The following is a 230,686-nucleotide window of genomic DNA, read 5'->3' as shown; positions in this document are numbered from 1 at the left end:
TGATAATCAAAGCTCAGAACAAACCAAATCCTATATTATCAAAAAAAGTAGCAGCGCAACCAAGCTCAATATTGATGCTCAGGAAACGCCACAGACCGTGAATGTCGTCACTCGTCAGCAAATGGATGACTTCAATATCACCGACACACGTGAAGTTCTTAGAAATACCCCGGGGATTTATGTCGCCAATCAGGAAACTGAACGTAGCACGTATATGGCGCGTGGATTTGAAATTTCCAACGTTCTGGTGGATGGCGTAGGTTTTCCTGCCGAAGGTTATAATTATCAAAATACCAATCCGGACACTTTTTTATATGACCGTGTTGAGGTTATTAAAGGTGCAGATGCAATTACCAACGCTTTTGGTGATCCTTCAGCCACTATTAATATGATTCGTAAACGACCAACCCAAGAGTTTCAGGCAAACGGCGCAATCACTTATGGATCATGGGATAAACAACGTTATGAAGCAGATGTTTCAGGCTCATTAACAAAAGATGGGCGTGTTCGTGCTCGTGTTATGGGTTTTGAACAAACAGGTGACTCGTATCTGGATCGTTATTCACAAGAAAAAAATGGCATTGCAGCTATTATTGATGCGGATTTAACAGACTCTACACTACTGACGATTGGTGCTAGTCAGGAAAAAACTTTATCAAATGGCGTAAACTGGGGCGCATTACCTTTACTCAATAGTGCAGGTCAACAACTCAGCTATGATCGTAAATATAACTATAGTCCAGACTGGGCTCACTGGGACAATACAGTTACAACAGCGTTTGCAGAGTTGACTCAGAAGCTTGGAGGAGACTGGAAAGCCAAAGTCACATTTACAAATAAAGAAACAGAATCTACCTCAAAACTTCTTTATCTTTCTGGCCTGCCTGATAGTAGTGATAATACCAGTGGTGTTTATCTTTGGCCTTCTGCTTTTGATGGTAAATACACACAAAAGCAAGCCGATGCCAATGTACAAGGCACCTTCCCTCTACTAGGTCAACGTCATGAAGCAGTTTTGGGCTATAGCTGGACATCTTATACAACCAAAGAGCAATCATATCCAGGTGCTTATGCCGATCATTTAACGACAGATCTTGCAAGCTGGACACCGAATGAACCAACTTGGGATTATTCTACACCCACTCAAGATAACTCATCTGATATTTACCAAAAAGTACAATCTGTATATGGTGCTACTCGTTTACATTTAAATGATGATTTAAAAGTATTACTGGGTGTGAATTTTATTCAAGCCATCAGCAAAGGTTATAATTATAGTTCCGAGGAACGTGCAGATTATAAAAAATCAAAAACGTCACCATACGCTGGTATCACTTATAATATCACTCCTGAATATACTGCTTATGCCAGCTATACTTCAATTTTCCGCCCACAAACTGGCCTAGATCAAAATTATCAAACACTTAAACCAATTGAAGGCGAAAGTTATGAAGTTGGGATCAAAAGCTCTTGGATGGAAGATAAATTAACAGGGACTCTTGCTGTATTTAGAACTGAAGAAAGTAATTATCCGTTACGCTCAAACGATATCATTACTCATACAACTCCTGTCAGTGACTTACGTTCACAAGGTGTAGAGCTCGGTCTTGCAGGAAAATTGACAGATGCTCTGGATCTGTCTTTTGGATATACTAATTTCAGTCTAAAAGATCTTAAAAATGGGGGCCATGCCAGAACTTACAGCCCTAGTCAGATGTTTAATATCTTAACAACGTATACTGTCCCTGCGCTTCCAAAACTTAAAGTTGGTGTAGGTGTGCAATGGCAGGATGATGTAAGTCTTTATAATGAAGATGTAAACGGTCTGATTAAACAGAAGGATTTTGCATTGGTTAATCTCATGGCAAGCTATGACATCAATAAACATATTTCCGTACAAGCCAATGGTAATAATATTGGTGACAAGAAGTATCTTTATAATTTCCAAGATTCACAAGGATTTTATGGAGCGCCCGCCAACTACAGCGTAGCTGTAAAATTTAAATACTAATTAATCGATTAAGCCAAGTCTTGAGCACAAGGCTTGGCTTAAGTATTTTAAAAGAAGCAAGCCAATATGAGTAAAACACATTCTCTTTCTATAGCTTACAGATTTGCGGTGTTCTATCGCTTCGTTATTGCCTTTATTGTCGGTTTTATTTGCACTGCATTCTTAAGTGTTGCTTTAAGTTATTTATTTCACCTGACATTTCCCAAAGCTGAATCTGTTTATCTAGCGGCATTTTGCGCTATTTTATTTTATGCTTTATTTGTCATCTTGGCATTTTGTGTTCAATCCCTGCTAAAACTTACAATCTATAGCATTGTGATTTCTGGTATTTGTGTTTTTTTGACGATAGGACTGGGTTAAATCATGCATAAGAGTATTCGTCAGTCGATGGCATGGTTACACTCTTGGACAGGTTTACTGTTAGGGTGGTTGCTGTTTGCCATTTTTATTATGGGCACGGCTTCTTATTATCGCCATGAAGTTAATTTGTGGATGCAACCCAAACTCGCCCAATACGATGTAAATCAGGAAACTGCCATTAAAACGGCTTATCAATATTTACAAGAACATGCAACTGGTGCGAAAAGCTGGTATATCGGCGTTGCCTCCAAGCAATCCCCTGTCACCAATATCTATTGGCAAAAAACAGAAGGTGGCTATGAAAGCAAAACACTGGATGCAAATACTGGTAAGGAATTAAGTCTTTCCGCGACACAAGGCGGCGATTTCTTTTATACATTCCATTACCAACTGTTTGGTTTTCCAGTCATGATTGGTCGCATAATTGTTTGTATCGCCGCATTTATTATGTTTATTGCGCTTATTTCAGGCATTATTACTCATAAAAAAATTATTACTGACTTCTTTACTCTACGTACATTTAAATCCCAGCGTTCATGGCTGGATTTTCATAATGTTTCCTCCGTGATTGCGTTGCCATTTTTCTTAATGATCACCTTTACTGGGCTTGCTATTTTCTTTTATATCTATTTGCCTTGGGGAATCCAAAAACTATATCCTGAAGATCGCTTTCAGTTTTTTAAAGAAATTCGTACTCAGGTGGTAGATAACAAAACACCCGTAAAAGAAATGCAGAATTTACCTCTTGAAGTCTTGCTGGCAAAAGCACAAACTCAATGGGGAAATAAGGAAATTGACTCGATTACAGCAGACAAACCCAATACCAATCAGGCGCAGATTACCATTAGTCAGGCCGAAGATCATACCATTACGGGTAATAAACCACAGATTACATTTGACGCAACCACAGGAAAGCAACTCGCTGCCACCCGAAATGATAGTTCCATCGCCACATTGAGTTTTGGGGTTTATGGTCTACATATGGCCACTTTCGCTCAACCCCTCTTACGCCTTGCTTTCTTCTTTTCAGGCATTTTAGGCTGCTTTATGATTGCATCAGGTCTTTTACTGTGGAGTTTAAAACGCCAGATACAAAATAAAAGCGACACCTTTCATTTTGGACATTATCTTGTTGATCGACTTAACGTTTCGACTTTTGTGGGCTTACCTATTGCAATGCTGGCTTATATGTACAGCAATCGTTTTGTCGAGCTAAAATCGGATATGCCTAACTATGAAATTTATACTTTTTTCATGATCTGGTTACTCAGTTTTATACTTGCGTTAGCGACTAAAAAACAATGGTTATGGCGTTCACAGCTCAGTGTTTTTGTGCTTGTCGCAATTGCATTGCCATTTTTCAATCTTGTTTATCTTATCCAAAATAGTTTAATTTCAGACATTAGAAGTTATTGGTTATTTTTTAGAGTCGATATTTTCTTTCTTCTTTTTGCAGGTCTTGGTTATTTTATTCTCAAGAATATTCATCCTATTCAAACCAAATCCAGAGAAAAACTTGAAAAGAAGCTGCGCGTCACTAATACCGAGGTAAATGCCTCATGAGTATTATTTTTGGCATCGTTTTGATTGTAATGGGAATGTATATTTTATATGTTCTGAGCAGCAAACAATTAGAAAAAACCAAGAAATCTAAACTTCAATTTCTTGCCCATAATGTCAAAATTATGCGTATTTTTGCATTTATTCTCTTTTTGATTGCTGGACTTTTTTTTATTGCGGCTTATGGTTCCTCAATCGGATTTATAAGTTGGTGGATTTTTGCGACACCTTTAGTTTTTGGCATCATATTGTATATCAATGATTTAAAACCTAAAGCTGACAATCGACATAAGCCCTCTAGATCCCATAGAGTATAGATTAAACGTGTCTTTTTTTATTTGCGTAACGCTAAAGACTTCTTTAGCGTTTTTTTGCATAAGCAAAGCATTATTATTCACAATCCTTTATCTCAAAAAGTCATAAGATATGCAGGTTTTTTATAATTGGCTGATTTGTTAATGTTTGGTCCTTTTGAGTTTATATTAGCAGGCGTATTAGTTGGCTTTTGTGTCGGTATTACGGGCGTTGGTGGGGGATCTTTGATGACCCCAATTTTGATCAGTTTATTTAGAATTGAACCTCATATTGCGATTGGTACAGATCTACTCTATGCCGCTATTTCCAAGTTTTGCGGTTCTCTAGTACATGCCAAAAAACTCAATATTGTGTGGCCCATCGTGCTTTGGCTAGCAATAGGCAGTATTCCAGCGTCTTTTGCTACAGCGTGGGTACTTGAACATTATTTAAGCCAATCCTCTCATTACAAAATGGTATTAACCATGGTTCTGGGTTTCATGTTAACTCTAACGGGTATTTCCATTATTTTTCGTGCCACTATTGAAAAGTTTTTTATGAGCTTGCGTAAAAAACAGGAAAAAGTAGATCACATTCCGCAGGACAATATTTCTGAGACTAAACGTGTCTACATTGTGATTATGGGAATTATTTTAGGTGTTTTTGTCACCTTGTCGTCTGTGGGTGCAGGTGCTTTTGGCATTATGGCACTGATTATCATGTTTCCTAATCTACCTATGATTCGGATCATTGGCTCGGACGTTGTACATGCAGTACTTTTGACTTTTGTGGCGGGCTTAAGTCATATGAGCGCAGGTAATGTCGATTTCCACCTATTGATGTGGTTATTAGTCGGTTCAATTCCAGCTATTGTAATTGGAACTTTAATTAGTTCACGCTTACCAGAGAAAATTATCCGTAAAGTATTGGGTATAACCCTATTTGCACTTGGTGTGAACTTTATTATTCACCCTGTCAAAGCTAAACCTGTTGAAAAGCCAGCCATCACTCAAACCATTTCTGATGAAAAAACAACCACAAAATAAGCTATCTAACGGATTAATCGTTTTTTTTAAATGATTAATTCGTTGCAAATATAGTCAGATATCTCTTATTTCATGGTATATTCATTCAACAGATACCCCTAAGCAATAATCGAATCAGTGACAGCAATGAATACTCTACAGTCTAATCCAGTCTCTCAACCAGATATCGACGACGTTAATATTAAAAGCATCCATCCTCTTGTAACACCAGCAGAATTAAAGTCTGAATTGCCATTGACTGAAGATGCTTATCAAACCGTTCTCAAAGGTCGTGAAACCATTCGTAATATTCTTGATGGTACAGACAAGCGTGTTTTTGTTGTGATTGGCCCTTGTTCTATTCATGACCCGAAAGCGGCCCATGAATATGCTGATCGTTTAAAAGCTTTAAGTGAAAAAGTAAAAGATTCTCTTTATATTGTCATGCGTGTTTATTTTGAAAAACCGCGTACCACTGTTGGTTGGAAAGGTCTGATTAATGACCCAGATATGAACGATTCTTTTAATATCGAAAAAGGTCTACGTATTGGTCGTAAACTATTACTTGAGTTAAACCAAAAGGGTCTGCCATGTGCTACTGAAGCACTTGATCCAAACTCACCACAATATTATCAGGATTTGATTTCTTGGTCTGCCATTGGCGCACGTACGACCGAAAGCCAGACACACCGTGAAATGTCCTCTGGTTTATCGTCTCCTGTAGGATTTAAAAATGGTACAGATGGCGGCCTAACTGTGGCAACCAACGCGATGCAATCGGTTAAACATGGCCATAGTTTCCTTGGTTTAAATGAAAATGGGCAAGTTTCTGTCATTCGTACCAGTGGAAACCCATACGCTCACGTGGTATTACGTGGTGGTAACGGAAAACCAAATTATGATGCTGGCTCTGTAGCTGAAGCTGAAGCTGCTTTAGCCAAAGCCAAGGTCAGCAATAAAATCATGATTGATGCCAGTCATGCTAACTCAAATAAAGATCCTTACTTACAACCCTTGGTATTACGCAATGTCGTTGAACAAATTGCTGAGGGTAATAAGTCTATTGTAGGTGTAATGGTAGAAAGCCACTTAAAAGGTGGTCGTCAGGATATTCCTGACAACTTAGCTGATTTGGAATATGGTCAATCTGTGACCGATGGCTGTATCGATTGGGAAACTACAGAACAAACATTGCTTGAAATGCATGAAAAGCTTAAAGACGTGTTAGCCCAACGCTAAGCACTACGTTCATAAAATAAAAAACCCTTATTAAATAAGGGTTTTTTATTCTCAGGAAAGGTTTTAGCTAGAAAAAATTGAGCATTCACGTTTTCTTCTCAGAATCCAGTAGATTTTATAGGGAATTTAAAGCTAAGATGGATAGGCAGATCTGTCTTCTTTGCAATTAGGCACAACAGCTTTATCATATTCTAACGATACATTAGTATTCTTATGACCACTTTAGAACAATCCCTCTCAGAAATTCTGAACTTTTCCCCTGTACATGAACATCTATTGAGTTCAGGACAACCTACAGCCACTCAATTACAACATATTAAAGAATATGGTTGCAGTACCGTGATTAACCTTGCATTGAATGATGCAGATCCGCATCTTGAGAATGAAGACCGAATCTGTCTTGAGCTTGGATTAAACTACATCCATCTACCTATTTTATGGGAGATGCCAGCATGCGATCAGAGTCTATTGGTTCTTGATTTAGTCGATCATTTGGTTAGCAATGAAATTGTCTGGATACATTGCGCAAAGAATTACCGTGTAAGCTGCTTAATGGCACTTTATCGGCAATACTTCATGGGAATGGATATTGGATCAGCTCAGGAAATATTGCATCAAATCTGGGAACCGAATGAAACATGGACAGGGTTAATGCACAGTGTTGCCTTACAACTTCAGGGTCGCATGGCAACACAAGATTTGCAACAATCGTTAATTGATCCAAATCAATTCACTTGATGTGTCACCAATACTGTTGCCGTTGAGAGAATCCCCTCCTGACGGCCTGTGAAACCTAATTTTTCTGTCGTTGTCGCTTTAATACTAATCTGGGTAATATCCAGTTCTAAGACATCTGCAATGCTCTGACGCATTTCCAAATTGTATTTTGCAAGTTTAGGCCGTTCACAAGCCACAGTAATATCGGCATTATTTAAAACATAACCACGATCCAAAATGAGCTGATAAACCTGTTTAAGCAACACACGGCTATCTGCCCCCTTAAACTCAGGATCTGTATCTGGAAAATGCTGACCAATATCACCCAAAGCCAAAGCGCCCAGTAAAGCATCTGATAAGGCATGTAATACCACATCTCCATCAGAATGAGCCTTTAAACCATGCGTATGAGGAATTTGAATGCCTGCTAAAGTCACATGATTTCCATCTTCAAAAGCATGAACATCCATACCCTGACCGATGCGAATTGGTAATATCATTTAGTTTCCTTTATAAAACAAATCACACAGCTTGTATTCTGGCTTTTGGTTTCGCTATAGTACGTCTAGCCACTGAAATGGAAGTATAAGCGATCATGACGTTTCGTACAGATAGATTTCCTTTAAAAAACGTAGTTTGTGCATTCACGATCAGTTTTTGCTTTTCCTCAGCCTATGCGACAGATCAATTTAACTGTACCAAAAGCAAGTCTTCATTTATTAACAAAAAAATTTGTTCTGAAAGTTTTCATGAAACCCGTCATGAATTAAATAATAAATTTTTAGTTGCCTATCTAGTGTCAGATGCACCGATTAAACTTTTATACGATACACATTCACTTTGGTTCAATCGTTTGCAACAATGTAAAACCCAAAATTGTATTGAGCAGCAATTTTCAATACGTGAAGATGATCTTAATTTTTATACCTCTTTAAACCAGAGCTTGACCCAACATTTCTTAAAATTTGAGCAGGGTAAAATTGCCAGCCAACCAATTCATTTGCAAGTTCATCAGCTAACTAAAGACAAAATTAAAATTGAAGGTATTGCCTATCGTAATCCAAACAATCGTACAGATAGTCAAACCATTCCCTTTTTAGCCTATACTGCCCCTGATAAAAAAGATCAGATTTTTGACAATGAACATGATTGTAAATATAGCTTTAACTTTCAAAAAAGCATTTTAGTGGTGAAGACAGAACAGAAAGGTTGTGAACGTTTTAGTGGTATTTATCGCCTTTATGATTAAAAATGAGGAGAATGTCCCCTCACTTAATCGATACAACCGTTGTAAAATTAGGCAGATAATTTCATGGCGATTTCTTGACTGATGATAGACGCTGTCGCAGTTGAAAGTGTCCAGCCTAGGTGACCATGTCCAGTATTATAAAAAACCCGTGGATGCTTTCCTTGTTTAATCACAGGCATCATATTGGGCATCATCGGTCTAAGACCAGCCCAGGGAACAGCATGTTCTGTTGATATATCAAAGTTTGCATTGACCCAGTTAATAAGTGGCTGAATACGGTCTGCACGGATATCACGATTGTAACCATTAAATTCAGCCGTTCCTGCTACACGAAAACGGTCTTCGCCTAAACGTGAGGTAACAATTTTGGCACTTTCATCCAGTAGGCTAACCCAAGGTGCATTTTTAATGCTTTTCTGATCCTTTAAATGTACTGTGATCGAGTAACCTTTCACGGGATAGACATTGACACGATCACCCAACATATCTGCAAGTTGATAACTGCCAACACCACCACATATTAAAATGGCATCTGCTTCTAAAGTAATCGGCTGATCTTTGGGACTAATCATATTTTCTGAACTTGGCTGGCAGGAAACTATCACTTTATTTTCCAATAGTTGTACATGATGCATATCAAGTCCAAAACGGTATTTAACTCCATATTTTTTGGTTTTTTCAGCTAGTCCAATCGTAAATTTATGAATATCGCCAGTCGCATCATCTGGCGTGTAATAACCCCCAAAATAATCACCTGAAAGTGTAGGTTCAATATGCTTAATTTCATCGGGGGTTACCGCATGACGTACCAACGTCCCTCTACACAACATGTCATTTACACTTTTGGCAACGCTATAATCTGCCTCGGTATGATAAATATGTAAAATTCCACGTTTTTCCAGATTAAAATCGATCTCTTCTTTTTCGGCTATTTCAAAAAGGCGTTTACGGGCCAATAAAGCCAAACGTACAGTTTCAATTGTATTGCTTTCATAATGTTTAATACTGGTCAGAAATTCAAATAACCAGCTATATTTATGAACGTCAAAAGAAGGATTGAGCAATAATGGGGCATCTTTTTTAGACATCCATTTCATGCCTTTAAGGATCGTCGATTTTTGATTCCAAACCTCTGCATTACAGGCAGACAACTGTCCACCGTTAGCAAATGAAGTTTCCATCGCTGGAAATAAATGCCGATCGATCACCGTGACGTCATAACCTAATAAAGCTAGTTCATAAGCAGAAGTGACACCGGTGATTCCCGAACCCACTACAATAACATGAGACATATAAGCTCCCTGAAATGAAAATTCATTTCAAAAAATGCCCCATCTGTCTATGTACCTGAGAGCTTCGGTTTTTCAATAATTCCTATTAATTATTTTAACCATCCCCTTCGGTGAGTATTTTTATAATACTTCTCTCCAGATTAATGCCGATTATTACAGTCCTTTTGCCTGAGAGTTTCCGGGGTCGTTGCTCCTTCGGCGTGTTCACAGGAACATCTCTCCTGCAATAATTCATATTGTTATAAAAGCAATGTACATGCCAGTTTTAAAAAATCCAATTTTATTTTGTAGTGATATGAAAAACCTCATCTATTTTCCACAGATGAGGCTTATTTAAAATTAAAATTTTACGAGAATGTTAATCATCAATTGGGTAAGTAATCTTTACCGTCCTGATTCTGTTTTCATCCATCTCTAGCACTTCAAAACGAATGCCTTCATGTTCGATGGTTGTTCCAACCTGTACGATCTCATGAGACTTATCCATGATCAGGCCAGAAACACTGATATATTCACCGTCTTCAGGCATTAATTCAATCATGCCAAGCTCAAGCTCAAGCTGATACAAATCTAAAAGCCCAGTTGCCTGCCATGTCCGCTCATCAATTTTCACCAATTCTGGTTGTTCGTCAGCATCTGGAAATTCCCCAGCAATTGCTTCAAATACATCTAGGGGCGAGATAAGACCTTGTACTGTGCCAAATTCATCACTGACCAAAACCAGTGAACCTTTAGACGAACGTAAAGTATTAATCGCATCAATGACCTTCATTCGTTCAAAAATAAAAATGGGTCGTTGACGTTTAAGCAATACTTTTACATTATCGGGATGATCGAGCGCATCGATTAAATCTTTAGCACGAGCAACTGTAATGACTTTATCCAGACTACCGCGACATACAGGGAATAAACTGTGTGGTACGGATAATATTTGCTGGCGAATTTGTTCAGGATCATCATCAAGGTTGACCCATGAAATCTGTGAACGTGGCGTCATAATCGAAGTCACATTACGTTCAGCAAGTGTGAGCACCCCACCAATCATGTATCGCTCGTCATTGACAAATAAAGCGTGAGATTCTGAGCTTTCATCAACAGCGGCAATTCTGTCTTTTTCACCCATCATCTTAAAAATAGCATTGGCTGTACGATGACGTAATGGAATCTTTGACTGATTCTTTTCCACATTACGCTGTGAAAACTGGTTAAAGGCTTCAATAAGGATCGCAATACCGATACCCGAATAGATATAACCTTTTGGAATATGAAAACCCATTCCCTCGGCAATCAGACTAACCCCAATTAAGAGCAGGAAACTCAAACACAAAATCACAACGGTTGGATGTCTATTAACAAACGCAGTCAATGGTTTAGACGCAATTAACATGACAATGACGGCAATGGTCACTGCGGTCATCATGACATAGATATTATCCACCATACCGATGGCGGTAATTACAGAGTCTAATGAGAAGACAGCATCAAGTACGATAATTTGTGCAACAACAGCCCAGAAACTAGCATAAGCCACTGAGGAAGCAGTTTTAATTTCCGGCTTACCTTCCATCTTTTCATGTAGTTCGGTCACGGCTTTATAGACTAGAAATAATCCTCCAAATAAAAGAATTAGATCTCGTCCCGAGAATGTCATTCCTGCAACTTCAACTAAAGGTTTAGTCAGTGTAACTAACCATGAAATAACAGAAAGAAGTGCCAAGCGCATAATAAGCGCAAGGGATAAACCAATAACACGCGCTTTATCGCGTTGCTCAGGAGGAAGTTTATCTGCCAAAATGGCAATAAAAACAAGATTATCAATCCCTAGAACAATTTCTAATACAATAAGGGTAAGTAACCCCACCCAAATACTTGGATCTAATAAAAATTCCATATTTAGATCCCCTCAAATACTTGGGAAACAATCAGTAAACAAGACCTATACGGCGATGGATCCATTCAGGGATACCTTTTCAATGAACATAATTTATTATGCATAACTTTTTCCACTTGTAATTATTTTTTTGTATATTTAGCCAATTTTTTAAGTTTTTATTAAGTTTTGATAATTCTATATACTTTTATATGAAAAAAAGTAAAGCAGACAATTCTTTTATCTAATAATTTAACCAAATACAACACACAATTAAATCAAAAGGTGAACTTGATAAATTTTATTAAAATATGATTACTTTACAGAAAGATAAAGACTCATATAAATTATTATATAAACCCTGTGCAGTTCACATTGTATTGGCAAAAAATTTAAAAATATAAATTTCTTGCCAACTCCGTCACAAAATACTATGATTAAATCGATAACACAATTACTTTAGAACAATACCGTATAGCAACAATAATTACGTATCAACCAACTTGGGAATTCTGAAATGAGTAAAAAATATACACGGTTTTTACCTACCGCAGAGTCTTTCGATTTTAATGAGTTTCCATATTACTGGATCTCACAAGTTCATGCTCGTTATGTCCTCAATATTGACAATGTCCTGAAAAAATATGGTTTGGATAATTCTCGCCGTAGAATTCTGTTAGCGTTGGATTCAAAACCTAAAGCCAGTGTTTCTGATTTGTCAGAAATGATCATCTCAAAAATGTCGACGACCACCAAAATCGTTTACCGATTAAAAGATGAAGGTCTCGTCAACACGTTTTCCTGTCCTGAAGATGCTCGTATTACTCGAGTAGAGCTGACAGAAAAAGGGAAAGAAATGATTTTCAAAATTAATGATATTACGAGCGTGGTGTTAGAACAATCTTTTGATGGCTTAACTCCACTGCAGCTTGAAAAAACCATTGAAAGCCTAAAAGTTCTCTATAAAAATCTATCACATTAGTCAAAAAAGTTTAACTGAGGTGATACTTTTGGAGTGAGCTGGCGCGGTACATGCTCACATTCAAATTCGTCAGTTGGAAAACCCTCCACAAAGCTGTGTATGTCGGGTGTTGTTAGATCCAGCCATTCATGCAGACGTTCATGAGGAATGACGATTACCGAGCGTTTTACATCACCTGGTTCATGAAATTCTTTCATCATCGGATGGTCAATCGCGTCCATAGTTAGCATAGACGCTGAACGAACAATGTCGCCATCTATTCGGCAGATTTCATAAATAGCGGCAATGAAAAAAGCCTGTCCATCTTTACGACGTACACACCAGCGCTGTGGCTTTCCATCAATATATTTAGCTTCATAAAACTCAGTTACAGGGATAACTCCAAAATTACATTTACTAGCAGCTTCAAAAAAACTTGAACGCTGTAACAGTGTTTCACTTCGCGCGTTGTAAGTCTTTTTAGCTACAGATAAGTCAGTGGCCCATTTAGGGACCAAACCGAACAAAACCTGTCGCCACTCCAGCCCCTTTTCTGATTTAAAAAGCAAAGGAATAGGATAACTTGGATAGGCTTCTTCAACGTATTCAAATGAGATTGGAGGCAATCCCAAAGCATGCAGTTGGTGAATAGTCAAAGGTTTAAAATTAGCACACATATCTGAGTTAGAAAGATCCACCATTTTTCATCATGCTTATAGCATAACATTGCTTCGTAGATTTAACATACAGATTTACCCGTTCCAAACTTAATCAAACTAGTTCTATATAAAAGATCTTAAAATATAGTGATTTGCAACATTTACTCCACTTTTTATGCTTATTTTGTATTTATAGTGGAGGTATACATTTAGTTGAAGGAAAAAATAATGAAATTAACAAAAACTGCTCTTGTGGGTTTAGTCACTTTCTCAATCGTGGGAACCACTTTTGCAGCGCCCCCAATTGATAATGATCACCGTCCAAATGCTCCTCATCAGGAACAACGCCCAAACACTCAAAAGCCAAATCAAAACTCACATCAAAATCAGCCTCCTCGTTACCAACAAGATCGTCAAGCTTATCGCTCAGACATGCCACGTCCTCATCAGAATTGGAACAAAGGTGATCGCGTTCCACAACAATACCGTGGTAAACCTTATTATGTAAATGATTGGCGCTCACGAGAACTTCCTGCACCGCCATCTGGCCATCGTTGGTTAAGAATCAATGGAGATTATGTGCTTGTAGCTATTGCAACAGGAGTTATTAGTCAAATTCTTTTGGGTGGTCATTAATCTCCAACCAAAATAAATTATAAAAAAACCGTTCAATATTGAACGGTTTTTTGTTTCAAGCGATCAGATTAATCACCTGTATAGCCTTTTAGTTTTAAACGAGCTGCGTGTAGCAAAGGCTCAGTATAACCAGAAGGTTGTTCCGCACCTTTAAAGATGAGATCAGAAGCAGCTTTAAATGCAATATCATTAACAAACTTTGGTGCCATTGGCGTGTATTCTGGATCATGTGCATTTTGACCATCAACCACTTTGGCCATACGCTCCAAAACTTCCTCCACTTGTTCTTTAGTCACAATACCGTGACGTAACCAGTTCGCAACATGTTGCGATGAAATACGCAGTGTAGCACGGTCTTCCATCAATCCAACGTCATTAATATCTGGAACTTTAGAACAGCCCACACCTAAGTCTACCCAACGAACCACGTAACCTAAAATACCTTGGCAATTGTTTTCAAGCTCTCTGGTAATTTCGTCTGCGGTCCAATCTGTATTTTCAGCCAAAGGCGGAGTCAGCAAATCATCAAGTGGTAAAGCTTGAGCATTTAATAACTCTTTTTGACGTTCAGACACATTGCATTGATGATAATGAATCGCGTGAATAACCGCACCTGATGGAGATGGAACCCATGCACAGCTTGCGCCTGCTTCTGGATGTTCAATTTTGGTTTTGTACATATCAAGCAACATATCTGGTTTTGGCCACATGCCTTTACCGATTTGTGCTTTACCACGTAGACCTGTTTGTAAACCAATCATTACATTACGGTTTTCGTATGCAGGGAACCATTTTTGGCCTTTAATTTCGCCTTTACGAACGAATGCGCCAGCTTCCATAAAGGTATGAATTTCATCACCTGTACGATCCATAAAGCCAGTATTAATAAAGATAGTACGATCTTTCGCCTGAGCAATACAATTTTTCAGGTTAACAGAAGTACGACGCTCTTCATCCATGATACCGACTTTAAGCGATTTAGCGGGTAAGCCAAGTGCTTGCTCTACACGTTCAAAAAGTTCAACCGTAAAGGCAACTTCTTCTGGACCATGCATTTTTGGCTTCACGATATACATGGAGCCTTTACGTGAGTTCTTTAATGTATTTTCACCACGAATATCTGGAATCGAGAGTAAAGGTGTTACTAAAGCATCCATGATGCCTTCATAAATTTCTTTACCATCCACTAAAATCGCAGGATTTGTCATCAAATGACCCACGTTACGAAGAAGCATCAGTGAACGACCATGTAAGGTAGTGGTACCGCCGATCAGGTTTTTCACAGTTCGGTCTTCGCTGAGTTTACGAGTAACCGTTTTGCCATTTTTCTCAATAGATTCAGTTAGATCCCCCTTCATGAGACCTAACCAGTTGCGGTAACCTTCAACTTTTTCTTCAGCATCTACAGCCGCAACAGAGTCTTCCAAATCCTGAATCGTCGTCACTGCAGCTTCAAGAACTAAATCTTTGACACCAGCAGCATCTGTTTTACCAATCGGACTATTTGCATCAATTTCAATAATAACGTGTAAGCCATTATTCAATAAAACGATTTCAGAAGGATGCGCTTCTTCACCGTTATACCCCACAAATGCCGACTCTTGTTTTAATTTAGTTTGAGAGCCATCTTTTAGCGTCACAACTAGCACTTTATTTTCAACCGTATATTTGGTTGCATCAGCATGTGAGCCTTGTACTAGAGGGAATGTTTGATCAAGGAAATTTTTAGCAAATGCAATTACTTTTTCGCCGCGGACAGGATTATAGCCCTTGCCTTTTTCTGCACCATCCGTTTCTGGAATCACATCGAATCCATAAAGCGCATCATACAAAGAACCCCAACGCGCATTGGCAGCATTTAGGCTATAACGTGCATTACGCACTGGCACAACCAATTGAGCGCCTGCAAGTAATGCAATTTCTTCGTCTACATTTTCCGTGGTGATCTGGAAATCCTCTACTTCTGGTAATAAGTAGCCAATTTCTTTAAGGAAAGCTTTGTAAGCTTCTAATTCAAATTTATTATTACGGTGCCACTCGTCAATTTTAGCCTGTAACTCATCACGCTTTGCTAAAAGCGTCGTGTTTTTAGGACTAAGATCAACAACGACTTGCTCAAAGTTTTTCCAGTAAGTTTCACTATCTAAACCTGAAACGGGTAAAGCTTCATTTTCGATAAAGTCGTAAAGTTCTTTAGCAATCGCTAACTTGCCTTTTTGAATACGTGCCGTCATTGTCTTTCCTGATGTTGCTACTTTTTATAACAAGAGCTTCAAGTATACTGATTTATACTTTGCTGAATAGTAATATCACGCTGCTAAATAACAAGCATTTCAAAAACAAACTATCTCGTTTTTAGTTTTCTAACAGGGTTAAACATCCGATTCAGCAATATGAGTGCTCAATTACAGTTTATAAAATTTTAAAAATGTCGAAATTAGACTAAAGTTCAGCCCAGTCTATTCGACTCCTTTTTCATAATGAACCATAGTTATAACAAAAAAATATGGCATTGAAAGCATAGGCTCAAAGAAATTTGTACATTCTTTTTATAATGATTTTAAGCTAAATAAAAAGGCGTTCATTTTGAACGCCTTTAGGTTAGTTATTCTCTAAGGTTTGATGAATTTGGCGATGCTCAGAATGTAAATATTCATCAGACTGCATCTCCAGTAACCGAGATCGTGTTCGTTCTATTTCAAAAGCTAACTTTTCACCCTGATACAAATCGATGATAGAATCCTGTGATGTTAGAAGCAGCTTCACTCCACGATCATAAAACTCATCGACTAAATAAATAAAACGACGAACTCCTTCAGATAAAGTATCCGTTAAATGCGGTACATTACTCACCAACACTGTATTGTATAAGTTTGCAATTTCAATAAAGTCAGCAGGACTACGTGGTTTAAAGCACAATTCTGAAAACTCACACCATAATACGTCTTCGGTATGCCCTAAAGTCTCTACTACACGATTGTTAATGGTAATAGATTCATCAGAATAACTTTGTGTCTGAGTAATTGCTTTGAAACGCTGTGCCATCCAGATTTTGGTATCGTCTGTCAGTGGATGCTTAAATAATTGCGCTTGTTTCAATACACGTAAACGATAATCTACGCCTGCATCCACATTCAAAACCATACAATTCTTTTTCACCAGTTCAATCGCGGGTAAGAAACGATCACGGTGGATACCGTTTTTGTATAAGCCATCGGGTGCAATATTAGAAGTTGCAATTAAGGTAATGCCACGTGCAAACAACTTTTGGAATAAGTCACTTAAAATCATCGCATCCGTGACGTTGGAAACAAAAAACTCATCAAAGCAGATAACGACAGCATCTTTATAAATTTGATCAGCAACTAAATCTAGTGGATTACGCTGCCCAGATAAGCGGTTTAGCTCACGATGCACATGCTGCATGAAATGGTGAAAGTGCATACGAGTTTTACGGCGAAAGGGAACCGAATCAAAAAATTGATCCATTAACCATGTTTTACCACGCCCTACACCTCCCCACATATAGACGCCACGTGGTGCAGTTTGGCGACGAAAACGACGAAATGCTTTTTTAGACGCTTTATAGCGGCTAATTAAATCCTGCCAAACTCGTTCTAACTCATGTACAGCCAGTGCCTGAGCTTCGTCTGGCATAAATTGTCCTGAAGATAACGCTTGTGCATAACGCTCTGCCGGAGATAAGGGAGTAAATGCTGTACCGTGAGGAGAGTTAAAGTTTGCCATATTATTTAAGTGCTTTCAGTATTGTGAGAAAAGTATATCGAACATTGGATGATTTAAAGTAAAACTTTAGGCTATAGCAATCTCAGCTATTTTCCATACTGTCTTGGACTTTGCCCAAACCAGCGTTTGAATGCGTGATTAAATGCAGCAGGCTCTGAGTAACCGAGTAATTCTGCAATGACTTCAATTGAATATTCCTTATATTCCATAAGCTTTAAGGCCTTATTTTTAATTAACTGCTCACGAATTTGTTTATAACTCGTATTCAGTTGTTGCAATTGATGTCTCAGGGTCCGTTCTGGAATATGTAATGCAATTGCAGTTTCCGCCATGGTAGGAATAACGCCCTGTTGTAGTTCAAGATAATCATGTACTCGTTGCACTAGATCAGATTCCTGCGTTTGTTCATCATTTAAACGCTTAATTTCATCCAGACATTTTACTTCATATACACGATGTGTGATTAAATCCGCAGATGGGATTTTTACATCTAAAACCGTTTCATTCAAACTAAAAACTGCATGATCTGCATTAAAATGCAAATTATTGCCATAATAATGCTGATACTGCGCTAGCATATTTAAATTTTGTGGTTGGGGAAATGGCAAATCCACTCGAATTTCAGGAGCATCCAATCCCATCATTCTATAAATATCTAAAATAAATTTATAGGTTCCTGATATTTCACACTGCGCTCTTAATAATCCCATTTCTGTATTTAAATCAATAGGAGAATAAATTAAAGAAGCGTCACCATCCTGCTGAGTCAAACTTAATTTGCCAAACAAATGCGTGAGACTTTGATATTGAATACCTTTATATATCGCATTACAAATGGTATCGGCAGTGACCAATAACATCAACAACGGACCATAACCCGCTAGTGCGTAATGCTGTCCGATATATAATCCCTGCTCAGAAGGTACATCTTGACTGATAATATGCTGAATATCCCACTCCAGACTATCATGAATGATAGAGTTAGGATTTAATGCATCCACTCGTATCCCAATATTGGCTAGGCGTGTATCCACATCAATACCAGAATTACGCATTCCTTGTATTAAATACATGAGTCCAAGTATTGATCGCTTCATTATTCCGTCTGTTTTTCCATTACTTCGTTTTTGTACTACAAAGCTGTTTAAAAATTAATTGCCGATTCTATCAATTTTTATGTCGTTGCAATCATGTTTGCTTGAATAAAAATTGATTAATCTTGTGTTCATTGTTTAAACACAGGATAAAGATCATGCATGAGTCAACAATAAATGCGATTCAAAAAACTAAAATAGCAATTATTGGTGCTGGATTTGGTGGCTTAGCGATGGCTATTCGCTTGCTCCAACATAATATCCATGATTTTGTTATTTTAGAAAAAGCCAGTGATGTGGGAGGAACCTGGCGTGAAAACCAATATCCAGGTGCGGCCTGTGACGTACAATCACATATGTATTCTCTTTCATTTGCACCTAAAACAGACTGGTCAAAACGCTATGCCGAAGCTGGTGAAATTTTTTCCTATATTCAGGATATTACTGAGCAATTTCAACTTAAAAAATATTGCCAATTTGGATATGAAGTCACACGCGCTGTGTACGATGAACACCGTTTTGCCTGGACCCTTTCTTTTAAAGAACATGCTCCCCTTGAAGCACAATTTGTAATTTTTGCTTCTGGACCCTTACATGTTCCACAGATCCCTCATATAAAAGGCATTGAAAACTTTAAGGGCAAAGTGTTTCATTCATCGCATTGGGATCATCAATATGATTTAACCGACAAAAATATCGCCTCAATTGGTACAGGTGGGAGTGCCATTCAATACATTCCTGAAATTGCCAAACAAGTAAAACAACTCTATGTGTTTCAACGCACGGCAGCTTGGGTGATTCCACGTGATGAACGTCCCTACTCAGGTTTAAGTAAATTATTATTTAAACAGTCTGATATATTTCGCAAGATTCATCGTGCACGATTGTATTGGAGCAATGAATCCCGTGTAGTACCCATTGTGCAACCCCAAATAATGAAATACGGCCAAAAATTGGCGGAGAGTTTTATTCGATTTCAAGTCAAAGACAAAAACATCGCAAAGAAACTTACACCTGATTATGTGATGGGCTGTAAACGAATATTAATTTCTAATAAGTATTTTCCAACGTTTAACCGTAAAAACGTAGAATTAATTACAAATGGCATTTCAGAGTTAACCGAAAATGGTATCAAGACCAAAGATGGTCAGGAACGCAAAATTGATTGCCTCATTTACGGCACAGGCTTTATTACTGATCCTCGTATTTACTTGAAACACTTTGACTGTATCGGAACGAACAAACAAGAGCTCAAACAAGTGTGGAAAGATGCACCTGAAAGTTACTATGGGATGAGTACCAAAGGTTTTCCAAATCTATTTCAATTACTTGGCCCAAATACAGTTTTAGGACATAACTCCGTTATTTTTATGATTGAATCACAAGTGAATTATATTCTTCAAATGATTCAATTGGTGGATAAAACCCAGACTCTGGCTGCCGAAGTTAAAACTGAAGTACAGGATCAGTACAATGCCGAAGTACAGCAAAAACTAGCAGGCACAGTTTGGCAAGCCGGTGGATGTGCTAGTTGGTATCAGGCTGCCGACGGTAAAAACTTCGCTTTATGGCCAACTTATACTTGGAAATATTGGTTAGAGACCCGCAAAGTTAATCCTTCTGACTATGTGTTTCTAGGGCAAAGCAACACAAAAGATAAAAAACGGCTTGCTGCCTAATCTTTTATCTTCATAATAAGTAGGTTGAATCCAATCTACTTATTTTATGCAATCCCTTGTTCTAATTTTCCAAATTTTTATTGCTATTAGCTTAGGTTATTTCATTGCCCCAAAGTTAAATTTATCAGTTCGCCAGTTTATATTTAAAACACTGCCCTATTTTTCCTATTTACTTTTAATTGGTGTTGCTTTTGAATTCGCACAAGCGTTAGTGCACCTTGAGCATCCAGACCGAATTTTGCCTACGGCGCTTTTAATCGCATTTTCCACCTCAATTACGTCCTTCTTTGTGTGTTTAGTTGCCTACAAATTCTTGGATAAAGACAGTGTTCAAGGCAATATTTCTCTACATTTATTTCTAAATGCACTTAAAAATATAAGTTATGCCTTTATTGCACTTGGTTTTGGCGCCATGTTAGGATTTATTGTTCATCACTTTCAAATCAATGTCACTTTCAATAGTTGGTATTTACTTTTAATTTTTATTGGATTTATCGGCACTGAACTTGCCTATACTCATTTTGATCGTTCATGGGTCAGCTGGAAAATTCTGATTGTACCTGTTGCTGCCATATTGGGTTCGCTTATTGCAGCAATTTTCTGTTTCGCGCTATTAACGGGCTATACTTTGAATGAAGTCATTGCTCTATCGCAAGGCTATGGCTGGTATTCTATGTCAGGTATCTTATTTACTAAACTTCATTCAACAGAACTTGGTGGAATTGCCTTATTAACTGATTTATTTAGAGAAATTTTTGCGATTCTTTTAATGTATTGTTTGGGCTGGCGTTTTCCACGCTCTGCAATTTCAAGCGCAGGTGCAACGTCTATGGATGTAACACTCGCAATGGTGAAACAATCGTGTGGCACACATTATGTACCACACGCGATGATGAGTGGAATTATCCTGAGTTTACTAGCCCCACTCCTCATCAGTTTCTTTTTAATGATTTAAGCCAAAGAAGCCAAAATACTTTTTAACATTTCATTTGGGTTTTCAGCTTTAGTAATGGGCCGACCAATGACCAAATGAGTTGCCCCATCCAACATCGCTTGTTTTGGTGTCACAATTCGTTTTTGATCATCTGCACTTGAACCCTCAGGACGAATACCCGGCGTCACTAAAGAAAATTCTGAACCCAATAATTGACGTAACATTTTGGCCTCTTGAGCAGAACATACCACCCCATCCAAACCACTATTTTTCGTCAATTGTGCTAAACGCTTTACCTGTTCAAAAGGTTCAATATCCAAACCAATATCACGTAAATCCTCTCTTTCCATTGAGGTTAGGACAGTGACGGCAATCAGTTGTGTTTGATAATTTCCTGCTTTTAAACGTTCTACACAAGTTTCCATCATCTTACGACCACCAGAAGCATGCACATTGACCATCCATACACCAAGATCAGCCGCAGCGCAAACTGCTTGTGCAGTCGTATTAGGGATATCATGGAATTTAAGATCTAGAAATAGTTCAAACCCACGATCTTGCAAAATTCTGACCGTTTGTGGACCATCATGAGTAAAAAGCTCTTTACCAACTTTCACACGACACAAAGCTGGATCAAGTTGATCAACAATTGCAAGGGCGTCTTTTTGGCTTTTGGCATCCAGGGCAACAATGATACTCAAGAGACTTTTCTTCCAGTAAAAATAAAGCCCATATTATAATGGGCTTTTATTTTCATTGTTAGTATTAACATCCAATACTGTTTTTTCATGTTTGGTATTGGCAGCAACTTGTGCAGCAGCGACTTGCGCCATTTGAATCTGTTCTTTACGAAGATAATCAATATCTTTCCTAAGACGCTTAATTTCCCAACCCTTTTGAATCACTTTAAATACTAATACGCCAAGCAATAGGCCAATTACAACACCTAAAACTACAGTAATCAGCAACAATAATCCCAGACGCATGGCTGGAACTTGAGTAAATAATAAATCAACCGGTAATTCTGTTGGATTTTGCAAAACCAATGCCAAAGAATAACCAAACAAAACAACAAGTAATGCGATAAGAATATAACGCATAATCACCTCAAATTTTCTTAATTGTTATTTTGCAACAACTTCATTTACAGCATCACGAAGTGCCTTACCTGGTTTAAAGTGAGGTACAGCTTTTGCAGCAACTTCTACAGATCTGCCCGTTTTAGGATTACGTCCTACACGAGGGTCACGGTGATGCAATGCAAAACTACCAAAACCACGAATTTCGATACGATTATCCGTCGATAAAGCTTCGATCATTTGATCAATCATGATCTTTACAGCTTCTTCTACCAAGGGTTCTGCCAAATGAGGATTCTTTAAAGCAATACGCTCAATTAAGTCAGATTTATTAAGTGCTTCAGTCGTCATTGATGACCTCTTTATTTCTTACTCGTTTTCAATGACTTTTATAATAACCTGTTTAAATACAAAACGGTAGCGCAGTACACCAATACTACGCTACCGTTTACAGTAAATCGTATAAAAAGTACGAATTAGTTACACTAACCGTAATTTTTATTTAAAATTACTTCATTTGTGCTTTGATCAAGTCACCAATCGTCTTAGGACCGTTGTCTTGAGAAGTTGAAGTTGTTGTAGTACGAAGATTCGCAACAGCTTCTTTCTCTTCAGCTTCGTCTTTCGCTTTGATAGACAAGTTGATAGAGCGAGACTTACGATCAACGTTGATGATTTTCGCTTCAACTTCTTGACCAACTTCTAGGAACTTAGTCGCATCTTCAACGCGATCGCGGTTGATTTCAGATGCTTTCAACGTCGCTTCAACTTCGTCAGCCAACTTAACAGTTGCGCCTTTCGCGTCAACAGCAGTTACAGTACCTTTAACCAATGCACCACGCTCATTCGCGGCCAAGAAGTCATTGAATGGATCGCTGTTTAATTGTTTGATACCAAGACTGATACGGTTGCCTTCAGCGTCTACAGATAAGATAACCGCTTCAACAGTATCACCTTTCTTGTAACGACGAATTGCATCTTCACCTTGTTCGTTCCAAGAAATATCAGACAAGTGTACTAGACCGTCGATACCGCCTGGTAAACCGATGAAAATACCGAAATCAGTGATTGACTTGATCGTACCAGAAACTTTTTCGCCTTTCTCGTGCGCTTTAGCAAACTCTTCCCATGGGTTAGCACGAGTTTGTTTGATACCAAGAGAAATACGACGACGTTCTTCATCAACTTCAAGAACCATAACATCAACTTCATCACCAATCTGAACAACTTTAGATGGGTGAATGTTTTTGTTAGTGTGATCCATTTCAGAAACGTGAACAAGACCTTCAACGCCTTCAGCGATTTCAGCGAAACAACCGTAGTCCGTTAAATTAGTTACACGTGCTTTAACGATAGAACCTTTAGGGTAACGGTTCATGATCGCTAACCATGGATCTTCACCAAGTTGTTTAAGACCTAGAGAAACACGGTTACGCTCACGGTCAAACTTAAGTACTTTAACAGTAACTTCTTGACCAACCTCAACCACTTCAGATGGATGCTTAATGCGTTTCCAAGCCATATCTGTAATGTGAAGAAGACCATCGATACCACCAAGGTCAACGAATGCACCGTAATCAGTAAGGTTCTTGATTGTACCTGTAACTGTTTGACCTTCTTCAAGCTGAGCAAGAAGCGCTTCACGGTCAGCAGAAGACTCAGCTTCCATAACAGCACGACGAGATACAACAACGTTGTTACGTTTAGCATCAAGTTTGATAACTTTGAACTCTAACTCTTTACCTTCAAGGTGAGTTGTATCACGAATCGGACGAGTATCTACAAGTGAACCTGGTAGAAACGCACGAACTGGACCGATGTCAACAGTGAAACCGCCTTTAACTTTACCAGAAATAACACCAGTAACGATTTCGCCATCTTCAAAGATTTTTTCAAGTTTAGTCCAAGTTTCAGCACGTTTTGCTTTTTCACGTGATAAAACAGTTTGACCCATACCGTTGTCAAGCGCTTCTACAACGACATCAACAGTATCACCAACTTGAACTTCAAGTTCACGTTGTTCATTTAAAAATTCAGCACGGTCAACTACGCCTTCAGATTTAAGGCCAGTGTCAACAGTTACCCAGTCACTATCGATGCTAACAACAACACCTTGGATGACTGCACCCTTTTCAACGTTGAGGTTTAATTCACTTTCTTCAAAGAGGGCTGCAAAAGATTCGGTCATGATATACCTGATAAAGTCAGCGGTCTTGGATCAGACAAGGCCGGTTTAGTTAAGTCTCTACATAGTCCGTAATAAACTGATCTAGCTATGCTTTAACTGATTAAATAAATCGGTTAGGCTTTTATACGTTGATCAATGTAATTCGTCATTAACTGAAATACTTGATCGATATCCAAATTTGAACTATCAATCTGATAAGCATCTTCAGCTGGACGTAATGGCGCAACTGTTCGCTGCATATCACGTTGATCACGCGACTGTATATTAGCCAAAATGTCGCTTATTTTAACATCTAGCCCCATCCCCTGCAACTGCTTTACTCGACGCTCTGCGCGCGACTCAGCAGAAGCAGTCAAATAGATTTTGGCCTGCGCTTCAGGAAAAATAGACGTTGCCATATCACGGCCGTCAGCAACCAACCCTGGTGTCTGAATAAACGCACGCTGCCGATCAAATAAGGCTTTGCGTAGCTCAGGCACTGCCGCAACCTGTGACGCAAACTCACCTACACGTTCAGTACGGATGGTTTGAGTAACATCCTCACCATCCAGAATAATAGCGGTTCCATCATCTTTTGTTTCAAATTTAATATTGAGATGCGTTGCTATCTCTACACATTCATTTAAGCGTGTAACTAAGGCATCCAGTAAATTTTTTTGATGTAAAGACAGCCCAAGCAATCGATATAAAGCACCTGAATCTAGCAGATGAAAACCATAATGTTGTGCCAGTTTTGCAGCGAGTGTACCTTTACCTGATCCACTTGGCCCGTCGATTGTAATAATATGAACTGCCATTAAAATCCTACTAAGCGATCGATTTTGCTAATTTTGAAAAGCCTAGTGTAATGGCTGCTTTAAGTTGTGCAAGAATTAATTTGCTCACGAATGGAATTTTTGCGGTTAATTCGATGGTATAAGTCACGAATGTTTTATTTGGCGCAACTTCTTGAAAATCAATTCGACCGATATGATGTTTGATCAAAGGATTGTCGATTAGTTTATATTCGATACGTTTATTTTCTTCAAGCAGCGTAATTTCTTCTTTTAATGGTTTAAATGGACCAAATCCCATACGGCGCACTGAACCAAGACCATCAGGACGTTGGGGGTCGGCCGAATCTTTGACTCTCACCACCTGAATTGGTGCAAAAGCTTGATTATAAGTGGCGTGTTTTGACAAAAGATCAAAAACCTGTTCAATCGGTGCATTGAATTCTTTTTTTATCGTGATGCTATTCATAATATCCCTCAAGATGGCAATGACAATTTATATTGTCAAAGCACACTATCTAAACGGATCGCAGGAATCAAGAGATAGTTAATGAATGTTTTTTGTCAATTAAGCAAATAAAATTTATTTTGGATTATGTTCTATGTGATTGAAACTGAGAATACGTGCGCTACGCTTTTGTTCTCTGCGTTGTTTAAAAAAAAGACTCAGTTGCTCCGAGCATTGTTGTTGCATACAACCATAATCCACCACAAATTTATGATTATAATAACCTGAATCCAATAGTTGACGCGCACTTATTAAAGATCCAGCCTTTGGCTCTTTTGTTGCAAAAACTACGCGATAGATGCGTGAATGTATTAATGCGCCGACACACATGGTGCATGGTTCGAGCGTAACATATAAAGTTGCATCAGCAGGTAAACGATAATTGTGAATAGATTCACACGCCATACGTATGGCTCGAATCTCAGCATGTGCAGTGGGATCATTTAAAGAAATGGGGGCATTATACCCTGTACCTATTACTTTATTTTGACTGACAATAATTGCGCCAACGGGAATTTCTCCTTCCGATGCTGCGAATGCAGCCTGCTCAAAAGCAAGCTGCATCCAGTATTCATCAGAATAAACCTGTTCAGACATAGTTTTAGCTGATTACACCATAATGTTTAAGTAATTGGTTCCAACTTTCAATATTGGTCACAGGCGGATGATCACCTAAAATACCTTTCAAAGTGAAATCCTGAGTGTCTTTCCATGCAGGTGATAAATCTTTATCTACGAGACGCGCACGAACCCCTTCCACAAAATCAGGATGGCGAATTTTCCAGTCGGAAATTTGTGCTTCAAGCTTAAAAACTTCATCCCAAGCATGAACTTGTTTACCCCACTGCCATAGCAGCCAGGTAATTGCTGCAGTACTTGGAGAACCTTTTTGCAGGTTTTCACTGGCTTGGCGCAACCAATCACTACGGGCTTCATTCAAACCAATAATCGCCTGATAGTCTTGCTCAAAACTTACTCCACGACAGACACTGTGGATCACATCTAGTGAATTTTGTAATGGACCCGCTGCAACAGGCCGATGCAGACTATTCAAGGTATCATCAATAGCTCTAAAGTCACCTGCTGGATAATGACTCCAGTCAATCTCAATCACTTTTTTAAGTACGTTATCACGTTGTGCATCACAAATATGGGTTGCCCAACCAATACTATAAGCACCAGCCGCCGTCATGATTGAACCTGTCAGCCCTGTAAATAAACCAATTGGGCCACGATCTGCTAGAAAACGACTTGCACCTACATCGGGATACAAACCAATATTAATTTCTGGCATTGCTAAACGCGAATATGGTGTCACCAAACGAAATGGGGCTGCCATAAACAAACCTAAGCCACCACCCATTACATAACCTTCACCCCAAACAATAACAGGTTTGGCATAGTTATGAAGTAATAAGTCTAATGCGTATTCCTGCTCAAAAAACTGATTGGCTGTTTCGACCTCATTATTTATGACCAATTGGCGAAGTTTACGAACATCTCCACCCGCACAAAATGCTTTAGGAGTAGTAGAATCAAGCCAAATTGCCTTAACTTGGTCGTCCTTGTGAAAATCTTCAAACACATGCAACAAGGCAGTCGCAATCGACTCATCTAAAGCATGTAAAGATTTTGGGCGATTCAGGCGAACAATTCGCCAACCGTTTTTTGCCTCTTCAACAATAAGATCTGGGTGATAACGGGTTACATCGGGAGAATTTGTCATGCGTCCAACTGCCAATCTATAGGCTCAATGCCATTTTGTTTCAAATAATTATTCGTCTTAGAAAAGACTTTACAACCAAAAAAACCGCCACGATTTGCTGCGAGTGGCGATGGATGTGCTGCGGTGAGCACTAGATGTTTTTGTCGATCAATACGTTGTCCTTTACGTTGTGCATAAGCTCCCCATAAAATGAAAACAACATGCTCCCGCTGCTCATTTAATACATCAATAACATGATCCGTAAACTCTTCCCAACCACGTTTCTGATGCGATGTGGGTTGTCCAGCTTCAACAGTAAGCACACTGTTTAAAAGCAAAACACCTTGATTTGCCCACTTGGTCAGATCACCATGATTTGACATAGGCACACCTAAATCTGTCTGCAACTCGTGAAAAATATTACGCAAAGATGGAGGTAAAGCAATGCCACGTTGAACAGAAAAACTTAATCCATTGGCCTGATTAGGTCCATGATAAGGATCCTGACCCAAAATCACGACCTTTACCTGATCTAACGGTGTAGTATTCAGCGCATTAAAAATCTGCCTACTCGGCGGATAAACAATTTTTTGATCCTGCTTTTCTTGCATTAGAAAATTACGCAGTTGTTCCATAAGCGGGCTTAACAAAAAATCCGCCAATGAATATTTCCAACTTTGTTCTAACTGAACCTTACCCAGTTTATCCTGCTGTTGCTCAGTTAATTGCATTATTCCATCCTGAAAACAATCGATTACCTTTTTAATCTTTAGCTACTTAAATTGTAACTTGTAATTCTACTTTTGGGTTTTGAAACGTAAAACCACGTTTTAATTGTTCATACATCTCTGGATCAGACCATTCTGATCGCACTTGTTCTGAAAATTCGATACTGTCCAAATCAAGCTTACCCATTTGGGCATTTTCAATATCTTCCAGAAAGCTTTGTGCATAACCTGTATCTGTTTCGTGCACAATTACAGAGTAAACCTCAACATCTCCCTCTCCATTCTGAGTTTCAGTTGATTTTAGAACTTGTTGCGCCAAATAAAAGAAAATACGTGAAAATTGTTCTGCTGATGGCGAAACAGGCAATGCCACCCAACGTGCACTAAAGGTTTTACATGCTTGTATATACTCAGGACTATCGTCCTGCCAGAAACAAATCGCATGATCAAAACTATCAAACAACTCTTTAATCATGCCTTTAAGCAGACCAAAATCATACACCATTTGCCCATGATCAAGCTTAGAAGCTTTAAGTATTAACTCAACTTTATAGCTATGACCGTGAATCGAACGTTTACAGCGATCCGATGTACAATTTCGCACAATATGAGCATTTTCAAACTTAAATAACTTTCGGATTAACATGCGCCAAATAAAAATAATGATCAATAGATTCTAATTATAAAGGAAAATTGTGAGCTTTACATTTATTTTAACGTTAATAGCAATAGTCAAAAAGTATCAGGAGCCTTATTTTTGGGCTAATTTTTCAGCATTGAATCCTTAAAGCTGGCTTTTAAAAAGGAGCTAAGCTTCGTGAGTATACAAATACCTGTTTATCTTTTCGCATTAAACTACTGCTAAACTGGCGTTTACGTTCACTGAGCATTACTTCAATACGCCCCTGAAAAAAATTGGATTTCACATCAAGTAAAGACAATACCCTTTGTTTATTTTCTGGATCGATATTTTTAAAAGCATCCAGCGACCAAAGATCATTTACAGTATTAAAATATTCCATTTTGGCAAATTTTGCTTTGAGTTGATCATCAATCGCATTTTGATCCAGTTTTTCATCAATACTTGCTAAAACCAATGCTGGCGCCGTATTGATATTAATTTTAGTGGCTTGAGCAGAGGGTAATGCACTAATATAGGGCTTGATCAAATCAAAATTTTTTCCTTCAAAACCACGTACCATTTTTAATTCGTCAATACTATTAAACTTAGTATTTGCTGCAAGATAAGGTCGCTGCAAACCTTGATAATAAGAACTTTCTGCTCCCATTGCGCCTGTGGTTTGGTCATCTGGATCTTGCCAGTCAATCACAGCCTGACTCAATTCTGCTGGCAGTCCTACTCTTACTAGTAGTTTTTCAAACCATTGACGGACATTATCGTCAGGTGTTCCATCTGCTTTAACCAAATTATTAAGATTAAATTTGCCAGACTCATCCTGTAAATAACCTGAAACATAGCCATCTTCGACAGGAAAAGCTGGCATTGGTTTTGCCCATGTTTCGCCCATATGATCAGCTTGGGCACTATCTTGCGCATCTTGTACCAGTAGTTCTGAAAAGAATGCTTCAGCACTTTTGGCATACAACAAAGATTGATCTTGTCGGATCAAATACGCTGTATTTTCAGCCGTATTACTTTGTCGTTTTGCAATGGTTGCTGCCAAAATTGTGGCCAATGCCACCATGACAAGAATAGTGATCAACGCAATGCCTTTTTGTTTCTTTATTTTATTTCCCATCATGATTATTAATTTTGACCCGCCGAGTGAGTGGAGCTGTTATTAGAATTATTGGTTGAATTATTATTATTTCCCGATACACCACCCTGTTGCTGATTTAAAGCAAGCGGTTTGCTATCCAATAAACTGTAAATCCACTCATATTCAGTCCCCGCAATGGTTAGATTGATTTTTAAACCTGCTGGTAGAAGTTTTAAACTGGCAGTTTGATTTGGATCAAAACTCGCATCTGGCCATTTATTCACCGCTTGAGGGTTTAATACATTCACTTGAAACTGCTCAACATTTTTTAGCAAGATACTCGATTGCGGCTGAGCGCTGTTAGGAAGATTCAAATCTGAATATTTTAATCGATATACCACTTTTTGTGCGGCATCATAACGATATTCGATTCGCTCATAAGGCGATATCCCTTGTCCTAGTGGATCAGTAACCCCAGCTTTGCTAAACTGCAGTACATTATTATTCAGTGATAATGCAGGTCGCAGTTGCCCGCCCATATTCGCCGTGACTGGAATAATCTGCAGACTATCTCTTAAAAGTTGCTGATAACCATCTTGTAAAATGAATAGTTGCGCTTCATGCTGAGTATTTCGCTCTTTGGTTTTTAAAAGATAATCAAAGACTTTCCATCCCAATGCAGACAATACTGCAAATATTGCTATGGCTACAAGCAATTCAATTAATGTAAACCCTGAATAATGATGCTTCGAGTGACGAGGTTTAATTCGAGCAGTGTTCAAATTGAATAAAGAAGTTTCATTAAAAGGCTGACAGATGGCGTTAGAAACTGGCTTCCCTTTCTTAGAATAAAATACATCGTGCTTATTTTTTTGATTTTTCATTGCGTTTTTACTTGTTGAGGATAATTAAAAAACACAACATTCGTAATGCCAGATTCAACTTTGCCTTGCTCATTGTTGAATAAACTGACTTGTATCTCAACCCGTTGCACATTAGGGCTAATTGTCGATTCAGATCGTTTATCAATTTGCCACGTCTCACCCTGCGAGGTGATTTGTTTAGACTCGGTTCCCGTCAACCATTGCTTATTAATTTCCATTTGAGCTGCTTCATTCATAGCAACAAACTGGGCTTTCGTTCTTAAAATAGCATTTGCTGTGGATTGAGTATATTGCATGCCTACTTTAGTCAAGGCAATTGCTGCTGCGGCAAAAATAGCCAAAGCTACCATCACTTCTAACAATGTAAATCCTGAGCGAGGATTAACAAAGTGCAGCTTTGTCCGAGCGCAAGACGAAAAATTATACTTTAAGTTGTGAGGGTTAAATCGAGTAATGCTCGGTCTTAGCACAAAGCTGAAAACATTATTTAAAGTTTGAGCATAAGCAAAGCTTCGTTTTGCAACTAGGCAAGACCAGAATCCAAAATCGGGTGGTTTAGTTTTCATTAATATTACCCAGATGATCAACCTCAATTGGATCGCCAACTGGGTTTTGTTCAAAATAAAACTGGATTTGTACTGGCTTTACCTCACCATTTCCTAGCCAAATGAGTTTTGGTGCCTGATTATTGATAAGATCTTGTTTGGTAGCATTTTGATAGTTTTGATCGACCGATTCAATACTAAAAGCAACGCGTTCTGGCAAAATCCTAACAGGGAATTCTGGATATTTTTGCCATTTTTTATCTTCCTGAATAATCGTTTGATCGCTTTGATCCTGATATTCTATTAACTCATAATTAAAAGGCGCAACATCTGTCGCATTATGAGTGGATAAGGCAAAAATACGCGATTGATCAGTTGATTCTTTATTAATTTTCTTTAAATCCAGAATAAAAACTTCTCGCGCCTGCATGGCTTTACGCTGATCTACACCACTGATATTTAATAAAATAAGTGAAGCCAAAATTCCAATGATGACGATCACCACCATCAATTCAATCAGTGTAAATCCTGAACAGCGATGATTAGGCATATTGTTCTTGGGCATATTTAGGCATGGCCAAAGCCTGATCAATATAGGCAATACGCAAAGTATCTCGCGATCCAAGATAGCGCTGATAAAAACTTGAATTTAAAATAGCTGCTGCACCATGAGTAAGCGACCAAATCCCAGCTAGGTAATCACGTGTGGTCATCAGACTATGAATAGATTCAAGATAATTGTCCGTCATACCAATAATAATACGCAGTCGTTTTTTACGAACCTGATAAAGCTCTTGGAAAAGTTGCTGAATTCCTTGTCCTGTTGTAGATAAGCGTTCCTCAATCTGGTGAAACATGACCGTACGTTCAGGATGATGTAAATGATGCAACATAAAAAAAGCCAAATGTTCCTGAAAAGTTTTTTGTGTATCCTGAACCATTTCGAGCAACATTTTTTCATTGCGAATAATTAGCAATATATACAACTCGTCTTTGCTTTGAAAATGTTTATAGAGGGTACCTTTAGCCAGATCAAGCTCTGCAGCCAAGGCATCCAGTGTCATTCCTGCTTCGCCATTTTCCAATAGGAGTTGTTCTGCAACCTGAAATATCAATACTTCTCTTGCTCGAAACTGAGCCTGACGATCCATCTTCACGCGATAACTCTCTTACTTTAGCTTTTGTTAGATTCAACTATTTCATATTGAGAAGATTTTCAAAGTTTTGGCGAGTAATATCTGCCATTTCTTCTACAGACTTATCATATACATCACTTAAAGCTTTGGCTACAAAGGGCACATATTTTGGTTCATTTGATTTACCACGATAAGGTACAGGCGCAAGATAGGGACTATCCGTTTCAATTAAGACACGATCTAAGGGAACCTGTTTGGCAACATCTCGTAAATCCTGCGCATTTTTAAAAGAGAGAATGCCCGAAAAAGAAATATAATAACCACAATCCAGCGCTGCTTTTGCTGTATCCCAATCTTCAGTAAAGCAATGCAAAATGCCATGAGTAGATTGTTCAGCACGAATAATATCAATCGTATCGTGTTTAGCCGAACGGGTATGCACCACGACTGGTTTTTTTACAATTTTGGATGCAGCAATATGTCGGGCAAAACATTGCTTTTGTTCTTCCACAAATTCAGTACTGTGATAATAATCCAGTCCAGTCTCACCTAATGCCCAAACTTTATCATTTTGCGCCAACTCAACCAGAAATTCAGTGGTCGCTCGCGCCATAGTTGCAGCATCTTCACAGGGATGAACGCCAACACTGTAACCCACATCGTCATGTCGGGCAGCAATTTGAGCAAGTTGCAAATGATCATCCAGATCAACAGAAATACTCATAAACTTGGATACTCCTGCCTGACGTGCCTGCGCCAAAGCCTGATCCAGATCTCCCTCATAGGGAGTCAAATCCAACATCGTGAGATGACAATGAGTATCTACAAACACAAAGCTTTCCTATTTTTTACATGGTGAAATTAGGGCGATCAGAAGCACTACCCGCCAGAAGCTTTTCGGCTTCATTTTTGTAGTACACTCCCTTTTCGCCGCTGAGTTGAATCGCAAAGCCATGCGGTTTAACACCCGTTTGTTTACGTGATATCCAGATCACTTTTCCAGTTAAAGGTATCTTTTGTGACTGTTCAGGCAAGGTGGCAAGTACAAACACCTCCTCACCCAACTTTACGGTCTGTTTAGAAGGAATAAATAAACCACCACCCTGTACAAAGCTCATGTAACTGGCTTGTAGAGTTGCACGATCAGGAATATTTAACTGAATAATACCGCCCATCATACGTGGTTCCATTTTATTTCCCCTATTCAACGTTCATTAGTTTTATAAAAAGTTGATCCAAGATCAGATTGGTTTGTACGTTTTGCTCAACCAATTGCTTGGCATGTTGTATTTGTGTATAAATTTCAAACAATTGCTCAAGTGTATAAGCTTGAACGATTTGATCGAAAGACAGGTCAATATTTTTGAGTGACTGATTTAGCTTGACACAAATTAGATCACCCAACAAGTATTCCACCATGGGAATAAAATCATTAAAGCTCATCTCTTTTGACCATTTTGTTGCAAACAGCATAGGTTTATTTTTTTGTGTGACTAAGTTCGTCCAATCCATCAAAAAATCCGCACGTTTATTCAGCCATTCACTTTGAGCCAAGTGCAAAGCGCTTAATGGCATTGCACCAGACAGATTCAATAATAAATTAACTTGGCTTTCTGAAAGCTCAGGTTGCTCAGTTTGAATATAGTGCTGCGACTGTTCTGGTGAAACACGATCAAGAGCAAAATGTTGTAAACGACTGCGGATCGTGGCAGGTAATTTAAGGTAATGATCTGCCAATAAAATTAAAATTATACGATCGCCAGGTTCTTCCAATGTTTTTAATAATGCATTCGACGATGCCATATTCAAGGCTTCAGCAGGCTCAATCACAATCACGCGCCAACCATCAACAGTTTGTTGCACAAATGGTAATAAATCTCGTATTTTTTCGATTTTTATCTTGGCATTTTGTTTTTTATTTTCTTCGTCTGTCGTAATATGCACATAATTTGGATGTGTATCAGATTTTAACCACTGACAACTCATGCATTCGCCACAAGCTGCTTGTGCCTGTTTATTAGAACATAATACCCATGCCAAAAAATGTTGTGCAAATTCATGTTTTCCACAACCATTTTTTCCATAGAATAAGAGTCCGTGACCGACTTCGGGGAAGCGGCTTGTCAGCGTTTCCCAAATGTTTTGTTGCCACGGGTAAACTGTTTGCATCAAATTATCCTAAATTACTGAAAACTTGAAACAGGTAAAGCGTTTAATCGCTCCAAATCGGCAAGCGTATCCACACCTGGAGGCAGATTGGCTTCCGCAATGGCAATGGCAATACGGTGACCATTTTCAAGAACACGCAACTGTTCAAGACTTTCAAGCTTTTCCAATGTTCCCTGCTCCCATGTCACATATTCCTGCAACAAACTCACTCGATAACCATATAAACCCAAATGACGATAAGCATGCGCGTGTAACTGCTGGGTATTGTGTTGCACAGCATCACGATCATACGGAATCGTAGCGCGACTAAAATATAGTGCTTCGTTTTGTTTAGACATTACTACTTTGACAATACTATTACGCTGAAATTCCTCTAAAAGATGAATAGGCTCGCATAAGGTCGACATAGAACAATTTGGTTTTGCAACCAATAGTTGACTCACCTGTTGCACTAATTTAGCTGGCAATAAAGGTTCATCCCCCTGTACATTGACAATAATATCGTCGCTTGCCCAACCTTTAACCCGTGCGACTTCACTTAGACGATCCGTACCAGAAGGATGTTCAGCACTGGTCATGACTACATCAATATTTTCCGCGCGACAGATATTAGCAATACTCTCATCATCTGTTGCAACGCACAAATCATCAAAACCCTGTACTTTTTTTGCCTGATCAACAACACGCAAAATCATCGCACGACCATGAATCTTTAAAAGTGGTTTTCCTGGTAATCGTGAACTAGCAAAACGAGCAGGAATGACAATATGTTTCATTTAAATTTCCTGAGACAAAGAAACACCCAATTGCTTTAATTGAGTTTCAAGTAACTGATAGCAGTCTTCAGAGAGAATAGCCTCTACAGGCACCACCCAAATTTCAACCGAAAAATCCGGATATTGTTTAAGTAGAGGTAAAATTTTTACTGCATCTTTTTCGGTGGTAATAATGGGATTTTGATCATCGAACTGCAAGTCTTCAATTTCATAATCATGATGGTCTGGAAATTCATGACACTGAAACTCTTTAATGCCAATGGACTCAAGCGTTTTATAAAAACGTTGTGGAAATCCGATACCCACAACTGCATAAAATTCATCTTGTTGATTAAACAATGTTGAAATATTTTCTGATGGATTTAATAGATACGGTTGACCCGCCTGCAGATGCATATTTAATGTTGAATGCGGCTGTAAACCATGTTCAATAACGGTTCCCGTTTCTAAACGAGATTTAGATTCACGCAAATATCCTTCCGGTAAAAGTTTTTCATTACCCAAACCACGATTTAAGTCCAGTACAATCCATTCAATTTGTCGAGCTAGCGCCCAGTGCTGCAAACCGTCGTCACTGATAATGAGATCAAGCTCATGTTGACTTAAAAGTAACTCTATTGCTGCCTTACGGTCTGGACCAACCGCCATCGGCACCCCCGTAGATTGCACAATCAAACAGGGTTCATCACCAACTTGTTCAGGCCTGGAATCTAAATTCGCCATTGCAGGAAATGGCCCCTGGCTACCATAACCACGACTAATCACACCGACTTTAACCTGCCGCTGAGTCAAAAATTTAATGAGCTGAATTAATAAAGGTGTTTTACCACTACCACCCACCGTAATATTTCCAATCACCATCACAGGGACAGGAGCCGTATAAACCGATTTAAATCCCATCTGGTAAAGTTGGTGATTTAAACTTGCTCCTAGCCCATATAAACAAGATAATGGTCGTAATAAAATCAGCCATTTCGCCTGTTTATTCCAAGCATCCTGAATAATTTGGGCAAAAAACATGCCGCTTATTCCTCAAAATTACGTTGATGTAATTGATAGTAAGCACCTTGTTTAACAAGTAATTCTGAATGTGTACCCTGCTCCACAATTCGACCTTTATCCATCACTACAATTCGATCTGCATTTTCAATTGTCGATAAACGATGGGCAATTACGATCGTTGTACGGTCTTGTTGCATGGCTTGATCAAAGGCTTTTTGAATGAAATGTTCAGATTCATTATCCAGCGCACTTGTCGCTTCATCCAGAATTAAAATTGGTGCATCTTTTAAAATTGCTCGAGCAATGGCGATACGTTGGCGTTGGCCACCAGACAAATTCAAGCCCTGAGCACCTAGAACAGTCTCATATCCCTGTGGCAGATTCATAATGAAATCGTGTGCATACGCTGCTTTTGCCGCAGCAATAATCGCATCTTCACTTGCACCTTCAAGTTGCCCATAAGCAATATTTTCGCGCACAGAACGATTAAATAACACCACCTGCTGATTGACCATAGCCACTTGACGGCGCAAAGTCGCCAAGTCTATATCTTCTATACGAAGATCATCTAGATAAATCTGACCGCGGCTGACTTCCTGAAAACGCACCAGCAAATTCACTAAAGAACTTTTCCCTGCTCCTGAGCGCCCAACTAAAGCGATGGTTTCGCCTGATTTAATATTTAAAGTAAAGTCCTGTATGGCATGAACATCCGATTTATACACAAGGTCAACGTGCTCAAAACGGATATTGCCCTTCAATTCAGGTTTTAATGTCCCTGTATTTTTTTCTTCAGGTAGGTCCAACAACTCAAAAACAGAATAGGCAGCAGCAATACCACGTTGCAATTTTTCATTGACATCGGTCAGGTTTTTTACAGGCTTTGCCAATAAACCTGCGGCAGTGATATAAGCAACAAACTCACCCGCAGTGGTATTTCCCAAAATTTGTGGACGTAATGCCAACCAGACGATCAAACTCAAGGCAAATGCCATCACCAGTTGAACTAGCGGAGAGTTCATATTCTGTACAACTACCATTTTCAAACCACGTTTTAAGTTTTCCTGAGAAGACTTATAAAAACGTAGTTGCTCAGAGGTCTCACCATTAAAGGTTTTAACGACAGAATTTCCATTGATACTTTCCTGCACCACATGGTTCACATCTCCCATGGTATTTTGCACTTGTATGGAAAGTTTGCGCATACGTTTCGAAGCTTTTCGTACCAGCAGACCAATTAAAGGCATAAAGATTAAAATACACAAAGTCAAACGCCAATTGGAATAAAAAAGGTAGCCCAGTAAACCAATCGTAATAAAGCCTTCTTTTACAATAGTTGTTAATGATTCCGAGGAGGCTGCTGTTAATTGCTCCACGTTATACATAATCTTGGCAGTAATATGCCCAGAGGAGTTATCCAGATAATATTGCGAGGGTAAACACAGTAACTTTGCATAGACATCCTGACGGATACTAAAGATCAAGCTCCGTGAGATGACAGCAGTAAAATAACTGCCCATAAACAGGCCAAGACCACGAAAGAAAACAAGTAATACAATCAGCGCGGGGAACCAATCAAGATTTGATCGACTACTTTCCTGAATTGCATCGATAATATATTTTAATAACTTGGCAACGGAAACCTCAGTTGCTGCATTTATACCAAAACCAAGCAATACTAATAATGCGATACCCCAATAGGGTTTTAAATAGGATAGAAGACGAAGATAAACCTTAAAATCTTGATTCACTCAGTAAAACCTCTGGAAGGAACTTTTGTACTAATGTTAATGTTAACAAAACCAAGCTGCCCTGCCACATCCATCACGCGAATCACATCCTGATGCGTTGCTTTCGCATCAGCAGCAATCACAAACATTAAATCGCGACGGTCATGTGCAACCTGTTTAATCGCACTGCTTAAATCAGAACTACTTTGACTAGAAATAGCTTGACCATTCACCATGTAATGTCCTGTAGAGTCTACCATGACCTCAACTTTTTGATCGTATTGTTTTGGTGGAACACCTTGCGCATCAGGTAATGTCAGATTAATACGACTATTTTGTGCAAATGTCGTAGAAAGCAATAAAAACACAAGAATAAATAATAGACAATCAATCATCGGGGTTAGGTTAATATGAATATCTTCAACTTGCGGTCGTTTGAATTTCATAGTGTTCACCCTAACCTACACGGCGTTGCTCAAATGTATTTTGTGGTTGTGTCTTGAAAAAAAGCGCGGCATGAAAAAGAGTAGCCTGCTGCTCAAGCTCTGCAATATATTCATGTACCAAACGTTGAAAATAACGATAAGCGATCAAGGCTGGAATCGCTATCAACATTCCTATAGCTGTGGTTATCAAGGCTTTGGAAATGCCAGGTATCATTAAGGTTGGGCTACTACTCGATCCAATATCAATTACCAGAAAAGATTCGATGATTCCAATTACAGTTCCTAGAAGCCCCAACAGTGGTGCAACTGCACTCATGGTTCCCAGAAAGTTAATATTACGTTCCAAATAACCAATTTCTTGAGACGCTGTTACTTCCATTTGCGCTTTAGCAAATTGTTCACCCAACGCCTGATTATCCATACCTGCTTTTAAAATCCGGCCCAAAGGACTTTTTTGTAAGGGTTCATTTTGTTCCAGTTGATCAATCACCTGATCAACCGAATGAGAACTTGAAGACATCAATGCATTAGGCAAAACTAAGGATCGTTTAAGCCGAACAAAACGCTCAATACTAATCGCAACCGTAAAAATAGAACACAAAATAAGGGGCAGCATCAACCAGCCCCCAGCTTTAACCAATTCCCACATGCTGATAATCCCCAATAACCACAAAAAAATTTAAAAGGTCAGCATAGACTAATCGGTTAAGCAAATATTTAAAATACCATCTAACTCATCTAGCGAATGATAGTGAATGACCAGTTTGCCTTTTCCTTGCTTATTGTGATCAATTTTTACATTTGCACCAAAACGTTCAGAAAGTTTTTGTGTCAATTGTTCAATATCGGGCGAAATTTCTGCTCTCGCTTTATCCTGTTTGGGCTCATTCCATTCACGAACCAGTTGTTCTGTTTGACGGACAGAAAGACTTTTCTCAATAACAATGTTGGCAACCGCAATTTGGTCTTTGGCTTTGAGCGCCAAAATCGCACGCGCATGCCCCATATCTAGCTGGCCTTCCTGCATCAGATCTTTGATGGCATCATCGAGACTGAGTAAACGCAATAAGTTACTGACCGTGGTACGAGCTTTACCCACCGTTTCTGCAATTTCCTGATGACTTAAACCGAATTCATCATGAAAACGCTGTAATGCCAACGCCTGATCAATTGGATTTAAATCCTGACGTTGAATATTTTCAATTAAGGCCAGTGCAATAGCAACCTGATCATTCAAATCACGGACAATTGCAGGAATTTCTTTCAGACCGGCAAGTTGTGCCGCACGCCAGCGACGTTCACCAGCAATGATTTCATACGGATATTGTTCATCATCAATTGGACGAATCACAATCGGCTGCATTACACCATGTTTTTCAATGGAAGCTGCCAGTTCTTTTAAATCCTGTTCCTGTATAAAGCGACGCGGTTGATATTCACCACGTTTCAGTACATTGACATCAACTTGTTTCAACTGACCATGATCAATTGCCTGTGCTTCAATTTGTAACTTTTCTTTTTGAATGGAGCCTAGTAGTGCATCTAGACCACGACCTTTTGCCAATCCGCGTTTTTTTGTGGTCATGCCTTAATTTCCTTTTTTCACTTTACTCTTTTTCAACATTTCGGCAGCTAGATTTAAATAAGCCACAGCACCTTTTGAACTTTTCTCAAAATAAATAATCGGTAAACCGTGTGCAGGCGCTTCAGCAAGACGAACATTTCGTGGAACGACCGTATCATAAAGCTTTTTACCAAAAAACTGCTCTAGCTCGGCAGAGACATCGCGGGTCAATGCGTTACGGGCATCGTACATCGTACGTAATACACCAATAATTTGCAGATCAGGATTTAACGCTTGTTGAATACGATCAATAGTTTGAGTTAAATCTGCTAAACCTTCTAACGCATAATATTCACATTGCATTGGAATCATTACGCCATCTACAGCTGCAAGTGCATTGACAGTAATCAGGCTCAGACTTGGTGCACAGTCAATAATAATATAATCAAAAGAATCACGAACGCTATCCAGTGCTTTTTTTAGAATAAACTCACGTCCGTCTTGATCCGCAATTGCAAGTTCCACACCTGAAAGCTCACGATTTGAACCCAACACCTTATAACCGACTTCAGATTTTGTGATCGCGGTTTCCACAGGAACCTCACCCAACAAAACATCGGTAATAGAGTACAGTAAATCGTTTTTTTGCACCCCTGAACCCATCGTAGCATTGCCTTGTGAATCCATATCCACCAAAAGCACGCGTTTTTTTAATACAGCCAAAGAGGCAGCCAGATTCACAGCTGTCGTCGTTTTACCCACGCCACCTTTCTGATTGGCTATTGCAATAATCTGAGCCATAGTTACCCCAATTTAAGCTTGTTTTTGTTCAAGTAAAAGTAAATGACGCTGTTCGTCTAGTCGTGGTACTTGCAACTCAATCACCTGACAAGAAAATTCATTTTCTAATTGTTGCATTTCTTCGGCTGGAACTAAACCTTTCATCGCTGCAATAATACTGTTTGGGTGCATATAAGGGCGCGCAGCATCTACAAAATCAGTGAGAGAAGCAAATGCACGACTGGTAATGACATCAAACTGACCCAATTCACCGATTGAATCTTCATTTTCCACACGAGTCTGTACAGCCATCACATTTTTTAATTTTAAATCTGCAATAAACTGTTTTAAGAATCGGATCTTTTTACCATTTGAATCCAACAGTACACAAACACGTTCAGGTTGACATAATGCAATGATCATCCCCGGCATGCCGCCACCTGTACCCACGTCCAGCAAACGCCCTTCTGGTAAATCCTTAAGAATACTAAGACTATCCAACAAATGCTTCACCAGCATTTCTTTAGGATCACGTATCGCCGTCAGGTTATAGGCTTTGTTCCAGAGCACCAACGCATCTTGATATTTCAACAACAGATTCAACGCTTCATCATTGAGATTTAAACCCAGTGCCTGACTACCCTGTTTTAATTCGTGGAAAAAAGGATGCATATCCGTGGAACATCTCTAAAAAGTTAGTTGCAGTATACCTATTTCTATACTCAAAAATAGTGGTCAGCGCTTAGCGTTTACACAGTTAAATGTACAAACCTGCTTTAATTTGTTGATCTAGCTCATTTAATCGTTCAGGCGTACCTACATCCACCCAAATTCCCTGCATTTTTTCAGCACTGACCTGTTGATTTAACATTGCCTGTTTTAGCAAAGGTGCGAGTGGTCGTTTACCCTGATCCAGATTTGCAAACAATTTTGGCGACAAAACAGCCACACCGCTATAAGTTAAAGCCTCACCTTTTTGCTGCTGTTCAAAAGTATAAGCTTTATGATTTGACAAAATAAAATCGCCATTTGGATGTTGCACTGGATTAGGAACAAAGACCAAATGTGCTAAATCGTTAGCCAATTTAATATTTAAAAGCGATGAAAAATCCATCGTTGTCCAGACATCGCCATTGACTAAAATAAAAGGATCATCCCCCAAAAGTGGTAAAGCATTGATGATACCACCCGCAGTTTCAAGCCCTTCACCCTCATGTGACCATAGAACCTTCACGCCCAGAGCCGAACCATCCCCCAAGGCTTCAACCAGTTTATCTGCCAACCATGCACTGTTGATGACAATCTCAGTCACACCGATTTTTTTTAATTTTTCAATATGCCAGACAATAAGTGGCTTCCCTCCCACCTGTAACAATGGTTTTGGGGTGTGTAAGGTTAATGGACGCATGCGATTGCCCAATCCAGCGGCTAAAATCATGGCTTTCATTAAGCGGCCACCTCATAATTACCATATTTTTCAATAAATTTAGGCATTACAACTTGATGAATGAGCTGCATGAACGCATCTAGTTCCGGATAAGCCTTACTTTCTTCTAATAAATACCACATCACACGCGGCAAATCTTTGAGATAACCCGATTTTCCATCGCGCTCAAATAAACGGACAAAAATACCTAAAATCTTAATATGACGTTGAATCGCCATAAAATCCGCTTCTTTTTTAAATTGCTCAAAACTTCGATTGTTTTTCGCTTCATCTGGTAATAAATCATAAAAAAGTTGGAACCAGCGATAAACCCGATCAGCATTCCACTGTACATACGCATCCCGTGTAATGGAAATTAGATCATAGGTGTCTGCGCCGATCACTGCATCCTGAAAATCAATAACGCCAAGCTGTTCTTCCCCCTGAATTTTCATCAAATTACGACTATGAAAATCTCGATGGACAATAACCTGCGGCTGCGCAAGCGCTGTATGCGCCAATAAATCGAATGTCTGCTCAATAACTGTTTGTTGTTGCTCAGTCGGATTGATATTCAATGAAGGCAATAACCAATCGGTTAGAAGCTTCATTTCCATCATTAACTTTTCATAAGAATAAGCAGGAAAATGAGCATCACCTCGAATCGATTGCAACTGAATCAACTGTTTAAAGCTTTGTAAGTAATAATGATCAACGGTAATATCATTCAATAAAGTCGATAATAATACATCACCAAAATCTTCAAGTAACAAGAACCCTTGTTCTAAATCCTTGGCAATAATATGCGGTACACGAACACCATGTTGATCAAAAAATTCGTCAATCGTCACAAAGGGACGACAATCTTCTTTTTCAGGTGGCGCATCCATCAACATATAGGTATTATTTTGGTAAGTGACGCGTGCATAGCGTCGGAAACTCGCATCTCCAGCTAAAAAGTGAACCTGAAAATCTTCAGTATTCAAAGCCGAGGCAATCCATGATTGTATCAATTGTTCACGTTGTGTATTCATTTGCAATAAAATCTAAAACTAGCTGAGATTTTGAAGTCATAAGTGTAGCCACTTATAAACTTTTTCTCTATGATGCGACAATAATTAATTGCGAATTAGCATACTTGGTTAATGAAACAATGAAGCATCAGTTTAAATTTAATCCTTTAGCGACCGCTATCTTGACACTTTTATGTGGCGGCTCCATACAATCAAGTTATGCTGAGTCGGACAGTGCGATTTCTAGCATCGATAACAAACAGCTCAAAGAAAGTATTCAAAAAGCCTACCCTGGCCAGGAATTTTTTGAACAATATTATGTGGATAAATCTGCTCCTGAAGCACAGATTAGGGATACAAAATCATTAAGTTCTGCATTTTGTAAAGGAACCTGGATTACGCCAATTAGCCCGACTGCTCAGGCTTCTGACCCTGCCCAAGCGACTTCAGTGGTAACCGCGGACTATGGACATTACAATCCTAAAGGCGACTCCGAGTTAAGCGGCAATGTGGTTATTGATCAGGAAGGTAGATCAATCCGTGCCGATAAAGTCATCATTGATCAGACACAAACGTATGCGAATGCTGAGGGTCATGTACAGCTCGCTCAAAGTGGGCTTCTGTCTCAAAGCGATAAGATCAATTACAATTTAAAAACTCAAACTGGCGACTTAAATAACAGTTTTTATATCTCTGAGCAACAACATGCGCATGGTCATGCGCAGCAGATCAATCGAACTTCGCCAACAACAATGGTGTTGCACGATGCCACTTACACCACTTGCCCTCCTGAAGAAAAGCCAACGTGGCAAATTAAGGCCAAAGAAATCAAGCTGGATCAGGACAGCGGTCGCGGTGTAACTAAAGGAACGAAACTTTATGTAAAAGACGTACCTGTTCTGGCTGTACCCTATTTTAATTTCCCGATTGATGACCGTAGAACAACCGGGATTTTAAATCCAACATTTGGCTTCTCCAATGATGGTGGTTTTGAACTAGCTGTTCCTGTTTATCTGAATCTAGCTCCTAATTACGATGCAACCGTAACCCCGCGTTACTATGCAGATCGTGGAACAATGTTAGAAGGTCAATTCAGATATATGACCGAAAATTTTGGTGAAGGTAAAATCTCAGGTGCTTATTTACCTGACGATAAAAAATATGACAACAAAGACCGTAAAGATTTAAAGTTTCTACATAACTGGGATATCAATGATTACTGGTCAACCAATCTAGAATACAGTTATGCCTCCGATAAAGATTTTACTGCAGACTTAAATTCGAGCCCTGATTCGAAAACAGACTTGAACTTACGTCGTGCTTGGGTGCTGAACTACAAAGATCAAATTCCTGGTTTAAAAGCCCAATTAAAAGTCGAAGACTTCCAAACTCTGGATAAAACGGTATCTGATGTTGATCGTCCTTATGCCCGCCTGCCACAGTTTTTATTGAATTATGTCACAGGCAACCCACTAGGTTTACAATACGAATTTAACAATGACACTGCTTATTTCAAGAAAGATATTAGTGATACAACCAACTATAGCACTCAGCCTAGTGGTACACGTATCTATAACCAATTGGCAGCACGTTATAACTTCAGAAACACCTATGCTTTTGCAATTCCAGAAGTATCCGTGCGTAGTATTAATACGTTCTATGATGAAAACACCATTAATGCGTTGTACCCTGAAGGTGGTGCGACCGCAAACGATAAAAATAAATCAGTGGTTGTCCCACAATTTAGTCTGGATACGGGTTTAACCTTTGAAAAAGACGGCAAATATCTACAAACGATTACGCCACGCGCCTTCTATGCTTATGCCCCTTACAAAAACCAGACTGATTATCCGAACTTTGATACGACGACTGCTTCGATTAACTATGATCAGTTATTTAACCCGTATCGTTTCTATGGGCATGACCGTTTAGAAGACAATAATTTCATGTCTTTGGGGGTGAGCTATAGTTTATTTGATCCTGAAGGTTTAGAGCGACTGCGCGCCAGTGTAGGACAGAGTTACTATTTTGAAGATAGACGTGTCACTTTAGTCAACAATGATCAAATCGATACAGAAAAAAATACTGGGCCTGTGGTTAGTTTATCTAGCCAGTTGTCTCAGCACTTTACCATTGGCGCAAACTCGGCCTGGATGTCTAATGGGACAAATTCGCAGCGCGATTTTCAAATGTACTACACAGGTGATAAAGGAAATCTGTATAACTTAGGCTATTTCTATCGTAAAGATATCCCAGATCGTCAAAACACCTATGATCAGGTTGTTGCATCCTTTATACAACCTATTCATAACAATTGGCGTATTATGGGCCATGTTCAATACGACCTTGATAATAGTGTCGCACGTGAATATTTACTTGGTGTAAATTACGAATCATGCTGTTGGGGCGTTTCAGTCTATGGCCGCTCTTACTACAATGACCTTGATGATCCAAACGATCCGAATGTTAATGTGAAAAAAGCAGTCATGGTCGAACTTACCCTGAAAGGCTTAGGTGGTGTAAATAATAAACTTGCATCTATTATGGAAAATCGAGTTTTAGGCTTTAAAGAAACTAATCAATCTTGGACACAACGTTAATGAAGACAAAGTATTTAAAACAGTTATTTAAAGCAACTGCCCTCGCAGCGGTTGTTTCTTCATCAATGCATAGTTTTGCTGCAACTCCTTCTGATGAAGTCATTGCAATTGTGGACAATAGTGTCATCTTAAAAAGCGATTTAGAGCAAGGTGTTACCGAAGCCGAACATCAGTTACAAGCACAAAAAAAACAGGTTCCACCAGAACAATATTTACAACTCCAAGTTTTAGACCAGCTTATCTTGCGTGAAGCGCAACTTGAACAAGTGAAACGTTATGGCATCAAACCAGATGAAAAAGCCCTGAATGAAGCCGTACTCAAAGTAGCCAATCAGTCTGGCAGTAAATCACTTGAGGCTTTTCAGCAAAAGCTTGATGCAATTGCTCCAGGTACTTATGCATCGTTACGTGATCGTATTGGCGAAGATCTTGCGATTAGCCGTCTACGTCAGCAACAAGTGATGTCACGTATTAAAATTAGTGATCAAGACGTTGCTAACTTTTTAAAATCCCCTCAGGGTCAGGCGATGTTAGGCAGTCAAGTACACGTCTTACATGCTCGTATTTCAAGTACCAGTGCTGATCCAGAACAACTTAATCAGGTTGCTCAAGAAGTCAAAACTGCGCTCAATAGTAGTGATGATATTGCGAGTATTGGTAAAACGTATTCAACCAAGGATATTAAGGTTGAAGGGGCAGATATGGGCTATCGTGACTTAGCAGATATTCCAGCCGAACTTGCAGCACGAGTGAGCGCATTACAAACAGGACAAACTACTGAATTAATTAATGTACGCGATGGAATCCATGTTTTAAAATTACTTGATCGCAAAACCAGTGATCAGAAAGCAATGGTTGAACAATATAAAACTCGTCATATTTTAATTCAGCCTTCTGAAGTCGTTAGCCCTGAAAATGCGAAGCAAATGATTACAAGCCTTTATAATCGTTTAAAAGCAGGTGAAGATTTTGCTACTTTGGCAGCCACTTTCTCTAACGATCCAGGTTCAGCACGTGATGGAGGTAGTCTGGGCTGGGTAACGCCTGGTATGATGGTTCCTGAGTTTGATGAAAAAATGAAGAATACACCTGTTGGGCAAATTAGCGAACCATTTCAAACTCAGTTTGGGTGGCATATTTTGCAGGTACAAGATGCACGCAAACAGGATATGACACATGAATATCAAGAACGTATGGCGCGTCAAATTTTAGGTGAACGTCAATTTGATACAGAAGTGGATAGCTGGTTACGTGAAGTACGGTCTAACGCTTATGTTGAAATCAAAGATCCAAATTTGGATAAAAAAGTCCTTCAAGAACAAAATAAGGCCAAATCATAAAATATACATGAGTAAAAGTAGCTCGCATTTGCGGGCTATTTTTTTGTTCAATTGATAAATTAATCCAAATTATAATCAAAAAAAACCCCGATCATATCGGGGCTTTTCTTTAAGATCATCGATTAACGATTATTTTCGTCTTCTTGATTATCTTCAAATTTTGTCTCGCCATCAAAACCTGATGATTGACCGCCAAAACCGCCTTGACCGCCAAAACCACCGCCCTGACCACCGAAACCACCGCCTTGACCACCGAAGCCACCGCCTTGACCACCAAAGCCACCGCCCTGACCACCGAAGCCGCCACCTTGACCACCGAAGCCGCCACCTTGACCGCCAAACCCGCTACCCTGAGCACCAAAGCCACCACTCTGACCACCTGTCGCAGGAGCACCAGCTGGACGTGGATTACGAGCAGGCACAACTGTAGAAATTGCGTGCTTATAAACCATTTGGCTTACTGTGTTTTTTAATAGGACAACGTATTGGTCAAAAGATTCAATATGACCTTGTAGCTTAATACCGTTCACAAGGAAAATGGAAACAGGAATACGCTCTTTACGGAGAGAATTTAAGAACGGATCTTGTAAAGTTTGACCTTTAGACATGTTATAACTCCAAAAAATTAAAAATCAGCGCAAAAAACCGTCTTTAGTTTTCAATTAAAAATTATAAAAAAGACAGTATGTAAATTTTGCTTTATCCATAAGAGTTTCGCAAGTCTTCTTGAGCTTGCTTTATCGTTAAATACGTTTTAAAACAGTGTGTTTCTTGCAAAGAACGTAACCAAGTATATTGACGTTTTGCAAGTTGTCGTGTCGAAAATAATGCTTTATCTTCCATCTCCATCTTATTTTTGTGACTTCTATCACTTTTTATCAAAAAATCGAGCGCTTGGCGATAGCCAACACAGCGCATTGAGGGCAAATCGTCACAAATATCGTATTTTTCAATCAAGTTCTCAACTTCATTTAAAAAACCGATATTCCACATACTTCGCAATCTTTGCTCGATTCGCTTATGTAATTCTACTCGATCTGGGAGCAACGCATAATTATGAAATATGTAGCGATATGGTAAGTTTTTAGGTTGTTCGGCTTGTAATTGTGTAATGGGCTTACCCGTAATTTTAAATACCTCAAGTGCTCGGATAATTCTTTGTTTATCAGATACTTTGAATTTCTGCCCTGCCAAAGGATCTACGTTTACCAACTCATCATAAATAGCCTGCCAGCCTTGCTCATTTGCTTTGTGCTCTATTTCTGCTCTGATTTGTGCATCCGCGTTAGGTAAATGATCTGAAAGCCCTTCAAGCAGCGCTTTAAAATACAGCATCGTTCCCCCTACTAAAATCGGAGTTTTATCTCGTGCATGAATTTCATCGATCAATAGACAAGCATCCTCTACAAACTGAGCAGCAGAATAAACGTCTAAAGGCGAGATAATATCAATCAGATGATGTGGATATTGCGCCTGCTCCTGTTTTGTAGGTTTAGCCGTACCAATGTCCATATCCCGATAAACCAGTGCTGAATCCACTGAAATGATTTCAAACTGTCCACGTTCATATAAATCACATGCCAACGCAGTCTTTCCGCTTGCAGTCGGTCCCATTAGGTTAATCACAGGCAAGTTTGATGACATTTAAGGTTATTCTCCGCGAGCAAAAAGTTTATCAAGTTGACTGAGGGGAAAAGCGCGCCATGTTGGTCGGCCATGATTACATTGACTGGCAAATTCAGTTTGTTCCATCTGACGTAGTAATGCATTCATTTCAGAGAGGCTGAGCATGCGGTGAGCACGTACTGCACCATGACAAGCCATGCCTGCTAAAATCTGATCTCGTTTCTGCATTAAGGCTTGAGCTTCATCATTTGGATCTAAATCATGAAGTAATTCTGGAATTAGCTTTTCAAAATCACCTTTTTGTAAGATAGCGGGCACACCACGCACAATCACTTGTTCATCGCCATACTGATCAATTTCAAGTCCCAGTCGTCCTAACTGATCTTTTAAATCATCTATGCGTATGGCCTGCATGCGGCTAATGGAAATGATCTTTGGAATCAACAGCTGCTGTGAGGTCCAAAATTCAGGCCTATCCCATGCACTTTTCATTTGTTGAAGCAAAATACGTTCATGTGCTGCATGCATATCGACGATAATCAATCCCTCTGTATTTTGCGCCAATATATAAATGCCATGTAATTGTGCAATCGCAATGCCTAAAGGAAATTCATCCACTGGCAGAGAGGATGTTTGTGTTTCAGATTCGACATCCAAATTTTCTCTCAGAGGTGACAAATAGGTTTTAAGCGCATTATTCAGCTGTGTAGAGCCGTTATAGCGAGTTTGGGGTGAATATTGGACGGTCTGTGGATGGCTGGCATTAAAATCAGTTAGTAACTCTGTTGATAATGCTGAGTTAGGGTAAGAATTTGTCTCAGAAACAATTGAGCTTGGTGCATCCATACTTTTATGTAATGCAAACTGCTCCTGATAACGCGGTTGAATAACAGAGTTTACAGACGTTTCTCTCTGTTCATTGACTTTCATGGCCTGAGCCAAATCGGTACTCGCTGTTTGAAATTGCGCCAAAGTTTCTTTAGCATAATGTCTTACAAACTCATGGACTTCGCGTTGATTCAGAAATCGAATTTCATGCTTAGTAGGATGCACATTAACATCAATTTGCTCAGGATCAACTTCTAAAAACAATAAATAGCCCGCATGTTGATGACCATGTAAAATGCCATCATAGGCCATCCGTAGCGCATGAGAAATAGTTTTATCTTTTACAATACGACCATTCACATAGACGTATTGTAAATCAGCCTGTGCTCTCGCATCAGATGGGTGTCCTAACCAACCAGACAAGCGCATATTGATGCTTTCACTGTCGAGCCAATAGGCGTTTTCAGTAAATTGTTGACCCAATAATTGCTGTACCCGCTGAAAACGTAAAGCGCCACTATCCGCTATAGGCAGGTTTAAACGAATCTGGTCGTTATGCTCAAGTACAAAACGAATATCAAAATGGGTTAAAGCCAAGCGTCGAACAATTTCTTCAATATGCCCAAATTCAGTACCCGGTTTTTTTAAAAATTTACGGCGCGCAGGGACATTAAAAAATAAATCCTGCACACGAATATGTGTACCCTTTTGTGCTGCGACAGCCTGAACTTGCTGATGTTCAAAAGCCGTACCATTAACTTCAACCTGATAACCAATGCCTTCTTCATTTTGGCTACTAATCAGGGTCAAACGTGAAACTGCGGCGATTGAAGCCAAAGCCTCCCCACGAAATCCTAAACTGACAATAGCATGTAAATCTTCAGCAGTTTGGATTTTACTGGTTGCATGACGCATCACCGCTAGCGCCAAATCATCGGGATGGATCCCATTACCATTGTCAATAATTTCAATCAGCGTTGCACCACCTTGTGCCACACGAATAATCAGCTCAGTTGCACCCGCATCAATCGAATTTTCCAAAAGTTCTTTCACTACAGATGAAGGACGTTCAATCACTTCACCTGCTGCAATCTGGTTAGCTAAAGCTGGATTTAATGCGTGAATACGGCGCAAACTGATTGAATCACTCATGATTACAATAGGTCCTTTAATACCTGATGAAGGTTTTCATCATTTAAAGATAAGGTAACAAACCGCTGAAGATCATCGTCTGATTTTTCAATATTGATCACAATATCTGGCTGAGGAATTTCACCGTCCCCTTTAGATGGCCATTCAAACAAAAATAAAGCATCTGGCACTTCCAGATAGTCGCGGATTCCCATCAGCTCCAATTCATAAGGATCATTTAAACGATAAAGGTCAAAATGAAAAACCTCTTTGTGGTTAATTTTATAGGGCTCAACCAACGTATAAGTTGGACTTTTTACCGCCCCCTGATGCCCTAATTGCTGCAATAAATAACGTGTAAACGTAGTTTTACCGGCTCCCAGATCACCAATCAAATAAATCACACCAGATTGCACATGCTTTGCTAAATGTTGCGCAAATTTCTGGGTATCATCTTCACTATTTAATTGTAACGATAAGGAATATTGCATAGCACACACGACATGAATCGAAGAACGGAATATGATAGCATTTTCAGGCTTTAAAAGCCTATTTCAGGCAAATGCTTGTTTTATTTTAAGGCAAGTAATTCTTCATTTTTATTTTCATCACATTTAATGAACAAAATTGATTTCACCCCGCCCATGCTACATGGTGTAAGTGCTAGTAAAGCATTCTTGCCTGCTGATAAAGATCAAGTCATCCAAACGGTCTTTGAATATGTTTGCAAACACTTTCCCCATATCTTAGAACAAGAATGGCAGCAGCGTTTTGCAAATGGTTTAGTCTATGACTCAACTGGACAAGTTCTTACAATTCATAGTTTATACAGACCCAACACTCATATTTTTTATTATCGTTTTTGGGCTCAGGAAACCCATATTCCGTTTGAACACCGAATTTTGTTTGAAAATGAACATTTACTTATCGTCGATAAACCTCATTTTTTAACGATGAGCCCAACTGGTCAATACGTTCAGGAAACGTTATTAGTTCGCTTAAAAAATCAGACAGGAATCGAGCAATTAAGTCCTGTTCATCGGCTAGATCGAGAAACAGCAGGAATCGTACTGTTGAGTAAAAAAACCGAGGTCAGGCATGCCTATCAGACGCTTTTTGCCAAACGTCAAATACAAAAAACTTACCATGCGATTGCACCTTATCACCCAGCATTATGCTTTCCCCAGACTTTAAATTTGTGTATGGAAAAAGGACAGCCTTTTTACACCATGCGGATTAACCCTACGGGTGAACCAAATAGTGAAACTTGGATTGACTGTCTGGAACATAATAAAACGTGGGCCAAATATCAATTAAAACCCCATACAGGCAAACAGCATCAGCTTCGAGTTCATCTGAACTATTTAGGAATTCCAATCAAAGATGATCCGTTTTATCCGACTGTTCAACATAAAAAAGAGAATGATTTTTCTGCGCCTTTACAGCTTTTAGCCAAACATATTCAATTTACAGATCCGATCGATGGTCAAAAAATTAGCATTCAATCAACGTTTGATCTAGATTTGTCATACCAAAGTAATGACAAATAAGCTATTTTTTGTGTGCAAAATATTGAAATTACAATTTCTTGGTTTACAATGAATTTTTTAAAATTAAAAAATCATTCGGTTATTATTCATGCGAAAAACAGAAGTCTATCAGGTTCGCCTTGACTCACAAGAAAAGAAACAGGCTTTTGCTGTTTTTAAACAACTGGGAATTACCCCAGCTCAAGCAGTTCGTCTATTCTTCAAACAAGTCGTATTGACGAAATCTATCCCCTTTGCTATTGAAAATCAAAATATCAATATGGAACAGTTACTCAAACTGCGCAAAATAAAATCCTCTTCAGCTCAGATCACTCATAATGGTGCTGACACAGAACTAGATGATGATGCCTTTTTTGAAGAATTAAATGCACTTTTGGGTGAAAGTGATCAGCTTTAAATATCCATTGTTATTTATAAATATAAACAAGTTTTAACGTTCTTATTTCCATTTTTTCGTTATGCTCTCCATGTTTAGGATAATTAATAAAATATATGGAGAAATCAGATGATTGTAAGACGAGCGACCTTAGAAGATTTAAATCAGCTTGCCGTGTTATTTGATGAATATCGCCAGTTTTATGGGGCTTCATCTAACCTAAAACAATCCTATGATTTTCTAAAACAACGCTTCGAAAATAAAGAAAGTGTCATTTTTATTCACGTCAAAGATGATGTATTTACGGGTTTCGTTTTACTTTATTTAGGGTTTTCTTCAGTTGCCTGCTCCAAATATTATATTTTGGATGATGTCTATGTTACTCCAGTTTATCGTCGTCAGGGTTCTGCAAGACAACTCATTGACACCGCAATTTTGTTTGCACGTCATGAAAGCGCCTTAAGAATTAGTCTGGAAACTCAAAGAACCAATGTCGAATCACAACGACTTTATGAGTCGATGGGATTTATTCAGGATGATGAATTTCTTACCTATCATTGTTTTCTTAAATAATTTCAAGGTGAACGTGACTGCTGTGCTGCGTGAATTTGATCTTCATTTAAGTAAATCCATTCGCCCAATTCAAGCTCAGGCAGCACCAACTCACCAATTTGTTGACGATGCAAAGCCTGAACTTTATTACCAACGGCAGCAAGCATTCGTTTGACCTGATGATAAACACCTTGATGAATCGTCAAACTGAGCTGATATTCATCTAGTAAATGCACATTTGTTGCAGCAAAAATTCCTTTTTCATTGTGCAATTCCACCCCTTTTTCCAAAGTAATCAATTGATTTGGAGAAACGGTATCGAGAGTAGTGACATGATAAACTTTTGGAACATGTCGTTTGGGATGAGTAAGCGCATGTAAAAATTTGCCGTCATCGGTGAGTAATAATAATCCAGTTGTATCTTGGTCTAGCCGCCCTACTGCCGCCAGTCCACGTTCTCTTAAAATGTCAGGGAACAAATCGAATACACTCTGATGATGCTGCGGATGATGTGAACATTCAAAACCCTGCGGTTTATTGAGGGCGATATAGATTTTTTCGCGATAAACATAACTTTGACCAAATACTGAAAAATTTAGATTTTTCACATCAACACGAAATTTTAAATCTGTTTGTACCTCGCCCTGAACTGTTATTGCTCCATTTTTAATCAGTTGCTGACAGTGTTTACGGGAACCAAACCCTTGTGACTGCAACATTTTTTCCAAGAGCATAACAACATCCAAATTAATCGATACGATAGTTTAACCGATTTTATGAATTTAACACCTTGAATAAAACATCTTGTAGATATTCATTTCGGATATAAATAAGCTACCTATGCGGTAGTAAAGACCATCTCTAAACCACAACTTAAGCATTAACTTTTCTAAGCTACCTATGCGGTAGTAAAGTTGGTTATGGATGGGGTAGCCGCTTGGAGGATTTTCTAAGCTACCTATGCGGTAGTAAAGGGTGGCGAGAACGATTTATGAATGCTTATTATTTTCTAAGCTACCTATGCGGTAGTAAAGTGGTTCCCTGTTTCACGGCGAATAATGGCCGGTTTCTAAGCTACCTATGCGGTAGTAAAGCAGAACTTTTTTAATTCACGTATGCCGGTAGTTTTCTAAGCTACCTATGCGGTAGTAAAGTTGTTCTCTCTATTCTTGGTTATATTTTTATATTTCTAAGCTACCTATGCGGTAGTAAAGAGCAAAGATGATCTTCGACTGGGATTTTACAGTTTCTAAGCGACCTATGCGGTAGTAAAGATTGCCCGATTCTGCATTTGAAATAACTTGTTTTTCTAAGCGACCTATGCGGTAGTAAAGTTCAGCGAGCCACTAAGCAAAGCAGAGCGTCATTTCTAAGCGACCTATGCGGTAGTAAAGAGTAAGTTAGCATAAAAAATAAATTATCCAACAACAAGTTAGCTATAAAACAGCGTTTTACCCAAAGTTTTTCAACCAAAATCTAATATATTGAATTTATTCAGTTATTAAAGAGTCTAACTATATTTAGGTATCTAAAGCTAATATAGTTCTTCATTATAAATATTTAAAAAGAAAAATGATATTTTTCAACCATTGGTAAAATAAAAAAACGTTATACAATACAGCACTCCCTACATACACGCTTTTATTACCATGATCATGTCCCAGCTTGATGTCAATCTGTTGGTTTTACTCGTTTTATTGGCTTGTGGTATCTTCAGTCAAAATGCCGCAGTCACTATTGCCGCTGGTGTTCTCATCTTTTTCAAATTGACTCCACTCAATCAATTTTTCCCTTATTTGCAACAACACGGTTTAAATATCGGCATTATTATCTTAACTATCGGTGTTCTCACTCCCATCGCCAGTGGAAAATTAAGCGGCGATACAATCCTAAAATCATTTTTGAGTTATAAATCTATCTTAGCCATTGCAATCGGCTTGTTGGTGGCATGGCTGGGGGGGCGTGGAGTAAAGCTCATGACTAATCAACCAGATGTAGTTGCAGGTTTACTCATTGGCACTGTCGCTGGTGTTGCTGTACTCCGAGGTGTTCCTGTCGGCCCTTTAATTGCAGCAGGCATTTTGTCTTTGTTGATTAGTTATCAATAATGGGCTGACGAACAGCATCCGCCATTTCAGATTATTTTTTTGATCTTTTAGATAAATACATTTGCTGATCTGCATATTCAAGCAATTCTTCAACGGTTGTTGCGTGGGTTGGATAAATCGCAATTCCTGTGCTGGCTCGAATGCTTAGATTTTTATTTTCAAATATAAAATCCTGTTCACAGGTATCATTAATTCGATCGACTACGGTTAAGCTTTGCTCAGGATCGGCTAATTGAGTAAGAATAATTGCAAATTCATCTCCCCCAATACGTGCAATATGATCCTGAGTACGAATCACCATTTTTAATCTTTGTGCAAATTCTTTTAAAGCTGCATCGCCTACCCGATGCCCATATTGATCATTAATCGGTTTTAATCCATCCATGTCAATCATTAATAAAGCAAAATAGTTTTGAGTTGATTGAGCTGAAGCAAGACATCTTCTAAAATGATCCAAGAATTGACTTCTATTAGACAGTTCAGTAAGGCCATCTTGAGTCGCCATACGATATAATTCTTGCGTACCAAATCGTGTCGCGTGGTACATGGCGGCGGCAATCAGTTCCGACATTAATTCAAGCAGTTGTAAATCACCTGTTGCAAATGCCTTTACTTTATGAGAATAGATTTTTAATACCCCTAATGGTTCGTCACAATGGATCAGCGGAACGACCGCCATTGAGCGAAGTCCCACATAACGACACGCGATTACATCTACTCGTGGATCTATTTCTGTATTCTGACTATATAAAATTTCTTTTTCTTCAATGCAACGTCCAGATAAGCTGTTCTTAATTTTTATTCGATGGCCGAGTAAACTTAAGTTACTATCAGAAACCGAATGAACAACCATTTCATCTGCTTCTAACAGCTCAATAATAGCGCCATCCGCTTCAATAATGGTCTTTGCCTGCTGAGCAACAACCGTCATCACGGAGTTCAAATCCAGTCCCAATTTTACAATTGCAGTCTGCGTTTTAATAACTGAAAGCAACTGTTCGACTGTCGGTTGATATTTACCTGACATTCTAACCCCTAAACCGTACTTAAAAATGATTAATTTTTTTACTATTAAAATAATAAGGAAATGATTGTAGGGAATTTTACGACTTCTTATGAAAAATGCATAGAAAATAAACAGACTCATAGAGCCAAAAAAGGGCGTTTTTTTAATCTGATGAGTAACAGGTTACTTTTATGAGTTAAAAAGGTAACCTGCTATATAAATTTTTAAGATGAATAATAATAAGTACGTTTCTGAGAAAACTTTTCGAGTTGTTTTAAAAAACCTTCAAAGTAACTTTTCTCTTTTTCATCAATCCGATAACCCGCATATAAAGTACGACGTAAGCCCTGCGGTGCAACACAATTTAAACGGCGACTAGTCACCCAGCCCTTTTGCTCATATTCATTGACAACCCAATCAGGTAAAGCTGAAATACCACGGCCACTCGCCACCAGTTGAATCAACATTTGAGTAAGGTCTGTGGTTCGGATTGCTTTAGGCTGAATATTCGCGGGTATAAACAGATGCGCCATAATGTCCAGACGATGCTTATCGACAGGATAAGTAATCAGTGTTTCTTCAGCCAGATCCTGTACAGTAATTTTTTCACTACGAACCAATGGATGCGTATTGGATAATACCAATCGCGATTCATATTCAAAAATTGGAAAATATTCGATACCTTTTAACGCAATTGGATCTGCAGTAATAAGTAAATCAAATTCTCCAGTTTGCAAAAGTTCATGAGGATTAGCTTCAAAACCAGAAGCAAAATCTAAATCAACATCAGGGTATTGTTGACGATATTGATTCAACAACGGCATCAACCAGTCAAAACAGCTATGACATTCTGATGAAAAAATAATGCGGCCAGTTTGCCCATGAACAATGCGTGTGATATCACTTTGCGCAATTTGAATCTGTGGTAAAACATCATCGGCTAGTTTTAATAAACGTTGACCAACATTTGAAAATGTCACAGGTCGACTCCGACGATTTACCACTTCCACCCCATACCAGTGATCAAGTTCTTTCAACTGATGCGAAATCGCTGAAGGAGTTAAACATAAGTCATTTGCTGCAGCGACCAACGAACCGTGCTCGCGTAAAGCTAATAAAGTTTTAAGATGACGAATTTCCAGCACGTATAAATCCAATCAAGTTCATCATGAATACTATTCACTATATCATAATGATCATTAATTTGTCTCAACATTAATTTTATTTCATCACTATTTGGCGCTTAGTTTAAGGTGTAGTCATGGAGAATTTTAATCCGCTTTTCAAGCTTTTTAAATTAGTTAATGTGCCATTCAACTAGAGTATATATAAATTTTTTTGATTATTATTGTAGATGATACGAAGCCTTAGGTTCTTGAATTCCGAGTAAATCACTTAACTATTTCGATCATTTTCAACTATAATTCTCCTTTATTTATTCTCCCTCCAAAAAAAATTTATGTCTTCTACATCGAATACATCTGTTGGTTTACCTCAACAATATTCTCTATTCTGGGTCATTTTAGCTCTGGCTATTGGTGGCTTTTGTATTGGAACCACTGAATTTGTCGCAATGGGGTTGATTCAAGAAATTGCCACAGATCTCCATATTAGTGTTCCCGATGCAGGACATTTTATTAGTGCTTATGCGTTAGGTGTGGTCATTGGTGCGCCTGTTATTGCCATTTTAGGTGCACGGATTCCTCGTAAGTCTTTATTACTTGGGTTAATGTTGTTTTATGGAATTGCCAATGCATTAACAGCACTGGCAAATACTCCTGAAACGGTTTTAATCTCACGTTTTATTGCAGGGTTTCCTCATGGTGCTTATTTCGGTGTAGGTGCTTTGGTTGCAGCAGAACTGGCTGGTCCTAAAAAACGCGCTTCAGCCGTCGCACAAGTCATGATGGGATTAACCGTTGCTACTGTATTTGGTGTTCCATTGGCAACATGGTTGGGTCAACAGTTTGGTTGGCGGTCTGGTTTTGAATTTTCTTCGATCATTGCTTTTTTTACATTATTGGCAATCGCTTTTTTTGTGCCTCAAATTCCTGTACGCGCAACAGCAAGTATAAAAACCGAATTAGCAGGGCTAAAAAATATTCATATGTGGCTGACTCTTGCTGTAGGTGCTATTGGTTTTGGTGGGATGTTTTCGGTATATAGTTATGTATCACCTATTCTGACCGAATATACCAAAGTCAGTATTGATATTGTTCCGATTGCTTTGGCAGTCTGGGGTGTGGGTATGGTGATTGGGGGGTTGCTCGCTGGTTGGTTAGCAGATCGAAATTTAAATAAAACGATCGTTGGGGTTTTGATTAGTTCTGCTCTTGCTTTCGTTTTTGCCAGTTTCATGATGAGTCAGCTTTATACCGCCATTCTGGCTTTATTCTTGATTGGACTGACTGTAATGGGTTTGGGCGGAACCTTGCAAATGCGTTTGATGGATGTTGCAGGTGAAGCTCAAGGACTGGCTGCATCGCTGAACCATTCCGCATTTAATCTAGCCAATGCACTAGGGGCTTTTTTGGGCGGATGGGTTTTAAGTCATCAAATGGGATGGATCGCTCCAATCTGGGTTGGGTTTGTGCTAAGTTTAGGTGGATTAGTAATTTTACTGATTGCTTTTGCTGTAGAAAAATATAAAAAATAATTGATCGGCATGAGACGCACTTAATACTCCGTCTCATGCCTCAGGAAGCTTTTCACCACAATGTGGACAATATTTAAATGCCTTTTTTTGTTGTTCCTGTTCTTCCAAATCTTTTTCACGAATCAGTTGCATAATCACTTCATGGGTTTGCTCTTTGCCTAGACCTATTTTTTTGCGTATCCGCTCAATTTCTTTAGTTTCATTCAAATAATCTATCTGATTTGAAAGAAGCAGGTTTCTAAACTCTTGAGCAAGTTTTTGATTCCGCAAATTCAATTCATTGGCTAGCCCTGTCGCTAAAATACCTGCGGGTAACGCAGCTAAACCCACCCCCAAAATTGTAATTACAGCGCCCAATAATTTACCAATATTTGTGACTGGCGTAACATCTCCATATCCAACTGTAGTTAATGTAACCACGGCCCACCACATAGCTTCTGGAATTGAACTAAATATACCCGGCTGCGCTTTATTCTCAACGACATAAATCCCCCCCGCAGCCATCACTATCATGATTAATAAAATAAATACAACAGCCTGAAATGAACCTTTTTCACGTTCAATAACTGCCAGCAATATCTGGAGCGAAACAAAATAGCGAGTTAACTTTAGCAGTCGCAACAATCTTAAGATTCTGAGAAAACGTAGATCGATAGGTACAATAAAATTGAGATAGGCAGGTAAAATTGCCAATAAGTCAATAATCGCACCTCCACTGGTGAACCATTTTAATCGTGTTTTCCATGCAGGCTGATCAGGATGTTCCTCTGCCACACACCATAAACGTAACAAATACTCAATAGTAAACAGACCTATCGACACCGTTTCAAATAAATCAAAAAAATTTTTGTGGGCAAAATAAATTGAATCGATTGATTCCAGCATCACAGCCAAGACATTAGCGACAATCAAAAAAATTAAAAAGAAGTTAAGTATGCGGCTTAAGTTACTTTCATACTCGTGATTATGGAGATTATTAAAAACAAAACGACGTAAATGACGTAACGAAAATTTAGCCATCATAAACAAAACTTATAATTATGCTGAGTCCTGGGTTCAATTTATCATGCTCTAACTATTTGTGTAAGAGTTTATAGCCTTGTTCAGAAAATGTATTAACAGACTGTCAACAATTCTTTATTTGGTAATAAGTTAAGATTCTTTCATAATAAAATCACAAACTATAAAGCATTAAATTTCAACTTAATAATGCTAAATATATAAATTATAACGTTAATCTATCCATAATAAGGCGGTTTTTATGGGCTTTAAACCAATTCCAGCTGCAATAGCCTGTGCATTAACGCTCATCATCTGGTTTGTTATTCCTGTCCCGCAAGGCGTTACACCCGAAGCATGGCATTTGCTGGCAATGTTTGTCGGCGTGATCGCCGCAATTATCGGGAAAGCACTTCCTATTGGCGCGATTGCCCTGATTGCGATTACACTGGTTGCTCTCACTGGAGTAACCAATCCTACACCAAGTGAAGCTATTAAAGATGCCTTGAGTAGTTTTGCAAATCCTTTAATCTGGTTGATTGGTGTGTCAATTATGATTTCCAAAGGATTACAAAAAACAGGGTTGGGAGCGCGTTTAGGTTATCTATTTATTGCAGTCTGGGGCAAACGTACTATTGGCATCGGTTATAGCATGGTACTGTCCGAACTTATTTTGGCCCCTGTTACACCAAGTAATACCGCACGTGGCGGTGGTATTATTCACCCCATTGTCCGTGCAATTGCTACAAGTTATGATTCTGATCCGGCCAAAGGCACCGAAGGTCGTATGGGGAAATATCTGGCTTTGGTGAATTATCATGCCAATCCAATCACTTCTGCGATGTTTGTCACCGCCACGGCTCCAAATCCTCTCGTGGTTGATCTTGTTGCCAAAGCGACAGGATCACAGGTGACATTGAGCTGGAGTACGTGGGCAATTGCTATGTTAGTTCCGGGCATAATTGCATTAATCATCATGCCGATGGTGATCTACTGGATGTATCCGCCTGAAGTTAAGCGCACGCCAAATGCGGCTCAGTTTGCAAAAGAGCGCCTTAAAGAAATGGGGGCTGTTAGCGTACATGAAATTATTATGCTATTCATTTTTGGCATTATGCTGTTCTTATGGGCAGGTATTCCTGCTATGGTTTTTGGTCCCGCTTGGTCTGTTGATGCTACCACCACTGCATTCATTGGTTTGAGTTTGTTGCTTTTGACTGGAGTATTAACCTGGGATGATATTCTGACCCAAAAAAGCGCTTGGGATACCGTTACGTGGTTTGCAGCTTTGGTCATGATGGCAACTTATCTCAACAAACTGGGACTAATCACATGGTTTTCAGGCGTCCTTGAAACCAATATTGCTCACCTCGGGCTAAACTGGATATTTGCCAGTTTACTTTTGATGCTGACTTATATGTACGCTCATTATATGTTTGCAAGTACTACCGCTCATATTACGGCCATGTTTGCCGCCTTTTATACAGCTGGTATTGCGCTAGGTGCTCCTCCCATGTTGTTTGCTCTCATGATGGCGGCTGCTTCAAGCATCATGATGACACTTACCCATTATGCAACAGGAACTTCTCCCATTATCTATGGTTCAGGCTATACCACTTTAGGGGAATGGTGGAAAGCCGGTTTCGTCATGAGCATTATCAATATTGTCATTTTTATTGTAGTTGGGGGAATCTGGTGGAAGTTCCTAAATTACTGGTAACTATAATTTATCCATAAAAAAGCCTGTCATGATTTTTTATGACAGGCTTCTTTTTCATATTACGCAGGAATTACCACAAGTTTCTTTTGTACAAATTCATTAAAACCGAGTTCAGACAATTCATGTCCATAGCCTGAACGCTTGATTCCACCAAAAGGTAATTCTGGTGCAGTTTGGGTCAGGCTATTGATCCAGATCATGCCCGTTTCGACACGCGATGCTAATTTCTTGGCTCTTTCGATATCTTGAGAGTGAATAGCACCACCCAAACCATAGTGCGACTGGTTCGCAATTTTCACAATTTCATCATCATCTTTGGCCACATATAATTGCGCAACTGGACCAAAAAATTCCTCATACCATGCAGGATTACTTTCTTGAATATTCTCAAGAATGGTTGCTTCAAAAAAATTGCCAGCGCCTTGAATGGGCTTACCACCTAAAACCAGTGTTGCACCGGAGCTTACTGCTTGATCAACCTGCTTATGCAGTTTTTCTACAGCGGAAGCTGATGATAAAGGTCCCAAACTAGTAGATTCATCTAGAGGATCGCCTGTTTTCAGATTTTTAAATAATTCAACCATGCCATGCTTAAATTGTTCCGCAATTTTTTCATGCAAAATAAAGCGTTTAGCAGCAGTACATACTTGCCCTGCATTGTTGATACGTGCCTGACAGCCAATTTTAATTGCACGTTCCAAATCAGCATCATCAAGTACGATAAAAACGTCATTTCCTCCTAGCTCAAGAGTAGATTTTTTAACGTATTTACCTGCTTGCTCAGCCACGCTACTTCCCGCACCTTCTGAACCTGTTAGTGCAACACCTTGGACTCGCGGATCTTTAATAATCTCAGCAACTTGATCTGTTGAAATAAATAAATTTGTCCAAACGCCTGCGGGTGCACCAGATTCATGAATAATTTTTTCAAATGCCTCTGCGCATTGGGGCACAATACTGGCATGTTTAGCCAAAACTGGATTGCCAATGGCACAGTTTGGTGCAAATACTCTCATGAGCTGATAAAAAGGAAAATTCCAAGGTTCAACCGCCATAATGACGCCCAATGGATGATGTTCAACCCATGCTTCACCTATTGAGCTTGGATAGTTCTGGGGGCGTAAAAATTCGGCCGCATGTTTAGCATAATACTCTGCAATATTTGCACAAAGCTCAACCTCCCCAAGACTTTGCTTAATCAATTTCCCCATTTCTTTGGACATAAGCTGTGCCAGTTGTTCTTTTTGATCTCTCAAATTAGCTGCGACTTTATTTAATAATGCAAGGCGTTTTTCCAAATCCTTACGAGACCAATCTGATTTTAATAACTTTTCAGCATGATCCAAACTTTCATCAATTTTGGTTTGATCATGAAATGCATAGGTTTTAAGTATTTGACCGTTATAAGGATTAAGCGACTGGTAACTCATGGAAATCTCCAATAATTATGTTTATCAAAACTAAATTTCATTTTTCACAATACTCAGTCAAGACTAGAGAACTTGTATTTTGTTGAGAGACTCAGTTTTCAAATCACGATTCAAAATAAAGCATCATTTGACTACCCATCCACATTAAAGGTAGTTGAAAGCATTGAATAGACTTTGCAGCAAAACGCCTTCAAAGCCTCACTTATTGATACAAAAGCGCATTTAAGATAGTTTTTAAGTAAGTAAATTCTTTATTTTTGTATGTAGAAAATCAGCGAAAAGAAATAGCTTAAACCCTATTTAGCTTCTAAATAAGGTTTTCAGAACTTTCGATAAATTTAAATTATATTCCACGCCAATCAACGCGCGCATTGCGTTCAGTTTCGTAGATACGCTGTACATATTGCCCCAAAGGTAAGCTCAATAAATAATCTTTATACTGGCGTAACTCAGGTGAACTAACTTCATTATTTTCACGTTCCCAAGGCGTCCCAGAAAGTTCTAGAATAGGTGCAAGCATTGAACAAACCGCAATGTCGGCCAGACCCAAACGGTCTCCTACTAAATAGCGTCCAAAATTATCAATCAGGCGTTCATTCAATACCAGAACCAATTCATCCATACGCAGTTTGGATTGAGCAATTTTCTCATCCTTGAGTTCATAACTTTTCGTCACCAAGGTTTTAAGGATCGGTTTGGAGAATTTTTCGAATTGACGTAAATATCCTTGCTCACCCATCATAATTTCAAGCGGCTCATCGCCATGAGTTAATGCATGACCCAAACTCCAGCGACGAACATGCACACCAAGTTCATCTGCAATTTTATCGATTTCAATGGACAGCGCTCGTAAATGCGGGTCACGACGTAATAATGAATGTTCAGGATAATGATCATCCAAATACAGCGCAATTTGTGTAGATTCTGCGATCCATCTTTTATCATCTTTTAAAATGGGTAATTTATTTTGACCTGTTTTTAACTGGGCAAAAGCACGATGGAACCCAGGGATCAAGTTATGTGCAACATAATCCAATTCCTTATGATCAAGCAACCAGCGAGCTTTTTCACAATAATGAGATAAAGGAAACTGGTATAAAACCCGCATAAAAACTCCAATTTATTTTTTTAGTCGACCAAATGTAAAAAACAACCTCTTGTTTTGCTTACTTTAAAAGTAACTAATAATGAAAACAATGTACTTTTTGTGCCAAACATTCGTCTAAATCGTCTAAATCGTCTAATGTCTAATGTCTAATGTCTAATGTCTAATGTCTAATGTCTAATGTCTAATGATATTCTTCAATTCCAAGTCAAATGGGTTATATGTTTTTTTGCGGTATATATCTCTGGAACAAATAAATCCCGCATCTCTATGTTCATTTTTATCTAGCAAAAAATATATAATGCATTGATTATTATAATTTTCATTTTATCAATAAAATCAATTAATTTAGACTAAAAATGATTAAGCATTTTTTTTCATAAACTACGCGAAATACTTCGTTTAACCATTAGGTATAATTTTTCTAAGGTACTGCTATCTATAGTGGGTATCATTATGTCAGAGTTAAATTTTTATCCTTCCCGATCAGTTCAAGTTATTCAAAATGATCAACAAGCGATTAATGCTGCTTATCAAGTCGCCGATTTTGCTTTAGAAGGTCGAAATCAACGTGATCAAAAACGTATTTTACCATTTGAAGAAATTGAGCAATTTAGCCTAAAAGGTTTAGGAGGCATTCGCATTCCTAAACGTTACGGCGGTGCTTTTGTCTCGAATACAACACTGGCTCAGGTATTTCGTATTATTAATAAAGCTGATTCAAGTGTTGGGCAAATTCCACAAAATCAAATTAGCTTGCTTAATTTGATTGAGATCATGGGAACAGAATCACAAAAAGAATTTATTTTTAATGAAATTTTAGCGGGTAAACGCCTTGCCAATGGTGGGCCTGAGCGTACGACCAAAGATTCAAAAACATTAAATACCCGCTTAACTTTTCAGAATGCTCAATACTATTTAGACGGTGAAAAATTTTACTCTACAGGAAGTATTTTTGCGCATTGGCTCGCGATCAAAGCTATCCATCCAGAAGGCCACGTGGTGCTTGTTATTGTGAATCGACACAGTGATGGAGTTGAGGTCATTAATAACTGGAATGGTTTCGGGCAACGAACCACCGCAAGTGGCACAGTGAAATTGAATCAAGTTAAAGTTGATCCCAATTTAATTTTTGACGAGCGCATGTTAACTCAGGCACCAACTTATCGAGGTGCTTATTCACAGCTATTACAAGTAGCAATTGATGTAGGCATTGCCGAAGCTGCTTTTGCTGATCTCATTTCGGCTGTAAAAAAAGCACGTCCTATTATCGATGCACAAGTCGACAAAGCTAGTTTAGAACTTTATACGCTACAAGAAACAGGCAAGCTGGATATTCTTCTAAATGCTGCAATTTTACTGTTAGATGAAGCAGCGGAATATCTGGATGAACTGGACAAGCTCAATCAAGTCACAGAACAACAAGCAGCCAAAGCCTCGATTTTAGTAGCTGAAGCTAAGGTCTATGCCAATGATGCTGCTTTGCAAATCTCAGAGAAATTATTGGAACTTGGCGGCAGTCGAGCCAGTTTAAGTCAATTTAATCTCGATCAACACTGGCGTAATGCGCGAGTACATACCTTGCACGATCCCGTGCGCTGGAAAATACATGCCATTGGTAACTATTACCTTAATGGTATTTTTCCTGCTCGCCATGCATGGATCTAAGGAGATAATAAAATGACCTCTTATCAAGCCATTCATCAGGCAGAAAATGATCTTATCAATCATCCTAGCATGCAACATTATTCAACAATACGCGTGATTCAGGATGACGCTGAAGCTCTTGAAGTAGCACAAGCCCTTGCCCAACAATTTAAAGCTCAAAGTATCGAACGTGATGCTCAGCGCATCTTACCTTTTGATGAAATCGAAGCTTTTAGTCAATCTGGATTGTGGGCCATTACTGTACCTAAGCGCTATGGGGGTGCGGAAGTCTCAAGCCTTACTGTCGCCAAAATTATTGCACTTTTTAGCGGAGTAGATGGATCAATTGGGCAGATTCCACAAAACCATTTTTATGCACTGGAAGTGCTAAGAAATACGGGAACTGAACAACAACAAAAACGGTTATATCAGGAAGTGCTTAATGGAGCACGTTTTGGTAATGCTTTGGCAGAATTTAAACCGAAAAACGCAAGTTTAAAACAAACTGCTCTTATCCCCTTTGAAGAAAATGGCTACCTGATCAATGGCGAAAAATTTTACTGTACGGGTAGCTTATTCGCCCATCGTATTCCAACCTTAGTGGTGAATGCCGAAGGTCGGGAATATCTGGCTTTTGTTCAACGCAAAAGCGAAGGGCTAAGTTTAATCGATAACTGGACAGGTTTTGGTCAACGCGTTACGGGAAGTGGCAGTGTCAGATTTCATCAAGTTTATGTCGCTTCTGAGGACGTGATTCCATTTGATACTGCTTTTGCACAACCAACACTGGTTGGACCTTTTGCACAAATTATGCATGCTGCTATTGAGGTGGGGATTGCCCGCGCTGCTTTTGAAGAAACACTTAATCGAGTACATCAGGCTCGACCTTGGATTGATTCAAATGTTGAGACCGCGGCACAAGATCCTCTAACTATTTTTGAAATTGGTAGAATTGCCGCGGATGTTCGCGCTAGTGAAGTTTTACTTAAACAAGCTGCAAAATCCATTGATGCTGCAAAATTACACGCCACTGCTGAAACAATAGCCAAAGCTTCAATCGATGTGGCAAAAGTTCGTGCGCATAGTAGTGAGACCGCACTCAAAGCCTCATCCAAACTGATTGAACTTGCAGGAAGCCGTGGCAGTCAGGCTGAAGATGGCTTAGATCGTTATTGGCGCAATGCGCGAGTTCATACCTTACATGACGCTGCACGATGGAAATATTATTTTATTGGTCATTATGTATTAAATGGCATTCTTCCTCCACGCAGAGGGACATTGTAATGACAAAAACATCACAAAAAAAGATCTTAATCAATGCTTTTGACATGAATAGCGTAGGCCATATCAATCATGGACTCTGGACTCATCCACGCGATCAGTCTCACCGTTTTAATGAGTTAAGCTACTGGACTGATCTAGCTAAAACTTTAGAAACTGGCCTGTTTGATGGTTTATTTATTGCCGATATTACCGGTGTCTATGATGTCTATCAAAATAACATTGACCTAACATTACGCGAATCGATCCAGCTGCCAAGCCATGATCCGAGTACTTTGGTTTCTGCCATGGCTGCGGTTACTCAACATTTAGGTTTTGGCATTACTGTCAATTTAAGTTATGAAACACCCTATCAATTTGCAAGGCGTTTTGCTTCGTTGGATCATCTAACCCATGGTCGTATTGGCTGGAATATTGTCACTGGCTATTTGGATAGCGCAGAACGACTTATCGGTCATTCGGGGCTCAAAGATCATGATTTACGCTACGAACAAGCCGAAGAATTTTTACAGCTTTGCTATCAATATTGGGAAGGCTCATGGGAAGACGATGCATTAAAAAAAGATAAAATTCATCGTATTTTCACCGATCCTACCAAAGTCCATGAAATCCAGCATCAAGGACGTTTCTACCAAAGTCAGGGTGTATTTCAGGTTGCGCCGTCAATACAACGTACGCCTGTTTTATTTCAGGCAGGCGCATCGTCACGCGGCTTACAATTTGCAACTGCACATGCCGAATGTATTTTCATTGGAGGGGATCAACCCGAAAAAATTCGCCAACAAGTCATTAAAATTCGTGAGCAAGCGGTGCTACATGGTCGTCAGGCAAATGACATCAAAATTTTCCTTGGCATTACTGTGGTGACTGGAGAAACTGAACAAATTGCTCAGGAAAAACTCGCAGAGTATCGTCAGTATGCCAGCCCAGAAGCTGGACTCGCTCACTATGCCAGTTCAGTCGGTATTGATTTATCCAGATTTACGGATGATGAAGTGATTCCTTACCAAAAAAGTAACAGCATCGCGTCTGTAAATGAAAAATTCAAAACTCAGCAAATTACTAAAAATGATTTGAAAAATCAGCATGTATTGGGTGGTCGTTATCCTCTGATTGTAGGTAGTGGCAGTCATGTCGCTGAACAACTGATTCAGTTGCTTGATAAAACAGGCATTGATGGATTTAATTTAACCCGTACTGTAGCGCCAGAGTCGCATCAAGATTTTATCCGTTTAGTGATTCCTGAATTACAACAGCGCGAACGTTATAAAACTGAATATGCAGCAGGTTCCTTACGACGTAAATTACATCAACAAGGTGATCGTTTAGCGACCTCCCACCCCGCCAATGCCTTCCGATGTCATCCTTTAAAACAAGAAAAAATATCCGCCATTTCACAACAAATTACAGCTTAAATTTTGGAGTCTCAGATGAGTCAATCATCCTCAACATCTCGTTCATCGAACAAAAAACTGATTATATTCGGTGCAATTTTTGTCATTCTGATTATTGGTTTATTCATCTGGAATAAACAACGCCAAACTCAGAACGAAGAGTTAGTCATCGGCATCAGCCCCCCTTTTGCCCATCCATTACAGGCTGCGGCTAAAGAAGCAGAGAAACAAGGCATTCATGTCAAATTAGTCGAGTTTTCCGACTGGAACACACCCAATATCACTTTAAATAATGGTGATATTGATGCCAACTTTTTTCAGCATCAACCTTTTTTAAACAATGCGATTAAGGAAACTGGTTATAAACTCAAAGCCTTCGGCGTCGGGGCTGCTTCGCATGTCGGACTATACTCCAAAAAATATAAAAGTCTGGATGATTTACCACAAAATGCACGGGTGGTCATTCCAAACGATCCGGTCAATCAAGGACGCGCATTATTACTATTACAGCAAGCCAAATTGATTCAGCTCAAAGATACAAATAATTATTTATCTAAACTTAGTGATATTTCATCAAACCCAAAAAACTTACAGTTTATTGAAGTCGAAGGCCCACAAACAGCTCGTGCCATTGATGATGTTGATTTAGCTTTTGGCTATCCACATTATTTACGATTGGCAAAAACTGCTGATCCAGAAAGTGCTCTTGTTTTGGATGATACTTCAAATAAACGCTATGCCATTTTATTTGTAGTTCGTGATGATTATCAGGATAAAGGCGATAAATTGAAAAAGTTTGTAGAGATTTATCAAACTTCGCCTGCTGTTAAAGCTGCACTTAATGAAGATTTAGGATCAAAACTCTGGTTTCCAGGCTGGGTATAAGGATTTCAATATGGTCAGTTTCGGTTCCCCTGTTAATTTTGCATTACCTCATATTCAAATTCGATCATTGAATAAAATTTATCACAGTCAGGGCCAACAAGTTCATGCCTTAAAAGATATTCATCTGGATATCCCTGAAGGTAAAATTCTTGGAATCATTGGTAAAAGTGGCGCGGGTAAATCTTCTTTATTGCGTACACTGAATGGACTTGAACACCCTAGTTCAGGTTCAATCAAGATTCACCAAGAGGAATTAACCACACTGGATCATCCTCGTTTAATCAAACTGCGTCAGCGGATTGGCATGATTTTCCAACATTTTAATTTAATGTCAGCCAAAACTGTATGGGAAAATGTAGCACTCCCGCTAAAAATCTCAGGCTATGCTAAATCAGAGATCAAAAGTCGTGTTGATGAAGTTTTATCATTGGTGGGATTAAGTCATAAAGCTGGGCAATATCCATCACAACTTTCAGGGGGACAAAAACAGCGTGTAGGAATTGCTCGTGCGCTGGTACACCATCCAGAAATTTTACTCTGTGATGAAGCCACTTCAGCTTTAGACCCTGAAAGCACGTCAGTGATTCTTTCCTTACTTAAAAAAATTAATCGGGAATTAGGGATTACCATTGTTTTGATTACTCATGAAATGCAAGTGATTCGTGACATTTGTGATCAGGTGGTGGTAATTGAACACGGCGAAATTGTGGAGTCGGGACAAGTCTGGTCAGTTTTTTCCAATCCTGTGCAGCCGATTACACAAGAGTTATTAAATCTGGAGCAACTGGATTTGCCCTTTCAATATTTTTCACAACCCCAAATTGATTCGACCCAAATTATTATCAAATTGCAATATCAGAGTGAAGTCAAAAATGCCCCTGACCTGAATCAAATTTTAACCAGTTTTAATGCGCCGCTTTATTTATATCAGAGTCATATCGATACAATTCAGCAGCATTTAATCGGATCTTTGATCGTTGGAGTTTCACAACTCAATCTTAATCTGGAAAATTTAAAAATCCGGCTGTCTCCTTTTATTCAGCGTGTGGAGGTGATCGGTTATGCACGACCAACTCATTGATCTCTTACTCGCAGGAACATTAGACACCTTAATTATGGTTGGCGTTTCCGCCTTATTTGCATTTCTGATTGGCTTACCGCTCGCCGTAATTTTAGTAAGTACCTCAGAGAATGGCATTTATCCTTCACAAAAAATTAATCAGCCTATTGGCTGGATTATTAATATCACTCGCTCCATTCCTTTTTTAATTTTAATGGTCGCACTGATTCCGATTACCCGCTGGATCGTCGGTACCAGTTATGGGGTTTGGGCGGCTGTTGTGCCTTTAACTCTGGCAGCCATTCCCTTTTTTGCTCGTATCGCAGAAGTCAGTTTAAGGGAAGTGGATCAGGGGCTCATAGAAGCAGCACAAGCCATGGGCTGTAATCGTCAACAGATTATCTGGCATGTACTTTTACCAGAAGCCCTACCAGGGATCGTGGCAGGTTTTACCGTTACCATTGTAACCATGATTAACTCCTCTGCAATTGCTGGCGCTATTGGTGCAGGGGGATTGGGAGATATTGCATATCGATATGGTTATCAGCGTTTTGATTTAACCATTATGTTTGCAGTGATTTTAGTGCTTATTGTATTGGTCATGCTGATTCAAGCCACAGGAGATGCGCTTTCTCAACAATTAGATAAACGTAAAATTTAAGCTTGTAATAATTCACACTTCGCCATGACCTGACTTTGTCATGGCTTTCATGTAAAATCAGCCTCAATTTTTAGTTTACATATTTTGTGAGTCCTCTCATGGGTTTTAATTGCGGTATTGTGGGCCTGCCAAACGTTGGTAAATCAACACTTTTTAATGCATTAACCAAGGCTGCGATTGCCGCAGAAAACTTTCCGTTTTGTACCATTGAACCAAATACAGGTATTGTGCCTGTTCCAGATGCGCGTCTCGATAAACTCGCAGCAATTGTAAAACCACAACGTATCCTACCGACGACAATGGAGTTTGTGGATATTGCCGGTCTAGTTGCAGGCGCATCAAAAGGTGAAGGTCTGGGCAACCAATTTTTAGCAAATATTCGTGAAACTGATGCGATTGCTCATGTAGTACGTTGTTTTGAAGACGAAAACGTCATTCACGTAAATGGTAAAATTGATCCACTCGATGATATTGCTACGATTAATACAGAACTCGCATTGGCAGATCTTGAAACTGTAGCAAAAGCATTATTACGTCTTACTAAATCTGCAAAAGGGGGCGATAAAGAAGCCATCGCGACTAAAGCAGTTTTAGAGAAAATTCAACCTTTGCTAGATGAAGGTAAACCCGCTCGTGCAGCTGATTTGAATGATGATGAGCGTAAACTTATTCGTGGTTTTGGTTTAATGACTTTAAAACCGACCATGTATATTGCCAACGTTGCCGAAGATGGCTTTGAAAATAATCCACACCTCGATGCTGTTAAAAAACTAGCGGCAGAAGAAAATGCGATTGTGGTTCCTTTATGCAACCAAATTGAAGCAGAAATTTCACTGCTTGAAGATGAAGATCGTGCCGAATTTTTAGAAGCAATGGGCATGCAGGAACCGGGATTAAATGTCGTCATTCGTGCAGGTTATGCTCTATTAGGTTTACAGACTTACTTTACTGCGGGTGTGCAGGAAGTTCGCGCATGGACAGTCAAAGTTGGCGCGACAGCACCACAGGCAGCTGGCGTGATCCACACTGACTTTGAAAAAGGCTTTATCCGTGCTGAATGTATCGCTTATGATGACTTCGTACAATATAACGGTGAGGCGGGTGCCAAAGAAGCTGGTAAATGGCGTCTGGAAGGTAAAACCTATATCGTACAAGATGGCGATGTATTGCACTTCCGTTTTAACGTGTAATCAACTTATTTAATCAAAACTATAAAACCAGCACTTGCTGGTTTTTTTATTGCCGGCATAAATTTATAAACAATAAATACAACGATAATAATTATCATTATATTTACATAAAACTCAACATCCCCTAAACTAAACCTGATTGAAACACTTTGATTTTAAAAAAGGATAATTCTCATGGCGTACACCCTACCTGCTTTGCCTTACGCATACGATGCACTTGAACCCAATATTGATGCAAAAACAATGGAAATTCACCACACCAAGCATCATCAAACTTATATTAATAATATCAATGCCGCCATTGAAGGTACTGAGTGGGAAAAATTGCCTGTGGAGGAGCTTGTAGCTAAAGTTAATGAGGTGCCTGCCGATATTAAAAATGTCGTCATTAATAACGGTGGCGGGCATGCCAACCATTCTCTTTTCTGGACAGTGATGAGTCCTCAAGGTGGCGGAAATCCAACAGGAGCTGTTGGAGATGCCATTGATAAAGAATTGGGCGGCTTTGATGCATTTAAAGAAGCCTTTACCAAAGCAGCCATTAGTCGCTTCGGTAGTGGTTGGGCATGGTTAAGTGTCACTCCAGAGAAAAAACTAGTTGTTGAAAGTAGCGGAAATCAGGATTCGCCTCTTATGAATGGTAATACTCCAATTTTAGGTTTGGATGTCTGGGAACATGCCTATTATTTGAAATATCAAAACCGTCGTCCTGAATATATTGCTGCATTTTATAATGTAGTGGACTGGAATGAAGTCAATCGCCGTTATCAAACAGCGATCCAATAAGAGGTTCAGCTATTTTGTACACAGGTTCTTATGACATGTCCTTTCCTGCATTATTGCGTTATATGATTGGTATTTTAATTTTGTGTGGAGGTTTAATGGTGTTTTTTCGCCATTTTTTTCAAATCTAAACCTTACATTATTGTATATTTGTCAAAGTAGCGGCCCGGGCTCTATTGTTTTATTTACAATAGGGCTTGTTTTTGCTGACTTATTCCTTTGTCGATTAAACGTACAAAACTTAAATCTGAATTAAAAATAAAATTATCACTATAAATTCTAATATTTTTAAGCAAATACAACACAAAACTGTTCTTTTTGATCAGGATGCGATCTTCTATTTTTCAATAAGGTACTAATGCCTTATATTCATCAGAACACTATGAAAAAGATTTCTGTAATTCTTCTTAGTAGCACCTTAGCATTACTTAGTGCAACCGCCTTTGCCTGCCCAAAAGGAACATCATTACAAGGTGGAACAGGCCCCAATCATAAAGGTGGAAAATGTGTGGCGATATCCGGTACAAAAGTAAAACCAGCAAAAGCTGAAGCTTCAAAAACCACGAAAACTGTAAAAACGACAGAAGTAAAAACCACCAAACCTGAAAAAGCGAAAACACCAGCAACCACCACGACAACTTCAACCACGATGAGTCACCAACAGCATTAATTCTATTTGCATTAAAAAAGCGAGAATCGTTTGAATCTCGCTTTTTTAATTTAGCGTTTTGGATCAGTATTACCCAAAACTGGATTATCAATCGCATCCTTACATTGCGATTTATCACGCTCATAGTCAGCCTGTTTTTGAGTTACCGTTTTACTATTATCTTTGGTTTCTCTGGCCCATGTATCCAGAGAAGTTAATGCTTTACGGCATAAGGCATATTTACCTTCGGTGACTGAATCTGTCATTTTGACATTAATACGCCAGTCTGTACTTAATTGACGCAATGGCTTTCTTACTTGCTCATCAATTTGATCAATCTGTTTGGTATATACAACAGGATCAATTTCATTGATTAACCCCCACGCTTTATGCGCATAAGTCGTTGCATCATTGGTTAAAGTAGGCGCCGCTTTAATTTCAACCTTATCTGCCTTGTTAGGGTCATTTTGATTACAGCCAGAAATCAGAGCTACAACTAAAAGTATGGGAGTAAAAAACAAAAATTTTGGTGTTGAAGTGATCATCAACGATTACCTGTCTCAACATTTCGGCACTATGCTAGTGAATTCCGGAGCAATACTCAATATTTACAGATTTGTTTTTTGAAAACCACAAAATAACGTTGCTGAATTTACGGTGAAATGTAGATAAATTACTACACAGATCTAAAACAAGCATTTCATTTTATTTAAAATTCTTAAGTTTTTAGATTTGATATTTTTTGTCGAACAAAACTATATATTTTTATGTGAAACAAGGCTTAATTCATGTTCTAGTTCTGCTATGCTTAATACCCAACTTTTGCACGGATGATTCGCATGAGCGTGACTATTGGTACTCCCCTTCAATCTTCTGCCTTTAAGGTGTTGCTGTTAGGTTCAGGAGAACTCGGTAAAGAAGTCGTCATTTCTTTACAGCGTTTAGGAGTTGAGGTCCATGCCGCTGATCGTTATGATCATGCTCCAGCGATGCAAGTTGCGCATTTTTCTTATACCCTCAATATGGCTGATGCTGATGAATTACATCAGCTTATTGAAAAAATAAAACCGAATTTAATCGTGCCAGAAATTGAAGCAATTGCGACTGAGGTTCTGGTTGAAATTGAAAATAGTGCGGATGCTACTGTTATTCCTTCAGCCAAGGCAGTCAACCTGACGATGAATCGTGAAGGGATTCGCCGTTTAGCCGCCGAAGAATTAGGATTACCAACTTCAGCTTATCGCTTTGCAGATTCATTGGAAAGCTTCCGTGCCGCTTGTGACGATATTGGCTATCCGAACTTTGTTAAACCTGTTATGTCTTCATCGGGCAAAGGTCAATCTCGTGTTAAAAGTTTTGAAGAAGTGGATGCTGCATGGGAATATGCGCAAACTGGCGGCCGAGTAAATCAAGGCAAAGTCATTGTTGAATCGCAAATTGATTTTGACTTTGAAATTACGCTCTTGACTGTTCGGGCAAAACATCCAGAAACAGGTGAAATCGAAACTCAATATTGTGATCCAATTGGGCACCGTCAAGATTCGGGAGACTATGTCGAAAGCTGGCAACCTCAGCCAATGACCGAAGCCGCACTAATCGAATCCAAAAGAATTGCTCATAAAGTCACAACCGCGCTTGGCGGTTGCGGTATTTTCGGGGTAGAACTCTTTGTTAAAGGCGACAAAGTCTGGTTTAGCGAAGTATCTCCTCGTCCACACGATACAGGTCTAGTAACTTTGGCTTCCCAGTTTCAAAGCGAATTTGAGTTACATGCACGAGCTATTCTAGGACTACCAGTGAATACGCTGCGTCATAGCGTAGCAGCCAGTGCGGTAATTTATGCAGGTGTGGATGCCAATAATTTAAGCTACAGCAATCTAAACCTAGCTTTAGCACACCCAGATACCGATTTGCGTCTATTTGGAAAACCAGAAGGCTTCAAACGTCGTCGTATGGGAGTTGCTACTGCACGGGCGGAAGATACAGATCAAGCACGTGAGCTTGCTGCTCAAGCTGCCTCACTCGTTCAAGTTCAAACCCATTCATAAGTTTAAGGTAGGTCTATTTTTATGATCAATACTTCTCCGCTGCTGAGTTATGTCACCAGTCACCATGACATTCAGGCAATTAATCAATGGCGTAATGACGTTGAACAGCAGCTACAGGAGTTTTATGAAAATGGCCAACCCATACGAAATATTGTTTTAGCACGATCCAACTTTATTGATGAAGCTCTGATATTTCTCTGGAATCATGCAGGATTGAATCAAACAGATTTAGGACTATTTGCTGTCGGTGGTTATGGCCGCCGAGAGATGCTGCCCTATTCAGATGTAGATATCATGATTTTATCCGAACATCACATCACGCCTGAACAGGAAAAACAGATTTCGACTTTCGTTTCTTCGCTTTGGGATGTTGGAAACTTTAAACCGGGTATCAGTGTACGCACTATTCGTAACTGTTTTGAAGAAGCCACCAATGATTTAACGGTTGCAACGACGTTAATTGAAGCGCGCCTTATCACAGGAAATCCACATCTGGCCAAATGGCCGCGCCGCATCGTATCTCAAACATGGACTGATAAAACTTTTTTTGATGCAAAAATGGAAGAGCAGGAAAAACGCCATGCTCAACATAACAATACAGAAAGCAATCTTGAACCTGATATAAAAAATGCACCTGGTGGCATTCGGGATATGAATCAAATCGGTTGGATTGCGAAGCGACATTTCCGTGTCAATCGTATTTACGATCTGGTTCACCTTGGTTTTATTTCGGAGTTTGAATTAAGCGTACTTGAGGAAGCCGAAAGCTTTTTGTGGGAAATTCGCCATCACTTACATCGTTTGACCAAGCGTGATGAGAATCGACTTCTATTTGACTATCAACGTGATATTGCATCCAAATTTGGTTATGTACAAGAAGAAGGTAAATCAGCTAATTACGCGATAGAACAGTTTATGAAACGTTACTATCGTACTGCGCAGCAGGTCTCTACCTTAAATGAAATGCTACTTGCGTATTTTAATGAATCGGTTATTACACCACGCTTGCCGAACTATGAGCGTAAAATTGAAGAAATTAATGAAAATTTCAAATTAGTTGATGGCAAACTTGCTGTTCAACACCATAAAATATTTGCTGAACATCCAAGTGCCATTTTAGAGCTTTTCTATTTATTGGCTAATCGACCTGAAATCGAGGGGATTCGTGCTAGAACCCTGCGTTTGTTGATTATGGCTGCAAAGCGAATTGATCAAGAATTTCGCAATAATCCCGTGCATCAAGCTTTATTTATGGCGATTATTCGCTCCCCGCATCGTCTATATGACACGCTGGTAGATATGAAGCGCTATGGAATTCTGGGTAATTATATTCCTGCATTTGGTCAAATTATGGGACTGATGCAATATGATCTATTCCATATTTATACGGTGGATGCGCATACTTTATTGCTTATTCGTAATCTAAACCGCTTTAAAGAACCCGAATTTGCCCAGCACTTTCCAGTTGTCAGTTCAGTCTTCCAACGTTTGGCACGTCGCGATATTGTTTATCTTGCTGCGATCTTTCATGATATTGCCAAAGGTCGTGGGGGTGACCATAGTGAGTTGGGTGCAGAAGATGCCATTGAATTTTGCCGTAAACATGGTTTTACCGAACGTGAGTGCAAACTGGTCGCGTGGCTCATTCAAAACCATCTACTCATGTCCCTCACAGCACAGAAAAAAGATATTTCTGACCCCGATGTCATTAAAGAATTTGCTGAAAAACTTGGGGATATGGAACATCTAGATTATCTGTACAGTTTGACAGTTGCAGATATCAATGCAACCAATCCAAAACTCTGGAATACATGGCGTGCTTCATTAATGCGTCAGCTTTATACCTATTCCAGAGATGTCATTCGTTCAGGTTTGGGACGTCCTGTCGATTATCAGATGTTGATTGAAGATACTAAATTTACTGCCAGTGAAAAATTAGTCAATGAATTTTCACTAGATGCTGTCGAGAAAGTCTGGCAAGAACTTGGCGATGAATACTTCCTTAAAGAATCAGCAGATGAGATTGCTTGGCATACCCGTGCAATTTTACAGCATGGTGACAATCCCGCGCCCTTGGTTTTATTTCGTGCGCATCGTCAGTCAACACAGGCACAAGATGCCATTCAAATCTTTATCTATACGCAGGATAAACCCAATTTATTTGCAACTACTGTGGCAATCTTGGACCGCATGAATCTCGATGTACAAGATGCACGAATTATTACAGCGACGAAAGCATTTAGTCTGGATACTTATGTAGTACTAGACCGATTTGGAACATTACTGACTGATCCTGAACGCCAAGCCACAGTGAAAGAAGCTTTAGTAAAAGCACTTAGTCAATCGGATAAATACCCAGGACTCATGCAACGCCGCATTCCACGCCAACTCCGTCATTTTGATGTAGAAAATACGGTTGATATCACGCTTAACCCCGCTCTTCAGCAAAATATGGTTGAAATATCAACACTGGATCAGCCGGGTTTACTGGCTCGAGTCGGTGGATTATTTATGATGCAAGGTCTGGATATTCATTCAGCTAAAATTGCAACATTGGGTGAACGTGCAGAAGATATTTTCTTTGTGACAAAAAAAGACGGTCATCCCATGAATATTGAAGAAGCCAAACTCTTTGCTGTACAGTTAAAATCAGCACTAGACGAAGCATCCAATCAAGTGGTTAGTCAACACTAACTCAGTTTTTTACGAATCGGTAACTGTTTAATGAACTCCAGTTTGTCTTTATTACATCCTTATCCATTTGAAAAGTTAAATGCACTTTTTAAAGAAATTACTCCAGCAGATTTACCGCTGATTCCACTTTCTATAGGGGAACCAAAGCACCCTGCTCCTGAGTTTGTAAAACAGGCAATTATTGATAACTTTCAGCATTTATCTACTTATCCAAATAGTAAAGGCCTAGCAGAATTACGCCAAAGCATTGCCAATTGGCTAACTCAGCGTTTTAAATTAAATAGCATTAATGCTGAGGATCAGATTCTACCTGTAACAGGTACGCGTGAAGGGATTTTCTCTTTTGTTCAAGCTCTAATTAATCGCGACGATACGCCATATGTGGTGATGCCTAATCCTTTTTATCAGATCTATGAAGGGGCTGCATTACTTGCAGGCGCAAAACCTTATTTTATCAACTGTACCCCCGAAAACGATTATCTCGGTGACTTTGATGCGGTTCCAGCCGAAGTCTGGGAAAAAACAGCATTATTATTTGTGTGTACACCAGGTAATCCTACGGGTGCGGTACTGTCCAAAGAACAATTTAAAAAACTGATTCAACTGTCTGATCAATATAATTTCGTGATTGCATCTGACGAATGCTATTCCGAACTGTGGTTCGATGAAGCTCCTGTAGGGTTATTAGAAGTGTGTGCCGAAATGGGACGCAATGACTACAAAAATTGCATCGTTTTTCATTCTCTGTCTAAACGTTCAAACTTGCCAGGTATGCGTTCAGGTTTTGTAGCAGGTGATGCTGAATTATTAAAACCTTATTTAAAGTTTCGTACTTATCATGGCGCTGCCATGCCTGTTCAACATCAATTGGCTTCCATTGCGGCATGGAATGACGAATCCCATGTTGAAGAAAATCGACAGCAATATCGTGCCAAATTTAACTTATTTCAGTCTGAACTTGGTTCTTTATTACCTCTTAAAAAGCCTGATGCTGGATTTTATTATTGGTTACAAGTCGATAATGATGAAAATTTTGCAAAAATGTTAATGGAAAAAGCACATATTAAGGTGCTACCAGGACGATACCTATCTCGTGAAACTGAACAAGGTAATCCTGGACAAAACCATGTGCGAATGGCGTTGGTTGCAGATTTGGCCCAATGTGAACAAGTTGTACAACGTTTAAAGCAAATTCTTTAATTTTTTAAGTTTAAGAAATAAACAAAGCCTCCAGATGGAGGCTTTGTTTATTTCTTACTAAGTCAATAATGAATTAAAAATCAAAACTGGCACTTAACATAAAGGTACGTGGTTGACCTGCAACCAAATAACCATTATTGGTATTACCTGTACTATTGATATTGTCATAAAGACCGACTGCACCCCAATAGTCCTTATCAAATACATTATTCACCGAAAAGTTGAATGTTGTTGGAGTTTGTCCGATTTGGGTTTTATAGGTTGCACCCAAATCAAGAGTGGTCCAATCATTAACTTTTAAGTTGTTATCCAGACTTGCATAAGTTGAACCCGTATAAATCAATTGCGCATTTAGGGAAATATCCTGTGCAATAGGTAATTTCCAGTCAGCACCTAAATTAGCCTGAAATTTTGGAACACCTACCTCATAATTACCATCATATACAGCAGATCCAGTATCATTTTGTTTAGCATGCATCCATGTTGCGCCACCCAATACAGTGATGTCATCCGTTAATTTACCGTATGTGTTTAGCTCGATACCACGATGTACGTATTCACCACCATCCCCAAACACAGAATTTTGGATAATCGCACGTTGTTTATTGATATCAAATAAACTTAATGTTGCTCCAATAGTTCCATTTTCGTACTTAGCGCCTATTTCTTTTTGCTTAGCAACAAAAGGCTTTAAAGTCGTAGTGACATTATTCGTTGTATTACTTAAACCTTTAGCCAAAGATTCAATATAGTTACCATAAACTGAAATTTCTGGCGTAATTTTATAAGTTAAGCCTAACGCGGGAGTAAATTTACTTTCATCATATGATGGATCTTTACCTTTATTATCGTATTGATAGGTATCCTGAATAATGGTCTGATAACGACCACCCAGCATAACTATTAATTTATCATCAAAGGCTTTTAAGTTATCTCCAATCGCAATACTTCTAAGTCTGGTTCGAGTAGTAAGCTTTGGTGAATCCATGTTATTACCATGGAACAACGGAGTTAATGCTTCTGGCTGATTATATTGAACGGGATCATAAATATTTGTAGTCAACTGATTACCCCAATCCATAAAATATGCATTACGGGTATTTTGTTGAAAAGCAGAGGCGGAAAGCACTAGATTATGTTGAACGGAACCCGTATCAAATTTACCACGAATACCCACTTCACCCGTATTAACCATATCTACACGAGCATTATCGAAACGATAGAAGGTACTAGCACCCGTTGTAGCATTGGTTAAAGTCACATTGCCCAAACTATTTTGCTCTTCTCCATGACGGAAACCGTAAGCAGCATAAGCGGTAATGGCATCATTTAAATCATATTCAGCACGATAGCTACCAAAATAATCTTCTTCGTTTGAATACGACCATTTTTGTGCATAATTACTAGAACCGTCTACAGGGGTTGGAATTGAAGTTATCGCCGCCCCTAAAGTCACACTCGGACGTGTTGCTGTCAACCGGTTGTTGCTATATCCCATATCACCTGACAAACGCAACCGATCCCCTCGATAATCCAAGGCAATTGAAGCCAGACCTAGAGATTTTTCTTCATCATCAACAGCAGTATCACCACCGTGATAAGCGGTATTAACTCGTACCCCAAATTGTTGATCCTCTCCAAAACGGCGCGAAATATCATTTGAAATATAGCCGCCATTAAAATCCGTACCAACGGTCACACGGTTGAGAGGTTCATTACCTGCACGTTTCGGCAGAAGGTTAATTGCACCTCCAATACCCCCGCTACTTGGCATCGCACCATTTAAAAATGAAGAAGCACCTTTAAGCACTTCTACACGTTCAAAGAGCTCCGTTGGAATATATTGACGCGGTAAAATAGAATACAATCCATTATAAGCCGTATCATCTGAACCTAAATTGAATCCACGGATATAATAATTTTCCTGAAAATTACCATAGCCTCGCCCAACTCGTACACTTGGATCAGCCTTTAAAACATCCCCAACACTTTTCGCCTGACGCTCTTGAATATATTGATTGGTATAACTGGTCAAATTAAATGGCGTATCCAGATTTTTCTGATTACCAAAAATACCAACACGACCACCACTTGCTACCTGTCCGCCTGCGTAAGCCTCCATAAGTCCTGTTGCAGAAGCATCCGCACTAGCAACAACGCGAATGGTTTGCAAAGCAGTGACAGGCCCACCTGTAGTATTATTTATATCGTTTGGAGAGGTTTGATCGTCTGCATGTGAGATTACATAGCCTGATGCGCAAGCCATCATAAGTACAAGCGGTTTTATCTTGACCATCACAATTCCATGATTACAGTTTATAAAATTGTCATGATACTAAATGAGAATAGAAACTATTTAAATAGTTTTTAAGAATATAACGTATTTTTATGAATATAACTTCACAATCAGCTTATGAAGCTATATCCATTTAAGGGCATAAAAGAGATTACCACTTATAAGTTACACGCATATCCACTGAACGCTCTGCGCCATAGTAACAATAGAAATCACAAGCACTGACATATTTTTTATTTTCGAGATTTGTTGCATTGACCTGTACGTCTAATTGTTCGTTTAATGGATAGCTTGCCATTAAATCAACCAATGTATAGGAATCAACTTTATAACCTGGATAAGTCTTTTCATCGTTACTACTGCCAACGTAACGAACACCTGCTCCTAGGCGCAATCCATTAAAGAAGTAATCATTAATAAATCTATAATTTAATTTTCCTGAAATTTGATCGTTAGGAATCGCAGGTGTACGAATCGTTTGTACTGCTGAAACCTCTTGATCAGAATTATTATGTGTATATGCAAACTGCGCCGCCAGATTATCCGTAAGATTTAAGTTTGCCTGCAACTCAATTCCTTTATTCGTTCTTTTTCCAGCCTGTACCTGAATATTTGAACGATCAGCAATCAAAGCATTCTTTTCAGTCAGATCAAAATATGCGAGTGTAATATCGCCTCTCAACCCCTCAGGGACATACTTAATGCCCACCTCATATTGTTTGCCTTCATAGGGTTTATAGGCATTATTGTAGCCATCAATCCCTGTCACAGGTCTAAAAGAAGTCGAGTAACTTAAATAAGGTGAAAGACCATAAGGGGCGTGATACATCAAACCTGCCGTATATGTTGTTTTATCTACATCATAATCGGGTGCTGTAGAACCACTTTGAGTCGCACTTCCTTTTGCCTTATCCTGACGAATCCCTAAGTTAAGATCAACAAGTTCTGCATAGCTGAATTGATTCGATAGATAAAAACCTAATTGTTCAGTTTCAATATGATAAGGTAATGCCGTAACTGCAATATTTGGGTTATGTACAGGATTAAAAAGATCCATTGGTGGTGCATAGCCAAAGCCATTATTTACGCCATCCGTTTCATTCTTATAATAATCCACACCTAGCATGACTTTGTTTTGAACATCACCAAAAGTAAAGTTTTTAATTAAGCGGTTATCAATACTATTTGTTTTAGATACACCATCGGTGAAACTATAACCACGATAAGCTGAACGATCATTATCAGAACTCCATGCAAATGTGCTTAAGAGATCATTATCCATTCTGGCCCAACGATAGTTCTGCATAAATATCAGGCCATTTTCAAATTCATGTGAAAACTCGTAGCCAGCAGAATATTCATCTACTTTCAAATGATCGAGTGAAGGTTCGCCAAAATTCGTATGCTTACCTATTTTGCCATAAGGCGTATCAATCAACGAACCGTACCCTGGCATAAAACCTTAGTATCCTGTTCGGAGGTCTCTGTTTTTTCGACACTATCCTCTGCATATAAAACACTAGCCCCAAAACATGACATTGATGCCATCATCAAAACTAACGGTTTTAATTTAATCATTTCTATTCCTTTTTTTTGATTAATATTTACGAATAGTTCCTGAGAACAAAAATGATTTAAACAATTTTATATAGACAAACTCTTAAAATAAAAAATATATAAATTCAAATAATTACCATCATAAACACTGCAAATATCACAAAACATATGCCTGAAACATAATAGATCCATTTTGAATGACTACTTAAAAAAGTTTGCCATTGATCAAACGAAAGTAATCTTACCAAAAATAAATTCCAAAACAGAACCACCATAACCATCCAGACAGAAACAATAATTTTTTGATAAACATTAAATTTTTCTGCAACAAGCAAAGTCAGACTGCTATAAAAAAGAATATTTTTTGGATTGAGTAAACTAGATTGCAGTCCAAGTAAAATCTGCTTTAAACCTAGAAAGTGTGATAGCGAGGGTTGAACTTGAATTATTTCAATTTTAGAATTTGCATAACGAAAACATAAAAAAGAAAGATAGAGCAAATAACCCACCCCACTCCATTTTAAATATGTCAAAGTCAAAACATCCATTTTTCCAATCAAATACCAACTTGAAAAAACTACTAATAAAATAATGGCATTGCCCAGCGCAATCCCCAAACACACCTGTTTTGCTGCTATTTTATTTCGCGCAAGTAAAGTCGTTAAAATCAAAAAGAAATCTGGTCCAGGTGAAAGTAAAGCAATAAAATGAGTGATAGCAATTGCAAAAAAAAGTTCCATAAACCGCTATTTGATAAAATAAAAACAGCAGATTAAGGAAACATGGCATTTTGTTCTTGTATAAAATTGCGTTTAGAACCCGTTTTGGTACTGCCTAGGAGTAACGCCTGTTAAACTCTTAAAGACTCGATGAAAATGACTTTGATCAGTAAAACCCAAATCATAAGCAATATCTACGACAGCTTTCCCTTTTTTCAGTAATTCACGTGCCTGATTAATTCTTAGGTTGAGTTGGAATGCATGAGGGGTCAGACCAAAATTGCGTTTAAATAAACGAATAATCGCGTAACGACTAATCCCACTCTGATTCGATAATTGCTCAAGTGAAAGAAAACTTTCATGCTGAAAAAGAATATCTACCAGATCCCGTAAATGCTGTTGCAGATATGATTTTTCATCTAAAGGCTCTAATTGCAATGATGGAAAAATAACCAGATTTAATATTTCAACCAGATATTGCTCTTTTTCTAATATCGTTCGCTGTGTATCAAACAACATGTTATTCAACTGACAAAAATATTGGTAAATCTCAGGATCTTTAATAATTTCTGGTCTTAATTCAGGTATTGGGCTAGAAATACGATCTGCAATCGATTCTTCAAATAATTGAGTTAACCAATCCAGACTTAAATGCATCATTTGATAACTCCACGCTTGATCGGGCAATGGATTACACGAATGCTCAATATAAGCAGGAATACTGACAATTGAACCTGACTCAATATTTACAGCAGTATGTAAATAACTACTAAAACGGCTCTGTCCCTGATCCACCGCCCCAATTGAAAAAGTCGCATGGCTATGTGCTTTATAGCAAATGCGACTTTGACATGCCTTACGTGTTTCTACATAAGGCATCCGCGGATCACTCCAAAATGCTACATCTGGACTATCCATAAGTATTTTCAATGTGAATATTATTTACCCAACGCTTTCTCAATATCATCCTCTATACTTTCTGGCTTTGTGGTCGGTGCATAACGATTCAATACTTTACCGTCTTTGCTGACAAGGAATTTCGTAAAATTCCATTTAATGCTTTCGCTGCCTAAAATTCCTTTGGCTTCACGCGTCAAATAACGAAAAATCGCGTGTGCTTCAGGCCCTTTGACATCAACTTTAGCAAACATAGGAAAATTAACTCCATAGTTCCGCTGGCAAAAAGCCCCGATTTCATCATTTGATCCAGGATCCTGTCCCCCAAATTGATTACAAGGAAAGCCTAATACTTCGAACCCTTGATCCTTATATTTTTCGTATATTTTTTCTAATCCAGCAAACTGTGGAGTGAAACCACATTTACTGGCAGTATTGACAATCAAAAGCACTTTTCCCTCATAGTCGGCAAGTTGCTTGATATCACCCTCTAATAATTCAGCTTCAAACTGATAAAGGCTCGTCATGGATAAGTTTCCTCATCATTTTTTTCGTTAGTTTTTAATTGTAATGAAGCCGAATTTACGCAATAGCGTAGTCCTGTCGGCTGCGGTCCATCTTCAAAGACATGCCCCAAATGAGCATCGCAATTATGACAGATAATTTCCGTACGTGTCATACCATGTGTTGAGTCTTCCAGTTCATCAATCACTCCCGAAGTCACTGGTCTATAAAAGCTAGGCCAGCCACTACCGCTGTCATATTTAGTGTCTGATGTAAAAAGCTCAGTACCACAACAACGACAAACATAAGTTCCTTGCTGCTTGGTGTTCCAGTATTGTCCAGTAAAAGCAGGTTCAGTGCCTTTTTGTCGTGTAATTCGGTACTCTTCTGGTGATAACTCTCTTTGCCATTCTCGTTCTGTTTTATTGAGTTTTCCCATGATTCTTTCCCTGTCTATTTTGCTGTTTAAAATAGGATAATCCTATATTTACGTTATTCATTTAAAAATTTCTAGTGTTTACTGAACAATTTACAAAACACTTATAATTCAATCAAAAGCAAAAAGTAAGCAAAAATAAATATCAAGGTAAGCATTTTTATTTTAAAGATGCTTTTGTGTGAGCAAAAATAATGTTAGGCTTATGTCTATTCTTGCTCAGGATTAAAAAATGTCGCAGAAAAAAAGCGTTATTTTTAAAAACCTACTACCTGTGATTAAACAATATCAACAGGCAGGATTTACGCATGAAAAAATTGTTGTCTTACTTAAGGATCAACACGACCTTGATCTGGTAACAACTGAAACTTTTAAAAGCTATTTATATCGTTATGCAAAAGTGACCCCCACTCCTTTCGAGAGCCCTAAAATGAACACAACACATCAAACGCCACGAGAAATTAAAAAATCTTCTAAGCTCGAGCATGTTTGCTATGACATTCGTGGACCTGTGTTACGAGCGGCCAATGAAATGGAAGAACAGGGCCACAAAATTATTAAACTGAATATTGGAAACCCCGCCCCGTTCGGTTTTGAAGCCCCACAAGAAATTATTAATGACGTCGCGCTAAATTTACCCAATGCCATTGGTTATACTGACTCAAAAGGTATCTTTCCTGCCCGTAAAGCAATTTGCCAGTATTATCAGCAAAAAGGGATTCGTGATATGCATGTCAATGATGTGTATGTCGGAAATGGCGTATCTGAACTGATTGTCATGGCAATGCAAGGGTTGCTGGACGATGGCGACGAAATGCTAGTACCAATGCCTGACTACCCTTTATGGACAGCAGCGGTAAACTTGTCTGGTGGCACAGCAATTCACTATAAATGTGATGAAGAAAATAGCTGGTATCCTGATATTGCCGATATGGAAAGTAAGATTACGCCCAATACACGCGGTATTGTGGTAATTAATCCAAACAATCCAACAGGTTCTGTGTATCCACGTCATGTTTTAGAACAAATTGTAACTTTAGCAAAAAAGTATGACCTAATTTTATTTGCAGATGAAATCTACGACAAAATCATTTATGACGGTATTGAACATGTTGCGTTAGCTGCTTTAGCCGGTGATCAACTTTGTATTTCTTTTAATGGGCTGTCTAAATCATATCGTATTGCGGGTTATCGTTCAGGTTGGATGGCTATTACAGGCGATAAATCCCGTGCCAAAGATTATATTGAAGGTCTGGATATGTTGGCTTCTATGCGTTTATGTGCCAATCATCAAGCACAATATGCGATTCAAACAGCATTAGGGGGCTATCAATCAATTAATGATTTAATTCGCCCCAATGGCCGTTTATATGAACAACGTAATATTGCATGGGAAATGTTGAATGAAATTCCGGGAGTAAGCTGTGTCAAGCCTGAAGGTGCGATGTACTGTTTTCCTAAACTTGATCCCACTATTTATCAGGTTGAAGATGATGAACAACTTATGCTGGACTTTTTACGTGCAGAGAAAGTACTTTTGGTGCAAGGAACTGGTTTTAACTGGCCCACTCCGGATCATTTCCGATTGGTTTTCTTACCTGCGGAGAATGAATTACGTGAAGCCATTACCCGTTTAGGTCGTTTCTTAGCCACAAAACGTTAATTATGACTACATAATAATTTGCCAATGACTTAGTTGTAAAAAAAACCTTAAATTAAAGCAATGTCTGGCACAGACATTGCTTTTTTAATGGAATTTTAACAACTAGGAAAACGGTTAATGATAAGTAAAACTTTTAAATCATGTGCGCTTGCGGTTACCTTACTTGCTGCTTCTGTATCTTTATATGCAAAGAATAACGTGGTGGTGGTTGCAACAGGTGGAACAATCGCTGGTGCAGGAGCAAGCTCAACCAACAGCGCAACCTATACAGCTGCCAAAGTTCCAGTTGATGCGTTAATCAATGCCGTTCCACAAGTCAAAGACTTAGCCAATGTCAGTGGCGTTCAAGCCCTGCAAATTGCTTCAGAAAGTATTACGGATAAAGAGTTGCTTTCTCTTGCTCGTCAGGTCAATGAGTTAGTCAAAAAGCCATCGGTGAATGGTATCGTTATTACGCATGGCACAGACACCTTAGAAGAAACAGCATTCTTTTTAAATCTGGTGATTCATACGGACAAACCTATTGTAGTGGTCGGTTCAATGCGTCCATCAACTGCACTTTCAGCCGATGGCCCATTGAATTTATATAGTGCAGTCGCCCTTGCTGCTTCAGATGAAGCTAAAAATAAAGGCGTGATGGTGCTAATGAATGACTCAATCTTTGCTGCACGAGATGTCACCAAAACTATTAACATTCATACCAATGCATTTGCTAGCCAATGGGGCGCTTTAGGAACGCTAGTGGAAGGTAAACCGTATTGGTTTAGAAATTCGGTTAAACGTTTTAATAACACCTCTGAATTTAATATCGAAAATATCAAAGGTGATCAATTGCCATTGGTGCAGATCGTTTACGGTTCAGATTCTATGCTACCTGATGCATATTTAGCTTATGCCAAGGCGGGCGCTAAAGCGATTATTCATGCAGGGACAGGCAATGGTTCGATGGCAAATTATATTGTACCTGTTGTAAGACAATTGCATGATGAACAAGGTATTCAAATTATTCGCTCATCACGAGTCCCTCAAGGCTTTGTACTCCGCAATGCAGAACAACCTGATGATCAATATGGCTGGATTGTTGCACACGATCTAAATCCACAAAAAGCACGTCTTCTGGCAGCACTTGCTTTAACAAAAACCAATGATGCTAAAGAGATCCAACGGATGTTCTGGCAATATTAATCTGCTCTTCATGCTTCAAATCTTTATGTAGCAACCCAATGTTCATCATTGGGTTCTATTGGGCATTGTCTTTTTTATAAAAAAAAATTATGGTTTTATTGGAAAAATAATAGACAACGGCTCAAGGCAGAGCATGTTAAACTACTGATACCTTATAATCATCGACGGACTTGGTCAGGATCGTTTTATGCAGTTTGTTCATCTTGGTATTCATACAGAGTTCTCGATTACCGAATCGATTGTGCGGATACCTGATCTCATCAAAGCTGCGGTAAGCGAAAGTATGCCTGCTTTAGCGTTGACGGATCTTTCCAATTTACATGCTGCCGTCAAATTTTATGAGAGTTGCCTGTCTAAAGGAATTAAACCTATTTTAGGCAGTCAAATACGCCTAAATGATGCTGAACATCGGGTAACCTTACTTGCCATGACCAATAATGGCTGGCGAAGTCTGACTGAAATTGTCTCGCGTGGTTTTATTGAAGGGCAACAACTTAGTATTCCTTGCGTACAAAAAGAATGGGTTTTAGAACAACATCAAGACATTATTGTATTATTGGGACAGCAGAGTGATGTAGGTAGAATGCTGTGTTCTTCCAATCCTCAAAAAGCTGAACCACTCCTACAAGCGTGGCAGGAAAAATTTGGCAATCGCGTGTATCTTGCATTAACCCGTACTGATCGTGCTGGCGAAGAAGATTATGTTCAGGAAGCGGTCAAACTCGCAGCCAAATATAATGTTGGGGTCGTAGCGCATAATGATGTGCACTTTGTCGAACGTGATGACTTTGAAGCCCATGAAGCACGCGTATGTATCGCAGATGGTTACGTTCTGGCAGATGATCGTCGACCGCGCCACTATAGCCCAGAACAATATTTTAAAACTGCTGAAGAAATGTCTGAATTATTCTCAGATATTCCGAGTGCATTAAAAAATACCTATTACATTGCTCAACGTTGTAATGTGAGTTTACAACTTGGCACTTACTTCTTGCCTGACTACCCCATTCCAGAAGGCTTTACCATTGATACCTATTTTGAACATTTGTCCAAAGAAGGTTTGGAAGAGCGTCTGGAGTTGCTTTATCCCGTTGAGGAACGTGATGAAGATTGGCCAGAGATTCGTAAGCCCTACGATGATCGTATCAAATATGAAGTTGATATTATTTTGAAAATGGGTTTCCCAGGCTACTTCCTCATCGTCATGGACTTTATTCAATGGGCCAAGAATAACGGCGTACCTGTCGGCCCTGGACGAGGGTCTGGTGCAGGTTCACTTGTTGCTTATAGCTTAAAAATTACCGATCTTGATCCATTACGCTACGATTTGCTGTTTGAACGTTTTTTAAACCCCGAACGGGTTTCAATGCCTGACTTTGACGTCGACTTTTGTATTGCTGGGCGTGACCGCGTCATCGATTATGTATCACGAACTTATGGTCGTGAAGCTGTATCTCAGATTGCAACGTTTGGTACGATGGCAGCTAAAGGTGCAATCCGAGATGTGGCACGAGTATTAGGAAAATCATATGGTTTGGCCGATCGTATCTCTAAAATGGTACCGACTAAACCGCTTGGGGTTGATCTCGCGACTGCCATCGAGATGGAACCTCAACTTAAAGATATTGTCACGAATCCATCTAACCCTGATAATGATGATGCCAGTGAAATCTGGGAAATGGCACTCAAATTAGAAGGGATTACCCGCAACACTGGTAAACATGCGGGTGGTGTGGTGATTGCCCCGGGTAAAATTACTGATTATTCCGCGGTTCTGTGTGATGCAGATGGAACCAACCGTGTGGCGCAATACGATAAAGATGACGTTGAAGCTGCAGGTCTGGTCAAGTTTGACTTTTTGGGTCTACGAAATCTAACCGTGATTGAAGATGCGATCCAGAACATTAATAAACGCGCTGATGTCAAAGAGCCTTTAGTAATTACCCATGTTCCACTCGATGATGTAGATGCCTATAAAGTCTTCGCAGATGCAAATACTACAGCGGTATTCCAGTTTGAATCCGTGGGTATGAAACGCATGCTGAAAGAAGCGCGTCCAAGCAAGTTTGAAGAAATTATCGCATTTGTATCCTTGTATCGTCCCGGCCCAATGGATCTTATTCCTGACTTTATCCATCGTATGCATGGCGGCGAGTTTGAATATCTTCATCCATTACTTGAAAGTGTACTGGAACCTACCTATGGCATTATGGTGTATCAGGAACAGGTCATGCAGGCTGCACAGTTCTGTGCAGGTTATACGCTTGGGGGTGCAGACTTACTACGTCGTGCCATGGGGAAAAAGAAACCCGAGGAAATGGTAAAACAGCGTCAGATCTTTATCACGGGTGCTGCTGAAAAAGAGATTGATGAAGCTACAGCTAACCATATCTTTGACTATATGGAAAAGTTTGCAGGTTACGGTTTTAACAAATCACACGCCGCGGCCTATGCTCTGGTCGCCTACCATACAGCATGGCTTAAAGCACATTACCCTGCTGAATTTATGGCAGCGGTGATGTCATCGGAAATGCAAAATACAGACAATGTGGTCTTTTTGATTGATGATTGTCGTAGTAATGGCTTAGAAGTTTTACCGCCCTCGGTGAATATGTCCATTTATCGTTTCCATGCGAGTGATGAAAAAACCGTGGTTTATGGGTTAGGGGCGATTAAAGGCGTAGGTGAACAGGCTATGCAATCCGTGATTGACTCACGTGAAAAAGATGGATCTTATACCGACCTATTCGATTTTTGTCATCGTATTGACCTCAAAAAAATCAATAAACGTACACTTGAAGCCTTAATCCGTGCGGGTGCGCTAGATTGTCTGGGTATTGAACGCTCTAGCTTAATGGCACAACTGCCAGAAGCAGTACAGGCGGCAGAACAGGCACGTAGTAACCGTGAAACTGGGATTATGGATTTATTTGGTGAGGTTGAAGAGGTTCAACGCAAGCCAGCCAAACCCGTAAAACCATGGTCAGATGAAGTTCGTCTAAAAGGCGAAAAAGATACACTGGGATTATATTTAACGGGTCATCCTATCGATGTATATCGTTCGGAATTAAAGGCTTTTATTCCTGCTAAAATTAGTGAGTTAAGTCCGACACGCCGTGGACAAACTACTGTATTTGCCGGATTAGTGGTTGATGTTGCGAATTTCCCGAATCGAATGATGATTACACTGGATGATGGAACGGCACGGATCGAAGTCAGTTGTAATCATGAGCGATTTCAACGCTTTAAAGAGATTGTTCAAGTTGAAAAAGTAGTGGTCATTGAAGGCGATATTTATGAACGTGAAGGCTTTGACCGTCCAATGGCACGTTTAAGTAAAGCCTTCAGTTTAAACGAAATTCGACAAAAACGAGCCAATCATATTCGGATTCAACCTTCTAAAGATTTAACCACGACTGCTTTAGCTCATGATTTACAACGCATAATCTTACCATTTTGTAATATCGATATGTGCCAGCACATTCCTGTTCAGATTGTCATTGAACAAGACTATGCGACAGCAGAATTATATCTGGGACAAAACTGGAAAGTCGCACCACAGGATGAGCTACTATCCAAGCTACGTGACTATTTTGGTAAAGAATCCATTCATATTGAGTATCAGGTGAAATCCAAAGCAGCAAAAGCAGCCGAACCAGCACGCATTGCTCCATTAGCTTCACCGCCTGCGGATATGTCTATGGATGAAGCCATGGATTTATATCAAGCCGAAGCCTCTCAATATTCTTAAAATTTTAGATCTGGATTATTTATGAATATATCTGACAATGCGTCAGTTTCACAATCTCTGTCGCATGTAAGAATTGTCATGGTCAATACCACTTTGCCTGCCAACATTGGAAGTGCATTGAGGGCAATGAAAACAATGGGATTAAGTAAACTGGTTCTAGTTAAACCCAAAACTTATCCTCACCCAGATATTGATGCACTGGCCGCAGGTGCACAGGATTTGGTTGAACAAATTGAAATCGTAGAAACACTGGAACAGGCCATTCAGGACTGTCACATTGTATTTGGAACCAGTGCACGTAGTCGCACCATTCCGTGGCCATTACTTGATGTACGTCCAGCCGCCGAACTTTCCATGCAAGCAGTATTAAAAGAGCAACAAGAAGTTGCGATTGTATTTGGTCGTGAAGACCGTGGTTTAACCAATGAAGAACTGGCATTGGCAAATTATCATCTGACCATTCCTGTCAATACAGATTATGGCGTACTGAATGTTGCGCAAGCTATTCAAGTCGTGTGTTATGAAATGCGTATGGCAACCCTGCAACAACTGGCCCAAAAAACTAATCAGGCATCGGAAAATCATGCTGAACAAATGCCTGTCACACAAAATACAACAATGGATTGGGATGAACCATTAGTTACTCACAAACAAATGGAAGAGTTCTATCCACATTTAGAAAAAATGTTGGTCGATATTGAATTTTTAGATCCTAATAATCCACGTTTATTGCCTTTGCGCTTGCGTCGCTTATTTGGACGTATACAATTAGATCGTATGGAATATCATTTACTTCGTGGCATATTTAGTCGTGTCCAAGCCTTAAGTCAGGGCACATGGAAAAAAACATCAATGGATAAAGAGGATCAATCCAATGCTTAAGCAGCTCAAAGAAGATATTCAGGCTGTATTTGCGCGTGATCCAGCAGCTCGCAATACTTTAGAAGTCATTACCAACTATCCCGGTATTCATGCTCTGATCATGCATCGGGTCGCTCATAAACTTTGGGAAAAAGACTGTAAAAGTACCGCACGGTTGTTATCCACCTTTAGTCGTTTTGCAACAGGTATTGAGATTCATCCAGGTGCTAAAATCGGTAAACGTTTCTTTATCGATCATGGTATGGGCGTGGTTATCGGTGAAACTGCTGAAATTGGTGATGATGTAACCCTTTATCATGGCGTGACTTTAGGGGGCACGACATGGAACAAGGGCAAACGCCATCCTACACTTGAAGATGGTGTCATTGTAGGTGCTGGAGCCAAAATTTTAGGGCCATTTACTGTAGGTAAAGGTGCCAAAGTTGGTTCCAATGCGGTCGTCACCAAAGAAGTTCCCGCGGGTGTAACAGCCGTTGGCAACCCTGCCCGTTTTATCTACAAGGATAAAGATAAAGTAGAAAATGAGCAGGAACAACGTCGCCGTAATTATGCCGAAAGCATTGGTTTTCAGCCTTATGCCACCACAAATGATCAAACTGATCCTATGCTTGAAGGGATGCGTGTACTACTTGATCGTATTCAAAACAATGAAGCGCGCATGAATACTTTGTGCCAACGGCTATCCCTTCTGGATCCGACTTTTAAAAAACAGAATCAGGATGAACAGCCATTTAGTGAAGAAGAACTCAAAATTATTGAAGAAGTTCGACGCGAATGCGAAGCACAAAGTAATTCGTCTAAAGCGTGAACAATTGGTTTAATACTGTAACACGTCTCTCATTGCATGTTTGTCTGGCTTTTTTTAGACTGGCTCGACAAACATCTTTTTAACTTTAAACAACAAAGAATGGACGTTTCTATGATGCTTAAGCCTTTGGCATATACACTACTCGCAGCTTCAGTTTTAACCGCGTGTAGTCCAGTTGCTGTCAAGAAAAATAATGCGCCTGAACCTTTTGTTTTTACAGAACCTGACGTTTCCCCTCCATTTTACGCACTTAATCCATTTAATTATGACGCTCCGCCGCCATTTGAGCTTGAGCTAAAAGCGGCAGCTGCGCAGCCTGTGACTAAAATGGCGGTGACTGATCCAAGTGATCCATCAAAAACGATTACACTCGATGTCAATAAACTCATTATCCCCACCATCAATAGCAATACACGAGCAATGAAATACGCAGTGCTTGCAGGTGAAAATGAACTTGATGTCACTGATATCGATGATTTTTTACAACTGGTTGAAGGTAAGGCCCGTCATTATCCACCACGCTTTACAGATCGTCAGGAACGCAAAGGCTACGAAAGTAAGTTAAAAGAAGTTTCACAGCATTTAGATACATTAGCAACTAATCCTAATGCCTCATTTGATGTCTTGATTCGTGCATTTAAGGCAAGTGTAATGGGACGCAATCTGGACTTAGGTTCTGCCTATACCACAAAATCATTAACTTATGCTCAACGTTTGCTTAAAATTAACTCGGATGATCCTGAAGCAAACTTCTGGTTTGGTTTCGGTCTATCTGAAGGTGGCGGTCAAAGTGAAGCAATCCCCTATTTAAATAAAGCCATGCAAGGTGGTGTACAGGAAGCCTATTTAGCTTCAGTAAATAACTACATTGCGATGGAACAAAAGAAAAATGCGATTCAAACCCTAAAAAACTACAAACTCAAATATCCAGATGAGGCGGAAGTTGCTGATCGCCTGCTCACTGAAATTGAAAAACAAGGGCGTTGGAATGTTTGGCAAGTTTTAAATAATCCAGCGATTGCAGCTAAACCTGCTTCGTAAGCTTATCGTATGAAAAAGGCTGTTGTTACAGCCTTTTTTTATAATTTTTTTTAAGCGAATTGAAAATTACTTCAGATCACGTATGATCGGGCTAATTTCAAATCAATTTTTACCTCCTGCCCATGATCAATTGCAGAAAAAAAAATACCTTTTTAATTCTGGTCGCAACCTTTTCTGTTACTTTACTGAGTGGTTGCCAAGTCGTAAGTGTTAAACAACAAGCACTTAACGTGACTATTTCCAATGAGCGTAATAGCATCCTGATGCAGGATAAATTGAGTGAAGCCAGCCTCAATGTTCTCTCAATGTCAGGGCGTGAAGCTAAAGTCTGTATGGACAACCCTACGTCTTGCGTGAATGAATTAAAGATGATTCCAGAAATTGTAGATGAACAATTTCTCTCAACCGCAAGTGAGCTTTATTTGGCAAAAGCCATGCAACTGGATAAATCCTCTGCATGTACAGTCAGTACCTTAACCAAACATCGCTCAGAAGAACATCAACAACAAGTCCAAAAATCTTATGATGAATGTCAGATTCAACAACTCGAAATGCTGGATAAAAGTATCCGTTATAGTTACGCGTACTTGTTTAAAACCAAACGTAAACCTGTAGATCGTATTTTTGATAACCGCCAAGTTCAGATTCGTGACTTTTATAATCAGGCGATTGCAAAACTAGTCACTCTCAGTTCGCAGCGTTCAACGACAAAAAAAGCCACTGACAGTATAAAGATTGGAACGAGTACTTATAGTATTAATCTGGATAACTATCCATTATTAAAAAATAAAGAACTAGAACGTTTTATCTCTAGCTATAACCTCAATTTTTCAGGTTTACGCACCATTAACCGTCGCGATGGTTTTGGTTCAGAATTTGTCGCTGTCTTCCCTGAATCCACATCTAATCAAAAAATAAATAACAAATACATTCTAGACCCTCTCAATTTCTCTTATCAAAGCGGTGTGAACCCCAATATTCATAAAGCACGCTATTTATCTGCCACCATTGTTGCGCGGCCATCAAAAGCAGATACTGTAGATGAAATTATTAACTCACCCAATTTTATGGTGCAGGTTTATGATCCCTATCGTATCGAAAACGTAGATGTGGCAGGCAAAAGCTACCCGTTAGCTGCCAATTTCTCCGCACCGTATGGTTTATGGCTGGCAGAAAATAATCTAGGTGTTGCTGCTTATTTAACATTGATTGATCGTGAAGAACGATTGACCATGCCACATCTATATATGCTCGAACCCTACAATCCAAATAAAAAAGTAATTGTATTGGTGCATGGACTGGCCAGTAGTCCTGAAGCATGGATCGCACTGACCAATGATATTATGGGAGATAGCGTATTACGCGAACATTATCAGGTTTGGCAAGTATTTTACTCAACCAACATGCCCATTCTTGAGAGCCGTTTTCAGATTTACGCTTTGCTGAAACAAGCATTTGGAACCCTTAACCCTCATGATTCTGCTGATAAAGATGCCGTTCTAATCGGGCATAGTATGGGTGGAATTATTAGTCGATTATTGGTCAGCAATGATGATATTTCAACACAAGCATTATCCATGATGAGTTCATATCAGCAGGCCAGATTGAGAAAACATCCTATTGTGTCAGAGCGTTTGAAAATTCAACCGATCACCAATTTTGATCGAGCTATTTTCATGTCTTCGCCTCATCGTGGGACCGATTTTGCAGATCTATGGTTTACCCGTGCTGCACGCAAAATTATTAAGCTACCCGGTGCATTTTTAGGGGCTGTCACAGACACTATTACCAATCAGGATATTGATGCTAAAGATTTATTAACTCAGATCGACAAAGGACTTATTCAAAACGGACCAAGTGATCTAAGTCATAAATCTAAATTTATGACCTTAACAGAAAATATCAATCCACCAAAAGGGTTTGTCTTCCATTCAATTATTGGAAATAAAACCAATAGTGATGATCCGAATGTCATCACAGATGGAATTGTTCCTTATAAAAGCGCACATCTTGATGGAGCAACATCTGAAAAAATTATTAAAGGTGGACATTCTATTCAGGAAACCCCAGAAGCGGTTCTTGAACTAAGGCGCATTCTTCGTCAACATTTAATTGATCACAATATCAAATAACTAAAAAAGCTCCGTTATAAACAAACGGAGCTTTTTTTAAATAATACATTTAAGCGTATTGTTTATAACAATAATCTAAAGCCAGTTCATAATACTCAAGTCCTGCTAAGGCAGCCTTAAAGGCACTTTTTTGTAGCTCTGGCTGATGATCACACAATCTTTTGATAAGCTCCATGGCTTCATAAGGATGCATATCATCATAATGTGCATGCGCACGTAACCAAGCCAACGATCTTTTATTTATGTTCACCTCAGCATGATCAATATAAGCATTAATCCCTTTATAAACCTGAATTGACCAATCTCCTGTGGCCCATTCAATCGCCAGATTCGTTGCGGCCAGACATTCTGCCAATGAGCCTCGGTAATTCGTATTCCATAAAAAATGATTCACCGCATTCATCGCTACAGGCGGCTGTACACGATCCAATTCATCAATAGTTAACCCAAAACCAACGGCCCAATCCCGATACCAATTCAAATGCCGCTCTTCTATTTTAATGTTTTGAATCAGCCAGTCCCTGCTTTCAGTGACACCGGGTTGGGTAAAATCAGTTGCCTTTGATAAAGCTAGAGCCATATAGGAAGGAAAATGTGCAACTAAAGGATAAAAATTAAGTAGTGATTGACGAAAACACTCCAAGCTAAGCTGACCATTTGCCATCTCAATAAATAAAGGATGCTTGCTTACACGTTCTTTCACGGGAATAAGATGATCCCAGAACTGTTGAGCCCAAGTCGAATGCGGCGTGATCTCAAGTGTTAATCCCTGCGTAAGAGCTCCCATCGTTGTCTTCCCTTTATCTGATCAACCGTAAGTAATCCACTGAATACAATTTCTCGTCTTCAGATGCGAAATCTAAACCTTTTCTTTATTTTCTAGGAGTCACTTTTAATTTCAATATCTGTAACTCATTTCAAAAAATATATTACCTATTATTTTCACAATAGAAAATATATTTCTAAGGTTATTGATCAGCTTTTGCTACAAAAAAGCAATGTGAAACAAATCTCATTATCAACAATAAAAATAGATCAATTCAAAATATTTTTAATTAGTTTGCTTATTTGAACCTTTTATTTAAATTTGGGCATAATGTGACAATTTAAGTAAGTATTAACCTTAAAGTTTTAGAACTCTTTTCAATATATTTATTTATTTCTTAAAAGACTTATAAACTTATCTCAATTAGCCATAACTTTTTATTTTTATAAGGATTTATAAAGTTTTGTAATAATTTATTTTTAAAAATTTTATTTGTATTTTTAAATCACTATATTATTATAATATTTAAATTATTTATTTTAAAAAATCATTTTCATCAAAAAATATATTATTAACTATTCATATCACGCTTTTATTTTTTGATTAAAAAGAGTAAAAGAAATATAGGATCAGATGAAAGATAAAAATTTTAGCAATCGCAAGGACAGTGAGATAAGCGATGAGATTACATGGTTCAAACATATTAACCCGTGAACAAATCGATCAGTTGATTGCACGTGGGTTAAATGTTGTCTGGTTCCCAAAACAACTTGAAACCTCTTATCGTGAGCAATATCAAACTGAAGCAGCGCATGAGTTTCGCTTTCGAGCTCCTATTATTCTAGGTTTATACGCTTTTTTGTGCTTTGGTATTTATCAGACTCTTCCTGAAGGACAAGTATATCAGTGGTTTTCGTATTATGGCTGGGTCGGTGTTATTGTTTTTGTTGCATGGCTCCTGTCTTTTGTCAAAAAACTGAATCGTTATTTTGAATATTATGTGTGTGTAGGTTCGTGCGCTGCTGTTGCCATTACATTTAGCATGATCAGTGTATTAGAACATGGTCAGAGCAGTATTTTGTACCATGCAGCCATGATGTATGCCGTTGTCATTATCTATGGCTTTGTAGGCATGCGTTTTTACACTGCTATTATTGCAGGATGGTTAGGCGGTTTTATTGGCATCGTTATCAGTAATTCTCTCAATGGTTCTATTGACTGGACTTTATTAAATCGAACCTACACATTTAGCAGCTTTTTGGGAATGGCGCTGGCTTATGCCACAGACCGACAACACCGTGAAAATTATCTACAAGATTGTATTATTGAACATAATCGGTTGGAGTTAGTGCAACAAGCACAAAAATTATCTGAACTGTCACAACAAGATGCCTTAACAGGACTCGCTAATCGACGTTATCTGGATGAAGTTTTATCGACCGAGTGGGATCGTGCAATACATTACCAAACCCCTATTACTGTCATGATGGTGGATATCGATTTTTTTAAAAGCTACAACGATTCTCTAGGACATATTCAAGGCGACCAGTGTTTAAGGAAAATTGCCACTTCTATTGCTTCACTCGTGTCTCGTAGCGGTGAAATTGCTGCACGTTATGGCGGTGAAGAGTTCCTATTGCTATTTCCAATGACAGATGAATCTGAAGCAATCTTACACGTCAAACGTTTGATGGATACAATCAAAAATATTGAAATATTGCATCCTTGTAGTCAAGTATCTCCTCATGTCACCATTAGTGCAGGCGTAGCGACCATCATCCCAGAAAAAGATAGTGATATCTCCCAATTCATAGCTAAAGCGGATCACGCCTTGTATCTGGCAAAAAGTAGTGGTCGTAATCAATTTCAGGTTGCGAAGATGAGTTTCACCGTTGAAATGATTTGATTTGGTTTCTTCATCGTATTTAATTGAAATTTTTTAAGCTTATTTTAATGATTTAAGGGATTTAAATCGCAAAAAGCATTTAACGATAATGATTATTAGTTATAATGACGTGTTTTAAAATTTCTTTTTGCTCTGACAGGGTTATCCCAATGAACCAATTAAAACTTCTAGCATGTTTAATGCTGACTAGTTCTGCTTTTGCGCATGAACCCTATTTAGCCCCTCTTAGTTATCATACTGAAAATACACAAATTCCTTTAATTGCCGGTTATGCAGAAGAAGCATTAAATAGTGAACATGCTCTTAAGGATGCCAAAATCACTGTTACTAACCCAAAACAAGAAAGTTCTCAAATTGAAGTCACAAGCACGTTGAAATCAGTCAGTGTGGCAGATTTAGCTTTACCCGTTGCTGGAACGTATTTAGTGGAAACTAAAACTCAGTTTCCTTTAACTTTTGCCAAAGATCAAAAACAATGGAAAATGTTATTTGAAGTTCCAGCAGATAAAGCCGGCGAAAAAGCAAAACGTGAATACTTGATTCCAGATGATTTCAAAAATAAAAAATATCAATCTGAGAAAATTACACGTGAATGGACATTGCAAAGTTATATCACTAAAGATGAGGCCAGCCCTGTGACTACAGCAGGTACAGCGCCTATTCAAGTAATATTTAGTCATCATCCAACACAACTCAAAGCCAATCAACCTGAAAGCTTGAAAATCAGCAAATCACAACAGCCCCTTAAACATGCTGAAGTTAATGTTCGTGCAAAAGGCGCATCGGATAAACAAGCAACTCAATTTAAAGCCAATGAACAAGGCACTGTTGCAATTACTTTTCCTCATGCAGGCGAATATCTACTCGAAGTGACTGAAAGTGTCGATCCGACTCAAAAACCACAAAATCAGTACTACACGATTATTAGTGTGGCGGTACAAGCAGCTCAGTAATTAATTAATCATTATTTAAATTACATAAAAAACCCTCAAATAAATTCGAGGGTTTTTTATTATATTTTCGCTTATCTTTTCTCGGTTAGGCGATTGCCAACACCAATATTCCAATAAAACTCAACACGCTTACCCCGCCCATAACCCTAAAAAAACGCAATGCCTGATAGGATAATGTCCAACCGACCGTGAGGGCGGCCAGAGTCAAAATACCGAACCAATAACTCATTCCAATTGATGGTTTTAATAGCTTGATTGCTAACATCAAGGCGCTAATAATGAGCGTATAACCCATATATAACGCCAGTTTTGTTTTCTGAGGAGACAAGGTCTTTTGATAGATCTGATTTTGATGCTTATCAAGATACGATGCGAGTGCAACAAAACCCCACAGACACAAAAGATAAAGTATGAAGAAAATCATCAAGCTTCCCCCACAGTTTCTTTTAAAGCTTGTGCGGGTTTGTGAATTTTCTTAGCTTTACTGGTTCCTTTATGAGCTTTTAGTTTTAAAAAGCTAAACATAAATAATAAGGCTAAAAACAGACACACTAGATCAAAACTTGCCACCATCCATTGCTGTTGATAAATACTACTCCATAAGGCACGACCGTCTGTTAAGCCATTTAAAAGTGGAATACATAAATACATTAACGTAGCCAATGTCAGAAGCTCTAACCAAGCTTGACGTGCAGGACGCAATGCAGCATAGATCAATGTTAACAACCACATACAGAAAAATACTTTAATTTCTAAGTCAGAACGACTCTCCATTTGAGCTGGAATCAGGCGATTGGCATAGAAATAACTGGCAATTGCAATAGGTAAACCAATAATCGCAGCAATGTTTAAATTTTCTACCAGACGAAAACCAAAACTTTTAAACCCTTGTTTTTCCTGCTGTGGGGCTCGTTTAACGCACCACAATATCAAACCTGTCGCAACCATAAGTGTACCCACGACACCAGATATAAAAAGTAACCATCTTAAGCCCAGATCCATTCCTCGACCTTCATGCAATACGGTCACCGCATTGTAGATTCCTGTAGGTATTGAGATGTAAACAGGTTTTACTGCTGAAACCAGCTCTCCAGTTACGCCATTAAAAACTAATGTAGGCACGACATTACGATGCAAAACACTCTCAGCGTATAACGCCTTTATCTCAATTTCACTGGCTGTTGTATTGGGACGAATAATACTTACTGTTCCAATCGGATTATCGGGCCATTGCTTCTGCGCATCTAATATCAGCGGCGTAAGGTCAGTCAGTGCAGCAGCTTGCACGGTTGAATTTCGGCGCTCTCGACCTCCCACGTGTGTACCACCGCCACGTTGCTGGTCAGATTGTGGCGCTGATCTTTCACCACGCTGCATAGTCTGAGGGCGAGTTTCTGAACTCACCATCATATTACGGTTGCCCTGAACCTGATTTTGTTCGCCACGCCCTTCTCTATTGCCACCTTCCCGGTTTTGTGGTGTTGCTGATTCACCCAGCATTTCAGCACGTTGTGCCTGTAAAAATTCACCACGACCATCGGTATAAACTGAAGAAATACCCCAAGGCATCAATACATACATGAGCAATAATAACCCACTAAAGGTGATCATAATATGAAATGGCAATGCTAAAACCGCAGTAGCATTATGGGCATCCAACCATGAACGTTGTCCTTTACCCGCACGAAAAGTAAAAAAATCCTTAAAAATTTTCTTATGGGTAATCACACCACTAATAATCGCGACAAACATCATTAAGGTAGCAATACCCACAATCCAGCGCGCCCATATTCGAGGCATTCCATATAGTTCAAAATGAAAACGATAGAGAAAACCTCCACCACGAGTTTCACGCGCCTTGATTTCTTCTCCTGTACTCGAGTCTATAGTGATACGCTCGCCACCACGACGTGCTCTTGGATCTTCATTCTCACCTCGAACATTAAGCTCGGTCGTCGTTTGACGTGTCGAAGGCAAATTGATATTCCAAGCGCTGGCATTGGGTGCTTTAGCTTGTAAAACATGCAATGCAGTTTGTACTTGCTGGACTTGCGACTGAGGAGGCAAAGATTGATGCAACTCTGGTTTCATCCAGACCGTCATTTCACTCTGAAAAAAACTCAAGGTTCCAGTTAAAAAGATCGCATATAGTAACCAACCCAAAATCAAGCTTGACCAAGTATGCAACCATGACATTGACTGTCGTGGGCCTTCGGCCTTTCCATCCACACGCATTAGAAGCTGCCTCCCAAGCCCAGATAGAGCACAGTCAAAATCAGCAAAGGTATAATTACCCCCACAATAGATTTAATAAAAGAATGTTGCAAAAACACCCAGATAAAAACGCAAACATGACAAATAAAAGCTAGCATGGTTGCGGTCATAACTGCGCTGGTGGGTGTATCTTTAAAAGCTAAACTCACCACTACTGCTAATAAGGCAGATAGTGCATAACCACCCAATAATGCAATAGCAAAGCGTATAAAAATTTGAATACGATACGAAATAGGCGTCGTTTTAGATGCACGTTTAGATCGCCGAACCTGTTGAACTTGAACAGACGGCTGCTGTGTTAACTCAGAACTAGACATATGCAATATCCCCTGATATGTCTGAAATAAAAAATATAAATAATAACAAGAATCATTATTAGTTGTTATAGTATATTAGAATTATGGAGACTTTGTGGATATTTTCTGCGAGTAGTAGATGTTCAAAGCAAAAAAAAACACGACACAGCCTTTTTAATCCAAATCAATAGAGTTTGTATTTCTCTAACCTGACTTGAGTATCAAGTCAGGTTATCTCATGAATACCTCAATTTTAGCCTTAAATTTTTATGTACAAACGTTCTATTTTAAAATAACAATTTAATATCAACAACTTACGAAAAAAATGAATATCACTCAACTTTGCATGAATAAGTTTCAGGTTTATTCATATTATTTGAGATAAATTAAAGACCTATTTTATTTGTTTACGTTGTTTTTAATGAGCAAACCCCGTATTAAACTCGCACTTCCAGAACAGGTAGATAAATTATTACTTCATTCATGCTGTGCACCTTGCTCAGGTGAAGTCATGGAAACTTTGTTATATTCTGAAATCGATTATTCCATCTTTTTTTATAATCCAAATATTCATCCTGTTAAGGAATATTTGATTCGTAAGGAAGAAAATATTCGTTTTGCCGAGAAACATAATATTCCTTTTATTGATTGTGACTATGATACAGATCATTGGTTTGAACGTGCTAAAGGCATGGAGAATGAACCAGAGAAAGGTATTCGTTGTACCATGTGTTTTGATATGCGTTTTGAACGTGCAGCACTTTATGCTCATGAACATGGTTTTAAAGTATTTAGCAGTTCTTTAGGTATTTCACGCTGGAAAAATATGCAACAAATTAATGACTGTGGAACACGTGCGGCATCGCATTATCCAGATGTAGAGTACTGGGATTATAACTGGCGCAAAAATGGCGGTGCGACTCGCATGCTCGAGATCAGTAAACGTGAAGAGTTTTATCAACAGGAATATTGCGGCTGTGTCTATTCTTTGCGTGACAGTAATCGTTGGCGTACGAGTCAAGGTCGAGATCGGATTAAACTTGGAGTGAAATTTTATTCAGCGACAGATCCAGAATAAAACAGTTAATTTTTTAAATAAATAACGACTTTTTGAGTCGTTTTTTTGCATTAATCTTATAAAAATTTATGGAACACTGTTCCAATATTTAATTATCTTTGTTAGTATCGAGCATACAGGGACATGATGAACAACATTTCATCAATAAAATATAAAACGGACATCAGCTCACATCGATATGAAAATTGCCATAGATAGTTATTGCTTTCATCGTTATTTTGGGGAGGTTTATCCCACTCTCGAACAATCACCCTCACAAAACATAAACTTCTTAGACTGTGTGCAAACATGTATAGATTTTGGAATTGAAGGAATTTCCATCGAAAGCTTTATGTTCGATCAACCCTCTCCACAGGACATTCAACAGTTGAAACAGCTGTTAGATCAATATCAACTTGAATTAGTCTGGGCTTGGGGGCATCCGTCAGGTTTATATTCGGGCCAGAAACCTGAAATGCTGCAAGACATGTATAAACACATCGAAATTGCACATTTGCTTGGCGCCAAAGTTATGCGCATCTGTGCTGGGGGACGAACTACGCGTCCAAAGACGGATTGGCAAAACCATAAAAATGCCTTAGTGCCTTTGCTCAAAGAAGCCGTTGCCTATGCTGAACAATATCATCTGGTTTTAGCACTAGAAAATCATGTCGACTTTTATGCCGATGAAATTGTTGATTTGATTCAAACTATTGACTCCCCTTATCTCGGCATTTGTTTGGATACTGCCAATAATCTGCGCATGTTGGAAGACCCGTGGCAGGCCATTGAAAAGATGCTTCCTTTTGCCAGAGCCACGCATATTAAGGATATTACGGCCTATGAGGGTGATCCAAAAACCTTTGCATTTTGGCCAAGTGTACCTGCTGGAAAGGGGCTGATTCCTCTGGAAAAAACATTAAAATGGTTAGCTGAACATCATTATCAGGGTTTGTTGGCACTGGAAATTGATTATTTGCATCCTGACTACATGCAAAAAGGCGCCGAACATCAGGCAATTCAAGACAGTATTCACTATTTAAAACAATTACGGACATCTCTACAGCAACAGCAAGGAGCTGCATAAATGAAAAAAATTGCGATTATTGGCGCGGGGGTTATGGGTAAGAAACATGCTCAAACCATTCAAAAACATCCTAAAACAGAGTTAGTTGCGATATGTGATCCATTTTCAGATGCGCTAGCTCAAGCCTATCAAATACCAAATTTTAAAGATCTCGATGCGCTTTTAACTCAAGTACAACCCGATGGAGTAGTCATTGCCAATCCAAATCGTTTTCATGTCAGTACCGCTATTCAATGTATGCAGGCAGGAGTTAGCAGCCTGCTAGAAAAGCCACTGGCTTTAAACACTGAAGAGGCCTTGTATTTGATTGAGCAACAGCAACATTATCAGGTTCCGATTTTGGTTGGACATCATCGTCGCCATAATAAAATTATTCAGCAGGCATACGAACTTATTCAAAAAGGCACACTGGGTCAAATTAATACATTTAATGCTTTATGGTCGGTATATAAACCAGATACATATTTTGATATTGAATGGCATCGTAAAGCAGGTGCTGGTGTATTAGCCATAAATTTGGTGCATGATCTAGATCTGATGCGTTATTTGAATGGTGAAATTGAATCTGTTCAAGCCATGACATCGTATCAAAATCGTCAGCTCGACGTAGAAGATACTATTTCGATTTTAGTGCGTTTTAAAAATGGCGCTTTAGGTTCACTCATGGCTTCTGACGCTGCGGTCTCGCCGTGGGGTTGGGATCAGAATTCTGAAGAAAATAAAACCAGCTTTGCCACGTCGCCCGATCAGAACTGCTATTTTATCAGTGGTACGCAAGGAGCACTCAGTGTACCCAATCTGGAATACTGGAACTATCCACAAGAAACGCCAAAAAGTTGGACGACAACGTTAATCAAAAACAAAATTGAACCAAATAAAGAAGAGGATGTCTATATCTCACAACTTTCACATTTTCTTGAAGTGATTGATGGTACCGCTCAGCCTATTTCTTCACCGCAAGATGCCATTAAAAATATTCAGCTTTTAGAATGTATTGAACACGCCGCCAAGGAACAGCGCACTATTCATCTAAAGCCTTTAAACTTATTGGCCAAATCTGCCTAATTTATAAAAAGGTCAAACATGTGGTTTGACCTTTTTATTTATTTTTTACTTTTCCCTTTCTATAGCATTGAAAGAGCCTTTTTAATATTGACTTACCTGCGTCAGCCATTCGATATCCGCGGAATCCAGTTGCAACTTCATTGCGTTTACAAAAGAATCAAGTTGTGCCGTTGAAGTCGCAGATGCAATGGGCGCAGTAATGGTCGGCTGTGCTATGGTCCAAGCTAAAGCAATCTCAGACAATTCAGCCTGATATTTTTCTTTTAATTGATCCATAGTAGTTAAAATATTCAGACCACGGTTATTAAAATAGCGTTCTAACTGACGCTTACGAGCTGAATGTTCAAGCTGTTCCAGATGGCGATATTTTCCAGATAAAAAACCTGCCGCCAAACTAAAATAGGTGATTACGTTTAACTGATTCGCTTCGCAAATCGCTAAATACTCTGTTTCGTATTGTTCACGTTCAACCAGACTATAACCCGGCTGAAAGATTTCATATTTGGGTAAACCTTGCGCTGTACTTACCGACAATGCCTGTTGTAATTGTTCACCCGAATAATTAGACGCACCAATTTTTAACACTTTACCTTCAGCAATGAGATCAGCATAGGCTGATAGGGTTTCCTCTATAGGTGTATTTTCATCAGGATAATGGCTTAGATACACATCTAGATAGTCAGTATTTAAACGTTTGAGGGACGCTTCAACTGCTTGTTTAATATATTTTTTAGACAGTCCTTTTTTTTCTTCAGTAAGCGGTGCACCGACTTTGGTAATCAGGGTGATTTTATCGCGATTAGAAGGTGTTTGTTGTAACCATTGTCCTATTACAGTTTCTGATTCACCGCCCTGATGCCCTTCAACCCAAGTCGAATACATATCTGCTGTATCGATGGTATTAATACCATGTTCCAGCGCATAATCCAGTAACTTAAAGGATTGCTGCTGGTCTACTGTCCAGCCAAATACATTACCGCCAAAAATGATTTTAGAAAATTGTAGAGATTGATTCATCATGTCCTCTATGCTGTTTATGCTTGGTATAAAGACAGAAAAAGCCAGTCCTACAGACTAGCTCTTTACTGATCAAAACATTGTTGGATTTATTTCAAAGGTGAAATTGCTGTTGACAACGCAATCATCGATTGCATTTCATGCGTTAACCATTGTGGACCACCTTTTGGAGGCCAGATCCCATCAGCTACTGCTTTAGCCCGTACTTCTGAACGTTCATTTAATGAGGCATAGGGCCAAATGCTAACAATGCGAGGTGTACCGTCTAACGCATACATAGCAATGGTTAATTTTGAATATTGGGTACGAGTTGGAACTGCATTTTTCCATGCTTCAAGGACATGGGGAACACCGCCATGCTTGAGTTCATAAGTACGAATTTCGTACACAGGGCCAAACTCACCCAACTCTACTTCTGGCAAAAAATCAAAACCTGCAAAGTTCTCCACTGAGTATTTGATAATATTTTCGGCCGCATCAAATAGATTTTCCTGAGTCGCCAAACGTGCATTTTCTGTATCTAACTCTTGCTGAGATGCATAACTGCGTAACACCACAACTTGATTAAGCTGACCTATATCCGAGAAAAAAACACCAAGTAATTTTCCTTGTGCAGCCTGCTCCTGATAAAAATGTTGAATCCCTTGAGCAACGGCTCCAGTTGTTCCCATTTTAATGGTGATGTTAATTAATTGATAAAGTTTCATGCAGATCTCCGTTGTTGCGTTGCTTGAATCGTTTGTTGATTGAATTGTTCAGTGAGTTTGCCGGCAGCGAATTGAGCAATACGCCATGCAAAGACCATCCCTGGCCCAAGCGTGGTGCCTGGCCCTGGATAAGTGCCTTTGAAAATAGAAGCTAGATCATTGCCACAAGCAAAAAGCCCTGAAATCACCTGATTGTTTTGATCTAAAACACGGCCATAAATATCTCCAGCCAAACCGCCACTACTGGCACAATCCATTGGGATAACAGGCAACGCGTAATAAGGTCCAGTTTCAATTTTCCCCAGACATGGATTTGGCTTGACCTCAGGATCACCATTAAAGCGATTCATGGCGCCTGTACCTTTGCCAAAGTCAGTGTCTACACCCTGCTCAACCATTTGATTAAAATGCTGAACCGTGTTCACCAAACTTTGTGCATCAATACCTGTTTTTTGGGCAAGTTGCTCAAGTGTATTTGCAGCAAATAAATAATTGGCTTTTAGGTAATAATCTAGCTTTTTTGCTCCAGGTAAAACGAAACCTAAGCCATACTTTTCAATCGCAGTATGATCACAAATTAGATAAGACTGAATTTTTGCTTTGCCCGCATTACTTTTAATCTGGGCCATACAAAAGTCATGATAGGAGTCAGATTCGTTCACAAAGCGTTTGCCATTGTCATTGACCGCAATGACACCCGGTTTAGAACGATCTAAAATAATATGCGGCCAGATTGCTTTATAGCCATTCGCATGTGTATGAATGGAACAAGGAAAATACAACACGCTACTATCTACCGATGGGTCAAGCTTTGCGCCTTTTTGTATCGCCTGGATTAAACCATCGCCCGTATTGGAAAGTGGCGATAAAGAATCAGCAATAAGACCTTTTGGAAATAATTGTTGTCTGAGTGGTTCATTCCAGCCCACGCCTCCCGTTGCCAGAACAACACCTTTACGTGCATAAATGACTTGAGTACCTGTTTCAGTCTGAATTTTTGCACCAATCACTTTACCGTTTTCGATGAGTAATTCTTGCAATGGAGAATTTAACCAGACTGGAACGTGTTGTTGCCTCAAATTATGAAAAAGACTTCCCACTAGCGCATTGCCCATGACTAAACGTGTACCACGATTAAAGCGTAAGCGTGAAAACAAATACGGCAATACCACTTTTAAGGTGGTCATAAAGTTCTGAAAACTTTGTACAGGATTCAGCAAAGCATTTAATTCATTACGATTTACCATCATTCCGCCCAGCCCCATAAACTCAGGACGCGGAGGACGTACATATTTAAAATCTGCACCCAAGACACTACCATCAAACTCGGCGGGTGCAAGCGCACGACCACCAAAAGCTTCGCCAGGTTGATTCTTGATATAGTCAGGATGTGCCAGACAGACATTTAACTTTACTGTGGTTTTTTCATCCAATTCGCGAATCATGTCAGCGCTTGAAGCCAAAAAGGCTTCACGTAATTCCTCTCCACCACGTTCACCTACTACTGACTTAAGGAAAATACGTGCCTGTTCAATATCATCTGGTACACCCGCTTTAAAACTTAAATGTGATCCCGGAGCCCAGATAGTACCGCCAGAGGTGGCGGAAGTGCCCCCGACATGTGCTGCTTTTTCGCAAAGTAGAACATCTAGTCCATTAAGTTTGGCAAAAAGAGCTGCTGACATACCTGCCGCTCCCGCACCAATTACCAGTAAATCAACTTGTTGATCCATGTTAATTTCTCCTTACACCAGCTTAGACAATGCAGCAGAATGGCTACTCACACTTGCCTGTTGTGCGATATGATTTGCTGCGATATAGCCAAAGGTCATGGCTGGCCCGAGGGTAATCCCACCACTTGGATATTGCCCACCCATAATGCTGTTCAAATCATTGCCCGCCGCGTATAAGCCACGAATGGGTTGACCTGTTTGCTTATTTAAGACGTTGGCATGTTCATCTGTAATTAAGCCTGCAAAAGTTCCCAGACTTCCTGGCATAACTTCCACTGCATAAAATGGCCCCTGCTCAAGGGGAGCAATACAGGGGTTCGGTTGATGTTCAGCATCACCCTGTGCTTTTTGATAAGGGGTCGTGCCTCGATGGAACTCTGGGTCTTGACCTTTTGCAGCAAATTGATTGTAGGATTGAACAGTTTTTTGAAACTGTAATGCATCAATTCCACAAGTAACCGCCAGATATTGCAAAGTTTTGGCTGATTTCAAATAGCCATTATCAAGCCAGGATTGCATTGAAATGGGAAAAGGTTTGACGGCACCTAAACCATAACGCCGAATAAATTTATGATCACAAATCAGCCAACAATGAGCTTGCTGACCTTTTAGAGTATGTTTAAATAAATCTTTAACAAAAGCAGGATATGAGTCGCCTTCATTGGTAAAACGGCGACCATTTTCCAGTACAGCAATGAGTCCTGGTTTTCCACGCTCTACCAGATGCGGAAAACGCCCCAAAGTGCCATCTAGACGTGGCATCAATGAAACTGGCGCCCATGCACCTGCCCAAGGTAAATTTTGGTCAACAACAGCCCCTAAAGCTTCGGCTGCCTTTAAGCCATCCCCTGTATTGGTTTCTGGTGCAGCAGAATGATGTGGTGTGCCTTCTGCAACATGTTGAAATAAAACCTGTTTACGGTTTTCATCATGAGGAAACCCTCCAGTTGCCAATATCACGCCATGTTTGGCTTTGATCTTGACCAGTCCTGCTGGTGTTTTGAATAATGCACCAGTGACCTCGCCATTTTTGTGTAATAATTCGATCATGGCATGATGAGTTAAGATTTTAACTTGCTGATTCAGTAAAGATTTTAATAATCGAGCCACCAATGCATTACCATTCACAATCTGGGTAGAACGTTTTCTTGACAGTAAATCTGCAAAATGACGCAATACTCGCTTGGTTGCGTAGATAAAAGATGAAACGGCACAAAACGTATTGATAAAATGCTTCATGTCTGCGCCCGACGCAATTCCCATGCCCCATAACGTTGTTTCAGGAATCGCGGGACGCAATAAATGCAATTGATTGCCTAATTGACGCCCATCATACGGTGCTGCAACGATCGAACGCCATCCAACCCGTGAACCACTGACATGAAAAAAATCAGGGACTGACCCACCAATATTGAATTTGACTTCAGTGTGAGTTTCAAAAAAATCCACCATTTCAGGCGCTTTGGTTAAATAAGTATGAATTTTTTGTTCATCGTATTGTTCGCCCAGAATATTTTTTAAATACTGCTTTGGAACATCAATCGATTCTCCCTGTCCTTCACGCTGTGCATGTGGCGTATTAGGAATCCATAACCAGCCTCCTGATACAGCCGTGGTGCCACCCAAAACAGAGGCTTTTTCCGCAACGATGACATTAAGCCCTTGGTGCGCTGCCGTAACTGCACTCGAAAGCCCGCCTGCCCCCGAACCAATTACCAATACATCGCAATCATACGATTTTCGGATTGGCATCGCTGCGGGCGAAAATGGATATTGGATAGTTGCATTCATAAATGTTTACCCCGTGACAGCATTCTGCTGAGCCTCGGCAACAAGCTGTTTCATTGCATTTAAATTAATTTGCGCCCGTTCCAGTGCAGGTCGTTCTGCCAAAATTAAATTGGGTACTTCCGCCGCTAAGGTAATATTCTCAGGCAAGGCACGAATCAGACTGATTAGATCAATTTCACCTTGACCTGGCACTAATCGGTTTGAACGTGCAATTTTGATCAAACCTGTATCACTCGGATCGTATTTCGCAAAACCATCACACAATTGCACATAGTTCAGATATTGAGGATTAAGTGCCTTGATTTGTTCCAGCGTTGAATCTGAACGATCGAAATGTAGTGAATCGATTAAAATCGCTGCGTTGTCTTGTCCTGAAGCTTTCACAATTTGTTCTGCCTGAAGCAAATTTTTTACGTCTGTCCATGGCATAAATTCCAGATCACAGCTCAACCCATATTGTTTACTTAACTCACAAAACTGCGCAAAATTTTGAATTAAGCGGCCATGTTCAGGATCATTGCCCGCAATCAAAATATGTTTAGCCCCTAATTGCTGCGCCACATCCAAAAATTGCAAATATTTTTTTGGTTCAAACTCTGGCTCGATACGAATAATCTCGACATCTGCAACTTGAACATCAGTATCTTGAAGTGCTGCTTTGGTTTCTTTGAGCAAAGCTGGATCTATGAGAATAGGGTAATCCGCTTCATTGGGTGCTGCTGGCAGCAAGCGTAAGCCCACTGCCGCATAACCACATTCAGCTGCAATTTTTACTGCTTCTACAGGGCTAACATCAGCAACCGTCAAAAATGAAAGAGAATACTTACGCTGCATCTTGCTGCTCCTTATCCTCTTTTAATAAATACGTCACCATCAGGTCTCGTACCTGTACAAACATGTCCGTACCTTTGACCACATTACAGCCTAATGCTGTTGCATGCTGCACAAACGGTGTGTTTTCTGGACTGGTAACCACATCCGCAATCGACATGCCTGGAGTTAATTGCTCAAGTTGAAATGCAGCGGATGGATCACCATTCATGCCCATCGGCGTTGCATTTACCGCCACATCGAAGCCTTTTGGGTTATTGTCATGCGCAATGACTTTACCCAAATGTAACTGCTGAAGCTGTTCGACCAATTGTTGCTGACGATTTTGATCAACCTCAAAAATGGCTAATTCACGGACTTCAGCCAGAAGTAACTCATAGGCAATCGCCTTGCCCGCGCCACCTGCACCTGCCAAAATTACGCGTTTATTTTTCAATTCAATATTTTTATTACGAATTGCCTGAACCATGCCTTTACCATCCAGCATATCGCCCTGCCAGCCCTCATCACAGCGCCGAATGGTATTCACTGCGCCTATAAACTGAGCGCGAGCGGTCAATTTTTGGCAACAAGACAAAGCCGAAATTTTATGCGGTACCGTCACAATCAAACCATCGGTATTGTTCAAATACAGGTTTTGCTGAATAAAGTTTGGAAAATGTTCAGGAGCAACATCAGCAGGGGCGACAATTGCATTCAATCCCTTTTTTATTAGCTCCAAAGTTACGCCCTCAGGCGATTTAACTTGAACAATCGGGTGTCCTACCACAAAGTAGAGACGAGTCGAACCATTCAATTGAATATCCATTATTCAATCTCCTTAAAAATCTTAAGCTTAGAAAATTTAGTACGTGTATTAAATCTGAATGCTAGACTTGAACATTATTCAGTTCTTGCTGACGTAACTTTTTTGATGAATATAAGAACTTCATGATTAAAAGTGCCAGAATAATGCCAAAGGCAGGCAAACATAGGATCAAGAAAATTTTACTGGCTGGCCAACCTAAACTGAGAAAGTATGCACCCGCGAAAGCACTTGCCACTGCACCTAAACGTCCAATTCCATGCATCCAACTATTACCTGTGGCACGCGCAAATACTGGATAAAAAGCACTTGAGACACTATTAAGACCCGCATTTGCACCATTCATCCACATTCCGATGAAGAAGCACATCACGCTATACATCACAAAGTTATGCCCCACTTCACCCACAAATATCATGAACACAATCGCGATCACATAGGCAATCACCAAACCAATATGTGGATTAATTTTATCCATCAAATAACCACAGGCAATGCATCCAATCGGGCCACCCAACTGATAAATCGCAGTAATCAAAGAAGCTTCACTAATGCTAAATCCAAATTCATGACTCATCATCGGCAACCAGCTACCAAGCAAATACACCACAAATAGACCAGATGCGTAGCTCCACCACAACAGAAAGCTTCCCACTACATAGAAAGGACTCAGCACAGTTTTGACTGGATTAGTCGTGCTGGTTTTAGCTTTCGGCAATACAAACTCTTTATTGCGTGTATCAAAATCAGGCGCCATTTTATGGATAATGGCATCAATTTCTTGTTTAGGATGGTGTTTTAACACCTTATAACCAATTGATTCTGGTAAGGCGAAAACTGCAATTATCGCAAGAATAATAGGCAATACCCCGCCAATAATCATCATGGCGTGCCAGTTATAATGTGGAATCACCCAAGCTGCCAAAAAACCGCCTATCGCCGCACCGATAGTAAAACCACTTAAAATAATGGTCACCATCCGCCCATTTAGACGCATTGGTGAGTAATCAGTGACCAGAGTGACTGCCTGTGGCATGACACCACCCATGAACAACCCTGCAATAAAGCGAAACATCATCAGCTCGGTTACATCACCTGAAAGTGCAGCCAATAAAGTAAATAAGCCAAAACCCAAAAGATTGATGATTAATAATTTTTTACGACCAAATTTATCTGCTAAAGGTCCCGAAACCACTGCGCCCAAAGCTAGACCAACCAGTGCCGCACTCATTACAGGTGCAAGATCAGTCGTGCTAATACCCCATTCCTGTTTAATTACGGGAGCAACAAACCCCATAATTGAAATATCGATACCATCAACAACTACAATCATCAAACATAAAAAGATGACTATTTTTTGCAGAAAGGAAACCCGATTTTCATCGATAAACTCCCTTAAATTCACTTGTTGAGTCATACACTTACTCCATTAGTGTTTACCAGCAAATATGCACTGTTCCATCGCATGGCTAGTTTTATTGTCTCTTCATCGAATAAATATTTAGAAATTGAGGAAACCGTCATCCCAATTTAAAACGATTCATCTCATCGACATTTAAGATAGAATCTAAAAGTACTATAATCTGTTTTTTAAATTTTTGGAACACTGTTCCAAAAAAATATCAGGATTTTTATGCTTAGTAATACCGATCGCTCTTTACTCATCCTCGAAGCACTATTAAAAGAAGTGAATGGATGTGCGCTTAGTCAACTTTCTGTTGAACTCGATATTCCCAAATCTGCTATGCATCGTATTTTGACCGCGATGAAAGATATGGGTTATATCTATCAGGATGACATCACTCAACACTACAAACTCACCCTCAAAATTGCCTCAATGGGCTTAAATTATCTATCTTCACGCTCTATTACAGAAACTTTCCAACCGTATCTGGATGAACTAGCCAAAACTTCGTCTGAACTGGTCCGTCTTGGATTGATTGAAGATGAAAAAATCATCTGGATTGGTAAAGCTCAAGGTGCCAAATCAGGTCTTAAATACGATCCGGATTCAGGCAATGTTGCCTATCTCCCTGCATCTGCCTGTGGTTTGGCTTATTTGTCGACCCTTAATCAAAATGACTTTACGCGTCTTGTAGAACGTGAAGGTTTTGAAAAATCTCAAAACTTTGGCCCCAACTCACCTAAAAATCTGAGCGAACTAGAACAAATGATCTCGGCCTCGAAACAGCGTGGTTACGGTGTCATAAGTGACACCTATGAACTGGGCATGTCGGCGATGGCTAAAATCATTATCAATCCGCAAACAGGTCAACCTTTTGGCACAGTCAGTATCGCAGGGCCATCGGTGCGCTTAAGCCCACAACGGATTGAAGAACTGGCTCCTGCACTTATTGCAACCTCAGACAAAATTGCGTCCATTATCAATTTGATCCATATTTAATCGTTCTTGCTCTTTTGGCAGTTGAGAGATCATTATTCAATTGCCTCTATTTTCTTTCTTCCTATGTTGTGATGCTCCTTAAAAGTCGTTTAAGCATCGTCATGTATGGCAGACCAAGCTTGGTTCAAGTCTGAATTTAAGCTGATAAATTAACCAAATAATGGTTAGCATTAATAACACAGCAATCAGTGCCAACGTGATCACAACGCCAACATACTCAATTAGATAACTTGAAAAAATAACAGGCCAAATGGTACCCTGATAAGCAATCAACAAATAACTTGAGAAAATCAGTGGATTTTTTTCCTGCTCCATCATATTGCCAATAAAGTAATACACCGCACTTAAAGAAAAACCATGCCCGATACCTGTCAATAAAATACTGACCAATAACAACCAGATATTGTGTATAACCTCTGCCATCACCAAACTAAGAGTCCCAAACAACAAAGCTGCCAAACCTGCATACAATACATGTAACTCTTTTAAAGATTTGCACATTAGTTGACTCAACACTGAGACAAATAAAATGATTGAAATCGATACACCAGTCAGTGTCGCAGAAGACTTGATGGGTAATTCCTGAATAAATGTACCCGCTAAAGCCGCATATAAACTAAAAGCACCAAAGCTACAAAGCGCAGACACGCTACATACCCAAAAAAGTTTTCGTAAAGTGACTTGAGGTAATGCCAATCCTTGCAACTTTAATAACGCCGTCCAGTGATATTTTTTCTCAACGTTTAATCGGGGTTTGACCCAGAAAACGCTTATAAAAATCAAAGTTGAGAAGATGACAATGATCCAGTAAGGATCAGCCAATGGTCGTGGCGTGTGATCTGCAAAAAACCCACCCAGCAAAGGCCCTAGTCCAAAACCTAGCACAGTAATCATAGAAGTCAGTTTTTCAGCCAGTGCTTGATTACGAAATGGATATTGATCTTTTAAACCGACCATTGCAGCGGTAGTGATCAAGCCCGAAGCTATTCCAATCAAAAATCGGGAAAAACCCAATAACCACACTGACTCTGAAAGTGCAGACAATATCAAACCTAAAATCGTAATGGCTAAACTTACTAGAATCACATGTTTATAGTGATAAATCGCATTTAATTTATTTAAAAAAAGTAATGAAAAAACGACGCCAAACATATATGCAATAAAAATATATCCAACTTGCGAGGTTGAAATACCCCATTGCTGTTCATAAAGTGCATAGAGCGGGCTAGCCAATGCCGTGCTTAAAGCAGCAAGGCATAATGCAAAGCTAATAATACTGTATTGTATACTTGATTTTGGTGGCTGCATGGCTTAACCAAAAATGACTTTTAAGTCAATTTTAATCAAATATGACCCAAAGGTCAATTTATGTTAAGCTAAGATCAGGAACAGGAAACTTCATTTGATATGAAAAAGCCCAAAACACGCGGTCCTAGTCTTGAAAAGACACAAGAAACACGGAAAAGAATTGTTGATTCAGCCTTACAGGATTTTATCGAAGTCGGTTTTGCTCGCGCTAAAATCTCAGAAATTGCTAAAAGAGCTGAATTGGGCAAAGGTACGATTTATTCTTACTTTGAAACCAAAGAACAGCTATTTGAGGGTGTTATTGATGCATTGATCAATGATTCTTTTCGCCCTATTCGAGCATCGGAAATTACGCAGAACGAAACCGTTTATGATTTTATTTGCACAAAAATTGTGCCTAGTGTTTTAACACTTGAATCAACAGGTCGTGCCGATATTGCACGTTTAATTTTGCGTGAGGGTAATAATTTTCCACATATTCGTCAAACCTATGTAAATAAGATTTTTTTACCTATTCAGCGTGAACTTGAACAATTAATCCATCTCGCTCTACAACGTGGTGAGCTAACCATTAGGATTACCCCTCAACAATTTGCATTGCTCATTGTTAGTCCAATGTGGATGAGTATAATTCATAACGGTATTTTAAATCCCGATGAAATATTGCCCATGATGGAGATTTTTAAGGAAAATCTCAAAATATTATTTGCTCAATAATAAAAACAGGAAAAAGTAATTTATATTTTTCCTGTTTAGATCAATATTTAAAAATTAAGTTTCATGGTCAGACCCGCCACCCAAGCATTATTAACCTCTTTAACACCACCAGGTTGATATACATATTGAATATTTGGACGCAGTGAGATGGCTGGCGACCATTGAAAATTGTAGTTGAGCTCGATATTGAGTTCATTGTGTTGAAGTGGACTATATTGGGGATTCCTATAATCTTCTGGAATTAACCCCAATAACTGATTGGTCGCATTTTGGCGCTCTCGAACTCGCTCATTAACATCAAAATGAGCAAAACCCAACCCAATGCTATCATTTGGACGTTGATCAAAAGCGCCTTTGTACCAAAACGCAAGTTGTTGGCTAGTTTCAATTACAGTCGTGGCTTTGTCGTTAAAGGTAAAATTTGCAGACACAAATAAACCGCGCTTGGGATCATTGCTATGTGCAATTAATTGTTGTTGTGCATTCAACCAAATGCTGTGTTTGCTATCATGCCATTTACGATTTGCAACTTTAGCCTGTATTTCACCGTTTTCATCTTTTTTGACATCTCGGGCTTCTGCCGTCGAAATGAATGCGCCTATTTTATATTCACCCGCTAGGCCATGGAACACATCCAATTTAGGCTTCCAGATCAGTTCCATTGGAATCAAAGCTCCTTTGCTTTGTTCCATATCTAGATTAAAGCCATGTTTCTCTAATGCATTTTCAGGATTCACCTCATAAATGCCTGCACCAATCCACCATGTCGGTAAAAATTGATATTTAGCATTGATTCCCCATTGACTCACTGGACTATTAAACCAAATGTCACCCACCGTTTTACCTAATTGTCCGCCACATAGCATCAAGTTCTGGAACTCACAATGCGAGGCATTAAAATCATCGGACAGTCCCATACGACCAAACTTAATTTGTAGGCGATTTTCTGAAAAACCTTTTTTGATCCATGCGTTGCTTAAACGCCATGACTGTCCCCGACCATAAATCTCTTGTGTACTACTGAACTGAACGGCTCTTGGATCACTTATTCGATCATTAGATAAAGACTGACCATCACGTTTGGTTATGGTTATATTGGCTTGAGTATTGTTCCAATTTGCGATTTTCTCTAAATCTAATAAGGTTGCAAATGCCCATTGGTTTGCATTGAATAATCTTTGTGAATCGTTATAACCACCCTGCAAGTTGATTGCGCTTTCATTTTGAAATGCCACAGTAAATTGATAGCCTTGTTGGGCTAACTCATTTCGTTTTCCCTTCCAGTCACCCAAAATCCATTTTTGATCTTGGTCAAATGGTTGAAAAGCCAAAACTGTATTACTGGTAAATGTTGCGGCCAAAATCATGACCAATGGTTTTACTGAAAATTTCATGAATGCTGGTCCTTAGCATACGATTGTTGTAAATTTCATTGACTTGAATATCTGTAACCGTAAGATCTTGACCAAATCAGAGCCATGCACTGCTCCTTACCTGATCAAAATACTGATCAAGCCAATTGATAATTTTTTAAAAAAGAGAGATCTGAGGATCAAACCCTTATGATCCTCAATCTGGAGTGTTATTGTTGATCCAAACTTAAACAGGAATTACCAACAGGTTTCGCTCGTCGGACTTTTAAGCCCTGAACTAAAACTGCAATGCCAGAAAGTACCGCAGGAATCATGAGTAATGTAAACATGGTTGAAAATGGCATACCCGAACCAATCATGGCTGCACCAGCAAATGCACTTAGAATCGCACCAAATCGCCCAATCCCGTTCATCCAGCTTGCCCCTGTTGCCCGTGCCGACGTTGGATAATAGCCTGTTGCCAATGCACTGAGTCCGACCGAACCACCATTAAAAGTGAAACCAAGAATCCATGCAAAGATACACATTAAAAACATATCCTGATTGAAATGACCAAGTCCAAAAGTTGCTAGTGCGCCGATCATCATCGCAATAAACAACACCAGACGTGGACGAAAGCGATCCATGCACCAACCAAGTGTAATACTGCCAATTGGCCCACCAATCTGGAAGAATGAAGTAACAATAGCAGCTTGAGAAATAGTGAAATGATTTGCCTTAATTAAAGTTGGCAACCAGCTACTGCACAAATAAATAAGGAATAGCGCCATAAAATAGCTCATCCAGAGCATAATTGTGCCATAGCGATACTTGCTAGAGAGGATTAGGCTTAAACCAGATTTTTCAGTTTGAACTTCATTTAAATAAATCAGTTGTCCAGCATAAGACTGCTGTGGAAAAAGCTGTTTTAAGATGGCCTGTATTCTATGCTGAGACTTTGAATGTTTAACCAAATAGGTAATAGATTCAGGCATTTTCCCATATAGAAATGGCACTAAAATGAGCGGCAATATTCCACCCAGAATAAGCATACTGCGCCAACCGAACTCTGGAATCATCCATGCAGCTAGAAAGCCACCAGCCGCAGCGCCTAATGAAAAACCACAATACGCCACGGTTACTGAAAAAGAACGGCGATGATCTGGAGCATATTCAGAGGCTAACGTAGCTGCGTTGGGTGCAGCAGCACCTGCGCCTAATCCAGTTAGAAAACGATAAATAATTAAATGATTAATGTCGGTTGAGAAAGCAGTTAATAAGGTAAAAATGCCAAAGGCCAATACACTGAAAATTAAAACAGGTTTACGTCCAAATTTATCTGACAAAGGGCCAGAAACTAATGCTCCCACTGCAAGCCCAACTAAAGCTGCACTTAAAACAGGCGCGAGTTCCTGTGCACTGACGCCCCACTCCTGAATAATCTGCGGAGCGATCAATCCCATGACCACCACATCCAGACCATCTAGTGCAATAATCGCAAAACAGAAAAATAAAATTAGCTTTTGAACTTTACCCATTTTATTTTCGTTGAGTATTGTTTTTACATCCTTCCTTTGCATCTGACTTGTGCTCATTAGATTCTCCTGAGAAAAGCACGAAGTGACCCTTCGGTATTTTTCTCAAAATACCGTTCCTGAAGGGCGTTTTTTAAATAAACGGTTATGTTATGACTTGTTCAAAGCGGTTAACTGTACAGGCCTAACAATTTGATTGACTTGTGACATCACCAATCCTTCTGATGCTTTTAGATAAATCTGAAATTCAGGGTCAGTATCTCGAGCATAACTCCGTTTTTCATAATCATCTAAACTGTCATAGCCCCATAAATGCACTACCTGATTCAGTGTTCCAATACTGCTAACATAAAACCCAAGTGGTTCACCTAAATGCCTTTTTAAAACAGGCATGGCTAGTTGATTAAATACTTCCAGAAATTTGGGCATACAACGAGGTGTAATGTTATAGATTCGATGATCTACAATCGGTTTATGAAACATGACGTATTTCCTGATCTGACTGTTCATTTAAGGTGTGACTCTTCTGAAAACAGCGTAAGCCCTGACCACCCTTTGCCAAATCTGCAATATGTGAACCCGTGATATAACCAAAAGTCATAATTGGCCCAAGAGTAATGCCTGCCCCAGGATAATTCCCTCCCATAATACTGGCGCGATCATTTCCGACAGCATATAAGCCAGCGATTTTTTGATTGAATTGATCGAGCACTTCGCCTGTTACGGCCGTACGTATTCCATCAAAAGTTCCCAAATCGCCCATAAACACTTTGACAGCATAAAATGGGCCTTGTGTAATGGGCGCTACACATGGATTAGGCTTATGTTCTGCGTCTGCAAGATAACGGTTAAATGAAGTAGATCCACGATGAAATTCAGGATCTTCACCCTTGACAGCATCTACATTGTAGCGCTCTACAGTTTTGACGAGTGTCTTGGCGTCAATGCCTGCTTGTTGAGCTAAGTCCTCCAAACGATTGCCTTTAATCAAATACCCTTTTTTGATTAATGGGGCTAATGGCATAGGCGCAGGTTTGGCATATCCCAAACCATATTTACTTATGGTTTTTTGGTCACAAATCAACCACATGGCAGTTTCATTGAACTCTTCGCAAGCACGCACTAAATCTGCGCCGACATCATGGTATGAATTTGATTCATTGGTAAAACGCTTGCCGTTTTTTAACACGCCGATGATACCGGGTTTATAACGATCCAATAGATGTGGAAAAACGCCGAAGCCATCAGAATAAGGAACTTTAGAAACAGGCATCCATGCAGAGGTGTCCTTATATTGAATATCGACGATTCCTCCAACAGATTCAGCCAAACGACAGCCATCACCAGTATTGGTTTTGGGGACAGGTGAAATATGTTCACCACCACGTCTCAAATGTGGATATGCTTGTTTTAAGCGAGCAATATCATGTGAAAAACCGCCACAAGCCAACACCACTCCATATCGGGATTTGATTTTAGAAGATTGTTGTTGGGATTTAACTTTTAGACCTGTCACTTTGCCATTTTCAGAAATTAACGCCTGAACAGCAGCATCGGTATAAATAGGAATGTCCAGCTCTAATGCAGATTTTGCCAAACGCGCAGCTAAAGCATTTCCACTAGTGACATTGGTGCCACGACCATAACGTGCCAATTCTTTTAAATGAATCGCCAACCGCTTTGCCACGTACATAAATGAAGTAAAAGACTTGGTTGCATTAAAGAAATGCTTCAAATCTGCATTGGATGAATTAAACATCATTCCAATAAATGTAATAGTTTTGAGTGGCGGACGCAGGCGTTGCATATGTTCACCCAAACCACGAATATCATAAGGTGCAGCCAACACTGAACGGCCAATATCCACCCCGCCTGGAGCATCAGGATGATAATCGGGATATAAAGTTGGAATAAATTTAACCGTAGTTTCTTGTTCAAAAAACTTTAACATTTCAGGGGCATAATCCAGAAATGCATTTACCGCGTCGGCATTAAAAAACTGTTTAGTTTCATGCTTTAAATACTCTAGTGCAGCCTCGCGACTGTCCTGTATACCATTTTGTTTGGCATGATGATTTCCAGGAATCCAGAGTACGCCACCAGAAAAAGCCGTTGTACCACCAAAAACCTGATCTTTTTCCAGTACAATTACATTTAAGCCTTTTTTTCTGGCAGTAATGGCAGTCGATAAACCTCCTGCGCCTGCACCGACAACGATTAAATCACATTCAAGCTGTTCGGGTAATGGTGTATTCATAGTGTCACTCCTTGCGACAGTTGCATACGTTCATTCGCCTGAGCGATGAAGGCTTCACAATCCAACTGTGATATCCAGAACGTCTTTTCTTTTTATTAAACTACTGAGCAAACACTATTCCGACCAGATCACTTTGTTCTAATTCAGGCGATCATCGCGCAAATCGACCTTATATCGTGCATTGTTTATAAAAAAACAGCAGCTCACTCTTCTTTTTTATTAAATATTTTTTTAGAAACAAGAAATTATAATTTATAGATAAAAAAAGCGTTCTTTAAGAACGCCTTCATAGCTTTGGCCAGAGTTAAATCATATCTCTGATTTCTTTGGCAGCCTCACGTAACATAGGCAAAACCGTATTGACCAGATAGTGATCGTTCACCTTACTCATTGGTGCTACTGCATTTAGACTCGCTACAATATCGCCTGTTTGATTGACAATGGGAATTGCTATAGCAGTGACGCCTAATTCATATTCTTCAGCAGAAATACAGTAGCCCTTCATTTTAATGTCATCTAAAGCACCTAAAAAGGCCTCTTCCTCGGTGTAGGTATACGCGGTAAATCGCTTTAGGCCATATAATCTGATCCAGTTTTTCTGCTCTTCAAGTAATTTATGTGCCAGTAGAACTTTACCTGTGGATGAGGCATGTGCTGGAATACGATTGCCTAAATGAATCCCAAAAGGACTCACCCGAAAATTTGCATTTTGCGGGACACTTCGCGCGATCGGAACAACCTCATAACTATCCTGAACCACGACTGAAAATACCAGCGCAGTTTTTTCAGATAAATGATTCAAAACTGATTGCGCGACTTTGGGAAGATGTGCGGTACTTAGAAAAGCTCCTGAGAACTTTAAGACTTTATGCGTAAGCCAATAAAAGTAATCATCACTGTCTAGATAACCCAGAAACTTGAGAGTCTTTAAATAACGGCGCGCTGCAGTTCGAGTAATAGCTGTACGCTCTGCAACTTGTGTCACATTTAGACGCTGACGATCCGTTCCAAAAGCTTCCAATATACTCAGGCCTTTTGCCAAACCTGCGATGTAATCATCATATTTAATAGTCTCTTGTGAGAGCTCGTGTTGAATAATTTGATCTCTCATCCATTTTCCCCTGTCATTCCCTGTCCGATGTTCGCTCAGTATGTATGAATATCGTCTAAAATCCCAGCCACGATCTTTAGCCAGAATAAGTAAACACGTAAGTTAAATAAAGGAAAACATCAGACTTCAAGCGCTATGCCGTCAACATCGCTGAATTCAGAATTTCGGATCAAGGAATCGTATTATGTCTAGACTAGAAAATAAAGTCTGTATTATCACTGGCGCAGCTTCGGGAATGGGAGAATCAGAAGCACTAGCTTTTGCACAACAAGGTGCCAGATTAATTATTGCAGATTTAAATCTCGAACAAGCCAATCAGGTTGCACAACAGATTGTTAATGCTGGTGGCGAAGCATTTGCCTATCAAGTAAATGTAACTGAGCTTGAACAATTACATCATCTGATCGAATTTACCGTTGAAAAGTTTGGACGTATTGATGTCTTACTCAATAATGCAGGTATTTTTGATAAATATACCAATAGTCTAGACACCAGCGAAGAACTCTGGGATGCAATGTTTGAAATTAATGTAAAAGCTGTATTTCGTTTAAGCAATCTTGTTTTACCAAAAATGATTGAACAAGGTTCAGGCGCCATTATTAATATTGCATCTGTTGCAGGTCTAGTTGCTCAAATGGGTGGCGCATCCTATACCGCCTCCAAGCATGCAGTTATTGGTTACACCAAGCATTTGGCTGCTGTGTATGCCAAACATGGTATCAAAATTAATGCCATCTGTCCTGGCACTATTCGTACGCCTATGACCGCAAAAATGCTTGAAACCCGCCCAACCGACAAGATTCCATTAGATCGTTTTGGTGAGGCATCAGAAGTTGCCGAGTTAGCTATTTTCTTGGCATCGGATGAAGCACGTTTTATAAATGGTTCATGCATTACCATTGATGGGGGTTATACCATCGTTTAAATAAAAACCCCAGTTCAATTTAAAGTTGAACTGGGGCCTAAGTATCATGTGTTAAAGCTTAATTAATAAGCACGTGATTCACCTTGATCATGTAAAAAATCTTGAATGATTCTGATCACTTCTTCAGGTTTTTCTGCATGTAACCAGTGCCCTGCACCCTGAACTGTTTTAATTTCTGCTAAAGGAAATTGTTGACGAATATCTGTTTCATATTCAGCTTGAATATATTCAGATTTTGCCCCCTGTATAAATAAACATGGCTTATTCCACGGCTCAATGTCATTCCACCCAGTAATATGAGCATATTGTTTTTCAATGGCATCTACATTAAACAACCAATGCCCTTGATTAAAAGACTTGAGTAAAAACATAATAACGCCATCTTGCGCAATATATTGCTTCATAATTTCAGTGGCTTGCTTACGACTCAGTTCATGTGGCTCTGCGCGTACTGCATTGATTGCATCCAAAATATCGCGATGACGATGTCCTTGATAAGCTACTGGACTGACATCCAGTACCATCAGTTTATCAACACGATTCGGATATAATCCTGCGATTTTCATGGAAGTTTTTCCACCCATTGAATGACCAATCAGGCTGAATTGTTGAATACCAAGCTCATCTAAAGTATCGATAACATCCTGTGCCATAATTTCATAATTCATTTCATCACTATGAGGTGATAAACCATGATTACGCAAATCAATTTGAATTATTTTATGATTGGTACTTAACGCACGAGCAATAACACCCAGATTCGACAAACTACCAAATAAACCATGTAATAAAACCACTGGTTTGTTACTGGTCGCATGATCTGATTCGACGATATGAGTATTAAGTATCATAAGGATTTCCCTGTATTTATTTGCTCTATTACTAGACTAGCTCGGCTTGATAGCTTGATTCAAGCGACAAATACATTTTAGTAGCAAATAAAAAGCTCTCGATTGAGAGCTGTCTAATTTTAGTGCAAATCTAGGAAGCTAACGCTATCTTTTCAGCCCGTTGCTGAAGTTTTTTTACTGCATCCCGTGCCTGTACGGCTAACTCTTGCATATCCAAATGTGGAATGTGATTATTTTCAATAACCGTCTTTCCACCTATCAGCATATGTTTGATTTTTGCCTGTCCTCCGCTGGCTACAGGTCCAATTGCCATATCATGTAATCCCATATAACGTGGATCATCCAGTTGATAAACTACCAAATCGGCCTGCTGACCGACCTCAAGTGTACCAATATCAGATAAGCCAAGAATCTGAGCGCCGCCTTGAGTCCCCCAACGAATCACGTCTTCCACTGTAGCTGCATCAGCCCCTCCTTCAAAACGTCCGCCATCATATTTTGGCTGGGCAAACATGCCCTTGCGAGCGCGTTGTAACATCCATGTTGCATGAGCTTCAGACAGCATATCTGCCGCTTCATTTGAAGCTGCTCCATCTACACCAATTGAAATATTCATTCCTGCTTGCTCCAACGTAACCAGATCAGCAATACCACTACCCAAACGTGCGTTACTTTGTGGACAATGTGCAATCCCCGTCTTGGTCTGCCCTAAAAGCTGAATTTCTTCAGGTAAGAGTTTGACCAGATGCGCAAACCAGACATCATCCCCAACCCAGTCATGTTCAGCGCAAAACTGAACAGGAGTTATTCCAAATTTGGCGCGAGCTGCATCCAGATAATCAACAGTTTCAGACAAATGACTATGTAGCCGAATTCCTAAATGACGCGCCAACTGCGCCATTTCACGTAATTGCTGAGGAGTCGTAGAATGCAAGGCTGTGGTAGGAGCCATAACAATCCGCTTGAATGCATTGGCGTTATTGTCATGATAAAGACCGACCAACCGTTCAATATCCATCATTACATCTTCAAATTTTTCTGGACGTAAAGCTTGTGGAAGCTCTGCTTCTAATCCACGCGTTAAAGTGCCTCCACCCCGACACAAGATAAAACGCAAACCCAATTTTTCAGCTTCATCAAATAGAACTTCTGCGCCATCAAAAGGCATATTAGGCCAATATAAATAATGATGGTCTGCCACGGTGCCACAGCCTGAACGCAATAATTCGATCAAACCGATACGTGCTGCCAATCGAAAAGTTTCTTCATCAAAAGCCCCCCGAAAACGATAAGGTGTAGCAGCCAGCCACGGCGTTAAACTCTGATTCAGCCCTTGCGGTTCACCTTTCAAAAGAGATTGAAATAAATGATGGTGAGTATTCACCCAAGCAGGATAAATTACACAATCTCGTGCATCAATAACTGTTTCATTGGCCTTTACGCTAAGTGACGCGCCTATATCGGTAATGATTCCATTTTCAATTCGGAGACTATCTGCATTTGTACGCGCAGCATCCCCTGCCAGACCCGTTAAAATCGCATGTACATTCTTGATCAAATAATCCATTAGGCTTGCTCACTTTCATGCCATTTGTTTAAAAACATTTGACTTAACATTGACATCACAACGAATAAAACCAGACCAGTACAAGTAATTAAAAATAGTGCGGCAAACATGAGTGGTAAATCAAGTTGAAAACCCGCCTGCAAAATCTGATACGCCAATCCAGCACTACTTCCCCCAGTCCCTGCAACAAACTCAGACACAACCGCACCAATTAAGGCCAATCCACTAGAAATGCGCAGTCCACCAAAGAAATAAGGCAATGCGTTCGGGACACGCAAGTGCATTAATTCCTGCCAACGACTGGCTTTGTTAATGCGGAATAAATTCAATAATCCAGCATTTACACTACGTAAACCCAGCGTGGTATTGGTTAAAATGGGGAAAATAGCAACCAACATGGCACATACCACTAAAGCCAGAGTTGTGTTTTGAATCCAGATAATTACTAAGGGTGCAATTGCGACGATCGGTGTAACCTGAAACAAAATTGCATACGGCATAAAGCATGCTTCGATCACGCGACTTTGTACAAATAAAAAAGCGATCAGGGTTCCAATCACAACCGCGCAAATGAAAGCCAGCAATGTCACTTTTAAAGTCACCCATAGACTTCCAAAAAGCAACCCTGATTGAGATGTCAATGCATGAGCAATATCTGTCGGTTTTGGAATCAAATAAATCGGTACATTGAGTTGTTGCAAACTAATTTGCCAAATCAACAACAAAATTACACTTAGCCCCAAAGGTGCTGCAATACGACGAAATTTAGGATGACTCATTAACGGCTTAACCATGATGTTCGCCTCCACTGGCATGTTCCAAAACTTCAGATAAATGCGCACATTGCTTCATGAAAACATCCGAATTTCTAAAATGTTCATCACGATGTTCAGGGCCTTCAATTTGAATATCAGCCACTACGCGCCCCGGACGCGCGCCCATGACAATAACCCGCGACGATAAAAAGACTGCTTCATAAATACTGTGTGTAACAAAGACCACGGTTAAATCACGCTCAGACCATAACGTTCGAATATCACTATCCAAGCGATGTCGAGTAAACTCATCCAGCGCACCAAATGGTTCATCCATCAGCAATAAATCTGGTTCAGTTACTAAAGCGCGGGCGAGTGATGCGCGCATCTGCATTCCACCAGAAAGTTCTTTAGGATAAGAATTTCCAAATTTCCCTAAACCAACTGACGTCAAAGCGGATGCAACTTTTTCATTGCTCACACTTTTAGATACATGGCGTAAATCCAGCGGCAACCGCACATTATCCTGAATATTTGCCCAAGGCATTAAGGTTGCCTCCTGAAATACCATTGCCATTTTGCATTGTGATTGCATATCTGTTTTACCATTCCAACGCACTTGTCCGGCAGATGGTTGTTCCAGATCAGCAAACATTTTTAGCAAAGTACTTTTACCGCAACCTGATGGCCCAAGCAGTGAAATAATTTCACCGCGTTGAATATCCAGATCAAAACGTTGCAACGCGTGTGTGCCATTTGGATAAATTTTTTCTACGCCACGAACCATCAACATAGGACTGACTGGATTTTGATTGATTTCAGTTTGAGCCGAAATTGATACTGCTGAATTCATAATTAGGTTCCCCTCTTGCATTAGCGTGTTTACGACCTAATCCCCCAGCTTAATTTTTCTTGGCTACAGGTTTTACAAACTGAGTGGTATATGCAGATTTCCAGTCAACTTTGTTATCGAGTAATTTGGCCTGAACCATAAAATCACGCGTTTTCTTCCAACGAGCATCTGTCATTACACCAATCCCCATCATCTTGGCATCCCCTCCATCAATTAGACCCAACTGCTTCATTTGTGAAACGGCAAATTCTAAAAGTGGATCATCCATATTTGGATTTTCTTTTTTAATAATAGCATTACCCGCAGCAGGATTTTTAAGATAGCTTTTCCAGCCCTCCATAGAGGCTTGTACAAAACGACGCATCACATCTGGCTTACTTTGTAGAAGATCATTTCGGGTGACCAAAATACCGCCATAAGCGGGATAGCCGTCGTTGGCAAATAAGAAAAATTTACTGGAAGGTTCTGCTTTTTTGGCCTGAAAGACTTCTGACGTTGCATAAGCCTGTTGCACGACATTTTTACCTGCTAAAAACGGCTGCATATTAAAGGTATAAGGACGCGCCTGAGAATTGTCTAATTTATATTTAGCACGTAACCACGGCCACCAGCTTGCCTGCCCACTGGTTGAAACCAGAACAGTTTTACCTTTTAGATCAGCCAATGATTTCACATCACTATGAGTAATGACCCCCTGCGGATCAAACTGAAAAGGTGCTGCGATTGCTTTGATCGGAAAACCGCTTTCTATCCCTTTTAGTACTTGTAAATCATAATTAATAATGACGTCTGCGCGTTTCGCCAATAGCAATGTCATATTATTAATTTGAGGGCCACCAATTTTGATGGTGACATCCAAGCCATGTTTTTTATAAATGCCTTCAGCCAGTGCTTGATAATATCCCCCCTGTTCAGCCTGTGCATACCATGTGGTTTGAAGAACAAGTTTGTCATTGGCTTGGGCCAAACTAGTGAAAAGTAATGATGCGGCAACCACAGCCAAACGCGTTTTGCCTAAACGGTGATAAATTTTCATAATAAAAAACCCCTGATGAATAGGTGAAAGCTTTTGCTATTCATTCAAAGGAGGAACTGAGTCTAGTAGTCAATTTATTTTTGACGAACTCTCAAAACTTTTATGTAAAACATAAAAAGCCTTGTCCCCCTAAGAGGAACAGCTTGCGCTGTAGAGCAATGTCCCATGCGACTGAACGCACTAACCGCTTATACTCAATTATAAAGTAGCAAGGGATGTGCCAAAATGATCCTAGCATCGAGATATAAATAAACCGATATAAGGCTATTATGAAATTTAAATATTTTAATCCAACAAAATTAATCTTAATTTATTTATTAACGTATTAATTAAAAACGTGATCTCATGATGAACTTGATTCGCGGGGTAAGCCTTCGACCAGATTTAATGTTTCATCAAAATTTATTGATGCCTATCTACCTATTTTTAGGCCAATCGTACAACCACGATCATTCTAATAAAGATAAAACAATGAAGTTGCATCTTTTATGTGCAAAATTTATTTTCCGCAATATAACAAGTCAGAAAAGAACCAAGACTTGCAAATCAGTTCAAGCCTGCGCCAATAGCTTACGAGCTTCTATAGCGTGATTTTCACCAGCCCCATGTTCAAGCTGTTGAGTCGGTAAATGTAAGCTATAAAAAATTTGTCGTTGCTCACAAAGTTCAATCAGAGCCATCATCCAACTCAGTTTTTGTTCATGCCCCTGACACGGAATCTGATGATAATCAATTTCAAACTGATGCTGATCCGATTCATTTTCAAACATTTTGACAAATAAGCCTTGTCCTCGAGCGACTTGTTTCCATGAAATTGCCTGAAATGAGTCTCCTTCCCTAAAATTACGAAGTTCACGAAATTCTTCTAAATCATGCTGATTTAACTGATATTGCTGTTTATATTCAAGTTCCAGATCCAAACTTTGTGGGGCAACCCAGATTTCACGTTGTAAATATAAATAGGTCCAAGCCCGTACTAAACCAAACGGATAAGTTGAAAAAATTTGTATCGCAGGAAACTCAAATTTACCTCGATGTATAGGCGAAAATAAAAGCTCAATTTCCTGACTTATTTGATCGATAAGAACAACATGCTCTTGTGCTTCTATTTTTATTTTAATAAATCGGGCTGTTGGTTTTTTCTGTTTACAATGTAACTTAAGAATCAATGGATGACCAACTTGACCCACTTCAGAATAGATAACCTCAATATTTAACTGATGAAGCTGTTTGAAAGTGAGATAAAAACTCATGCATAGCACAGCACTAATCAGAAAACAAAAACCGAGAATCAGATTATTTGCATAATTAATGCCTGCGATAAAGGTAATCACAATCAAAGCCAAATATAAAAAACCTTGCTGATAAATGAAAACCAATATTTCACTTTGTTTTAGTGTCTTGAATTGATCGACCCGAAAACGCTTGGCAAACCAATCCTGAAAACCAGATAACATGGTTGATCCTCCCATTTATAGGGCATCTACAAGTTCCAGACACTGAAGAGCTTCATATTCAGTCATATTCATTCGATGGGCAGTCACTGCAACAAAAACTGCCTGTATATCATCTGCAATGACATAAGCGCGTTTTTCAATTAAGGCATGGGCCTGAGCTGCTAACTTCAAGGCTAAAACTCCACGCGTTGATAATCCATGTCGAGATTTACGGGTTTGTTCTGCCAAATCTAGTAAATATTCCAGCACGGCCTCACTTAAATAAACTTGCTTGACCATATTTTGCAATTCAAGGATCTCATTTGCACTGAAAACTGGCTGGATTTGGGCCACCAGATCTTGTCTGGAAGCTTGTTGTAATAATAATTTTTCCGCATTCCGAGAGGGATAACCCAGTGACAGTCGCATTAAAAAACGATCAAGTTGTGATTCAGGTAATGCATAAGTTCCGCTCTGAAACAAAGGGTTTTGTGTGGCCACCACCCAGAATGGTTGTGGTAAATCATAGCGCAAGCTGTCCACAGTAACTGCACCCTCCTCCATCGCTTCAAGTAAAGCACTTTGGGTCTTTGGACTACAGCGATTAATTTCATCTGCCAAAAGAATCTGAGTGAAAATTGGACCGTGTTTAAACTCAAAAACATGTTCTTTTTGATTAAACATATTAATCCCAATAACATCACTGGCTAGCATATCATTGGTAAACTGAATGCGTCCAAAATCCAGTCCAGCCAATCGAGCTAAAGCACTAGCCAATGTCGTTTTTCCTAAACCAGGCAAATCTTCAAATAAAATATGGCCACCTGCCAACAAACAGGCTAAAGCCAGTTGAGTTTGTTTTGATTTATCCAAAATAAGTTGATTAACTTCATCTAAAAATTGGTCAATCTTGGGGCTATAGAGCACAATTTTCTGGTTAATCTCTAAATTTTCCCGATTCAGTTCAGGTTTTTTTAGTTTTTCCATGCCCCACATCACAAACTTCCTTAATAAAAAAGGTGTATGAATTAACATACACCTTTTTTGTTTTTTTCTAAAGAAATGAAACAGATATCAACATGGGCACTTTTTTAAGTTCCCGTTGGACGGATAACGTGAATCCACACAATGCCGATAAAATGTCTTGGCATCCATTGGTTCCAGATCAGCATGATGTTTTCGCATATGTTCAAGGTAAGTGTCATAATCAGGGACACCTACCATTAAACGAAAACTTTGCTGTAACCGTTTAAACAATGTGGCAATACGTGACCAGTTCTTTGGAGAAAGCAATACGTCTTTCTGCGACAGAATAGTCATTTTAATGATTTTAACAATCACTGCACGACCATTATGAGCTATTTTCAGATTCATGAGCCTTCACCTCGTGTTGAAGCAGGTACGCCTGTTTCAGGATCTGCATACACCGCTGGAGCTTCATGAGTCGTTGGTTCACGGCTAGCCAAAGCACGACGAATCACTCCAATAGATGCAATTACCATCACCACTGCCACGATCATAAAGAAAGCACAAAGTACGGCATTAATTTGATTGGAAAGCACCACAGTTTGCATTTCAGCCACAGTTTTAGCTGGAGCCAACATTTCACCGCGACCCATCGCATCTGAAAAACGATTTGCTTGTGCAAGGAAACCAATTTTCGGATTTTCATGAAAAATCTTTTGCCAACCCGCAGTCATACAGGTGATTAACAAGAAAATCGTTGGGACAATCGTGACCCAAACGTATTTTTCTTTCTTCATTTTAAATAAAATCACTGTACCAAGAATAAGGGCCATTGCTGCCAGCATTTGGTTGCCAATACCAAATAAAGGCCATAATGAGTTAATTCCACCTAAAGGGTCGACTACGCCCTGATAAACGAAGAAACCCCAACCGCCGACTGCGACAGCAGTACCAATCACATTGCCAACAAATGATCCTGACTTTTTAATCGCAGGAATAACAATACCCACTGTATCTTGCACCATAAAACGGCAAGCACGCGTACCAGCATCGACCGCAGTTAAAATAAATAATGCTTCAAACAAAATAGCAAAGTGATACCAGAAAGCCATCATTGAGCGATTATTAAAAATTTCAGAAATGATATGCGCCATACCAATGGCGAAAGTTGGTGCACCGCCTGTACGCGATAAGATGGTAGACTCGCCTACTTCCTGAGCAAGTAAAGTCAACATTTCAGGTGTTACTACAAAGCCAATATTACGCACAGCTTCTGATGCACTTTCAACAGTAGTACCTAATACTGCGGCTGGCGCATTAATGGCAAAATAAACACCAGGATCAAGCACCGTGGCACAGATCATCGCCATAATGGCAACAAATGATTCCATCAGCATGCCACCATAACCAATCACACGGATATCTTTTTCGTTTTCGATCAGTTTTGGTGTAGTACCACTTGATACTAATGCATGGAAACCTGAAATTGCACCACAGGCAATCGTAATAAATAAGAATGGAAATAAACTACCAGCAAAAACTGGGCCCGTGCCATCAATAAAGTGAGTGACTGCTGGCATTTTTAGCTCAGGTAATGCAACAACAATACCGATTGCTAAACCGACAATTACCCCAATCTTAAGGAAAGTCGATAAATAGTCACGCGGCGCAAGTAATAACCAGACAGGTAAAACGGAGGCAATAAAACCATAAATGATCAGACACCATGTTAATTGCGTTCCAGTTAAAGTAAAAAATGGCCCCCAGTATGGATCAGCCGCGATATGACCACCGTAAACGATCGCCAGCATCATCAGTACAAAACCAATAATTGAAACTTCTGCAATTTTTCCGGGACGTATATAACGCATATATACCCCCATCAACAATGCGATTGGAATCGTTGCTGCAATACTGAATACGCCCCATGGACTGTGCGCAAGTGCTTTTACTACCACCAGTGCCAATACAGCCAGAATGATGATCATCACACCGAGCGCACCGAGCATCACCACGACACCCGCAAATGAGCCAAGTTCCTGTTTTGCCATTTCACCCAGCGACTTTCCATCACGTCGTGTAGAAATAAACAAAACCAGAAAGTCTTGAACTGCACCAGCCAAGACCACACCGACTAACAGCCAGATTGTTCCTGGTAAATAACCCATTTGCGCTGCGAGAATTGGACCGACTAAAGGCCCTGCTCCTGCAATAGCGGCGAAGTGATGCCCAAATAAAACGTATTTATTTGTAGGTACATAATCCAGACCATCCGCCAAACGATGTGCGGGTGTTAAACGTCTCGAATTAAGTTCAAATACACGAGTGGCAATAAATAGACTATAAAACCGATAAGCAATGCTATAAACACAAACTGCAGCTAAAACCATCCAGACTGCATTGACATGTTCACCACGACTAATTGCCAAAATCCCAAAAGAAACGGCACCAATAATCGCGACTAGACTCCAGAGTAATTTTGAGGGGAGTGTAGATTTCCTTTGAATTGTATCCATTCATGACCTCATTATTTATGATTAACTGCCCTAAAATTCAGTTCCATCTTTTATAGAGAATTTCCTTGTGACTTTACTCCTCATCTTGTTATTTTCATCTAATACTTTGGCATAAAAAAAGGGATGATTGTGATCATCCCTTTCATAATAGTCTATTTTTAAACCATTATGCACGCTCTAAATATTCACCAGTACGGGTATCTACACGAACGCTTTCTTCCTGCTGAACAAATAACGGTACGCGAACTACAGCACCAGTTTCAAGTTTCGCAGGTTTACCACCACCACCCGATGTATCACCACGAACACCTGGATCAGTTTCAACAATTTTTAAAACCACGAAGTTTGGTGCGCTGACATTTAATGGTACGCCATTAAATAACATAATACTGCATTTTTCATTCGAGTCATCTTTTAACCATTTAGCAGCATCACCCATGGCAACTTTATCTGCAGCGATTTGCTCGAAGGTTACAGGATCCATAAAGTTCCAAAGCTCACCATCATTATATAAGTAGTCCATTTCTACTTCTACAATATCAGCAGCTTCCAATGAATCACCAGACTTAAACGTTTTTTCTAAAACTTTACCTGTTTTAAGGTTACGAAGTTTTACACGGTTGAATGCCTGACCTTTACCAGGTTTAACATATTCGTTTTCCATGATTGAACATGGGTTACCGTCAAGCATGACTTTAAGGCCTTGCTTGAATTCATTTGTAGAATAACTGGCCATGACTGGCACACTCCAAACTTACTAACTTAAATGTATTAATGCTAGACTAGCATTATTTTTTCCGTGTCGCATGATAAACTATTTGTATCAAGAGCAAAACTGGCAAAAACAACTCAATGATCTAATCATTGATCCGTTAGAGCTGTTAAATGTATTACAACTGTCTAAAGAACAATTGTTATCTGGTGCTATTCTTGCTTCAAAGGATTTTAAATTACGTGTACCTCGTGCTTTTGTAGAAAAAATGCAACTGGGAAATCCTCTTGATCCCCTGCTTTTACAAATTTTACCGCACCATCTTGAACTTATGGAACATCCTGAATTCGTCTCAGATCCGCTGGGAGAAGAAGCGGCCAATCAACTTCCAGGGGTGTTACATAAATATAGCTCCAGATTTTTACTTACCTTGACTGGTGCTTGTGCAGTTCATTGTCGTTATTGTTTTCGCAGACATTTTCCTTATCAGGAAAATTTGCCAAAAAATGAAGACTGGCTAAATATTAAAAACTATATAGAAAGTCATCCGGCTATTCATGAAGTCATTTTGAGTGGCGGCGACCCTCTTACGCTGTCCAATCGTAAATTACAACTCTGGCTAGAAAGAATTGAATCACTCCCACAGATAAAAATTTTGAGAATTCATTCACGAGTTCCGATTGTTATTCCCAACCGTGTCGATGAAGAGCTCATTTCTCTATTAAAAAACAGTAGGCTACGCATTATAGTGGTGGTACACTCAAATCATGCTTCAGAGCTTGATGAATATACCTGTAACAAGCTTGCTGCGTTATCATTTGAGCAAATAACTGTGTTAAATCAGGCAGTTTTACTTAAGGGTGTGAATGATAATGCACAAACACTGATTGACCTCAGTCATCGATTGTTTGAAGCTCGTGTTATGCCCTATTACTTACATGTTTTAGATAAAGTGAAAGGTGCACAGCACTTTGATGTTGTATCATCAAAAATTGACCATATATATCAGGAAGTCTTAGCGAATTTACCGGGTTATCTGGTTCCTAAGCTGGTTAGGGAAATCGCGGGCGAAAAAAATAAAACACCGCTATTTGGGGTTTCAACATTTTGAGTTGAATAATAAACTATGATGAATCAAACTTTTACGGATATTTTTGAAACATCTACAGCGTTAAGTCGAGATGAATTAAGCTTTAGTGAGTCAAATGTTAAAGCAGTTTCGGACTGGGTTTCATCATTATCCATTATGCAATTAGGGGATACTTCTCGAGCTTTATTTTCGGCATTAATTGAATTATCTGAACTAAATTGCTCTGAAACATTGCGTTTTGATCTACTACAAACCATGCATCCCGTGCTTGAAAATGTGTTAGCAAGTTTTGAAAAACATTTTTTCAATCAAGGACTTATAAATACAGATCGAAACGAGCATATTATTGAGCTGGCAATCTTGTTACGCAAACATTTTGCAGGCATTTATATTGATATCGTCAGACGTAGCACCGAGCAACTCGATCAAAATAAATTTTCTGTGTTTGCATTACATAAGAAAAAAAATCTGCAAACGGCACGAACTCTAGCGATATTTTATGGCCTGCAACAACTTACTGAGTTATTGTACCAGGAACATATGCTTTATAGTGAACCAATGGCTGGACAATGGTTAATCGCACATTATCTGTATGAAATTGCAATGAAGTCTCATGTACATTTGATCAATATCAATCAATTACAAGGTACTCAAAACCAACTTAATAATATTACACAAGCCTACGCACAACTAATCTTACTGGATATTTTAAACACCAATCAGATTCGTCAGGCTGAGATACAAGCTTTATATCAATGTAGTTATGATTGGGCAAAAAAAATACAGATTTATCCCAAAGAAACCACGCTATCAAAATATGTTATTGATACAAAAAAAGATCATCCTCCTGTCTATAACAAACATCAAAATTCAGGATTTACACCTTCTGTGTATGTGGTGATACAGGATTTACTTGAACATATTACTGCGACTTTACACCGTAATGCCGATTATCTTTCCCAAACTGAGAAAATCTATTTAAGTCCAGCACTTAAGTTTCATGTACAAAATATTCTAGGCACAATTGCTGAACGGCAACATGAACGTTACGAATATTCAGCGCAGTTACAAATTTGTTTTGGTTTACTGACAGCACATTTTTATTTATCCAAAGCCAAAAATTTTAATGAAACCTTACAGCTTGATAGTCATTATGGGTTTCAAAATAGTTCAAAAACTGCATCTGGCTTAACCCAACAAGAATCATCAGCTCATGTACCTAATAATCAGCGATTAAACCGTGAAGCTAAACTGATTTATCAAACTGAAGTTCTTGATATCAGTGTAAATGGTTATCGGATTAAATGGACTGAAGAAGCTCCCAAAAATTTAAGAACGGGTGAATTTATACTGGTTAAAGAAAATACGCATAGCCAATGGCGTGGTGGGGTAATTCGCTGGATTAAACAGTCTGCTGAAAAAAGTCTGGAAATTGGTCTGGAAATCCTTGCTCAAGATATTTTTCCATGTGCGGTTCGCGTACAGGCAGACCGTCATAGCAATAATTATTACCCTGCCTTACTCATGCAAAGTCAAAATCTTGATCAGGTCAAAACCACACTCATCTTACCAGGTTCACAAATTTTTAGAGAACAACAAGGCATTCATTTAAGGTTAGAAAAAGAAGAGTTCAAAGTTTATTTGCTCAAAGCTCAGCTTATTACGCAAAGCTTTGTACAATTTGACTATGAACTTTTAGATGAGCAGCAACAGAATAGCCTGAAAGACTTTATGTTTAAGCAGGTCAAAGATTCAGATAATCAAGATTTATGGGAAGCTTTAAAGTGAGAAACTCGTTACTTTCTAAAAAGTTAAAATTAAGCAAAACACGTTTACTCATTATTGATGATAACCAGCTTCGTTATAATCAAATTATTGAACTGTTTGAATCCAAAAATCATCAGGTTCAAGCTACTTTGCTTGATGATCTAAATACATTTGAAAAGCAATTGAATATTGGCTGGGACATCGTCATTTTTGGACGTGCTTATGACTTGAAGATTGAACAGGTGCTTTCCCTGATTCAAGCTTCATCTCAACCTAATTTGCCCGTTCTTTTGTTGACTCCAGATCAATATGCTTCAAATGAATATCTCAGTTATATTCAAAAAGGCGTCTATGAAATTATTGACCTTAACTTGCCTGAACAAGTATATATTGCAATTGTCAGAGCCTTATCTTATAGCCGCCTGCAACAAAATGAACAGCGTTTACTGGAAGAACTAGATACTGCGCATTCGCATGTTCAGTCCAAAATAAAAGAAAGTAATAAAGCCGTTGCTACTCTTCAAGAAGGGATTCATACCAAGGCTAACTCAGAATATTTAGCAATTTTTGGTTTAAAAAGTGAGAATGAGTTAATTGGATTACCGATTCTGGATATTTTACAGCCAACAGATCTGAATCATTTTAAACAAAAATTCAAACGCGTTTCTCAAGGCATATTTGATCAATCAAGTCTTGATATCGTATCTAGAAATCCAGCTATAACCGTTTCAAACCCATTAAAAATCGAGTTCTTACCTTGCGATGATGAAGAAGACGCAGTGCAACTCACTATTGAATGTGAAGAAAATAACATTTCCACTGCTCCTCAAACGTCTATCCCTTCTCAATCTATTGAATCAGACAAACTTTCTCCGACGATTAATGCGTTTAATGCCATTAATCGCCAGCTAAACAAACAACCTGCGGATGCCAATGCATTAGTCGTTATCACTCTTTCAAGCTGTCCAGACGATGCGTTTAAGTACACGCTAGAAACGATCAAAACCTATTTTTCCAGCATTTATGGATTTATAAAAGAGCAGGTAAATGTTTCTGTTTTTAAGATTAATCCAGTTTTATACGTAGCCCTATTTCAGGCAGAATCTGATCAAGTCTTAAAATCTCAATTAATTAGTCTAAAATCTTTGGAAAAGCCTCAATTATTGAGTGTTGGAAGTTCCACACTCGCTCTCCATTTACATTTAGGCTATCTGGTTTTAAATCAACCAAACATTAAAGATGAAAAAAGTTTTGATCATTTGTTAGAACAGGCATTTGCTCAACGTTTGCCAAATATGGAACAAAGTTTGTCTCAACGTGACTTAGGTCAGGTAACAGGTCTAAAAGAACTCAGTATCAGCACAGAGAATATTCCTAAAGTACAACAATCAATTCTTCAAGCACTTCAGCAAAAACTGGATGCGAGTGATATTCATTTAAAATATCAGCAACTTTATGATAAACAGGATAGTGATCTCTATACTTATGAAGTAACCAGTGGTTTTATTTATGATAATAGCTGGCAAGACATTAATCAGTTACCCGATTTGCGGGATGACCCCGAACTTTCCATCAAGGTTGATCGCTGGATTCTTGTTGAAGCATGCAAGCAGTTACATAATTTTTTAACGCAATACCCAACTGCTAGACTCATTATTAACTTAAATCGTCATATTCTTTTAAATGATAAGCAATTGCCTGAGTTAATGAGCAAACTTTTGACCATTGTCGGTAGTCGAGCAAAAGCTCCTCTAACTTTGCAATTTTCTGAAGAATCAATCAGTCAAAATTTACCCTTAGCTCAACAACAATTTGCTAAATTAAAGCAAAATGAAGTTGAAATCTCTGTGCGTGATTTTGGTATGTCAATGTATAGCGAATCTATTCTAAGTCAGATTGATCTTGATTCCCTAAGCTTGCATCACAACTTATGTAAAATGCTAAGTTCAGATAAAGATCTCCCTCAACTTCAACAAAAGCTGGAAAACTTTCATCATATCAAGCCTGTTGAAATTTTAGCACGGGATTTAAATGATATGACGATGTTTGCAAATGCATGGAACATTGAAGCCCGTTACTTACAAGGTAATTATTTCCAAAAGAAATTAGATCGATTGACGGATGTGCAAGATCAATAGCCAATAGGACATAATAAAGAACCCATAAAGGATTTATTGTTGTTTTACATTTTTATGCTTATCTCAAATAAAAAGAACCGCAATTGCGGTTCCTTTTTATTGTATTTGATTAAGTCAGAATAATCTTACCAATAGAAGTTTACACCAACTTTACCAACTGGTAACCATTGGTACTTATCATCGTTACGGATTTTGTTTTCTTCGTTATCCACAGCTTCTTGAGCACCTGTAGTGTTGCCTGTTACTGGAGCAAGATTGTATTGAGCTAATTCAACTTTCGGATTTCCTGTATAATACGCCCCGACTTCTGCAAACACCCCCCAATTTTTATTAAATTTTGGTGCAAAACCAAAACCTAAATATGGAGAAATATTGTTTTCGTAGCTCATTTTCCCACGAACACCGCCTTCTTGTCCTGCAACTGCCTGTTGATAATTCTTACCATCAATAGACAACGTATCGCCATTACCAATACGCTTCGCAAGATCATAATCATTATCTAAATACGCTGCACCTGCTGCAACATATAACCCTTGAGCCCACGGATTAGCACTTGCGCCCCAAGGACGAATTTCAGCATTTAAATAGATATTGTTGTTATCCATATCAAGGTCATACTTCGTGCCATTTACCGAGACATCATCTGTCCAAGAAATATCACCACCGTTATAACCCAAAGCCAAACCTACATATGGATTCGCTTGCCACAGCAAAGCACCACCATAACCTGTTGTCCCAACTTCAGCACGAACACCAACTGGTAAAAGTTGTTTTTGATCAAATGCATAATGATCCTGTACAACAGTATCGTCCGCCATTGTGGTGCCTGCTACAGCAGCTAAAGCACTAGCAACTGCAATTAGTTTTAATGTTTTCATTGCTATCTCCTCAAAAGATTTTTCTCAAACTTTCATCTAAAATGAATTTTTTTGTGTAGAGGTATCTTATGAGAAAGATTGGATGGGTTTTATACAAGAATTGATCATTTTCTGTTAAGTTTTGATACAAATGAGTTTGGTTATTGTTTTTAAAGCAATTATTCGTAATCTTTTTTATCAAAATTTAAAAATAGTATTTTTTTAATGAATCTTTTCTTTCGCAAGATTATTCAGGCTATTTAGTGTAAAATTGTTCAAATTTTTTCGGAAGGAAGAACATGTCTCAGCTTTCTACAATCATTGAGCAAGCATTTGAAGATCGTGCAAATTACTCTGCAACGGATTGTCCAGCAGAAATTCGTGATGCAGTTGAGCAAGCGATTTCAGGCTTAGATAACGGTACATTGCGTGTTGCTGAAAAAATCGATGGTGAGTGGGTTGTTCATCAATGGCTTAAAAAAGCAGTATTGTTATCTTTTAAATTGAATGATAACAAGCCAATTGAATCTTGTGATTTACGTTTTTATGACAAAGTAGATACGAAGCATGCAGGCTGGACCGAAGAACAGTTCAAAGCCGCGGGTGTACGTGTTGTACCTCCTGCTGTAGCGCGTCGTGGTAGCTTTCAGGCAAAAAATGTGGTGTTAATGCCCTCTTATGTCAATATCGGCGCATATGTCGATGAAGGCACAATGGTGGACACTTGGGCAACTGTAGGTTCTTGTGCGCAAATTGGTAAAAATGTTCATTTATCTGGCGGTGTAGGAATTGGTGGCGTTTTAGAACCATTACAGGCAAATCCAACTATTATTGAAGATAACTGCTTCATCGGTGCGCGTTCTGAAATCGTAGAAGGTGTGATAGTTGAAGAAGGCTCTGTGATTTCAATGGGCGTTTATATTGGTCAGTCTACACGTATTTATGATCGTGAAACTGGTGAAATCCATTATGGTCGTGTACCCGCTGGTTCTGTAGTCGTACCAGGTAACCTTCCTTCAAAAGATGGAACTTATAGCCTGTATGCAGCAATTATTGTCAAAAAAGTGGATGCACAAACTCGTGCTAAAACTAGTTTGAATGATTTATTACGTGCTGACTAAGCTATAATCTATTGTTGCGGAACTTTTGCGGTTCCCTATCTCTACGCTCAAGTCTGATCGTAGAGATTTTTGTTTTCTACGATGTGGTATTTCTGCAATGACTTCTCTACGCTCAACGACTATTCCGGTATCAGATCCTGCAGCGGGTCTTCGTATTACGGAAATTTTTTATTCCTTGCAGGGAGAAGCCAATACCGCAGGTTTGCCCACTGTTTTTATTCGTTTAACAGGATGTCCCTTACGCTGCACTTATTGTGATACTACTTACTCTTTCGAGGGTGGCGAGCGGCAGTCTCTGGATCAGATTATTGAAACGGCTTTATCGTTTAAAACACCTTATATTTGTGTGACGGGCGGTGAACCACTTGCACAACCCAATTGTTTGCATTTATTAACGCGTCTTTCAGATTTGGGCTGTCAGGTATCTTTAGAAACAAGTGGAGCACTGGATGTATCCAAAGTTGATCCTCGCGTATCTAAAGTACTAGACTTAAAAACGCCAACTTCTGGTGAAGAAAAACGTAATCTTTTAAGTAATCTAGATTATTTGACCCCTTATGACCAAATCAAATTTGTGATTTGTAATCGTGAAGATTATGAGTGGTCAAAACAGCAATTTCACCTATATAAACTGGATCAAAAAGTAAGTACAGTCTGGTTTTCTCCAGCATTTGCAGTTGAAAAAGGTTCAGTTAAACTACCTCAGTTAGCGCGTGATATGGCGCAATGGATTTTAGAAGACCATCTCCCAGTGCGTTTTCAATTGCAATTACATAAATTGCTTTGGAACGATGAAACAGGTCGTTAATCCACTTTATCTTGTTATTTATTTTTGGAGAATATCATATGCGCCCTCGTGCCATTGTTTTATTATCAGGCGGCTTAGACTCGACAACTTGCCTAGCTTGGGCACAAGCGCGCTATGAATGTATGGCGCTCAGTTTCATGTACGGACAACGTTCCACCACTGAACTGGATGCAGCCAAAGCACTTGCTCAACGGGCAGGAGTTGAACATCGTATTATTAATATTGATTTGGGTAATTTAGGTGGATCAGCCCTCACCGATCATAATATCGATGTCCCAGATCATGAACAAGAAGGTATTCCTATTACCTATGTACCAGCGCGCAATACTATCTTTTTATCTTATGCGCTTGCCGCTGCGGAAGTATTTGGGGCTGAGGCTATTGTAATTGGTATTAACGCGGTCGATTATTCGGGTTACCCAGATTGTCGTCCAGAATATATTGATGCATTTACAAATATGGCACGATTAGCAACAAAAGCAGGGGTAGAAGGAAAACCTCTTACATTTGAAACACCTTTGTTACATTTAACCAAAGCGAATATTATACGCTTAGGTATTGAACATGGCGTAGACTATAGTCAAACTGTCTCATGCTATCAAGCGGATGCTGAAGGTCGCGCATGTGGAAAATGTGATAGCTGTCGTTTACGTAAACAAGGGTTTATTGAAGCTGGCATCGCAGATCCCACACGCTATATACCATAATAATCAGGTACTATTTATGAAATTATTCAACACTAAACTTATCCTTTCTTCACTTATGGCTGCTGCTGCATTTACAGCAACGGTTACTCATGCTGCGGATGAAAATAAGCTACAACAGGCTTACAAAAGCACAAATGTTAAAGGTGCTTTAATTAACCTTTGTAAAGATGAAACGGGGAAAGGCAATAAATTGACTGCTGCTGAAGTCAATAAATATTGTACTTGTGCTGTAGAAGCTGATGGTAAAATGACAAATGCACAGAAGTGGGAAGTGCAAAGTGCCATTAATGCTAAGAAAAGCCCAAGTTCTTTAGCGTTTGTACAACAGCAAAATAAAGACCTTCAAGCATGTTTTGGTCCACAACTGACTGGCAAGCTAAAAGGCTTAACTGAAGAAGCAATGAAGTCTGCTCAAAGCAAAAAATAAGCAGCAATGATTTAATTGACTGGCCACTTTATGTGGCTAGTTTTTTATGGAGAATATGGAGAACAATGATGAGCAGCGAAAATATTTCATTACCCAATCAAACATTCCCTACAACGCAAGGTGAAATTAATTTAGCAGACATTCCTGCTGAATGGTTGATCATTTACTTTTACCCTAAAGATTCAACACCTGGTTGTACCACTCAAGCAGTCGGATTTTCATGCTTAAAAGATCAATTTGATGCATTGGGTGCAACTGTAATTGGCATATCTCGTGATTCAGTTAAAGCACATCAAAACTTTACTGAAAAGCAAGCGTTGACTATTGATTTAATCAGCGATAAAGAAGAAATTCTGTGCCAACATTTTGATGTGATCAAAGAAAAAAATATGTATGGGAAAAAAGTAATGGGCATTGAGCGCTCAACTTTTATTTTCCATAACAAACAATTGGTTAAAAGTTATCGGAAAGTTAAAGCGGCTGGACATGCTGAGCAAGTGCTTGAGGATGTAAAAGCTTTGCAACAAGTGTAAAAAAGGCCTGAAAAGGTCTTTTTTCTATTTATAAGGATGCGATTTTAAGCGTGCCATTCATATGGATATGAACAATTTCACCCATTCCACCAAGAGCAGGTTTCATCCCAAAATCACTTCGTCTAATTTCAGTTGAAGCCGAAATATTCATTACCTCAGGGTTTTGTGTGGGTTGGATAATAGCTACAAAAACTACAGGCCTAGTCATACCTCTCAAAGTTAAATTACCTTCAATAGCATATTTTGAATGACCATTTGCCTGAAAATGTGTACTTTTGAAGGTAGCTTCTGGATATTTTTCTATATTAAAAAAATCAGGTCCAAGTACCCTGTTTTTTAATGCAGGTTGAGTCAGAGATAAACTTTTAGCATCCATCACAAATGTCGCTTTAGACTGCTGTAGTTCATCTGGGTTGAACTGAAAATTGAAATTTACCTGATTAAAGGTAGCATCTATGGTTTTTAAGCCTAAATGCTGAATATAAAATCCAATATTCGGTTTACTATTTAAACTCCAGTTCGCTGCCTGCGCATGGGCAGTAAATATGGATAAAACCACTAAGGCAGATAACTTTCCAAAATGCATTATCTTCTTTTTCATAACTTTTGGTCGATTAAATATCGCACTTCCCTATTATTACTCAATTGACAGTCAGTTTATTCAAGATTGGAAGAATCCTCATTACGGTATTTGTTCTGCAATTGTTGATAAATAGGGGTCTTCTGAAACTCTTGTAAAAAATGTAAAGTTCCCTGTGGAAATGCCTGTTTCTGAATTTCGCCCCGGTAATAAGCTTCTCGTACTGGTGTTGCAGACATCGATTCCTTCAAGCTATCTAACTCAACCATAGTCCACTCTGGGAAAAGTTTTAAATAGTACGAAGACTCATCTTTAAAGTGTCCAATCAAACCAATTTTGGCATGAGAAGGCGTAATCTGCTTAACCAGCATTTTGACTTGATTAACCCATTTTTGGTCATTATAAACATCAACTACATGTACAAAATGAATCCGTTTTTGCTCATTTTCTGAAAAATTAGATAAAATCATTTCTTCACGTTCTACCGCCAAAAAAGGATTTTTAATATTGCGTTCAAGCTGTGCAGAACCCAAAGCCAATATAATGTTTTGGCTTTGTTGTAATGCAATTTCAACTGTTTGCATATGAGCCAGATGAAATGGCTGAAACCGACCAATAAAAACGAGATAATCAAATGTGTACATAAGCCAACTTAATTTTTTTATGAACTCACCAGTAGTCATTTACAATCAAATTTACGACATAATGGCAAACATAAACCCAAGATTGAAAGCAAGGATAGTACGATGACACTTCGCTGTATTCAACAACCTCATCAACATTTAAATGCAAAACTTGAAAATGGCATCCTGACATTAGCCATTAATCGTCCTGAAGCAAAAAATGCTTTATATGGTGAATTGTATTTATGGATTGCACAGGCACTTGATGACGCAGATCAATCTAATCAAGTTCGCGTCGTCGTTTTACGTGGCGCCGATGCAGATTTTTCGGCGGGTAATGACATGAAAGATTTCATGGGTTTTATTCAAAAACCACATGCAGGTAAAGCTGGGGATCAACCACCTTTTGTTTTGCTTAAATCCGCAGCCCAACTTTCTAAACCACTTATCGTTGCAATTAAAGGTGTTGCGATTGGTATTGGGGTAACTATTTTATTGCATGCTGATATTGTTTATGCAGATCAAACTGCTTTGTTCCAGATTCCGTTTGTAAGTTTGGGCTTATCTCCTGAAGGTGCTGCAAGTCGCTTACTCGTAAAGCAGGCAGGTTATCATCGTGCTGCAGAGCTTTTATTTACTGCAAAAAAATTCAACGCTGAAGTAGCTGAAAAAGCAGGTCTAGTTAATCAAATCAATGACGATGTTTACGGATTAGCTGAACAAACTGCTCAACAATTGGCTGCCCTGCCACTTGCGTCCATTAAACAGTCCAAAGCCTTGATGAAACAAGATTTGGCTGAAATTATACAGTGCGTCGATGATGAGGCTGAGATTTTTATGCAGCGGGTACGCTCACCGGAAATGAAAGAGGCTGTTCAAGCTTTTATGGAAAAACGCAAACCAGATTTTTCTCAGTTTGACTAAGAGTAAAAGGAATTAAAAGAGCTTCCTGAGAGTGAACTTCTGCGTCGCATCATTTAGTTGTGAGTCACAGCAAAAATCTCGGGAACTACACTTTTTTACTTGGATAGAATAATTGAGTGATATGCTCACTCATGATCATTAATCACTAAATATTTGAACAGCTATGGCAAATTCAGAAAAACTCCCTAAAAATACTCAACAAGGTTCTGATAAAAAACGTTATTTTGAACCTGCGCCGCAAGATATTGATGTTGAAAATTTTCGAAAAGTCATCGAAAGTCGTCGTTCAGTACGAAAATTTACTGAAAAACCAATTCCAGTTGAAACTCTTGATGCCTGTTTAGATTTAGCTTTGCTTGCGCCAAACTCATCTAATTTGCAGCCATGGACATTTTACGTTGTACAGCAACCCACAAAAAAGAAACAATTAGTTAAAGCCTGTTTGGGGCAATTAGCCGCAAAAACTGCGGCAGAACTCATTGTTTGTATCGCTCGTACAGATCGAGTTGATGAAATGGCAAAAAAGAATATTTCTGAGTTTCCATTTCCTGAAGCTCCTGAAACAGTTAAAAAGTATTACCGCTTTATCCCGTATAACTACAAAACTGGTTATTTAAATGCATTAGGCAACTTTAAAAAAGTTGCCTTTAAAGTGGCAAGAAGTTTAGACAAACAGCTGCCTGTGACTGCATTTAACCCTGCTGACGCCAAACTTTGGGCAACCAAAAGTACAGCCCTAGCGTGCGAAAATCTAGTGCTTGCATTGCGTGCTTATGGTTTTGACAGTTGCATGATGGAAGGTTTTGATGAACCCATGGTACGTAAAATTTTAAAGCTCAATGATCAACAATTTCCTGTTATGGTGATTGGTGCCGGTGAACGTGCTGAAGATGGCGTCTTCTTCCCACAATATCGTTTTGACCGCGATTTATTTATTCAAAAAGTTTAAATTTCCTGAATATCGACTATCTGAATAAATTCAAAGGCAGGCTCCTCATAAGGGTGGCTTGCCTTTAATGCTTTTGCGACAGCGCTGGCATGTTGCTCTGAAACAATCGTCTCGACGCGCCATTCCTCAAGCCGTTCCAGTTCATTCAGGTTTCCTAAAAATGGATTGGCTCCTTGAACAGGTTTGAACTGGCCGATGCCCTTCACTTGCCATGCACAATGTTGATAATTGCCAATGCCACCTGCCTCAGCTGCAAAAATAGCTTGTTTGGTTGATTCCAGATGAGATTCTGGCACATAGTAAATGAGCTTAAGCATACTTAATTTGTTGTTAAAAACATGTCATGATTTTAACCAATTCGTTGCAGGATTTAAGCGTTATGATTGTAAAACAATATAATTTCCTAAAATCCATAGCAATTCAGCGGTAATCACTGCACCAAACCACATCCAGCCTTTACGTTTTCGAGATATCATTTGTTTATTTTTTTCCATTGATATACTCCGACTTAATCTTAATTTTGTTATATGAAATAAAAGCAAAACTTATACCAACTCGAATTAATGTAAGTTTTAAAAATATTTCATTTAGGCTCACTTAATTAATAAATTCTGATTTTCAAATACCTTATGAATTAAGAGAAATGCGAAAGCCAATATTTCTAAAGTCTGCACTTTTGCCTTATGAGAATAGAGACAACTTTTTAATCATTATAAACTCAATAAAAAAACCATCTTCGATTGAATCAATCAAAGATGGTTAAATTTAGTGAACTGATCTTATTAACCAATAAACCTACGTGCATTACGGAACATGCGTAACCATGCACCATCCTCTGTCCAGTCTTCGGGTTTCCATGAATGCTGTAAAGCGCGGAAGTTACGCTCTGGATGCGGCATCATAATGGTGGCACGACCATCTGTAGATGTCACACCAGTAATTGCTTCTGGTGAACCATTTGGGTTCAATGGATAGTGCTGAGTCGGCTGCCCCAAACTGTCTACATAACGCAAGGTCACCTGATTATTGACATTTAAACTTGCCAAGTTTTCATTGTTCGCTACAACTCGCCCTTCACCATGTGCCACTGCAATCGGGAGAATAGAGCCCTGCATATCTTGCAGCAGTACAGACACGGACTTTTCTACGCGTACATTGACTGCACGTGCTTCAAAAACTTCAGAGACGTTACGATGGAAACGCGGCCAGTTTGCTGCACCTGGAATCAAGGGTGCAAGTTGTGACAACATCTGACAGCCATTACAAATCCCGAGACTAAACGTATTTTCACGGTTGAAGAAGCTTTCAAACTGATCGCGTAATTTTGGATTGAATAATACTGATTTTGCCCAGCCACCACCTGCACCAAGCACGTCGCCATAAGAGAACCCGCCACAAGCGACTAGACCTTCAAAATCCTGTAAATCAACGCGACCTGCCAGTAAGTCACTCATATGTACATCGACAGTATTGAAGCCAACCTTGTCAAATGCTGCTGCCATTTCTACATGACCATTAACACCCTGCTCACGCAAAATCACCATGTTGGGACGGCGTGTTGCAATGAATGGCGCTTCAACAGGTTCGTTTAGGTCGAAAGTTGCGTGTGCGATTAGACCTTTATGATTTTGATCCGCAATCAGAGCAAATTCCTGATCCGCAGTTTCTACGTTGTCACGTAAACGCTGAATCTGATGGGAAACTTCTGCCCATGCTTGTTGCAGTTTAGTACGTTCTAAACTTAGACCATTTACAGTGAGTTGATCAGTGTTATTCACACGTCCAACCCGTGTAATAGCATCTTTTAAGTTCGAGCTTTCAACTTCTGCTTGTAATGCATCCCAATCAGCAGTCTTAATCTGTAAAACTGCACCAATTTCTTCTGCAAACAGACTTTCAATACTTTGTGGCTCTAAAGCTACACCTAAACGTGATGCAAACATCATTTCAGCCACAGTAGCCAATAAACCACCATCACCAATGTCATGATAAGCCTGAACTAGACCACGATTGTTCCAGTCCTGTACTAGATTAAAGAAATCTTTTAAATCTTCAAAGCTATCTACGTCTGGAGTCACAGTCCCAATGGCTTTATAAACTTGTGTCAAAATTGATGCGCCAATACGGAATTGGCCTTTCGATAAATCAATCCGTACCAAGCATGAATCATCTAACTTTTTCAACTCAGGCGTTAAGGTTTTACGCACATCACTCACGGGAGCAAATGCAGTAATCACCCCAGACATAGGTGAAGTTACCGCTTTTTCGATACCCTCATCATTCCATGTGGTACGCATAGAAAGTGAGTCCTTACCCACTGGAATCGCAATTCCTAGTGCTGGACACATTTCCATACCAATGGCTTTAACACCCTCAAATAAGGCTTGATCTTCACCTTTTTGACCCGCGGCTGCCATCCAGTTTGCAGAAAGTTTGATATCTCCTAACTGCTCAATATTTGCAGAGGCAATATTGGTCAATGCTTCAGCAACAGCCAATCGTGCAGAAGCAGCAGGGTTTAACAGTGCAACTGGCGGACGTTCACCCATCGCCATTGCTTCACCTGTATAACCCTGTAAGCTAGTCGTGGTTACTGCGGCATCAGCTACAGGGACCTGCCAAGGTCCAACCATTTGATCACGAGCAACCATACCCGTAATTGAACGGTCGCCAATGGTAATCAGGAATGATTTAGATGCTACCGTTGGATTCTTCAAAACACGGGAAATCGCATCGTTTAGATCAATTTTTGAGGTATCAAACTCAGTGCCCTGACGTTCAATTGTTTCATATGAACGTTGCATACGTGGTGTTCCACCAAGCATGACCTGCATTGGAATATCAACTGCTTTATTGTCAAATAATGGATCTTCTACCGTTAAATGACGTGCTTCGGTAGCTTCACCCAATACAGCGAATGGGCAACGTTCACGTGCACAGATTTCTTCAAATAATTCTAATGATTCTGGGCGAATCGCTAAGACATAACGCTCTTGCGCTTCATTTGACCAAATTTCCATTGGGCTCATGCCACGTTCAAGCGATGGAATCTTACGCAGATTTAAAATTGCACCTAACTCGTGATCATTCACCAGTTCAGGCATGGCATTGGATAAACCGCCTGCGCCCACATCATGAATCGATACGACAGGATTAAAATCTTCCATACGCCAGCAAGTATCAATCACTTCCTGACAACGGCGTTCCATTTCAGGGTTTTCACGCTGTACTGAAGCAAAGTCAAGGTTTTCACCTATCGTACCGCTATCTACAGAAGATGCCGCACCACCGCCTAAACCGATTAGCATGGCTGGGCCACCCAGTACAATCAGTAAATCACCCGGTTGTATAGCATCCTTTTCAACGTGGTCAGGACGAATGTTTCCATAACCACCTGCTATCATAATTGGCTTATGGAAACCTTTGACTTCACCATTAACATTTTGTTCAAAGGTACGGAAATAACCGTTTAAATTAGGACGACCAAATTCGTTATTAAACGCTGCGCCACCCAATGGCCCTTCAATCATAATTTGCAATGGTGATGCCATACGTGAAGGTTTGCCGTAATTATCCTCCCAAGGCTGCTCAAAGCCAGGAATATTCAGGTTAGAAACGGTAAAGCCTGTTAAACCTGCTTTTGGTTTACCACCGCGACCGGTTGCCCCTTCATCACGGATTTCACCGCCCGAACCAGTTGCGGCACCCGCAAAAGGAGAAATTGCTGTCGGGTGGTTATGGGTTTCTACCTTCATTAAGATATGAGCAGCTTGGCTTTTATATTTATAAACAAAGTGACCCGTTTCATTATCTTTCTTAGGATAAAAACGCTGAGTGTCATAACCCACGATCACTGAAGCATTGTCTTTATATGCCGACAAAACTTCATTTGGTGATTCTTTATAAGTATTTTTAATCATCTGGAACAAAGATAATGGTTGTTTTTCACCATCAATTGTCCACTCTGATCCAAAGATTTTATGACGACAATGCTCAGAGTTAGCTTGAGCAAACATCATCAATTCGATATCGTTTGGATTACGTCCCAAGTCAGTAAACGCTTGGGTCAAATAATCAATTTCTTGTTCAGACAGCGCAAAACCAAATTCATTATTGGCTTTTACAAGTGCTGGTTTTCCCTCACCTAAAATATCAATCGAGTTTAAAGGTTTTGGTGCCGTTTCTAAAAATAAACGATGCGCATCTTCAATCTGGCTGAAAACTGTTTCAGTCATGCGGTCATGCAGAGCCTGTTTTACCTCATTGCTGAGTTCAGAAACACCTTTTAAAGTAAATAAAATACCGCGTTCCAGACGATGGATTGGAGTATTACAGTTTTTAAAGATATCCGTTGCTTTAGATGACCACGGTGAGATCGTTCCAATACGTGGGGTCACTAAGACTTGTATTTCATCATTGGCCACTTGGCGCAACTCAAATGACGACCCATCATTTAAAAGTTGCAATGCAGATTGATGCTGCTGCTCGTCGAGCGCTTGATCAAACAGGTAAACCCATTGGCTGTCAAAGGTTTGGACAGAACTGATTGAAGATAAACGTGTTAATAGTTGAGCTTTCTTGAATGAAGAATGTGCTGGTGCACCGGCCACGATAAACATGTTGATTTTGGCTCCACGGGCAAGTCTTTTGGACTTTACCGCAATGTGACTTTAGAGAGAGCGCATATTCTACTGTGAAAAGGCAAAATCAGCTAGATGGAGAACATGGATTTCTCTCATGTTATTCTATAATTAGCCCCACTTATATAGTGTTAACTAGCTTTATCACACCCAGTTCTTCTCTAAGGTGAGCAAAAATAGACCATTTTAGATGTGCGAAATTTCTTTTTTTAGATGTATCCAAATGTGACTTATTTCAGAAAATTAAAAATCTCAGCTTTTTACTGTGTTTTAAAGAAATACCACAAAACCCAAATCCCCAGAACCATTTTAAAATGACTTGTTCTGGGGATTTGTTTGTAATCATTAGGGATGTTTGAATGCCTTTTTTATAGCTGGATATTTAATAAATGCTGCCGTTTTTTCACCTGCTGTCCTACTTGCCCAATCAGTTGTTCAACCACACCATCGACATCTGACTTGATCTGTTGCTGAATCTTCATGGCTTCCAAAATTAATAGGGTCTGTCCTTTTACCACTTGATCACCAACATCGACTAGTAAATTGACAATTGCACCATCCATTGGCGCACGAATTTTTCCATCACCCAGTACTTCTGCTGCTTCTGGGGCTGCATAGGTCATATTTTCAATCAGTAAATTGCCATTGGCTGTATCTAAATAAAGCTGATTTTGATCAAGCACATAATTCAGCTTACGGCGCACTCCTTCCGCGCTATAAATGATCTGAGTAGGACTCATGTCTAAAACATGAATCGTAGATTGCTGATCACATAATTGAATTGTAATTTGCTGATGATTTCTTTCTACTTGTAGTGAAAATTGTTGATCTGCACATTTCAACTTTAATGGCAAAGGTATGGCAATACCTGTTTGCCATGCGCCTTTTGACGTTTTATGTTGTGCAAACAATGTTGCTGCAATCACCAAACTTTCAATTGCTGGAACTTGTGAATGTAAACTGACATCTTCCTGAAAGTGTTGCTGAATAAAAGCAGTATTGGTATCTCCAGCGACAATAATCGGATGACGCAATAAATTCACCAAAAACTGTTTATTACTATTTACACCAAGCAATACGCAATCATCCACCGCTCGCGCAAGTAGACGAATCGCATCCTGACGGGTTTTACCATAAGCAATTACTTTAGCAACCATTGGATCATAGAATGGACTAATTTCACCCTGTTCCAACATACCATGATCAATACGAACATTCGGTAACTCGGCAGGCTGCCAACGTAATACTTTGCCCGTTTGCGGCAAAAAATTCTGACGTGGATCTTCTGCATATAAACGCACTTCAATCGCATGTCCATTGAAAGTCAGCTGGTGCTGCTCTAAGGGTAAAATCTCACCATTTGCTACTCGTAATTGCCACTCAACTAGATCAAGTCCTGTAATCATTTCAGTGACAGGATGCTCAACTTGCAAACGGGTATTCATTTCAAGGAAATAAAATGCTCCAGATTGATCCAGCAAAAATTCAACCGTTCCCGCACCAACATAATCACAAGCTTGAGCTGCTGCAACGGCCGCCTCACCCATTTTTTTCCGTAATTCTGGTGTCATTACAGGGCATGGCGCTTCTTCCACCACTTTTTGGTGACGACGTTGAATCGAACAATCTCGTTCAAATAAATAAACATAATGACCGTGAGTATCACCAAATATTTGGATTTCTACGTGACGAGGCGCGATTACCGCTTTTTCAATAATGAGCTCACCCGAACCAAACGCATTTTCTGCTTCTGAACGTGCAGTTTCTAGGGCTTCTAGCAATTCAGATGGCTGATGCACCAAGCGCATGCCACGTCCACCACCTCCAGCAGATGCCTTAACCATCAAAGGAAAACCAATGTTCTTTGCTTGCTGAGCCAAATATTCAATATTTTGTTGATCACCTTCGTAGCCAGGTACACATGGTACGCCTGCTTTAATCATGGCAATTTTAGATAAGCGCTTACTGCCCATTAATTCAATTGCAGATGCAGTCGGCCCAATAAAAGTAATATTATGGTCCATACACGCTTGGGCAAATTCAGTATTTTCAGACAGAAAACCATATCCAGGATGAACTGCATCTGCACTGGTCTTTTTACATGCGTCAATAATATGAGGAATAGCTAAGTAAGATTCTGAAACTTTGGATGGCCCGATATATACTGCTTCATCGGCAACTTGAACATGACGCGCATTGGCATCAGCATCAGAATATACAGCAACAGTTTGGTAGCCCAGTGCTTTAGCCGTTTGCATCACTCGAACTGCTATTTCGCCACGATTTGCGACTAAAATTTTTGAAAATTTCATTATTCTTCAGCCCAATTTGGTAAACGTTTTTGGATAAATGCTAGTGTGCCTTCCTGACCTTCTATACCAGCAACCGCTTGAGCAAACTCTTGCGCAGCAGCATCAAGTAAAGAATCTAAAGGCTCATTTAAAGTCCGATGTAGCAATGCTTTGGTATTTCGAGATGCCAATGGTGCAGCACGTTTAATCTGTTGAATGGTTTCACTAAGTAATTGCTCAAGCTCAGTGTCATTACATACAACATCATGTATCACACCTAACTTCTGCGCAGTCTCAGCATTAAAACGTGAACCTAACAGCGCCAAACGACGAGCTTGAGTCAGTCCAATCCTTTTCACCACAAATGGTGCAATTTGAGCGGGCAATACCCCTAAACCTGTTTCTGGTAAGCCGAACTGAGCGTTATCACAGCTGATCGCAACGTCAGAAACACAGGCCAAACCAAAACCTCCTCCCAACACCGCGCCCTCTAAAATCACGACAACGGTTTGCGGAGCTTGATCAACCTGTTCAATCATGGCACCAAATCGGCGGTTAAAATCAACATAAGGTTGTAGGCTGCCTGTATGGGTAGCGGCTACCCGCAATGCTGCCATATCCTTAATATCTCCCCCCGCACAGAAATGCCCCCCTTTTCCACGTAGGATTACAGCACGGATTGAAGTATCCTCAGCAATATGAGTAAAGACCTGTTGAATGGCATTGACCATGTTGAGACTCATGGCATTACGACTTTCAGGTCGATTTAGCCAGATAGTCAAAATACTGCCCTGTTGTTCTAGTTGAATGCTGTCATCTATTTTTAAATCATCTAACACAATTCTTATCCTTATCGTCAAACCAAGAAAAATGTATAACAGGCAGCTCTTGCAAGGTACAAATTGGTAAAAAGTGCCAAATATTCAATATATCCAAGCATTTTTCAGCAGTTTTCCACGAAGCAGGAGCCACTAAGCTAGTTTTTCTTTTTAGGCAGGATATCCATAAGCTTACAGATGATGCCTAACATGATTTCATCTGCACCACCACCAATCGAACCTAAACGACCATCGCGATAGAGCTGAGAAGCTGGGTTATCCCACATAAAGCCATTGCCACCCCAATATTGTAGACAGCTATCTGCTACTTCACGGGTTAAACGTCCTGCTTTGAGTTTTGCCATAGAGGCCATCATAGTGACATTTTCACCCGCTATATGCTGCTCACAGGCTTGATAAGTCAATGCTTTTAGAGCCTCAACTTCGGTCATCAATTCAGCGAAACGGAAATGTATATATTGGTTATTAATGAGTGGCTGTCCAAAGGTGGTACGCTCTTTAGTGTAGTCAATGGTTTGTTTAATCACATTTTCCAAACCACCAATTGCATTGGCACAGGCCCACATTCGTTCTTCCTGAAACTGCATCATTTGCATCATAAAGCCCATCCCCTCCACTCCGACTAGATTACGCTGTGGTACACGAACATGGTCAAAGTAGACTTGAGCGGTTGTAGTTGAACGCATTCCCAATTTATTAAGTGGTGCTGAAAAGCTAATCCCTGCGATTTTTGCTGGGACAATAATCATGGATTTATTAACATGCGGTTTATCATCGGACGTATTGGCAAGTAGGCAGAAAAAATCTGCTTGTAGTGAGTTGGTAATCCACATCTTGCTGCCATTAATGACATAATCATCGCCCTCTTTTTTGGCTGTAGTTTTGATTGCTGCCACATCTGAACCTGCATGAACTTCTGACACTGCAATTGACGCGACATATTCACCACGAATCGCAGGATTCAAAAATTCATCCCGAAGTTCTTTACTGCCAAAACGAGCAAGTGCTGGTGTGGCCATATCCGTCTGTACCCCAATTGCCAAGGGTACACCGCCACAAGCTGCACGCCCCAGTTCTTCTGCTACTACAAGGTTATACGAGTAATCTAAGCCCAGCCCCCCGTTTTCTTCTGGTTTACAAATTCCAAGTAAGCCCAAATCTGCCATTTTTTTAAAGACATCATGAATTGGGAAACGCCCTGTTTCTTCCCATTCAGGAATAAATGGATTAAGTTCATTTTCTACAAACTGACGTGCGGTACGACGTAAAGCTTCATGCTCTGCGGTAAATTTCATAGTGTTGTCCTAAGTATTTTTATTGCCTAAATTTTGTTTAAATTAGAAACGTGAAACACCAAAGCGTGTAGGATTTAACTTTCGATGCTGTGCTTCATCAATAGTCTGCAATAAGAAAATCAATAGTTTACGAGTATCTCTTGGGTCGATAATGCCATCATCATGCAACATGGCTGTGTTAAATAGGGCTGTAGATTGTTGTTCTAGTTTCACTGAAGTACTTTGTTCAAGAAAATCTAGCATTTGCGGATTTGGCTCCATACCAGAGGCTTTTTGTTTACCCTCAGCCACAATCCGTAAAACCTTACCTGCCTGTGCTGCGCCCATTACTGCGACATGAGAATTTGGCCATGCAAAGATAAACTGTGGAGACAAACTACGTCCGCACATGGCATAGTTACCCGCCCCGTAAGAACCTGCCACCACGATTGAGATTTTTGGCACCGTTGTATTCGCCACTGCCTGAATCAGTTTGGAACCATGTTTGATAATGCCATTCTGCTCTGCATCCGTTCCCACCATAAAGCCTGTGGTGTTGTGCAGAAATAAGAGTGGACGCTGAGTTTGCTCACACAAATGAATAAACTGTGCAGCTTTAACCGCACCTTGCGGCGTAATGGGACCATTATTGGTAATGATGCCCACATGCAGACCACCCATTTTGGCCCAGCCGCAGACCGTCAAAGCATCATATTCCTGTTTAAATTCCAGAAAATCTGAATCATCAATTATCCGTGCAACGATCTCTTTCATATCAAAAGGTTGCTTGGGATCCTGAGGAATAATCCCTAATAACTCCTCTGCAGCATAACGCGGTTCTTTATAATTCTGATTGGATTGCTCAGTTTGTTCTTTCCAGTTGAGGTGCTCAAAAATCTCACGTGCCAGACGAATACCATCTGCGTCATTTTCAGCTAGATATTCCGCGACACCTGAGGTTTGAGTATGCATTTCCGCACCGCCCAATTCCTCCGCAGTCGCCACTTCACCTGTCGCAGCCAATAATAATGGTGGGCCTGCCAATAGCATTTCAGTCTGTTTACGTACTGCAATCACATAATCAGATAAACCAGGTTGATAAGCTCCACCAGCGGTGGCATTACCATGCACCACTGCAACTTGTGGAATCCCTGCCGCTGACATTTGCGCTTGATTGGCAAAAGTCATGCCACCATACGTAAATACTTCAGCCGCATAGTTCAGGTTAGCACCGCCACTTTCAGTCAATGTAACCATCGGCAATTTTTGTTCTAATGCGATTTTTTGCAGACGTAAAGTTTTATGAACACCCATCGGTGACATGGTGCCACCTTTGATCGCGCTGTTACTGGCAGAAACCAGCGCACGGACTCCACTGACAAAACCAATCCCCGCAATAATACCCCCGCCAGCTTCAGACCCATCCTTATCATCATGCATGTTATAGCCAACTAGCCCGCATAATTCTATAAAAGGCGAATCCGCATCTAACAATAGACGAATGCGTTCATGTGGCAAGATTTTGCCTTTCTTATCAAACTTGGGTTTTGCCGCATAGGACTTATCAATACTTTTTTGCTGAACAGCACGAACTTCAGCGAGTTGTGCCAACAATGCCTCTTTGTTTTGCAGGTATTGTTCATTCCCTACTACAATTTCAGATTGAAGAATAGTCATGGCTTAATCCTTGCTTTCGTCTGGTGCGGCTTTTTCAATCTGATCTTTTAATACATCAGGAATAAAAGCACGGTGAAAACCATTAAAAGACTGGCTATTGGTCGCATCAGCCAATGGATACATTCGCGTTCCTTGTGAAGCTGCACCATCAATTCTTAAAGTCACACCTGAAACAAAAGCGGCAGCATCTGAAAGCAAATAGCAAATAGCGGAGGAGATTTCGGACTCGGTGCCCATACGTTTTAAGGGGACATTACCCGCCAAACTTGGAATAATGACTTTGGCAAAATCACCACTATAGTTGTCCATGCCCGAAGAAATAATCCACCCCGGTGCAACTGCATTGACACGCACACCTGAATGCCCCCATTCCACCGATGCGGTTTTAGTCAAATTATCAACACCTGAACGTGCTGCACCTGAATGCCCCATACCCGGCATGCCACCCCACATATCTGCGGTCATGTTGACAATGCTGCCACCATGTTTTGCCATCCATTGATTATAAGCTTCACGCATCAGATAAAAGGTTGAATGCAAATTATTGCGTACCACTGCATCAAAACCATTGGTAGAAATATTTTCAAGCGCAGATGGGAATTGTCCACCCGCGTTATTCACTAATCCATCAAGTTTGCCAAATTTTTCAATAACTTCGGCAATCATGTTTTTAACTTGTTCTTCATCACGGTTGTCACAGACGATAAAATGAACTTTGCCACCATCTTCCAGAATTTCCTGACTGACTTTCTCTAATTTTTCAACTTTACGTCCCGTAATCACGACTTGCACACCCAAGGATGCCAATTCATGTGCAGTACAACGGCCGATACCAGAGCCACCGCCTGTCACGATAATCACTTTGTCAGCAAATGCATCTGCCCTGAAAATTGATTGATAACCCATGTTTATATCCCTTACTTATTTTTCTAACAGTTGTGCTGGTAACTTCACTGGCATATCCAATACTTGCTGTGCAAAGGCTTTACCTTGTGGATCGATCCGCAAGCTGGCAATACCGCCTCCGCCTAATGCATTTTCCAACATGAAATTCAGCGCATGCATTTCAGGCAATTCATAACGGATCACCTTGGATTTATCTGGGTCTAAAACATGCTGCATATAGCTAGCAACATTGGCTTCCGTCAGCGCTGCACGAATCCACGGTAAGTATTCGGTCTTACGCGCAATCACCCCAATATTGCTGTGATTGCCCTTATCTCCACTACGCGCGTGCGCTACCTCAATTAAAGGCACTTCAATCTCATCGCCTTGATAGGTGGCGATTTCACCGACGGGATGTAGCTCAACATCTAGTGCCTTTTGCCCAGTAGGAATCTGAACAGGATGACGCTGCCCCTCAAAATCGACTTCTACGTTTAATTGATCTTTATCAATCAAGAATGAAAATAATTTCACCACTGCTGAGGCTTTAGGGCGACCTCCGACAATCCCTGCCAATGCGGGCGCCATCCCTGTTGAAGCTTGAGCAATTTCAGAAGCAAAGAACATACAAGCTTCTTTAAACAGATGTTTGACCGCGATTTTGACCACCACTTCACGGCTATCTTTAATTCTTGAATGTGGACCATAGGTACTTTCAATTCCCAAGATTTCCACCGATTTTTCACTAAATGGTGGAACTGAACGCAACGCCAATACCCGTTCGCATTTACTCAGAATAGCATAGGCAATCGCTTGGGCTTTTTCTGGTGCTTCACGACCAGCAATTAAGAAACTGACTAAAACTCGGTAGCCATCGGCATAGGTAGCACTGACTTTATATTGCTGAGTCGGTGCACGACCTTTTGCACCTATCACTTTGACGCGATTTTCACCCACCTGTTCTAAATGGACTTGGCTAAAGTCTGCGATCACATCAGGTAAAAGGTAGGCTTGTGGATTGCCGATTTCATAAACGATTTGTTCGGCTACCGTCGCCGTTGAAACTAAACCACCTGTTCCTTGAGGCTTGGTTACGATGAAAGATGCATCCGCACTCACTTCCACAACGGGAAAGCCCATATTGTCAAAGCCCTGAACCAGACGCCAATCAGTAAAATTTCCACCGGTACATTGTGCGCCGCATTCAATCACATGCCCTGCCAATGAACCCTGTGCCAGCTTGTCATAGTCTTCAAGTGACCATTTATATTCGTGCAATAAAGGTGCGAGCACTACAGCCGAATCGACCACACGACCAGTAATCACAATATCCGCACCCAAATCCAAGGCATCACGGATCGCAACAGCACCGAGATAGGCATTACTACTGGCAACATGTGCAGGCAAGGCATCGCCGTTAAACATTTCCTGAATATTTTGCGTTAATAATTCCGTATGCTTTGGTAGTACATCATCCCCCAATACCACCGCGACTTTTAAATTCAGTCCCTTTTCATCAATGATTTTTTGTAACGCATCGCGACAAGCCAGTGGATTTACCCCGCCTGCATTACTAATCATTTTAATTTTTTTCTCAGCAATTTTATTGATCAATGGCGACATAACTCGACTGACAAAATCAAGTGCATAACCATGACTTGGTTCCATCATCATCGCTTTTGCCATGATCGACATGGTGATTTCTGAGAGATAATCAAAGACTAAATAATCAATATCACTCAGATGTACCAACTGAAAAGCAGCTGTATTAGTATCGCCCCAGAATCCTGATGCACAGCCGATTTTTACTATTTTTTGGTCATCCTGTTTGACACTCGTCATGCGCTTTCTCATTGTTCTTGCAAAAAACGCTTTAACATTACCAAGCAAGTGCTTGGTTTGTAAAGTGCATAATGCTATGCTGTATTGGCAAAAACAGTCAAATTCAAGCAAATGCTTGTTATAAAAAGATAAGACAATTCATAAAATGAATTTTGTTACAATACCTCTCAGATCAATAGGATAGACGGATAAGCATGATCGCAACTTCAATTGAGCAAATACCCAAAATTGTTTGTTTTGATGACAGTCCACGTGGGCGTTTATTGCAAGGTGCCGCCTATCTATTTTATAAGCAGGGTTATGACAAAACTACGGTTCGTCAACTTGGTGAATTCATTGGGATTCAATCTGGAAGTTTGTTTCATCATTTTAAAAGCAAAGATGACATTCTAGCCACGGTAATGGAACAAACCATTATTTATAACTTTGCACGTTTAAAAGAAGCGGCTGAACGCTCAGCTGATCCTGAACAGCAGTTACGCCATCTCATTAAAGCTGAATTAGTTTCAATTACAGGTGATACAGGTGCAGCAATGGCTGTTCTAGTACATGAATGGGCGGCACTTTCTAAAGAAAAACAAGCATACATACTTAAAATGCGTAATGAATATGAGCAAGTTTGGCTAGATGTCATTGAAAAATTATGCGTTCAAGGCAAAGTTAAACATGATGCTTTTATCTGGCGTCGTTTAATGGGCGGGGCTATTTCGTGGACAGTAACGTGGTATAAACCTGAAGGAAAAATTAGTCTTGATGAACTCACCGAAATGGTTTTGGAAATGGCGGTGAAATGAGGCCAGTCTATTTGCGTAAGCCTCAACTCAGTGATTTAACGCAAATCAAACATGCTTACTCGAATATTATTCGTAGCTACTTCCATTCTGCCTATTTAGGTTATGAAACCTTTGATCCTTATACCAGTCATGGCCATTGCGGCAAGGACTGCAATTAGTTTTACACAAGTATTTCAAACTCTGAACTTGCATCGACTAGAAGCCAATATCCAACCAGACGATCTGCCCCTTTAAGCACGACACAGCTTATCGCTCACGTCTATTTATCTATATTCGTTGTATTAGAAAGCTGTTATTGTTATTAAACATCAAGCGATTATAAGAATTAGTAAAAATGAATCCAGTACAACATGCCAATATTTCGGTGAAACGTCGTGGGGGCGAGCTTGAAGATTATATTGATATTCATGCGCTAATCGACAGCACCAAAATGTTGTGTACCGACAATCGCCATCGTATCTTGCATACCTTTTGGGGTGTTCAAGAAGTGATTATTCCGATCTTTGGCCATCACTTCAAAAATAGTGCTGGGAATAGCATTGAAGTAAAAGACCTATGTGAAAAAGACCACCTATTGGTTGATTTTCATCACCGCTTTATTCCAACCATTGGCGATTTTGTTGCCGCGATGCAGGATATCCCTACAGATGGACTGGCGAAACGCCTAGAGAAATTCCACGCTGATGTGATTGATGACCCAAAGCTATCAGCAACTTTGCTCTCGCCGTTATCGGTGACAGGACAATTAAAGTCATTACTGATCACCCACAATAGTTGGTTTATCAATACCATTCTTCCGCTGATGGGAAAAGGTGAAGCCAAATTTATGGATTTTGATATTCGTCCTGATTTCTTTTTCAATCCTATGCGTTTTGAACTCTGGATGGACAATGGCATGGCTGTGCCACCTAGTGCAGCAAAATTGCAAGAATTAAAAACTAAAATTGCTTAACTTAAGGGGAAATAAAAATGAGTAATATCCAATACGTGATTCGTCAAAATGACTTTGCTTACAATGACGAATGGCATCTGACCAACTGCGTTTCAACTGGGGCAATCAAACAGATTTATACAGATAAAGCTGAGGCGGAAAAGGCATATAAAACCCTAGTCGTTGAAGGCTTATATTATGATGAGCTTTGTAACTATGATATCGGCAATGGCGAAGTAGATGATGAAATCTACGAGAAACTTGAAGCTTTAGTATTAGAAAAAACAGGCAAAAAATTTGATATCGAAGATGGTGAAATTCCAAAGCTCAATGAAGATGATGCTTTCGAATTTGCCAAAATTTCGGGTATTGTCTGGTATCAACTCATAGAAGTCGATGCGACACAACCTTGCTATGTCCTCTGGATTAATTCAGAAGAAGACTATTTTTCTGGCTATGAAACTGGCAGCATTATTTCGAGCCAAGATGAAAACTTTAGTGATGTTACGTGGGAATCCAATATTTATGCGATGGACTATGAGTTTGAAGCCTTGATGGACAAGCCACTTGCTGACTTAAGTGATAGTCCATTGCTATTCAAACAATTTATCGAGCAGACTTCAGATATTCGCTATGATTCTGAAAAAGATAGCATCGAAGGTATTGCACTAGACAGCATAAAATTTATTGATATCAAAGCACTGAATTCATTTCTAAAACAACCCATCTTTGAAATCCGTCAAATTTCTTTAGAAGAATTAGCTGAACTAGAATAAATTTCAAAATGAAAAAGTGCGGTGTTTTAACCGCACTTTTAATGAGCTAGCAAATAAGTTTAATACCCCAATTGCTTACTAATTAGGTCCTTCATAATCTCTTCTGCACCGCCACCAATCATATTCACCTTCACTTCACGATAAATACGTTCGGATTTAGTACCACGCATAAAGCCCATACCCCCAAGCGTCTGCACTGCAGCATCTGCACAGAATTGCATGGTTTGAGTAGCAACATTCTTAAGCATACAAATCTGGGCAATCAGTTCACTGCCCTGCAATTCTGGCTTACCCAAGCGATAAGCAATATCCTCCAATAAAGCACGCGTTGCAGTCAATCGAGTTGCCATATCCACCAACTTATGACGCATGACTTGATGATCAACCAAACGCTTGCCAAAGGTTTGACGCTGCCGAGCCCAATCCAGCGCCTCTTCATAGCAAGTCAAAGCAAAGCCATAACTACTTGCTGCAAGGAAAAAACGCTCCATATTAAAGTTATTCATAATCACCAAAAAGCCCATATTTTCAGGGCCTAATAAATGGCTGGCTGGCACTTTGACGTTGTCAAAATGCAAATGTGCCGTATCTGAAGCCCACCAACCCATTTTATCCAGTTTAGTTTTACTAATCCCGTCACTGTGTGCGTCAATTAAAAGCATTGAAATACCATTTGCGCCTTTCGCATTCGGATCGGTACGAACCGCAACTGAATAATAATCAGCCCGCATTCCTGAAGTGATAAACGTCTTTTCACCACTTACCAGAAAATACTCTCCCTCGCGCACAGCTTTTGTTTTAAGAGCGGCCACATCCGAGCCACCACCGGGTTCAGTAATGGCTAATGCAGAGATCTTTTCACCTGATAAAATTTGCGGGAGGACTTGAGCTTTGACTTCTTCGTTTGCAAAATGCTGGATCGGTGGCGCGCCAATCGTATGTGAAAGTAAGGACGCAGCTAAACCACCCGAGGCACATTTTGCCAGCTCAATCGAAGCTAACAACGTATAAAATGCATCTGTTCCTGCAACTCCACCATATTGTTCTTCAAAACCGAGCCCCAATAAACCAATATCAGCTGCTTTTTTATAAAGTTCTCGCGGAAAGGTTTCGCTCTCATCCCATTCATTAATAAAGGGTGAAATCTCTTTTTCCACAAAGCGTCTAATACTCTTGGCAAATTCAAGATGCTGCTCATTATAGTACACAGGATTAAGATGCATATTCTGCTTCCTAGCAATTAGTGGTCATTGTTTTTCAAATGTTGAATGAACACTAAAGTAGCAAACCCATAAAAACCAAGCAAGCGCTTGGCAAAATTAAAATTTAAATAAATGCTTAAAATGATCTTAGAACAAACGACTGTATGTTTAAGCGACCATAAAATTCAGGCCTAACCGAATATGATTGAATACCAGTCTTCTCGTGCATGTTTTATGGTATTTTCATTCAGTGATATGTTTTTAAATCAAAATATTCAATGGACTGTAGTTATTGAGATTGCTCTTTAGTCAGTAGTTTGCCAGCTCTGACTCCATCATTGATCAGTCGATAAAGCATTCTCGTGAATAAGAATATTGAATTGATTAAATTAATTAATAAAAGCCAATTAAAGATTATTTATTCTTTTAAATTAAATGGTTATATAAGAATGCTGCAATTAGTTCATCTTAAACATACATGATATTTTTCTGCATTGACAAGTTCTCTGATATTGCATTTTTTACTTTATCTTCGTTATTTAGTTTGATCTGATGGCGATAATAAGTCTTGAGGGAAAACTTTTCAGAAAATTAAGCCATCAGATATTAAATATTCCGTTATCTTAATGTGAATTAAAATTAGGAACACGTGACTCCATTCACATTCACCATTTTGTTCGCATTTAACATGACAACAGAGCTAGCAATATTGTCAATGATTCGGTTTAGTGATTGTGTAGATGCGATCACAATATTGTGGATATTCCTACTTTCACCCTGAATAGGCACGGTAAAACTGGTTCTACAACTCAGTGAACGATTTGCTAGATTTCTTTGAGCTAAAGCGGCTGAGTTCTGCACAGCGGAAATATCAGGTTTTACAATCCATGTCACCATGACATTTATATAATGATCATTAGAATCTGTAAAAGCCGAACGGTTTAAACCGTCAATGACATCAAAATTTGAAAAATCCGTCGCAATACGATATGACACCTGACCTGCCGTCATTCCACTATTATAACGATCAACAGCACCCAATTTTTGTTGCAATCCAGCCGATAAACCATCGCGTAATTGTGTACTTAAAGTCGATGTCCAGCGATCATTGTCCAGCACTTTTGACTTACCCTGATTATCCTGTAGAACAATGGATGCTCGATCTAAACGATCTGGCAATCCTACAGGCAATACTTCGATAACATTTACCCCCGAGTTCTGTATGGGGGTCACTTTGGCTTGCAAAGTATAATAGTTAGGCGTTGGTGAACTAGAGCAAGCACTGACAAATATCACTGTTGCTACCAGTCCTAGTCTAAAATAATTTTTATTTTTCATTTCGATCAACCTCAGGGGTTTTACCTCGAATCAAGGATTCTGGATGCTGTTCAATATAGTCTGACATTAATTGTAATGATGCTGCTGCACGAGTCATTTGCTGTAAGGCACGGCGCACATCACGTTGCAACGGCGCATCACTGGATAAAATGGATTCGGTAGACCGTAAAGTACCACGTACATCATTTAAGGTAGACTGTAATTCTGGCGCAACTTTACCATCGAGCTGTTGAACCAACTGATTAGTTGAATCAATGGCAGTATTCATATTATCCAATGTTTTACGCATATCTTGCCCAATTTCAACCAACGGGAATTTTGTCAATTTATCCGCGATCTGGGAAACCTGAGCCTGCAATCCTTTTAACTCAGATGGCATTGTTGGCACTTCAAAAGTACCATTTGGTAATACTTTTATAAACGCGGGCTTGGCTTTAGGGAAAAGATCAAAAGCAATATAATTTTGGCCTGTCAGTAAATTACCTGTTCGCATTTGTGCTCGCCAACCATTTTGGACAAAGCGTTTAAAAATTTCGCCATTCGGATCCATATCCTGACCATGTGCTAAACGCGATGGATAAATAGTACCTTCTGCTCGCATACGAACACGACTGTAATTACGATCAAACTCAGCATTGATTGATTTGATATTTCCTACTTCAATACCCATAAAATCAATCGGAGCACCTGCGGTCAATCCTCGTAATGATTGGTCAAAATACATCACTACGCTAATTGGTTTGCCGTCAGGATCTTTTAAAGCCTCGGCTTTTGAATCCCATAAATTAAAATGACTTAAATTCTGGGCAATTTGTGCATTTGAATTTTCAGGATATCCAAAGGCAATACCACCCGCCACAATACTGGCTAATGATTGAGTATCTAGATTAAATCCAGAAGCATTTAAGGTTACATCTACGCCACTGGCTTGCCAAAAACGAGCATCCTGAGTTACAAACTTGTCATAAGGTGAACGGATGAACGTCTGAAGTTCCACATATTTACCATCATTAGCCAAGTTATAAGCGGTAATCTGACCCACATTAATTCGCCGATAATAAATTGGAGAACCAATATCCAATGAACCTAAATCTTTAGCCTTTAAGAAAAATCTTTTTCCTGGCACATCTGAGGTCACTACTGGAGGAACTTCCAGTCCATTAAAATCTTCTTTTTTCTCATCTGATTTTCCGCCATCAACCTCGATATAAGACCCTGAAAACAGCGTATCAATTCCAGAAACTCCACTGGTGCCCACTCGTGGACGAACCACCCAGAAACGCGAATCTTTTGCAGCAAAATTACTTGCATCCTTACGTAACTCAATTTTAGCAATCACATGGGAGCGATCATCTGAAAGTACTATTTCACGGACCAAACCAATATCCACCTGTCGATATTTTACAGTCGTTTTTCCAGCAACTAATCCTTCAGCCGTTCGGAATGACACATGAATAGTAGGTCCGATCGCCAAAATAGATTTTATGGCTAAAGAAAGTGCAATTAATAATGCAATAAAAGGAATCAACCAAATCAGTGCAGGTCTCCACTTACCCTTTTTTTTCTGGGGGGGTGGCAAAGTTTCAACTGTCTGATTCAGATCATGATCTGGATTGCTATTGGTTGTATTATTTTCCGTCATCATTCATGTTCTTTTTAACGAGGCTGAAAAAAATCATTCTTCGATGGTAAATGATTTATCTGATTAATCATGGTCTTTTTCGTAGAATTAGGTTGCTTTTGTAATCTATTTTGAGACGCATAATAATTATCCCAAATGATACGTGGGTCAAAACTTAATGAGGCAAACATGGTCAGCACGACAACTGCCCCAAAGGCAACAGCACCCGGCCCTGCCAAAATAGTTGCTAATGATTGAATCTGTATAAGTGCCGTCAATAACGCTACGACAAAAACATCAATCATGGACCAGCGTCCAACAAACTCAACAATACGATATAACACGCTGCAATGTGAAGGTAACATATTCCATTGTGCTGAGGATTGCATTCGCACCACAAACACTAAAAAGTATAAAATCAGCAATTTTACCATCGGGATAAATATACTTGCAGTAAAAATCACCGCTGCAACAAAGTAATCACCACTTTGCCAAAAATAGATTACACCGCTCATAATCGTATCTTGTTGATGCCCTAATAATGAATCTGTAATCGTCATCGGCAGTAGATTTGCGGGTATATACAAAATAGTCGCAGCAATGACCAATGCCAGGGTTCGACTTTGGCTATGGTCTTTGCGTACATGCAAAGCTGTTCGACATCTACTACAATATTGATGCTGATCCATTTGATTTGTTTGTGTATTAAGCAAACCGCAACAATGGCAAGTAACGAATGCAAGATCGATGGCTCGTGGAATAACGGGATTAGTACGAGCATCGTCATCGGCAATATACTCTTGGTTATATAATTGCTTTCCAATTTGTTTGATCTTTTTCATGACAAGCACCGATCAACTTCATCCCAAATATCTTTAACTTTGACTGAAGCGATATACACCAGTAACAGGCTTAATATCGCAAATGCCCATAAAGCGATACCCGGAATTACTACCACCATTCCCATCAATTTAACCAATGTCACCAGAACACCAATTAAAAAAACTTCAACCATCCCCCATGTTCTGAATACATAGATCGTTCTTAAAGCAGGCGTTAAATACTTTGGCCGTGTTTTAAAAATACTGACCGATCCAAAAATATAAGTTAATAGTAATAAATCTGTAAGTGGAACAATAAATGTAGTGATTAAGATAAGAACCCCAACAAACCCTCGATCAATATGAAACATAGTCAAGGCTGCACCTAGCAGTGTTGTCTGGGATATATTGCCATTGAGCTCTACACTAACGATTGGAAAACTATTGGCCACAATAAAAATAATTAATGCAGTAATGACCAGCGCCAGCAATGTATTGAAAGGTTTAACCTGCCGATAAAGCTCAGCACCACAACAATGACAGTACGCACGCTCACCCCGTTCAAGCTTTACTTTTCGATAAAGCGCATCGCATTCTTCACAGCAGCATAATGTTGTCCGTGACAAATAACTGACTGTACTTCGCAGATTTTGATCAGAATCTGCTAAAGGTGAATGCGTTGCATTAGGTTCGCTCATAAAATAGTCATGCTCTTTTATTGTTTCTTTATTCATTAATTCCAAAAAACTTATCTGATCCCGTAAAATGATCGAGATTTTTCAGTATCTTGAATGCCAGTTAGCCTTTGTCAAATAGGAATGAAGGTATTGTCTTCTCATTTTTAAATGGTCGGGATGACTATAATTTTATATCTCAACAAAAATAGGCAAGCAACCATTGAACTGTTTCAGTGAAATCTAAATTTTGTTATTTTACGAAAGCCAAAAAACCCTGATAACTTAAAATTTGAGTAAAACGCCTGACTGGACTAAAACCCGCCTTTTCAAGCAAATCAAAAGTTTGATTATCGGATAAAGCATAAAAATCATCTGAAAGTCTTTTCAACATTGCACTTGTTTGCACTTCTGTTAATCCATTACTTTCACAAATATTTTTTAATGCTTCTTGTTCTTGTTCAGTTTGCATGGCAGTTAAGTCAAAAGTTAAGAATAGACCACCGGCTTTAATTCGCTTTCTTATGGCATCTAAAAATACCAACTTCGTGCTAAACGGGACAAAGTGCGTAACCAATATAGAAAGCGCAGCATCAAAATGATTCATATCATCTAATGTAGGTACATCACCTAATATAAAACGTACCCGATATTGTGTATCAACATCTTTAACACTTGCCTTTGCTTTATCCAACATAGTGGCAGATAAGTCTGTTGCAGTAAAACTCCATTCTGGAAAAGCTTGCAGCAAATAACGAAGCTCATAGCCTGTTCCACAACCCACGACTAAGATATTGGCACGTTTAGGTAAATATGTTGTCAGCAATGCCCGTATTTGCTGATGAACTACTTCATAACCTGGAATCAATTTACGAATATGTTGATCATAACCATCAACCACCTGCTGTGACGTAAAATCTTTTGCCATATTATTTTAACCCTCTTCTTTGTTTAGGATTCAAGATGATGTCGATGAATAATCGCCTGACTCAGAATTTGATAAATTTCTTTGAGATCTGATCGATCAGCTTTTTGCAACAAATTTTGATGCATTTTTAGAATATTATAATCTTGTCGAGCAGCTGGCCCCGTTTGTACCTGCATCGGATTATATTGAGTTGCTTTTTTTGCCGTTTCCAGCATCAAAGGATAAAGCAATGAAAAATCAACATGTTGCTGATCTACAATTTGTTTTGCCATATCATAACAATAATTACTAAAATTACAGGCAAAAACAGCAGCCAAATGCAAACTTAAACGTTGAGCAGATGAATAAGAATACACACGTTTACTTAGGCTATTGGCCAGATCATTTAAAATTCGACCACTTTTTTCTTGAATCGCCTCAATAAATAAAGGGGTTTCGGTCCAATTAATTTCACTTTCAAAACTAAAAGTCTGAAGTGGATAAAACACACCGGCATTCGGATAGAAATCAGATAAAACCTTAAGATCGGTGCTCCCCGACGTATGGACAATCAAAACATGCTCTAAAAGTGTATGAATAGATTGAACTACTTGCGAAATAGCCTGATCGCTTACGGCAAGAACCAATAAATCTGTATTGGGATTGATTCGGTTATACTCATTTATCGCTTGGGCACCCACCTGACTAGCAAGTTTTTCTGCATGTTCCAAATGACGACTCAAAATCTGTACAATTTGATGCTGTTGAGCAAATGCGTGGGCTAAATGTGTTGCAACTTTTCCAGAACCTATAAAACTGATCCGCATACCCCAATCCATCTACACAAATAGGCTTAAGCATGCCAATAAAGAAAGGACGAATCAATCGCCCTCTGCAAATATCAGATTTTTATCAAACAATTTTAATTAAATAGATTATTTAAATATATCACTCGTTCAATTGTCCGCTGATTAAAGCATTTTGTATATTGCACTTCGATATTTTGATCATTTAATACCTCATCCCAATAGTCAGATTGTTTTTGATAAGTTTCTCTTTCATTTTCAGGAATTTCATAGACAGGCTTTTGTGCAATGACTTTACAGTCTATATCTCTTTTTTCAAACCAATCCGCTTGATCCTGTTTAAATCGTTCACGCTGTTCTTCTGTAAAGTTATCCCATGTCTGATTCAGCCGTTCAACCTGTTTCTGTTTTTCGGCTTCCAGTTCTTTTTTACGAATATCCATTGCCTGTTTTGCCAGATTATATTGTGCAGCGTATTTCTGGTCATTATCCTGCATTATGGAATGATATTCTTTATTTTTTTTGACATAACTTTCAAAAAGAACCGCGTGCTTTGTAATAAAAGCAACGTCTTCTAATATTTCTTTTTGGTTCTGTACACTTAGACTCAAACCCTCTTTATCTGTCTTGGTGATGCTATATAAAAAGTTACCCCGTAACTCATCATCTGTTACCGTCAAACCTGATTCATTATCATCTAGATAATCTTTTACCGTTGGATATCCTTCTACTTCAACATTTTCAATATAAGCCTGATAAGCATTTTCTGCACGTTGTATTAAACCTTTTGGAAAAGATACCACCATTTGACTTTCACAATTAAGCTCTTTTGCAGTCTTGATATCTTCAGTCAATGTACGAATAGTTTTAATTTCAAATCGCAAACCTTTATTAATTTTTTCCAACAGATTTTGGTCAGCTTCATCATATCTAGAAGATTGACGCAGATTTTTTTCAATGACTTTTATATATTCAGCTTTTAAATTAATCTGAATTTTATTGAGATTATCAGGATCAGTACAACTGAAATTTGAAATATTATGAGCTTTGTTTTCAGTTTTTTTATTTTTAAAGTAGTCACAACCAACAAATAAAGTTGTAGTTAACAATACGGTACAAATAGGGGGAAATTTCATGCTTTTAGACAATCGCTTTTGATTATTTATATCAGCTACATCTTAATAATCCCATATTTATTAATCAAGAATTTTAATTATTTTGTTTTAAATACAAACTTACTTGTCATTTAATGACAAGAATTAAAATCATTATATTTTTATGTACAAAACACCTTCTACACAAATAAAATTTTAAATAATTTTTTATATTATATTTCGTACAATAGTCTTAATGAGTGTTAGGTGCATGACCAATAAGACTGATAATATGAGACGTATCATTAGCCAATCTACATTTGCAAGAGGAGAAGTTTACAAAAGTGGAATAAAGGAATATGTAAAAAAGATGAGTGAACTTGGAAAAATGGGTAAACATATAAAAGGTGGAGGATATTTATTCCTTGCTTTGGATGTTTACAATGCAGAAGAGGCTATTGCTCATGCAAAAAAAGAAGAAAAAGCAAGAACAACTGTTGTTGAAAGTTCAAAGATTGTTGGTGGTTTAATTGGCGGTAGTGTAAGAGCATTTATTGTATTTACAGTAGCCACTGGGGGGACATCACTAATTTTACTCGGTCTTGCTGCTGGGGCTTCGGCTTTATTAGGATGGGGATTTAGTAAAGGAGCAAGAATAATAGCAGATAAAGGTTATCTTTTTTTGAGAGTTAATAAAATGTCATGAATAAATTTTTATTATTTATAAAAACTATGCCATTTGTATTTTTGACTATAGTTTTCTCTTTTTTATATTTATTTTCTTTCGCAGTTCAATACATTGATATAAACAAAAATCTAAAAGAAATTTGCAAAATTATGTTTAAATATGACGACCTTTACAAACCGCCTTTAAATTATTTTGATTTTTATTTTCTAAGTACCCTTTCCTTAGTTTTTTTGCGTGAAACACTCAATATAAAAAAATAACAAAATTTAAAAACTTTACGGAAAGGAGTTTTATTATAAAATTGAAAAACATCAGTTAAATAAGCTACTTCACCAAAATCCATACTTTTTTTACATTCAATATTTTGTATTCTTCTTTGGCATCCTTAGTATAATTTTTATGGATACTGCATGTTTTTTAATTAAATTTTCATAAAATATTTTATTTATATGTCTTTCTGTCTTATTGAAAAGACATCATACTACTCTAAAAAATAAGACTCCAGACTAACACATCAAATTACATCTTTAGTTCTTGAGCTATCTCATTAAAATATATATTACAATTCATAATGAATTTTTTTATGTATTTAAAATAAATCCCCCCAACTCAGTGGGGGAGATTTTTTAACTTAGAAAAGTTTGAATGACTTTTCCAGTCAAATTCTGGTTTAAAAGTGGCGTATTTTTACCACTGGAAAGAATACTTTTCTTTTCCACTGTCCATGCTAGATCAGGATCCACTAGCACCCAACCTTTCTCTGCCTGCCAGCGTTCCAGCATGTTTGCCACTTGTGCAGGAGCTAAAGTGACTTTTTCAACCCATTCAAGTGGTTCAAATAAACCTTCTTTAACCAGTTGTACTCCTAATGCAACATAAGTATCAAAAGCACTGATCCCCGGCAGGGTTTCTGCAAATGGCATCATTTTCGCTGAACTACTCAACGGCTCATGGTGAGTGCAAATTGCATCAATCACGCCTGACTTAAGAGCCTGACGTAATTGCTCTTTATCTTGCTCGGAACGCAAGGGCGGACGGACATGGGCAAGTGAATTAAAGCCATCAATCAACGATTCTGTTAAATGTAACTGATGCATCGCAACGTCAGCCGTGACTGGCAAACCTTTGGCTTTAGCCGCTTCAATCAATTCAATTGATTTTCCAGAAGACAACAATCCAAAATGTGCCCGCACTCCCGTAGCTTCAATCATAATTAAATATTTGGCAATCGCAATGGTTTCTGCAATCGCAGGAATCATAGGCAAACCCTGACGTGAAGCGATAAACCCTTCATGTACACAGCCATCTTTAGCAATTTGCGGCTCTTCTGGATAAAATACCACGGTTAAACCCAAACCTGCTGCATATTCTAGTGTGCGAATGACCACATCATCGTCTTCAAAGGCTGCATTGGCATTAGAAACCGCAGTACATCCCCCCTTTTTCAACGCTGCCATATTGGCAGGTTGCTTACCCCATAACCCTTGAGTCTGTGCGCCAATAATATGCAAATGAAACTTTCCATCGGTCCATGCTTTTTCAATTAAGCCATGAATCAAAGCTCCGTTATCCTGCACAATTGGTTTGGAATCAGGTGGAGTGATCACATGTAAAATGCCATTTTCACGTGCAGCCAGACCTTCGGACTTTAATGTACCATGCTGTTGTTGTCCCGGCTCTCTTACACGCGCGCACAAATCTACCATGGTTGGCATCAACCATTTACCTTGTGCATCGATACTCTGATCAATTTGATCAAGTGATTTGACCATTTTTCCATTTTGTAAAAAAACAGTGGTTACGCGGTCAATTTTCTCAACAGGATCAAGTAAACGGACATTTTCAAGTTTTACATTGCTCATGATTTCGATCTCTTATCCCGCAATTGCTTCGATTAAACCTTGTTCCTGTAACTGGCCTTGCATCGTCAATGCCAAGACTGCCATACGCACAGCAATGCCATTGGTCACCTGATGTAAAATCACAGAACGAGGACCATCGGCAATGCTGGAATCAATCTCAACACCTCGATTCATCGGGCCTGGATGCATCACAATACAGTCGGGCTTGGCTAAAGCTAAACGTTCCTGATTTAATCCGTACATACGATAAAATTCAGATTGAGACGATAAAGCAGGTGAATCAATCCGTTCATTTTGAATCCGAAGTGCAATAATCACATCACAATCCTGAACTCCTTCATCCATTTTATTAAACAAACGGACATGATCGCCAAATTCACTAAAACCGACAGGTAATAATGTATTGGGTGCAATGACACGAATATCTTTGCAGCCCAGCGTTTGCAAAGCTGCAATATCAGAACGTGCAACACGTGAATGTTTAATATCCCCAATAATGGCCACACTGAGTTCTTCAAATGGTTTGTGAGTATCGCGACGAATAGTGAGCATATCCAGCATAGCCTGAGTGGGGTGCGCATGGCGACCATCTCCTGCATTGATAATCGCTAGATTTGGGCAAACATCTTTAGCAATGAAATGTGCTGCACCTGAAGAAGAATGGCGTACCACAAAAATATCCGCTGCCATTGCCTCAAGGTTCCAGAGAGTATCCCGTAAGGTTTCCCCTTTAGAGGTACTCGAACGTGCAATATCGATATTTAATACATTGGCCGACAGACGTTTCGCTGCAGCTTCAAAGGTAGTGCGAGTACGAGTAGAATTTTCAAAAAATAAATTCATCACGGTACGCCCTTCAAGTAATGGCGTTGTGATCAACTGATTTTGATCATTGATAAAAGATTGTGCGGTATCGAGAATTTTTATGAGCGTTTCTTTAGAAAGACCTTCGATGGTCAGGAAGTGTTTTAAATTGCCCTGCTGATTGAGCTGAATCTGACTCGGTGTATGCAATGCCGCCAAGTGCATGAGAGATTCCTTAGACGTTAAGTTAACGCATTATACAGATATTTTTCTCAATCGGGCAGTTGAAGTTTTAGGCAAATGAACAAGTTTTCCCCTTCAAAATACGTTAAAATAGTCGATTGCTTTAGCTGCTCTTGGAAAATTGAATGAATTCACCGCAACGTCTTTCTACATATTGGGTTACCTGTGCAGATGGACTAGAAACCTTACTGCAACAAGAATTACAAGGTTTAGGTATTGAGCAGACAGAACGTTTTGCGGGTCGTCTTATTTTTCAAGGTACTTTAGAGCAAGCTTATCGGATTTGTATGTGGTCGCGTTTGGCATCCCGGGTGTTAAAACCAATTCATACCTATGAACTAGAGCGTAGTCATGATGCTCGGGATGTGGCTGAAGAACTATACGAGGGCGCTTTAAGCTTTGACTGGTCACTTATTTTTGCTCCACAAAGCACTTTTGCCATTCGTTTACATGTTGAACGTGATATCAAGGTTAATACTCAATTTGCTACCCTTAGAGCCAAAGATGGCGTAGTAGATTCTTTTATGGAAGCTGTTGGTCGTCGCCCGAGTATTGATACTAAACAACCCGAAATTACTTTATTTGTATTGGCAGGCAAAACTGAACATACATTTTGTCTAGATTTATCAGGCGATTCGCTACATAAACGTGGTTATCGTCGTTATATGACTGAAGCACCGATTAAGGAAAATCTGGCAGCTGCAATTTTACAAAAAGCGAAATTGTCAGTATTGCAACCTGATTTAATTCTTGATCCGATGTGTGGTTCAGGTACTTTTATTATAGAAGCTTTAATGATTTTGACGGATCGCGCTCCAGGTCTTGTTCGTCGATTTGGATTTAATGGTTGGCATGGCCATGACCATGAATTATGGCTTGAGCTTAAAGCAGAAGCAGCGCAACGTCATGAAGCAGCTTTGGAAAAGCCACTCCCAAAATTTTATGCATTCGATGCTGACTGGGAAGCTGTGAAAGCCACTCGTCAAAATATTATCGCAGCAGGTTTTGAAAAATTACTCGACCAGATTCAGATCGAGGAACGCCCACTTGCAGATTGGCCATCTTTTGAAAATACTTATAAAAATGCACTTGTAGTGACTAATCCACCTTATGGTGAACGTCTAGGGGATAAAGCTTCAAATCGTGCTTTATATTTAGGTTTGTCTGCCCTGTTGCAACAACATTTTCCAAATCAACACGCTGCTGTGATTGCCGCACAAATTGAACAGGCAGATGTGTTGGCATTCAGTGAACCTGAAACCCTACGTTTGATGAATGGTAAATTGCCGATTTACATCCGTTTTGGTCAAGTAAAACCCATTACGAATCATCAACCTTTCTTGACCCATTGGCATGCTGATCCTGTCGAAATTGAAGGCGCACAAGATTTTGCCAATCGCCTACAAAAGAATATGCTGGCGTTAAAGAAATGGGCAATTAAAGATCAAGTTTTCTGTCTACGCCTTTATGACGCAGACTTACCGGATTTTAATGTCGCAGTGGATTTGTATGGTGATAAATTGCATGTGCAAGAATATGCACCACCGAAAAAAATTGATCCAGAAAAAGCCAAAAAACGTTTTAATCTGGCTTTAGCTGCCATTCGTGCAGTGACGGGGTTACCTCGTGAAGCGGTTTTTATTAAAACTCGTGCAAGACAAGAAGGTAAAAGTCAGTACACTAAACAAAGTACGGTATCAAAACGTTTTATCGTTCAGGAAGGTCAAGCTAAAATTTTAGTGAATTTGACTGACTATCTGGATACAGGTCTGTTTTTAGATCATCGTCAAATGCGTTTGCGTATTGCTAATGAAGCACGTGGCAAGCATTTCCTTAATCTATTCAGCTATACCTCCACGGCAAGCGTACATGCCGCACTTGGCGGTGCCGCCAGCACGACTAGCGTAGATTTATCCAATACTTATTTGAACTGGTCAAAAGAGAACTTTGTTTTAAATGGTCTTACTGTTGACCATGCAGATGAACAACATATGTTTTTTGCCAGTGACTGCTTTGAATGGCTGAAAGAAGGTCATGAACAATATGATCTGATTTTTATTGATCCCCCAACCTTCTCCAACTCAAAAAAGTTCTATGGTACTTTTGACATTCAACGCGACCATGTTTCTTTATTAAAACGAGCTATGAATCGTTTAAGCGCGGGTGGAACGTTATACTTTTCCAATAACTATCGCGGTTTCGAGCTAGACGAAGAAATCGACGCTTTATTTGATGCACAAGAAATCACCCAAGACACTATTGGACTCGATTTTAAGCGGAATCAAAAAATTCATCGCGCATGGAAAATTCAACATCTACAGAACTAAAATTATGCCTTGAAAAAGAGTAATCGATTAAATAAATAAAGCCTGTTGAAATTTCAATAGGCTTTATTTATTAATGGTAATCGTGACATCACCCTTCGCATTTCCCAATTGAGGACCACTAAAATTCAGTTTATCCAGACGAATTTTTTCCTCGTAAGGTGGTAGCTCTTGAATTTGTTGTTGCAAATACACACTGACTTTTGTAGGTTCGGTGATTTTCTTTTGCTCTTCATGTTCTGATAAAACACTCGCATCCAAATTATCTTGCGTGAGCTGTTTGATATGTTTCTTCGCAATCGTTTGATTGAGATCTTTCTGCTCTGGAACTGGTTTTTTTACATCCTGTTCAACGGCTTTCACCACAGGTGGAGTCACCCGCTCCAGTAAATCACTTTCATTTCTCAATCCCCCTTCATTTAATGGAGTGGCAGAAATGGTGTAACCTGAACACCCCAAACTTCCTAACAAAATAAACATTGTAGAAAGTGTAGATCCTTTACATTCCATCACGTGATTCTTCCTTTATTCAATCAGTTCTTCTTATTTGATTTGACGCTAACAAGATTTAGCTTAATCTGCAATGATTAGAAATAACTTCCCGATAATCTGTCGATTAGATTCAGCATATTTAGCGATAAAAAAGAGGACGTTGTTAAAACGTCCTCTTTATGGGATCAATATTCAAGCGAATATTAACTGAGTTTTAATTTATCAAACACCAAATGACCATGATCGCCCTTGATAATAATGTTGTCTCCCGATTGAAAGTCACCCGCCAGAATTTTTTGAGCAAGTGTATTTTCCACCTGTTGCTGAATCGCACGTTTTAGCGGACGCGCACCATAAACAGGATCAAATCCAGCATCAATCAAGATATCAAAGGCACTATCATCAATGGTCAAGCCAATTTCACGATCTGCCAAACGTGAACGTAAACGATCAAGTTGAATATCGGCAATGCCACGAATCTGTGATTTCTGCAATGAATGGAATACCACCAGTTCATCAATACGGTTAATAAACTCAGGACGGAAGTGTTGACTTACAGCAGCCATTACTATGGCACGAACTTCATCATCTGTCGCACCTTCACCCAATTCACGCACATCTTGCGAACCAAGATTAGATGTCATCACAATCACGGTGTTTTTAAAATCAACTACGCGACCTTGTGAATCCGTTAAACGTCCATCATCCAAGACCTGTAGCAAGATATTAAACACATCTGGATGTGCTTTTTCCACTTCATCAAATAGCACTACACTATACGGCTTACGACGCACAGCTTCTGTAAGCACACCCCCTTCTTCGTAACCAACATAACCTGGAGGTGCACCAACCAAACGGCTGACTGAATGTTTCTCCATAAATTCACTCATATCGATACGAATCATGGCATCGTCACTATCAAACAGGAAATTCGCCAAAGCTTTGGTTAACTCTGTTTTACCTACCCCCGTTGGCCCAAGAAATAGAAATGATCCACTTGGACGGTTTGGATCGGACAAACCAGCACGCGAACGGCGAACGGCATTAGACACTGCAACCACAGCTTCGTTTTGACCAACCACACGGTTATGTAGAAATTCTTCCATATTTAGAAGTTTTTCACGTTCGCCTTGCAGCATTTTCGCCACAGGAATACCAGTTGCCGCACTTACCACTTCTGCAATTTCATTTTCAGTAACTTTGGTACGAATCAGTTTCGGCTCTTCATTTTCTTCGGCAACCTCAGCTTGCTCAAGACGTTTTTGCAATTCTGGGATTACACCGTATTGTAATCGCGCAGCTTCTGCCAAATCGCCTTCACGCTGTGCCTTATCAAAAGCTATACGAGCTTGGTCAAGTTCGATTTGAGCTTTTTTATCACCTTCAACCAATGTTTTTTCGGCTTTCCAGATCTCTTCCATATCATTGTATTCTTTCTCAATGATTGAAATCTGCTCTTCAAGGTGATTAATTTCAGCTTTACTTCCAGCATCTTCGTCACGTTTTACTGCTTCAAGCTGCATTTTAAGCTGAATGATCCGACGTTCCAGACGATCCAAAGCTTCTGGTTTAGAATCAATCTCCATTTTGATACGTGATGCTGCTTCATCAATCAAGTCAATGGCTTTATCAGGCAATTGGCGATCTGTGATATAACGATGTGACATTTTTGCCGCCGCAATAATAGCGGAGTCGAGGATTTGTACGCCATGATGCGCGGCATATTTCTCTTTTAATCCACGTAAAATCGCAATGGTATCTTCAACACTAGGTTCGTCCACCTGAACTTTCTGGAAACGACGCTCAAGTGCAGCATCTTTTTCAATATACTGGCGATATTCATCGAGTGTGGTTGCCCCTACACAACGTAACTCACCACGTGCCAACGCAGGCTTCAACATGTTTCCGGCATCCATTGCACCATCTGTTTTACCCGCGCCAACTAAGGTATGTAATTCATCAATAAATAAAATGACGTTACCATCTTGTTTGGCCAAATCATTCAATACCGCTTTTAGGCGTTCTTCAAATTCACCACGATATTTCGCGCCAGCCAGTAATGAACCTAAATCTAGCGACAATACACGTTTATTTTTTAGACTTTCTGGTACTTCACCATTGACGATACGTTGCGCCAGACCCTCTACAATTGCGGTTTTACCTACACCAGGTTCACCAATCAAAACAGGATTGTTTTTAGTACGACGTGAAAGCACCTGAATCGTCCGGCGAATTTCATCATCGCGTCCAATGACAGGATCAAGTTTTCCTGCCAACGCGCGTTCGGTTAAATCGATGGTATATTTATTTAATGAGTCACGTTGATCTTCGTGATTATTACTCATGACTTTATCGTCCCCTCGAATAGATTCAATAACTTTACGCAGTGCCTCTGTCGTTACGCCTACGCTATTTAATAAACTTTTGGTACTTCCAGTTTCAGTTAATGCCAGAAGCACCCAATCTGTTGATAGAAACTCATCACCCGCTTTTTGAGCATGACGATCCGCCAGATTCAAAACTTTAACCGCCTCGGGGTTCAGATTGACATCACCTGTGGGATTGGAAATGGTAGGTGCATCTTTAATCGCCTGCTCTAGCTTTTGTTTAAGTTCGGGTAATCTTGCACCTGATTGCTGCAACAGACTTAAATTTGATGGTTCTTCCAGTAAAACTGAAAGGATATGAATACCATCAATAGCAGTATGGTCTTTGCCAGTCGCCAATGATTGAGCATCTGACAAAGCTTGTTGCAATCGATTCGTAAATTTTTCGAAACGCATTATTGTTATTCCTCATCATCAATTTGTTACTTGCTTAATACATGGGAACGCTTTTATAAATTTCAAATATTTTTATAAGTTTTTACCATATTTTTCATAGCGTTATAATAAGATTTATGCAAATAAAACTTAGTTCTAATATGGGTGCATTTCAAATCATTTTCAAGTGAGTCTGTATGCAGTTTTGTTAATAAGCGTGCATTAAGTAATAGGCACTCTATTCAAATTAAAATACATAAATCAAAACAACAGATTTTCGATGTCACATCTGATAAAAATGGTTCTAAATCTTCTTGATTACTGATTTCCATGTTTAAAAAGTATACTTTTTCTATTTTGTCCTTATTTTTATTAGCATCTCCTGTTTTGTATGCGCAATTACCTCAAGACTCACGACGTCCAGGTGGTATCGCTGTTATTGCCCTCAGTCCAGATATTGAATATGTTCGTTTTAATCAGGAAAAAGTTCTCATTACTCAGGAAAACTCTCAACGTTATGCGATTTTAGGTATTCCTTTAAATACACCAATAGGTTTGCTAAAACTAGACACCAATAAGCAACCCATTCAAATAGAAATTCAACCTTATGCATATGCAGAGCAGCGTATTACTGTCAAAAATCAGGATTATGTAAATCCTTCAGAAGCTCAACTCACACGTTATGCGAGTGAAGCCAAAGCACAAAATGATATCTATAATTCATTTACAGCGAGTACATGGCAGTCTCTGCCTCACTTCATACGTCCTACTTCAGGCCAATTTAGTAATTCTTTTGGCCGTAAACGTTTTTTTAATGGTGAAGAACGTGCGCCGCATTCGGGTCTAGATATTCCCGCACCTATTGGGCAAAAAGTTATCGCACCTGCTGATGGCATAGTGGTGCAAATGGGTGATTATTTTTTTAATGGGAAAACGGTACTGATTGATCATGGGCAAGGTTTAATCAGCATGTTTTGTCATTTAAGTAAGATTGAAGTAAAACAAGGCCAGAAAATTCACCAAGGAGAGGTTCTAGGATTAGTTGGAAAAACTGGACGAGTGACGGGCCCCCATTTACATTGGGGAATGAGCTTGAATAATGCCCGCGTAGATCCACAGTTATTTCTTCACTGAGGTATCAAGAAATTTACGAAAATATTTTGGCGCATCTTCATATCCCTGAGCAAGGTAAAACTGATGCGCCAGCTTTCGATGATCACTTGAATGTAATTCCATCCGATCACAGCCACGCTGTCGTGCAATCTCTTCCGCATAGGCTAACAATGCCTGACCAACTTTTTGTCCTCTAAACTTTTTCTCCACACACAAATAGGCGACTCGAGCGAAATCACCCGCTACCGCAATTTGCGGAATCATGCTTAAAGACAAAAAACCTGCAACTTCAGCACCTATCTGAGCTACAAAAATATATTGATGAGGATCTTCTGCAAATGTTTTGATTTTGCTCATAATGAATTCAACAGATTCAACATAACCCAATTGATCCAATAACACCTGTAATATCTGAGCATCTTTGAGCTCTGCTTCACGTATTTTTAACATCCTTACCCTCCTATTTAAATTTTCAAACCTGTAAAAGAAAAAGGCTGACGTTTCGTCAGCCTTCAACTTTTACATGTCATCAAAATTATTCAGCTTCGATAATTTCAAAATCATGCGTAATGTTGACACCACCATCCGACAGCATTTTACTGGCAGAACAATATTTTTCTGCTGAAAGCTCAACCGCCTTTGCCACCTGTTTTTCTTTTACTGCTTTTCCAGTCACTACAAAATGCAAATGGATGTGGGTAAAGACTGCAGGAATCGTATCTGCACGATCTGCTTTTAGCTCACATACGACATTGGTCACATCTTGACGAGCTTTCTTTAAAATAGTCACAATATCGAACGAAGCACACCCACCAAGTCCCATTAAAATCAGTTCCATCGGACGTGGACCACGGTTTTCACCCCCATACTCGGCAGAACCATCCATCACCACTTGATGACCACTTTCAGATTTCGCTTCAAAAGCAACATTCTCTAGCCAATGAACACTTGTTTGCATTGCAACTACCCAAAAAAAATTATAAATTTACATAGTTCTTGTACACTAGCATAAAATGAGTTGATAAGGAATTTCATCTCTTGTGTGTGAATACGCTCATTTAGGTCTTGTGCGATCTTTTTTATATATCCTAATCGGAAAACTTAAGCATGACGTCAAACTTTTCACAACTCAGCACCGATGCTTTGTCTCCAGGTCAACTACCAGAGTCAGTCAAGGCGCTTTTAAAACGTGCTCATATTAATCGCTATCCAAAACGCACGACGATTGTTGACGCAGGTACTGAATCAAAATCACTGTATTTGATTTTGAAAGGCTCCGTTTCAATTATTTTACGTGAAGATGATGAACGTGAAATCGTGGTTGCTTACTTAAATCCTGGGGACTTTTTTGGGGAAATGGGTCTCTTTGAAGCAAATCCACAACGTACAGCAGAAGTACGTACGCGTGATGTCTGTGAAATTGCTGAAATTTCATATGACAATTTCCATGAACTTAGCAAGCAATATCCGGATTTAAGCTATGCGGTATTTGCCCAACTGGTACGACGCCTAAAAAATACTACCCGTAAAGTGACAGATCTTGCTTTTATAGATGTGTCAGGTCGTATTGCACGGTGTCTGATTGATTTATCTGCTCAACCAGAAGCCATGATTTTGCCGAATGGTCGTCAGATCCGCATTACCCGTCAGGAAATTGGACGTATCGTAGGCTGTTCACGTGAAATGGTGGGCCGTGTTCTTAAAACCCTAGAAGAGCAAGGCATGATCGAAACTGATGGTAAAGCCATTCTTATTTTTGACGCATCGTTGGAAGAGAAATCTCTCAATGATACTGATTTCGATGATGAAGAATAAGATTTCGTTTTATTCTATAAGGAAAGCAAACTTTAAAGTTTGCTTTTTTTTATGAAAAATATTTAAGATACAAAAACATACACACCATTTATGCTAAATAATTTAAGTTCAGAAATGACACTTTTCAATCAAAATTAAGGATCAGGTTATGCAATATCATGCATTGGGTGATTCAGGCATTCAAGTTCCTGAAATTTGTTTAGGTACCATGACATTTGGAGAACAAAACTCCCAGGCAGAAGCATTTGAACAACTCAACTATGCTCTTGAAAATGGCTTACATTTTTGGGATACAGCGGAAATGTATTCTGTTCCGCCAAAACCTGAAACCTACGGCGCAACCGAAACTATTTTGGGCAACTGGTTTGCACAACATGGGCAGCGTGACCAAGTGTTTCTCGCTTCCAAAATCGCTGGACCAGGTTTTGGTGGTAGCCATATTCGCGAGGGTCAGACCCAATTTGGCAAACACATCGAACAAGCATTGGATAGCTCTTTAAAGCGATTACAGACCGATTATATTGATCTCTATCAATTGCACTGGCCAGAACGCCATACTAACTTCTTTGGGGGTTTAGGATTCAGCAATGCTGAAGCTGCCACTCACTATGAAGTTGAAGCCATGCAAAACACGTTATTAGCGTTGCAAAAAGAAATTGATCGTGGACGTATTCGCCATATTGGTTTATCGAATGAAACGCCATGGGGAACCATGAAGTTTTTGCAACTCGCTCAGAAACTAGGTGTTGCTAAATTTGTAAGTGTGCAAAACCCTTATAGTCTACTCAATCGTACCTATGAAATTGGCATGTCCGAAATTGCCAAATACGAAGGCATTGGTTTGTTGGCTTATTCACCGCTCGCTTTTGGTTATTTGACAGGTAAATTCCGTCATGGCGCACGACCTGCCAATGCACGAGTGACATTATTTTCACGATTTACCCGCTATAGCAATCCGCAAAGTGAATGGGCAACCGAGCAATATGCACAACTTGCTGAACAACATGGTTTAACGCTCACTCAAATGGCTTTGGCCTTTATCAAGCAACAATTTTTTGTAACCAGTACGATTATTGGTGCTACCAGTTTGGATCAGTTAAAAGAAGACATTCAGGCCTTTGATATCACTCTTAATGATGCTGTACTTCAAGGCATTGAAAAAATTCATAACCAGCAGCCCAACCCTGCTCCTTAAAGAAATAAAAAACAGGATGCCAATGGGCATCCTGTTTGATCTCATTCAATTTCAACCAGATTAGCGACGATTATTATAAACTGCCATCGCTGCCGGTAGGTTTTTACGCATTTCATTAATACGTTGCGTATTTGAAGGATGTGTCGACAGGAAAGCTGGCCCAGCACCCGCACCGTCCAGTTTATTCATTTTTTCCCATAGAGTGATAGCGGCCTGTGGGTTATAACCCGCTTTTGCCATTAACATTAAACCGCCATAATCCGCACGACTTTCCAGACTACGTGAATAGGGCAAGCCTACACCCACCTGACTGCCTAGATCCAGAGCAGCAGAACCCAACTGACCAATACTGTCACCTGCATACGCCTTACCAATATTAAGCGCCAGACCCGTAAGGGCTTCTGCACCAATCTTGCTTTTTGAATGTTCTTCCAAAGCATGGGTCATTTCATGCCCCATGACTGCAGCGATTTCTGCATCACTTAAATTAAGTTTATTGACAATCCCTGTGTAAAACACAACCTTACCACCGGGGGCAACATAGGCATTGACAGTATCAGATTTGATTACAGCAAGTTGCCACTGAAACTGCTGACCTGTTTGGTTCATCTGGTTTGCATAAGGCACTAAGCGCTGCATAACGGTATTAATACGCCGATAAGTCACAGAAGATGTATCCAACTGCCCTTTTTGCTGTGCTTCGGTTGTCATTTTACTAAAGCCCTGAGCAGCTGTTGCATTTAAAGTTGCAGAGTCCGCACCCGCTATATCAGCAAATGTTGCACAGCCGCCAAGTGTAATCATACTGGCGGTCAAAAAACTTATTAATATATTTTTATTCATCAAAACCTCTCCTCTCAAAGCAACTTAACGTGCTGTTTTGACGTGCATTATAAATAAATGTAAAAAACAAATTAAATCAATATCATTAGATTTATGTAATTCTATCTAAAAATAAATAAAATCCATGAAATTAAACAAATTACATTCACAATAAAATAGAACCGCAACAAGGGTTTGATTGTATTTTCAAGATTTAAATCATTTCGTTTAAATAATAAATAAGCATTTTGCAACAAAATTATGGGCACGATAACACAGGCTATAATTACAGTTAAGCCCATAAATGCCGCCATAAATACATTTGGATCTTGCGTTTGTAAAACAATAATCCACATTGCGATGGTTGGGGCACCCCCCATGGCGAACAAAAGAGAATAAAAAATCGTTTGTGCGATTTGTGGTTGAAGCTTCATGCCAAATTGATTTCACTATTTTTATACGGGATTTTATAAATGATAAAAGAAAAGCACCTATTTAGGTGCTCTCTTTAGTCGTAAAGTTAAATGTTTATGCTGAAAATGGATGACGAAGCACGATTGTTTCAGCACGATCTGGACCTGTTGAAATAATATCAATTGGACATTCGATCAATTGTTCGATACGTTTTACGTATGCCAAAGCATTTGCAGGAAGCTGATCAACACTGGTCAGACCCACTGTAGAATCACTCCAGCCAGGCATGCTTTCATAAATTGGTTTCAGACTTTCAAATGAAATCGCGTCTGAAGAACCAATGCAACCAGAGTCAGTATTTTCATAACCTACACAAATTTTGACTTCTTCCAAACCGTCTAAAACATCCAGTTTGGTCAAGCAAATGCCTGAAAGTGAGTTTACATCAACTGAACGACGTAAAATTTCAGCATCAAACCAGCCACAACGACGTTGACGGCCCGTAGATGCGCCAAATTCATGACCCACTGTACCTAAATGGCGACCAATCGCATCACCTGTATCAGTAGAAGCATCATAGTGCAACTCGGTTGGGAATGGACCTGCACCCACACGTGTAGTGTAGGCTTTGGTAATTCCTAACACATAATCTAAATGCAACGGCCCCATACCAGAACCAGAACTTACTCCACCCGCAGTGGTATTTGAACTGGTAACATATGGATAAGTACCATGATCGATGTCGAGCAAAGAACCTTGCGCGCCTTCAAACATGATCGCTTTACCATCTTTACGATAGTCATGTAGAACCTGTGTCACATCAATGATTAATGGAGCCAGAACTTCACGCCATTGATTACAAAGTGCCAAAACATCCTCAAATTTTACAGCCTCTACACCATAAAATTGAGTTAATTGGAAGTTATGTAACTCAAGCATTTCCTGAAGTTTTTCTTCAAGCGCAACGCCACCACGGACTAAATCTGCAACACGGACTGCACGACGTGCAACTTTGTCTTCGTAAGCAGGGCCAATACCACGACCAGTTGTACCAATTTTGGCATTGCCACGTTTTTTCTCACGCGCCTGATCCAGTGCAATATGGTTTGGCAAAATCAATGGACAATTTGGGGAAATGCGTAAACGTTCTTTTACAGGAACACCTTCTTTTTCCAAAATATCCATTTCATCAATTAGAGCCGCTGGAGATAGCACCACACCATTACCAATTAAGCACAATACGTTATCACGTAAAATACCTGATGGAATGAGGTGCAAAACAGTTTTCTTTCCACCTACGACAAGAGTATGCCCCGCATTGTGTCCGCCTTGATAGCGAACTACAGCTGCCGCCTGATCTGTGAGCAGGTCGACGATTTTGCCTTTACCTTCGTCGCCCCATTGGGTACCAAGTACCACAACATTCTTGCCCATAATAGCCTCATTACATCATGCTGTTAAAATTGAATGTTTATTTGCTATGCATGTATGACAAATAAACCCTTAAATTTTTTCAATCTGCCATCTGCCGTCTGCATTCACCATTTGGTGCGTTGCGTAAGGAACAGAACTTAAATCATCATTGCCTAATAACTGAATCACAGGTAAACCTTGTTGACGCGCATGATCAATCGCCTTAAGTAGACTTTCATCCTGACTATTTGGCGCAACAACCGTTTCAATCTGTTTAAATTGTCCTGCGCAAAGGGCATATAAATCACAACTAAATCCCGTTGCAGGACGTGCACGACCAAAATGCTCACCAATACCATCGTAACGGCCACCTTGTGCCAGTGGTGCTGCACGATTTGGGGCATAAACGGCATACATTAGACCAGTATGGTAGTGATAACTGCGCAGTTCTACGACATCAATACCAATATGTAGCTCTGGCCAACGTGACTGTATTTGAATCAACGTAGTTTTTAATGCATTTAATGCATTTTGGAATGCAATATCATTTAGCACATCATCACTTAAATGACTTTGTAGTGCGTCAAGATCACTTGCATAACGACCCAGTGCATAAAAATCTGATCCAAAAGACAAGTCTTGAGTGAATTCTTCAAGCTCAGGCAAGGCCTTACGCTGATACAAATCAGATAAGTCTTGCTCAGTCTGTTTGCTTAAACCCGCACGTTCTACCAGACTACGAAACAAGCCAACATGCCCCAAATCAAGATGGACGCCATCCAGTGCGTTTGCTTGTTTGATTAAGCCCAACATTACATCGACCATTTCAACATCTGCTTCGATACTGTCATGACCATATAACTCTGCACCCAATTGTAGCGGTGCACGGGAAGAGTTAAAATTTTGGGGTTTCGTATGCAAAACAGTCCCTGCATAGCAATAACGTGCCACACCTTCGATAGAACGAACGTGTGCGTCAATACGAGCAACCTGCGGAGTCATATCTGCACGGACACCGAGTAAGCGTCCAGAGAGTTGATCAATAACTTTAAACGTGACTAGATCCAAATCATGATTTGATTCAGATAATAAAGACAACGATTCGATGTATTCGATAAAAGGTGTGTACACCAACTGATAACCCCGAGATGCGAGGAAATCCAGTGCATGTCGACGAAGCGTCTCTACTACTTGCGCTTGTTCTGGTAATACATCTGCTACCCCATCAGGTAACAACCATGTCTCTGAAATCGGCATGTTTCAAACCTAAAATTTGCTCAAGGCGGAATCAATCCGCATAAAAAAATCGGGAACACACCCGATTTCTCCAAGTCTAACACGATAGTTGCTGCCATGCACCTGACAATTTTATGAAAATTAATTTTATGACTTTACTGTTCATTTCATTGTTATTTTAGATCATCTTTTTCAAATTCATTAATACGCTTAAAATCTTCGGCATGCCCCACATACTGACTAATGAGAGCAATCAGCTCTGCATTTTGCAACTCCAGAAGCTTTGATTTTTGTACTGTTTGATTGAGCAATTCCCGATCAACCTGAACACCCTTAGCTAAATCCTGCATAATTTCCAGGGTTTTTTTGAGATTGCTTTCAAGTGTCATGACTTTTTCTTCAAGTTTCTGATGCTGGCTATCCTCTTGCAGCGAGTTTTGTTCTTTACGAAATTGCAGGACAATTAAAATTAAAACTGCAATCATTAAAATAATGATAAATAGCCACATGAGCATCTTGTTCCCCTTATTTCTTACGTTATTTATGTTTATAAAGGCATATTAAAATATAAGTCTCTATTTTATTAACACATTATCCACTTCAATGTTTAAAATATGAATGTAACACGGTTAAAAATTTATTGATTAAATGATTGGCATAAATCTAATAATCGATTTGCATATCCCCATTCATTATCATACCAAGCAAAAACTTTCGCTTGACGCCCAACCACCATTGTTTGGGTCAAATCTACAATCAATGAATAAGGTGAATGATTAAAATCGCTAGAAACCAAAGCCTCATCGGTAACAGACATAATTTCTGAATAATCGTATTTCGCAGCATTGATCAGCACTTCATTTAAATGATGTGGATGAATAGGACTTTGTGAAACAAAACTTAAATCAATGGCTGCGACATTAATAGTAGGAACACGAATCGAATAACCATCGATTCGATTTTCCATTTTTGGCATGACTCTTTTTAGTGCATTTAATGCGCTGGATGTAGTCGGAATAATATTTTGACCAGAAGCACGAGCACGTCGCAAATCACGATGCGCATGATCCAGTACCGATTGGTCGGCAGTTACCGCATGAATTTCAGTCATTAATGCTGTTTCGATACCAAAAGCATCATCAATAATTTTAACTAAAGGAACGAGTGCCTGAGTGGTACACGATACACTTGAAATAATACGGTCTGTAGCTTTAACTTCAGTCTGATTTACACCATAAACAATAGCAGCATCCACCTGATCAAATGGTGCTGCGCCAATAATGACACGTCTAGCGCCTGCCCCTAAGTGTCGAATTGCATCGGCATGCGAACGGAATAATCCTGTACATTCTAAAACCACATCAATATTCAATGCTTTCCACGGCAAGTTTTCAGGCGCTTCTTCACGAAAAACCTGTACGGCAAGCTCACGGCCAAAAGCTTGAATAGTTAAGATAATTTGTTCATTTTCGATATTGATCGTCACGTCACCATGAAAACGACCATGTGTCGTATCATATTTAAACAAATGCACTAACGTCTCAACATCAGCAATGTCATTGATCGCCACAATATCAAAGTTAAACTGTTTTGGATTTTCAAACCATGCACGTAAAACATTTCGGCCAATCCGACCAAATCCATTAATGGCGATACGTTGCATGCTTTACCCTTTTATCGAAGCGATCTGACTATATGTTAAAACATTGATTATCACGATGATACAATTGAATCGAGAGTTTAGACGAGTTTGTTATTTTTTGATCAATTAGATCCTTTATAAATGCCCTTCTACTTTCATCGGTTTACCCCAGAGTACCTCTACAAATATAGACTTCCTGTAAAATTACTACTTTTTTGATGAAGCCTCTCCATTCATTGACAACACTATTGCATAGAATTGTCATGATTTCTCGGTAAAATCGTTGGTTGAACGGGGTTTTTCCGTTATAATTTGGCACTTTTGAAATCTACGCCACGCATTCATCCTAAATCGTTTTTTTGTTTTAACGATCGCTGTCTGCATATAGCCTAATTGAATTTATGGAGTGACTTGGTTGTGAGTACTCGTTTTATGACATCTGCTGAAATTCGTGAAGCTTTTTTGCGCTATTTTGAATCGCAAGGCCACACACGTGTCGCGTCGAGTTCACTTGTACCCGCCAACGATCCTACTTTGCTGTTTACCAATGCAGGTATGAACCAGTTCAAAGACTGTTTTCTTGGTTTAGAAAAACGTGATTATGTACGCGCAGTTTCATCACAAAAGTGCGTCCGTGCAGGCGGTAAACATAACGATCTTGATAATGTTGGCTATACAGCACGTCACCATACTTTCTTTGAAATGCTGGGTAATTTTTCTTTTGGCGACTATTTCAAACAAAATGCACTTAAATTTGCATGGGATTTTTTAACCAGTGAACAATGGTTAGGTTTACCAAAAGATAAACTTTATGTCACGGTTTACCATACAGATGACGAGGCATACGACATCTGGAACAAAGAAATCGGTTTAGCGCCTGAGCGTATTATTCGTATTGGTGACAACAAAGGCGAGAAATACGCATCGGATAACTTCTGGGCAATGGGTGACACTGGTCCTTGTGGCCCTTGTTCTGAAATTTTCTTTGATCATGGTGACCATATCTGGGGTGGCTTACCGGGTACGCCTGAAGAAGATGGCGACCGTTTCATTGAAATCTGGAACAACGTTTTCATGCAATTTAACCGTACCGCAGACGGTGTATTGCATCCTCTTCCAGCCCCTTCAGTGGATACTGGCATGGGCTTAGAACGTATCAGCGCAGTATTACAACATGTCAATTCAAACTATGACATTGACATGTTTCAGCATCTTATCAAATCTGCATGTGAAATTATTGGTGTTCAAGATGAAGGCCAACCTTCGCTACGTGTTTTGGCGGATCATGCCCGTTCTTGTTGCTTCTTGATCGCAGACGGTGTAAATCCTTCCAATGAAGGTCGTGGCTATGTATTACGTCGTATTATTCGTCGTGCAGTACGTCATGGCAATAAACTTGGAGCAACAGGTACTTTCTTCTATAAAATGCTCCAACCTTTGATCGATGTCATGGGCGAAGCCTATCCTGAACTTAAAAATGATCAGGCACGTATTGAAGCTACTTTAATCAAAGAAGAAGAACAGTTCGCTAAAACTCTGGAGCAAGGTCTAAAATTGCTTGAAGGCGAACTTGCTCAACTTTCAGGCAAAGTCATTCCTGGCGAAACCGTATTTAAACTCTATGACACTTATGGTTTCCCTACTGATTTGACCGCTGATATTGCTCGTGAGCGTAATCTAGAAATCGATGAAGTCGGTTTTGAACGCGAAATGGAAGCTCAACGTCGCCGCGCTCGTGATGCAGGAAAGTTTGCAGTCGATTACAACAGCATTGTAAAAGTTGAAGGTGAAACACAATTTGATGGCTACGATGCAACTGCAGGTCAAGGTCAAATTGTTGCGATCTATAAAGATGGTGAACAAGTTGAAGAAGTCGTTGAAGGTGATGAAGCCTTAATCGTACTTAACCAAACTCCTTTCTATGCAGAAAGTGGTGGTCAGATTGGTGACACGGGTCTGTTTAAAAACGATACAGGTATTTTTGAAGTTCAAGATACCAAAAAATCGGGTGGTGCATTTGTCCATCAAGGCATAGTCACCATGGGCAGCTTAAAAGCGACACAAAATGTTGAAGCTATCGTGAAAGCCGACATTCGTGCTGCGACTGCCCGTAATCACTCTGCAACTCACCTTTTACATGCAGCACTGCGTCAGATTCTAGGCACACATGTTCAACAAAAAGGTTCACTGGTTGCCAGTGACATTTTGCGTTTTGACTTCGCCAATGACCAGCCAGTAAGCTTTGAACAATTGCAACAAGTCGAGCAATTGGTGAATCGTGAAATCATTGCTAATACGTCAGTTGGTGTTGAAGTACTGGATATTGAATCTGCCAAAGCCAAAGGCGCAATGATGTTATTTGGTGAAAAATATGGCGATGAAGTTCGCGTACTTTCTATGGGTTCAATAATTGAAGAGCGTAATTTCTCCATTGAACTTTGTGGTGGTATTCACGTACAGCGCACGGGTGATATTGGTCTATTCAAGATTACTTCCGAAGGTGGCGTTGCGGCGGGTATTCGCCGTATTGAAGCAGTAACTGGAACAAAAGCACTTGAAGTGATCCAAAAAGCTGATACTGATATTCAACATATTAATAGCGTGTTAAAAGCACAAAAAGATCAAACCGTAGAACGTGTTCAGGCTGCAGTAGAACATACTTCAGCATTGCAAAAGCAGATTGAGCAGCTTAACCAAAAGTTAGCGAACTTTCAGGCGGCTGAACTTCTAAGCCAAGTTCAAACCGTTGCAGGTCGTTCTACCCTGATCACTACTGTTCAAAATATGGATGCAAAATCACTTCGCAACCTACATGACAGTGTGAAATCAAAATTAGAAGATGCGGTTATTGTTTTAGCAGGGATAGAGGGCGACAAAGTCAGCCTGATTGCTTCCGTTGCAAAACAATATACAGCTCATCTAAAAGCAGGTGACATCATCAAACACCTTTCAACCGAACTTGGTGGTAAAGGTGGTGGTAAACCTGACTTAGCACAAGGTGGCGCGCCACTAAACGAGAAGTTTGAACAAGTGATGGCAGCCCTTCCTGCTTGGCTTGAACAGCACTAAGACTTCACTTTTGTGTAACTGACCTTGAATAAGCCTCTCAGGGTCATGGCTTATATGGAACAACTATGGCATTAATCGTTCAAAAATATGGCGGAACCTCAATGGGGACTCCCGAGCGCATTTTAAATGTTGCTCGTCGTGTGAAGCGTTGGCATGATCATGGCCACAAGGTTGTGGTAGTGGTTTCAGCAATGAGTGGTGAAACTAACCGCTTACTTGCACTAGCTAAAGCCATTACCGAGACTCCTGATCCACGTGAACTAGACCAAATGGTGTCTACAGGTGAACAGGTAACGATTTCAATGTTAGCAATGGCACTAAATTCAATTGGTGTAGAAGCTAAATCTTATACAGGTCGTCAGGTTGGAATTAGAACTGACAATGCCTACAATAAGGCACGTATTGAAGCGATTGATACCGATGTTATGAGTGCAGACCTTGATTTGGGTCGCGTACTTGTTGTTGCCGGTTTTCAGGGTGTAGATGAACACGGCAATACCACAACACTAGGTCGTGGTGGTTCTGACACCACAGGCGTGGCACTTGCAGCAGCCTTAAAAGCGGATGAATGCCAGATCTATACTGATGTAGATGGTGTATATACCACTGACCCACGTGTTGCACCAAAAGCCAAAAAAGTGGATCGTATTTCATTTGAAGAAATGCTGGAAATGGCATCTCTGGGTTCTAAAGTCCTCCAGATTCGTTCTGTCGAATTTGCTGGAAAATATCAAGTTCCACTTCGCGTATTATCAAGCTTTGATAATGACAATGATGGCGTATTTGATGAAGACTTTAAACAAAACGTTGGGACTTTAATTACCACTGAGGCGGAAGACGACATGGAACAACCGATTATTTCTGGTATCGCATTTAACCGTGACGAAGCTAAACTCACTATTTTAGGTGTGCCTGATGAACCAGGTATTGCTGCCAAAATCTTAGCTCCAATTAGCGCCGCAAATATTGAAGTCGACATGATCATCCAGAATGTCGAAGAAGATGGTACAACTGACTTCACCTTTACTGTAAATCGTGGAGATTTAGTAAAAGCCAAGAAAATTCTTGAAGAAACTGCTTCAAACATTGGAGCACGTGAAGTAGCAACACGTGATGATATTGTAAAAGTATCCATTGTGGGTGTAGGCATGCGTTCACACGCAGGTGTTGCTAGCAAAATGTTCATTGCACTTGCAGATGAAGGCATCAATATCCTGATGATTTCAACATCTGAAATCAAGATCTCAGTATTGATTGAAGAGAACTATTTAGAACTTGCAGTGCGTACTTTGCATACTGCATTTGGTTTGGATCGTGAGCATGGTGAAAGTAGTGCGCGCGCATAAACTTTGACCAAACAAACTGTGAAATAGATCACTTTTCAACAATTTGTGTCAAAAAAGCAGAGCCACTGTAGTTTTTTCTATAGTGGCTCTGTTATATTAACACCCATGTATTTAGAAAATTTCAGCAGTTTTAATAAATATAGCACTTTTTTTATTGATTCTGTTAAACATTTCTCTAATTCTGAGGTTGTAATTTCGGTTTCTTAAACCACTATCGCAGGTTTAGCGTTTTAGCAAGGAGATAAACATGCTGATTCTGACCCGTCGTGTCGGAGAAACATTAATGATTGGGGATCAAGTCAGTGTAACTGTGCTTGGCGTTAAAGGTAATCAGGTTCGTATTGGTGTGAATGCACCGAAAGAAGTATCTGTGCACCGTGAAGAAATCTACCAGCGTATTCAACACGAACGTGCCATGCATGAACACCTTCAGCATCTTGATCAAGACTATCAGCCTTCATTTGAAGATGATAATTTCTCTCAAAACAATTTTAATCGTTAAGAATATATAATTGTATTGATGATTAAAGCGGCTATCAAAGCCGCTTTAAATATTTCTGTCTTCGTTATTTTATAGCAGACCTAATGCTTTTTTTACGGGTGCATAACTGCGTCGATGTTCATCAATCACCCCATGATGAGCAATCGCTTCAAAATGCGCCTTAGTTGGATAACCTTTATGCTTGGCAAAGCCAAATGCAGGATATTTTTCATCCAGTAATTTCATTTGCCTATCTCGCGCGACTTTTGCCAAGATACTGGCAGCACTGATTTGTGCATGAGTCGCATCGCCTCCCACTATTGCCTCACAGCTAATGCATATGCCTTTAGGAATCTGATTGCCATCGACAAGAACCTTAGTCGGTTGAATTTTCAGGTTTTCTACCGCACGATTCATTGCGAGAAAAGTAGCCTGCAAAATATTCAATTCATCGATTTCAACATGCGTCGCTTCTGCAATTGACCAAGCCAACGCTTTTTCCTGAATTTCAACAAACAATTTCTCACGTTTCTTTTCCGTCAGCTTTTTTGAATCATTCAATCCTTCGATTGGATTATCAGGATCCAAAATCACAGCTGCCGCAACCACTGAGCCTACCAAGGGCCCGCGTCCAGCTTCATCTACACCAGCAATTATCATGTTAATATCTTTTATTTACTTGAGCTGAATGCTTCATTTACACAAGCTGTCACTGTTTTAGAAACGACCTGCCCCACCATGGTTGCACGTGCATTCGGATCGAATGTTGCATTCGCTAAATCTGCCGCCGTCACGCTATAAGGCGCTTTTTCACTTACGCAGCCACACACTTCTGTCTGTATATTTTGCTTTTGTTCAGTCGTCATCAATTTTGATGCTGTTTGCCATGCAGGAATAGTATTAATTTCATTGACACATTTTGCATTTACTGCCACTTTTAAAGCAGCCATCCCCAACTGTTCTGTGGTACTACTTGCTGTATTGGTGTTCATTGAACCATCTGTAGCACAACCTGCCAAACCAAGTGTTAAAAAAGCAGCGCTTAAAAAATACTTATTCATGAATCTATCCTGTTAAAAATTTTCCGCTATTTTGCCTAAACCCAGACTGCTATGAAATATGTAAATTGTAGAAATAGGTGAATTTTGCCGAATTACTGGTCATACATCGTTTCATTTAAAAAACGCTTCGTTACAACAGCCCCATTTTTTAAGTTCTTCTTCTAGTCTATTCTCGCGTGATAATTAGCAATTGAAAGGACATTTTTCATGTCTAGTTCTAGCCAGTACTACACAAGAACGGCACAATATTTACACTGGATTATGGCTCTTATATTTATTACTGCATGGATCATCGGTTTCTACAGTGGTAATTTTTTAAGTTATGAGACTGATGGTAGTTTTAAAGGTGATGTCATCACCCTGCATAAAAATATTGCGACAACAATCATTTTCCTTGTGATGATTCGTATCTTTTGGCGTTACACTCATCCCGCACCTCAGCTACCAGATACCATGTCACCTTCCATGAAAAAACTGGCACATGCAGGTCATTTAGCGCTGTATTTTATTTTATTGGCTTTGCCAATTACAGGCTGTTTATTTAGCTGGAGCGCAGGACATCCCGCCCCTGTACTTTATCTATTTAATATTCCGCAATTGATAGGTGAAAACCCTGAAGTGATGGCTGTAGTTAAACCCTTGCATATTTATCTGTCATGGTTTGCAGGCTTATTGGTATTAGGTCATATTCTAGCTGCATTGAAACATCATTTTATTGATAAAGATCATGTATTGATTAGTATGAGTCGACAACCCAAATAGCTCTATGACATAAAATAGTATTTTCCTATAAAAAAACGCATCAAATTTAGATGCGTTTTTTCTTGAAGATTTATAATTGCTGAATAGCAGCAATCCATTTTTGTTTTTCAGCTTGCTCTATAAATGAGGCTTCAAATGAGTTGATCGCCAACTGTTTAAGCTCATCATTCGATAAATTTAATGCATGGTGTACTGCAAGAAAATTATCATTCATATAACCACCAAAATATGAGGGATCATCTGAATTAATAGTGACATGGACACCCTGTTTAAGCAAACGATGAATATTATGTTCAGCCATATCATCCACTACACAAAGCTTTAAATTACTCAATGGACATACAGTTAAAGGCATTTTTTCATCAATTAAACGCTGCAATAAATCTGGATCTTCATCTGAACGAACCCCATGATCAACCCGGTTAACCTTAAGTAAATCAAGTGCTTCCCATACATATTCTGGTGGGCCTTCTTCACCAGCATGCGCTACAATAAGAAAACCTGCCTCACGTGCCTTTGCAAAAACACGTTCAAACTTGGACGGCGGATGTCCAACTTCACTCGAGTCCAATCCAACTGCAATAATATCGTCTTTAAAAGCTAAAGCTTGCTCAAGTGTCTTAAATGCATCTTCTTCACTTAAATGGCGCAAAAAGCACATGATGAGTTGTGAGCTAATACCCAATTGGTCTTTTGCATCTAAACAAGCGCGTTTTAAGCCATTTAATACGGTCGCAAATTCAACGCCACGCTCAGTATGTGTTTGTGGATCGAAGAACATTTCTGTATGAACCACTTTATCTTCTGCACATTTTTCAAAGTACGCCCAAGCCAAATCATAGAAATCCTGCTCATGCACCAACACATTGGCACCCGCATAATAAATGTCTAGAAAAGACTGCAAGTTATGAAAATTATAAGCTTGCTTAATTTCTTCAATTGACTGGTAGGGAATCTGAATATGATTGCGCTGTGCAATTTTAAACATCAATTCAGGCTCAAACGTCCCTTCGATATGCACATGTAACTCTGCTTTGGGTAAAGCACGAATTAACTCAACTTGGTTCATAACAACTCCAAAATAATAAAGGGTGCAGAAACACTATCTGCACCCTTTTTCTTTAATAAAAATTAACCGCCAAATACAGCAAACTTAAATGCCCAAAGCGCAGCTACAATCCAGACCATATACGGTACAGTCTTCGCCTTACCTGTAAACAACTTGATCAAGGCATAGCTAATAAAGCCCATCGCGATACCGTCCGCAATGGAATAAGCAAATGGCATAAATACAATTGTAAGAAATGCAGGAACAGCTTCAGTAATATCTTCCCAATCAATATTGGTAATACCCTGAATCATTAACACCCCAACAAATAAAAGCGCTGGAGCCGTTGCAAAACCAGGTACAGACTGAGCAAGCGGAGCCAAAAATAAACAGGCAAGGAATAAGCAAGCCACCACTACAGCAGTCAAGCCAGTACGACCACCTGCGGCCACACCAGAAGCTGACTCAATATAAGGAGTAGTTGATGAAGTACCTAAAGCTGCGCCCGCTACAATAGCAGTGGAATCCGCAAATAATGCTTTTTTCAAACGTGGCAATTTACCATCGACCAATAGTCCAGCACGGTGGGAAACTCCCACCAACGTCCCTGTACTATCAAATAAATCGACCAAAAAGAAAACGAAAATTACGCCAATCAAACTTGCGGTAAATAATCCTTCAAAATCCATTTGCAAAAAAGTAGGTGCTAAAGATGGAATCTCGCCGACCACACCTTTAAATTGATTGAGCCCCATCAAAGTCGCGATTGCTGTGATTACCAGAATACTGATGATAATCGCACCACGAATTCTAAAATGATGCATCACCACAATCATTAAAAAACCCAGTAAAGATAACAATACTGTAGGCTGCTTGATATCGCCCAGTCCAACTAAGGTAGCAGGATTCCCCACAATAATGCCTGAATTTTTGAGCGCCACCAATGCAAGGAATAAACCAATCCCCCCGCCAATCGCAAACTTCAGTGACATCGGAATAGCATTTACGATAGCTTCACGAATTTTTAAAAAGCTAATCGCTAGGAAAATAATTCCTGAAATAAAAACCGCGGCTAGTGCGGTTTGCCATGGCACTCCCATGCCTAGACAAACTGAATAGGTAAAATAGGCGTTTAATCCCATACCTGGCGCAAGTGCAATCGGATAATTGGCAATCAGCCCCATGACCAAACACCCTATCGCAGCAGCCAAACAGGTTGCTACAAATACAGCGCCATGATCCATGCCTGTTTCAGACAAAATAAGTGGATTGACAATGATGATATAACACATCGTCAAAAAGGTCGTTACACCTGCAAGCACTTCAGTTCTAAAGCTTGTCTTATTTTCGCTTAATTTAAATAAGCGCTCTAACAAGTCTGCTGAAGGGTTAGGAGTTGACATAACATAGTCCCTACAAAAAGTTTGAGCATACGATATTGCGATTTGTACACAATCTTGAAGTGAATTTTTATTTGAATACACTTTTAAGACTGCATATGGTTTTGTAATAGAAAAAGCAATCACTATGCCAATGAGCACAATTAAAAGACATTTCTCCATATCAAAATAAATACTATACGTAATATGCGATAAGGTTTAATCATCCGATAAAACACAAAAAAGCCGCATAGGTCTATGCAGCTTTACATATACTTAAAGGAATATGATGTTAAAAATATTAATTGATATTTTTAATGCCATCTCCTGTGAGGATTATAACATAATATTTTTTACTTTTACTTTTTAGAAGCAAATAGTGGTTCTAAGAAAAATGAATAAAAATCATAATTTTACTATAAATAATTCCTGATTATTGAATAATATCTTGATGATGAACCCGATACAGCGACGAACGCTGATTGTAATTCGGGTTAGCTTCAAGGGCTTTAAGACTATGCTCAGCGTCATTGATCACTTTACTCACTTGCTCTCTTTTCTTTACCTTTGAATCCAGATAAATACTATAACCAAGCAGGATCACTAAGCTCGCAAAAACTAAAACGAGTATATTTCTCATAAACGATTTTCTTGTTATTCATCCACAAGTGATATATTTTACCAAAAATAATAGAAATGTGACATATTTAACACTTAATAGCACTATGTATTTACAACATTTACCTATTAATGATTATGCCTTCTTTGAAATTTTTGGCCCCTTTTTTACATCACGCCATGATATGGAAAATAATAAATTTCACCCTATCATATTATTGTTAAGTTATTGATTTAAAAATTATTATTTAAAAACATCAGAATCAATCTATCGTTCTATTCAAATGACTCTTGAATGACTTTAGACCATTTCTAAACTTCACTACATTGTTTCATGACCCATTATATTCGTATCAGTTAGGTTACTTAAGGATCAAAAATATCATTTTTGATATTTTTGGAGAGCAAAAAAACCTCTCATAATATTAATTTTATTCAGATTTATAGTCAAAAACTACGAACCTATTCACTGTCTATTTTTTTGTTATTTTGCAAATAAACTATTGTATTTTGATGACAAAATGATGAACTCTATCATTGTTATCACAATTAAATGATAAATAATCAACATCTTTATCAATGTAATTATATGCCTCTCAAGATTGGCAAAAATTATCCTTCATCTTAAGATAAACTTGCTTTTCAAATGGCCTATGGCATGAAATTAAGCAGCCTAAACATGGTTTTTCAAGCGTAAAAATGTTAAGCTCGCGCCTCATTTCAAGATTTATTTAGTTTATGCAGATCACGCCACCTTAATTAATTGAATTATTTTCAAATATCAATTCATCACTGTCTGGTGATGTGGTGTCGTTGTGTGTGTAAATATCACATCACTAGCCTTTTATAACAGATAAATTTTATAGGCTATTTATGTTTCAGCAAATTCGCAAAGAATGGTTTTCCAATATTCGTGGAGATGTTCTTGCCGGTTTAGTCGTTGGACTGGCCCTTATTCCAGAAGCAATTGCATTTTCCATTATTGCAGGTGTTGATCCCCAAGTTGGATTATATGCTTCATTTTCTATGGCCGTTATTATTGCCTTTATGGGTGGTCGCCCTGCCATGATTTCTGCTGCAACAGGTGCCATGGCTTTACTTATGGTCACCCTTGTAAAAGAACATGGTCTTCATTATCTTTTTGCAGCTACGATTCTAACTGGCTTTATTCAAATTATTGTGGGTCAACTGAAACTCGCCAAGCTTATGCGTTTTGTTTCCAAATCAGTTGTGATTGGTTTTGTAAATGCACTTGCGATTTTAATTTTTATGGCACAACTCCCTGAATTAACACATGTCTCTATTCAAGTGTATCTATTTGTAATTATAGGTTTAGCGATTATCTATCTCTTTCCCTATATTCCTAAAGTCGGAAAATTGATTCCCTCACCTATGGTCTGCATTATTGTCATTACATTTTTAGCTTTATTTTTAGGTTCTAATGTAAGGACTGTAGGCGATATGGGGCATTTACCTAATAGCTTACCCCACTTTTTTATTCCAAATATCCCATGGAATCTTGAAACCTTATGGATTATTTTGCCCTATTCTTGTGCATTGGCAGCGGTAGGATTATTAGAATCTATGATGACTGCAACGATTGTAGATGAACTTACAGATAGCTCTAGTGATAAACATCGTGAATGTAAGGGTCAAGGTCTTGCCAATATCGTGACTGGTTTTATGGGCGGTATGGCGGGCTGTGCCATGATTGGACAATCCATGATTAATGTGAAATCGGGTGCTCGTCAGCGCCTGTCTACATTAGTGGCAGGCGTTTTTTTGCTTATATTAGTGGTGTTTATAAGCGACTGGTTAAGTGTGATACCAATGGCTGCACTTGTAGCAGTGATGATTATGGTTTCAATTAGCACCTTCGACTGGGGATCTATTAAAAATTTTAAACGCAATCCCCAAAGTAGCAATATTGTCATGATTAGCACAGTAATCGTGGTGGTTGCTACACACAATCTGGCCATAGGTGTTTTAGTCGGTGTTTTGCTCTCTGCATTGTTTCTAGCTCAAAAACTTGAAAATGATGTACACATAGAAACTTCACGTCATGGCAATACCCGTGTATATGATGTACGTGGCCAGTTGTTTTTTAGCTCTTCGGAGCGTTTTTCTCGCGCTTTTGATTTTCAGGAAAATGTTGAGCAGATCATCATTGACTTAACTCACTCTCATATTTGGGATGTTACGACAGTGGCTTCACTAGACCATATAGTCGAAAAGTTTCAGAAAAATGGAATACACGTCACGGTGAAAGGGTTAAATGAAGCTAGCTCTATCATGATTGATAAATATGGTAAACATGCCAAAATTTAAATTACATATAAAAACCCGTGTAGATTTGCACGGGTTTTTATAAATCCATTCAAGTTAAAATACAGTAAAATCAGAGTGAACTATTTACGATTGCTATAATACTTCCACGTCATTCTGCTTATTTCTAACAAGATATGCTTAAACAAAATGTAATAACAATAAAAAAGGGATGAACGATGTTCATCCCTTTTTTTCACACTTTGATTAATTACGCAACGGACCGTTCATTCTCTTCCAGCATTTTGCGGTCGACGTCTTCAGGGTTATTGAGCGCATTTTGAAGTTTTTGCATATCCAATGCTCCTACCCATTTAGCAACCACTATAGTTGCCACACTGTTGCCCGTAAGGTTCGTCAAAGCACGTGCTTCAGACATGAAACGATCGATACCCAGAATCAGTGCCAAACCTGCGACTGGAATATGCCCAACTGCTGATAAAGTTGCAGCCATTACAATAAATCCAGAACCCGTTACACCTGCCGCACCTTTCGATGAAATCAATAATACGACCAGTAAAGTAATCTGATGCTGAATATCAAGCTGTGTGTTGGTGGCCTGAGCAATAAAGATCGCCGCCATTGTAAGGTAAATTGATGTACCATCCAGATTAAATGAATAACCTGTAGGGATGACCAAACCAACAACAGACTTCTCACAACCTGCAATTTCAAGTTTCTTCAACATACGAGGCAACACCGATTCAGATGACGATGTCCCTAAGACAATAAGTAACTCTTCACGAATCAGGCGCAACATTTTAAAAATGCTAAAACCACAGAAGCGACTAATAGAACCTAATACGATGAAAATAAAGAGCAAACAGGTCACATAGAAGCACAGAATAAGTTGTCCTAACTGTACCAAAGAACCCACACCATATTTACCAATGGTAAATGCCATGGCGCCAAAAGCACCAATCGGAGCCAGCTTCATAATCATATTCACAATGTTGAAGAAAACATGTGAAATCTGATCAACCAGTTTCAAAACGGGTTTCCCTGCATCTCCAAGTTTATGAAGTGCGAAGCCAAACAAGATAGCAAATAGTAAAACCTGTAAGATTTCACCATTAGCAAATGCACCTACAACCGTTTCAGGAATGATATGCATGAAAAATTCGATAGTAGACTGGGACTGACCAGATGCAACGTATTTCGCAATCCCTGCTGTATCGAGTGTCGCTGGATCAACATTCATACCCACACCAGGTTTGGCAATATTAATGACCAAAAGACCCACGATGAGTGCGATAGTTGAAACGATTTCAAAGTAAAGTAATGCAATCCCACCTGTCTTACCAACAGATTTCATACTTTCCATGCCTGCGATACCACTGACCACAGTACAGAAAATAACAGGCGCAATAATCATTTTAATCAGGCGAATGAATGCATCACCTAATGGTTTGAGTTGCTCACCTAAACCTGGGATATTTTCTTTGACACCATCTACGATTTGCGTAGTGCTCGGATAAAAATGTCCGACCAAGACACCCGCAATAATGGCAATGATCACTTGAAAATAAAGTGATTTATAAATCGGTTTTTTAGCCATAACTTTACGTCAACAAATATTTCTAAGCCCTTAGAAATATATCCATAAAAATATCTATAAATAGTTTATAGACAGCCCTTTAGCCCACTTGTCTAAATGACGCATGGTGGAAGTTTTCTTAAAAGAAAACATTCCTTAAGATGAAAAACAAAAAGTTTTTCAAAAATAGTCTCACGACTTATCTCGTTCCGATTAGGGGGAACTTCATCTGTTTAAAGAAAAATGGGAGTCAACGAATAAATCGTTAATAAAAATTAAACAGTTTAAAAACTGTCGAGAGTGTACTGCAATTCCACTTTCTATCGGTTACAAAATCCATTTTTCGGTTATTTTTTAATCAAAAATAGTGTAGACATTAGTCTAATATGTTTAAGGTTGATTCATTCATTTTATTTTTATGTCATAGTGATGATATTCATTTTTCCACGAAATATTAAATGCACATGAACACTAAAAAGAATCTCTATAAAGACAGTGAACATCCGTTTGCCCAATATGTGCGTATATTAGGTAAAGGGAAAACAGGTTCACGTTCCCTAAGTTATGAAGAAGCTTATGCAGCATTTACCATGATTTTAAAGGGAGAGGTACTTGACGTTCAATTAGGTGCTTTTTTAATGTTGCTTCGTGTTAAGGAAGAGTCTGTTGAAGAACTTACAGGTTTTGTACAGGCAACTAAAGATCAACTTGACTTTCAACCTTTGCAGGTTGATTTGGATTGGTCATCCTATGCAGGTAAACGTAAACATTATCCATGGTTTTTATTGGCCGCATTAACACTCGCTAGACATGGTTATAATATCGTCATGCATGGTGCTGCTGGTCATACAATTAATCGTGTTTATACCGAGCAAGTCTTAGAATATTTGGGGTACCACATTTGCGAGTCTGAACAAGACGTTAAACAACAATTACAACAACAACATTTTGCTTATTTGCCACTAGAAGCTATTTCTCCTGTACTAAGCGACATGATTTCTTTACGTAATGTCATGGGTCTACGTTCACCCGTTCATACTTTAGCCCGTTTAATTAATCCCTTTAATGCTAGAGCCACTTTACAGGCAATTTTTCACCCTGCTTATCGAAGCTCACATCAACAAGCGGCTTATCAATTGGGCTATGAAAACAGTGCTGTGATTAAAGGTGAAGGAGGTGAGTTTGAACGTAATCCAGATGCCAAAACTTTAATTTGTGGAATTAAAAATGGCGAAATGTATGAATATGAACTCCCTAAACTGACACCAGAACGTAGTCTAATTGAAGAAGAACTTGATTTAGACACGTTTAAAAAAGTCTGGTTGGGCCAGACTGATCATCAATATGGTGAAATGGCGATTATTGAGACTATGGGAATTGCTCTATATACTATGAAGGCCGCCGATGACTTCACTCAGGCAATCCAAAAAGCCAAAGAACTTTGGAATACTCGATTCGACAAAGCTCTTTAACCAGAAAAATCCGTTGCGTTTTTAGATAAAACGAATCGGTTTAAACTCTGTATCATGTTGGGGTTCATGCGTGTCGCATTCATCCCCTTCTTTATGCCCTTTATCAATATAACCTGTACGCTGTTTTTCAGGGACATTTTGGTGTTCCCATGCAATGACTGCCTGCATACAAATCTGACGTTGTTCGGGAGTTAATACTACACCGTTTGGCCATTTACCAATTTCGACTGCCGTCTTTAAACGCTCTACGATATCTGGATCTAAAACGGCAAGCATTTGTTCAATATTCATGCGTCATCCTGCTGTTGAAATGAGTCAAAATCCTGATTCCAGCCAAGCTTTGTACGGCAAGCCATATAAAAGTCATAACCGGGTGGATGTAATAAGTTTAACTTAAATGGATGTTTTCGGATATGCACCGTATCACCTACATTGAGGGAAATACTATTTTGTCCATCCGCACTGACCATTGGTAAAACACGATTTTCACGAATTGTGAGTTTAATTTCACTGTGCCCACTCACGACGATTGGGCGGGAAGACAATGTATGAGGGTGCATAGGCACCAGTGCAATTGCGTCCATTCCTGGATGTAAAATTGGACCGCCGCCAGATAACGCATAAGCGGTTGAACCCGTTGGTGTTGACACAATCAGGCCATCGCTATGCTGACGATAGACATATTGCCCATCAATATTGAGTTCAAAATCGATCATATGAACTGACCGACCTGAATGCAAAACCACATCATTCAACGCAATTGCATCATAAATGGTTTCACCCTTTGAACGTACTTCCATTTCCAGTAAAAAACGGCGATCAAGCTGAAAATGTCCCTGCAAAACCTGATCAAGCTTAAAGATAACTTCAGATGGCGTAATATCCGTCAAAAATCCTAGACGTCCACGGTTTACCCCAATCACAGGCGTATTATGTCGAACCAATGCACGGGCAGCATGTAGCAGGGAACCATCTCCCCCAACGACAATAACCAGATCGACGACTTCGCCAAGTAAACTACGGCTTACACTTTGTGTATTGTTGTTAGGTACAAGCGCAGCTGTTTCCTGATCGAAAATAGGATGTAAGCCTAAATGTAAAAGGTGATCATGAATCAAACTTAAAGTTTCAACCACTGATGATTTATCAGGACGGCCGATGAGACCAATATTACGAAAAGATTTGGCTGAAATATTTGCAGACTGCATTGGATGCCTATAAGTAAAAGCCAGTATAGGGTTGGTCTGTGAGTTATCTCACATCTTTTATCAATGTATTTTCACAGGATGTAAGCGACCCGCTTTCAACGCATTTATCGCTTTTATCGCTTTTTAAAGATCGACTTTAGATCAATCTCATGAAAAGCAAAATAACGATGAACTCTAAGATCAACATATAACATGCGATTTGTGCAACTAATATAACACAGTAAATTTAAAATCGTGCGTTCTGATGCACGACGGTTTCAATCTATTTTGGACGAAATAGTGAACATTCAATCAGCACTCACCCTGCTAACTTATTACACCGTCATCTTTTCAAATTTTATTCAGGTTCTTTAAAGCGATGTTGAGAAGCTAAATAGCCCAGATAAATAATAGGCAATATAAAAAAAGCCACACTCCAAAAGTTGAGGTAAACGTATAAAAATGCGCCAAGAAAAGCACCTATTACAAAACCTAAAACGATCGAAAAACTTTTAATTAATGAAAATTTATGTGTTTCACCTTTATTACGTATGTAATCGGACAGATCTATTCCAAGTTGTGTCGTGTTACCTGTCATCATTGTACTTGGGCTGATATGCTTAATCAGGGTTTTACTAGAGGTATTACGAATCGCCAGTGCAATTAGCCCTAAACCACCGGTAATGGCAACTGTAATACTTGCTGGGTTTTTGAAGGGTTCAAAATATAAACCTGCCACCATAAAAGCAGTTAAAAAGAATGCTTCGCCATAAAATAGAAAAGCTAAAGTTTTGCTTTTATTCTGACTATGATCAATCAAGACTTTGGTTATCGCAACTGTCAGAATAAAAAGTGGAATCGCTGCCAGCTTGATCCAGATTCCTGATCCACCTTTCACCCATGCCGCACCAGCAAGCACTAAGTTACCTGTGACATGTGCAGTAAAAAAACCAAATAATGCAATAAAGCCAATCGTATCAATCGCACCACCGACAATCGTTAAAATAACTGGATCACGACAGCTTTTCCAAATCCCTTCTGCTTCATTTTTTGTCGTCGTTAAATTCATAATTTACCTATTGTTTTAATTAAATCTATTTTAAAAAGTAAAACGGGTTGTTAAACCGAGTACCCATGCATCATCCACTTGTTTAACACCGCCGGGTTGATGAACAAATTGTACATTTGGGCGAATCATAATGCTCGGGGACCAATTCAAGGTATAGTTTAGCTCCACATTGGTTTCGTTATACTGTAAAGGGGTAAATTGAGGATCATCATAGTTAAAAATCTGTTTTTGTTCATTCAATGCGTTTTGACGCTCTCGAAAACGTTTATTCATTTGACTACGTGCAATGCCCAAACCAATTGAATCTTTTGGACGACTATCAAATGCACCTTTATAGATAAATGCAATCTGCTGTGAACCACGTAGTTGAGTCGTCGCCTGATCATTCATATTTAAACTCAGGTACGCGGTTAAGCCACGTTGATCATCACCAGCATGATGAGTTAATTGTTGTTGAGCAACTAACCACAGATTATATTTTCCATCATGTATTTCTCGATTGGCGGCAATGGTTTGTAGTTGTCCATTTTTATCCGTCAGTACATCTTTCGCATCTGCTGTACTATAAAAACCACCAAAACGATAGGTGCCAGCAAGCTCATTAAATTTGGTTTTCCAGATCAATTCAACAGGAATAACGACACCTTTTGACCCATCTGTGCTTAAATTAAACCCTTTACTTTCTTTGGTATTTTCTGCATTGGACTCATATATCCCAATACCTAATGTCCATGCAGGACTAAAACTATATTTTATATTGGTCGCCCAGACTGTAATGGGCCAATTATACCAAACATTGCCGACTGTTTTGCCCACTTGCGCACCGCATAAGGTTAAATTCTGAAATTCGCATTGAGCCGAATTAAAATCTTCCCCCATGTTCATACGACCTATTTTAAAAACCAGATGCTTATCCAGTGAAGATGTTTGTAAATACATTTGACTCAGGCGCCAAACCTGCCCACGACCATTAATTTCTTGTACATTGCTAAATTGCTTTGCCCGTGGATCTGCAATTCGATCTTCTGAAAGACCTTGTCCATCACGTTTTGATATTGCCAGTTTTGCGACAGTATTTTCCCAGCCCCATAATTTTTCCAAGTTAAAACTTGAACCAAAAGTCCATTGATTAGCACTTCTTAAAGCTGAATCATCGTTATACCCCCCATGCAAATTGGTGGCAGCTTCATTAATAAAAGCAACATTAAACTCTATTCCTTTATCCGAAAGTTCTGTGCGTTTACCATTCCAGTCACCGAGTAAATATTGACGGTCTGATGATAAAACATCATTGGCAAAAGTATGTGTTGACAGGCAGAGGATACCTATGATGATCCATTGTCGAGCGAGGTAAGATTCTAATGTTGAAATACCAGATATCATGGTTCTACCTAAAATAAAAAATACATGCAGGCTGTATCAATCTAAAAATTATTTTTATCGTCATTTTGCAAATTTGCGATATGACCTAAAATGTTTTGAAAGCTCACCTACAAAATCATCGTAGGTGAACGCCAAACAATATAAATTTGCTTCATTACAGCTTAAAATTTGGAGTTAAATATCAGTTGATTAACTGAGAAAAGCTTTCAACATCGGAATAAGTTTTTCACCAATAACCATTCCAAGCAACCCAACAAGAGCAACTATTGGAGGTGCTGGCGAGCGTACATTTAAAAGATAATAAAGTACGCCCACGAGTAAACCGACGCCCAAAGATAAAACATACACTTTCATAATTCATCTCAAGGCCCTATCCCGAAGAAGATAGAGCCCGCGTCATCAGTTTAGAATGCAAAACATGAACAACCTAATGCACCCCAAAATGACTTTTTATCTTTGTCATTGACTGGTACATCTAGCATCCATGCATGACTGTGTCCGTGCATACCACAACTGCTAGAGCAGGCACACATGGTCGAATTTGACTGAAGTGGCTGTAAAGATGGTGCATTACGATTTTCAGACAGTCGCCACTGTCCCCCGAAACGTTTTACAGGTGACCAATCTGGTGAAGCAGGCGGTAATGGTGGATCTTCCTGCTTAAACTCTGCACCTGCATAAACGATATTACCGTTCATTACTGTCAGAACAGATTCTATCCACTGAATATCGTCACCTTCGACTTTGAAATAATCATCTGAAAGTACGGCTAAATCTGCATGTTCGCCTGCGACCAAAGCACCTTTATCACTTTGTTCACCCGAAAACCATGCCGATCCTTTAGTCCATAGTCTGAGTGCTGTCTGGCGATCAAGTAAATCTTTTTCATCATACAAAGAAAGACCACCTACGGTTTTCCCTGTACTTAACCAACCCAGACATACCCAAGGGTTATAAGAAGCGACCCGTGTAGCATCCGTACCAGCACCCACAGGAACCCCCAATTCCAGCATTTTTTTCACTGGTGGAGTCGATTTTGCTGCTTCTGCACCATAGCGATTTACAAAAATTTCACCTTGATAAGCCATACGATGCTGAATTGCAATACCACCGCCTAATGCCCCAATACGCTCAATATTTTTCTCAGAAATTGTCTCGGCATGGTCAATAATAAAACGGGTTTGAAATGGTTGCTTGGCATTTACACGCTCAAATACATTCAGGAAGCGTTCAATACTTTCATCATAAGTTGCATGCAAACGAAAAGGCCATTTTTTCTCAGCTAAAAGTTCAACAATTGCTTCTAGCTCTGCTTCCATTTTTTCTGGTAAATCTGGTCGAGGTTCATAGAAATCTTCAAAATCCCCTGCTGACCATGTCAGGTTTTCGCCGGCTCCGTTAACCATAAACAATGAATCACCGTCACCTGGAAAGGTCATTTCTGTCCATTTTTTATAATCTTCTAGCTCAGAACCCGCATTTTGTGCAAACAAGTTATAGGCAATTCTGACCGTCATTTGTTCATTTTCATGCAACTCTTTAATGACTTCATAATCATCAGGATAGTTTTGACCACCACCACCAGCGTCAATCGCAGAGGTTAAACCTAAACGGTTTAGTTCCCGCATAAAGTGACGAGTCGAATTGATCTGATCTTGTTTTGGTAACTTTGGTGCTTTACCTAAAGTAGAATATAAAATAGCCGCCGAAGGCGTTGCCAATAATAATCCTGTTGGCTCACCTTTATCATCTCGAACAATTTTGCCACCAGGTGGATCTTGGGTGTCTTTATTAAAACCCAATACATTCAGTGCAGCCCGATTGAGCATAGCACTGGCATATAAATGTAATACGAAAACTGGCGTATCTGGGGCAGCTTTATTAATTTCTTCTAAAGTGGGCAATCGTCTTTCGGCGAACTGAAATTCTGTCCAACCACCCACTACGCGCACCCATTGCGGTGCAGGTGTATGATCAGCTTGTTCTTTAAGTAATCTCAAAGCATCTGCAACAGAAGGTACGCCTTCCCAACGCAGTTCCATATTATAATTTAGACCACCGCGAATAATATGCAAATGGCTGTCATTTAAACCTGGAACCACTCGTCTTCCATTGAGATCAATGACTTTCGTCTTGGCTGTTGCCAATTTCATTACCTGATCGGTGCTATCGGTAATGATGACTTTACCGTCAGCGATGCCAATGGCTTGAACTTCTGGTTGTTGGGTATTAAGAGTGGTAATTTTCCCATTTTTCAGGATTAAATCGAGTTGAGTCATCGCTGTACTCCGTTCATTTTTATTTTAATGGGTAGATCGACTCTACCCTTAATTTGATATGGAACGTATTATTTTGCAGGAACTGGAGCAAGTACTTCATGCTTGGATTGAGTGCGCTCAGGCGTCTTATGTACCATTGTATAAGCATAATCAACACCCATACCATATGCACCAGAATGCTCACGTACAATATTCATAACGGCATCATAAGTATCACGATGTGCCCAGTCACGTTGCCATTCAAGCAATACTTGTTGCCAAGTCACAGGGACAACACCTGCCTGAATCATACGTTGCATTGAATAATCATGCGCTTCTTTAGATGTGCCACCTGAAGCATCTGCAACCATATAAATTTCATAGCCCCCTTCAAGCATGGCACCAAAAGCAAATGTGTTATTACACACCTCTGTCCATAAACCAGAAACCACAATTTTTTTACGATTATTTTTGGCAAGTGAGTCACGAACTTTCTGATCGTCCCACGAGTTCATTGATGTACGTTCTAATAGGGGTGCATCTGGAAATACATCCAGTAATTCAGGATAAGTGTGCCCAGAAAAACTTTCAGTTTCTACAGTCGTAATTGTAACTGGGATATTAAATACTTTCACAGCCTTAGCTAAACCCACGGTATTATTTTTCAAAACTTGACGGTCAATAGATTGTACGCCAAAAGCCATTTGTGGCTGGTGATCAATAAAAATAACTTGACAATTATTTGGTGAAAGTTGTTCTAGTAAAGATGTATTCATCAGTTTATACCGCCGTTATTGTTTCTGTACGTGTATTAATTCAGAAAAACCTGTAAAAACATACGTCCAAATTTAAGAAAGTGTTTATTTGTTTCTCATACAATCAAAATATATTTATGGTGTAATCTAGCGTCATTGTTAAGTTTATGTTTACGTTCAAATGCAGGTTAGTTTTGTTCAATTATTTTAGCCACGCTCAAATCTCGGCCAATTTAATTCATCAGATATCTGATTAGACTGACCAGCAGACTTAAATTCGCCGTATCTAAGTAAAATAATTTATATTTGCCTACTTATGAATGATGTTTAATTTTTGTACGTTCAATGTTTTTATTTTAGCCTTTTATAGATTTTTAAAATGGACCGACTCGATTGTATTTTAAGCTTTGTTAGTGTGGTAGAACAGGGCAATTTTAGTAAAGCAGCCCAATACCAGAACCTATCCAGAGATATGGTCGCCAAGCGCATCGCCTATCTTGAAAATAATTTAAAGGCAACATTATTTCATCGTACCACCCGGACGATGCGCCTTACCCCATCGGGCGAAACTTTATATAAACATAGTAAAGTGATCATAAGCGAACTGGATTGGGTCAAATACGAATTATCCTATAATCAACAATATCCCGCTGGAGAATTAAAAGTTAATGCTCCGCTTTCGTTTAGTCATCTCATTTTAAAAGATTTATTTGTCAAATTTCAAAATCAATATCCTGAAATACGCATTAATTTAACTCTGACCGATCATCATCTCGATATGGCCAGTGGCGATTTTGATTTAACCTTGAGAATCAGTGAAAAGATTGATAGTTCATATAAAAGCAGAAACTTTCTATCCATTGATCGATACTTTTATGCCACACCCGAATATCTAAAAACCTATGGTTATCCCTCACATATTGAAGATCTTAAGCACCATAAAGTTCTAAGTTATAGTATTAATGAACAATTACCCAAATTTAAATTTAAAAAAGATTCTCAGGACATCAATGTTGAATACTTGCCTACATTTATTTGTAATAATGGCGATTTCTTACTGGATCTCTGTCTTGCGCATAAAGGAATTTCTTTTTTACCCGAATTTATCGTGCAATCTTATGTGGAAAATGGTCAATTAGTTCGCTGTTTCCTTGATTATAGCTGTGAACCCATTTGTTTTCATGCTTTATGGCCTGCTAGTCAACAATTGCTTCCCAAAAAAGTTCGACTTTTTATAGATTTTCTAGCCAGCCAATTCGAAGACTATCCAAAATAACTTTATGAATAAAATGTGGTTATTCTGCTAAAATAGATCTTTCAAATCTTCACACCAGTTGGAGTAAAGTCTTTGAAAAAGTGAAGTAGATCATCGCCTTTTGCATAAATAATGAGTTTTTTAGCTCATTCACAGATTTATCATTGCAAAATATATGAAAGCTATCGCATGATTAGCACACTTTGTTGGCTTTTATGACAGATTTATGAAGTTTGAACGTGGCATTGGCTTTTTTGCGCTTATTTTTTCAGTCATCATTATTGGTGTTTTTTTAGCTTTTAGTATCTATTTAATCCGCCTTGATAATGTGATCCGCGATAAATTTGAAGGACAACGCTGGGATATCCCTGCCAAAGTTTTTGCACGGCCTTTAGAACTTTATACCAATGCCCCTGTCAGCCAGAATGATTTTAGTCAGGAACTTGGATTACTCGGCTATAAAAATGCCCAAAATTATACCAAGTCTGGTAGTTACGTGGTTCAGGGCAATACCATGTATGTTCACACGCGCGGTTTTGACTTTGGAGATAGTACTGAACCTGAGCAAGTTTTGCAGGTGTCATTCACCAATGATCAAATTGCGGATATTCGTGCAACTAAACCGTCTTCCACAGGTATCGCTCGACTTGAGCCGTTATTAATTGGGGGAATCTATCCTCAACATAATGAAGATCGGGTACTGATTAAACTAGACAAAGTACCAAAGACATTAATTGAAGCACTGGTTGCAACTGAAGATCGTAATTTTTATAGTCACCACGGTATTTCTGTACGAGGTACTGCACGTGCTTTGGTCAGTAACGTAACAGGCGGAAGACGTCAGGGCGGATCTACCCTCACCCAGCAATTGGTTAAAAATTTCTATCTTAGTCCTGAGCGCACACTAAAACGTAAAGCCAATGAAGCGTTTATGGCGATGTTGCTTGAGTTACATTATAGCAAAGATGAAATTTTGGAGGCTTATTTAAACGAAGTAAATCTCGGGCAAAATGGCAGTTACTCAATTAATGGGTATGGTCTGGCCTCACAGTTTTATTTTGGTTTGCCATTACGTGAACTAAATATTGCCCAACAGGCCTATCTGGTAGGTCTGGTACAAGGTCCATCTCTATATAATCCTTGGCGTAATCCTGAGGCAGCACTCAAACGCCGTAATATTGTATTAAATAATATGTTGGTCATGGGCTATTTGACTCAAGATCAATATGAAAAAGAGAGTGCTCGTCCTTTAGGCGTGGTTTCAAAACCAAGTCTTGGCCCAGCGAAATTTCCAGATTTTCTGGATATCGTACGTCGTCAGCTACGTTCAGAATATCAGGAAAACGACCTTACCAATCAGGGCTTACGCATTTTCACCACACTTGATCCAATTGCACAGACGCGCATTCAGGATGCGTTCAAATCCAGTGTTGAACAAATTGCAAAACGTAATCCAGCACGTCTTAAAGACCTACAGGGCGCTGTTTTGGTGGAACATCCTGAAAATGGAGAACTGATTGCGGCTGTAGGTTCGACCCAAGACTTTACGGGTTTTAACCGTGCTGTTGATGCAAAACGACAAGTAGGTTCTTTGCTTAAACCTGTAATTTATCTAAATGCGATTGAGTCTGGACGTTATAATTGGGCCAGTCAGATTCAGGATGCTGCCGTCAATATCCCTGTCGGCGGTGATAAAAGCTGGACACCGAAAAATTATAGCGGTGGCGAACATGGCGTAGTCACTTTACAACAGGCATTGGCGAACTCGTATAACCTTTCGGCGGTACGTTTAGGTCAGGAATTTGGTTTATCTGCTTTCACTAATAATCTGAAAAAGTTCGGCGTAACCTCAGATATTCCTAATTATCCTTCTGCGTTTTTGGGTGCTATAAATATGTCGCCTATGGAAATGTTGAGTATTTACGGTAACTTTGCGACAGGTGGTTTTAAATATCCAACCCGCGCCATTCGCTCAGTAGTCGATGCAAACGGTCATGTCCTTGAACGTTTTGGTTTAAATGTTCAACAAACCATTGATCCTTCAGCTGCGTATATTTTAAATTACGGCTTACAACAAGTTATGCGCTCTGGGACAGGTAAAGCAGCTTATAGTAGCTTATCATCTGATCTAAATTTGGCAGGTAAATCAGGCACAACCAATGATACACGTGATTCATGGTTTGCAGGCTATTCAGGCAATCATCTTGCTGTGGTCTGGTTAGGTTTAGATGATAATAAAGTCACAGGTTTAACCGGTTCCTCAGGTGCCCTACCTGTCTGGACCAATGTCATGAAACAATTGCGCCAGCAACCCGTCAATTTACGTCAGACGGATGATGTGCAATGGCAATGGATTGACTCAGCCACGGGTAACTTATCTGCTCAGGGGTGTGAAGGTGCCATGTACATTCCTATGCTGCGCCATACTGTACCTCGTCAGGCAACAATGTGTGGATTACCGCATTATCAGGTTGAACCGGCTTACAATTCTGATACGGAAAATGGTGATACAAATCCATCATCAAACGATAGCATCGACAACTATATTCGTGACAGTGAAGATCAAATGCAAAATGATCTCTCAAATAATCGCGTAATTTCAAGTGGTAGTTATTCAAATCAATGATGTGGACAGGTCAAAGAGATTTTAAAGATATGTGGAAGCAAGGTTTTTTAGCATTAACAGTCGTTTCTTTTGTGGGATGCTCGACATTCCCTTTACATGAAGAACCAAAGAAAGTGCCGCCAAAGCCTGCTGAACCCACAAAAAAAACCATAGAAACTCCGGATGGCGTTAAAATCACCCCCTATGAACAGGAAGAAATCAAACGCAAGCAAATGCGAGTCGTAGTTCCTGAACAAAAGGCCAAACAACAATTTAATGATGGACGATCACTACCTGCATTTAAAAATCTGATCCAGCAAACCCAGACAGCCTATAGCCAAAAAAAATGGGATGATGCTGAGCGCTTTGCTTTACAAGCTCAGCGTTTAGCACCTCAAGCGGCTGAAACTTTTATGTATCTGGCTTTAGTTGCCAATCAAAAAAGACAATATAACTCTGCTGAATCACTGGCACGTCGTGGTTTAAGTTATGCCCAATCTGCTCCAATGAAAAAGCAACTTTGGCAGGCAATTTTAGTCGCGGGTCAAAAACAAAATAATGCACAAACTGTGCAACAGGCTCAACAGGCCTTAAAATCACTTTAAGGCCCTGATGTTCTTTAACTTACTTATTACAATGATTAGAAATTTCGAATGCCTGCTATGCCATAAGCTCCATGTAACTGTGCTTGAGCTAAATCATTGGGATGTAAACCGCCCAGTGCAAAAACCAATACTTGGCTCTGTTTGCTCCATTCTTCCAACTGGGTCCATCCAAGTGCTTTAGTATGTGGATGGGTTTGTGTTGGCTGAATCGGACTCACAAACACGGCTTCACAGCCGATTTGTTCAGCATGCTGTAAGGCAACTAAATCATGACAAGCTGCAATATAACGTTTGCCTAACTCTAGATCGCCTTTTTTAAACTGCATAAGTTGATGCTGCTTCAAATGTAGCGTTTTAATCAATGGCTTTAAATCGTCACTTAATTGCTGATAGTGCTCATCATTTAAAATCAGTTTTGTTAAATCATCTGCTGAATAGGTGTGTAAAACATCCCGCTGAAACTGCTCTGCATCCACTCTCCAATAAAAAAGTGAATCAGCATGGGGTTGAAATTCAGATAATTTATCGCCAATTTTGATAAAATGTGACCAGAACAAACGCTGAAGAATAGTATCATTGGCTTTAGGAAAATTGAGCTGCATGAGTTGATCACGATGATACCATGTCCACGGTTGCTGGATCAGAGTAAGTAAATCATCAGGAACGTAAGCATAAAACAAATGGAGATAAACTATAATATCTTCATATTCATGCTGAATTCGATCAAAGGCATACCATTGCTTTATCCCAATTCCAACTTCTTCATAAATCTCACGACGACACGCATCCTCAGGACTTTCCCCTGATTCCACCTTTCCACCCGGAAATTCATATTTATTTCCCTGATGTTGTTTGGCTTCACGCCAGCCCACCAGTACTTTTCCATGATGCAGTAGTAATCCAATGGCGATGTCGATCACAGGTTTTGACATAGATTTAGAGCTTCCTTAATTTTACTCAAGTGTAAGCAAATTTTATTTTTTATAAAATATTCAAATTTTGATTGACAGGCCTATTCGATAATGATTATCATTTAAATCGTTAAATAAAACACCACGGAGCACAACAAATGAACGCACCTTTTAACCTATTTACCCGTAGCAACGAAACAGCCCAATCTTTGCCAATGTTGCATTCAAACAATCTATTTGCCCTAGGTCGTGAAATTCGCATTATGCATGCAGGTGAAGAATATCGTTTACGTTTGACCCGCAATAACCGTTTGATTTTGACAAAATAATAAGAATAATCGTCTAAAATAATAATACTCGTGGGCAAATACAATATATAAACAGTATGGTTTTACCATACTGTTTTTCTTTAATCTCATATCTGAATTTCGAGATATAAAATTTTCCAAATCATTTATGCTGTTTAGAAATTAGCTTTAACATTCTGCTATATCAAAAATTAACTCAACCTCGAGTCCCCCATTTGGATTGGGATAGAAGTTTAGCTTTGCCTGATGCAGTAGCACAATTTTTTGAGTAATGGAAAGTCCAAGTCCTGTCCCCTGTTGTCCTGTTCCCAATCCTCTAAAAAAACGTTGGCCTAAACGCTCCATAACCTGTGGAGTAATTTTTTCACCGTCATTATGAATATTTAAACGTAGCTTTCCTGAATACTGCTGCATATTTTCCAGATGAATGTAGACTTTTGAGTGATAAGGCGAATATCGAATCGCATTATCAAGTAAATTGCGTAGACAGGTAAATATAAGCTCATGATTTGCCTTTATCTGTGTTTGCTGCGCATTACAATCCAAAATAATTTCAATATTTTTATCGTGTGCAAATAAAGACAATGCTTCTATCACTTCAAGCAGGATCTCATCCAGCATTAACAGATGCTTTATGAGTCCTTGTTCTTGAGCGGGATCAAGACGCGCTAAAAGCAATAAATTTTCCAGAACTTGTGTACTTCGATTTACATCATTTTGAATCTGGATCAAATCCTGTTTCAGCGCAGGTTTATCATTATATTTGCGTTGTATCAACTGTAAACGCATTTGTATTGCAGATAAAGGCGAACGTAATTCATGGGATGCATCAGCAGTAAATGATTGCTGTGCCAAAAGTGCCCGCTCCAGCCGTTGCAATAATTGATTTAAAGAATCGATTACAGGTTCAATTTCTAAGGGAGTTTGCATCATACTAATTGGCTGTAAATCATGTGCAGACTTTGTCGCAATGGAATGAGATAAATGGTGTAAAGGTGCTAAATCACGTCGAATCCCCCAACGAATGAGTCCCCATTGCAATAGCCACAAAACGATAAGAACCAGAAAATACCCCATTAGGCTTTGCCAAATTTCATCAAATCGTGTGGATAACGGCTGTATCACAACAGATTTAAGTTCTGCTTGGGTTTTGTCCTGACGATAAATACGCCAAATCTGTCCGTCCTGCCAAACCAGAGAAAAATCTGTTTTAAAATTCCACTGAAGTGGTAGTGAATCATGTTCTTTGGATTGTGTGAGCAGCTTATTATTCCAGTACAACGCATATTGAAGATCAAATTCATCACTTAATTCATCCAGTTGTTGACCTGAAGGTAAATGTCGGTCTGAAAGAAGCAACATATCTGACACTTCATCCATGATCTCATCTTGTACTTTCATGTTGTGATAACACGTTAGAAATATCAGCAAAGCAAAAGCAGTTATGCCTGCGATGACACTACTCCATACGGTTGTTTTGATGATTTTTGACTGTAACGAAACAGAAACTGGTCGATTCATAAATTATTCGCCCATTCGATAACCAAGACCACGTATGGTCTTAATTAAAGTCGCACCAATTTTTTTTCGTAACTGATAAATATAAACTTCAATTGCATTACTCTCGATTTCCTCACCCCATGCATAAAGTGACTCTTCCAGTTGCTCACGCGTTACAATTCGCTCAGGATATTGCATCAATTTATATAAAATCTGAAACTCCCTCGCCGTTAAATCCATGACATCTTGATCACGGCGTACAGTTTTGGCCTTTGTATCTAGCGTTAATTGCTTCCACTCCAAAATATGGCTATTAACCTGTTGTTGGGTACGCAACTTGGCGCGTATTCGGGCAGATAACTCTTCCAGACTAAACGGTTTAATCAAATAATCATTTGCTCCCAAATCAAGTCCTTTAACCCGATCCTGAATACTATCTTTTGCGGTAATAAAAATGACAGGGGTCGCAGCTTGGTGTTTACGCAAAGCAATTAGCACTTCATCGCCTGTAGAGTTAGGTAAGCCCCGATCTAGCAAAATACAGTCATATTGGTGCTGTTCAATTGCTGCAATGGCGTAATCTCCTCGCTCAACCCAATCCACATGATAACCATCCATTTCTAACCACGATTGGATGCTCTCTGCCTGAGAACGGTCATCTTCTGCCACTAATATACGCATGCTGCTTCTCAAATAAGAAATAGGTAAATGGGTCTTTTTTCACTATAAAATAAAAAACTGCATATCCAAATAGACATGCAGTTTATGAAAAAGAAGATTTGCCTAAAATATAAAGTTAAAATTCAACCGCATCTACATCAATTTCAACCCGTTTCAATGGTTTATGATCAATATCCACTTCTCCGATTAAAGTTACCGTTGTAGTCGGAGAAATAGCACGTCCCTGCCATAACTCATCATCGACATCGATAGTAATCGTACCTGTCGAATCGCGGAATTGATATTTTTCATCTCCCAAAGATTTTACGACCTGCCCTTTGAGCTTAACTGGGGTATCATCTTTAAAACTCAAAGCCTGTTTTACACTACTTATTTTTGTAGGTGCTAAAGCAGATTGATTTACGGGCACTTGAGCAGATACATAACCCGTTGTGATTAAAGCTGCTGCCATTAGGATATTACGCATCATGTTGATTCCCTCATTCAGGTTGTTTATTTGCTATAAATAATTTAACCAAACAAGATGAGGTGAATCTTAGGAAAGACATAATTAGGCGATTTAACTTAAAGGTACTACACGCAGAACTTCTTCCAAAGTTGTAACACCCTCTATCACTTTACGCGCACCTGCAATCCGTAGTGGCTCTACACCTTCTTTCTTGGTCTGTGCACGTAATTCATTTAAGGTGGCATGAGCACTAATCAAATGCTTCACTTCCGTACTCACAGGCATAAACTCATAAATGCCAACTCGCCCTTTATACCCTGTATTACGACAGGCTTCACAACCAACTGCCTGATATACTGTATCTGGCATATCCATAATATAGTCAAAAGTCAAATGTTCCCATTCTTGTTCATTAATCTGGGTTTGTTGTTTGCAGTGTGGACATAACTTACGTACTAGCCGCTGTGCCAATACCCCTAAGATGGTGGCAGCCGTTAAAAATGGTTGAACGCCTAGATCATGTAAACGGGTCAAACTTGATGGTGCATCATTGGTGTGCAAAGTAGAAAGCACCAGATGACCTGTTAATGCGGCTTGTATGGCCATATTGGCCGTATCTTGATCACGTACCTCACCCACCATAATAATGTCTGGATCCTGACGCATCAAAGCCCGAACACCATCGGCAAAACCCAACTCAATGGCTGGGTTGACTTGCATCTGGTTAAAACTAGGCTCTAGCATTTCAATCGGGTCTTCAATAGTACACACATTGACCTGTTCGGTAGCAAGTTGCTTTAAAGAGGAATAGAGCGTGGTGGTTTTACCTGAACCTGTTGGGCCTGTGACCAAAATAATCCCATGACTATGCTGCGTCAGCGTATTCCAGTCATCGAGTAAACGTCCTTCAAAACCCAATTGCTGAAAACTACGTACCAAGACTTCTGGATCAAAAATACGCATCACCATTTTTTCACCAAATGCAGTAGGTAAAGTCGATAGACGCAGTTCTGTTTCTTGTCCTTTAGGCGTTCGAGTTTTTAAGCGCCCGTCTTGTGGTTTACGTTTTTCCGCAACATTGAGCCGACCCAAGATTTTAATACGCGCGATCACTGCGGTTAAAGTATTAGCCGGCATGTTATAAATGGTATGCAACACGCCATCAATACGAAAACGAACCTTACCTGTATCCTTACGTGGTTCAAGATGAATATCACTTGCACCCTGTTCAAAGGCAAACTGCAACACCCAATCGACCAGCTTGACGATATGTTGGTCATTGGCATCAGGCGTTTGCGTATCACCGAGTTGCAAAAGTGCTTCCACACCTTTATTTTCCCGCTCATAACTTCCTGAGTTTTGCGATGAATTAACCGCGCGACTCACCTGATAATATTCCACCAGATAACGATGCAATTGCTCGGGATTCAAAATCACTCGTTCAATTTTCTTTGGATTCAGACTACGCTCAAGATTGACTTGCCAATCTGTCATAAACGGCTGATCGGTTCCAATCAAAATCGAATCTGCCCTAACTTCGACAGCCAAGATTTTATTACGTAAAGCGAATTCCTGTGACATCACCGATGTCAGTTTACCTACATCTGCTTTTAATGGATCAATCACATAAAATGCCAAACCTGCTTTTTCAGCAAGCCACTGACTCAAACGAGTGGTATTTAAAATTTTCTCAGGCGCTTGCTGATCTTTCAGATTGAATTGCGCAATCCATTGAATAGGATGCCATTTCAATTGATCTTTTTGTCGATGTGTCGTTTGAATCAATAATTTTTCACGCTCTGTAATGCGTCCGTCTTTTAATAATTGTTCTAAACACCAAACCGTATCGATTTCAAAATTAAACTTCATTGTTCTACCCCAAACACTCTATCCAATATAGCAGAGTTCATTTGCAATGTATTTTTTTAGTCCGTGAAATTAGGGATATGCATCATCTAAAATTTGTTTTAAAGTGCCATCAGTATCAGGAAAATACCCAAATCATAGGCGGCTAAATGAGTTCTATTGCATTTAAAAACTTTCATGACGCAGGACATGCGGTACTGCATTTTTTACATCAAAAATTTGGTTTTGATTTATGGATGATCACACGTGTCGAGGGGAATGACTGGATTGTATTGCAATCTGAAGATCATGGTTATGATGTAAAATCAGGGCGGGTTTTTAACTGGGCAGATTCATTCTGTTCACATATGGTATTGGGTCATGCTCCTCGTATTGCACCACGTTCAGAAGATATTCCTTTATATGCTTCTGCACCCATTGCTCAACAAGTCAATATTAAATCCTATATTGGGCAACCTTTGGTTAAAGAAGATGGAACTCTCTTTGGAACCTTATGCGCGATTGATCCGGAACCAAAATCTGAAGCGATTATTGAAGATGGTGGATTAGTCGAATTATTTGGTAATTTACTTAGCCATATTTTACAACGCGAGATTCGTGAAAATGAACAAATCCGTTTGCATGAACGCCTACAAAATGAAGCCATAATTGATGCCATGACAGGTATCTATAATCGGCGCGGCTGGAATCAGTTTATTTGCATTGAAGAAGAACGTTGTAAAATCTATGGACATCCTGCTGCCGTTGTGATCGTTGATCTCAATGGATTAAAAGCAATTAATGATCAACAAGGGCACGCTGAGGGCGATCGTTTTATTGAACAGGCCGCGTCTATTTTAAGAAAATCATTACGTCAGGAAGATTTACTTGCCCGCTTAGGAGGCGATGAATTTGGAATCTTGATACTCGGTCATGATCAAGAGCATCTGGAACAATTAAAACAACGCTTACTTGAGCATTTGGCAAATGCTCAAATCAGTGCTGCGATTGGTTATGCCCTGCGTCACCCAAGTCACGGACTGGAACACGCGTGTAAAGATGCCGACCAGCAAATGTATATTCATAAGCGTCATGCAAAATCCAATCAAGTTAAGGGTCTAACTGATTAAAATCGATAATTTCGATATATTCCTGATTTACGCTAAAACTGATATCAAACTGAGCAAATTTCATCTTATAAACTCGGTAAATATCATCTTGATAAGCAGGACGGGGATCCAAAGATAAAACCTGCTCTAATTCCTCAATTAATTGCGGAGTAAGTTGCTGCGTTTGCATAAAAATTTGTTGCTGTCGTAACGCCTCTGCCTTCCAACATACTTGTTTTCTTTCAGGCTCAAGATGGGCATAGCCACTTTGCGCATTTTCGATGGCATCCGAATAATGAATATAAGGTTTAATATCCAAAATAGGAGTTCCATCAAGTAAATCACTACCTGTGACATAGATTCTAAGTCCTTTGCCCACTTTTTCAATAGATTTAAATTGCACCACAGATAAACCAATAGGTGCAGGTCGATACATACTACGCGTTGCAAACACACCTATTTTTTTATTTCCACCCAACCGCGGTGGGCGCACTTGCGGACGAAACTTTTCGGTCTCATGTTGGTTTTTATTTTCATGAAACTGCCAGATCAACCATAAATGGCTAAACTCCTCTATTCCATCAAAAGCCAATCTAACATTGTACGGTTCATACATTTCAATATAAGACTGTACCTGTACCAGATTAGGCTGGCGTGGAATACCAAACTTTTCACGATAAGGTGAATGCATGCTGCCGATGATTGGCAAATTTACAGAGGTCATCATCACTTTTTCTTATAAACACAATTAAATATATTCAGTTTATCGAGAATGATTTTAGATTAGAATAGCAACCTGTTTTCTTTTGATCGTGATTGAGATCTTTAATGGCTGCTTTTAATGTTGAACGCATCACCCATGTTCACCACTGGAATGACACTCTTTTTAGTTTTAAAACAACACGCGATACCGCACTACGTTTTAAAAATGGTCAGTTCGTCATGATCGGGCTTGAGGTCAATGGCAAACCATTAATGCGCGCCTATTCGATTGCCAGTGCCAACTACGAAGAAGAACTAGAGTTTTTCTCAATTAAAGTTCAGGACGGTCCATTAACGTCTATTTTACAAAAAGTTCAAGTTGGTGATGAAATTCTGATTTCTAAAAAACCTACTGGCACCTTGGTTCATGACGATATTAATCCGGGTAAAAACCTATATTTCCTTTCTTCAGGAACAGGATTAGCACCATTTTTATCTTTGATTCGTGATCCTGAAACTTACGAAAAATTTGAAAAAGTGATTTTAGTGCATGGTACGCGCTGGATTAGCGAATTAGCTTATCAAGATTTAATTCTGAATGAACTACCAAATAATGAATGGTTTGAAGAATTAGATATCAAAAATAAATTGATATATTACCCAACTGTAACCCGTGAACCATTTGAAAATGAAGGCCGTGTAACAACTGCAATTGAAACGGGGGCTTTATTTGAAAAAATTGGTTTACCACCATTTAATCCAGAAACTGACCGTGCGATGTTATGCGGTAGCCCACATTTCTTAACTGACGTGGCTGCACTTTTAGATAAAGCGGGTTTGAAAGAATCTCCACGTATGGGTGTTTTAGGTGACTATGTCATCGAACGTGCTTTTGTTGAGAAATAATCAAAATTGCTCTAGCGAATGTTAGCCCAATAAATCAAAAAGGTGCCTTTAGTGCACCTTTTTCGTTTTAAACCTCTAATTTATTTCACCCAATGCGAAACTGGAAACAGATAATCCACCCATAAAGTGATCTTCATGGTAATTACGAATCCCCTGTTCATTTTCCGCCGCACCAACAGCAACCATCAAGGGTAATAAGTGTTCTTCACGTGGGTGTGCGACACGTGCAGCAGGAGCAAGTTCCCACCTATTTAGGCGCTCATTACGCTCATTGCCTTGATGTTCAACCACAGTTTCATACAACCATTGGTCGAATGCACGTGATGGTTCAGCAGCATGGGCATTAAACATGCGTAGATTGTGATAGCTTAATCCACTACCAATGATCAAAATATTTTCATCACGCAATGCTACCAAGGCACGTCCTAAAGCAATATGTTGCTCTGGATTAAGTCCTTTTTTCAGAGAAAGTTGTACTACAGGAATATCCGCATCAGGATTGATGACCTGCATAGGAGAAAACATACCATGATCGTAGCCACGCTGTGCATCAGTTGCGACTTGAATGTTCGCTTGTTCCAATAGCTCCACAACACGTTTGGCCAATTCAAATGAACCAGAGGACTCATAATGCACCTGATACGTATGCGCTGGGAACCCTCCATAGTCATAAATCATATCAGGTTGCAAGGCTGTTTGAACTGTAAATTCTGGAGCTTCCCAATGCGCCGAAATCATTAAAATGGCCTTTGGACGTTGAGGCAATGTATTCAATAATCCACGCAATGACTGGGCCAGATTCGCATAAACGCTATTGAGATAATCAGGCATCCACGGCCACGGTCCCCCACCATGTGAAATAAAAAAAACAGGTTGTCGTTGATGAACAGTTGTCATGAAAATCCCCTCAAATGCTGTGTTCTAGCAATATTTTTCTATTTAATAGATTTACTGATGCAACAACAAGGGCAAAAATAGAACAAATCTGCGTATTTTTAGAACGACAATTCTGACTAAAATACTAGGTTGAGCCAAAGCAGGACAGAAACTAAAATAATCACTTATATTTTTTATGCCTTTATAATATTTTATGAAAACTGAGTTACTCTCTCCTGCTGGATCCTTGAAAAATATGCGTTATGCCTTTGCCTATGGCGCAGATGCGGTTTATGCAGGCCAGCCACGTTATAGTTTACGCGTGCGTAATAACGAATTCGATCCTGACAACTTAGAAATAGGTATCAATGAAGCGCATACTCTAGGGAAAAAATTTTATGTGGTCGTCAATATTCAACCACATAACAGCAAACTAAAAAATTTTATTGCAGACTTACACCCGATTATTAAAATGCGACCCGATGCCTTAATCATGTCTGACCCTGGTCTAATTATGTTGGTACGCGAACATTTTCCTGAGATGCCTATTCATCTTTCAGTACAAGCCAATGCGATTAACTGGGCGACAATCAAATTTTGGAAAGATTATGGCTTAACACGTGTCATTCTTTCACGAGAACTTTCTATTGAAGAAATTTCGGAAATACAAACACAAGTACCAGATATTGAACTTGAAGTGTTTGTACATGGTGCATTATGTATGGCCTATTCAGGCCGTTGCCTGCTTTCTGGTTATATGAATAAACGCGATGCCAATCAAGGGGCGTGTACAAATGCCTGTCGTTGGGATTACAAAATTCATGAAGCGATTGAGAATGAGACTGGTGAAGTTATTCCGCTTAAGCAATTTAGTGAAAAGGAAAACTGTTGTAATTCACAAAATGTTCAAATCCCGCGAATGCAACCCGTTTTAGTACAACGTAACGACGAAGATATGTTTGCTGCCGAAGAAGATCAACACGGCACTTATTTTATGAACTCCAAAGATTTAAGAGCAGTTCAACATGTGGAACGCTTAACCCAGATGGGAATCAGTTCCTTAAAAATTGAAGGTCGAACTAAATCTTATTTTTACTGTGCTAGAACTGCTCAAATTTATCGTAAAGCCATTGATGATGCTATCGCGGGGAAACCATTTGATAATAGTTTAATGAGGTTACTCGAAGGGCTGGCTAATCGTGGTTATACCGAAGGTTTTCTGCGTCGTCACGTGCATAGTGACTATCAAAACTATGATGATGGCTCTTCACATTTTGATTATCAGCAGTTTTGCGGTGAAGTGTTAGAACGCAATGGTGACTATATCAAAATTAATGTAAAAAATCGTTTTGATGTAGGAGATTCACTCGAACTTATGACTCCGCAAGGCAATTTTACGTTTATCCTGAATGAAATTCTGGATCGTAACGGCCATCAAATTGATAGTGCCAAGGGCTCAGGTCATATCGTTGACATTCCACTTGACCCTGCCATAAATGTTGAATATGCCCTACTCATTCGTAATTTACCCCATGCTACTGAACAACTTTCTGCGTCAGCATTGGCATTTACTGCGGAGTAATTATGGCCTTACTCATTACAAAAGATTGTATCAACTGTGATATGTGTCTGCCTGAATGCCCTAATAGCGCCATTTTTGAAGGGAAAAAGGTCTATGAAATTGACCCAAATCGTTGTACTGAATGCGTAGGATTTTATCCTGAACCGACCTGTATCGCTGTCTGTCCGATCAACTGTATTGTACTTGATTTAGCTCATATTGAAGATCAGATAACGTTAATGCATAAATTTGAACAGCTCAATATCATTTGTCGTTAAACCAATAAATCATCGCATAAAAAAAAGGAACCTGACTGTTAGAAGATCAAGTTCCTATAAACTCATTTCAAAACTTGCAGGCAAAGGAACCGAAATTCCTTTGCTTTTTTATGAATCAACTATTTCGGATAAGATAATCAAACGCAGAGAGAGAAGCCTTTGCACCTTCACCAGTAGCAATAATAATCTGCTTATAAGGTACAGTGGTACAGTCACCTGCCGCAAATACACCTGCGACATTAGTTTCATTTCGCTCGTTAATGATGATCTCACCACGTCCACTTAACTCAACCGAACCTTTTAAGAAATCTGTATTAGGCAATAAACCAATCTGGACAAAGATTCCTGCCAGCTCAAGGGTCTGTTCTGTATCCGTAGCACGGTCTTTGTATTTCAGACCCGTCACCTGATGACCATCACCGACCACTTCCGTTGAAAGGGCATGGGTAATAATGGTAGCATTTGGCAAACTATTGAGTTTATCCTGCAATACTTGATCGGCACGTAATTTGGTATCAAACTCAACCAAAGTCACATGTTCTACAATTCCTGCCAGATCAATCGCGGCTTCTACACCTGAGTTACCACCGCCAATCACCGCAACTTTTTTGCCTTTAAATAAGGGACCATCACAGTGTGGGCAATAGGCGACTCCACGCGTCGCATATTCTTGTTCACCAGGAACCCCCATTTTTCTCCAGCGTGCACCCGTCGATAAAATCACGGTTTTCGATTCAACCTTTGCTCCATTTTCCAGTTCAACTTCAACCCGACCTGTCGCCGTTTGATCCGCTCCTGTGATTTTACGAACACGTTGCAGATTCATTATATCTACATCGTATTCACGTATATGCGCTTCCATATCGGCAGCAAACTTCGGACCAATGGTTTTTTGTACCGATGTGAAGTTTTCGATATCCATGGTATCCATCACCTGACCACCAAAACGCTCTGCAATCATCCCCGTACGAATACCTTTACGTGCCGCATAGATCGCTGCCGTACCGCCCGCAGGACCAGCACCCACGACCAATACATCAAACGCGTCTTTAGCACTGATTGCTGCTGCATCTTTTTCAGCCGAGTTGCTGTCCAGTTTGGCCACG

Annotated in this window: 211 protein-coding genes, 1 pseudogene, 1 CRISPR repeat array and 1 riboswitch (1 of these 214 cut by a window edge); of the genes and pseudogenes, 80 read left to right on the top strand and 132 right to left on the bottom strand. The window is 39.4% G+C overall.

Translation table 11 applies throughout. The features are described 5' to 3' along the window. The 7 genes from IAE19_RS06135 to IAE19_RS06105 all read left to right on the top strand — a co-directional run. On the top strand, positions 1 to 2,011 hold the 3' portion of the coding sequence (locus IAE19_RS06135; protein WP_200460056.1) for a TonB-dependent siderophore receptor. 122 nt of this gene lie to the left of the window's left edge; only the last 2,011 of its 2,133 coding nucleotides appear in the window; its start codon lies off the left edge, out of view; the stop codon is at positions 2,009 to 2,011. Between the two features lie 66 nt (positions 2,012 to 2,077). Continuing rightward, complete coding sequence (locus IAE19_RS06130) at positions 2,078 to 2,371, top strand: hypothetical protein (protein WP_200460055.1); 294 nt, start codon at positions 2,078 to 2,080, stop codon at positions 2,369 to 2,371. 3 nt (positions 2,372 to 2,374) lie between these two features. After that, positions 2,375 to 3,934: a PepSY-associated TM helix domain-containing protein gene (locus IAE19_RS06125; protein ID WP_200460054.1), complete on the top strand. Its 1,560-nt coding sequence runs from the start codon at positions 2,375 to 2,377 to the stop codon at positions 3,932 to 3,934. Continuing rightward, positions 3,931 to 4,248 (top strand): DUF1634 domain-containing protein, encoded by a 318-nt coding sequence (locus IAE19_RS06120; protein ID WP_200460053.1) that lies wholly within the window; start codon positions 3,931 to 3,933, stop codon positions 4,246 to 4,248. The genes IAE19_RS06125 and IAE19_RS06120 overlap by 4 nt, the downstream gene beginning before the upstream one ends. A 141-nt stretch (positions 4,249 to 4,389) precedes the next feature. Beyond that, positions 4,390 to 5,271, top strand: a complete 882-nt coding sequence (locus IAE19_RS06115) for a sulfite exporter TauE/SafE family protein (RefSeq protein ID WP_200460281.1) — start codon at positions 4,390 to 4,392, stop codon at positions 5,269 to 5,271. Between the two features lie 126 nt (positions 5,272 to 5,397). Continuing rightward, a complete protein-coding gene (locus IAE19_RS06110; protein WP_200460052.1) occupies positions 5,398 to 6,489 on the top strand; it encodes a 3-deoxy-7-phosphoheptulonate synthase in 1,092 nt (363 codons plus the stop codon). A gap of 213 nt (positions 6,490 to 6,702) precedes the next feature. Next, the gene (locus IAE19_RS06105) at positions 6,703 to 7,227 is read left to right on the top strand and encodes a protein tyrosine phosphatase family protein (RefSeq protein ID WP_200460051.1); all 525 of its coding nucleotides are present in this window, start codon (positions 6,703 to 6,705) and stop codon (positions 7,225 to 7,227) included. Here IAE19_RS06105 and ispF read toward each other — a convergent pair. After that, positions 7,215 to 7,706: a 2-C-methyl-D-erythritol 2,4-cyclodiphosphate synthase gene (gene ispF, locus IAE19_RS06100; RefSeq protein WP_200460050.1), complete on the bottom strand. Its 492-nt coding sequence runs from the start codon at positions 7,704 to 7,706 to the stop codon at positions 7,215 to 7,217. The two genes, IAE19_RS06105 and ispF, sit on opposite strands and share 13 nt — an antisense overlap. A 95-nt stretch (positions 7,707 to 7,801) precedes the next feature. On the opposite strand from ispF, the gene IAE19_RS06095 reads away from it, so the two are divergent. After that, positions 7,802 to 8,455 (top strand): hypothetical protein, encoded by a 654-nt coding sequence (locus IAE19_RS06095; RefSeq protein ID WP_200460049.1) that lies wholly within the window; start codon positions 7,802 to 7,804, stop codon positions 8,453 to 8,455. A gap of 47 nt (positions 8,456 to 8,502) precedes the next feature. Here IAE19_RS06095 and IAE19_RS06090 read toward each other — a convergent pair whose 3' ends face one another. After that, positions 8,503 to 9,747, bottom strand: a complete 1,245-nt coding sequence (locus IAE19_RS06090; RefSeq protein WP_200460048.1) for a D-amino acid dehydrogenase — start codon at positions 9,745 to 9,747, stop codon at positions 8,503 to 8,505. Positions 9,748 to 9,893: 146 nt separating this feature from the next. Then, a riboswitch (glycine riboswitch) is annotated at positions 9,894 to 9,981 on the bottom strand. Between the two features lie 124 nt (positions 9,982 to 10,105). Then, entirely contained in the window at positions 10,106 to 11,638 is a 1,533-nt protein-coding gene (locus tag IAE19_RS06085; protein ID WP_200460047.1) for a TerC family protein, read from the bottom strand. A 496-nt stretch (positions 11,639 to 12,134) separates the two neighbouring features. Between IAE19_RS06085 and IAE19_RS06080 the strand changes: the two genes are divergently transcribed. Beyond that, positions 12,135 to 12,599 carry a MarR family winged helix-turn-helix transcriptional regulator gene (locus tag IAE19_RS06080; protein ID WP_200460046.1) on the top strand — a complete coding sequence of 155 codons (465 nt, stop codon included), beginning with the start codon at positions 12,135 to 12,137 and terminating at the stop codon, positions 12,597 to 12,599. Here the strand turns inward: IAE19_RS06080 and IAE19_RS06075 are convergent. Further along, positions 12,596 to 13,255: an SOS response-associated peptidase gene (locus IAE19_RS06075; protein WP_200460280.1), complete on the bottom strand. Its 660-nt coding sequence runs from the start codon at positions 13,253 to 13,255 to the stop codon at positions 12,596 to 12,598. The genes IAE19_RS06080 and IAE19_RS06075 overlap by 4 nt on opposite strands. Positions 13,256 to 13,465: 210 nt before the next feature. On the opposite strand from IAE19_RS06075, the gene IAE19_RS06070 reads away from it, so the two are divergent. Further along, on the top strand, positions 13,466 to 13,873 hold the full coding sequence (locus tag IAE19_RS06070; protein ID WP_200460045.1) for an RcnB family protein: 408 nt from the start codon (positions 13,466 to 13,468) through the stop codon (positions 13,871 to 13,873). Positions 13,874 to 13,941: 68 nt separating this feature from the next. Here IAE19_RS06070 and IAE19_RS06065 read toward each other — a convergent pair whose 3' ends face one another. The 3 genes from IAE19_RS06065 to IAE19_RS06055 form a co-directional block, all read right to left on the bottom strand. Beyond that, entirely contained in the window at positions 13,942 to 16,107 is a 2,166-nt protein-coding gene (locus IAE19_RS06065; protein WP_200460044.1) for a malate synthase G, read from the bottom strand. A gap of 367 nt (positions 16,108 to 16,474) precedes the next feature. Further along, positions 16,475 to 17,620, bottom strand: a complete 1,146-nt coding sequence (gene zapE / locus IAE19_RS06060) for a cell division protein ZapE (RefSeq protein WP_200460043.1) — start codon at positions 17,618 to 17,620, stop codon at positions 16,475 to 16,477. An 86-nt stretch (positions 17,621 to 17,706) separates the two neighbouring features. Further along, the gene (locus tag IAE19_RS06055; RefSeq protein WP_200460042.1) at positions 17,707 to 18,717 is read right to left on the bottom strand and encodes an AraC family transcriptional regulator; all 1,011 of its coding nucleotides are present in this window, start codon (positions 18,715 to 18,717) and stop codon (positions 17,707 to 17,709) included. Between the two features lie 155 nt (positions 18,718 to 18,872). Between IAE19_RS06055 and IAE19_RS06050 the strand changes: the two genes are divergently transcribed. Together IAE19_RS06050 and IAE19_RS06045 are read left to right on the top strand one after the other, a co-directional pair. Next, entirely contained in the window at positions 18,873 to 20,393 is a 1,521-nt protein-coding gene (locus IAE19_RS06050) for a flavin-containing monooxygenase (protein ID WP_200460041.1), read from the top strand. A gap of 46 nt (positions 20,394 to 20,439) precedes the next feature. After that, positions 20,440 to 21,348, top strand: coding sequence for a lysine exporter LysO family protein (locus IAE19_RS06045; RefSeq protein WP_200460040.1), 909 nt, complete (start codon positions 20,440 to 20,442; stop codon positions 21,346 to 21,348). Here IAE19_RS06045 and pyrF read toward each other — a convergent pair. The 28 genes from pyrF to IAE19_RS05905 form a co-directional block, all read right to left on the bottom strand. Further along, a complete protein-coding gene (gene pyrF, locus IAE19_RS06040; protein WP_200460039.1) occupies positions 21,345 to 22,028 on the bottom strand; it encodes an orotidine-5'-phosphate decarboxylase in 684 nt (227 codons plus the stop codon). The two genes, IAE19_RS06045 and pyrF, sit on opposite strands and share 4 nt — an antisense overlap. 33 nt (positions 22,029 to 22,061) lie before the next feature. After that, positions 22,062 to 22,427 carry a lipopolysaccharide assembly protein LapA domain-containing protein gene (locus IAE19_RS06035; RefSeq protein WP_200460038.1) on the bottom strand — a complete coding sequence of 122 codons (366 nt, stop codon included), beginning with the start codon at positions 22,425 to 22,427 and terminating at the stop codon, positions 22,062 to 22,064. Between the two features lie 24 nt (positions 22,428 to 22,451). Next, the gene (locus IAE19_RS06030) at positions 22,452 to 22,757 is read right to left on the bottom strand and encodes an integration host factor subunit beta (RefSeq protein WP_200460037.1); all 306 of its coding nucleotides are present in this window, start codon (positions 22,755 to 22,757) and stop codon (positions 22,452 to 22,454) included. A gap of 157 nt (positions 22,758 to 22,914) precedes the next feature. Continuing rightward, positions 22,915 to 24,594 carry a 30S ribosomal protein S1 gene (rpsA, locus tag IAE19_RS06025; protein ID WP_200460036.1) on the bottom strand — a complete coding sequence of 560 codons (1,680 nt, stop codon included), beginning with the start codon at positions 24,592 to 24,594 and terminating at the stop codon, positions 22,915 to 22,917. Between the two features lie 113 nt (positions 24,595 to 24,707). Continuing rightward, positions 24,708 to 25,391: a (d)CMP kinase gene (cmk, locus tag IAE19_RS06020; protein ID WP_200460035.1), complete on the bottom strand. Its 684-nt coding sequence runs from the start codon at positions 25,389 to 25,391 to the stop codon at positions 24,708 to 24,710. A gap of 10 nt (positions 25,392 to 25,401) precedes the next feature. Then, positions 25,402 to 25,839: an SRPBCC family protein gene (locus tag IAE19_RS06015; protein ID WP_200460279.1), complete on the bottom strand. Its 438-nt coding sequence runs from the start codon at positions 25,837 to 25,839 to the stop codon at positions 25,402 to 25,404. A 111-nt stretch (positions 25,840 to 25,950) separates the two neighbouring features. Continuing rightward, entirely contained in the window at positions 25,951 to 26,472 is a 522-nt protein-coding gene (tadA, locus tag IAE19_RS06010; protein WP_200460034.1) for a tRNA adenosine(34) deaminase TadA, read from the bottom strand. A gap of 4 nt (positions 26,473 to 26,476) precedes the next feature. Then, positions 26,477 to 27,601, bottom strand: coding sequence for an enoyl-CoA hydratase/isomerase family protein (locus IAE19_RS06005; RefSeq protein ID WP_200460033.1), 1,125 nt, complete (start codon positions 27,599 to 27,601; stop codon positions 26,477 to 26,479). After that, a complete protein-coding gene (gene ung, locus IAE19_RS06000) occupies positions 27,598 to 28,311 on the bottom strand; it encodes a uracil-DNA glycosylase (protein ID WP_200460032.1) in 714 nt (237 codons plus the stop codon). Before ung ends, IAE19_RS06005 begins: the two co-directional genes overlap by 4 nt. Before the next feature lie 46 nt (positions 28,312 to 28,357). Further along, positions 28,358 to 28,954, bottom strand: coding sequence for a 6-pyruvoyl trahydropterin synthase family protein (locus IAE19_RS05995; protein ID WP_200460031.1), 597 nt, complete (start codon positions 28,952 to 28,954; stop codon positions 28,358 to 28,360). A 151-nt stretch (positions 28,955 to 29,105) separates the two neighbouring features. Beyond that, positions 29,106 to 30,071 (bottom strand): type II secretion system minor pseudopilin GspK, encoded by a 966-nt coding sequence (gene gspK, locus IAE19_RS05990; protein ID WP_200460030.1) that lies wholly within the window; start codon positions 30,069 to 30,071, stop codon positions 29,106 to 29,108. A gap of 5 nt (positions 30,072 to 30,076) precedes the next feature. Beyond that, on the bottom strand, positions 30,077 to 30,913 hold the full coding sequence (locus IAE19_RS05985; RefSeq protein WP_200460029.1) for a type II secretion system protein GspJ: 837 nt from the start codon (positions 30,911 to 30,913) through the stop codon (positions 30,077 to 30,079). Further along, a complete protein-coding gene (gspI, locus tag IAE19_RS05980) occupies positions 30,910 to 31,308 on the bottom strand; it encodes a type II secretion system minor pseudopilin GspI (protein WP_227610883.1) in 399 nt (132 codons plus the stop codon). The genes IAE19_RS05985 and gspI overlap by 4 nt, the downstream gene beginning before the upstream one ends. A gap of 160 nt (positions 31,309 to 31,468) precedes the next feature. Next, the gene (locus IAE19_RS05975; protein WP_200460027.1) at positions 31,469 to 32,008 is read right to left on the bottom strand and encodes a type II secretion system protein; all 540 of its coding nucleotides are present in this window, start codon (positions 32,006 to 32,008) and stop codon (positions 31,469 to 31,471) included. After that, positions 32,001 to 32,609 carry a TetR/AcrR family transcriptional regulator gene (locus IAE19_RS05970; protein WP_200460278.1) on the bottom strand — a complete coding sequence of 203 codons (609 nt, stop codon included), beginning with the start codon at positions 32,607 to 32,609 and terminating at the stop codon, positions 32,001 to 32,003. Before IAE19_RS05970 ends, IAE19_RS05975 begins: the two co-directional genes overlap by 8 nt. A 43-nt stretch (positions 32,610 to 32,652) precedes the next feature. Beyond that, positions 32,653 to 33,426: a TatD family hydrolase gene (locus tag IAE19_RS05965; protein WP_200460026.1), complete on the bottom strand. Its 774-nt coding sequence runs from the start codon at positions 33,424 to 33,426 to the stop codon at positions 32,653 to 32,655. 16 nt (positions 33,427 to 33,442) lie between these two features. After that, positions 33,443 to 33,784, bottom strand: a complete 342-nt coding sequence (locus IAE19_RS05960; protein WP_200460025.1) for a PilZ domain-containing protein — start codon at positions 33,782 to 33,784, stop codon at positions 33,443 to 33,445. A gap of 10 nt (positions 33,785 to 33,794) precedes the next feature. Further along, on the bottom strand, positions 33,795 to 34,763 hold the full coding sequence (locus tag IAE19_RS05955) for a DNA polymerase III subunit delta' (protein ID WP_200460024.1): 969 nt from the start codon (positions 34,761 to 34,763) through the stop codon (positions 33,795 to 33,797). 14 nt (positions 34,764 to 34,777) lie between these two features. Then, complete coding sequence (gene kdsB, locus IAE19_RS05950) at positions 34,778 to 35,539, bottom strand: 3-deoxy-manno-octulosonate cytidylyltransferase (protein ID WP_200460023.1); 762 nt, start codon at positions 35,537 to 35,539, stop codon at positions 34,778 to 34,780. After that, positions 35,540 to 36,559 (bottom strand): tetraacyldisaccharide 4'-kinase, encoded by a 1,020-nt coding sequence (gene lpxK, locus IAE19_RS05945; protein WP_200460022.1) that lies wholly within the window; start codon positions 36,557 to 36,559, stop codon positions 35,540 to 35,542. It lies immediately after the preceding gene. Between the two features lie 5 nt (positions 36,560 to 36,564). Beyond that, complete coding sequence (msbA, locus tag IAE19_RS05940) at positions 36,565 to 38,292, bottom strand: lipid A export permease/ATP-binding protein MsbA (protein ID WP_200460021.1); 1,728 nt, start codon at positions 38,290 to 38,292, stop codon at positions 36,565 to 36,567. After that, positions 38,289 to 38,717: an ExbD/TolR family protein gene (locus IAE19_RS05935; RefSeq protein WP_200460020.1), complete on the bottom strand. Its 429-nt coding sequence runs from the start codon at positions 38,715 to 38,717 to the stop codon at positions 38,289 to 38,291. Before IAE19_RS05935 ends, msbA begins: the two co-directional genes overlap by 4 nt. Before the next feature lie 10 nt (positions 38,718 to 38,727). Further along, on the bottom strand, positions 38,728 to 39,366 hold the full coding sequence (locus IAE19_RS05930; RefSeq protein WP_200460019.1) for a MotA/TolQ/ExbB proton channel family protein: 639 nt from the start codon (positions 39,364 to 39,366) through the stop codon (positions 38,728 to 38,730). 48 nt (positions 39,367 to 39,414) lie between these two features. Further along, positions 39,415 to 40,302 carry a ParB/RepB/Spo0J family partition protein gene (locus IAE19_RS05925; RefSeq protein ID WP_200460018.1) on the bottom strand — a complete coding sequence of 296 codons (888 nt, stop codon included), beginning with the start codon at positions 40,300 to 40,302 and terminating at the stop codon, positions 39,415 to 39,417. A gap of 3 nt (positions 40,303 to 40,305) precedes the next feature. Beyond that, entirely contained in the window at positions 40,306 to 41,082 is a 777-nt protein-coding gene (locus tag IAE19_RS05920; protein ID WP_200460017.1) for a ParA family protein, read from the bottom strand. Positions 41,083 to 41,094: 12 nt separating this feature from the next. Next, positions 41,095 to 41,733, bottom strand: coding sequence for a 16S rRNA (guanine(527)-N(7))-methyltransferase RsmG (gene rsmG / locus IAE19_RS05915; protein WP_200460016.1), 639 nt, complete (start codon positions 41,731 to 41,733; stop codon positions 41,095 to 41,097). 85 nt (positions 41,734 to 41,818) lie between these two features. Then, positions 41,819 to 42,508 carry an N-acetylmuramate alpha-1-phosphate uridylyltransferase MurU gene (gene murU, locus IAE19_RS05910; RefSeq protein WP_200460015.1) on the bottom strand — a complete coding sequence of 230 codons (690 nt, stop codon included), beginning with the start codon at positions 42,506 to 42,508 and terminating at the stop codon, positions 41,819 to 41,821. Next, positions 42,508 to 43,521, bottom strand: coding sequence for an aminoglycoside phosphotransferase family protein (locus tag IAE19_RS05905; RefSeq protein ID WP_200460014.1), 1,014 nt, complete (start codon positions 43,519 to 43,521; stop codon positions 42,508 to 42,510). Before IAE19_RS05905 ends, murU begins: the two co-directional genes overlap by 1 nt. A gap of 119 nt (positions 43,522 to 43,640) precedes the next feature. On the opposite strand from IAE19_RS05905, the gene IAE19_RS05900 reads away from it, so the two are divergent. Continuing rightward, positions 43,641 to 46,100: an LPS-assembly protein LptD gene (locus IAE19_RS05900; RefSeq protein ID WP_200460013.1), complete on the top strand. Its 2,460-nt coding sequence runs from the start codon at positions 43,641 to 43,643 to the stop codon at positions 46,098 to 46,100. Continuing rightward, on the top strand, positions 46,100 to 47,440 hold the full coding sequence (locus IAE19_RS05895; protein WP_200460012.1) for a peptidylprolyl isomerase: 1,341 nt from the start codon (positions 46,100 to 46,102) through the stop codon (positions 47,438 to 47,440). Before IAE19_RS05900 ends, IAE19_RS05895 begins: the two co-directional genes overlap by 1 nt. A gap of 122 nt (positions 47,441 to 47,562) precedes the next feature. Here IAE19_RS05895 and hfq read toward each other — a convergent pair whose 3' ends face one another. From hfq to tsaE, 4 genes are all read right to left on the bottom strand, one after another. After that, entirely contained in the window at positions 47,563 to 48,048 is a 486-nt protein-coding gene (gene hfq / locus IAE19_RS05890; protein WP_200460011.1) for an RNA chaperone Hfq, read from the bottom strand. A gap of 91 nt (positions 48,049 to 48,139) precedes the next feature. Next, entirely contained in the window at positions 48,140 to 49,084 is a 945-nt protein-coding gene (miaA, locus tag IAE19_RS05885; RefSeq protein ID WP_200460010.1) for a tRNA (adenosine(37)-N6)-dimethylallyltransferase MiaA, read from the bottom strand. 6 nt (positions 49,085 to 49,090) lie between these two features. Beyond that, positions 49,091 to 51,046 carry a DNA mismatch repair endonuclease MutL gene (gene mutL, locus IAE19_RS05880; RefSeq protein ID WP_200460009.1) on the bottom strand — a complete coding sequence of 652 codons (1,956 nt, stop codon included), beginning with the start codon at positions 51,044 to 51,046 and terminating at the stop codon, positions 49,091 to 49,093. 2 nt (positions 51,047 to 51,048) lie between these two features. Next, positions 51,049 to 51,516, bottom strand: a complete 468-nt coding sequence (gene tsaE, locus IAE19_RS05875; RefSeq protein ID WP_200460008.1) for a tRNA (adenosine(37)-N6)-threonylcarbamoyltransferase complex ATPase subunit type 1 TsaE — start codon at positions 51,514 to 51,516, stop codon at positions 51,049 to 51,051. Between the two features lie 126 nt (positions 51,517 to 51,642). On the opposite strand from tsaE, the gene IAE19_RS05870 reads away from it, so the two are divergent. The 3 genes from IAE19_RS05870 (at position 51,643) to IAE19_RS05860 (ending at position 53,524) form a co-directional block, all read left to right on the top strand. Continuing rightward, the gene (locus IAE19_RS05870; RefSeq protein WP_200460007.1) at positions 51,643 to 52,575 is read left to right on the top strand and encodes a pseudouridine synthase; all 933 of its coding nucleotides are present in this window, start codon (positions 51,643 to 51,645) and stop codon (positions 52,573 to 52,575) included. Between the two features lie 88 nt (positions 52,576 to 52,663). Further along, entirely contained in the window at positions 52,664 to 52,972 is a 309-nt protein-coding gene (locus tag IAE19_RS05865; protein ID WP_200460006.1) for a type II toxin-antitoxin system RelB/DinJ family antitoxin, read from the top strand. Positions 52,973 to 53,080: 108 nt separating this feature from the next. Then, positions 53,081 to 53,524, top strand: a complete 444-nt coding sequence (locus IAE19_RS05860; RefSeq protein WP_200460005.1) for a GNAT family N-acetyltransferase — start codon at positions 53,081 to 53,083, stop codon at positions 53,522 to 53,524. A gap of 2 nt (positions 53,525 to 53,526) precedes the next feature. Here the strand turns inward: IAE19_RS05860 and IAE19_RS05855 are convergent, their stop codons facing one another. Beyond that, complete coding sequence (locus tag IAE19_RS05855; protein WP_200460004.1) at positions 53,527 to 54,237, bottom strand: pseudouridine synthase; 711 nt, start codon at positions 54,235 to 54,237, stop codon at positions 53,527 to 53,529. Between the two features lie 92 nt (positions 54,238 to 54,329). Next, a CRISPR array of direct repeats spans positions 54,330 to 54,897; the repeat unit is 28 nt; unit sequence TTTCTAAGCTACCTATGCGGTAGTAAAG. A gap of 258 nt (positions 54,898 to 55,155) precedes the next feature. Between IAE19_RS05855 and IAE19_RS05850 the strand changes: the two genes are divergently transcribed. Continuing rightward, positions 55,156 to 55,611 carry a DUF441 domain-containing protein gene (locus IAE19_RS05850; RefSeq protein WP_200460277.1) on the top strand — a complete coding sequence of 152 codons (456 nt, stop codon included), beginning with the start codon at positions 55,156 to 55,158 and terminating at the stop codon, positions 55,609 to 55,611. Between the two features lie 31 nt (positions 55,612 to 55,642). Here the strand turns inward: IAE19_RS05850 and IAE19_RS05845 are convergent, their stop codons facing one another. Beyond that, positions 55,643 to 56,638, bottom strand: a complete 996-nt coding sequence (locus IAE19_RS05845) for a sensor domain-containing diguanylate cyclase (RefSeq protein ID WP_200460003.1) — start codon at positions 56,636 to 56,638, stop codon at positions 55,643 to 55,645. A 203-nt stretch (positions 56,639 to 56,841) separates the two neighbouring features. Then, positions 56,842 to 57,762 (bottom strand): LysR family transcriptional regulator, encoded by a 921-nt coding sequence (locus tag IAE19_RS05840; RefSeq protein WP_200460002.1) that lies wholly within the window; start codon positions 57,760 to 57,762, stop codon positions 56,842 to 56,844. A gap of 314 nt (positions 57,763 to 58,076) precedes the next feature. Between IAE19_RS05840 and IAE19_RS05835 the strand changes: the two genes are divergently transcribed. Beyond that, positions 58,077 to 59,273 carry an MFS transporter gene (locus IAE19_RS05835; protein ID WP_200460001.1) on the top strand — a complete coding sequence of 399 codons (1,197 nt, stop codon included), beginning with the start codon at positions 58,077 to 58,079 and terminating at the stop codon, positions 59,271 to 59,273. Positions 59,274 to 59,306: 33 nt separating this feature from the next. On the opposite strand, the gene IAE19_RS05830 is transcribed toward IAE19_RS05835, so the two are convergent. Next, positions 59,307 to 60,293, bottom strand: coding sequence for an ion transporter (locus IAE19_RS05830; protein ID WP_200460276.1), 987 nt, complete (start codon positions 60,291 to 60,293; stop codon positions 59,307 to 59,309). Between the two features lie 241 nt (positions 60,294 to 60,534). On the opposite strand from IAE19_RS05830, the gene IAE19_RS05825 reads away from it, so the two are divergent. Beyond that, positions 60,535 to 61,992 (top strand): DASS family sodium-coupled anion symporter, encoded by a 1,458-nt coding sequence (locus IAE19_RS05825; protein ID WP_200460000.1) that lies wholly within the window; start codon positions 60,535 to 60,537, stop codon positions 61,990 to 61,992. A gap of 59 nt (positions 61,993 to 62,051) precedes the next feature. Here the strand turns inward: IAE19_RS05825 and IAE19_RS05820 are convergent, their stop codons facing one another. Both IAE19_RS05820 and IAE19_RS05815 read right to left on the bottom strand, forming a co-directional pair. Next, a complete protein-coding gene (locus IAE19_RS05820; protein WP_200459999.1) occupies positions 62,052 to 63,422 on the bottom strand; it encodes an NAD-dependent succinate-semialdehyde dehydrogenase in 1,371 nt (456 codons plus the stop codon). A gap of 343 nt (positions 63,423 to 63,765) precedes the next feature. After that, positions 63,766 to 64,530, bottom strand: a complete 765-nt coding sequence (locus IAE19_RS05815; RefSeq protein WP_200459998.1) for a glutathione S-transferase family protein — start codon at positions 64,528 to 64,530, stop codon at positions 63,766 to 63,768. 453 nt (positions 64,531 to 64,983) lie between these two features. On the opposite strand from IAE19_RS05815, the gene IAE19_RS05810 reads away from it, so the two are divergent. From IAE19_RS05810 to IAE19_RS05770, 9 genes are all read left to right on the top strand, one after another. Then, a complete protein-coding gene (locus tag IAE19_RS05810; RefSeq protein ID WP_200459997.1) occupies positions 64,984 to 66,195 on the top strand; it encodes an SfnB family sulfur acquisition oxidoreductase in 1,212 nt (403 codons plus the stop codon). A 12-nt stretch (positions 66,196 to 66,207) separates the two neighbouring features. Continuing rightward, on the top strand, positions 66,208 to 67,458 hold the full coding sequence (locus IAE19_RS05805; RefSeq protein ID WP_413784512.1) for an SfnB family sulfur acquisition oxidoreductase: 1,251 nt from the start codon (positions 66,208 to 66,210) through the stop codon (positions 67,456 to 67,458). Beyond that, complete coding sequence (locus IAE19_RS05800; RefSeq protein WP_200459996.1) at positions 67,458 to 68,870, top strand: LLM class flavin-dependent oxidoreductase; 1,413 nt, start codon at positions 67,458 to 67,460, stop codon at positions 68,868 to 68,870. Before IAE19_RS05805 ends, IAE19_RS05800 begins: the two co-directional genes overlap by 1 nt. A gap of 15 nt (positions 68,871 to 68,885) precedes the next feature. Beyond that, entirely contained in the window at positions 68,886 to 69,734 is an 849-nt protein-coding gene (locus IAE19_RS05795; protein ID WP_200459995.1) for a MetQ/NlpA family ABC transporter substrate-binding protein, read from the top strand. 10 nt (positions 69,735 to 69,744) lie between these two features. Beyond that, positions 69,745 to 70,815, top strand: coding sequence for a methionine ABC transporter ATP-binding protein (locus IAE19_RS05790; protein ID WP_200459994.1), 1,071 nt, complete (start codon positions 69,745 to 69,747; stop codon positions 70,813 to 70,815). Beyond that, complete coding sequence (locus IAE19_RS05785; protein WP_200459993.1) at positions 70,796 to 71,455, top strand: methionine ABC transporter permease; 660 nt, start codon at positions 70,796 to 70,798, stop codon at positions 71,453 to 71,455. Before IAE19_RS05790 ends, IAE19_RS05785 begins: the two co-directional genes overlap by 20 nt. A gap of 98 nt (positions 71,456 to 71,553) precedes the next feature. Next, positions 71,554 to 72,645 (top strand): redox-regulated ATPase YchF, encoded by a 1,092-nt coding sequence (gene ychF, locus IAE19_RS05780; RefSeq protein WP_200459992.1) that lies wholly within the window; start codon positions 71,554 to 71,556, stop codon positions 72,643 to 72,645. A 174-nt stretch (positions 72,646 to 72,819) separates the two neighbouring features. Next, positions 72,820 to 73,431 (top strand): superoxide dismutase, encoded by a 612-nt coding sequence (locus IAE19_RS05775; RefSeq protein ID WP_200459991.1) that lies wholly within the window; start codon positions 72,820 to 72,822, stop codon positions 73,429 to 73,431. Between the two features lie 379 nt (positions 73,432 to 73,810). Further along, positions 73,811 to 74,098 carry a hypothetical protein gene (locus tag IAE19_RS05770; protein WP_200459990.1) on the top strand — a complete coding sequence of 96 codons (288 nt, stop codon included), beginning with the start codon at positions 73,811 to 73,813 and terminating at the stop codon, positions 74,096 to 74,098. Between the two features lie 50 nt (positions 74,099 to 74,148). Here the strand turns inward: IAE19_RS05770 and IAE19_RS05765 are convergent, their stop codons facing one another. Beyond that, positions 74,149 to 74,622, bottom strand: a complete 474-nt coding sequence (locus tag IAE19_RS05765; protein ID WP_200459989.1) for a hypothetical protein — start codon at positions 74,620 to 74,622, stop codon at positions 74,149 to 74,151. A 285-nt stretch (positions 74,623 to 74,907) separates the two neighbouring features. On the opposite strand from IAE19_RS05765, the gene purT reads away from it, so the two are divergent. Genes purT through dapC form a run of 3 tightly spaced genes read left to right on the top strand, consistent with a single transcriptional unit; the run spans position 74,908 to position 80,019 of the window. Then, complete coding sequence (gene purT, locus IAE19_RS05760; RefSeq protein ID WP_200459988.1) at positions 74,908 to 76,125, top strand: formate-dependent phosphoribosylglycinamide formyltransferase; 1,218 nt, start codon at positions 74,908 to 74,910, stop codon at positions 76,123 to 76,125. Positions 76,126 to 76,146: 21 nt separating this feature from the next. Then, positions 76,147 to 78,819 carry a [protein-PII] uridylyltransferase gene (gene glnD, locus IAE19_RS05755; RefSeq protein WP_200459987.1) on the top strand — a complete coding sequence of 891 codons (2,673 nt, stop codon included), beginning with the start codon at positions 76,147 to 76,149 and terminating at the stop codon, positions 78,817 to 78,819. A gap of 30 nt (positions 78,820 to 78,849) precedes the next feature. Continuing rightward, positions 78,850 to 80,019 carry a succinyldiaminopimelate transaminase gene (gene dapC, locus IAE19_RS05750; RefSeq protein WP_200459986.1) on the top strand — a complete coding sequence of 390 codons (1,170 nt, stop codon included), beginning with the start codon at positions 78,850 to 78,852 and terminating at the stop codon, positions 80,017 to 80,019. A 73-nt stretch (positions 80,020 to 80,092) separates the two neighbouring features. Here dapC and IAE19_RS05745 read toward each other — a convergent pair whose 3' ends face one another. The 6 genes from IAE19_RS05745 to msrB all read right to left on the bottom strand — a co-directional run bounded on the left by IAE19_RS05745 (position 80,093) and on the right by msrB (position 86,431). Then, a complete protein-coding gene (locus tag IAE19_RS05745; RefSeq protein ID WP_200459985.1) occupies positions 80,093 to 82,315 on the bottom strand; it encodes a TonB-dependent receptor in 2,223 nt (740 codons plus the stop codon). Positions 82,316 to 82,466: 151 nt separating this feature from the next. Beyond that, positions 82,467 to 83,771: a TonB-dependent siderophore receptor gene (locus IAE19_RS05740; RefSeq protein WP_200459984.1), complete on the bottom strand. Its 1,305-nt coding sequence runs from the start codon at positions 83,769 to 83,771 to the stop codon at positions 82,467 to 82,469. A gap of 226 nt (positions 83,772 to 83,997) precedes the next feature. Next, entirely contained in the window at positions 83,998 to 84,612 is a 615-nt protein-coding gene (locus IAE19_RS05735) for a LysE family translocator (RefSeq protein ID WP_200459983.1), read from the bottom strand. Positions 84,613 to 84,684: 72 nt separating this feature from the next. After that, on the bottom strand, positions 84,685 to 85,509 hold the full coding sequence (locus tag IAE19_RS05730) for an AraC family transcriptional regulator (RefSeq protein ID WP_200459982.1): 825 nt from the start codon (positions 85,507 to 85,509) through the stop codon (positions 84,685 to 84,687). 20 nt (positions 85,510 to 85,529) lie between these two features. After that, positions 85,530 to 86,015 (bottom strand): glutathione peroxidase, encoded by a 486-nt coding sequence (locus IAE19_RS05725; RefSeq protein WP_200459981.1) that lies wholly within the window; start codon positions 86,013 to 86,015, stop codon positions 85,530 to 85,532. Continuing rightward, positions 86,012 to 86,431, bottom strand: coding sequence for a peptide-methionine (R)-S-oxide reductase MsrB (msrB, locus tag IAE19_RS05720; protein ID WP_200459980.1), 420 nt, complete (start codon positions 86,429 to 86,431; stop codon positions 86,012 to 86,014). The genes IAE19_RS05725 and msrB overlap by 4 nt, the downstream gene beginning before the upstream one ends. A 229-nt stretch (positions 86,432 to 86,660) precedes the next feature. Here msrB and IAE19_RS05715 point away from each other — a divergent pair, with 229 nt between their 5' ends. The 7 genes from IAE19_RS05715 to IAE19_RS05685 all read left to right on the top strand — a co-directional run bounded on the left by IAE19_RS05715 (position 86,661) and on the right by IAE19_RS05685 (position 97,890). Beyond that, entirely contained in the window at positions 86,661 to 88,091 is a 1,431-nt protein-coding gene (locus IAE19_RS05715) for a pyridoxal phosphate-dependent aminotransferase (protein ID WP_200459979.1), read from the top strand. Positions 88,092 to 88,208: 117 nt separating this feature from the next. Then, positions 88,209 to 89,276: a type II asparaginase gene (locus IAE19_RS05710; protein ID WP_200459978.1), complete on the top strand. Its 1,068-nt coding sequence runs from the start codon at positions 88,209 to 88,211 to the stop codon at positions 89,274 to 89,276. A gap of 187 nt (positions 89,277 to 89,463) precedes the next feature. After that, entirely contained in the window at positions 89,464 to 93,027 is a 3,564-nt protein-coding gene (dnaE, locus tag IAE19_RS05705) for a DNA polymerase III subunit alpha (protein ID WP_200459977.1), read from the top strand. Positions 93,028 to 93,048: 21 nt separating this feature from the next. Then, positions 93,049 to 93,909, top strand: coding sequence for an RNA methyltransferase (locus IAE19_RS05700; protein ID WP_200459976.1), 861 nt, complete (start codon positions 93,049 to 93,051; stop codon positions 93,907 to 93,909). Next, positions 93,902 to 94,717 (top strand): serine O-acetyltransferase, encoded by an 816-nt coding sequence (cysE, locus tag IAE19_RS05695; protein WP_200459975.1) that lies wholly within the window; start codon positions 93,902 to 93,904, stop codon positions 94,715 to 94,717. The genes IAE19_RS05700 and cysE overlap by 8 nt, the downstream gene beginning before the upstream one ends. Positions 94,718 to 94,828: 111 nt before the next feature. Then, positions 94,829 to 95,758: an ABUW_2363 family tetratricopeptide repeat lipoprotein gene (locus tag IAE19_RS05690; protein WP_200459974.1), complete on the top strand. Its 930-nt coding sequence runs from the start codon at positions 94,829 to 94,831 to the stop codon at positions 95,756 to 95,758. A 122-nt stretch (positions 95,759 to 95,880) separates the two neighbouring features. Continuing rightward, positions 95,881 to 97,890, top strand: coding sequence for an esterase/lipase family protein (locus IAE19_RS05685; protein WP_200459973.1), 2,010 nt, complete (start codon positions 95,881 to 95,883; stop codon positions 97,888 to 97,890). A gap of 49 nt (positions 97,891 to 97,939) precedes the next feature. Here the strand turns inward: IAE19_RS05685 and IAE19_RS05680 are convergent, their stop codons facing one another. After that, complete coding sequence (locus IAE19_RS05680) at positions 97,940 to 98,677, bottom strand: TenA family transcriptional regulator (RefSeq protein WP_200459972.1); 738 nt, start codon at positions 98,675 to 98,677, stop codon at positions 97,940 to 97,942. Between the two features lie 658 nt (positions 98,678 to 99,335). Here IAE19_RS05680 and IAE19_RS05675 point away from each other — a divergent pair. Both IAE19_RS05675 and IAE19_RS05670 read left to right on the top strand, forming a co-directional pair. Next, complete coding sequence (locus tag IAE19_RS05675) at positions 99,336 to 100,562, top strand: GGDEF domain-containing protein (protein ID WP_200459971.1); 1,227 nt, start codon at positions 99,336 to 99,338, stop codon at positions 100,560 to 100,562. A gap of 149 nt (positions 100,563 to 100,711) precedes the next feature. Next, positions 100,712 to 101,515: a DUF4198 domain-containing protein gene (locus tag IAE19_RS05670; RefSeq protein ID WP_200459970.1), complete on the top strand. Its 804-nt coding sequence runs from the start codon at positions 100,712 to 100,714 to the stop codon at positions 101,513 to 101,515. 85 nt (positions 101,516 to 101,600) lie between these two features. Here IAE19_RS05670 and IAE19_RS05665 read toward each other — a convergent pair whose 3' ends face one another. From IAE19_RS05665 to IAE19_RS05655, 3 genes are read right to left on the bottom strand one after another with little or no spacing between them, the layout of a single operon-like run. Beyond that, positions 101,601 to 101,939 (bottom strand): DUF3325 domain-containing protein, encoded by a 339-nt coding sequence (locus IAE19_RS05665; RefSeq protein WP_200459969.1) that lies wholly within the window; start codon positions 101,937 to 101,939, stop codon positions 101,601 to 101,603. Then, positions 101,939 to 103,750, bottom strand: coding sequence for a PepSY-associated TM helix domain-containing protein (locus IAE19_RS05660; RefSeq protein WP_200459968.1), 1,812 nt, complete (start codon positions 103,748 to 103,750; stop codon positions 101,939 to 101,941). The genes IAE19_RS05665 and IAE19_RS05660 overlap by 1 nt, the downstream gene beginning before the upstream one ends. Then, positions 103,750 to 104,106 (bottom strand): hypothetical protein, encoded by a 357-nt coding sequence (locus IAE19_RS05655; RefSeq protein ID WP_200459967.1) that lies wholly within the window; start codon positions 104,104 to 104,106, stop codon positions 103,750 to 103,752. Before IAE19_RS05655 ends, IAE19_RS05660 begins: the two co-directional genes overlap by 1 nt. Positions 104,107 to 104,506: 400 nt before the next feature. Between IAE19_RS05655 and IAE19_RS05650 the strand changes: the two genes are divergently transcribed. From IAE19_RS05650 to IAE19_RS05640, 3 genes are all read left to right on the top strand, one after another. Next, a complete protein-coding gene (locus tag IAE19_RS05650) occupies positions 104,507 to 105,163 on the top strand; it encodes an epoxyqueuosine reductase QueH (protein ID WP_200459966.1) in 657 nt (218 codons plus the stop codon). Positions 105,164 to 105,341: 178 nt separating this feature from the next. Next, a complete protein-coding gene (locus IAE19_RS05645; RefSeq protein WP_200459965.1) occupies positions 105,342 to 106,229 on the top strand; it encodes a sugar phosphate isomerase/epimerase family protein in 888 nt (295 codons plus the stop codon). Continuing rightward, positions 106,230 to 107,294, top strand: coding sequence for a Gfo/Idh/MocA family protein (locus IAE19_RS05640; RefSeq protein WP_200459964.1), 1,065 nt, complete (start codon positions 106,230 to 106,232; stop codon positions 107,292 to 107,294). It begins immediately after the preceding gene. Between the two features lie 81 nt (positions 107,295 to 107,375). On the opposite strand, the gene IAE19_RS05635 is transcribed toward IAE19_RS05640, so the two are convergent. From IAE19_RS05635 to IAE19_RS05605, 7 genes are all read right to left on the bottom strand, one after another. Next, positions 107,376 to 108,314: an aldo/keto reductase gene (locus IAE19_RS05635; protein WP_265092537.1), complete on the bottom strand. Its 939-nt coding sequence runs from the start codon at positions 108,312 to 108,314 to the stop codon at positions 107,376 to 107,378. Positions 108,315 to 108,400: 86 nt separating this feature from the next. Further along, positions 108,401 to 109,018: an NIPSNAP family protein gene (locus IAE19_RS05630; protein ID WP_200459963.1), complete on the bottom strand. Its 618-nt coding sequence runs from the start codon at positions 109,016 to 109,018 to the stop codon at positions 108,401 to 108,403. Continuing rightward, positions 109,015 to 110,751 (bottom strand): FAD-dependent oxidoreductase, encoded by a 1,737-nt coding sequence (locus IAE19_RS05625; protein ID WP_200459962.1) that lies wholly within the window; start codon positions 110,749 to 110,751, stop codon positions 109,015 to 109,017. The genes IAE19_RS05630 and IAE19_RS05625 overlap by 4 nt, the downstream gene beginning before the upstream one ends. 12 nt (positions 110,752 to 110,763) lie before the next feature. Beyond that, entirely contained in the window at positions 110,764 to 112,542 is a 1,779-nt protein-coding gene (locus IAE19_RS05620; protein WP_200459961.1) for an FAD-dependent oxidoreductase, read from the bottom strand. A gap of 6 nt (positions 112,543 to 112,548) precedes the next feature. Further along, positions 112,549 to 113,376 carry a sugar phosphate isomerase/epimerase family protein gene (locus tag IAE19_RS05615; RefSeq protein ID WP_200459960.1) on the bottom strand — a complete coding sequence of 276 codons (828 nt, stop codon included), beginning with the start codon at positions 113,374 to 113,376 and terminating at the stop codon, positions 112,549 to 112,551. Further along, positions 113,366 to 114,181 carry a shikimate dehydrogenase family protein gene (locus IAE19_RS05610; protein WP_200459959.1) on the bottom strand — a complete coding sequence of 272 codons (816 nt, stop codon included), beginning with the start codon at positions 114,179 to 114,181 and terminating at the stop codon, positions 113,366 to 113,368. The genes IAE19_RS05615 and IAE19_RS05610 overlap by 11 nt, the downstream gene beginning before the upstream one ends. A 61-nt stretch (positions 114,182 to 114,242) precedes the next feature. Then, positions 114,243 to 115,595 (bottom strand): MFS transporter, encoded by a 1,353-nt coding sequence (locus tag IAE19_RS05605; RefSeq protein WP_200459958.1) that lies wholly within the window; start codon positions 115,593 to 115,595, stop codon positions 114,243 to 114,245. A 216-nt stretch (positions 115,596 to 115,811) separates the two neighbouring features. Here IAE19_RS05605 and IAE19_RS05600 point away from each other — a divergent pair, with 216 nt between their 5' ends. Then, positions 115,812 to 116,582, top strand: coding sequence for an IclR family transcriptional regulator (locus IAE19_RS05600; RefSeq protein ID WP_200459957.1), 771 nt, complete (start codon positions 115,812 to 115,814; stop codon positions 116,580 to 116,582). Between the two features lie 99 nt (positions 116,583 to 116,681). On the opposite strand, the gene IAE19_RS05595 is transcribed toward IAE19_RS05600, so the two are convergent. Beyond that, a complete protein-coding gene (locus tag IAE19_RS05595; RefSeq protein ID WP_200459956.1) occupies positions 116,682 to 117,890 on the bottom strand; it encodes an MFS transporter in 1,209 nt (402 codons plus the stop codon). A gap of 99 nt (positions 117,891 to 117,989) precedes the next feature. Between IAE19_RS05595 and IAE19_RS05590 the strand changes: the two genes are divergently transcribed. Next, complete coding sequence (locus tag IAE19_RS05590) at positions 117,990 to 118,607, top strand: TetR/AcrR family transcriptional regulator (protein WP_200459955.1); 618 nt, start codon at positions 117,990 to 117,992, stop codon at positions 118,605 to 118,607. Positions 118,608 to 118,654: 47 nt separating this feature from the next. Here IAE19_RS05590 and IAE19_RS05585 read toward each other — a convergent pair whose 3' ends face one another. The 5 genes from IAE19_RS05585 to IAE19_RS05565 all read right to left on the bottom strand — a co-directional run bounded on the left by IAE19_RS05585 (position 118,655) and on the right by IAE19_RS05565 (position 124,862). Continuing rightward, entirely contained in the window at positions 118,655 to 120,001 is a 1,347-nt protein-coding gene (locus IAE19_RS05585; RefSeq protein ID WP_200459954.1) for a carbohydrate porin, read from the bottom strand. Between the two features lie 188 nt (positions 120,002 to 120,189). Beyond that, positions 120,190 to 121,554, bottom strand: a complete 1,365-nt coding sequence (locus tag IAE19_RS05580) for an MFS transporter (protein ID WP_200459953.1) — start codon at positions 121,552 to 121,554, stop codon at positions 120,190 to 120,192. 90 nt (positions 121,555 to 121,644) lie between these two features. Continuing rightward, the gene (locus IAE19_RS05575) at positions 121,645 to 121,977 is read right to left on the bottom strand and encodes an NIPSNAP family protein (RefSeq protein WP_200459952.1); all 333 of its coding nucleotides are present in this window, start codon (positions 121,975 to 121,977) and stop codon (positions 121,645 to 121,647) included. Further along, the gene (locus IAE19_RS05570) at positions 121,967 to 123,751 is read right to left on the bottom strand and encodes an FAD-dependent oxidoreductase (RefSeq protein ID WP_200459951.1); all 1,785 of its coding nucleotides are present in this window, start codon (positions 123,749 to 123,751) and stop codon (positions 121,967 to 121,969) included. The genes IAE19_RS05575 and IAE19_RS05570 overlap by 11 nt, the downstream gene beginning before the upstream one ends. 304 nt (positions 123,752 to 124,055) lie before the next feature. Beyond that, a complete protein-coding gene (locus tag IAE19_RS05565) occupies positions 124,056 to 124,862 on the bottom strand; it encodes an IclR family transcriptional regulator C-terminal domain-containing protein (protein ID WP_200459950.1) in 807 nt (268 codons plus the stop codon). Between the two features lie 184 nt (positions 124,863 to 125,046). Here IAE19_RS05565 and IAE19_RS05560 point away from each other — a divergent pair, with 184 nt between their 5' ends. Next, positions 125,047 to 125,787, top strand: a complete 741-nt coding sequence (locus tag IAE19_RS05560; RefSeq protein ID WP_200459949.1) for an SDR family NAD(P)-dependent oxidoreductase — start codon at positions 125,047 to 125,049, stop codon at positions 125,785 to 125,787. Positions 125,788 to 125,849: 62 nt separating this feature from the next. On the opposite strand, the gene IAE19_RS05555 is transcribed toward IAE19_RS05560, so the two are convergent. The 10 genes from IAE19_RS05555 to efp all read right to left on the bottom strand — a co-directional run bounded on the left by IAE19_RS05555 (position 125,850) and on the right by efp (position 136,503). Continuing rightward, the gene (locus tag IAE19_RS05555; protein WP_200459948.1) at positions 125,850 to 126,638 is read right to left on the bottom strand and encodes an alpha/beta fold hydrolase; all 789 of its coding nucleotides are present in this window, start codon (positions 126,636 to 126,638) and stop codon (positions 125,850 to 125,852) included. A gap of 130 nt (positions 126,639 to 126,768) precedes the next feature. Next, positions 126,769 to 128,205: an amidohydrolase family protein gene (locus IAE19_RS05550; protein ID WP_200459947.1), complete on the bottom strand. Its 1,437-nt coding sequence runs from the start codon at positions 128,203 to 128,205 to the stop codon at positions 126,769 to 126,771. Continuing rightward, on the bottom strand, positions 128,205 to 128,999 hold the full coding sequence (locus tag IAE19_RS05545; RefSeq protein WP_200459946.1) for an ABC transporter permease: 795 nt from the start codon (positions 128,997 to 128,999) through the stop codon (positions 128,205 to 128,207). The genes IAE19_RS05550 and IAE19_RS05545 overlap by 1 nt, the downstream gene beginning before the upstream one ends. Further along, on the bottom strand, positions 128,992 to 129,813 hold the full coding sequence (locus IAE19_RS05540) for an ABC transporter ATP-binding protein (protein WP_200459945.1): 822 nt from the start codon (positions 129,811 to 129,813) through the stop codon (positions 128,992 to 128,994). The genes IAE19_RS05545 and IAE19_RS05540 overlap by 8 nt, the downstream gene beginning before the upstream one ends. Positions 129,814 to 129,862: 49 nt before the next feature. Further along, the gene (locus IAE19_RS05535; RefSeq protein WP_200459944.1) at positions 129,863 to 130,849 is read right to left on the bottom strand and encodes an ABC transporter substrate-binding protein; all 987 of its coding nucleotides are present in this window, start codon (positions 130,847 to 130,849) and stop codon (positions 129,863 to 129,865) included. Positions 130,850 to 131,400: 551 nt separating this feature from the next. Then, complete coding sequence (locus tag IAE19_RS05530) at positions 131,401 to 132,306, bottom strand: DUF58 domain-containing protein (RefSeq protein ID WP_200459943.1); 906 nt, start codon at positions 132,304 to 132,306, stop codon at positions 131,401 to 131,403. A 15-nt stretch (positions 132,307 to 132,321) separates the two neighbouring features. Continuing rightward, the gene (locus IAE19_RS05525) at positions 132,322 to 133,281 is read right to left on the bottom strand and encodes an AAA family ATPase (RefSeq protein ID WP_200459942.1); all 960 of its coding nucleotides are present in this window, start codon (positions 133,279 to 133,281) and stop codon (positions 132,322 to 132,324) included. A 78-nt stretch (positions 133,282 to 133,359) separates the two neighbouring features. Continuing rightward, the gene (locus IAE19_RS05520) at positions 133,360 to 133,659 is read right to left on the bottom strand and encodes a YbdD/YjiX family protein (protein ID WP_200459941.1); all 300 of its coding nucleotides are present in this window, start codon (positions 133,657 to 133,659) and stop codon (positions 133,360 to 133,362) included. Next, positions 133,656 to 135,767: a carbon starvation CstA family protein gene (locus IAE19_RS05515; protein WP_200459940.1), complete on the bottom strand. Its 2,112-nt coding sequence runs from the start codon at positions 135,765 to 135,767 to the stop codon at positions 133,656 to 133,658. The genes IAE19_RS05520 and IAE19_RS05515 overlap by 4 nt, the downstream gene beginning before the upstream one ends. 166 nt (positions 135,768 to 135,933) lie before the next feature. Further along, complete coding sequence (gene efp, locus IAE19_RS05510) at positions 135,934 to 136,503, bottom strand: elongation factor P (RefSeq protein ID WP_200459939.1); 570 nt, start codon at positions 136,501 to 136,503, stop codon at positions 135,934 to 135,936. Positions 136,504 to 136,573: 70 nt separating this feature from the next. Between efp and epmB the strand changes: the two genes are divergently transcribed. The 3 genes from epmB to IAE19_RS05495 are packed head-to-tail and all read left to right on the top strand — an operon-like array spanning position 136,574 to position 141,474. After that, on the top strand, positions 136,574 to 137,590 hold the full coding sequence (gene epmB / locus IAE19_RS05505) for an EF-P beta-lysylation protein EpmB (RefSeq protein WP_200459938.1): 1,017 nt from the start codon (positions 136,574 to 136,576) through the stop codon (positions 137,588 to 137,590). Positions 137,591 to 137,605: 15 nt separating this feature from the next. Further along, entirely contained in the window at positions 137,606 to 139,357 is a 1,752-nt protein-coding gene (locus IAE19_RS05500) for a GTPase (protein ID WP_200459937.1), read from the top strand. After that, positions 139,339 to 141,474, top strand: a complete 2,136-nt coding sequence (locus tag IAE19_RS05495) for an EAL domain-containing protein (RefSeq protein WP_200459936.1) — start codon at positions 139,339 to 139,341, stop codon at positions 141,472 to 141,474. Before IAE19_RS05500 ends, IAE19_RS05495 begins: the two co-directional genes overlap by 19 nt. A gap of 125 nt (positions 141,475 to 141,599) precedes the next feature. Here the strand turns inward: IAE19_RS05495 and carO are convergent, their stop codons facing one another. Beyond that, entirely contained in the window at positions 141,600 to 142,352 is a 753-nt protein-coding gene (gene carO / locus IAE19_RS05490) for an ornithine uptake porin CarO type 1 (RefSeq protein ID WP_200459935.1), read from the bottom strand. Positions 142,353 to 142,630: 278 nt separating this feature from the next. Between carO and dapD the strand changes: the two genes are divergently transcribed. The 5 genes from dapD to IAE19_RS05465 all read left to right on the top strand — a co-directional run bounded on the left by dapD (position 142,631) and on the right by IAE19_RS05465 (position 145,927). Continuing rightward, positions 142,631 to 143,452 carry a 2,3,4,5-tetrahydropyridine-2,6-dicarboxylate N-succinyltransferase gene (gene dapD, locus IAE19_RS05485; protein ID WP_200459934.1) on the top strand — a complete coding sequence of 274 codons (822 nt, stop codon included), beginning with the start codon at positions 142,631 to 142,633 and terminating at the stop codon, positions 143,450 to 143,452. Between the two features lie 97 nt (positions 143,453 to 143,549). Then, positions 143,550 to 144,260: a 7-carboxy-7-deazaguanine synthase QueE gene (gene queE, locus IAE19_RS05480; RefSeq protein WP_200459933.1), complete on the top strand. Its 711-nt coding sequence runs from the start codon at positions 143,550 to 143,552 to the stop codon at positions 144,258 to 144,260. Between the two features lie 38 nt (positions 144,261 to 144,298). Continuing rightward, complete coding sequence (gene queC, locus IAE19_RS05475) at positions 144,299 to 144,967, top strand: 7-cyano-7-deazaguanine synthase QueC (protein ID WP_200459932.1); 669 nt, start codon at positions 144,299 to 144,301, stop codon at positions 144,965 to 144,967. A 16-nt stretch (positions 144,968 to 144,983) separates the two neighbouring features. Then, positions 144,984 to 145,394, top strand: a complete 411-nt coding sequence (locus IAE19_RS05470; protein ID WP_200459931.1) for a hypothetical protein — start codon at positions 144,984 to 144,986, stop codon at positions 145,392 to 145,394. Between the two features lie 68 nt (positions 145,395 to 145,462). Continuing rightward, positions 145,463 to 145,927 carry a peroxiredoxin gene (locus IAE19_RS05465; protein ID WP_200460273.1) on the top strand — a complete coding sequence of 155 codons (465 nt, stop codon included), beginning with the start codon at positions 145,463 to 145,465 and terminating at the stop codon, positions 145,925 to 145,927. A 28-nt stretch (positions 145,928 to 145,955) separates the two neighbouring features. Here IAE19_RS05465 and IAE19_RS05460 read toward each other — a convergent pair whose 3' ends face one another. Together IAE19_RS05460 and IAE19_RS05455 are read right to left on the bottom strand one after the other, a co-directional pair. After that, positions 145,956 to 146,528 (bottom strand): YceI family protein, encoded by a 573-nt coding sequence (locus IAE19_RS05460; protein ID WP_200459930.1) that lies wholly within the window; start codon positions 146,526 to 146,528, stop codon positions 145,956 to 145,958. A gap of 56 nt (positions 146,529 to 146,584) precedes the next feature. Beyond that, positions 146,585 to 147,151, bottom strand: coding sequence for a nicotinate-nicotinamide nucleotide adenylyltransferase (locus IAE19_RS05455; protein ID WP_200459929.1), 567 nt, complete (start codon positions 147,149 to 147,151; stop codon positions 146,585 to 146,587). Between the two features lie 102 nt (positions 147,152 to 147,253). Between IAE19_RS05455 and IAE19_RS05450 the strand changes: the two genes are divergently transcribed. Further along, positions 147,254 to 148,054 carry an enoyl-CoA hydratase-related protein gene (locus tag IAE19_RS05450; protein ID WP_200459928.1) on the top strand — a complete coding sequence of 267 codons (801 nt, stop codon included), beginning with the start codon at positions 147,254 to 147,256 and terminating at the stop codon, positions 148,052 to 148,054. A 163-nt stretch (positions 148,055 to 148,217) separates the two neighbouring features. Continuing rightward, positions 148,218 to 149,003 (top strand): nitroreductase family protein, encoded by a 786-nt coding sequence (locus IAE19_RS05445; protein ID WP_200459927.1) that lies wholly within the window; start codon positions 148,218 to 148,220, stop codon positions 149,001 to 149,003. Here the strand turns inward: IAE19_RS05445 and IAE19_RS05440 are convergent. From IAE19_RS05440 to IAE19_RS05405, 9 genes are all read right to left on the bottom strand, one after another. Further along, complete coding sequence (locus tag IAE19_RS05440; RefSeq protein ID WP_200459926.1) at positions 149,000 to 149,320, bottom strand: NGG1p interacting factor NIF3; 321 nt, start codon at positions 149,318 to 149,320, stop codon at positions 149,000 to 149,002. The two genes, IAE19_RS05445 and IAE19_RS05440, sit on opposite strands and share 4 nt — an antisense overlap. A 60-nt stretch (positions 149,321 to 149,380) precedes the next feature. After that, the gene (locus IAE19_RS16710; protein ID WP_265092536.1) at positions 149,381 to 149,497 is read right to left on the bottom strand and encodes a KGW motif small protein; all 117 of its coding nucleotides are present in this window, start codon (positions 149,495 to 149,497) and stop codon (positions 149,381 to 149,383) included. A gap of 288 nt (positions 149,498 to 149,785) precedes the next feature. Continuing rightward, the gene (gene purL / locus IAE19_RS05435) at positions 149,786 to 153,622 is read right to left on the bottom strand and encodes a phosphoribosylformylglycinamidine synthase (protein WP_200459925.1); all 3,837 of its coding nucleotides are present in this window, start codon (positions 153,620 to 153,622) and stop codon (positions 149,786 to 149,788) included. Positions 153,623 to 154,011: 389 nt separating this feature from the next. Then, a complete protein-coding gene (locus IAE19_RS05430; RefSeq protein ID WP_200459924.1) occupies positions 154,012 to 155,955 on the bottom strand; it encodes an acetyl/propionyl/methylcrotonyl-CoA carboxylase subunit alpha in 1,944 nt (647 codons plus the stop codon). Further along, a complete protein-coding gene (locus IAE19_RS05425) occupies positions 155,955 to 156,773 on the bottom strand; it encodes an enoyl-CoA hydratase-related protein (RefSeq protein ID WP_200459923.1) in 819 nt (272 codons plus the stop codon). Before IAE19_RS05425 ends, IAE19_RS05430 begins: the two co-directional genes overlap by 1 nt. A gap of 137 nt (positions 156,774 to 156,910) precedes the next feature. Next, positions 156,911 to 158,068, bottom strand: a complete 1,158-nt coding sequence (locus tag IAE19_RS05420; protein WP_200459922.1) for an acyl-CoA dehydrogenase family protein — start codon at positions 158,066 to 158,068, stop codon at positions 156,911 to 156,913. Between the two features lie 42 nt (positions 158,069 to 158,110). After that, entirely contained in the window at positions 158,111 to 159,724 is a 1,614-nt protein-coding gene (locus tag IAE19_RS05415) for an acyl-CoA carboxylase subunit beta (protein WP_200459921.1), read from the bottom strand. Between the two features lie 3 nt (positions 159,725 to 159,727). Further along, the gene (locus IAE19_RS05410; RefSeq protein ID WP_200459920.1) at positions 159,728 to 160,630 is read right to left on the bottom strand and encodes an SDR family oxidoreductase; all 903 of its coding nucleotides are present in this window, start codon (positions 160,628 to 160,630) and stop codon (positions 159,728 to 159,730) included. 15 nt (positions 160,631 to 160,645) lie between these two features. Then, a complete protein-coding gene (locus IAE19_RS05405) occupies positions 160,646 to 162,451 on the bottom strand; it encodes an acyclic terpene utilization AtuA family protein (RefSeq protein ID WP_200459919.1) in 1,806 nt (601 codons plus the stop codon). A 194-nt stretch (positions 162,452 to 162,645) separates the two neighbouring features. Between IAE19_RS05405 and IAE19_RS05400 the strand changes: the two genes are divergently transcribed. The 4 genes and pseudogenes from IAE19_RS05400 to IAE19_RS05385 all read left to right on the top strand — a co-directional run bounded on the left by IAE19_RS05400 (position 162,646) and on the right by IAE19_RS05385 (position 164,952). After that, the gene (locus tag IAE19_RS05400) at positions 162,646 to 163,245 is read left to right on the top strand and encodes a TetR/AcrR family transcriptional regulator (protein WP_200459918.1); all 600 of its coding nucleotides are present in this window, start codon (positions 162,646 to 162,648) and stop codon (positions 163,243 to 163,245) included. After that, positions 163,242 to 163,473, top strand: a pseudogene (locus IAE19_RS05395) (RimJ/RimL family protein N-acetyltransferase); the annotation flags it as partial. The gene IAE19_RS05400 and the pseudogene IAE19_RS05395, both read left to right, overlap by 4 nt. A 106-nt stretch (positions 163,474 to 163,579) precedes the next feature. Further along, positions 163,580 to 164,197 carry a DUF6915 family protein gene (locus IAE19_RS05390; protein WP_200459917.1) on the top strand — a complete coding sequence of 206 codons (618 nt, stop codon included), beginning with the start codon at positions 163,580 to 163,582 and terminating at the stop codon, positions 164,195 to 164,197. A 17-nt stretch (positions 164,198 to 164,214) separates the two neighbouring features. Next, positions 164,215 to 164,952 (top strand): hypothetical protein, encoded by a 738-nt coding sequence (locus IAE19_RS05385; RefSeq protein WP_200459916.1) that lies wholly within the window; start codon positions 164,215 to 164,217, stop codon positions 164,950 to 164,952. 59 nt (positions 164,953 to 165,011) lie between these two features. Here IAE19_RS05385 and IAE19_RS05380 read toward each other — a convergent pair whose 3' ends face one another. The 8 genes from IAE19_RS05380 to IAE19_RS05345 all read right to left on the bottom strand — a co-directional run bounded on the left by IAE19_RS05380 (position 165,012) and on the right by IAE19_RS05345 (position 173,457). Then, positions 165,012 to 166,175 carry an acyl-CoA dehydrogenase family protein gene (locus IAE19_RS05380; RefSeq protein WP_200459915.1) on the bottom strand — a complete coding sequence of 388 codons (1,164 nt, stop codon included), beginning with the start codon at positions 166,173 to 166,175 and terminating at the stop codon, positions 165,012 to 165,014. A gap of 618 nt (positions 166,176 to 166,793) precedes the next feature. Next, positions 166,794 to 167,492 carry a membrane integrity-associated transporter subunit PqiC gene (locus tag IAE19_RS05375; RefSeq protein ID WP_200459914.1) on the bottom strand — a complete coding sequence of 233 codons (699 nt, stop codon included), beginning with the start codon at positions 167,490 to 167,492 and terminating at the stop codon, positions 166,794 to 166,796. Beyond that, positions 167,482 to 169,134: an intermembrane transport protein PqiB gene (locus IAE19_RS05370; RefSeq protein ID WP_200460272.1), complete on the bottom strand. Its 1,653-nt coding sequence runs from the start codon at positions 169,132 to 169,134 to the stop codon at positions 167,482 to 167,484. Before IAE19_RS05370 ends, IAE19_RS05375 begins: the two co-directional genes overlap by 11 nt. A gap of 14 nt (positions 169,135 to 169,148) precedes the next feature. After that, positions 169,149 to 169,955, bottom strand: a complete 807-nt coding sequence (locus tag IAE19_RS05365) for a paraquat-inducible protein A (protein WP_200459913.1) — start codon at positions 169,953 to 169,955, stop codon at positions 169,149 to 169,151. Next, positions 169,952 to 170,632 carry a paraquat-inducible protein A gene (locus IAE19_RS05360; RefSeq protein ID WP_200459912.1) on the bottom strand — a complete coding sequence of 227 codons (681 nt, stop codon included), beginning with the start codon at positions 170,630 to 170,632 and terminating at the stop codon, positions 169,952 to 169,954. The genes IAE19_RS05365 and IAE19_RS05360 overlap by 4 nt, the downstream gene beginning before the upstream one ends. A gap of 229 nt (positions 170,633 to 170,861) precedes the next feature. Beyond that, positions 170,862 to 171,536 (bottom strand): class I SAM-dependent methyltransferase, encoded by a 675-nt coding sequence (locus IAE19_RS05355; protein ID WP_200459911.1) that lies wholly within the window; start codon positions 171,534 to 171,536, stop codon positions 170,862 to 170,864. A 23-nt stretch (positions 171,537 to 171,559) separates the two neighbouring features. After that, complete coding sequence (locus IAE19_RS05350) at positions 171,560 to 172,342, bottom strand: Rossmann-like and DUF2520 domain-containing protein (RefSeq protein WP_200459910.1); 783 nt, start codon at positions 172,340 to 172,342, stop codon at positions 171,560 to 171,562. A 95-nt stretch (positions 172,343 to 172,437) separates the two neighbouring features. Further along, entirely contained in the window at positions 172,438 to 173,457 is a 1,020-nt protein-coding gene (locus tag IAE19_RS05345) for a DUF1311 domain-containing protein (RefSeq protein WP_200459909.1), read from the bottom strand. Positions 173,458 to 173,686: 229 nt separating this feature from the next. Between IAE19_RS05345 and IAE19_RS05340 the strand changes: the two genes are divergently transcribed. Beyond that, positions 173,687 to 174,121, top strand: a complete 435-nt coding sequence (locus tag IAE19_RS05340; protein ID WP_227610871.1) for a hypothetical protein — start codon at positions 173,687 to 173,689, stop codon at positions 174,119 to 174,121. A 608-nt stretch (positions 174,122 to 174,729) separates the two neighbouring features. Here IAE19_RS05340 and IAE19_RS05335 read toward each other — a convergent pair. Further along, positions 174,730 to 175,965 (bottom strand): dihydroorotase, encoded by a 1,236-nt coding sequence (locus IAE19_RS05335; RefSeq protein WP_200459908.1) that lies wholly within the window; start codon positions 175,963 to 175,965, stop codon positions 174,730 to 174,732. Positions 175,966 to 175,977: 12 nt separating this feature from the next. Next, the gene (locus tag IAE19_RS05330; protein WP_200459907.1) at positions 175,978 to 176,994 is read right to left on the bottom strand and encodes an aspartate carbamoyltransferase catalytic subunit; all 1,017 of its coding nucleotides are present in this window, start codon (positions 176,992 to 176,994) and stop codon (positions 175,978 to 175,980) included. Between the two features lie 143 nt (positions 176,995 to 177,137). On the opposite strand from IAE19_RS05330, the gene rlmKL reads away from it, so the two are divergent. Continuing rightward, on the top strand, positions 177,138 to 179,339 hold the full coding sequence (gene rlmKL / locus IAE19_RS05325) for a bifunctional 23S rRNA (guanine(2069)-N(7))-methyltransferase RlmK/23S rRNA (guanine(2445)-N(2))-methyltransferase RlmL (protein WP_200459906.1): 2,202 nt from the start codon (positions 177,138 to 177,140) through the stop codon (positions 179,337 to 179,339). Positions 179,340 to 179,402: 63 nt separating this feature from the next. On the opposite strand, the gene IAE19_RS05320 is transcribed toward rlmKL, so the two are convergent. Both IAE19_RS05320 and clpB read right to left on the bottom strand, forming a co-directional pair. Continuing rightward, positions 179,403 to 179,846, bottom strand: coding sequence for a hypothetical protein (locus IAE19_RS05320; RefSeq protein ID WP_200460270.1), 444 nt, complete (start codon positions 179,844 to 179,846; stop codon positions 179,403 to 179,405). 185 nt (positions 179,847 to 180,031) lie between these two features. Then, entirely contained in the window at positions 180,032 to 182,611 is a 2,580-nt protein-coding gene (gene clpB / locus IAE19_RS05315; protein WP_200459905.1) for an ATP-dependent chaperone ClpB, read from the bottom strand. Between the two features lie 309 nt (positions 182,612 to 182,920). On the opposite strand from clpB, the gene IAE19_RS05310 reads away from it, so the two are divergent. Next, entirely contained in the window at positions 182,921 to 183,724 is an 804-nt protein-coding gene (locus tag IAE19_RS05310) for a peptidoglycan DD-metalloendopeptidase family protein (RefSeq protein ID WP_200459904.1), read from the top strand. Here IAE19_RS05310 and IAE19_RS05305 read toward each other — a convergent pair. Both IAE19_RS05305 and IAE19_RS05300 read right to left on the bottom strand, forming a co-directional pair. Beyond that, positions 183,710 to 184,153 carry a GNAT family N-acetyltransferase gene (locus IAE19_RS05305; protein WP_200459903.1) on the bottom strand — a complete coding sequence of 148 codons (444 nt, stop codon included), beginning with the start codon at positions 184,151 to 184,153 and terminating at the stop codon, positions 183,710 to 183,712. The two genes, IAE19_RS05310 and IAE19_RS05305, sit on opposite strands and share 15 nt — an antisense overlap. 85 nt (positions 184,154 to 184,238) lie before the next feature. Next, positions 184,239 to 184,661, bottom strand: coding sequence for an OsmC family protein (locus tag IAE19_RS05300; RefSeq protein ID WP_200459902.1), 423 nt, complete (start codon positions 184,659 to 184,661; stop codon positions 184,239 to 184,241). A gap of 149 nt (positions 184,662 to 184,810) precedes the next feature. Here IAE19_RS05300 and crp point away from each other — a divergent pair, with 149 nt between their 5' ends. Together crp and IAE19_RS05290 are read left to right on the top strand one after the other, a co-directional pair. Then, complete coding sequence (gene crp / locus IAE19_RS05295; protein WP_200459901.1) at positions 184,811 to 185,518, top strand: cAMP-activated global transcriptional regulator CRP; 708 nt, start codon at positions 184,811 to 184,813, stop codon at positions 185,516 to 185,518. 148 nt (positions 185,519 to 185,666) lie between these two features. Beyond that, positions 185,667 to 186,713, top strand: a complete 1,047-nt coding sequence (locus IAE19_RS05290; protein ID WP_200459900.1) for an NADP(H)-dependent aldo-keto reductase — start codon at positions 185,667 to 185,669, stop codon at positions 186,711 to 186,713. Positions 186,714 to 186,773: 60 nt separating this feature from the next. Here IAE19_RS05290 and IAE19_RS05285 read toward each other — a convergent pair whose 3' ends face one another. The 6 genes from IAE19_RS05285 to IAE19_RS05260 form a co-directional block, all read right to left on the bottom strand. After that, a complete protein-coding gene (locus IAE19_RS05285; RefSeq protein ID WP_200459899.1) occupies positions 186,774 to 187,556 on the bottom strand; it encodes a M48 family metallopeptidase in 783 nt (260 codons plus the stop codon). A gap of 101 nt (positions 187,557 to 187,657) precedes the next feature. Further along, positions 187,658 to 187,969 (bottom strand): hypothetical protein, encoded by a 312-nt coding sequence (locus tag IAE19_RS05280; protein WP_200459898.1) that lies wholly within the window; start codon positions 187,967 to 187,969, stop codon positions 187,658 to 187,660. A gap of 94 nt (positions 187,970 to 188,063) precedes the next feature. Continuing rightward, positions 188,064 to 189,383: an adenylosuccinate synthase gene (locus IAE19_RS05275; RefSeq protein ID WP_200459897.1), complete on the bottom strand. Its 1,320-nt coding sequence runs from the start codon at positions 189,381 to 189,383 to the stop codon at positions 188,064 to 188,066. Positions 189,384 to 189,452: 69 nt separating this feature from the next. Further along, positions 189,453 to 190,619, bottom strand: coding sequence for an ATP phosphoribosyltransferase regulatory subunit (locus tag IAE19_RS05270; protein ID WP_200459896.1), 1,167 nt, complete (start codon positions 190,617 to 190,619; stop codon positions 189,453 to 189,455). 152 nt (positions 190,620 to 190,771) lie between these two features. Further along, a complete protein-coding gene (locus IAE19_RS05265) occupies positions 190,772 to 191,113 on the bottom strand; it encodes a hypothetical protein (protein ID WP_200459895.1) in 342 nt (113 codons plus the stop codon). 122 nt (positions 191,114 to 191,235) lie between these two features. Then, positions 191,236 to 192,261 (bottom strand): type I glyceraldehyde-3-phosphate dehydrogenase, encoded by a 1,026-nt coding sequence (locus IAE19_RS05260; protein ID WP_200459894.1) that lies wholly within the window; start codon positions 192,259 to 192,261, stop codon positions 191,236 to 191,238. Positions 192,262 to 192,672: 411 nt separating this feature from the next. Here IAE19_RS05260 and alaS point away from each other — a divergent pair, with 411 nt between their 5' ends. The 3 genes from alaS to csrA all read left to right on the top strand — a co-directional run bounded on the left by alaS (position 192,673) and on the right by csrA (position 197,157). Further along, positions 192,673 to 195,309 carry an alanine--tRNA ligase gene (alaS, locus tag IAE19_RS05255; protein ID WP_200460269.1) on the top strand — a complete coding sequence of 879 codons (2,637 nt, stop codon included), beginning with the start codon at positions 192,673 to 192,675 and terminating at the stop codon, positions 195,307 to 195,309. Between the two features lie 65 nt (positions 195,310 to 195,374). Beyond that, positions 195,375 to 196,655 (top strand): aspartate kinase, encoded by a 1,281-nt coding sequence (locus IAE19_RS05250; RefSeq protein ID WP_200459893.1) that lies wholly within the window; start codon positions 195,375 to 195,377, stop codon positions 196,653 to 196,655. 247 nt (positions 196,656 to 196,902) lie between these two features. Further along, the gene (gene csrA, locus IAE19_RS05245; RefSeq protein WP_004989721.1) at positions 196,903 to 197,157 is read left to right on the top strand and encodes a carbon storage regulator CsrA; all 255 of its coding nucleotides are present in this window, start codon (positions 196,903 to 196,905) and stop codon (positions 197,155 to 197,157) included. Positions 197,158 to 197,226: 69 nt separating this feature from the next. Here csrA and rnhB read toward each other — a convergent pair whose 3' ends face one another. Both rnhB and IAE19_RS05235 read right to left on the bottom strand, forming a co-directional pair. Further along, positions 197,227 to 197,796 carry a ribonuclease HII gene (gene rnhB / locus IAE19_RS05240; protein WP_200459892.1) on the bottom strand — a complete coding sequence of 190 codons (570 nt, stop codon included), beginning with the start codon at positions 197,794 to 197,796 and terminating at the stop codon, positions 197,227 to 197,229. An 11-nt stretch (positions 197,797 to 197,807) separates the two neighbouring features. After that, the gene (locus tag IAE19_RS05235; protein WP_200459891.1) at positions 197,808 to 198,197 is read right to left on the bottom strand and encodes a hypothetical protein; all 390 of its coding nucleotides are present in this window, start codon (positions 198,195 to 198,197) and stop codon (positions 197,808 to 197,810) included. A gap of 207 nt (positions 198,198 to 198,404) precedes the next feature. On the opposite strand from IAE19_RS05235, the gene IAE19_RS05230 reads away from it, so the two are divergent. Beyond that, complete coding sequence (locus IAE19_RS05230) at positions 198,405 to 198,959, top strand: cytochrome b (RefSeq protein WP_200459890.1); 555 nt, start codon at positions 198,405 to 198,407, stop codon at positions 198,957 to 198,959. Between the two features lie 70 nt (positions 198,960 to 199,029). Here IAE19_RS05230 and IAE19_RS05225 read toward each other — a convergent pair whose 3' ends face one another. From IAE19_RS05225 to IAE19_RS05215, 3 genes are all read right to left on the bottom strand, one after another. Continuing rightward, positions 199,030 to 200,028 (bottom strand): adenosine deaminase, encoded by a 999-nt coding sequence (locus tag IAE19_RS05225; RefSeq protein ID WP_200459889.1) that lies wholly within the window; start codon positions 200,026 to 200,028, stop codon positions 199,030 to 199,032. Positions 200,029 to 200,090: 62 nt separating this feature from the next. Next, positions 200,091 to 201,410 (bottom strand): NCS2 family permease, encoded by a 1,320-nt coding sequence (locus tag IAE19_RS05220; RefSeq protein ID WP_200459888.1) that lies wholly within the window; start codon positions 201,408 to 201,410, stop codon positions 200,091 to 200,093. A gap of 409 nt (positions 201,411 to 201,819) precedes the next feature. Further along, complete coding sequence (locus IAE19_RS05215) at positions 201,820 to 202,026, bottom strand: hypothetical protein (protein WP_200459887.1); 207 nt, start codon at positions 202,024 to 202,026, stop codon at positions 201,820 to 201,822. 851 nt (positions 202,027 to 202,877) lie between these two features. Here IAE19_RS05215 and IAE19_RS05210 point away from each other — a divergent pair. Then, positions 202,878 to 204,332 (top strand): SulP family inorganic anion transporter, encoded by a 1,455-nt coding sequence (locus tag IAE19_RS05210; protein ID WP_200459886.1) that lies wholly within the window; start codon positions 202,878 to 202,880, stop codon positions 204,330 to 204,332. 208 nt (positions 204,333 to 204,540) lie between these two features. Here the strand turns inward: IAE19_RS05210 and IAE19_RS05205 are convergent, their stop codons facing one another. Beyond that, a complete protein-coding gene (locus IAE19_RS05205) occupies positions 204,541 to 205,887 on the bottom strand; it encodes a dicarboxylate/amino acid:cation symporter (RefSeq protein ID WP_200459885.1) in 1,347 nt (448 codons plus the stop codon). A gap of 443 nt (positions 205,888 to 206,330) precedes the next feature. Between IAE19_RS05205 and IAE19_RS05200 the strand changes: the two genes are divergently transcribed. Then, positions 206,331 to 207,338, top strand: coding sequence for a glycosyl transferase family protein (locus tag IAE19_RS05200; RefSeq protein ID WP_200460268.1), 1,008 nt, complete (start codon positions 206,331 to 206,333; stop codon positions 207,336 to 207,338). Between the two features lie 21 nt (positions 207,339 to 207,359). Here the strand turns inward: IAE19_RS05200 and IAE19_RS05195 are convergent, their stop codons facing one another. The 7 genes from IAE19_RS05195 to IAE19_RS05165 form a co-directional block, all read right to left on the bottom strand. Next, positions 207,360 to 207,629 (bottom strand): YeaC family protein, encoded by a 270-nt coding sequence (locus IAE19_RS05195; protein ID WP_200459884.1) that lies wholly within the window; start codon positions 207,627 to 207,629, stop codon positions 207,360 to 207,362. Next, positions 207,626 to 208,546, bottom strand: a complete 921-nt coding sequence (locus IAE19_RS05190) for an NAD(+) kinase (protein WP_200459883.1) — start codon at positions 208,544 to 208,546, stop codon at positions 207,626 to 207,628. Before IAE19_RS05190 ends, IAE19_RS05195 begins: the two co-directional genes overlap by 4 nt. Before the next feature lie 337 nt (positions 208,547 to 208,883). Continuing rightward, entirely contained in the window at positions 208,884 to 209,594 is a 711-nt protein-coding gene (locus IAE19_RS05185) for a YoaK family protein (RefSeq protein WP_200459882.1), read from the bottom strand. A gap of 30 nt (positions 209,595 to 209,624) precedes the next feature. Continuing rightward, complete coding sequence (locus tag IAE19_RS05180; RefSeq protein ID WP_200459881.1) at positions 209,625 to 210,977, bottom strand: carbohydrate porin; 1,353 nt, start codon at positions 210,975 to 210,977, stop codon at positions 209,625 to 209,627. Positions 210,978 to 211,166: 189 nt separating this feature from the next. Then, positions 211,167 to 211,331 (bottom strand): DUF1427 family protein, encoded by a 165-nt coding sequence (locus tag IAE19_RS05175; protein ID WP_200459880.1) that lies wholly within the window; start codon positions 211,329 to 211,331, stop codon positions 211,167 to 211,169. 50 nt (positions 211,332 to 211,381) lie between these two features. After that, on the bottom strand, positions 211,382 to 213,256 hold the full coding sequence (locus IAE19_RS05170) for an amidohydrolase (RefSeq protein ID WP_200459879.1): 1,875 nt from the start codon (positions 213,254 to 213,256) through the stop codon (positions 211,382 to 211,384). Positions 213,257 to 213,324: 68 nt separating this feature from the next. Then, a complete protein-coding gene (locus tag IAE19_RS05165) occupies positions 213,325 to 214,011 on the bottom strand; it encodes a hydrolase (RefSeq protein ID WP_200459878.1) in 687 nt (228 codons plus the stop codon). Positions 214,012 to 214,369: 358 nt separating this feature from the next. On the opposite strand from IAE19_RS05165, the gene IAE19_RS05160 reads away from it, so the two are divergent. The 3 genes from IAE19_RS05160 (at position 214,370) to IAE19_RS05150 (ending at position 218,455) form a co-directional block, all read left to right on the top strand. Next, positions 214,370 to 215,266: a LysR family transcriptional regulator gene (locus IAE19_RS05160; protein ID WP_200459877.1), complete on the top strand. Its 897-nt coding sequence runs from the start codon at positions 214,370 to 214,372 to the stop codon at positions 215,264 to 215,266. A gap of 205 nt (positions 215,267 to 215,471) precedes the next feature. Next, a complete protein-coding gene (gene mrcB, locus IAE19_RS05155) occupies positions 215,472 to 217,871 on the top strand; it encodes a penicillin-binding protein 1B (RefSeq protein ID WP_200459876.1) in 2,400 nt (799 codons plus the stop codon). Positions 217,872 to 217,900: 29 nt separating this feature from the next. Then, on the top strand, positions 217,901 to 218,455 hold the full coding sequence (locus IAE19_RS05150; RefSeq protein WP_200459875.1) for a tetratricopeptide repeat protein: 555 nt from the start codon (positions 217,901 to 217,903) through the stop codon (positions 218,453 to 218,455). 35 nt (positions 218,456 to 218,490) lie between these two features. Here the strand turns inward: IAE19_RS05150 and IAE19_RS05145 are convergent, their stop codons facing one another. Next, the gene (locus IAE19_RS05145) at positions 218,491 to 219,387 is read right to left on the bottom strand and encodes an NUDIX domain-containing protein (protein ID WP_200459874.1); all 897 of its coding nucleotides are present in this window, start codon (positions 219,385 to 219,387) and stop codon (positions 218,491 to 218,493) included. Between the two features lie 137 nt (positions 219,388 to 219,524). Here IAE19_RS05145 and hemP point away from each other — a divergent pair, with 137 nt between their 5' ends. Beyond that, positions 219,525 to 219,695: a hemin uptake protein HemP gene (gene hemP, locus IAE19_RS05140; protein ID WP_004989761.1), complete on the top strand. Its 171-nt coding sequence runs from the start codon at positions 219,525 to 219,527 to the stop codon at positions 219,693 to 219,695. Between the two features lie 147 nt (positions 219,696 to 219,842). On the opposite strand, the gene IAE19_RS05135 is transcribed toward hemP, so the two are convergent. The 4 genes from IAE19_RS05135 to IAE19_RS05120 form a co-directional block, all read right to left on the bottom strand. After that, complete coding sequence (locus IAE19_RS05135; RefSeq protein ID WP_200459873.1) at positions 219,843 to 221,195, bottom strand: ATP-binding protein; 1,353 nt, start codon at positions 221,193 to 221,195, stop codon at positions 219,843 to 219,845. A 3-nt stretch (positions 221,196 to 221,198) separates the two neighbouring features. After that, positions 221,199 to 221,855 (bottom strand): response regulator transcription factor, encoded by a 657-nt coding sequence (locus IAE19_RS05130; RefSeq protein WP_200459872.1) that lies wholly within the window; start codon positions 221,853 to 221,855, stop codon positions 221,199 to 221,201. 115 nt (positions 221,856 to 221,970) lie between these two features. After that, entirely contained in the window at positions 221,971 to 222,324 is a 354-nt protein-coding gene (locus IAE19_RS05125) for a NirD/YgiW/YdeI family stress tolerance protein (protein WP_200459871.1), read from the bottom strand. A 90-nt stretch (positions 222,325 to 222,414) separates the two neighbouring features. Next, positions 222,415 to 224,172 carry a GspE/PulE family protein gene (locus IAE19_RS05120; RefSeq protein ID WP_200459870.1) on the bottom strand — a complete coding sequence of 586 codons (1,758 nt, stop codon included), beginning with the start codon at positions 224,170 to 224,172 and terminating at the stop codon, positions 222,415 to 222,417. Between the two features lie 146 nt (positions 224,173 to 224,318). On the opposite strand from IAE19_RS05120, the gene IAE19_RS05115 reads away from it, so the two are divergent. Then, entirely contained in the window at positions 224,319 to 225,278 is a 960-nt protein-coding gene (locus IAE19_RS05115) for a sensor domain-containing diguanylate cyclase (protein WP_200459869.1), read from the top strand. Here IAE19_RS05115 and tsaA read toward each other — a convergent pair. Next, a complete protein-coding gene (gene tsaA / locus IAE19_RS05110) occupies positions 225,259 to 225,981 on the bottom strand; it encodes a tRNA (N6-threonylcarbamoyladenosine(37)-N6)-methyltransferase TrmO (protein ID WP_200460267.1) in 723 nt (240 codons plus the stop codon). The genes IAE19_RS05115 and tsaA overlap by 20 nt on opposite strands. A gap of 104 nt (positions 225,982 to 226,085) precedes the next feature. Between tsaA and IAE19_RS05105 the strand changes: the two genes are divergently transcribed. Then, on the top strand, positions 226,086 to 226,865 hold the full coding sequence (locus IAE19_RS05105; protein WP_004989772.1) for a ferredoxin--NADP reductase: 780 nt from the start codon (positions 226,086 to 226,088) through the stop codon (positions 226,863 to 226,865). Between the two features lie 75 nt (positions 226,866 to 226,940). Here IAE19_RS05105 and IAE19_RS05100 read toward each other — a convergent pair whose 3' ends face one another. Then, positions 226,941 to 227,762 (bottom strand): DODA-type extradiol aromatic ring-opening family dioxygenase, encoded by an 822-nt coding sequence (locus tag IAE19_RS05100; RefSeq protein WP_200459868.1) that lies wholly within the window; start codon positions 227,760 to 227,762, stop codon positions 226,941 to 226,943. Positions 227,763 to 227,955: 193 nt separating this feature from the next. Here IAE19_RS05100 and yegQ point away from each other — a divergent pair, with 193 nt between their 5' ends. Both yegQ and IAE19_RS05090 read left to right on the top strand, forming a co-directional pair. Next, positions 227,956 to 229,323: a tRNA 5-hydroxyuridine modification protein YegQ gene (gene yegQ / locus IAE19_RS05095; RefSeq protein WP_200459867.1), complete on the top strand. Its 1,368-nt coding sequence runs from the start codon at positions 227,956 to 227,958 to the stop codon at positions 229,321 to 229,323. A gap of 2 nt (positions 229,324 to 229,325) precedes the next feature. After that, positions 229,326 to 229,580 carry a YfhL family 4Fe-4S dicluster ferredoxin gene (locus IAE19_RS05090; RefSeq protein ID WP_200459866.1) on the top strand — a complete coding sequence of 85 codons (255 nt, stop codon included), beginning with the start codon at positions 229,326 to 229,328 and terminating at the stop codon, positions 229,578 to 229,580. A gap of 115 nt (positions 229,581 to 229,695) precedes the next feature. On the opposite strand, the gene ahpF is transcribed toward IAE19_RS05090, so the two are convergent. Beyond that, the coding region (ahpF, locus tag IAE19_RS05085; protein ID WP_200459865.1) for an alkyl hydroperoxide reductase subunit F at positions 229,696 to 230,686 on the bottom strand (991 nt) is incomplete at its 5' end.

This window comes from Acinetobacter sp. S40, assembly GCF_016624705.1.
In the GTDB taxonomy this organism is placed as follows: domain Bacteria; phylum Pseudomonadota; class Gammaproteobacteria; order Pseudomonadales; family Moraxellaceae; genus Acinetobacter.
The sequence above is the reverse complement of the archived record's forward strand: the minus strand, read 5'-3'. Positions and strand labels throughout refer to the sequence as shown.

What these genes read in the sequence shown, in the direction of transcription:
- IAE19_RS06130 (WP_200460055.1), top strand. Translation starts at nt 2,078, where the DNA reads ATGAGTAAAACACATTCTCTTTCTATAGCTTACAGATTTGCGGTGTTC.
- IAE19_RS06125 (WP_200460054.1), top strand. Translation starts at nt 2,375, where the DNA reads ATGCATAAGAGTATTCGTCAGTCGATGGCATGGTTACACTCTTGGACA.
- IAE19_RS06120 (WP_200460053.1), top strand. Translation starts at nt 3,931, where the DNA reads ATGAGTATTATTTTTGGCATCGTTTTGATTGTAATGGGAATGTATATT.
- IAE19_RS06115 (WP_200460281.1), top strand. Translation starts at nt 4,390, where the DNA reads ATGTTTGGTCCTTTTGAGTTTATATTAGCAGGCGTATTAGTTGGCTTT.
- IAE19_RS06110 (WP_200460052.1), top strand. Translation starts at nt 5,398, where the DNA reads ATGAATACTCTACAGTCTAATCCAGTCTCTCAACCAGATATCGACGAC.
- IAE19_RS06105 (WP_200460051.1), top strand. Translation starts at nt 6,703, where the DNA reads ATGACCACTTTAGAACAATCCCTCTCAGAAATTCTGAACTTTTCCCCT.
- ispF (WP_200460050.1), bottom strand. Translation starts at nt 7,706, where the DNA reads ATGATATTACCAATTCGCATCGGTCAGGGTATGGATGTTCATGCTTTT.
- IAE19_RS06095 (WP_200460049.1), top strand. Translation starts at nt 7,802, where the DNA reads ATGACGTTTCGTACAGATAGATTTCCTTTAAAAAACGTAGTTTGTGCA.
- IAE19_RS06090 (WP_200460048.1), bottom strand. Translation starts at nt 9,747, where the DNA reads ATGTCTCATGTTATTGTAGTGGGTTCGGGAATCACCGGTGTCACTTCT.
- IAE19_RS06085 (WP_200460047.1), bottom strand. Translation starts at nt 11,638, where the DNA reads ATGGAATTTTTATTAGATCCAAGTATTTGGGTGGGGTTACTTACCCTT.
- IAE19_RS06080 (WP_200460046.1), top strand. Translation starts at nt 12,135, where the DNA reads ATGAGTAAAAAATATACACGGTTTTTACCTACCGCAGAGTCTTTCGAT.
- IAE19_RS06075 (WP_200460280.1), bottom strand. Translation starts at nt 13,255, where the DNA reads ATGTGTGCTAATTTTAAACCTTTGACTATTCACCAACTGCATGCTTTG.
- IAE19_RS06070 (WP_200460045.1), top strand. Translation starts at nt 13,466, where the DNA reads ATGAAATTAACAAAAACTGCTCTTGTGGGTTTAGTCACTTTCTCAATC.
- IAE19_RS06065 (WP_200460044.1), bottom strand. Translation starts at nt 16,107, where the DNA reads ATGACGGCACGTATTCAAAAAGGCAAGTTAGCGATTGCTAAAGAACTT.
- zapE (WP_200460043.1), bottom strand. Translation starts at nt 17,620, where the DNA reads ATGGCAAACTTTAACTCTCCTCACGGTACAGCATTTACTCCCTTATCT.
- IAE19_RS06055 (WP_200460042.1), bottom strand. Translation starts at nt 18,717, where the DNA reads ATGAAGCGATCAATACTTGGACTCATGTATTTAATACAAGGAATGCGT.
- IAE19_RS06050 (WP_200460041.1), top strand. Translation starts at nt 18,873, where the DNA reads ATGCATGAGTCAACAATAAATGCGATTCAAAAAACTAAAATAGCAATT.
- IAE19_RS06045 (WP_200460040.1), top strand. Translation starts at nt 20,440, where the DNA reads ATGCAATCCCTTGTTCTAATTTTCCAAATTTTTATTGCTATTAGCTTA.
- IAE19_RS06035 (WP_200460038.1), bottom strand. Translation starts at nt 22,427, where the DNA reads ATGCGTTATATTCTTATCGCATTACTTGTTGTTTTGTTTGGTTATTCT.
- IAE19_RS06030 (WP_200460037.1), bottom strand. Translation starts at nt 22,757, where the DNA reads ATGACGACTGAAGCACTTAATAAATCTGACTTAATTGAGCGTATTGCT.
- rpsA (WP_200460036.1), bottom strand. Translation starts at nt 24,594, where the DNA reads ATGACCGAATCTTTTGCAGCCCTCTTTGAAGAAAGTGAATTAAACCTC.
- cmk (WP_200460035.1), bottom strand. Translation starts at nt 25,391, where the DNA reads ATGGCAGTTCATATTATTACAATCGACGGGCCAAGTGGATCAGGTAAA.
- tadA (WP_200460034.1), bottom strand. Translation starts at nt 26,472, where the DNA reads ATGTCTGAACAGGTTTATTCTGATGAATACTGGATGCAGCTTGCTTTT.
- IAE19_RS06005 (WP_200460033.1), bottom strand. Translation starts at nt 27,601, where the DNA reads ATGACAAATTCTCCCGATGTAACCCGTTATCACCCAGATCTTATTGTT.
- ung (WP_200460032.1), bottom strand. Translation starts at nt 28,311, where the DNA reads ATGCAATTAACTGAGCAACAGCAGGATAAACTGGGTAAGGTTCAGTTA.
- IAE19_RS05995 (WP_200460031.1), bottom strand. Translation starts at nt 28,954, where the DNA reads ATGTTAATCCGAAAGTTATTTAAGTTTGAAAATGCTCATATTGTGCGA.
- gspK (WP_200460030.1), bottom strand. Translation starts at nt 30,071, where the DNA reads ATGATGGGAAATAAAATAAAGAAACAAAAAGGCATTGCGTTGATCACT.
- IAE19_RS05985 (WP_200460029.1), bottom strand. Translation starts at nt 30,913, where the DNA reads ATGAAAAATCAAAAAAATAAGCACGATGTATTTTATTCTAAGAAAGGG.
- IAE19_RS05975 (WP_200460027.1), bottom strand. Translation starts at nt 32,008, where the DNA reads ATGCCTAATCATCGCTGTTCAGGATTTACACTGATTGAATTGATGGTG.
- IAE19_RS05970 (WP_200460278.1), bottom strand. Translation starts at nt 32,609, where the DNA reads ATGGATCGTCAGGCTCAGTTTCGAGCAAGAGAAGTATTGATATTTCAG.
- IAE19_RS05960 (WP_200460025.1), bottom strand. Translation starts at nt 33,784, where the DNA reads ATGGAACCACGTATGATGGGCGGTATTATTCAGTTAAATATTCCTGAT.
- IAE19_RS05955 (WP_200460024.1), bottom strand. Translation starts at nt 34,763, where the DNA reads ATGCAAACAGTTTACCCGTGGCAACAAAACATTTGGGAAACGCTGACA.
- kdsB (WP_200460023.1), bottom strand. Translation starts at nt 35,539, where the DNA reads ATGAAACATATTGTCATTCCTGCTCGTTTTGCTAGTTCACGATTACCA.
- lpxK (WP_200460022.1), bottom strand. Translation starts at nt 36,559, where the DNA reads ATGTTTTTTGCCCAAATTATTCAGGATGCTTGGAATAAACAGGCGAAA.
- IAE19_RS05935 (WP_200460020.1), bottom strand. Translation starts at nt 38,717, where the DNA reads ATGAAATTCAAACGACCGCAAGTTGAAGATATTCATATTAACCTAACC.
- IAE19_RS05930 (WP_200460019.1), bottom strand. Translation starts at nt 39,366, where the DNA reads ATGTGGGAATTGGTTAAAGCTGGGGGCTGGTTGATGCTGCCCCTTATT.
- IAE19_RS05925 (WP_200460018.1), bottom strand. Translation starts at nt 40,302, where the DNA reads ATGACCACAAAAAAACGCGGATTGGCAAAAGGTCGTGGTCTAGATGCA.
- IAE19_RS05920 (WP_200460017.1), bottom strand. Translation starts at nt 41,082, where the DNA reads ATGGCTCAGATTATTGCAATAGCCAATCAGAAAGGTGGCGTGGGTAAA.
- rsmG (WP_200460016.1), bottom strand. Translation starts at nt 41,733, where the DNA reads ATGCATCCTTTTTTCCACGAATTAAAACAGGGTAGTCAGGCACTGGGT.
- murU (WP_200460015.1), bottom strand. Translation starts at nt 42,508, where the DNA reads ATGAAAGCCATGATTTTAGCCGCTGGATTGGGCAATCGCATGCGTCCA.
- IAE19_RS05905 (WP_200460014.1), bottom strand. Translation starts at nt 43,521, where the DNA reads ATGAATACACAACGTGAACAATTGATACAATCATGGATTGCCTCGGCT.
- IAE19_RS05900 (WP_200460013.1), top strand. Translation starts at nt 43,641, where the DNA reads ATGAAGCATCAGTTTAAATTTAATCCTTTAGCGACCGCTATCTTGACA.
- IAE19_RS05895 (WP_200460012.1), top strand. Translation starts at nt 46,100, where the DNA reads ATGAAGACAAAGTATTTAAAACAGTTATTTAAAGCAACTGCCCTCGCA.
- hfq (WP_200460011.1), bottom strand. Translation starts at nt 48,048, where the DNA reads ATGTCTAAAGGTCAAACTTTACAAGATCCGTTCTTAAATTCTCTCCGT.
- miaA (WP_200460010.1), bottom strand. Translation starts at nt 49,084, where the DNA reads ATGTCATCAAACTTGCCTGTGATTAACCTAATGGGACCGACTGCAAGC.
- mutL (WP_200460009.1), bottom strand. Translation starts at nt 51,046, where the DNA reads ATGAGTGATTCAATCAGTTTGCGCCGTATTCACGCATTAAATCCAGCT.
- tsaE (WP_200460008.1), bottom strand. Translation starts at nt 51,516, where the DNA reads ATGCAATATTCCTTATCGTTACAATTAAATAGTGAAGATGATACCCAG.
- IAE19_RS05870 (WP_200460007.1), top strand. Translation starts at nt 51,643, where the DNA reads ATGAACAAAATTGATTTCACCCCGCCCATGCTACATGGTGTAAGTGCT.
- IAE19_RS05865 (WP_200460006.1), top strand. Translation starts at nt 52,664, where the DNA reads ATGCGAAAAACAGAAGTCTATCAGGTTCGCCTTGACTCACAAGAAAAG.
- IAE19_RS05860 (WP_200460005.1), top strand. Translation starts at nt 53,081, where the DNA reads ATGATTGTAAGACGAGCGACCTTAGAAGATTTAAATCAGCTTGCCGTG.
- IAE19_RS05855 (WP_200460004.1), bottom strand. Translation starts at nt 54,237, where the DNA reads ATGCTCTTGGAAAAAATGTTGCAGTCACAAGGGTTTGGTTCCCGTAAA.
- IAE19_RS05845 (WP_200460003.1), bottom strand. Translation starts at nt 56,638, where the DNA reads ATGTCAGGTAAATATCAACCGACAGTCGAACAGTTGCTTTCAGTTATT.
- IAE19_RS05835 (WP_200460001.1), top strand. Translation starts at nt 58,077, where the DNA reads ATGTCTTCTACATCGAATACATCTGTTGGTTTACCTCAACAATATTCT.
- IAE19_RS05830 (WP_200460276.1), bottom strand. Translation starts at nt 60,293, where the DNA reads ATGGCTAAATTTTCGTTACGTCATTTACGTCGTTTTGTTTTTAATAAT.
- IAE19_RS05825 (WP_200460000.1), top strand. Translation starts at nt 60,535, where the DNA reads ATGGGCTTTAAACCAATTCCAGCTGCAATAGCCTGTGCATTAACGCTC.
- IAE19_RS05820 (WP_200459999.1), bottom strand. Translation starts at nt 63,422, where the DNA reads ATGAGTTACCAGTCGCTTAATCCTTATAACGGTCAAATACTTAAAACC.
- IAE19_RS05815 (WP_200459998.1), bottom strand. Translation starts at nt 64,530, where the DNA reads ATGCGGGTTTTATACCAGTTTCCTTTATCTCATTATTGTGAAAAAGCT.
- IAE19_RS05810 (WP_200459997.1), top strand. Translation starts at nt 64,984, where the DNA reads ATGTCAGAGTTAAATTTTTATCCTTCCCGATCAGTTCAAGTTATTCAA.
- IAE19_RS05805 (WP_413784512.1), top strand. Translation starts at nt 66,208, where the DNA reads ATGACCTCTTATCAAGCCATTCATCAGGCAGAAAATGATCTTATCAAT.
- IAE19_RS05800 (WP_200459996.1), top strand. Translation starts at nt 67,458, where the DNA reads ATGACAAAAACATCACAAAAAAAGATCTTAATCAATGCTTTTGACATG.
- IAE19_RS05795 (WP_200459995.1), top strand. Translation starts at nt 68,886, where the DNA reads ATGAGTCAATCATCCTCAACATCTCGTTCATCGAACAAAAAACTGATT.
- IAE19_RS05790 (WP_200459994.1), top strand. Translation starts at nt 69,745, where the DNA reads ATGGTCAGTTTCGGTTCCCCTGTTAATTTTGCATTACCTCATATTCAA.
- IAE19_RS05785 (WP_200459993.1), top strand. Translation starts at nt 70,796, where the DNA reads ATGCACGACCAACTCATTGATCTCTTACTCGCAGGAACATTAGACACC.
- ychF (WP_200459992.1), top strand. Translation starts at nt 71,554, where the DNA reads ATGGGTTTTAATTGCGGTATTGTGGGCCTGCCAAACGTTGGTAAATCA.
- IAE19_RS05775 (WP_200459991.1), top strand. Translation starts at nt 72,820, where the DNA reads ATGGCGTACACCCTACCTGCTTTGCCTTACGCATACGATGCACTTGAA.
- IAE19_RS05770 (WP_200459990.1), top strand. Translation starts at nt 73,811, where the DNA reads ATGAAAAAGATTTCTGTAATTCTTCTTAGTAGCACCTTAGCATTACTT.
- IAE19_RS05765 (WP_200459989.1), bottom strand. Translation starts at nt 74,622, where the DNA reads ATGATCACTTCAACACCAAAATTTTTGTTTTTTACTCCCATACTTTTA.
- purT (WP_200459988.1), top strand. Translation starts at nt 74,908, where the DNA reads ATGATTCGCATGAGCGTGACTATTGGTACTCCCCTTCAATCTTCTGCC.
- glnD (WP_200459987.1), top strand. Translation starts at nt 76,147, where the DNA reads ATGATCAATACTTCTCCGCTGCTGAGTTATGTCACCAGTCACCATGAC.
- dapC (WP_200459986.1), top strand. Translation starts at nt 78,850, where the DNA reads ATGAACTCCAGTTTGTCTTTATTACATCCTTATCCATTTGAAAAGTTA.
- IAE19_RS05745 (WP_200459985.1), bottom strand. Translation starts at nt 82,315, where the DNA reads ATGGTCAAGATAAAACCGCTTGTACTTATGATGGCTTGCGCATCAGGC.
- IAE19_RS05740 (WP_200459984.1), bottom strand. Translation starts at nt 83,771, where the DNA reads ATGCCAGGGTACGGTTCGTTGATTGATACGCCTTATGGCAAAATAGGT.
- IAE19_RS05735 (WP_200459983.1), bottom strand. Translation starts at nt 84,612, where the DNA reads ATGGAACTTTTTTTTGCAATTGCTATCACTCATTTTATTGCTTTACTT.
- IAE19_RS05730 (WP_200459982.1), bottom strand. Translation starts at nt 85,509, where the DNA reads ATGGATAGTCCAGATGTAGCATTTTGGAGTGATCCGCGGATGCCTTAT.
- IAE19_RS05725 (WP_200459981.1), bottom strand. Translation starts at nt 86,015, where the DNA reads ATGACGAGCCTTTATCAGTTTGAAGCTGAATTATTAGAGGGTGATATC.
- msrB (WP_200459980.1), bottom strand. Translation starts at nt 86,431, where the DNA reads ATGGGAAAACTCAATAAAACAGAACGAGAATGGCAAAGAGAGTTATCA.
- IAE19_RS05715 (WP_200459979.1), top strand. Translation starts at nt 86,661, where the DNA reads ATGTCGCAGAAAAAAAGCGTTATTTTTAAAAACCTACTACCTGTGATT.
- IAE19_RS05710 (WP_200459978.1), top strand. Translation starts at nt 88,209, where the DNA reads ATGATAAGTAAAACTTTTAAATCATGTGCGCTTGCGGTTACCTTACTT.
- dnaE (WP_200459977.1), top strand. Translation starts at nt 89,464, where the DNA reads ATGCAGTTTGTTCATCTTGGTATTCATACAGAGTTCTCGATTACCGAA.
- IAE19_RS05700 (WP_200459976.1), top strand. Translation starts at nt 93,049, where the DNA reads ATGAATATATCTGACAATGCGTCAGTTTCACAATCTCTGTCGCATGTA.
- cysE (WP_200459975.1), top strand. Translation starts at nt 93,902, where the DNA reads ATGCTTAAGCAGCTCAAAGAAGATATTCAGGCTGTATTTGCGCGTGAT.
- IAE19_RS05690 (WP_200459974.1), top strand. Translation starts at nt 94,829, where the DNA reads ATGATGCTTAAGCCTTTGGCATATACACTACTCGCAGCTTCAGTTTTA.
- IAE19_RS05685 (WP_200459973.1), top strand. Translation starts at nt 95,881, where the DNA reads ATGATCAATTGCAGAAAAAAAAATACCTTTTTAATTCTGGTCGCAACC.
- IAE19_RS05680 (WP_200459972.1), bottom strand. Translation starts at nt 98,677, where the DNA reads ATGGGAGCTCTTACGCAGGGATTAACACTTGAGATCACGCCGCATTCG.
- IAE19_RS05675 (WP_200459971.1), top strand. Translation starts at nt 99,336, where the DNA reads ATGAGATTACATGGTTCAAACATATTAACCCGTGAACAAATCGATCAG.
- IAE19_RS05670 (WP_200459970.1), top strand. Translation starts at nt 100,712, where the DNA reads ATGAACCAATTAAAACTTCTAGCATGTTTAATGCTGACTAGTTCTGCT.
- IAE19_RS05665 (WP_200459969.1), bottom strand. Translation starts at nt 101,939, where the DNA reads ATGATTTTCTTCATACTTTATCTTTTGTGTCTGTGGGGTTTTGTTGCA.
- IAE19_RS05660 (WP_200459968.1), bottom strand. Translation starts at nt 103,750, where the DNA reads ATGCGTGTGGATGGAAAGGCCGAAGGCCCACGACAGTCAATGTCATGG.
- IAE19_RS05655 (WP_200459967.1), bottom strand. Translation starts at nt 104,106, where the DNA reads ATGTCTAGTTCTGAGTTAACACAGCAGCCGTCTGTTCAAGTTCAACAG.
- IAE19_RS05650 (WP_200459966.1), top strand. Translation starts at nt 104,507, where the DNA reads ATGAGCAAACCCCGTATTAAACTCGCACTTCCAGAACAGGTAGATAAA.
- IAE19_RS05645 (WP_200459965.1), top strand. Translation starts at nt 105,342, where the DNA reads ATGAAAATTGCCATAGATAGTTATTGCTTTCATCGTTATTTTGGGGAG.
- IAE19_RS05640 (WP_200459964.1), top strand. Translation starts at nt 106,230, where the DNA reads ATGAAAAAAATTGCGATTATTGGCGCGGGGGTTATGGGTAAGAAACAT.
- IAE19_RS05635 (WP_265092537.1), bottom strand. Translation starts at nt 108,314, where the DNA reads ATGATGAATCAATCTCTACAATTTTCTAAAATCATTTTTGGCGGTAAT.
- IAE19_RS05630 (WP_200459963.1), bottom strand. Translation starts at nt 109,018, where the DNA reads ATGAAACTTTATCAATTAATTAACATCACCATTAAAATGGGAACAACT.
- IAE19_RS05625 (WP_200459962.1), bottom strand. Translation starts at nt 110,751, where the DNA reads ATGGATCAACAAGTTGATTTACTGGTAATTGGTGCGGGAGCGGCAGGT.
- IAE19_RS05620 (WP_200459961.1), bottom strand. Translation starts at nt 112,542, where the DNA reads ATGAATGCAACTATCCAATATCCATTTTCGCCCGCAGCGATGCCAATC.
- IAE19_RS05615 (WP_200459960.1), bottom strand. Translation starts at nt 113,376, where the DNA reads ATGCAGCGTAAGTATTCTCTTTCATTTTTGACGGTTGCTGATGTTAGC.
- IAE19_RS05610 (WP_200459959.1), bottom strand. Translation starts at nt 114,181, where the DNA reads ATGGATATTCAATTGAATGGTTCGACTCGTCTCTACTTTGTGGTAGGA.
- IAE19_RS05605 (WP_200459958.1), bottom strand. Translation starts at nt 115,595, where the DNA reads ATGACTCAACAAGTGAATTTAAGGGAGTTTATCGATGAAAATCGGGTT.
- IAE19_RS05600 (WP_200459957.1), top strand. Translation starts at nt 115,812, where the DNA reads ATGCTTAGTAATACCGATCGCTCTTTACTCATCCTCGAAGCACTATTA.
- IAE19_RS05595 (WP_200459956.1), bottom strand. Translation starts at nt 117,890, where the DNA reads ATGCAGCCACCAAAATCAAGTATACAATACAGTATTATTAGCTTTGCA.
- IAE19_RS05590 (WP_200459955.1), top strand. Translation starts at nt 117,990, where the DNA reads ATGAAAAAGCCCAAAACACGCGGTCCTAGTCTTGAAAAGACACAAGAA.
- IAE19_RS05585 (WP_200459954.1), bottom strand. Translation starts at nt 120,001, where the DNA reads ATGAAATTTTCAGTAAAACCATTGGTCATGATTTTGGCCGCAACATTT.
- IAE19_RS05580 (WP_200459953.1), bottom strand. Translation starts at nt 121,554, where the DNA reads ATGAGCACAAGTCAGATGCAAAGGAAGGATGTAAAAACAATACTCAAC.
- IAE19_RS05575 (WP_200459952.1), bottom strand. Translation starts at nt 121,977, where the DNA reads ATGTTTCATAAACCGATTGTAGATCATCGAATCTATAACATTACACCT.
- IAE19_RS05570 (WP_200459951.1), bottom strand. Translation starts at nt 123,751, where the DNA reads ATGAATACACCATTACCCGAACAGCTTGAATGTGATTTAATCGTTGTC.
- IAE19_RS05565 (WP_200459950.1), bottom strand. Translation starts at nt 124,862, where the DNA reads ATGAGAGATCAAATTATTCAACACGAGCTCTCACAAGAGACTATTAAA.
- IAE19_RS05560 (WP_200459949.1), top strand. Translation starts at nt 125,047, where the DNA reads ATGTCTAGACTAGAAAATAAAGTCTGTATTATCACTGGCGCAGCTTCG.
- IAE19_RS05555 (WP_200459948.1), bottom strand. Translation starts at nt 126,638, where the DNA reads ATGATACTTAATACTCATATCGTCGAATCAGATCATGCGACCAGTAAC.
- IAE19_RS05550 (WP_200459947.1), bottom strand. Translation starts at nt 128,205, where the DNA reads ATGGATTATTTGATCAAGAATGTACATGCGATTTTAACGGGTCTGGCA.
- IAE19_RS05545 (WP_200459946.1), bottom strand. Translation starts at nt 128,999, where the DNA reads ATGGTTAAGCCGTTAATGAGTCATCCTAAATTTCGTCGTATTGCAGCA.
- IAE19_RS05540 (WP_200459945.1), bottom strand. Translation starts at nt 129,813, where the DNA reads ATGAATTCAGCAGTATCAATTTCGGCTCAAACTGAAATCAATCAAAAT.
- IAE19_RS05535 (WP_200459944.1), bottom strand. Translation starts at nt 130,849, where the DNA reads ATGAAAATTTATCACCGTTTAGGCAAAACGCGTTTGGCTGTGGTTGCC.
- IAE19_RS05530 (WP_200459943.1), bottom strand. Translation starts at nt 132,306, where the DNA reads ATGTTATCTGGTTTTCAGGATTGGTTTGCCAAGCGTTTTCGGGTCGAT.
- IAE19_RS05525 (WP_200459942.1), bottom strand. Translation starts at nt 133,281, where the DNA reads ATGTGGGGCATGGAAAAACTAAAAAAACCTGAACTGAATCGGGAAAAT.
- IAE19_RS05520 (WP_200459941.1), bottom strand. Translation starts at nt 133,659, where the DNA reads ATGAATCTGAAAATAGCTCATAATGGTCGTGCAGTGATTGTTAAAATC.
- IAE19_RS05515 (WP_200459940.1), bottom strand. Translation starts at nt 135,767, where the DNA reads ATGGATACAATTCAAAGGAAATCTACACTCCCCTCAAAATTACTCTGG.
- efp (WP_200459939.1), bottom strand. Translation starts at nt 136,503, where the DNA reads ATGGCCAGTTATTCTACAAATGAATTCAAGCAAGGCCTTAAAGTCATG.
- epmB (WP_200459938.1), top strand. Translation starts at nt 136,574, where the DNA reads ATGATAAACTATTTGTATCAAGAGCAAAACTGGCAAAAACAACTCAAT.
- IAE19_RS05500 (WP_200459937.1), top strand. Translation starts at nt 137,606, where the DNA reads ATGATGAATCAAACTTTTACGGATATTTTTGAAACATCTACAGCGTTA.
- IAE19_RS05495 (WP_200459936.1), top strand. Translation starts at nt 139,339, where the DNA reads ATGGGAAGCTTTAAAGTGAGAAACTCGTTACTTTCTAAAAAGTTAAAA.
- carO (WP_200459935.1), bottom strand. Translation starts at nt 142,352, where the DNA reads ATGAAAACATTAAAACTAATTGCAGTTGCTAGTGCTTTAGCTGCTGTA.
- dapD (WP_200459934.1), top strand. Translation starts at nt 142,631, where the DNA reads ATGTCTCAGCTTTCTACAATCATTGAGCAAGCATTTGAAGATCGTGCA.
- queE (WP_200459933.1), top strand. Translation starts at nt 143,550, where the DNA reads ATGACTTCTCTACGCTCAACGACTATTCCGGTATCAGATCCTGCAGCG.
- queC (WP_200459932.1), top strand. Translation starts at nt 144,299, where the DNA reads ATGCGCCCTCGTGCCATTGTTTTATTATCAGGCGGCTTAGACTCGACA.
- IAE19_RS05470 (WP_200459931.1), top strand. Translation starts at nt 144,984, where the DNA reads ATGAAATTATTCAACACTAAACTTATCCTTTCTTCACTTATGGCTGCT.
- IAE19_RS05465 (WP_200460273.1), top strand. Translation starts at nt 145,463, where the DNA reads ATGAGCAGCGAAAATATTTCATTACCCAATCAAACATTCCCTACAACG.
- IAE19_RS05460 (WP_200459930.1), bottom strand. Translation starts at nt 146,528, where the DNA reads ATGAAAAAGAAGATAATGCATTTTGGAAAGTTATCTGCCTTAGTGGTT.
- IAE19_RS05455 (WP_200459929.1), bottom strand. Translation starts at nt 147,151, where the DNA reads ATGTACACATTTGATTATCTCGTTTTTATTGGTCGGTTTCAGCCATTT.
- IAE19_RS05450 (WP_200459928.1), top strand. Translation starts at nt 147,254, where the DNA reads ATGACACTTCGCTGTATTCAACAACCTCATCAACATTTAAATGCAAAA.
- IAE19_RS05445 (WP_200459927.1), top strand. Translation starts at nt 148,218, where the DNA reads ATGGCAAATTCAGAAAAACTCCCTAAAAATACTCAACAAGGTTCTGAT.
- IAE19_RS05440 (WP_200459926.1), bottom strand. Translation starts at nt 149,320, where the DNA reads ATGCTTAAGCTCATTTACTATGTGCCAGAATCTCATCTGGAATCAACC.
- IAE19_RS16710 (WP_265092536.1), bottom strand. Translation starts at nt 149,497, where the DNA reads ATGGAAAAAAATAAACAAATGATATCTCGAAAACGTAAAGGCTGGATG.
- purL (WP_200459925.1), bottom strand. Translation starts at nt 153,622, where the DNA reads ATGTTTATCGTGGCCGGTGCACCAGCACATTCTTCATTCAAGAAAGCT.
- IAE19_RS05430 (WP_200459924.1), bottom strand. Translation starts at nt 155,955, where the DNA reads ATGAAATTTTCAAAAATTTTAGTCGCAAATCGTGGCGAAATAGCAGTT.
- IAE19_RS05420 (WP_200459922.1), bottom strand. Translation starts at nt 158,068, where the DNA reads ATGAAATTTACCGCAGAGCATGAAGCTTTACGTCGTACCGCACGTCAG.
- IAE19_RS05415 (WP_200459921.1), bottom strand. Translation starts at nt 159,724, where the DNA reads ATGACTATTCTTCAATCTGAAATTGTAGTAGGGAATGAACAATACCTG.
- IAE19_RS05410 (WP_200459920.1), bottom strand. Translation starts at nt 160,630, where the DNA reads ATGGGTTATCAATCAATTTTCAGGGCAGATGCATTTGCTGACAAAGTG.
- IAE19_RS05405 (WP_200459919.1), bottom strand. Translation starts at nt 162,451, where the DNA reads ATGACGAGTGTCAAACAGGATGACCAAAAAATAGTAAAAATCGGCTGT.
- IAE19_RS05400 (WP_200459918.1), top strand. Translation starts at nt 162,646, where the DNA reads ATGATCGCAACTTCAATTGAGCAAATACCCAAAATTGTTTGTTTTGAT.
- IAE19_RS05390 (WP_200459917.1), top strand. Translation starts at nt 163,580, where the DNA reads ATGAATCCAGTACAACATGCCAATATTTCGGTGAAACGTCGTGGGGGC.
- IAE19_RS05385 (WP_200459916.1), top strand. Translation starts at nt 164,215, where the DNA reads ATGAGTAATATCCAATACGTGATTCGTCAAAATGACTTTGCTTACAAT.
- IAE19_RS05380 (WP_200459915.1), bottom strand. Translation starts at nt 166,175, where the DNA reads ATGCATCTTAATCCTGTGTACTATAATGAGCAGCATCTTGAATTTGCC.
- IAE19_RS05375 (WP_200459914.1), bottom strand. Translation starts at nt 167,492, where the DNA reads ATGAAAAATAAAAATTATTTTAGACTAGGACTGGTAGCAACAGTGATA.
- IAE19_RS05370 (WP_200460272.1), bottom strand. Translation starts at nt 169,134, where the DNA reads ATGACGGAAAATAATACAACCAATAGCAATCCAGATCATGATCTGAAT.
- IAE19_RS05365 (WP_200459913.1), bottom strand. Translation starts at nt 169,955, where the DNA reads ATGAAAAAGATCAAACAAATTGGAAAGCAATTATATAACCAAGAGTAT.
- IAE19_RS05360 (WP_200459912.1), bottom strand. Translation starts at nt 170,632, where the DNA reads ATGAGCGAACCTAATGCAACGCATTCACCTTTAGCAGATTCTGATCAA.
- IAE19_RS05355 (WP_200459911.1), bottom strand. Translation starts at nt 171,536, where the DNA reads ATGGCAAAAGATTTTACGTCACAGCAGGTGGTTGATGGTTATGATCAA.
- IAE19_RS05350 (WP_200459910.1), bottom strand. Translation starts at nt 172,342, where the DNA reads ATGCGGATCAGTTTTATAGGTTCTGGAAAAGTTGCAACACATTTAGCC.
- IAE19_RS05345 (WP_200459909.1), bottom strand. Translation starts at nt 173,457, where the DNA reads ATGAAATTTCCCCCTATTTGTACCGTATTGTTAACTACAACTTTATTT.
- IAE19_RS05340 (WP_227610871.1), top strand. Translation starts at nt 173,687, where the DNA reads ATGACCAATAAGACTGATAATATGAGACGTATCATTAGCCAATCTACA.
- IAE19_RS05335 (WP_200459908.1), bottom strand. Translation starts at nt 175,965, where the DNA reads ATGAGCAATGTAAAACTTGAAAATGTCCGTTTACTTGATCCTGTTGAG.
- IAE19_RS05330 (WP_200459907.1), bottom strand. Translation starts at nt 176,994, where the DNA reads ATGCACTTGGCGGCATTGCATACACCGAGTCAGATTCAGCTCAATCAG.
- rlmKL (WP_200459906.1), top strand. Translation starts at nt 177,138, where the DNA reads ATGAATTCACCGCAACGTCTTTCTACATATTGGGTTACCTGTGCAGAT.
- IAE19_RS05320 (WP_200460270.1), bottom strand. Translation starts at nt 179,846, where the DNA reads ATGGAATGTAAAGGATCTACACTTTCTACAATGTTTATTTTGTTAGGA.
- clpB (WP_200459905.1), bottom strand. Translation starts at nt 182,611, where the DNA reads ATGCGTTTCGAAAAATTTACGAATCGATTGCAACAAGCTTTGTCAGAT.
- IAE19_RS05310 (WP_200459904.1), top strand. Translation starts at nt 182,921, where the DNA reads ATGTTTAAAAAGTATACTTTTTCTATTTTGTCCTTATTTTTATTAGCA.
- IAE19_RS05305 (WP_200459903.1), bottom strand. Translation starts at nt 184,153, where the DNA reads ATGTTAAAAATACGTGAAGCAGAGCTCAAAGATGCTCAGATATTACAG.
- IAE19_RS05300 (WP_200459902.1), bottom strand. Translation starts at nt 184,661, where the DNA reads ATGCAAACAAGTGTTCATTGGCTAGAGAATGTTGCTTTTGAAGCGAAA.
- crp (WP_200459901.1), top strand. Translation starts at nt 184,811, where the DNA reads ATGACGTCAAACTTTTCACAACTCAGCACCGATGCTTTGTCTCCAGGT.
- IAE19_RS05290 (WP_200459900.1), top strand. Translation starts at nt 185,667, where the DNA reads ATGCAATATCATGCATTGGGTGATTCAGGCATTCAAGTTCCTGAAATT.
- IAE19_RS05285 (WP_200459899.1), bottom strand. Translation starts at nt 187,556, where the DNA reads ATGAATAAAAATATATTAATAAGTTTTTTGACCGCCAGTATGATTACA.
- IAE19_RS05280 (WP_200459898.1), bottom strand. Translation starts at nt 187,969, where the DNA reads ATGAAGCTTCAACCACAAATCGCACAAACGATTTTTTATTCTCTTTTG.
- IAE19_RS05275 (WP_200459897.1), bottom strand. Translation starts at nt 189,383, where the DNA reads ATGGGCAAGAATGTTGTGGTACTTGGTACCCAATGGGGCGACGAAGGT.
- IAE19_RS05270 (WP_200459896.1), bottom strand. Translation starts at nt 190,619, where the DNA reads ATGCCGATTTCAGAGACATGGTTGTTACCTGATGGGGTAGCAGATGTA.
- IAE19_RS05265 (WP_200459895.1), bottom strand. Translation starts at nt 191,113, where the DNA reads ATGCTCATGTGGCTATTTATCATTATTTTAATGATTGCAGTTTTAATT.
- IAE19_RS05260 (WP_200459894.1), bottom strand. Translation starts at nt 192,261, where the DNA reads ATGCAACGTATCGCCATTAATGGATTTGGTCGGATTGGCCGAAATGTT.
- alaS (WP_200460269.1), top strand. Translation starts at nt 192,673, where the DNA reads ATGACATCTGCTGAAATTCGTGAAGCTTTTTTGCGCTATTTTGAATCG.
- IAE19_RS05250 (WP_200459893.1), top strand. Translation starts at nt 195,375, where the DNA reads ATGGCATTAATCGTTCAAAAATATGGCGGAACCTCAATGGGGACTCCC.
- csrA (WP_004989721.1), top strand. Translation starts at nt 196,903, where the DNA reads ATGCTGATTCTGACCCGTCGTGTCGGAGAAACATTAATGATTGGGGAT.
- rnhB (WP_200459892.1), bottom strand. Translation starts at nt 197,796, where the DNA reads ATGATAATTGCTGGTGTAGATGAAGCTGGACGCGGGCCCTTGGTAGGC.
- IAE19_RS05235 (WP_200459891.1), bottom strand. Translation starts at nt 198,197, where the DNA reads ATGAATAAGTATTTTTTAAGCGCTGCTTTTTTAACACTTGGTTTGGCA.
- IAE19_RS05230 (WP_200459890.1), top strand. Translation starts at nt 198,405, where the DNA reads ATGTCTAGTTCTAGCCAGTACTACACAAGAACGGCACAATATTTACAC.
- IAE19_RS05225 (WP_200459889.1), bottom strand. Translation starts at nt 200,028, where the DNA reads ATGAACCAAGTTGAGTTAATTCGTGCTTTACCCAAAGCAGAGTTACAT.
- IAE19_RS05220 (WP_200459888.1), bottom strand. Translation starts at nt 201,410, where the DNA reads ATGTCAACTCCTAACCCTTCAGCAGACTTGTTAGAGCGCTTATTTAAA.
- IAE19_RS05215 (WP_200459887.1), bottom strand. Translation starts at nt 202,026, where the DNA reads ATGAGAAATATACTCGTTTTAGTTTTTGCGAGCTTAGTGATCCTGCTT.
- IAE19_RS05210 (WP_200459886.1), top strand. Translation starts at nt 202,878, where the DNA reads ATGTTTCAGCAAATTCGCAAAGAATGGTTTTCCAATATTCGTGGAGAT.
- IAE19_RS05205 (WP_200459885.1), bottom strand. Translation starts at nt 205,887, where the DNA reads ATGGCTAAAAAACCGATTTATAAATCACTTTATTTTCAAGTGATCATT.
- IAE19_RS05200 (WP_200460268.1), top strand. Translation starts at nt 206,331, where the DNA reads ATGAACACTAAAAAGAATCTCTATAAAGACAGTGAACATCCGTTTGCC.
- IAE19_RS05195 (WP_200459884.1), bottom strand. Translation starts at nt 207,629, where the DNA reads ATGAATATTGAACAAATGCTTGCCGTTTTAGATCCAGATATCGTAGAG.
- IAE19_RS05190 (WP_200459883.1), bottom strand. Translation starts at nt 208,546, where the DNA reads ATGCAGTCTGCAAATATTTCAGCCAAATCTTTTCGTAATATTGGTCTC.
- IAE19_RS05185 (WP_200459882.1), bottom strand. Translation starts at nt 209,594, where the DNA reads ATGAATTTAACGACGACAAAAAATGAAGCAGAAGGGATTTGGAAAAGC.
- IAE19_RS05180 (WP_200459881.1), bottom strand. Translation starts at nt 210,977, where the DNA reads ATGATATCTGGTATTTCAACATTAGAATCTTACCTCGCTCGACAATGG.
- IAE19_RS05175 (WP_200459880.1), bottom strand. Translation starts at nt 211,331, where the DNA reads ATGAAAGTGTATGTTTTATCTTTGGGCGTCGGTTTACTCGTGGGCGTA.
- IAE19_RS05170 (WP_200459879.1), bottom strand. Translation starts at nt 213,256, where the DNA reads ATGACTCAACTCGATTTAATCCTGAAAAATGGGAAAATTACCACTCTT.
- IAE19_RS05165 (WP_200459878.1), bottom strand. Translation starts at nt 214,011, where the DNA reads ATGAATACATCTTTACTAGAACAACTTTCACCAAATAATTGTCAAGTT.
- IAE19_RS05160 (WP_200459877.1), top strand. Translation starts at nt 214,370, where the DNA reads ATGGACCGACTCGATTGTATTTTAAGCTTTGTTAGTGTGGTAGAACAG.
- mrcB (WP_200459876.1), top strand. Translation starts at nt 215,472, where the DNA reads ATGAAGTTTGAACGTGGCATTGGCTTTTTTGCGCTTATTTTTTCAGTC.
- IAE19_RS05150 (WP_200459875.1), top strand. Translation starts at nt 217,901, where the DNA reads ATGTGGAAGCAAGGTTTTTTAGCATTAACAGTCGTTTCTTTTGTGGGA.
- IAE19_RS05145 (WP_200459874.1), bottom strand. Translation starts at nt 219,387, where the DNA reads ATGTCAAAACCTGTGATCGACATCGCCATTGGATTACTACTGCATCAT.
- hemP (WP_004989761.1), top strand. Translation starts at nt 219,525, where the DNA reads ATGAACGCACCTTTTAACCTATTTACCCGTAGCAACGAAACAGCCCAA.
- IAE19_RS05135 (WP_200459873.1), bottom strand. Translation starts at nt 221,195, where the DNA reads ATGAATCGACCAGTTTCTGTTTCGTTACAGTCAAAAATCATCAAAACA.
- IAE19_RS05130 (WP_200459872.1), bottom strand. Translation starts at nt 221,855, where the DNA reads ATGCGTATATTAGTGGCAGAAGATGACCGTTCTCAGGCAGAGAGCATC.
- IAE19_RS05125 (WP_200459871.1), bottom strand. Translation starts at nt 222,324, where the DNA reads ATGATGCGTAATATCCTAATGGCAGCAGCTTTAATCACAACGGGTTAT.
- IAE19_RS05120 (WP_200459870.1), bottom strand. Translation starts at nt 224,172, where the DNA reads ATGAAGTTTAATTTTGAAATCGATACGGTTTGGTGTTTAGAACAATTA.
- IAE19_RS05115 (WP_200459869.1), top strand. Translation starts at nt 224,319, where the DNA reads ATGAGTTCTATTGCATTTAAAAACTTTCATGACGCAGGACATGCGGTA.
- tsaA (WP_200460267.1), bottom strand. Translation starts at nt 225,981, where the DNA reads ATGACCTCTGTAAATTTGCCAATCATCGGCAGCATGCATTCACCTTAT.
- IAE19_RS05105 (WP_004989772.1), top strand. Translation starts at nt 226,086, where the DNA reads ATGGCTGCTTTTAATGTTGAACGCATCACCCATGTTCACCACTGGAAT.
- IAE19_RS05100 (WP_200459868.1), bottom strand. Translation starts at nt 227,762, where the DNA reads ATGACAACTGTTCATCAACGACAACCTGTTTTTTTTATTTCACATGGT.
- yegQ (WP_200459867.1), top strand. Translation starts at nt 227,956, where the DNA reads ATGAAAACTGAGTTACTCTCTCCTGCTGGATCCTTGAAAAATATGCGT.
- IAE19_RS05090 (WP_200459866.1), top strand. Translation starts at nt 229,326, where the DNA reads ATGGCCTTACTCATTACAAAAGATTGTATCAACTGTGATATGTGTCTG.